At 65.9% G+C, this 220,934-nt stretch carries 210 protein-coding genes, 1 pseudogene and 4 riboswitches (1 of these 215 running past the window's edge); of the genes and pseudogenes, 86 read left to right on the top strand and 125 right to left on the bottom strand.

Annotated elements, in window-relative coordinates:
* The 4 genes from ACFSM0_RS03430 to ACFSM0_RS03445 form a co-directional block, all read left to right on the top strand.
* On the top strand, positions 1-797 hold a 797-nt coding region (locus ACFSM0_RS03430; RefSeq protein ID WP_377387192.1), incomplete at its 5' end, for a Mu transposase C-terminal domain-containing protein.
* Positions 798-856: 59 nt separating this feature from the next.
* A complete protein-coding gene (locus tag ACFSM0_RS03435) occupies positions 857-1,597 on the top strand; it encodes an AAA family ATPase (protein WP_377387195.1) in 741 nt (246 codons plus the stop codon).
* Positions 1,594-1,887: a hypothetical protein gene (locus tag ACFSM0_RS03440; protein WP_377387198.1), complete on the top strand. Its 294-nt coding sequence runs from the start codon at positions 1,594-1,596 to the stop codon at positions 1,885-1,887. The genes ACFSM0_RS03435 and ACFSM0_RS03440 overlap by 4 nt, the downstream gene beginning before the upstream one ends.
* Positions 1,793-2,434: a phage tail length tape measure family protein gene (locus tag ACFSM0_RS03445; RefSeq protein WP_377387201.1), complete on the top strand. Its 642-nt coding sequence runs from the start codon at positions 1,793-1,795 to the stop codon at positions 2,432-2,434. Before ACFSM0_RS03440 ends, ACFSM0_RS03445 begins: the two co-directional genes overlap by 95 nt.
* 76 nt (positions 2,435-2,510) lie before the next feature.
* On the opposite strand, the gene ACFSM0_RS03450 is transcribed toward ACFSM0_RS03445, so the two are convergent.
* From ACFSM0_RS03450 to ACFSM0_RS03505, 12 genes are all read right to left on the bottom strand, one after another.
* Positions 2,511-2,951, bottom strand: a complete 441-nt coding sequence (locus ACFSM0_RS03450; protein WP_377387204.1) for a hypothetical protein — start codon at positions 2,949-2,951, stop codon at positions 2,511-2,513.
* A 235-nt stretch (positions 2,952-3,186) separates the two neighbouring features.
* Entirely contained in the window at positions 3,187-3,735 is a 549-nt protein-coding gene (locus ACFSM0_RS03455; RefSeq protein ID WP_377387207.1) for a flavodoxin, read from the bottom strand.
* Positions 3,736-3,921: 186 nt separating this feature from the next.
* On the bottom strand, positions 3,922-4,836 hold the full coding sequence (locus ACFSM0_RS03460; RefSeq protein ID WP_377387210.1) for an NAD-dependent epimerase/dehydratase family protein: 915 nt from the start codon (positions 4,834-4,836) through the stop codon (positions 3,922-3,924).
* On the bottom strand, positions 4,833-5,330 hold the full coding sequence (gene hutX, locus ACFSM0_RS03465; RefSeq protein WP_377387213.1) for a heme utilization cystosolic carrier protein HutX: 498 nt from the start codon (positions 5,328-5,330) through the stop codon (positions 4,833-4,835). The genes ACFSM0_RS03460 and hutX overlap by 4 nt, the downstream gene beginning before the upstream one ends.
* A gap of 11 nt (positions 5,331-5,341) precedes the next feature.
* A complete protein-coding gene (hutW, locus tag ACFSM0_RS03470; protein ID WP_377387216.1) occupies positions 5,342-6,724 on the bottom strand; it encodes a heme anaerobic degradation radical SAM methyltransferase ChuW/HutW in 1,383 nt (460 codons plus the stop codon).
* Between the two features lie 390 nt (positions 6,725-7,114).
* The gene (locus ACFSM0_RS03475) at positions 7,115-7,996 is read right to left on the bottom strand and encodes a PfkB family carbohydrate kinase (RefSeq protein ID WP_377387219.1); all 882 of its coding nucleotides are present in this window, start codon (positions 7,994-7,996) and stop codon (positions 7,115-7,117) included.
* 2 nt (positions 7,997-7,998) lie between these two features.
* Positions 7,999-8,853, bottom strand: a complete 855-nt coding sequence (locus ACFSM0_RS03480; protein ID WP_377387222.1) for a MurR/RpiR family transcriptional regulator — start codon at positions 8,851-8,853, stop codon at positions 7,999-8,001.
* A gap of 3 nt (positions 8,854-8,856) precedes the next feature.
* Positions 8,857-9,843, bottom strand: a complete 987-nt coding sequence (locus ACFSM0_RS03485) for an ABC transporter permease (protein ID WP_377387226.1) — start codon at positions 9,841-9,843, stop codon at positions 8,857-8,859.
* A gap of 19 nt (positions 9,844-9,862) precedes the next feature.
* Positions 9,863-11,350, bottom strand: a complete 1,488-nt coding sequence (locus ACFSM0_RS03490) for a sugar ABC transporter ATP-binding protein (RefSeq protein WP_377387230.1) — start codon at positions 11,348-11,350, stop codon at positions 9,863-9,865.
* A 65-nt stretch (positions 11,351-11,415) separates the two neighbouring features.
* The gene (locus ACFSM0_RS03495; protein ID WP_377387233.1) at positions 11,416-12,465 is read right to left on the bottom strand and encodes a sugar ABC transporter substrate-binding protein; all 1,050 of its coding nucleotides are present in this window, start codon (positions 12,463-12,465) and stop codon (positions 11,416-11,418) included.
* 39 nt (positions 12,466-12,504) lie between these two features.
* Positions 12,505-13,500: a sugar phosphate isomerase/epimerase family protein gene (locus tag ACFSM0_RS03500; RefSeq protein WP_377387236.1), complete on the bottom strand. Its 996-nt coding sequence runs from the start codon at positions 13,498-13,500 to the stop codon at positions 12,505-12,507.
* A 326-nt stretch (positions 13,501-13,826) separates the two neighbouring features.
* Entirely contained in the window at positions 13,827-14,210 is a 384-nt protein-coding gene (locus tag ACFSM0_RS03505; RefSeq protein WP_377387239.1) for a hypothetical protein, read from the bottom strand.
* Positions 14,211-14,406: 196 nt separating this feature from the next.
* A riboswitch (TPP riboswitch) is annotated at positions 14,407-14,522 on the top strand.
* 35 nt (positions 14,523-14,557) lie between these two features.
* Here ACFSM0_RS03505 and ACFSM0_RS03510 point away from each other — a divergent pair.
* Positions 14,558-15,007, top strand: a complete 450-nt coding sequence (locus tag ACFSM0_RS03510) for an NUDIX hydrolase (RefSeq protein WP_377387241.1) — start codon at positions 14,558-14,560, stop codon at positions 15,005-15,007.
* Complete coding sequence (thiD, locus tag ACFSM0_RS03515; RefSeq protein ID WP_377387244.1) at positions 15,004-15,810, top strand: bifunctional hydroxymethylpyrimidine kinase/phosphomethylpyrimidine kinase; 807 nt, start codon at positions 15,004-15,006, stop codon at positions 15,808-15,810. Before ACFSM0_RS03510 ends, thiD begins: the two co-directional genes overlap by 4 nt.
* Here thiD and thiE read toward each other — a convergent pair.
* The 4 genes from thiE to ACFSM0_RS03535 all read right to left on the bottom strand — a co-directional run bounded on the left by thiE (position 15,799) and on the right by ACFSM0_RS03535 (position 19,892).
* Positions 15,799-16,449, bottom strand: a complete 651-nt coding sequence (gene thiE / locus ACFSM0_RS03520) for a thiamine phosphate synthase (RefSeq protein ID WP_377387247.1) — start codon at positions 16,447-16,449, stop codon at positions 15,799-15,801. The two genes, thiD and thiE, sit on opposite strands and share 12 nt — an antisense overlap.
* The gene (gene thiM / locus ACFSM0_RS03525; RefSeq protein WP_377387250.1) at positions 16,446-17,264 is read right to left on the bottom strand and encodes a hydroxyethylthiazole kinase; all 819 of its coding nucleotides are present in this window, start codon (positions 17,262-17,264) and stop codon (positions 16,446-16,448) included. Before thiM ends, thiE begins: the two co-directional genes overlap by 4 nt.
* Positions 17,261-19,063, bottom strand: coding sequence for a phosphomethylpyrimidine synthase ThiC (gene thiC, locus ACFSM0_RS03530; RefSeq protein WP_377387253.1), 1,803 nt, complete (start codon positions 19,061-19,063; stop codon positions 17,261-17,263). The genes thiM and thiC overlap by 4 nt, the downstream gene beginning before the upstream one ends.
* A gap of 101 nt (positions 19,064-19,164) precedes the next feature.
* A riboswitch (TPP riboswitch) is annotated at positions 19,165-19,291 on the bottom strand.
* Positions 19,292-19,580: 289 nt separating this feature from the next.
* Positions 19,581-19,892, bottom strand: coding sequence for an ETC complex I subunit (locus ACFSM0_RS03535; protein WP_377387256.1), 312 nt, complete (start codon positions 19,890-19,892; stop codon positions 19,581-19,583).
* A gap of 343 nt (positions 19,893-20,235) precedes the next feature.
* Here ACFSM0_RS03535 and uvrB point away from each other — a divergent pair, with 343 nt between their 5' ends.
* The gene (gene uvrB / locus ACFSM0_RS03540; RefSeq protein ID WP_377387258.1) at positions 20,236-22,419 is read left to right on the top strand and encodes an excinuclease ABC subunit UvrB; all 2,184 of its coding nucleotides are present in this window, start codon (positions 20,236-20,238) and stop codon (positions 22,417-22,419) included.
* Between the two features lie 21 nt (positions 22,420-22,440).
* Here the strand turns inward: uvrB and ACFSM0_RS03545 are convergent, their stop codons facing one another.
* The 4 genes from ACFSM0_RS03545 to ACFSM0_RS03560 all read right to left on the bottom strand — a co-directional run bounded on the left by ACFSM0_RS03545 (position 22,441) and on the right by ACFSM0_RS03560 (position 26,308).
* Positions 22,441-23,487, bottom strand: coding sequence for an ABC transporter ATP-binding protein (locus tag ACFSM0_RS03545; RefSeq protein ID WP_377387261.1), 1,047 nt, complete (start codon positions 23,485-23,487; stop codon positions 22,441-22,443).
* Positions 23,484-24,266 (bottom strand): ABC transporter permease, encoded by a 783-nt coding sequence (locus ACFSM0_RS03550; protein ID WP_377387264.1) that lies wholly within the window; start codon positions 24,264-24,266, stop codon positions 23,484-23,486. The genes ACFSM0_RS03545 and ACFSM0_RS03550 overlap by 4 nt, the downstream gene beginning before the upstream one ends.
* A complete protein-coding gene (locus ACFSM0_RS03555; RefSeq protein ID WP_377387267.1) occupies positions 24,263-25,138 on the bottom strand; it encodes an ABC transporter permease in 876 nt (291 codons plus the stop codon). Before ACFSM0_RS03555 ends, ACFSM0_RS03550 begins: the two co-directional genes overlap by 4 nt.
* A gap of 72 nt (positions 25,139-25,210) precedes the next feature.
* Positions 25,211-26,308, bottom strand: coding sequence for an ABC transporter substrate-binding protein (locus ACFSM0_RS03560; protein WP_377387270.1), 1,098 nt, complete (start codon positions 26,306-26,308; stop codon positions 25,211-25,213).
* 287 nt (positions 26,309-26,595) lie between these two features.
* Between ACFSM0_RS03560 and ACFSM0_RS03565 the strand changes: the two genes are divergently transcribed.
* On the top strand, positions 26,596-26,913 hold the full coding sequence (locus tag ACFSM0_RS03565; protein WP_377387273.1) for an antibiotic biosynthesis monooxygenase family protein: 318 nt from the start codon (positions 26,596-26,598) through the stop codon (positions 26,911-26,913).
* A gap of 216 nt (positions 26,914-27,129) precedes the next feature.
* Here ACFSM0_RS03565 and ACFSM0_RS03570 read toward each other — a convergent pair whose 3' ends face one another.
* Positions 27,130-28,002: a MurR/RpiR family transcriptional regulator gene (locus ACFSM0_RS03570; RefSeq protein ID WP_377387276.1), complete on the bottom strand. Its 873-nt coding sequence runs from the start codon at positions 28,000-28,002 to the stop codon at positions 27,130-27,132.
* 148 nt (positions 28,003-28,150) lie between these two features.
* Here ACFSM0_RS03570 and ACFSM0_RS03575 point away from each other — a divergent pair, with 148 nt between their 5' ends.
* The 9 genes from ACFSM0_RS03575 to ACFSM0_RS03615 all read left to right on the top strand — a co-directional run bounded on the left by ACFSM0_RS03575 (position 28,151) and on the right by ACFSM0_RS03615 (position 38,961).
* Positions 28,151-28,921, top strand: a complete 771-nt coding sequence (locus ACFSM0_RS03575) for an N-formylglutamate amidohydrolase (protein WP_377387279.1) — start codon at positions 28,151-28,153, stop codon at positions 28,919-28,921.
* Entirely contained in the window at positions 28,921-29,427 is a 507-nt protein-coding gene (locus ACFSM0_RS03580) for a TRAP transporter small permease subunit (RefSeq protein WP_377387281.1), read from the top strand. The genes ACFSM0_RS03575 and ACFSM0_RS03580 overlap by 1 nt, the downstream gene beginning before the upstream one ends.
* A complete protein-coding gene (locus ACFSM0_RS03585) occupies positions 29,427-30,752 on the top strand; it encodes a TRAP transporter large permease (protein WP_377387284.1) in 1,326 nt (441 codons plus the stop codon). Before ACFSM0_RS03580 ends, ACFSM0_RS03585 begins: the two co-directional genes overlap by 1 nt.
* A gap of 45 nt (positions 30,753-30,797) precedes the next feature.
* On the top strand, positions 30,798-31,835 hold the full coding sequence (locus ACFSM0_RS03590; protein ID WP_377387287.1) for a TRAP transporter substrate-binding protein: 1,038 nt from the start codon (positions 30,798-30,800) through the stop codon (positions 31,833-31,835).
* A 79-nt stretch (positions 31,836-31,914) separates the two neighbouring features.
* Positions 31,915-33,279, top strand: a complete 1,365-nt coding sequence (locus ACFSM0_RS03595; protein ID WP_377387290.1) for a glutamine synthetase family protein — start codon at positions 31,915-31,917, stop codon at positions 33,277-33,279.
* Positions 33,280-33,324: 45 nt separating this feature from the next.
* The gene (locus ACFSM0_RS03600; protein WP_377387293.1) at positions 33,325-34,713 is read left to right on the top strand and encodes an aldehyde dehydrogenase family protein; all 1,389 of its coding nucleotides are present in this window, start codon (positions 33,325-33,327) and stop codon (positions 34,711-34,713) included.
* Positions 34,710-35,864, top strand: a complete 1,155-nt coding sequence (locus ACFSM0_RS03605; protein WP_377387296.1) for an iron-containing alcohol dehydrogenase — start codon at positions 34,710-34,712, stop codon at positions 35,862-35,864. Before ACFSM0_RS03600 ends, ACFSM0_RS03605 begins: the two co-directional genes overlap by 4 nt.
* A gap of 287 nt (positions 35,865-36,151) precedes the next feature.
* Entirely contained in the window at positions 36,152-38,275 is a 2,124-nt protein-coding gene (locus tag ACFSM0_RS03610) for a YjbH domain-containing protein (protein WP_377387299.1), read from the top strand.
* On the top strand, positions 38,272-38,961 hold the full coding sequence (locus tag ACFSM0_RS03615; protein ID WP_377387302.1) for a YjbF family lipoprotein: 690 nt from the start codon (positions 38,272-38,274) through the stop codon (positions 38,959-38,961). The genes ACFSM0_RS03610 and ACFSM0_RS03615 overlap by 4 nt, the downstream gene beginning before the upstream one ends.
* A gap of 178 nt (positions 38,962-39,139) precedes the next feature.
* On the opposite strand, the gene ACFSM0_RS03620 is transcribed toward ACFSM0_RS03615, so the two are convergent.
* From ACFSM0_RS03620 to ACFSM0_RS03635, 4 genes are all read right to left on the bottom strand, one after another.
* Positions 39,140-39,325, bottom strand: coding sequence for a hypothetical protein (locus tag ACFSM0_RS03620; RefSeq protein ID WP_377387305.1), 186 nt, complete (start codon positions 39,323-39,325; stop codon positions 39,140-39,142).
* A gap of 295 nt (positions 39,326-39,620) precedes the next feature.
* Positions 39,621-40,406 (bottom strand): iron chelate uptake ABC transporter family permease subunit, encoded by a 786-nt coding sequence (locus tag ACFSM0_RS03625; protein ID WP_377387308.1) that lies wholly within the window; start codon positions 40,404-40,406, stop codon positions 39,621-39,623.
* Positions 40,399-41,202, bottom strand: coding sequence for an ATP-binding cassette domain-containing protein (locus ACFSM0_RS03630; RefSeq protein ID WP_377387311.1), 804 nt, complete (start codon positions 41,200-41,202; stop codon positions 40,399-40,401). The genes ACFSM0_RS03625 and ACFSM0_RS03630 overlap by 8 nt, the downstream gene beginning before the upstream one ends.
* Positions 41,199-41,738 carry a Fur family transcriptional regulator gene (locus tag ACFSM0_RS03635; RefSeq protein WP_377387314.1) on the bottom strand — a complete coding sequence of 180 codons (540 nt, stop codon included), beginning with the start codon at positions 41,736-41,738 and terminating at the stop codon, positions 41,199-41,201. Before ACFSM0_RS03635 ends, ACFSM0_RS03630 begins: the two co-directional genes overlap by 4 nt.
* Before the next feature lie 93 nt (positions 41,739-41,831).
* On the opposite strand from ACFSM0_RS03635, the gene ACFSM0_RS03640 reads away from it, so the two are divergent.
* The 3 genes from ACFSM0_RS03640 (at position 41,832) to ACFSM0_RS03650 (ending at position 44,443) form a co-directional block, all read left to right on the top strand.
* The gene (locus ACFSM0_RS03640) at positions 41,832-42,821 is read left to right on the top strand and encodes a zinc ABC transporter substrate-binding protein (protein WP_377387317.1); all 990 of its coding nucleotides are present in this window, start codon (positions 41,832-41,834) and stop codon (positions 42,819-42,821) included.
* 63 nt (positions 42,822-42,884) lie between these two features.
* Positions 42,885-43,931, top strand: a complete 1,047-nt coding sequence (locus ACFSM0_RS03645; RefSeq protein WP_377387320.1) for an aldose epimerase family protein — start codon at positions 42,885-42,887, stop codon at positions 43,929-43,931.
* A complete protein-coding gene (locus tag ACFSM0_RS03650) occupies positions 43,931-44,443 on the top strand; it encodes a GbsR/MarR family transcriptional regulator (RefSeq protein WP_377387323.1) in 513 nt (170 codons plus the stop codon). The genes ACFSM0_RS03645 and ACFSM0_RS03650 overlap by 1 nt, the downstream gene beginning before the upstream one ends.
* 70 nt (positions 44,444-44,513) lie before the next feature.
* Here ACFSM0_RS03650 and ACFSM0_RS03655 read toward each other — a convergent pair whose 3' ends face one another.
* From ACFSM0_RS03655 to pflB, 22 genes are all read right to left on the bottom strand, one after another.
* Complete coding sequence (locus tag ACFSM0_RS03655) at positions 44,514-45,323, bottom strand: helix-turn-helix transcriptional regulator (protein ID WP_377387326.1); 810 nt, start codon at positions 45,321-45,323, stop codon at positions 44,514-44,516.
* Positions 45,324-45,325: 2 nt separating this feature from the next.
* Positions 45,326-45,835, bottom strand: coding sequence for a hypothetical protein (locus ACFSM0_RS03660; RefSeq protein WP_377387329.1), 510 nt, complete (start codon positions 45,833-45,835; stop codon positions 45,326-45,328).
* A gap of 533 nt (positions 45,836-46,368) precedes the next feature.
* The gene (trpB, locus tag ACFSM0_RS03665) at positions 46,369-47,601 is read right to left on the bottom strand and encodes a tryptophan synthase subunit beta (RefSeq protein WP_377387332.1); all 1,233 of its coding nucleotides are present in this window, start codon (positions 47,599-47,601) and stop codon (positions 46,369-46,371) included.
* Between the two features lie 118 nt (positions 47,602-47,719).
* On the bottom strand, positions 47,720-48,394 hold the full coding sequence (locus tag ACFSM0_RS03670; protein ID WP_377387335.1) for a phosphoribosylanthranilate isomerase: 675 nt from the start codon (positions 48,392-48,394) through the stop codon (positions 47,720-47,722).
* Between the two features lie 8 nt (positions 48,395-48,402).
* Positions 48,403-48,759 carry a LapA family protein gene (locus ACFSM0_RS03675; protein ID WP_377387338.1) on the bottom strand — a complete coding sequence of 119 codons (357 nt, stop codon included), beginning with the start codon at positions 48,757-48,759 and terminating at the stop codon, positions 48,403-48,405.
* A gap of 8 nt (positions 48,760-48,767) precedes the next feature.
* The gene (gene ihfB / locus ACFSM0_RS03680; RefSeq protein WP_097068101.1) at positions 48,768-49,055 is read right to left on the bottom strand and encodes an integration host factor subunit beta; all 288 of its coding nucleotides are present in this window, start codon (positions 49,053-49,055) and stop codon (positions 48,768-48,770) included.
* A gap of 289 nt (positions 49,056-49,344) precedes the next feature.
* Positions 49,345-51,024 carry a 30S ribosomal protein S1 gene (rpsA, locus tag ACFSM0_RS03685; RefSeq protein WP_377387342.1) on the bottom strand — a complete coding sequence of 560 codons (1,680 nt, stop codon included), beginning with the start codon at positions 51,022-51,024 and terminating at the stop codon, positions 49,345-49,347.
* 174 nt (positions 51,025-51,198) lie between these two features.
* Positions 51,199-51,831: an NAD(P)H-dependent oxidoreductase gene (locus tag ACFSM0_RS03690; protein ID WP_377387345.1), complete on the bottom strand. Its 633-nt coding sequence runs from the start codon at positions 51,829-51,831 to the stop codon at positions 51,199-51,201.
* Positions 51,832-51,945: 114 nt separating this feature from the next.
* On the bottom strand, positions 51,946-52,533 hold the full coding sequence (locus tag ACFSM0_RS03695) for a (d)CMP kinase (protein ID WP_377387348.1): 588 nt from the start codon (positions 52,531-52,533) through the stop codon (positions 51,946-51,948).
* A 107-nt stretch (positions 52,534-52,640) separates the two neighbouring features.
* The gene (gene aroA / locus ACFSM0_RS03700; RefSeq protein ID WP_377387351.1) at positions 52,641-53,987 is read right to left on the bottom strand and encodes a 3-phosphoshikimate 1-carboxyvinyltransferase; all 1,347 of its coding nucleotides are present in this window, start codon (positions 53,985-53,987) and stop codon (positions 52,641-52,643) included.
* A gap of 83 nt (positions 53,988-54,070) precedes the next feature.
* On the bottom strand, positions 54,071-54,808 hold the full coding sequence (trmB, locus tag ACFSM0_RS03705; RefSeq protein ID WP_377387354.1) for a tRNA (guanine(46)-N(7))-methyltransferase TrmB: 738 nt from the start codon (positions 54,806-54,808) through the stop codon (positions 54,071-54,073).
* Between the two features lie 399 nt (positions 54,809-55,207).
* Positions 55,208-56,374, bottom strand: a complete 1,167-nt coding sequence (gene metK, locus ACFSM0_RS03710; protein ID WP_377387357.1) for a methionine adenosyltransferase — start codon at positions 56,372-56,374, stop codon at positions 55,208-55,210.
* Between the two features lie 7 nt (positions 56,375-56,381).
* Positions 56,382-56,433, bottom strand: a riboswitch (SAM-SAH riboswitch).
* 7 nt (positions 56,434-56,440) lie between these two features.
* Complete coding sequence (gene lnt, locus ACFSM0_RS03715; protein ID WP_377387360.1) at positions 56,441-57,973, bottom strand: apolipoprotein N-acyltransferase; 1,533 nt, start codon at positions 57,971-57,973, stop codon at positions 56,441-56,443.
* A 7-nt stretch (positions 57,974-57,980) separates the two neighbouring features.
* Positions 57,981-58,928, bottom strand: coding sequence for a transporter associated domain-containing protein (locus ACFSM0_RS03720; protein ID WP_377387363.1), 948 nt, complete (start codon positions 58,926-58,928; stop codon positions 57,981-57,983).
* A 30-nt stretch (positions 58,929-58,958) separates the two neighbouring features.
* A complete protein-coding gene (ybeY, locus tag ACFSM0_RS03725; RefSeq protein WP_377387366.1) occupies positions 58,959-59,471 on the bottom strand; it encodes an rRNA maturation RNase YbeY in 513 nt (170 codons plus the stop codon).
* Positions 59,452-60,471, bottom strand: coding sequence for a PhoH family protein (locus ACFSM0_RS03730; protein ID WP_377387369.1), 1,020 nt, complete (start codon positions 60,469-60,471; stop codon positions 59,452-59,454). Before ACFSM0_RS03730 ends, ybeY begins: the two co-directional genes overlap by 20 nt.
* Positions 60,472-60,650: 179 nt before the next feature.
* A complete protein-coding gene (locus tag ACFSM0_RS03735) occupies positions 60,651-60,950 on the bottom strand; it encodes a hypothetical protein (protein WP_377387372.1) in 300 nt (99 codons plus the stop codon).
* A gap of 11 nt (positions 60,951-60,961) precedes the next feature.
* The gene (locus ACFSM0_RS03740; protein WP_377387375.1) at positions 60,962-61,510 is read right to left on the bottom strand and encodes an OmpA family protein; all 549 of its coding nucleotides are present in this window, start codon (positions 61,508-61,510) and stop codon (positions 60,962-60,964) included.
* A 238-nt stretch (positions 61,511-61,748) separates the two neighbouring features.
* Positions 61,749-63,077 (bottom strand): tRNA (N6-isopentenyl adenosine(37)-C2)-methylthiotransferase MiaB, encoded by a 1,329-nt coding sequence (gene miaB, locus ACFSM0_RS03745; RefSeq protein ID WP_377387378.1) that lies wholly within the window; start codon positions 63,075-63,077, stop codon positions 61,749-61,751.
* 156 nt (positions 63,078-63,233) lie between these two features.
* On the bottom strand, positions 63,234-64,106 hold the full coding sequence (locus ACFSM0_RS03750; protein ID WP_377387381.1) for a glycosyltransferase family protein: 873 nt from the start codon (positions 64,104-64,106) through the stop codon (positions 63,234-63,236).
* Between the two features lie 78 nt (positions 64,107-64,184).
* Complete coding sequence (gene pflA / locus ACFSM0_RS03755; protein WP_377387384.1) at positions 64,185-64,976, bottom strand: pyruvate formate-lyase-activating protein; 792 nt, start codon at positions 64,974-64,976, stop codon at positions 64,185-64,187.
* A gap of 7 nt (positions 64,977-64,983) precedes the next feature.
* Positions 64,984-67,251 carry a formate C-acetyltransferase gene (gene pflB / locus ACFSM0_RS03760; RefSeq protein WP_377387387.1) on the bottom strand — a complete coding sequence of 756 codons (2,268 nt, stop codon included), beginning with the start codon at positions 67,249-67,251 and terminating at the stop codon, positions 64,984-64,986.
* A gap of 452 nt (positions 67,252-67,703) precedes the next feature.
* Here pflB and ACFSM0_RS03765 point away from each other — a divergent pair, with 452 nt between their 5' ends.
* The gene (locus tag ACFSM0_RS03765) at positions 67,704-68,414 is read left to right on the top strand and encodes a response regulator (protein ID WP_377387391.1); all 711 of its coding nucleotides are present in this window, start codon (positions 67,704-67,706) and stop codon (positions 68,412-68,414) included.
* Here ACFSM0_RS03765 and ACFSM0_RS03770 read toward each other — a convergent pair.
* Positions 68,381-71,056 (bottom strand): ATP-binding protein, encoded by a 2,676-nt coding sequence (locus ACFSM0_RS03770; protein ID WP_377387394.1) that lies wholly within the window; start codon positions 71,054-71,056, stop codon positions 68,381-68,383. The genes ACFSM0_RS03765 and ACFSM0_RS03770 overlap by 34 nt on opposite strands.
* Entirely contained in the window at positions 71,053-72,501 is a 1,449-nt protein-coding gene (locus ACFSM0_RS03775) for an ABC transporter substrate-binding protein (protein WP_377387397.1), read from the bottom strand. The genes ACFSM0_RS03770 and ACFSM0_RS03775 overlap by 4 nt, the downstream gene beginning before the upstream one ends.
* Before the next feature lie 67 nt (positions 72,502-72,568).
* On the opposite strand from ACFSM0_RS03775, the gene ptsP reads away from it, so the two are divergent.
* Genes ptsP through ACFSM0_RS03790 form a run of 3 tightly spaced genes read left to right on the top strand, consistent with a single transcriptional unit; the run spans position 72,569 to position 77,779 of the window.
* A complete protein-coding gene (gene ptsP, locus ACFSM0_RS03780; RefSeq protein WP_377387400.1) occupies positions 72,569-75,046 on the top strand; it encodes a phosphoenolpyruvate--protein phosphotransferase in 2,478 nt (825 codons plus the stop codon).
* Positions 75,047-75,055: 9 nt separating this feature from the next.
* A complete protein-coding gene (gene pfkB / locus ACFSM0_RS03785; protein WP_377387403.1) occupies positions 75,056-76,000 on the top strand; it encodes a 1-phosphofructokinase in 945 nt (314 codons plus the stop codon).
* Positions 76,001-76,027: 27 nt separating this feature from the next.
* Positions 76,028-77,779: a PTS fructose-like transporter subunit IIB gene (locus tag ACFSM0_RS03790; RefSeq protein WP_377387406.1), complete on the top strand. Its 1,752-nt coding sequence runs from the start codon at positions 76,028-76,030 to the stop codon at positions 77,777-77,779.
* 69 nt (positions 77,780-77,848) lie between these two features.
* Here ACFSM0_RS03790 and ACFSM0_RS03795 read toward each other — a convergent pair whose 3' ends face one another.
* Complete coding sequence (locus tag ACFSM0_RS03795) at positions 77,849-79,894, bottom strand: oxidoreductase (protein WP_377387409.1); 2,046 nt, start codon at positions 79,892-79,894, stop codon at positions 77,849-77,851.
* A 113-nt stretch (positions 79,895-80,007) separates the two neighbouring features.
* Between ACFSM0_RS03795 and ACFSM0_RS03800 the strand changes: the two genes are divergently transcribed.
* Positions 80,008-80,637, top strand: a complete 630-nt coding sequence (locus ACFSM0_RS03800) for a TetR/AcrR family transcriptional regulator (protein ID WP_377387412.1) — start codon at positions 80,008-80,010, stop codon at positions 80,635-80,637.
* Positions 80,638-80,642: 5 nt separating this feature from the next.
* On the opposite strand, the gene ACFSM0_RS03805 is transcribed toward ACFSM0_RS03800, so the two are convergent.
* Genes ACFSM0_RS03805 through ACFSM0_RS03825 form a run of 5 tightly spaced genes read right to left on the bottom strand, consistent with a single transcriptional unit; the run spans position 80,643 to position 86,482 of the window.
* The gene (locus ACFSM0_RS03805) at positions 80,643-81,920 is read right to left on the bottom strand and encodes an amidohydrolase family protein (RefSeq protein WP_377387937.1); all 1,278 of its coding nucleotides are present in this window, start codon (positions 81,918-81,920) and stop codon (positions 80,643-80,645) included.
* Positions 81,920-82,864 carry an ABC transporter permease gene (locus ACFSM0_RS03810; protein ID WP_377387415.1) on the bottom strand — a complete coding sequence of 315 codons (945 nt, stop codon included), beginning with the start codon at positions 82,862-82,864 and terminating at the stop codon, positions 81,920-81,922. Before ACFSM0_RS03810 ends, ACFSM0_RS03805 begins: the two co-directional genes overlap by 1 nt.
* The gene (locus tag ACFSM0_RS03815; RefSeq protein ID WP_377387418.1) at positions 82,864-83,913 is read right to left on the bottom strand and encodes an ABC transporter permease; all 1,050 of its coding nucleotides are present in this window, start codon (positions 83,911-83,913) and stop codon (positions 82,864-82,866) included. The genes ACFSM0_RS03810 and ACFSM0_RS03815 overlap by 1 nt, the downstream gene beginning before the upstream one ends.
* Positions 83,903-85,450, bottom strand: a complete 1,548-nt coding sequence (locus ACFSM0_RS03820) for an ABC transporter ATP-binding protein (RefSeq protein ID WP_377387421.1) — start codon at positions 85,448-85,450, stop codon at positions 83,903-83,905. Before ACFSM0_RS03820 ends, ACFSM0_RS03815 begins: the two co-directional genes overlap by 11 nt.
* A 3-nt stretch (positions 85,451-85,453) precedes the next feature.
* A complete protein-coding gene (locus ACFSM0_RS03825; protein ID WP_377387424.1) occupies positions 85,454-86,482 on the bottom strand; it encodes a BMP family protein in 1,029 nt (342 codons plus the stop codon).
* 376 nt (positions 86,483-86,858) lie between these two features.
* On the opposite strand from ACFSM0_RS03825, the gene ACFSM0_RS03830 reads away from it, so the two are divergent.
* Positions 86,859-89,501 (top strand): calcium-binding protein, encoded by a 2,643-nt coding sequence (locus tag ACFSM0_RS03830; protein ID WP_377387427.1) that lies wholly within the window; start codon positions 86,859-86,861, stop codon positions 89,499-89,501.
* Between the two features lie 84 nt (positions 89,502-89,585).
* Here ACFSM0_RS03830 and amyA read toward each other — a convergent pair whose 3' ends face one another.
* Complete coding sequence (gene amyA, locus ACFSM0_RS03835; protein ID WP_377387430.1) at positions 89,586-91,073, bottom strand: alpha-amylase; 1,488 nt, start codon at positions 91,071-91,073, stop codon at positions 89,586-89,588.
* Between the two features lie 161 nt (positions 91,074-91,234).
* On the opposite strand from amyA, the gene ACFSM0_RS03840 reads away from it, so the two are divergent.
* Entirely contained in the window at positions 91,235-91,591 is a 357-nt protein-coding gene (locus ACFSM0_RS03840) for a YigZ family protein (protein ID WP_377387433.1), read from the top strand.
* 42 nt (positions 91,592-91,633) lie between these two features.
* On the opposite strand, the gene ACFSM0_RS03845 is transcribed toward ACFSM0_RS03840, so the two are convergent.
* Complete coding sequence (locus tag ACFSM0_RS03845) at positions 91,634-93,124, bottom strand: aldehyde dehydrogenase family protein (protein WP_377387436.1); 1,491 nt, start codon at positions 93,122-93,124, stop codon at positions 91,634-91,636.
* Positions 93,125-93,150: 26 nt separating this feature from the next.
* Positions 93,151-94,764, bottom strand: a complete 1,614-nt coding sequence (locus ACFSM0_RS03850; RefSeq protein ID WP_377387439.1) for a GMC family oxidoreductase — start codon at positions 94,762-94,764, stop codon at positions 93,151-93,153.
* A 326-nt stretch (positions 94,765-95,090) separates the two neighbouring features.
* Between ACFSM0_RS03850 and ACFSM0_RS03855 the strand changes: the two genes are divergently transcribed.
* The 4 genes from ACFSM0_RS03855 (at position 95,091) to ACFSM0_RS03870 (ending at position 100,255) form a co-directional block, all read left to right on the top strand.
* Positions 95,091-95,540, top strand: coding sequence for a MarR family winged helix-turn-helix transcriptional regulator (locus tag ACFSM0_RS03855; protein ID WP_377387442.1), 450 nt, complete (start codon positions 95,091-95,093; stop codon positions 95,538-95,540).
* 74 nt (positions 95,541-95,614) lie between these two features.
* Positions 95,615-97,234 (top strand): FUSC family protein, encoded by a 1,620-nt coding sequence (locus ACFSM0_RS03860; RefSeq protein ID WP_377387445.1) that lies wholly within the window; start codon positions 95,615-95,617, stop codon positions 97,232-97,234.
* 79 nt (positions 97,235-97,313) lie between these two features.
* Positions 97,314-97,550 carry a hypothetical protein gene (locus ACFSM0_RS03865; protein WP_377387448.1) on the top strand — a complete coding sequence of 79 codons (237 nt, stop codon included), beginning with the start codon at positions 97,314-97,316 and terminating at the stop codon, positions 97,548-97,550.
* A gap of 59 nt (positions 97,551-97,609) precedes the next feature.
* Positions 97,610-100,255, top strand: a complete 2,646-nt coding sequence (locus ACFSM0_RS03870; RefSeq protein WP_377387451.1) for a bifunctional diguanylate cyclase/phosphodiesterase — start codon at positions 97,610-97,612, stop codon at positions 100,253-100,255.
* A 13-nt stretch (positions 100,256-100,268) separates the two neighbouring features.
* Here ACFSM0_RS03870 and ACFSM0_RS03875 read toward each other — a convergent pair whose 3' ends face one another.
* Entirely contained in the window at positions 100,269-100,745 is a 477-nt protein-coding gene (locus ACFSM0_RS03875; protein WP_377387454.1) for a threonine/serine exporter family protein, read from the bottom strand.
* A 2-nt stretch (positions 100,746-100,747) separates the two neighbouring features.
* Positions 100,748-101,545: a threonine/serine exporter family protein gene (locus ACFSM0_RS03880; RefSeq protein ID WP_377387457.1), complete on the bottom strand. Its 798-nt coding sequence runs from the start codon at positions 101,543-101,545 to the stop codon at positions 100,748-100,750.
* A 270-nt stretch (positions 101,546-101,815) separates the two neighbouring features.
* On the opposite strand from ACFSM0_RS03880, the gene ACFSM0_RS03885 reads away from it, so the two are divergent.
* A complete protein-coding gene (locus tag ACFSM0_RS03885) occupies positions 101,816-101,992 on the top strand; it encodes a hypothetical protein (RefSeq protein WP_377387460.1) in 177 nt (58 codons plus the stop codon).
* A gap of 25 nt (positions 101,993-102,017) precedes the next feature.
* Here ACFSM0_RS03885 and ACFSM0_RS03890 read toward each other — a convergent pair whose 3' ends face one another.
* Positions 102,018-102,836: a sugar phosphate isomerase/epimerase family protein gene (locus ACFSM0_RS03890; RefSeq protein WP_377387463.1), complete on the bottom strand. Its 819-nt coding sequence runs from the start codon at positions 102,834-102,836 to the stop codon at positions 102,018-102,020.
* A gap of 260 nt (positions 102,837-103,096) precedes the next feature.
* Here ACFSM0_RS03890 and ACFSM0_RS03895 point away from each other — a divergent pair, with 260 nt between their 5' ends.
* The 4 genes from ACFSM0_RS03895 to ACFSM0_RS03910 all read left to right on the top strand — a co-directional run bounded on the left by ACFSM0_RS03895 (position 103,097) and on the right by ACFSM0_RS03910 (position 107,118).
* The gene (locus ACFSM0_RS03895; RefSeq protein ID WP_377387466.1) at positions 103,097-104,782 is read left to right on the top strand and encodes a helix-turn-helix transcriptional regulator; all 1,686 of its coding nucleotides are present in this window, start codon (positions 103,097-103,099) and stop codon (positions 104,780-104,782) included.
* Positions 104,783-104,887: 105 nt separating this feature from the next.
* Positions 104,888-105,445, top strand: a complete 558-nt coding sequence (locus tag ACFSM0_RS03900; protein ID WP_377387469.1) for a YbhB/YbcL family Raf kinase inhibitor-like protein — start codon at positions 104,888-104,890, stop codon at positions 105,443-105,445.
* A gap of 127 nt (positions 105,446-105,572) precedes the next feature.
* Positions 105,573-106,358 carry a glycosyltransferase family 25 protein gene (locus tag ACFSM0_RS03905; protein ID WP_377387472.1) on the top strand — a complete coding sequence of 262 codons (786 nt, stop codon included), beginning with the start codon at positions 105,573-105,575 and terminating at the stop codon, positions 106,356-106,358.
* A 1-nt stretch (position 106,359) separates the two neighbouring features.
* Positions 106,360-107,118 (top strand): glycosyltransferase family protein, encoded by a 759-nt coding sequence (locus ACFSM0_RS03910; protein ID WP_377387475.1) that lies wholly within the window; start codon positions 106,360-106,362, stop codon positions 107,116-107,118.
* Positions 107,119-107,124: 6 nt separating this feature from the next.
* Here the strand turns inward: ACFSM0_RS03910 and ACFSM0_RS03915 are convergent, their stop codons facing one another.
* The gene (locus ACFSM0_RS03915; protein WP_377387478.1) at positions 107,125-107,862 is read right to left on the bottom strand and encodes a hypothetical protein; all 738 of its coding nucleotides are present in this window, start codon (positions 107,860-107,862) and stop codon (positions 107,125-107,127) included.
* 136 nt (positions 107,863-107,998) lie between these two features.
* On the opposite strand from ACFSM0_RS03915, the gene ACFSM0_RS03920 reads away from it, so the two are divergent.
* Positions 107,999-109,477, top strand: a complete 1,479-nt coding sequence (locus ACFSM0_RS03920) for a capsular polysaccharide export protein, LipB/KpsS family (RefSeq protein ID WP_377387481.1) — start codon at positions 107,999-108,001, stop codon at positions 109,475-109,477.
* Here ACFSM0_RS03920 and ACFSM0_RS03925 read toward each other — a convergent pair.
* The 8 genes from ACFSM0_RS03925 to ACFSM0_RS03960 form a co-directional block, all read right to left on the bottom strand.
* A complete protein-coding gene (locus ACFSM0_RS03925; protein ID WP_377387484.1) occupies positions 109,474-110,154 on the bottom strand; it encodes an acylneuraminate cytidylyltransferase family protein in 681 nt (226 codons plus the stop codon). The two genes, ACFSM0_RS03920 and ACFSM0_RS03925, sit on opposite strands and share 4 nt — an antisense overlap.
* A 176-nt stretch (positions 110,155-110,330) precedes the next feature.
* The gene (locus ACFSM0_RS03930) at positions 110,331-111,497 is read right to left on the bottom strand and encodes a M20 aminoacylase family protein (RefSeq protein ID WP_377387487.1); all 1,167 of its coding nucleotides are present in this window, start codon (positions 111,495-111,497) and stop codon (positions 110,331-110,333) included.
* Positions 111,498-111,574: 77 nt separating this feature from the next.
* Entirely contained in the window at positions 111,575-112,915 is a 1,341-nt protein-coding gene (locus ACFSM0_RS03935; RefSeq protein ID WP_377387490.1) for an NAD(P)/FAD-dependent oxidoreductase, read from the bottom strand.
* Between the two features lie 504 nt (positions 112,916-113,419).
* Positions 113,420-114,967 (bottom strand): cryptochrome/photolyase family protein, encoded by a 1,548-nt coding sequence (locus tag ACFSM0_RS03940; protein WP_377387939.1) that lies wholly within the window; start codon positions 114,965-114,967, stop codon positions 113,420-113,422.
* A 20-nt stretch (positions 114,968-114,987) separates the two neighbouring features.
* Complete coding sequence (locus ACFSM0_RS03945; RefSeq protein ID WP_377387941.1) at positions 114,988-115,128, bottom strand: DUF2256 domain-containing protein; 141 nt, start codon at positions 115,126-115,128, stop codon at positions 114,988-114,990.
* A 10-nt stretch (positions 115,129-115,138) separates the two neighbouring features.
* A complete protein-coding gene (locus ACFSM0_RS03950) occupies positions 115,139-115,687 on the bottom strand; it encodes a glutathione peroxidase (RefSeq protein ID WP_377387493.1) in 549 nt (182 codons plus the stop codon).
* Complete coding sequence (locus tag ACFSM0_RS03955) at positions 115,684-116,388, bottom strand: hypothetical protein (protein WP_377387496.1); 705 nt, start codon at positions 116,386-116,388, stop codon at positions 115,684-115,686. Before ACFSM0_RS03955 ends, ACFSM0_RS03950 begins: the two co-directional genes overlap by 4 nt.
* On the bottom strand, positions 116,385-117,698 hold the full coding sequence (locus ACFSM0_RS03960; RefSeq protein WP_377387500.1) for an NAD(P)/FAD-dependent oxidoreductase: 1,314 nt from the start codon (positions 117,696-117,698) through the stop codon (positions 116,385-116,387). Before ACFSM0_RS03960 ends, ACFSM0_RS03955 begins: the two co-directional genes overlap by 4 nt.
* A 109-nt stretch (positions 117,699-117,807) precedes the next feature.
* Here ACFSM0_RS03960 and ACFSM0_RS03965 point away from each other — a divergent pair, with 109 nt between their 5' ends.
* Both ACFSM0_RS03965 and ACFSM0_RS03970 read left to right on the top strand, forming a co-directional pair.
* The gene (locus ACFSM0_RS03965; protein WP_377387503.1) at positions 117,808-118,368 is read left to right on the top strand and encodes a sigma-70 family RNA polymerase sigma factor; all 561 of its coding nucleotides are present in this window, start codon (positions 117,808-117,810) and stop codon (positions 118,366-118,368) included.
* Complete coding sequence (locus tag ACFSM0_RS03970) at positions 118,361-119,035, top strand: anti-sigma factor (protein ID WP_377387506.1); 675 nt, start codon at positions 118,361-118,363, stop codon at positions 119,033-119,035. Before ACFSM0_RS03965 ends, ACFSM0_RS03970 begins: the two co-directional genes overlap by 8 nt.
* A gap of 15 nt (positions 119,036-119,050) precedes the next feature.
* Here ACFSM0_RS03970 and dxs read toward each other — a convergent pair whose 3' ends face one another.
* From dxs to ACFSM0_RS04035, 13 genes are all read right to left on the bottom strand, one after another.
* On the bottom strand, positions 119,051-120,976 hold the full coding sequence (dxs, locus tag ACFSM0_RS03975) for a 1-deoxy-D-xylulose-5-phosphate synthase (RefSeq protein ID WP_377387509.1): 1,926 nt from the start codon (positions 120,974-120,976) through the stop codon (positions 119,051-119,053).
* A 179-nt stretch (positions 120,977-121,155) separates the two neighbouring features.
* Positions 121,156-121,398: an RC-LH1 core complex protein PufX gene (gene pufX, locus ACFSM0_RS03980; RefSeq protein ID WP_377387512.1), complete on the bottom strand. Its 243-nt coding sequence runs from the start codon at positions 121,396-121,398 to the stop codon at positions 121,156-121,158.
* Between the two features lie 13 nt (positions 121,399-121,411).
* Positions 121,412-122,335 carry a photosynthetic reaction center subunit M gene (pufM, locus tag ACFSM0_RS03985; RefSeq protein ID WP_377387515.1) on the bottom strand — a complete coding sequence of 308 codons (924 nt, stop codon included), beginning with the start codon at positions 122,333-122,335 and terminating at the stop codon, positions 121,412-121,414.
* On the bottom strand, positions 122,328-123,176 hold the full coding sequence (gene pufL, locus ACFSM0_RS03990) for a photosynthetic reaction center subunit L (RefSeq protein ID WP_097069512.1): 849 nt from the start codon (positions 123,174-123,176) through the stop codon (positions 122,328-122,330). Before pufL ends, pufM begins: the two co-directional genes overlap by 8 nt.
* 131 nt (positions 123,177-123,307) lie before the next feature.
* Positions 123,308-123,487: a light-harvesting antenna LH1, alpha subunit gene (gene pufA, locus ACFSM0_RS03995; RefSeq protein ID WP_097069511.1), complete on the bottom strand. Its 180-nt coding sequence runs from the start codon at positions 123,485-123,487 to the stop codon at positions 123,308-123,310.
* Between the two features lie 13 nt (positions 123,488-123,500).
* Positions 123,501-123,650, bottom strand: coding sequence for a light-harvesting antenna LH1, beta subunit (pufB, locus tag ACFSM0_RS04000; protein WP_097069510.1), 150 nt, complete (start codon positions 123,648-123,650; stop codon positions 123,501-123,503).
* Between the two features lie 156 nt (positions 123,651-123,806).
* Positions 123,807-124,031 carry a cytochrome PufQ gene (gene pufQ, locus ACFSM0_RS04005; RefSeq protein WP_377387520.1) on the bottom strand — a complete coding sequence of 75 codons (225 nt, stop codon included), beginning with the start codon at positions 124,029-124,031 and terminating at the stop codon, positions 123,807-123,809.
* The gene (bchZ, locus tag ACFSM0_RS04010; protein WP_377387523.1) at positions 124,028-125,506 is read right to left on the bottom strand and encodes a chlorophyllide a reductase subunit Z; all 1,479 of its coding nucleotides are present in this window, start codon (positions 125,504-125,506) and stop codon (positions 124,028-124,030) included. Before bchZ ends, pufQ begins: the two co-directional genes overlap by 4 nt.
* The gene (gene bchY, locus ACFSM0_RS04015) at positions 125,506-127,011 is read right to left on the bottom strand and encodes a chlorophyllide a reductase subunit Y (protein ID WP_377387526.1); all 1,506 of its coding nucleotides are present in this window, start codon (positions 127,009-127,011) and stop codon (positions 125,506-125,508) included. Before bchY ends, bchZ begins: the two co-directional genes overlap by 1 nt.
* Positions 127,004-128,005 (bottom strand): chlorophyllide a reductase iron protein subunit X, encoded by a 1,002-nt coding sequence (locus ACFSM0_RS04020; protein ID WP_377387529.1) that lies wholly within the window; start codon positions 128,003-128,005, stop codon positions 127,004-127,006. The genes bchY and ACFSM0_RS04020 overlap by 8 nt, the downstream gene beginning before the upstream one ends.
* Positions 128,002-128,946, bottom strand: coding sequence for a chlorophyll synthesis pathway protein BchC (gene bchC, locus ACFSM0_RS04025; RefSeq protein ID WP_377387532.1), 945 nt, complete (start codon positions 128,944-128,946; stop codon positions 128,002-128,004). The genes ACFSM0_RS04020 and bchC overlap by 4 nt, the downstream gene beginning before the upstream one ends.
* A gap of 163 nt (positions 128,947-129,109) precedes the next feature.
* Positions 129,110-130,219: a methyltransferase gene (locus ACFSM0_RS04030; RefSeq protein WP_377387943.1), complete on the bottom strand. Its 1,110-nt coding sequence runs from the start codon at positions 130,217-130,219 to the stop codon at positions 129,110-129,112.
* A gap of 75 nt (positions 130,220-130,294) precedes the next feature.
* Complete coding sequence (locus ACFSM0_RS04035; protein WP_245860910.1) at positions 130,295-131,167, bottom strand: polyprenyl synthetase family protein; 873 nt, start codon at positions 131,165-131,167, stop codon at positions 130,295-130,297.
* A 121-nt stretch (positions 131,168-131,288) separates the two neighbouring features.
* On the opposite strand from ACFSM0_RS04035, the gene crtD reads away from it, so the two are divergent.
* Entirely contained in the window at positions 131,289-132,773 is a 1,485-nt protein-coding gene (gene crtD, locus ACFSM0_RS04040; protein ID WP_377387536.1) for a 1-hydroxycarotenoid 3,4-desaturase CrtD, read from the top strand.
* A gap of 65 nt (positions 132,774-132,838) precedes the next feature.
* On the top strand, positions 132,839-133,684 hold the full coding sequence (gene crtC, locus ACFSM0_RS04045; protein ID WP_377387539.1) for a carotenoid 1,2-hydratase: 846 nt from the start codon (positions 132,839-132,841) through the stop codon (positions 133,682-133,684).
* Between the two features lie 67 nt (positions 133,685-133,751).
* Here crtC and tspO read toward each other — a convergent pair whose 3' ends face one another.
* From tspO to ACFSM0_RS04060, 3 genes and pseudogenes are all read right to left on the bottom strand, one after another.
* Positions 133,752-134,234: a tryptophan-rich sensory protein TspO gene (gene tspO, locus ACFSM0_RS04050; RefSeq protein ID WP_377387542.1), complete on the bottom strand. Its 483-nt coding sequence runs from the start codon at positions 134,232-134,234 to the stop codon at positions 133,752-133,754.
* Between the two features lie 119 nt (positions 134,235-134,353).
* On the bottom strand, positions 134,354-135,364 hold the full coding sequence (gene crtB / locus ACFSM0_RS04055; RefSeq protein ID WP_377387545.1) for a 15-cis-phytoene synthase: 1,011 nt from the start codon (positions 135,362-135,364) through the stop codon (positions 134,354-134,356).
* Between the two features lie 206 nt (positions 135,365-135,570).
* Positions 135,571-137,118: pseudogene (locus ACFSM0_RS04060) on the bottom strand (phytoene desaturase); the annotation flags it as partial.
* A 164-nt stretch (positions 137,119-137,282) separates the two neighbouring features.
* Between ACFSM0_RS04060 and crtA the strand changes: the two are divergent.
* From crtA to ACFSM0_RS04105, 9 genes are all read left to right on the top strand, one after another.
* Positions 137,283-138,008 carry a spheroidene monooxygenase gene (crtA, locus tag ACFSM0_RS04065; RefSeq protein WP_377387548.1) on the top strand — a complete coding sequence of 242 codons (726 nt, stop codon included), beginning with the start codon at positions 137,283-137,285 and terminating at the stop codon, positions 138,006-138,008.
* Positions 138,005-139,057, top strand: coding sequence for a magnesium chelatase ATPase subunit I (gene bchI, locus ACFSM0_RS04070; protein WP_097069498.1), 1,053 nt, complete (start codon positions 138,005-138,007; stop codon positions 139,055-139,057). The genes crtA and bchI overlap by 4 nt, the downstream gene beginning before the upstream one ends.
* Before the next feature lie 2 nt (positions 139,058-139,059).
* Positions 139,060-140,748 carry a magnesium chelatase subunit D gene (locus ACFSM0_RS04075; protein WP_377387552.1) on the top strand — a complete coding sequence of 563 codons (1,689 nt, stop codon included), beginning with the start codon at positions 139,060-139,062 and terminating at the stop codon, positions 140,746-140,748.
* On the top strand, positions 140,749-141,609 hold the full coding sequence (gene bchO, locus ACFSM0_RS04080; RefSeq protein WP_377387555.1) for an alpha/beta fold hydrolase BchO: 861 nt from the start codon (positions 140,749-140,751) through the stop codon (positions 141,607-141,609).
* 299 nt (positions 141,610-141,908) lie between these two features.
* Entirely contained in the window at positions 141,909-142,412 is a 504-nt protein-coding gene (locus ACFSM0_RS04085; protein WP_377387558.1) for a type III secretion system chaperone family protein, read from the top strand.
* A gap of 22 nt (positions 142,413-142,434) precedes the next feature.
* On the top strand, positions 142,435-143,247 hold the full coding sequence (gene proC / locus ACFSM0_RS04090; protein ID WP_377387561.1) for a pyrroline-5-carboxylate reductase: 813 nt from the start codon (positions 142,435-142,437) through the stop codon (positions 143,245-143,247).
* Complete coding sequence (locus ACFSM0_RS04095) at positions 143,244-143,585, top strand: tRNA-binding protein (protein WP_377387563.1); 342 nt, start codon at positions 143,244-143,246, stop codon at positions 143,583-143,585. The genes proC and ACFSM0_RS04095 overlap by 4 nt, the downstream gene beginning before the upstream one ends.
* A complete protein-coding gene (locus tag ACFSM0_RS04100) occupies positions 143,585-144,526 on the top strand; it encodes a 2-hydroxyacid dehydrogenase (protein ID WP_377387565.1) in 942 nt (313 codons plus the stop codon). The genes ACFSM0_RS04095 and ACFSM0_RS04100 overlap by 1 nt, the downstream gene beginning before the upstream one ends.
* A 57-nt stretch (positions 144,527-144,583) precedes the next feature.
* Positions 144,584-145,702: a beta-ketoacyl-ACP synthase III gene (locus tag ACFSM0_RS04105; RefSeq protein ID WP_377387568.1), complete on the top strand. Its 1,119-nt coding sequence runs from the start codon at positions 144,584-144,586 to the stop codon at positions 145,700-145,702.
* A 43-nt stretch (positions 145,703-145,745) separates the two neighbouring features.
* Here the strand turns inward: ACFSM0_RS04105 and gcvP are convergent, their stop codons facing one another.
* The 4 genes from gcvP to gltX form a co-directional block, all read right to left on the bottom strand.
* Positions 145,746-148,580 (bottom strand): aminomethyl-transferring glycine dehydrogenase, encoded by a 2,835-nt coding sequence (gene gcvP / locus ACFSM0_RS04110; protein WP_377387571.1) that lies wholly within the window; start codon positions 148,578-148,580, stop codon positions 145,746-145,748.
* A gap of 4 nt (positions 148,581-148,584) precedes the next feature.
* A complete protein-coding gene (gene gcvH / locus ACFSM0_RS04115) occupies positions 148,585-148,941 on the bottom strand; it encodes a glycine cleavage system protein GcvH (RefSeq protein WP_377387945.1) in 357 nt (118 codons plus the stop codon).
* A gap of 15 nt (positions 148,942-148,956) precedes the next feature.
* Positions 148,957-150,066: a glycine cleavage system aminomethyltransferase GcvT gene (gene gcvT, locus ACFSM0_RS04120; RefSeq protein WP_377387574.1), complete on the bottom strand. Its 1,110-nt coding sequence runs from the start codon at positions 150,064-150,066 to the stop codon at positions 148,957-148,959.
* A gap of 137 nt (positions 150,067-150,203) precedes the next feature.
* A riboswitch (glycine riboswitch) is annotated at positions 150,204-150,294 on the bottom strand.
* Positions 150,295-150,514: 220 nt separating this feature from the next.
* On the bottom strand, positions 150,515-151,843 hold the full coding sequence (gltX, locus tag ACFSM0_RS04125) for a glutamate--tRNA ligase (protein WP_377387577.1): 1,329 nt from the start codon (positions 151,841-151,843) through the stop codon (positions 150,515-150,517).
* 148 nt (positions 151,844-151,991) lie between these two features.
* Here gltX and ACFSM0_RS04130 point away from each other — a divergent pair, with 148 nt between their 5' ends.
* The gene (locus ACFSM0_RS04130; RefSeq protein ID WP_377387947.1) at positions 151,992-152,345 is read left to right on the top strand and encodes a metallopeptidase family protein; all 354 of its coding nucleotides are present in this window, start codon (positions 151,992-151,994) and stop codon (positions 152,343-152,345) included.
* Between the two features lie 14 nt (positions 152,346-152,359).
* Here the strand turns inward: ACFSM0_RS04130 and ACFSM0_RS04135 are convergent, their stop codons facing one another.
* Positions 152,360-153,211: a phosphatase PAP2 family protein gene (locus tag ACFSM0_RS04135; RefSeq protein ID WP_377387580.1), complete on the bottom strand. Its 852-nt coding sequence runs from the start codon at positions 153,209-153,211 to the stop codon at positions 152,360-152,362.
* A 162-nt stretch (positions 153,212-153,373) separates the two neighbouring features.
* Here ACFSM0_RS04135 and ACFSM0_RS04140 point away from each other — a divergent pair, with 162 nt between their 5' ends.
* The 7 genes from ACFSM0_RS04140 to ACFSM0_RS04170 all read left to right on the top strand — a co-directional run bounded on the left by ACFSM0_RS04140 (position 153,374) and on the right by ACFSM0_RS04170 (position 164,157).
* Positions 153,374-154,048, top strand: coding sequence for a response regulator transcription factor (locus tag ACFSM0_RS04140; RefSeq protein ID WP_377387583.1), 675 nt, complete (start codon positions 153,374-153,376; stop codon positions 154,046-154,048).
* Positions 154,045-155,463: a sensor histidine kinase gene (locus ACFSM0_RS04145; RefSeq protein WP_377387585.1), complete on the top strand. Its 1,419-nt coding sequence runs from the start codon at positions 154,045-154,047 to the stop codon at positions 155,461-155,463. Before ACFSM0_RS04140 ends, ACFSM0_RS04145 begins: the two co-directional genes overlap by 4 nt.
* A gap of 258 nt (positions 155,464-155,721) precedes the next feature.
* Positions 155,722-156,717 (top strand): hypothetical protein, encoded by a 996-nt coding sequence (locus tag ACFSM0_RS04150; RefSeq protein WP_377387588.1) that lies wholly within the window; start codon positions 155,722-155,724, stop codon positions 156,715-156,717.
* Between the two features lie 95 nt (positions 156,718-156,812).
* On the top strand, positions 156,813-158,096 hold the full coding sequence (locus ACFSM0_RS04155) for an O-acetylhomoserine aminocarboxypropyltransferase/cysteine synthase family protein (protein WP_377387590.1): 1,284 nt from the start codon (positions 156,813-156,815) through the stop codon (positions 158,094-158,096).
* 142 nt (positions 158,097-158,238) lie between these two features.
* Positions 158,239-161,673, top strand: coding sequence for a hypothetical protein (locus ACFSM0_RS04160; RefSeq protein WP_377387593.1), 3,435 nt, complete (start codon positions 158,239-158,241; stop codon positions 161,671-161,673).
* Positions 161,674-161,820: 147 nt separating this feature from the next.
* Positions 161,821-163,710, top strand: a complete 1,890-nt coding sequence (locus tag ACFSM0_RS04165) for a cation:proton antiporter domain-containing protein (protein ID WP_377387596.1) — start codon at positions 161,821-161,823, stop codon at positions 163,708-163,710.
* A 21-nt stretch (positions 163,711-163,731) separates the two neighbouring features.
* A complete protein-coding gene (locus ACFSM0_RS04170) occupies positions 163,732-164,157 on the top strand; it encodes a bleomycin resistance protein (RefSeq protein WP_377387599.1) in 426 nt (141 codons plus the stop codon).
* Positions 164,158-164,320: 163 nt separating this feature from the next.
* On the opposite strand, the gene ACFSM0_RS04175 is transcribed toward ACFSM0_RS04170, so the two are convergent.
* From ACFSM0_RS04175 to ACFSM0_RS04195, 5 genes are all read right to left on the bottom strand, one after another.
* Positions 164,321-164,830, bottom strand: a complete 510-nt coding sequence (locus tag ACFSM0_RS04175; RefSeq protein ID WP_377387602.1) for a CarD family transcriptional regulator — start codon at positions 164,828-164,830, stop codon at positions 164,321-164,323.
* Positions 164,831-165,208: 378 nt separating this feature from the next.
* On the bottom strand, positions 165,209-165,547 hold the full coding sequence (gene fdxA, locus ACFSM0_RS04180) for a ferredoxin FdxA (protein WP_377387605.1): 339 nt from the start codon (positions 165,545-165,547) through the stop codon (positions 165,209-165,211).
* 146 nt (positions 165,548-165,693) lie between these two features.
* Positions 165,694-166,005 (bottom strand): RNA-binding S4 domain-containing protein, encoded by a 312-nt coding sequence (locus ACFSM0_RS04185; protein WP_377387608.1) that lies wholly within the window; start codon positions 166,003-166,005, stop codon positions 165,694-165,696.
* A gap of 4 nt (positions 166,006-166,009) precedes the next feature.
* Positions 166,010-168,907: a helicase-related protein gene (locus ACFSM0_RS04190; protein ID WP_377387611.1), complete on the bottom strand. Its 2,898-nt coding sequence runs from the start codon at positions 168,905-168,907 to the stop codon at positions 166,010-166,012.
* 18 nt (positions 168,908-168,925) lie between these two features.
* Positions 168,926-169,477 (bottom strand): tetratricopeptide repeat protein, encoded by a 552-nt coding sequence (locus ACFSM0_RS04195; RefSeq protein ID WP_377387614.1) that lies wholly within the window; start codon positions 169,475-169,477, stop codon positions 168,926-168,928.
* 84 nt (positions 169,478-169,561) lie between these two features.
* On the opposite strand from ACFSM0_RS04195, the gene ACFSM0_RS04200 reads away from it, so the two are divergent.
* Together ACFSM0_RS04200 and ACFSM0_RS04205 are read left to right on the top strand one after the other, a co-directional pair.
* The gene (locus tag ACFSM0_RS04200; RefSeq protein WP_377387617.1) at positions 169,562-169,849 is read left to right on the top strand and encodes an SCP2 sterol-binding domain-containing protein; all 288 of its coding nucleotides are present in this window, start codon (positions 169,562-169,564) and stop codon (positions 169,847-169,849) included.
* Positions 169,846-170,784 (top strand): alpha/beta hydrolase, encoded by a 939-nt coding sequence (locus ACFSM0_RS04205; RefSeq protein ID WP_377387620.1) that lies wholly within the window; start codon positions 169,846-169,848, stop codon positions 170,782-170,784. The genes ACFSM0_RS04200 and ACFSM0_RS04205 overlap by 4 nt, the downstream gene beginning before the upstream one ends.
* Here the strand turns inward: ACFSM0_RS04205 and ACFSM0_RS04210 are convergent.
* The 5 genes from ACFSM0_RS04210 to ACFSM0_RS04230 form a co-directional block, all read right to left on the bottom strand.
* Entirely contained in the window at positions 170,781-171,512 is a 732-nt protein-coding gene (locus tag ACFSM0_RS04210) for a proteasome-type protease (RefSeq protein ID WP_377387623.1), read from the bottom strand. The two genes, ACFSM0_RS04205 and ACFSM0_RS04210, sit on opposite strands and share 4 nt — an antisense overlap.
* A gap of 39 nt (positions 171,513-171,551) precedes the next feature.
* Entirely contained in the window at positions 171,552-172,364 is an 813-nt protein-coding gene (locus ACFSM0_RS04215) for a transglutaminase family protein (RefSeq protein WP_377387626.1), read from the bottom strand.
* Positions 172,361-173,314, bottom strand: a complete 954-nt coding sequence (locus ACFSM0_RS04220) for an alpha-E domain-containing protein (RefSeq protein WP_377387628.1) — start codon at positions 173,312-173,314, stop codon at positions 172,361-172,363. Before ACFSM0_RS04220 ends, ACFSM0_RS04215 begins: the two co-directional genes overlap by 4 nt.
* A 4-nt stretch (positions 173,315-173,318) precedes the next feature.
* Entirely contained in the window at positions 173,319-174,731 is a 1,413-nt protein-coding gene (locus ACFSM0_RS04225) for a circularly permuted type 2 ATP-grasp protein (protein WP_377387630.1), read from the bottom strand.
* 140 nt (positions 174,732-174,871) lie between these two features.
* Positions 174,872-175,309: a MarR family winged helix-turn-helix transcriptional regulator gene (locus tag ACFSM0_RS04230; protein ID WP_377387633.1), complete on the bottom strand. Its 438-nt coding sequence runs from the start codon at positions 175,307-175,309 to the stop codon at positions 174,872-174,874.
* Between the two features lie 75 nt (positions 175,310-175,384).
* Between ACFSM0_RS04230 and ACFSM0_RS04235 the strand changes: the two genes are divergently transcribed.
* From ACFSM0_RS04235 to ACFSM0_RS04245, 3 genes are all read left to right on the top strand, one after another.
* Positions 175,385-175,840, top strand: coding sequence for a hypothetical protein (locus tag ACFSM0_RS04235; protein WP_377387635.1), 456 nt, complete (start codon positions 175,385-175,387; stop codon positions 175,838-175,840).
* A 62-nt stretch (positions 175,841-175,902) separates the two neighbouring features.
* Positions 175,903-177,729, top strand: coding sequence for a M3 family oligoendopeptidase (locus tag ACFSM0_RS04240; protein ID WP_377387638.1), 1,827 nt, complete (start codon positions 175,903-175,905; stop codon positions 177,727-177,729).
* A gap of 77 nt (positions 177,730-177,806) precedes the next feature.
* Positions 177,807-178,982, top strand: a complete 1,176-nt coding sequence (locus tag ACFSM0_RS04245; protein ID WP_377387641.1) for a dipeptidase — start codon at positions 177,807-177,809, stop codon at positions 178,980-178,982.
* A 73-nt stretch (positions 178,983-179,055) separates the two neighbouring features.
* On the opposite strand, the gene ACFSM0_RS04250 is transcribed toward ACFSM0_RS04245, so the two are convergent.
* From ACFSM0_RS04250 to lgt, 5 genes are all read right to left on the bottom strand, one after another.
* Positions 179,056-179,865 carry a Hint domain-containing protein gene (locus ACFSM0_RS04250; protein WP_377387644.1) on the bottom strand — a complete coding sequence of 270 codons (810 nt, stop codon included), beginning with the start codon at positions 179,863-179,865 and terminating at the stop codon, positions 179,056-179,058.
* 269 nt (positions 179,866-180,134) lie between these two features.
* Entirely contained in the window at positions 180,135-180,302 is a 168-nt protein-coding gene (locus tag ACFSM0_RS04255) for a hypothetical protein (protein WP_377387647.1), read from the bottom strand.
* Between the two features lie 267 nt (positions 180,303-180,569).
* The gene (gene pgeF / locus ACFSM0_RS04260) at positions 180,570-181,331 is read right to left on the bottom strand and encodes a peptidoglycan editing factor PgeF (protein WP_377387650.1); all 762 of its coding nucleotides are present in this window, start codon (positions 181,329-181,331) and stop codon (positions 180,570-180,572) included.
* Positions 181,332-181,370: 39 nt separating this feature from the next.
* Entirely contained in the window at positions 181,371-182,450 is a 1,080-nt protein-coding gene (locus tag ACFSM0_RS04265; RefSeq protein ID WP_377387652.1) for a class I SAM-dependent methyltransferase, read from the bottom strand.
* Positions 182,447-183,331, bottom strand: a complete 885-nt coding sequence (gene lgt / locus ACFSM0_RS04270) for a prolipoprotein diacylglyceryl transferase (protein WP_377387655.1) — start codon at positions 183,329-183,331, stop codon at positions 182,447-182,449. The genes ACFSM0_RS04265 and lgt overlap by 4 nt, the downstream gene beginning before the upstream one ends.
* A gap of 166 nt (positions 183,332-183,497) precedes the next feature.
* On the opposite strand from lgt, the gene ACFSM0_RS04275 reads away from it, so the two are divergent.
* Complete coding sequence (locus ACFSM0_RS04275) at positions 183,498-183,737, top strand: accessory factor UbiK family protein (protein ID WP_377387658.1); 240 nt, start codon at positions 183,498-183,500, stop codon at positions 183,735-183,737.
* A gap of 219 nt (positions 183,738-183,956) precedes the next feature.
* Here ACFSM0_RS04275 and ACFSM0_RS04280 read toward each other — a convergent pair whose 3' ends face one another.
* The gene (locus ACFSM0_RS04280) at positions 183,957-184,259 is read right to left on the bottom strand and encodes a DUF6476 family protein (protein ID WP_377387661.1); all 303 of its coding nucleotides are present in this window, start codon (positions 184,257-184,259) and stop codon (positions 183,957-183,959) included.
* Here ACFSM0_RS04280 and ACFSM0_RS04285 point away from each other — a divergent pair.
* The 3 genes from ACFSM0_RS04285 (at position 184,249) to ACFSM0_RS04295 (ending at position 187,375) form a co-directional block, all read left to right on the top strand.
* Positions 184,249-185,289, top strand: a complete 1,041-nt coding sequence (locus ACFSM0_RS04285; RefSeq protein WP_377387664.1) for an RluA family pseudouridine synthase — start codon at positions 184,249-184,251, stop codon at positions 185,287-185,289. The genes ACFSM0_RS04280 and ACFSM0_RS04285 overlap by 11 nt on opposite strands.
* Positions 185,290-185,441: 152 nt before the next feature.
* Positions 185,442-186,341, top strand: a complete 900-nt coding sequence (rpoH, locus tag ACFSM0_RS04290; RefSeq protein WP_377387667.1) for an RNA polymerase sigma factor RpoH — start codon at positions 185,442-185,444, stop codon at positions 186,339-186,341.
* Between the two features lie 62 nt (positions 186,342-186,403).
* On the top strand, positions 186,404-187,375 hold the full coding sequence (locus ACFSM0_RS04295) for a Gfo/Idh/MocA family protein (RefSeq protein WP_377387670.1): 972 nt from the start codon (positions 186,404-186,406) through the stop codon (positions 187,373-187,375).
* Between the two features lie 197 nt (positions 187,376-187,572).
* On the opposite strand, the gene ACFSM0_RS04300 is transcribed toward ACFSM0_RS04295, so the two are convergent.
* Positions 187,573-188,073: an Lrp/AsnC family transcriptional regulator gene (locus tag ACFSM0_RS04300; protein ID WP_377387673.1), complete on the bottom strand. Its 501-nt coding sequence runs from the start codon at positions 188,071-188,073 to the stop codon at positions 187,573-187,575.
* A 185-nt stretch (positions 188,074-188,258) separates the two neighbouring features.
* On the opposite strand from ACFSM0_RS04300, the gene trxB reads away from it, so the two are divergent.
* The gene (gene trxB, locus ACFSM0_RS04305; protein ID WP_377387676.1) at positions 188,259-189,209 is read left to right on the top strand and encodes a thioredoxin-disulfide reductase; all 951 of its coding nucleotides are present in this window, start codon (positions 188,259-188,261) and stop codon (positions 189,207-189,209) included.
* A complete protein-coding gene (locus ACFSM0_RS04310) occupies positions 189,206-189,661 on the top strand; it encodes an RES family NAD+ phosphorylase (RefSeq protein ID WP_377387678.1) in 456 nt (151 codons plus the stop codon). Before trxB ends, ACFSM0_RS04310 begins: the two co-directional genes overlap by 4 nt.
* Before the next feature lie 285 nt (positions 189,662-189,946).
* Here ACFSM0_RS04310 and ACFSM0_RS04315 read toward each other — a convergent pair whose 3' ends face one another.
* Positions 189,947-190,414 carry a hypothetical protein gene (locus ACFSM0_RS04315; RefSeq protein WP_377387680.1) on the bottom strand — a complete coding sequence of 156 codons (468 nt, stop codon included), beginning with the start codon at positions 190,412-190,414 and terminating at the stop codon, positions 189,947-189,949.
* Positions 190,415-190,647: 233 nt separating this feature from the next.
* Between ACFSM0_RS04315 and ACFSM0_RS04320 the strand changes: the two genes are divergently transcribed.
* On the top strand, positions 190,648-192,354 hold the full coding sequence (locus ACFSM0_RS04320; RefSeq protein ID WP_377387682.1) for a bifunctional sulfate adenylyltransferase/adenylylsulfate kinase: 1,707 nt from the start codon (positions 190,648-190,650) through the stop codon (positions 192,352-192,354).
* A gap of 69 nt (positions 192,355-192,423) precedes the next feature.
* On the opposite strand, the gene ACFSM0_RS04325 is transcribed toward ACFSM0_RS04320, so the two are convergent.
* Both ACFSM0_RS04325 and ACFSM0_RS04330 read right to left on the bottom strand, forming a co-directional pair.
* Complete coding sequence (locus ACFSM0_RS04325) at positions 192,424-192,654, bottom strand: DUF1150 family protein (protein WP_377387684.1); 231 nt, start codon at positions 192,652-192,654, stop codon at positions 192,424-192,426.
* A gap of 12 nt (positions 192,655-192,666) precedes the next feature.
* The gene (locus ACFSM0_RS04330) at positions 192,667-193,080 is read right to left on the bottom strand and encodes an Hsp20 family protein (protein WP_377387686.1); all 414 of its coding nucleotides are present in this window, start codon (positions 193,078-193,080) and stop codon (positions 192,667-192,669) included.
* Between the two features lie 230 nt (positions 193,081-193,310).
* Here ACFSM0_RS04330 and ACFSM0_RS04335 point away from each other — a divergent pair, with 230 nt between their 5' ends.
* The 3 genes from ACFSM0_RS04335 (at position 193,311) to ACFSM0_RS04345 (ending at position 195,156) form a co-directional block, all read left to right on the top strand.
* Positions 193,311-193,541: a YdcH family protein gene (locus tag ACFSM0_RS04335; protein ID WP_377387688.1), complete on the top strand. Its 231-nt coding sequence runs from the start codon at positions 193,311-193,313 to the stop codon at positions 193,539-193,541.
* Positions 193,542-193,613: 72 nt separating this feature from the next.
* Positions 193,614-194,099 carry a 5-(carboxyamino)imidazole ribonucleotide mutase gene (gene purE / locus ACFSM0_RS04340; RefSeq protein ID WP_377387690.1) on the top strand — a complete coding sequence of 162 codons (486 nt, stop codon included), beginning with the start codon at positions 193,614-193,616 and terminating at the stop codon, positions 194,097-194,099.
* The gene (locus ACFSM0_RS04345) at positions 194,092-195,156 is read left to right on the top strand and encodes a 5-(carboxyamino)imidazole ribonucleotide synthase (protein ID WP_377387692.1); all 1,065 of its coding nucleotides are present in this window, start codon (positions 194,092-194,094) and stop codon (positions 195,154-195,156) included. Before purE ends, ACFSM0_RS04345 begins: the two co-directional genes overlap by 8 nt.
* A gap of 146 nt (positions 195,157-195,302) precedes the next feature.
* Here the strand turns inward: ACFSM0_RS04345 and ACFSM0_RS04350 are convergent, their stop codons facing one another.
* Both ACFSM0_RS04350 and ACFSM0_RS04355 read right to left on the bottom strand, forming a co-directional pair.
* Positions 195,303-196,115 (bottom strand): alpha/beta fold hydrolase, encoded by an 813-nt coding sequence (locus ACFSM0_RS04350; RefSeq protein ID WP_377387694.1) that lies wholly within the window; start codon positions 196,113-196,115, stop codon positions 195,303-195,305.
* The gene (locus ACFSM0_RS04355; protein ID WP_377387696.1) at positions 196,115-196,714 is read right to left on the bottom strand and encodes a 2-hydroxychromene-2-carboxylate isomerase; all 600 of its coding nucleotides are present in this window, start codon (positions 196,712-196,714) and stop codon (positions 196,115-196,117) included. The genes ACFSM0_RS04350 and ACFSM0_RS04355 overlap by 1 nt, the downstream gene beginning before the upstream one ends.
* A 106-nt stretch (positions 196,715-196,820) precedes the next feature.
* On the opposite strand from ACFSM0_RS04355, the gene ACFSM0_RS04360 reads away from it, so the two are divergent.
* Positions 196,821-197,840 carry a ribose-phosphate pyrophosphokinase gene (locus tag ACFSM0_RS04360; RefSeq protein WP_097069703.1) on the top strand — a complete coding sequence of 340 codons (1,020 nt, stop codon included), beginning with the start codon at positions 196,821-196,823 and terminating at the stop codon, positions 197,838-197,840.
* A gap of 170 nt (positions 197,841-198,010) precedes the next feature.
* On the opposite strand, the gene ACFSM0_RS04365 is transcribed toward ACFSM0_RS04360, so the two are convergent.
* The 5 genes from ACFSM0_RS04365 to ACFSM0_RS04385 form a co-directional block, all read right to left on the bottom strand.
* On the bottom strand, positions 198,011-199,060 hold the full coding sequence (locus tag ACFSM0_RS04365) for a threonine aldolase family protein (RefSeq protein ID WP_377387698.1): 1,050 nt from the start codon (positions 199,058-199,060) through the stop codon (positions 198,011-198,013).
* Positions 199,061-199,507: a YcgN family cysteine cluster protein gene (locus ACFSM0_RS04370; protein ID WP_377387700.1), complete on the bottom strand. Its 447-nt coding sequence runs from the start codon at positions 199,505-199,507 to the stop codon at positions 199,061-199,063.
* 40 nt (positions 199,508-199,547) lie between these two features.
* Positions 199,548-200,471: a bifunctional riboflavin kinase/FAD synthetase gene (locus tag ACFSM0_RS04375; RefSeq protein WP_377387702.1), complete on the bottom strand. Its 924-nt coding sequence runs from the start codon at positions 200,469-200,471 to the stop codon at positions 199,548-199,550.
* A 39-nt stretch (positions 200,472-200,510) separates the two neighbouring features.
* The gene (locus tag ACFSM0_RS04380) at positions 200,511-200,954 is read right to left on the bottom strand and encodes a MaoC family dehydratase (RefSeq protein ID WP_377387704.1); all 444 of its coding nucleotides are present in this window, start codon (positions 200,952-200,954) and stop codon (positions 200,511-200,513) included.
* 129 nt (positions 200,955-201,083) lie between these two features.
* Positions 201,084-201,962: a TIGR01459 family HAD-type hydrolase gene (locus tag ACFSM0_RS04385; protein ID WP_377387706.1), complete on the bottom strand. Its 879-nt coding sequence runs from the start codon at positions 201,960-201,962 to the stop codon at positions 201,084-201,086.
* A gap of 326 nt (positions 201,963-202,288) precedes the next feature.
* Here ACFSM0_RS04385 and parE point away from each other — a divergent pair, with 326 nt between their 5' ends.
* The 5 genes from parE (at position 202,289) to ACFSM0_RS04410 (ending at position 206,228) form a co-directional block, all read left to right on the top strand.
* Positions 202,289-204,253, top strand: coding sequence for a DNA topoisomerase IV subunit B (gene parE, locus ACFSM0_RS04390; RefSeq protein ID WP_377387708.1), 1,965 nt, complete (start codon positions 202,289-202,291; stop codon positions 204,251-204,253).
* A gap of 519 nt (positions 204,254-204,772) precedes the next feature.
* The gene (locus ACFSM0_RS04395; RefSeq protein WP_377387710.1) at positions 204,773-205,039 is read left to right on the top strand and encodes a spike base protein, RCAP_Rcc01079 family; all 267 of its coding nucleotides are present in this window, start codon (positions 204,773-204,775) and stop codon (positions 205,037-205,039) included.
* On the top strand, positions 205,039-205,797 hold the full coding sequence (locus ACFSM0_RS04400; protein WP_377387712.1) for a hypothetical protein: 759 nt from the start codon (positions 205,039-205,041) through the stop codon (positions 205,795-205,797). The genes ACFSM0_RS04395 and ACFSM0_RS04400 overlap by 1 nt, the downstream gene beginning before the upstream one ends.
* Positions 205,794-206,024 carry a hypothetical protein gene (locus ACFSM0_RS04405; protein WP_377387714.1) on the top strand — a complete coding sequence of 77 codons (231 nt, stop codon included), beginning with the start codon at positions 205,794-205,796 and terminating at the stop codon, positions 206,022-206,024. The genes ACFSM0_RS04400 and ACFSM0_RS04405 overlap by 4 nt, the downstream gene beginning before the upstream one ends.
* A gap of 66 nt (positions 206,025-206,090) precedes the next feature.
* A complete protein-coding gene (locus ACFSM0_RS04410) occupies positions 206,091-206,228 on the top strand; it encodes an entericidin A/B family lipoprotein (protein ID WP_377387716.1) in 138 nt (45 codons plus the stop codon).
* Positions 206,229-206,301: 73 nt separating this feature from the next.
* Here the strand turns inward: ACFSM0_RS04410 and ACFSM0_RS04415 are convergent, their stop codons facing one another.
* Both ACFSM0_RS04415 and ACFSM0_RS04420 read right to left on the bottom strand, forming a co-directional pair.
* Positions 206,302-207,066 (bottom strand): EcsC family protein, encoded by a 765-nt coding sequence (locus ACFSM0_RS04415; RefSeq protein WP_377387718.1) that lies wholly within the window; start codon positions 207,064-207,066, stop codon positions 206,302-206,304.
* Between the two features lie 51 nt (positions 207,067-207,117).
* Positions 207,118-207,603: a GNAT family N-acetyltransferase gene (locus tag ACFSM0_RS04420; protein WP_377387720.1), complete on the bottom strand. Its 486-nt coding sequence runs from the start codon at positions 207,601-207,603 to the stop codon at positions 207,118-207,120.
* An 83-nt stretch (positions 207,604-207,686) separates the two neighbouring features.
* Between ACFSM0_RS04420 and ACFSM0_RS04425 the strand changes: the two genes are divergently transcribed.
* Entirely contained in the window at positions 207,687-208,277 is a 591-nt protein-coding gene (locus tag ACFSM0_RS04425) for a flavin reductase family protein (protein ID WP_377387722.1), read from the top strand.
* A 9-nt stretch (positions 208,278-208,286) separates the two neighbouring features.
* On the opposite strand, the gene ACFSM0_RS04430 is transcribed toward ACFSM0_RS04425, so the two are convergent.
* A complete protein-coding gene (locus ACFSM0_RS04430) occupies positions 208,287-209,147 on the bottom strand; it encodes a DMT family transporter (RefSeq protein WP_377387724.1) in 861 nt (286 codons plus the stop codon).
* A gap of 126 nt (positions 209,148-209,273) precedes the next feature.
* On the opposite strand from ACFSM0_RS04430, the gene ACFSM0_RS04435 reads away from it, so the two are divergent.
* From ACFSM0_RS04435 to ACFSM0_RS04445, 3 genes are read left to right on the top strand one after another with little or no spacing between them, the layout of a single operon-like run.
* Entirely contained in the window at positions 209,274-210,152 is an 879-nt protein-coding gene (locus ACFSM0_RS04435) for an S-methyl-5'-thioadenosine phosphorylase (protein ID WP_377387726.1), read from the top strand.
* 3 nt (positions 210,153-210,155) lie between these two features.
* Complete coding sequence (locus ACFSM0_RS04440; RefSeq protein ID WP_377387949.1) at positions 210,156-210,686, top strand: adenine phosphoribosyltransferase; 531 nt, start codon at positions 210,156-210,158, stop codon at positions 210,684-210,686.
* Complete coding sequence (locus ACFSM0_RS04445) at positions 210,665-211,522, top strand: DUF1444 domain-containing protein (protein WP_377387728.1); 858 nt, start codon at positions 210,665-210,667, stop codon at positions 211,520-211,522. The genes ACFSM0_RS04440 and ACFSM0_RS04445 overlap by 22 nt, the downstream gene beginning before the upstream one ends.
* A gap of 228 nt (positions 211,523-211,750) precedes the next feature.
* Here ACFSM0_RS04445 and ACFSM0_RS04450 read toward each other — a convergent pair whose 3' ends face one another.
* From ACFSM0_RS04450 to thrC, 4 genes are all read right to left on the bottom strand, one after another.
* Complete coding sequence (locus tag ACFSM0_RS04450) at positions 211,751-213,154, bottom strand: FAD-binding oxidoreductase (RefSeq protein WP_377387730.1); 1,404 nt, start codon at positions 213,152-213,154, stop codon at positions 211,751-211,753.
* A gap of 72 nt (positions 213,155-213,226) precedes the next feature.
* Positions 213,227-213,811, bottom strand: a complete 585-nt coding sequence (locus ACFSM0_RS04455; protein ID WP_377387732.1) for a GNAT family N-acetyltransferase — start codon at positions 213,809-213,811, stop codon at positions 213,227-213,229.
* Positions 213,811-215,070 (bottom strand): M16 family metallopeptidase, encoded by a 1,260-nt coding sequence (locus ACFSM0_RS04460; protein WP_377387734.1) that lies wholly within the window; start codon positions 215,068-215,070, stop codon positions 213,811-213,813. The genes ACFSM0_RS04455 and ACFSM0_RS04460 overlap by 1 nt, the downstream gene beginning before the upstream one ends.
* The gene (gene thrC, locus ACFSM0_RS04465; RefSeq protein WP_377387736.1) at positions 215,067-216,458 is read right to left on the bottom strand and encodes a threonine synthase; all 1,392 of its coding nucleotides are present in this window, start codon (positions 216,456-216,458) and stop codon (positions 215,067-215,069) included. Before thrC ends, ACFSM0_RS04460 begins: the two co-directional genes overlap by 4 nt.
* 171 nt (positions 216,459-216,629) lie before the next feature.
* On the opposite strand from thrC, the gene tldD reads away from it, so the two are divergent.
* From tldD to topA, 3 genes are all read left to right on the top strand, one after another.
* Complete coding sequence (gene tldD / locus ACFSM0_RS04470) at positions 216,630-218,051, top strand: metalloprotease TldD (protein WP_377387738.1); 1,422 nt, start codon at positions 216,630-216,632, stop codon at positions 218,049-218,051.
* A 248-nt stretch (positions 218,052-218,299) separates the two neighbouring features.
* Positions 218,300-219,448 carry a DNA-processing protein DprA gene (dprA, locus tag ACFSM0_RS04475; RefSeq protein WP_377387740.1) on the top strand — a complete coding sequence of 383 codons (1,149 nt, stop codon included), beginning with the start codon at positions 218,300-218,302 and terminating at the stop codon, positions 219,446-219,448.
* A gap of 149 nt (positions 219,449-219,597) precedes the next feature.
* A protein-coding gene (gene topA / locus ACFSM0_RS04480) for a type I DNA topoisomerase (RefSeq protein WP_377387742.1) crosses the window boundary here: on the top strand, positions 219,598-220,934 show its 5' portion. Its footprint extends 1,306 nt past the window's final position; 1,337 of the gene's 2,643 nt are visible here — the first part of the coding sequence; the start codon lies at positions 219,598-219,600; its stop codon lies off the right edge, out of view.

The following is a 220,934-nucleotide window of genomic DNA, read 5'->3' on the forward strand; positions in this document are numbered from 1 at the left end:
GGCTCAAGGGCAAGATGACCCCCTTCATGCGCGCGGCGAGCTGGCTCGGTGATATCCGGCGCCTCGCCCATCCGCAGGCGCTCGACATCCTTCTCGCGCCGATCGCGGGCAAGGATGGCGTGCGGCGCGTGGTCAAGCAAGGGATCAAGATCGACGGCGAATACTACCAGACAAGTGCCGCGCCGGTCGGTCAGGATGTGCTCGTCCGTATGGACCCGACCGATCTTGGCCGCGCCATCGTGTTCTCCCTCGATGGCGAGACTTACCTCGGCGATGCCATTTGCCCGCACCTGGCGGGGGCAGATCCGGTGGCGGTCACCATGCAGGTCAAGGCGGCGCAGAAAGCCCTCCTCAAGGAGGAAACCGACAAGATCCGCGCCGAGATGCGCAAGATCAAGCCGCGCGATTTTTCCGATGCGCTGCAGCGTCAGGGCGAGAAACGCGGAGCGAACCTCGCCTTCATCGAGCGCCCGGCACAGCCCTTCACCACGCCCGCGCTGGAAGCGGCCAGAGAAGCGGCCGAGGGCGCGAAGGCCGCGCCAGCGGCGCCTTATGACCCGGTCGTGGTGCAGACCCAACTGGCCGAGGTGGTGCGCATGCCCGCGCCGCGCCGCCCGATCCAGCAGGACAAAATGCAGGACCAGTTCCGCCGTGCGATCGACCTTGAGGACGCAATCGCGGCTAGCGATCCGATCAGCGAGGCCGATGCGGCTTGGCTGAAAAGCTATCAGCAGCACCCCGATTACCGGGGCGCAAAGCGGATTTTCGAGATCCACGGTCGACGGATGTTCGGCTGAGGAAGGTGCCGCCGGGAGCGTGCAGGCCCCGCGGCGGCGAGCAGTGAAGTGAGGAGAAGATGACAGAGAGCAACAGGCAATTCAAGAGCGTCGCGCCGCTGCGCAATGTGGTGGCGATGGCGCAGCTGGTGGACCGCGTGATTTCGCGCGCGCCCACCTTGCCGGGCATGGCGGTTTTCTACGGCCCGAGCGGTTACGGCAAATCGAGCGCCGCCACCTACGCGATGAACACCTTCAGCGCCTATTACGTCCAGGCCGAGAGCACCTGGACGAAGAAGAGCCTGTGCGAGGCGATCTCGCTCGAAATCGGGATCGAACCGCAGGGCCGGATCGATCAGATGGTGCGGGCGATCTACCGCGAGATCAGCGCCACCGGGCGCCCGCTCTTGATCGATGAGGCCGACCACATTGTCGCCCGCGGCCTGATCGAGCTTGTGCGCGACATCTACGAGAAATCCGAGGCGAGCATCATTCTGATCGGCGAGGAGGATCTGCCGCGCAAGCTGATGCGCTGGGAGCGGATGCATGGGCGCATGCTCGCCTGGGTGGCGGCCGAGCCGGGAACGATCACCGATGTGACGCTCCTGCAGGAAATCTACTGCCCCGGCGTCGCGATCGAGGACGCGCTGAAAGAGCGCCTGCTCACCGAGTCGCGCAACTCGATCCGGCGGATCTGCGTGAACCTGAACGAAATCGCGCTGCTCGCGCGGCGCAACGGCTCGAACACCGTCACGACCGCCGATTGGGGGCACGGCAGCTTCTTCACCGGCGAACCGCCCCGCCCGCGGGGGCTGAAATGAGGCGGCGCATCGACACCATGCAGAAGGAAGGCATGACGAATCCGCGTCAGACGATCTGGGACGCAATCCGGGAGCTGGCGGGCGAGGATCTGGCGAAGCATTTCACCGTGACGGATGTCGTCGATCGCACCGGGGCACATCGCAAGACGACCGCGGACTATTTCGCCTGCCTCGTGGCGGCCGAATATCTTGCTCATGGTCGCGGCGGCGGGGCGGAATGCAACGGCCATCGCCGGGCTGCAGAATGCCGTGAATGGCACCACAGCAAGCATCGCCGGCCAGGTGAATGAGATGCTGGCGGCACAGCGCGAAGCGGCCGCCTGGCAATCCGAGCTCGATCAGCTGCGCGCCCGGTTCAACCCGCTGTTCGCGGCCTCGCAGCAATATGAGGTGCAACTGCGCGAGATTGCCGAGGCCGAGCATCTGGGCGCGCTCAGCACGGTCGAGGCGAATGCGGCACGGACCCGGGCGGCACAGATCCTCGCGCCTCTGCCCAGCCAGATTCAGGCCGTTGGCGTGTCCTCCTCGGCCTCTGCGGCCCATGTGGCGAACCTCGGCTATCAGTTCAACGACATCGGGATTATGGTGGCCGCCGGGCAAAACCCGTTCATGCTGATGATGCAGCAAGGCACGCAGGTAACGCAGGTCTTCGGGCAGATGCGCGCCTCGCCAAACCGCACCGCCGCCATGTCGAAAATCCTGGCCGTTTTCGGATCGACCTCGAGATCCACCGAAAGACATCGCTCCAGAAGAGGTGTCTTGTCCTCCCCCCGCCGCCGTATGAAATTCAGTAATGCCATCAAGCCCGTGCAGCAGCAAAGTGTTGCGCGAGACTAGAGCGCCGAAACTGGCCCCGCAATACGCGCCGACAGGGTTTTGCCGCTGCCCGGTGCCGCAGGGCGAAGCTTTGTCCTCAACGCGTGGCGCCGAACCTGGAACAACTTGGGGGGATTTCATCACCCGCGCGACTCGATGCCCCGTCCTTTTCGGCGCCCAGGTTCAGCGTTGCCTTGTCCGCCTCGGGGAAGTAATGGTTGTCGCCAGTGCTGAACATCTTCTCGTAGACGAAGGGCGGCGTCTCGAACTGGTTCAGGATGCCGATGATTTCCGAGGTGGTGTATTGCGCGGTGGAAGGTGGTGGCGCGTGCCTCCTGCTGCACGCCGGCGCCGCCCCCGAACGAGGATTGATGCACCCCGAGCGGCCCCGCATTGGCCGGTGCGCCCCGCCAAAGACGATATCGGCGCAGGAAGAGGAGCAACGGGCCGTGCCTGGCACATAGGTGCCTGCGCCCTTGTCATGCAGGATCGAGGCGATGTGCAGCCCCTCGGAAAGGTTGCCCCGCGGCTGCGGCATGGCCTGTGGTCACGATTGACAGGCGGGACGCCGACTGACGGCAGCGCTGCATGGCAACCGCTGAAAATCTTTGGCCATGGTCATTCGTGCGGACGGCCGCATCGCGGCCAGATCGGAGACGCGGCGCAAGGCTTCGAGCTTGAAGCGGGCGCGGCCGCGGATGTGATGGCTTCACCAGACCATCCGGAACTCATGTCGAGGGGCAGCGATGGCGCTGCCCCTTTCGTTTGCCCGCTCACGCCGGGACCGGCAGGCCGAAATCGGCGGCGATCTGGCCCAGCCAGGTCTTGAGGCGGGTCTCGGTCAGGGCTGACTGGGTGTCCTGATCGAGTGCCAGGCCCAGAAACGCGCCCTCGACCACGGCCAGTGAGTCTTCAAAGTCATAGCCTTCGGTCGGCCAGCGCCCGACCAGTTGTGCCCCCCGATCGGAAAAGAACTCATTTAAGAAAAACAGTGCGTTGACGAATTCCAGCGGATAGCTGGCCTGATCGCCAAGGCCAAAAAGCGCGATCGTCTTGCCGCTGAAATCCTGATCCGCGATCTTGGGCAGGAATTCCTCCCAGCTTTCCGAGGTGGCATTGGCGCTCAGCCCCGGCAATTGCCCATCCCCCAGTGTTGGCGTGCCAAGGATCAGGAAGTCGTGCGCCATGAAGTCGGCCACATCGGTGCGGTTGACGTTGCGCGGCTTTGCCATCACCTCGTCGTCGAACATGTCTTTGATCTGCTTTGCAATCTTGCGCGTGGTCCCGGTGTCCGAGCCAAAATAGAGTCCGATCTTCGCCATGATGTCCCCTGCGGTGGTGCGGGGGCTTGCTGCGCCCCCTGCTGCTTCGCAAACGGCGTGCCAAGAAATCCTGATGGAAAATCGGCACAATCTGACAAATATTGTCAGCAATGCGATAATGGTGAGTGAAATTGTAGGCTATATGGCGATCCACGCGCCCTTGACGCCGAAGGCCAAGCTTCAGGGTCAGGCGCATGGGGCGGCAGCCGCCGCATCGCGGGCGAGAATGTCGGCGTAACCTGCGCGCCAATCCGGAAAGCGCAGCGTGAAGCCCGGCAGCGCCAGCAGCGCATCAATGCGCAGGCGGCGGTTTTCGGCGTAAAACCCGGCCATGGCCGGCGGTAGCCCGGCCTCGGCCAGGGACACTTCGGGCGGGGCGGGCAGACCGGCCAGGGTGGCCACCCCCGCCATCAGTTCGGCCGTCGAACAGGGCGCGCCATCGGCCAGATGGATCAGCCGCTCTGCCACCGGATGCGCCATCGCGGCAAGGGTGGCGGCGCTGATGTCATCGCGATGGATGCGGTTGAACACCTGCCCGGGCTTGACGATGGCACGCGCCCGCCCGCTGTGCAGCTGAGCCAGCAGGTTGCGCCCCTCGGGGCCATAAATCCCCGCGATCCGCAAGATGTCGAGCGCCACTCCCTGACGCTTTGCCAAGCCGCGCCAAAGCCGTTCCGCGACCAGTCGCCCCTCGGCATCGCGGCTGGCAGGGGCGGGAGGGCGGTTTTCGTCGATCCAGGCGCCGCCGCAATCGCCATAAACGGCGCTGGACGAATAATAGCCGATCCAACGCAGCGCCGTGAGCGCGGCCCCGGTCGCCGCTGCCTCCGAAACGGCGGCGAAGGCCGGGCAGCCGGCCGGTCCGGGCGGGGTGGAAATCAGCAGATCCGTGACCCCGGCGAGTGCCATGCCAGGCAGGATATGCCCCTCGGCCAGCACCCAGGGCCGGATGCCCGCGGCGGCCAGCGGCGCGGCATCGGCGGCGCTGCGCACGGTGGCGGCGACCGTCGCCCCCTGCGCTCTCGCCCGCGCCGCCACCGCGCGCGCGCAATAGCCCGCGCCGAACAGCAGCAGATGCCGCCCGGCCAAAGGCCCGCTCATGCCACGGCCTCGCTCAGGCGCCGTTCCAGCGCGTCGAAGGCCGCGATCTGCGCCGGGATCATCTGGCGGTTCTCGTCGCGGCCCAGATAGACCTTGAACATGCAGCCGCCCGTCGTGTCGTAAAGCTGCACCGACCGGGTTTCGGTGCCAAAGAGTTTGCGCCGCACAAAGGCGACGCGGGCGCAGGCGTCGATCCTTACATGCCCGCCGATTGGCTTGCCCTTGAAATTGTACATTCCCTGCGCCACCGTTCCGCCCAGAAGCGGCGCCTTCGCCTCAAGGATCACCGGGCCGGTGTTGACAACCAGGGTGATCTCGCCCCAATCCGCCATCGCCTCGAGAACCTCGACCATCAGCGATCCGGGCAGCGCGGTCACCTCGCCCGCGGGCAGGGCCTCCAGCACCGCAAGCGGCGTTGTGTTGGCCGTGCGGGCGATGTCTTCAAGCGCGGCATGGGGGGTGGTGGCAAGGGCTTCGGCAATCGTCTGGGGCATCTTTGTCTCCGTCAGTTTCGGCAAAGGTCGGGGTGGTGGGCAAGCCAGCCCAGAAGGCGGGTGGTCATCGGCACCTGCCAGAACCGCCCGGCGCGGCTCAGCCGGTAAAAGCGGTGCTGTGGCGCCCAGAGCCCGGCCGCCTGCCACTGCGCCAGAAGCGGCGCGAAATGATCGGCAAGGCTGAGGCCGGGGGCGGGGATCAGCGTTTTCAGCGCGGCCTCGGCGCGGGCAAGATCGAGCATCCCGCGCTCCATCCCCGCCTTGATCGCCTGGGCGACGGGCGCGCTTGCCGCCTGCCGCATCATCCCGGCCACGAGCCCGGTGCCCGCCGCCGCCTGCCCGGCGTAACGGCCCAGATCCGGGGTCAGCCGGAAGCTCAGATCGCCCAGAAAGCCGCCGGCGCCGGCGCCGAAGGCCAGGCAATCGGCCCCCGACTTGACCGCCAGATTATAGACCGAGCGTTCGCGCAGGCTGCCTTGCCAATGCGAGGTGGAGATCGGCACCCAGCCCATTTCCTCGGCCGCGGCCTCGCCCGCCGCGAAGAAATGACCCAACTGGTCGGGGGCGGCCACCTGTTTCTTGCCCTTGTCGATCGCGGTCAGAAGTGGCGTGCCGGGGATCAGGTTCAGCGCGTAAAGATCAAGCCCGTCCAGCCCCAGATCGGCGCAGATCCGCACATCGGCGGCGACATCGGCGGGGCTCTGTCCGGGCAGGCCGAACATCAGATCGACGATCACCGCGCCCTGATCAAGCGCCACAAGCTCTTGCAATGCCCGGAGGATTTCGGCGCGGCTGGCCTTTCGGCCCAAGGGGCGGCGGATCGCCTCCGAGAAGCTTTGCACGCCAAGCGAGATCCGCGTCACCCCGGCATCAAAGGCGGCACGGGCCTTTTCGGTGCCGAAGGAATGGATCCGGCCTTCCAGCGTGATTTCGCAATCGGGCGCCAGCGGCAGATGGCGACGAATGGCGCGGACGAGCCGGGCGATGTCGGGGGCGGCAAGGGCCGTCGGCGTGCCGCCGCCCAGATAGACCGCTTGCAGCGGCGGGCCCTCGTGCGCCGGTTGCCGGGCAAAGGCCGCGAGCTGCGCGATCAGCGCATCGACATAGGCCATGCCCAGATCGGGCCGCCAAGCGTTCTGGTAAAAGCCGCAAAACAGGCAGTGGTTTTCGCAAAACGGGATATGGACATAGGCCACGGCGCGACGGCTGCGGGGGGTGGCCATCAGCCGGTCCCATGCGGCAGCCAGTTGCGCCTCGGGCACCGGCGCCAATGCCCCGCCCGGATGCGCGCCTCCCTTGCGCGGGAAGGCGCACGCGAGCGGATCGGCCGCAATCGTGGCGAAGAAGCTCTCGACCGCGGCCGGGGCGGCGGGATGCGCCAAAGCCGCGGTCATGCCGGGCACCGGTCAAGGCAGGGGGGAAATGTGGGCATGTCGGACCTTTCACCTTGCGGGAATGACCTGGCGACATGCTGGGCAATGCGACCCCAAGCCGGGGTCTGCGGGGTAGATGGGAATTCTGAGTAATTTTGTCAAGAGAAATGCGGGCGCGTCGCGGGCGGTTGGAAATCCGCAAGCGACGGGGGCGTCGTCCCCCTTGCCCGTCAGGGCACTGGCGGCCTCGCCGGTCTGCTGATGGTTATCGCGTCGGCGCGCTCTTTTGGCCTCGCCGCGACTGTCCCCCGCCGGATCGCCTTGCGCCGAAAGTTGAAATCATGGCGCGAACAATATTGTAAAGATATCGTCTGCAGGGAAACGCGGAGGAAAACGGACCGGAGGCCGCGATCAGCCCCCCGCCACATGCCGCGCCGCCGCCGCGGAGGCCGCCGCGCACGCCTCACCCAGGGGCAGGCTTCGCGTCAGTCGCTCTGCCAGCGTGCCGGTGAAACAATCGCCCGCACCGTGGCTGGACACGGCCTTGACCCGCGTCGCAGGGATCGTGAACGCGCGGTCATTGGCATCGACGAGGGCCAGCCCCGCCGCGCCCGCAGTCACCACCACCGCACCAAAGCGCGCGGCAAGGGTCAGGGCTGCGTCCTGCGCCGTGGCAAGATCGGTGACGGGAGCGGTGCCCAGCATCTCGGCCTCGACCGCATTGACCACCAGCACATCGACCAGCGCCGCGAACTCGGGGGAAAGTGTGCGCGCCGGGGCAGCGTTGAGCAGCACTTTGGCGCCATGCGCTCGTGCGCCCAAGGCCGCGGCAAGGTTCACCGCCTCGGGCACCTCGTTTTGCAAGACAACCGCTCCCACACCCCGCCACAGCGCGGGATCGGCCAGACGCGCAGGGTCGATGTGCAGATTGGCCCCCGAAACGATAGTCGCGGCATAATCGCCAGTGGCATCGGCGATCGCCACCGACATCCCCGAGCCAACGCCGTCGATCACCGCGATGGCCGATCCGTCCACCCCCGCCTGCGCCAGATGCCGCGTAAGGAAGGCGCCGAAATCATCCGCCCCCACAGCGCCCAGCATCCGCACCGGCGCTCCGGCGCGGGCAGCCGCAACAGCCTGATTGCCCCCCTTGCCGCCGAACTTTGGATACCAGCGGCTGCCCACCCCGGTTTCATCGCGACGCGGCAGATGGTCGGCTTCGACCATGATGTCGTAATGAAGGCTTCCCACCACGAGGATTCCGTGGCGGCTCTCTGGGCTGGTCCGGGTCATGTTCAGGTCCGTCTTTTCGATTTCACCGCCCGCATCGTGCGGGCCAGATTAGCGTCGGCGCTGGCACGGTCTTTTTGCGCCACCTCGACGAAGAGCGCGTCGAGCAGATTGAGCTGCGCGATCCGCGCCGTGGCGTTCTCACCAAGAAGCGGCGAGTTCTCCGCGGTCGAGCAGAGCACCACATCGACCGCACGGGCCAGCGTGCTTTGCGAATAATTCGTCACCGCAATCACTCGCGCGCCGTTCTTGCGCGCCAGTTCCACCGCCTCGATCACCGCCGCCGTCTCGCCCGAATGAGAAAAGGCCAGCACCGCATCGTCGGGGCCGAGCAGCGCGGCTGACATCATCATCATATGTGCATCGTCAAAGACCGAGGCGCGAATGCCGATGCGCAGGAACTTGTGTGCCACATCGCGCGCGATCTGCGCCGAGCCGCCGAAGCCGATGAAATCGCGTTGTTTTGCGCGGTAGAGATAGTCGGCCGCGCGCTCGAATGCCACGAGATCCAGAATGGCGAAGGTTTCCTCGAGCGCCTGCATCGCGGTGCGGAACACCTTCTGCACGATCACGCCCGCGGTATCCTCGGGGGTGATGCAGGTGTGCAGCGCCGCGCTTTCGGAGGTGTAATAGGCGATCAGCCCCTCGCGGAAGGCGCGAAACCCGTCAAAGCCGAGTTTCTTGGCGACCTTCACCACCATCGCCTCGGAGACACCGGATTTTTCCGCGATCTCCTTGAGCGGCGTTTCCGTCGTGATGTCCCTGCGGGCGAGGATCTCCTGCGCGACCTTGCCTTCGAGCGGCGTGAGGCTCGGCAGTCTCGACCGGATCTGAGCCCCCACCGCGCGCGGATCGTTCATCGCTTACCCCTGCTTGCCACTGGTGGCACGGTCGATCAGCATCGCCACGATGATGATCAGCCCGGTTGCCAGAAGCTGATAGAAAGCCTGCACGTTCAGAAGCGTCAAGCCGTTGCGCAGCGTGCCGAGGATGATGCAGCCGATGAGTGTTCCGAAGATCGAGCCGCGCCCGCCCGAGAGCGAGGCGCCGCCGATCGCCGCGGCGGCGATCGCGTCAAGCTCCCAGAGGTTGCCGAGCGTCGGTTCCGCCGCGCCAAGGCGCCCGATCAGGATCAGCGCCCCGATCGAGGCCATCGCGCCCGAAATCATGTAGGCGGCAAATTTCGTGGCCGCCACCGGCACGCCCGCCACCCGCGCGGCATCGGGGTTGCCGCCGACGGCGAGGAAATATTCGCCCAATGGTGTCTTGTTGAGCAAGATCCAGGCGAGCACGGCCAGCACGGCCACGATCACCACCGGATGCGGAATGCCGGCCAGATTGCCGTTGGTGAAGGCGCGGAACGCGGCCGGAAGCCCGAAGATCGGCGTGCCCCCGGTATAGATGAGCGCGAGCGCGCGAAAGAGCGACAAGCCCCCCAGCGTCACGATGAAGGGCTGCAAGCCCCCCCAGGTGATCAGCGCGCCGGTGAAGGCGCCGCAGCACAGCCCGATGCAGATCGCGCCGAGAATCGCGAGCGGCACCGGGACGCCCGCCACCATCATCGCCGCGCCCAGCACGCCCGAGATTGCCGCCACCGGCCCGACCGAAAGGTCGATCCCGCCGGAGATGATGACAAGCGTCATGCCGAGCGCGATGCAGGCGTTGATCGAGGATTGCTGCAGGATGTTGATCAGGTTCGGCACCGTCAGGAAGCTCGGTGTCAGAGCCGCGAAGATCGCGCCGATGATCATGAGGCCAAGGATCGTGCCCGCATCGCGAAAGCGGATGCGGGAGAGGACAGAGGCCGGTTTCGGGGCGGTGTCGGTCTTGGGGGCAGCGGTCGTCATCATGGTTTCCTCCCGTTAGTCTTCAGGCCGCGGGAATCGCGGCGCGGGCAATGGCCGCCTCGCCGATCTCGCCTGCGGTCAGTTCGGCGGTGATGCGCCCCTCGCACATCACCAGCACGCGGTCGGAGACCCGGATCACCTCCGGCAGTTCCGACGACACCACCACGATTGCCTTGCCATCCTCGGCAAGCCGTTCGATCAACTCGTAAATCTCGGCCTTGGCGCCGACGTCGATGCCGCGGGTGGGCTCGTCAAAGAGCAGGATCTCCGCCTCGGCAGCGAGCCAGCGACCCAAGATCACCTTTTGCTGGTTGCCGCCCGAGAAATTGCCGATCGGGCGGCGGACATCGAGCGGGCGCAGCTGAACCTCGCGCATGAGGTCGAGCGCGCGGGCCTCAAGCGCGCCTTTGCGGATCAGGCCCGCGCGGGAGAAACGCCGCATCGAGGACAGGCCGATATTCGAGGCGACAGGGCGCCAGCGGATGATGCCTTCGCGCTTGCGCTCCTCGGGGAGCAGCCCGAGCCCGGCGCGGATACGCGCGAGCGGCGTTGCGGCAACCGCCGTGCCGTTGATCTCGACCGTGCCACTCTCGGCGCGATCGATCCCGGCGATCAGGCGCAGGAGTTCGGTCCGCCCGGAGCCCACGAGCCCGGCGATGCCCAGAACCTCGCCTGCATGAAGGGTGAAGCTCGCATCGCGCACGACGCTGCCCCGGCTCAGGCCGCGCACTTCAAGCACCGGGCGCGGGGTGGCAAAGCTGCGATGGGTGGCATGAACGAGGGCACGCCCCACCATCAGCCGGATCACGTCTTCGACCGGGGTTTCGGGCAGCGCGACCCGGCCCACCAGATGGCCGTCGCGCATCACCGTTGCGGCCGAGCAGAGCCGGTAGATCTCGTCCATCTTGTGCGAGACATAGATGATCGAGACCCCCTTCGCGGCGAGGCCCCGGATCACCTCGGCGAGCCGGTCCACCTCGGCGGGCATCAGGCTCGAAGTGGGCTCGTCCATCGCGATGATGCGGGCATTGGCGCGACGCGCCTTGGCGATCTCGACGATCTGGCGCTGCGCCACGCGCAGGGTCTTGACCGGTGCCGTGACGTCGATGGCAGGGTCGAGGTCGGCCAGGAGGCGCTGCGCCTCGGCCTCCTGCGCGGCATGGTCGATGAAGAGCCCGCCCGCACGGCGCAGCGAGGCGCCCAGAAAGATGTTTTGCGCCACCGTCAGCTCCGGCACCTGCTGAAGCTCCTGATGGATCATCGCAATGCCCTGAGCGGCGGCGTCGCGCGGACTGGCAATGCTGACCGGCTGGCCGTCAATTTCGACGGTGCCAGCGGTGGGCCGCAGAACGCCCGACAGAATGTTCAGAAGGGTTGATTTTCCGGCGCCGTTTTCGCCGACGAGGCCGTGAACCTCGCCGGGCGCGACGGTCAGGTTGACACCATGCAGCACCGCAATGGGCCCGAAGGATTTGTCGATGCCGGAAAGCGAAAGGCGCGGGTGAGTCATGCTCGTCATCCGGAGAAAGGGGGGGGCCCACCGCGGGAGGAGGGATGCGGTGGGCACCGGATGCGTTACTTCGCGGTCAGCGCAGCACGCAGGGCTGTCATGTCGGTGGTGGCGAAGGTTTCGATATTGTCCTTCGTGATCAGAGCCTGCGGCGTGGCGACCACGCGAGGCAGATCCTGACCGGCCATAAGGCGCAACGCCACTTCCATGCCAACTTCACCTGTCAGAATGGGGAAGCTGTCCACCGTCCCGGTCAGATCGCCGGCGCGGATCGCGGCATAGGCATCCGACACCCCATCGGTGCCGAAGACCGCCGTCTGCTCGGCCTTGCCGGCCGCTTTCACGGCCTCGACCACGCCGAGCGCCATGCCATCGTTGTTGGCATAGAAGCCGATCAGGTCAGGGTGCTGTTGCAGAATCGTCGCGGCGGCGTTGAAGGCGAGCTCGCGGCTCCAGTCGGCCGGAACCGAGGCGACAATCTCGAAATTGCCGGCGGCGTTGATGGTTTCGGTGAAGCCCGCGGTGCGTTGACCGGCGGCAAACACGCCCGCCTGCCCCTCGATTACGGCGACCTTGCCGCCCTCGGGATGGTGCTCGATGAACCATTTCGCCACGCGCACGCCATTGTCTTTTTGCACGTTGCCGACGTAATGGGCGACCTGCGGGATCACCGCGTCATTGACGTTGACGACCGGCACGCCTGCCGCGGTGGCGGCCTCCAGCGCGGGAACAAGGTTCGCATCGGTTTGCGGCGAGAAGAGGAGCGCCGAGAACCCCTGAGAGATCAGGTTTTCGGCAATCGAGAGCTGGCCGATCTGGTCACCTTCGGATTGCGCCGCCTGATAGACGAATTCGACGCCATGGGCTTTGGCGAATTGGGCATAGCCTTCGCCGAGCGTGCGCCAGTATTCGTTGGTGAGCGTCTTCGATACGCCGCCGACCTTGGTGCCCGCGGCAGGCTCGGGGAAGGGCCCGAAATCGGTCTCGAGCGCGGACCAGTCCATGCGGTCGGGCTCGCTGTCCGAGTTCAACGGCGCCAGATCCTGCGCTTGCGCCATCCCCAGCGACAGGGCAAACATGCTGACCGCCAGCGCGCCTTTCAAAAAGTGTTGCATGTGGTTCCTCCCAGTTTCAACACGTCGGAAAAAGTTTCGTCAGAGCGCCATCGGGCGCCCCTGCAAGGCAAGTTGCGCCAGTTCGACCGCCACCACCGCATCTTGCTCGGCTTGTGCCTGCGCCAGACGGTTGTCGGCCTCGAGCCGGTCGATGGCGGCGATCATCCGCCCCACGGTGCGGATATTGGCGCCGCATTCGGCCACAGGATCGAGCCCCGAAGCATCGGGGAAAGTGTCGAAATAGATCGCGCCGTCGAAGCCGCCCTTGCGGCAGGCGCGCAGCAGTTCGAGCGTTTCATGCACATGCACCGCGCCCACCATCAGCCCGTCGTCGCGCTTGGCGTAACCGTCGTTCAGATGCAGCCCTAAAAGCCGCGCGCGTCGCATCACATGGGCGGCCGCCAGCGCGGGCTGTTCGTTGGCGTAAAGCGAATGCGCGAAGTCGATGGTCACGCCAAGGTTCTTTGCGCCCACCTCGTCGATCGCCAGCAGCGTGGTGGCGGCATCGGGCAGAAGGGCGAAGCTGCGCGGCTCGTTGGGCTTGTATTCGATCGAGATCAGGCAGTCGGGGTCATGCGCCGCCACTTCCGCGATGCCCGCCACCTCATCGGCCCAAAGCTTCGCGTAATCGCACTGGAAGGCGTAATCCCAGCCATCCTGACCAAGCCAGAGCGTCATCATCGGCGCCCCCATCGCGCGCGCCGCGTCGATGCCACGTTTCGTCAGATCAATGGCGTCGCGGCGCACCGCCGGGTCGGGGTTGGTGAAGGCGCCACGCTTGAAGGCGGGGTTGGTGTAGTAGCGCATCGCCAGCCCGCTGATCGCCAGACCGTTGTCCGCCACCATCGCCGCAATCGCCTTGGTATCGCCCGCCGCGTGGTCGGGATAGTTCAGATCAAGCTCGGTCAGACCCTCGACCGTCGCCGCCCGGGCAATCATCTGCCCGAGTGTCGGCTTGCCGGAAAGCTCGGGCCAGAAGCTGTGCGGCGCGGAAGCGAAGGAATTGATGCGCGTGGCGAAGCGGGTACCGAACATATGAGTCTCCTTTGCTTCACGATTTATCATAAAGTCGTAAAGTTGCAAGGGGAAGCGAACGTCCCGTCCGATAACGGTGCTTTCGCACCCGTTCGCTCTGAACCATCGGGACGCGGAGCCGTTGATTTCTGAGATGGCCCAGGTGGCTGAGAAACCCTGTGCATCAGCGACATTCGGCCCAAGGCTTTTCTGCGCCAGCCATAAACGACCACTTCGGGCAGTCCGCGCGGCGGTGTAGCCCCCCCCGACCAGCCGCAACGGGCCGGGTGTGAAGATAGCGCGAGGCGAGTTGTCCCGGTAAGCGCTGAGGATGACCGCCGTGGAGATCAAGGCCCTCCGGCGTCCCCGGCGCCAAAACCAAACAGATCGCCGCGTCGGTCTTGGCGCCCTTCGGCTTGCATCCCCTCTTCGGGCGCCAGGCGAGATACCGTCTTTTCGGCGAGAGCCGGCGTCCGTCCCCCCTCGGCAGCATCCGGGGCGGTGGCGTCCAGCGCAAGCAGGGCGGCGAGCGCGGCCGCACACGCCGGGTCGGCACGCAATCGACGAGCACAGAGCGCAGGCGACACGCTGCGACACGCGCCGTGCCCGATTTGTGATGCCTTGCCGGATTTGATACCAGTCGTGCGCATCGACGCCGAGGGCGGGTGTCGTTTTGGCATGCGGATCGGGAGGCCGTTGGCCGCCCGCCGAAAGTGCGCGTCGATTTCCATTTCCGCGCCTGTCCGAACGGCCCTTCTGACCTGTCTGAGCAGACACCGCGCTCGGCATCCCGGGCACGGAGACTGTGGGATAAGTCTCTCCGGGAAAGGGGAAAACTCGCATATCACCTGATTTGGGCAACAAAGCCGCAGTGCCCCGCCAATGCACGACCGATCCATTGAACGGCACACTCATTCTGATAAGATGCGTGATACCGAGGGGTGTCCCGACAAGGGGCTGAGATATCGCTCGCAGATGCAGCGCGGTGACCCTTTGAACCTGATCCGGATCATGCCGGCGAAGGGACAGGATCGCACGGCTCTCTTGCCCTTGCCGGCCTCAGCTATACGAGGCCAAATTGCCATCTCCATCGACAGAACCCCGCCCGATTTCGGCGACGATCGCCGTCGTCCTGCGCGAACACCAGGTGCTTCTCGTGCGCCGCGCCCATGCGCCCGACGCAGGATGGTGGGGGTTTCCGGGCGGAAAAATAAACCATGGCGAGACCCTGTTCGAGGCCGCAACCCGAGAACTGGAGGAAGAAACCGGCGTTTCCGCCGCGCCGCTGCGCGTGTTCACCGCCGTCGATGCGTTTGACCATGACGCCAGCGGCGCGCTGCGGCGCCATTTCATCCTGATCGCGGTGCTGTTTCGATGGACGGCGGGAGAGCCGGTTGCGGGGGATGACGCGCTCGAGGCGCGGTGGTTCGATCTCGCCGCCCTGCACGAGAGCGGCCTCGCGCTGAGCCGCGATGTGGCCGAGCTCGCAGAGCAGGCGGCGGCCCTGATGGCGGAGGTTGCGCCATGATCGCCAATGTCCTGACGATCGCCGGCACCGATCCCTCGGGGGGCGCGGGGATTCAGGCCGATATCAAGGCCATCTCCGCGCTTGGCGCCTATGCCTGTTCCGTCGTCAGCGCCGTGGTCGCCCAGAACACCTGCGGTGTCCGGTCCTTCCAGGCGCTCGCGCCCGAACTCGTCGCCGACCAGATCGACGCGGTGCTGGAAGACGTGCGCATCGACGCCGTGAAGATCGGCATGATCGCCAATGCGGGCATCGCCGAGGCCGTGGCCGACCGTCTGCGCCATCACGGCGCGCGTAACATTGTGCTCGACCCGGTCATGGTTGCCAAAAGCGGCCATGCCTTGCTGGACCCGGAGGCGGTCTTCGCGTTACGCGAACGGCTTGTGCCGCTGGCCGCAGTCATCACGCCGAACCTGCCCGAAGCCGCCGTTTTGTTGAACCGCCCCGACGACTGGAGCCTGGACGCGATGAAGGCCGCGCTGCCCGCTCTCCTTGCCCTCGGGTCGGATTACGTGCTGCTCAAGGGCGGGCATCTGGCGGGCGAAGACAGCACCGATCTGCTGGCCGGGCCCGAGGGCACGCAGGCCCTGAGCGCCCCGCGCCTCCGCACCACCTGCGATCATGGCACCGGCTGCACGCTCTCTTCGGCCATTGCGGCGCTTTTGCCGCATCACCCGATGCCCGAGGCGGTGGCCCGCGCGAAGGCCTACCTGCAGGCCGCACTCGCCCAGGGCCACCGGCTTGAGGTTGGGCGGGGCCATGGGCCGGTGCATCATTTCCACGCGCTCTGGGGCTCAGAAGGATAAGGCGTCGATCCTCTCCCTGAGGGCGCGGGCGGCGGCCTCGGGGTCCGGCTGGCCGCAGATCGCCGAGACCACGGCGATGCCTCGCGCCCCCGCCTTGAAGGCCCGCGCCACATGATCTGCCTTCAGCCCGCCAATGGCCACGGCCGGCACCGGGCTCGCCGCGACCTGCGCCGCCAGCCCGTCAAAGCCCACCGGGGGCTTGTGATCGCGCTTCGTCGGCGTGGCAAAGACGGGCCCCGCGCCGATATAGTCGACCAGCGCCGGATCGACCTGCGCGGCCAGCGCGGGCGTCTCGACCGAAAGGCCGAGCACCATCGCCGCGCCGATCCGGTCCCGGGCCTGCGCCACCGCCATATCGCCCTGCCCGATGTGCAGCCCCTCTGCCCCGATCGCGATCGCCGCCTCCACATCGTCATTCACGATCAGGGCAGCGCCCGTCCCGGCCAGCGCGGCCTTCAAGGCGCGCCCCGTCTCGATCATGCGCGCGGTATCGGCTGTCTTGTCGCGCAGCTGCACCAAACGCGCCCCCCCCGCCACGGCGGCGCGGGCCGTGGCAACCATGCCGAGCCCGGCGCAAAGGCCGGGATCGAGCACGAGGTAGAGCGAGAGATCGAGGCTGTGGCCGATGCGGGGCCTCATGCGGGCACCGAGGCGTCGCGGATCACCGCCCCGGCCAGCGCCTCGGGCGTGACCAAGGCCAGCGCATCAAGGAACCGGGGCGCAAAACTGCCCGGCCCCGCCGCCCCCTCATGCGCCCGCGCGCCCGCCACGGCAAAATGCGCCAGCGCGCCCACGGCGGCGTCAAACGCATCGTCCGTCACGGCAGCATAGGCCCCGCACAGGCAGGTCAGCGCACAGCCAAGCGCGGTGTTCATGGGCATGAAGGGCGATCCACCCTCAATCCAGACCGCGCGCTGGCCGTCGGTCACATAGTCCACCGCGCCGGTCACCGCGACCACCGCACCGCTTGACTGCGCGAGCCGTCGCGCGCCATCTTCCGCCGCCGCGACCGTGTCGCGCCCGTCAACGCCCTGCCCGTGGCTGGCCTCACCTGCCAGCGACAGGATTTCCGAGGCATTGCCGCGGATAATGGCCGGGCGCTGCGCCACCAGCATCTGCACCACCTCACGGCGATAGCGTGTCGCCTGACAGGCCACCGGGTCCAGCACCCAGGGGCGACCGGCGGCCTGCGCGCCCAAGATCGCGGCGTTCATGCCGTCGAGGAACGCAGCAGACAGGGTGCCGATGTTGATTGTCACCGCACCGGCGATCCCGGCGAACTCTCCGGCCTCCGCAGCATCCGACACCATCGCCGGGCTGGCCCCGGCGGCGAGCAGAACATTGGCGGCAATGTTCATGGCGACATAGTTGGTGATGCATTGCACCAGCGGCGGTTCGGCTCTGAGCGCGCGCAGCAAGTGTTCGGGCGCGCCGCTCCCTTCCCATCCGCTCATTTCCCGTCCTCCAGCGGCATGTAGAGATCTCCGCCCTCACGGAACTTTTCCGCCATCTTCTGCATGCCCGCCTGCTGCGCCTCGGCACGGATGTCGTGGCTGATGCGCATGGAGCAGAATTTCGGCCCGCACATGGAGCAGAAATGCGCCACCTTGTGGGCCTCCTTGGGCAGGGTTTCATCATGCATCGACCGCGCCGTGTCCGGGTCGAGCGACAGGTTGAACTGATCTTCCCAGCGGAACTCGAACCGCGCGCGGCTCAGGGCGTCGTCGCGGAGCCGTGCGGCCGGATGCCCCTTCGCCAGATCGGCGGCATGGGCGGCAATCTTGTAGGTGATCACCCCGACTTTCACGTCGTCCCGGTCGGGCAACCCAAGGTGCTCCTTGGGCGTCACGTAGCACAGCATCGCCGTGCCGAACCATCCGATCATCGCGGCGCCGATGCCGCTGGTGATGTGGTCGTAGCCCGGTGCAATGTCGGTGGTCAGCGGCCCGAGCGTGTAAAAGGGCGCCTCGCCGCAGGTGCGGAGCTGCTTGTCCATGTTTTCCTTGATCTTGTGCAGCGGCACATGGCCCGGCCCCTCGATCATCACCTGGCAATCCTTGGCCCAAGCGATCTGCCTCAGCCCGCCCAGAGTTTCCAGCTCGGCGAATTGCGCCGCATCATTGGCATCGGCGATCGAGCCCGGGCGCAGCCCGTCGCCAAGGCTGAACGCCACGTCGTAAGCGCGGGCGATCTCGCAGATCTCGTCGAAATGCTCGTAAAGAAAGCTCTCGCGGTGATGGTGCAGGCACCACTTCGCCATGATCGCGCCCCCGCGCGAAACAATGCCCGTCACCCGGCCCACCGTCATCGGAATCATGTGCAACCGCACCCCCGCGTGAATGGTGACGTAATCCACCCCCTGCTCGGCCTGCTCGATCAGCGTGTCGCGAAACACCTCCCAGGTCAGGTCTTCGGCGATGCCGCCCACTTTCTCCAGCGCCTGATAGAGCGGCACCGTGCCGATGGGCACCGGGGAATTGCGCAAAATCCATTCACGAATGTTGTGGATGTTATGGCCCGTGGACAGGTCCATCACCGTGTCCGCGCCCCAACGGATGGCCCAGACCATCTTCTCGACTTCTTCGGCCATCGACGAGGTGACGGCAGAATTGCCGATATTGGCGTTGATCTTGACAAGGAAGTTGCGCCCGATGACCATCGGTTCGGCCTCGGGGTGGTTGATATTGGCGGGGATGATCGCCCGCCCCCGCGCGATCTCGTCGCGCACGAATGCGGGCGTGATGAAATCCGGGATCTCGGCGCCAAAGCTCTCGCCATCGCGGGCGAGCGCCGCTTTTGCGGCTTTGCGCCCAAGGTTTTCGCGGATGGCGACGAATTCCATTTCGGGCGTGATGATCCCGGCCCGGGCATAGGCCATCTGCGTCACCGCACGCCCCTCCAGGGCCCGGCGCGGCGCCGGGCGGCGCGGGAATTCGGGCGTCAGCCGCGCGCCTTCGGCAAAACCGGTATCCGCGGGCTCGACATCGCGGCCCTGATAGGTCTCGGTATCGCCCCTTGCGGCAATCCAGGCCGCGCGCAAACGGGGCAAGCCGCGGTCAATCGCGATCTCGGCGTCCGGGTCCGTGTAGGGGCCGGAGCTGTCGTAGACGGTGACGGGGGGCTCTCCTGCCGTGGGGTGCAGGTCGATCTCGCGCATCGGCACGCGGATCTCGGGGTGGTGCTCGCCCGCGTGCCAGACGCGGCGGGAAGCGGGCAGCGGGCCCGTGGTAACGGTTGGGGTCAGGTCTTTCATCGGTCGGAGCCTCCAGAGCTCAAGGCGTTGGAGACCCAGTTCCGCGTCGAATGGGAGGGCCGGGATCGGATGCTTCCCCCCACGAAGACGTGGTCGGGGCCCGCGCGGCCAGTGCACCATCCCTACGCCAGTGTGAACTGGATCAGGTTCATCGGGTCACTGCGCTGCGCGGCTTGGGGCCGGCCAGCAGTATCTCAGCCTCTTGTCGAGACCCCCCGGGTGAGGGCTTCAGAATGGCGCTTCGGGGGGGAAGTTGTCAACCGGTGCCGTCTGCGCAATGCGCGGTTCACATGGCCCGCCCGCCCCTGCGCGACAGCGCCAACTTTGGCCTTGGCCGTCTGAATCTGCTCCGCTTCGGCCAAAATCCGACTGGCTCGACGGGCCGCCCTTGGCCCGCGCACACCAGATATGCAAAGGGCGCCCTCAGGGCGCCCCATATCCTGACCATCCATTCCCGCCGCCGGCCCCGGTGCTCGATGTGCCCGATCGGGCCACAATCCGACCCGGATCTGGAGCCTCAATGGGTCCAGTTCGCGCGGCGGTTGGATTGGAAATTCTCACCATATCCCATGGCACGCACATTGACGGCGCGCTTGTGTGCGCCCGTCACGGTATAGTCGATCCCATGGGTCTTGGCGTAATACTCCGCCGCCTCACGGCTCTCGAACTTCAGCCGCACCTGGCTTTGCGTATCGGCCGAACCGGTCCAGCCCATCAAAGGGTCGAGATCCCGCGCCTCGGCCGGAAGGAAATCGAGATACCACAGTTTCGTTTTCGCTTGCCCGGATTGCATGGCGTTGCGGGCAGGCTGATAGATACGCGCGCGCATGGGACCCTCTTTGTTGACACCTTGTTGTAGCGCCTCCCGGCAAAAACGCAAGTGCTGCATACCATTGTGTGCCGAACTCGGCAGAGCGTCAGGATGCGGGGAGGGATGCTACCGGCCGGGTTTGGGGAGCGAGGGGGTGGGGTGGTGCCCCGGCCGGTAGCCAATGCTGCTTGCCTGGACAACATGCAAAAAACGGCGCAAAAACTCAAGCGAAATTGCAACTCAAACTATTGATATGCATCGCAAATTTGAGCATTTACCTTAACCTGTTCGTAACCTCTTCGACAAGGCCTTGAAAGAGAACGAAAAGGGACCGACATTGAGGCCTGCCCGAGGAGGCCCCATGCCCCACAACAATGACAACCGCCCCGTAGACCGCCCCGATGTGCTCACCCGCCCCAAGCTTGAGGGCGGCAAGCGCTTCGTGATGAAGACCGAGTTTTCCCCTGCGGGCGACCAGCCCACCGCCATTGCCGAGCTATCGGCCGCGGTGCGTTCGGGAGAGCGCGATCAGGTGCTGCTCGGTGCGACCGGCACGGGCAAGACCTACACGATGGCGAAAGTGATCGAAGAGACCCAGCGCCCCGCCATCATCCTTGCGCCCAACAAGACGCTCGCCGCACAATTATACGGAGAATTCAAGGGCTTCTTCCCCGACAACGCGGTGGAATACTTCGTTTCCTATTATGATTACTACCAGCCCGAAGCCTATGTTGCGCGCACCGACACCTATATCGAGAAGGAATCGATGATCAACGAGCAGATCGACCGGATGCGCCACTCGGCCACCCGGGCGCTGCTGGAGCGGGACGATGTGATCATCGTTGCCTCGGTAAGCTGCATCTATGGCATCGGCTCGGTCGAGACCTATTCGGCGATGACGCAAGACCTGAGCGTGGGCGGGCTCTACGATCAGCGCAAATTTCTGGCAGACCTCGTGGCGCAGCAATACAAGCGCCTCGATGCCGCCTTCCAGCGCGGCGCCTTCCGCGTGAAGGGCGACACGGTCGACCTTTGGCCCGCCCACCTTGAAGACCGCGCCTGGAAATTCAGCTTCTTTGGCGAGGAGCTGGAAGCGATCACCGAATTCGACCCGCTCACCGGCGCGAAGACGAACAGTTTCGAGCAGATCCGAATCTACGCGAACAGCCACTACGTGACCCCCCGCCCGACGCTGCAGCAGGCGATCAAGTCGATCCGCTCGGAGCTCGCGCAGCGGCTCAAGCAGCTCACCGGCGAGGGCAAGCTTCTGGAGGCGCAACGGCTTGAGCAGCGCACCAATTTTGACATCGAGATGCTGGAGGCGACGGGCGTGTGCAACGGCATCGAGAACTATTCGCGCTATCTGACGGGGCGCAACCCGGGCGAGCCGCCCCCGACCCTTTTTGAATTCATTCCCGACACGGCGATTGTCTTTGCCGATGAATCCCACGTCACCGTGCCGCAGATCGGCGGCATGTATCGGGGCGACTACCGGCGCAAGTTCACGCTCGCCGAACACGGTTTCCGGCTGCCGTCCTGCATGGACAACCGCCCGCTCAAATTCGAGGAATGGGACGCGATGCGCCCGCAATCGGTGTTCGTGTCCGCCACCCCGGCCGCATGGGAGCTGGAACAGACGGGCGGCGTGTTCACCGAACAGGTGATCCGCCCCACCGGGCTTCTGGACCCGGAGGTGGAGATCCGCCCCGTCGAGACGCAGGTGGATGACCTTCTTGACGAAATCCGCAAGGTCGCGGCGCGCGGGCTGCGCGTGCTGGTGACCACGCTCACCAAGCGCATGGCCGAAGACCTCACCGAATATCTGCACGAACAGGGCATCCGGGTGCGTTACATGCACTCCGACATCGACACGATCGAGCGCATCGAGATCTTGCGCGATCTGCGGCTTGGCGCCTTTGACGTGCTGATCGGCATCAACCTTCTGCGCGAGGGGCTCGACATTCCCGAATGCGGGCTCGTCGCCATTCTCGATGCCGACAAGGAGGGCTTCCTGCGCTCGGAGACCTCGCTGATCCAGACCATCGGGCGGGCCGCGCGCAACGCCGATGGCCGGGTGATCATGTATGCCGACAAGATCACCGGCTCGATGGAGCGCGCGCTTGGCGAAACGAACCGCCGCCGCGAAAAGCAGATCGCTTACAACACCGCGCATGGCATCACACCGCAGACGGTGCGCAAGAATGTTGACGATGTGCTGGCCGGGCTCTGGGCGGGCGATACCGATATGGCCCGTGTCACTGCAAAAGTTGAAAATGTGAAAGCCGGGGCCAATCTGGCGGCGCATCTTGAGGGGCTAAGGTTGCAAATGCGCAAGGCCGCCGAGAACCTCGAATTCGAGGAAGCGGCCCGGATGCGCGACGAGATCAAGCGTCTGGAGGCAGTTGAGCTTGCCGTGGCCGATGATCCGCTGGCGCGCCAGTCTGCCGTCGATCAAGCCGTGGAGGCCGCCACCCAGGCCAAGGGGCGCTCCACGGCGGGCCGCCCCGGCCAGCGCGGCGGGGTCAAGCGCCCGAAGAAGCGTTAGCGGGCCGACCGGGGCGCGCTCTTACGCGCCGATCACCAGCAGATCGGCGGCATTGAGGCCAAGGGTCACCTCTTCGCCCACTTTCGGCGGCGCGCCATGCGCGGTGTTGAATGTGTCGAAGGCAAGGATCTGGCCATCCAGATCGGCACGCAACCGGATCACCGAGCCGAGAAAATCCACCTCGCGGATGCGGCCATGAAGCGTGATCTCGCGCCCGGTCGGCGCAAGGCTCACCGCCTCGGGGCGCAGCCCGAGCGTCACGCGCCCGGCAGGCAACGCGCGGCCAAGCCGCACCTCGCGCAGGCCAATCCGCACGGTGCCGCTGGCGGCATCGACCACGGGCGCCTCGATCGTGTTGAGCGTGCCGACAAAGCCCGCCACAAAGCGGGTGGCGGGGCGGTTGTAAATGTCAAACGGCGTGCCGACCTGATCGGCGATGCCCTCATGCATCACCACCACGCGGTCGGACATCGAGAGCGCCTCTTCCTGATCGTGGGTGACGAAGATCGTGGTGATGCCAAGCTCGCGCTGGATCGCGCGGATCTCGTTGCGCAAGGAGACGCGCACCTTGGCATCGAGCGCGGAGAGCGGCTCGTCAAGCAGCAGCACCGAGGGTTTGGGCGCCAGCGCACGGGCCAGCGCCACGCGCTGCTGCTGGCCGCCCGACAGCTGGAACGGATACCGGTTGCCGAGATCGGCCAACCCGATGAGCTGCAGCATCTCCCGCACGCGGGGGCGAATTTCATCCTTGGGCGCGCCCTTCACCTTCAGCCCGAAGCCGACGTTTTGCGCCACGGTCAGGTTCGGAAACAGCGCATAGGCCTGAAACACCATGCCGATATTGCGCTGGTTCGGGCGCAGATGCGTCACGTCCTGACCGTCGATGGATATGCCGCCCGAGGTCGGCGTTTCAAAGCCCGCGACCATCCGCAAAACCGTTGTCTTGCCACAACCCGAAGGGCCCAGCAGCGAGATGAACTCGCCCTGCGCGACCTCAAGGTTGAAATCCTTCACCACGCGCAGGGTGCCGAAGCTTTTTTCGAGGTGAGAAAGCGTGAGATAGCTCATTTCGGGGCCCTGTCGAATTTGGAAAGCCGGGTCACCAACTGGATCAGCCCCATGCAGGCCCAGGTGATGAGGAAGGCGATGGTGGCGAGCGCAAAGGGCTCATAGGCGCGGTTGGCGCCCATCAGTTGCAGATAGGGGCCAAAGGCGGGGCGGTTGAGAAGCGCCGCCAGCGTGAACTCCCCCATGACGATGGCAAAGGTGACAAAGGCGCCCGAGAGCACGGCCACCAGCACATTGGGCAGGATGATCCGTGCGAGGATCGTCACCCAGCCCGCGCCGAGGCTTTGCGCGGCCTCGGTGAGCGTGGCCACATCAATCGTGCGCAGCCCGGTGTCGATGGCGCGGTACATATAGGGCAGGCTCAGCATCGAATAGCCAAAGAGCAACAGCAGGTTCGTGCCCATGGTCGTGCCGGTGAGCGGCAACCAGCTTGAGGTGTTGTAAAGCCGGATATAACCGAACACGACGACGATCGCCGGAATGACGAGCGGCAAAAGCGTCACGAATTCGATATAGGGCCGCAGCCCCGGCAGCTTGAGCCGCACCCAGAAGGCCGTGGGCACAACAAGGAGAATGCCAAACAGGATCGTCAGCACCGCCATCACCACCGAATAGGTGAAGGTCTCGCGAAAGCGCGGATCGGCAAAGACAACGCGATAGGCCTCGAAACTGTAGACGCCCCGTTTCATCGAGAGCGAAAACTCGACCATGCCGATCAGCGGCAGGATGAAATAGGCCATCCCCAGAAGCAGGATCGCCCAGGCGGCGGCACGTTTCATTTCAACCACCTCTCGGAGCGGATCCGCAGCCAGATATAGAGAACATTGGCAAGCGCGGTGACAAGGATCATGCCAAAGGCCATCGCATAGCCCAGATGCGGGTTGCCAAGCACATCGCCGCGGATCTGCGCAAAGAGCATGATCGGCACGATGTTGAGCGAGGAGCCTGTCAGCGCGATGGCGGTGGCGACGGCGCCGAAGGCATTGGCGAACAAAAGCGCGAAGGTGCCAAGGATCGAGGGCGCGAGGATCGGCAGCGCCACCGACATCCAGTATTGCCGCGCCGAGGCGCCAAGCGATTGCGCCGCCTCGCGCCACTCGCGCTTGAGGCCATCGAGCGCAGGCGTGATGATCAGGATCATCAAGGGAATCTGGAAGAAGATATAGGTGATCGTCAGCCCCCAGAAGCTGAGGATGTTGAACCCCAGCGCCCGCAGGTTGATGCCAAATTCGGTGCGCAGCCACATCGTCACAAGGCCCAAGGGCCCGAGCGTCGCCAAAAAGGCAAAGGCGAGCGGCACGCCCGCGAAGTTCGAGGCGACACCCGAGAAGGTCAGAAGCGGCGCCCGGATGAAGCGCGGCAGCCCGCCAAGCACCACCGCCGCCGCCATCAAAAACCCGATCAGCGCGCCAAGGGCCGCAGAGGCGACCGAGATCTTGATGGAGATCCAGTAGCTTGCAAGAATCGAGGGGGTAAAGAGCCCGGCGATGTTCTCAAAGGTGAAGCTGCCATCGGCGCGCTGGAAGGCGCCAATCACGATCTTCATCGTGGGTGCGATCAAAAACAGCGCGACAAAGGCCGCGAAAGGCAGGATGCCGAGCCAGGCAAGGTTCAGGCGGCGGCGCGGGGCAGGCGGCGGATGATCGGTCACGCGGGGAGGGTCCGTTCGGTGAAAAGCCGCCCCCGGCGCAAACCGGAGGCGGCGGATCTGATCTGGTGTCCGTTACTGGACGTTGGCGCCCACGACCGAATCCCAGCCCGCGGTCACGGCTTCCTTGTTGGCGCCCTGCTCGTCGATGCTCGGGAAATAGGCATTGGCATAGGCTTCCGCCGGCGGCAGCGCGTCAACCAGCTCTTGCGGCACCACGCCCGCGGCGGCCATCGCATTGAAGCGCGCCGGGTGGCAGTAGCCCTTCAGCCAGAGGTTCTGGCCTTCGTCCGAATAGACATATTCCATCCAGAGTTTCGCCGCATTCGGATGCGGCGCATGGGCCGAGATCGCCTGCACATACACACCGGCCAGCACGCCGGTTGCCGGCACGACCACCTCAACCGGCGGGTTGCCGGCAAGCGTGTCGCGCGCGGAGAGCGCGTTATAGTCCCACATCACGACGATCGGCGTGGCGCCCTGCGCAAGCGTGCCCGCCTTGCCGATGACCGGAACGAAGTTGCCGTTCCCGTTCAGCTCCTTGAAGAACTCAAGGCCCTTCTCGCCGGCTTCCTTGCCAGCCGCGCCGCCATTGGCCATCCCGGCCGCAAGCACCGCGAGAATCGCCTGGTTCGAGGCGCGCGGATCGCCCGCGAGCGCCACCTGACCGGCGTAATCGGCTTTCAGCAGATCCGACCAGTCGGCGGGGGTCTCGGTCACGAGATCCTTGTTCACCATGAAGGACATCACGCCGTAATAGTCGCCATACCAGTAGCCGTCGGCATCCTTGACCGCATCCGGGATGTCATCCCAGGTGGAGACCTTGTAGGGCTGGATCAGCCCTTCGTCCTTCGCTTGCGGGCCGAAGGCGAGGCCAACGTCGATCACGTCGGGCGCTTGCGGGCCGGTGTTGCCTTTGTTCGCACGAATCGCTTCGAGCTCGTCGGCCGAGCCCGCATCGGGGTTCAGCTCGTTCACGGTGATCTCGGGATATTTCGCCTTGAAGCCCTCGATCACGGCTCCATAACCGCACCAGTCATGCGGCAGCGCGATGGTGGTGAGCATGCCCTCGGCCTTGGCGGCGGCTTCGATTGTGGCCAGATCTTCGGCGTGGACAAGCGCCGTGGTGGCCAGAAGCGCGGCAGCGCCGGCGAGGATGTGCATCGGTTTCATATTCAGTCTCTCCCCGTTGTCGGAAGGTTGGGCCCACTGTGGGCGCAACCAGCACCTAGGCGCGTTCTGTGACAGTCTTGCGACGCGCGCGCCTCAGGCATGGTCGGATTTGACCGACCGGGCAAGACTTGCGCGAAATCTGCGCGCTTGCAACAATTCTGTTACGCCTCTGTCATCTTGGCCTCATTCCGTCCGCCCTGCCCGCGCCCGGACGTAAGGTTCGCGCGAAAAGGCTGGTTTTTGCGCCGCCCTGTGTCATCCTGTCGCAAGGAAGAGGAGGAGAGAGCATGACGGAGATTTCTGCCGCATTCACCGGCCAGACGGTGATCTGCACCTTCGAGATGACGCCGGCCACGGCCAGCGAGCTGATGGAGCATCTGCAATCGGCCTATACCGAATGCATCAGCAAGGCGGGCGGGTTCATCGGCGCGGGGCTGCACATGAACGACGCGCAGACCCGGATCGCCACCTATTCAAAATGGGAAAAGCGCGGCGATTATCAGGCGATGCTGCGCAGCCCGGAAATGATTGCCCGCAACAAGGTGATCGCCACCCTGTGCCGGAGTTTCGAGCCTGTGATGTATGAGGTCGCGGCAAATTATTAAACGTTGCCCATAGGTTCGACAGGGGCGGTCGCCGTGGCCGCCCCTATTTTTTGCATCACGCCGGTGTTTTGCGGCCACGGAGCATGCTGCGGCCCCCGGCGAGAATGCGCCCCTTCGGCCCGCCAAGGCGGAAAGGGCCGCCCCTGCCTTCGACTTTGTGCAAATATCCCGGGGGGTGAATTGGCGCGCAGGCGCCAAGAGGGGGGCAGCGCCCCCCTACTTTCTGCCCCGAAAAAAGCGCGCGCGCTCATAAAGCGCCTCGAGCCGGCGCATCCGGGCCGCCGTCGTCTCCCAGGTCAGATCCTGCACGGCTGCCATCAGCGTCTCGACAATGAGCTGGATCGCCACGGTGCTGTCCCATGCGGAGGGCACTTCAACCTGCGCCGACAGCCGGATCCTTGCATGTGCCGCAGCCGGGCTCACCCAGGGGTCGGTGACAAGCACCACCTCCGCGCCCTGCTCCGCCGCCATTTCCACCAATTGCAGCACCGCATTCTCATAGCGGCGGATGTCGAACACAAGAAGCACATCGCCCGGCTCGATCTCCAAAAGCGCGGGCGGCCAGGCATTCGACACCGGCATCAAAAGCTCCACCTGCGGCCGGATCACCTTCATATGGGTGACGAAATATTCGGCCATCGCCAGCGTGATCCGCCCCCCGGTCGCAAAGATCTTGCGGCTCGGGTCCGCGAGCAATGCCGCCGCCGCATCAAAATCCGCCTGTTCGATCTGCGCGAGCGTTGCCTGCAGATTGGCCATCACCGCATCGGCGAAGCGGTTGAGAACATGCCCCTCTGGTGCCTGCGCCGCCCAGAGGTCGTGCTTCGCCAAAGGCCCGACAAGGCGCGCTTCCAGCTCGTCGCGCACCGCCGCCTGCAGGCCCGGATAACCGCCATAGCCCATCTTCTGCGCCAGCCGCACCACGGTGGGCGAGCTCACCTCGGCCCCGCGCGCGAGCTGCGTGACCGAGCCCAGCAGCGCCACCGGGTAATGGCGCAGGATATGGCTCGCAAGCTGGCGCTCCGCCCGCGTCATCGTGGCGATCGTGCCGCGCAACTCCTCCTCGATCGTCTTCGTCTCTGCTGCCAAAACGGGCGCTCCTCGCCTTTGACGCGAAATCGCGCCTCGAACAGATTGTAACAGAATTATCAATTCTGAAATGATGTTGACAGTTTCCCCCCTGCGGTCAAGCCTGACTCCAAAAGCATAACAGAATCGACGGCGACGGGGAGTGGCTGTGGACAACAAGACGGAAGGCGCGGTCGTCATTGAAGGACGCGCGGCCCCCGGGCCGTTCGTTTTCGTGTGCGAACATGCGGTGAATACCTTCCCGGCGCCCTGGGGGGCGCTCGGGCTCGATGCGGCAACACGCGACAGCCATGCCGCCTGGGACCCGGGTGCGCTCGGCCTGGCGCGGGCTCTTGCGGCAGAGCTGCATGCGCCGCTCGTGCGCGCCACCCATTCGCGGCTGATCTATGACCTGAACCGCCCGCCCCATTCTCCGGGCGCAATGCCCGCGCGCTCGGAGATCCACACGATCCCGGGCAATGCGGCGGTCACGCCCGAGGCGCGGCGCGCCCGCACCGAGGCGCTTTACATCCCCTTCCATGCGGCATTGCGCGCGCTTCTGGCCGAAAAACTTGCCCTGGGCGTGCGCCCGATCCTCGTGACGGTCCATTCCTTCACGCCGGTCTGGCATGGCAGCCCGCGCGCGGTCGAGCTTGGCATCATCCATGACGCCGACCCGAGCCTTGCCGAGGCGGTGTTTGCGCAGGCGCGCGCGCAGACCGGCCTCGATTCCCGTCTCAACGAGCCCTATAGTGCCGCCGACGAGGTCACCCACACGCTGGCCCTTCAGGCCACGCCAATGGGGCTGAAGAACGTGATGCTGGAGTTGCGCAACGATCTGATCGCCGATGCCGCCGCGCAGGCGGCGATGGCGACGCGGCTGGGCGCGGTGCTGCGCACCGCGGTGGCAGAACTCGCCAAGCGCGAGGAGGCTGCCTGATGCCGCGGTTTTTGGTGCGTTACGTTCACTTCATCGAGGCCGTGACCCGTCGGCTTGGCCGCTTCGCCATGTATCTGCTCTATGTGATGATGGCGATCATGGTCTGGTCGATGATCACCAAATTCGCCCATATTCCCGCGCTCTGGACGCTGGAGATGGCGCAGTTCACGCTGGTGGCCTATTACATGCTCGGCGCGCCCTGGACCATGCAATCCGAGGTGAACGTCCGCATGGATCTGATTTATGCGCGCTTCACCCACAAGGGGCGCGCGCTCACCGATGCGCTCACCGTCTTTTTCCTGATGACCTATCTCGCCATCATGCTCTATGGCGCCTTTGACTCGACGGTCTATTCCTTCGAGGTGGGCGAGCGCAACCCGACCGCCTGGCGCCCCGTGCTCTGGCCGCTCAAGACCATCATCACCTTCAGTTTCGCACTGATGCTCCTGCAAGCCACCGCACTTTTGATCCGCGACATTGCCACGCTGCGCGGGGAGAAAATCTGATGGATCACAACACCATTGCGATTTTGATGTTTTCCTCGCTGCTTCTCATGATGATCACCGGGCAACGGGTGTTTGGCGCGATCGGCTTTGTTGCGGTGATCGCCGCGCTCACGCTCTGGGGGCCGGGCGGCACCGACATGGGCTTCTCGGCGGTCATGAAGCTGATGAAATGGACCCCGCTCCTCACGCTGCCGATGTTCGTTTTCATGGGCTATGTGATGAGCGAGAGCCGTTTGGCGGAAGACCTTTACCGGATGTTCCACGTCTGGTTTGGCCCCCTGCCCGGCGGCCTTGCCATTGGCACGATCCTCCTGATGGTGCTGATCTCGGCAATGAACGGGCTTTCGGTCGCGGGGATGGCGATTGGCGCCACCATCGCGCTCCCCGAACTCGTGCGGCGCAACTATGACAAGCTGATGATTTCGGGCGTGATTCAGGCGGGCTCCTCGCTTGGCATCCTGATCCCGCCCTCGGTGGTGCTCGTGCTGTTTGCGCTGATCGCGCGCCAGCCGGTCTCCAACCTCTGGCTTGCCGGTGTGGGCCCGGGGCTGCTGATGGCGGTGATGTTCATCCTTTACATCATGGCGCGCACCTGGCTGAACCCGAGCCTCGCGCCGCGCATGAGCGCGGAGGAACGCGCCTCGATCCCGCGGGCCGAAAAATACAAGCTCCTGCGCGCGGGCCTGCTGCCGATTTTCATCTTTGCCGCGATGATGGTGCCTTTTCTGAACGGCTGGGCGAGCCTCACCGAGGCCTCGGTGGTGGGTGTGGCCGCCACCGTGCTCGTGGCCATGCTCAAGGGCCGCTTCACCAAACAGGTGTTCGAGGTCGCCACCAAACAAACGCTGCATATCACCGTGATGTTCATGCTGATCATCACCGCCGCGCTCTCTTTTGGCGCGGTGTTTGATGGCCTTGGCGCGGGCCGCGCGATCCAGAATTTCTTCACCTCCGATCTTGGCCTCGCGCCTTGGCAGATCCTCGTGCTGATGCAGTTGAGCTTTCTCTTCATGGGGATGTTTCTGGACGACACCGCGATGCTGGTGATCGTCGCGCCGGTCTTTGTCAGCCTTGCCAAGGCGCTCGGCTTCGATCTGATCTGGTATGGCGTGCTCTACACCATAACCTGCCAGATCGCCTATCTGACGCCGCCCTTCGGCTATAACCTGTTTCTGATGAAGGCGCTGGCCCCGCCTGAATTCACTCTTCCGGTGATCTATCGCTCGGTCCTGCCGTTCGTGCTGGTGATGATCTTCACGCTTGTGCTGATCATGGTGTTTCCCGAAATCGCGCTCTGGCTGCCGCAAACGGTGCTTGGGCGCTGAGCCAAAACGACCCCGAACGGGGCGCCCCACAACAAGGAGAGAAAGATGACGACGACGAGACGGAAGTTCCTCACCACCGGTGCGGTGGGTGCCGCTGCGGCGGCGGGCCTTGCGGCCCCGGCCCGCGCCTCCGAAACGATCAAATGGCGCCTGCAAACCTATGCGGGCCCCGCCCTTGCCGAAGAAGTGGTGAAACCCGCAATCGAGGCGTTCAACACCATCGCCAATGGCCAGATGGAAATCGAGCTTTACACCTCCGACCAGCTTGTGCCGACGGGCGAGCTGTTCCGCGCGATGCAGAACGGCACCATCGACGCGGTGCAATCGGACGACGACTCGATGGCCTCGCCCACCGAAGTCACCGTGTTCGGCGGCTATTTCCCCTTTGCGCTGCGCTACTCGCTCGACGTGCCCGCGCTCTTCAACTCCTGGGGTCTGAAAGAGATCTGGGAAGAAGAATATGCCAAGGTCGGCATCAAGCACATCTCGGCGGGCTCGTGGGACCCGTGCAACTTCAACATGAAAGAGCCGGTGAACGCGCTTGATGACCTCAAGGGCAAGCGGGTCTTCACCTTCCCGACCGCCGGGCGCTTCCTTGCGCAATTCGGCGTCATCCCGGTGACGATCCCGTGGGAAGATGTGGAAGTGGCCCTGCAAACAGGCGAGCTCGATGGCCTCGCGTGGTCGGGGATCACCGAGGATTACACCTCGGGCTGGTCGAAAGTGGCGCCCTATTTCCTCACCAACAACATCTCGGGCGCGTGGATCGGCCACTTCTTCGCCAATATGGAGCGCTGGAATGCGGTGCCCGCGCATCTGCAACAGCTGATGCAAACCTGCTTTGATCAGTCGCATTACCACCGCCAATGGTGGTATTGGGCGGGCGAGGCGAAACTGCGCGTCGAAGGCCCCGACATGACGCTCACCTCGCTTCCGGCCGAGGATTATGCCAAGCTCGAAGAGGCCGCGCACAAGTTCTGGGACGAGATCGCCGCCGAAAGCCCGCTCAAGGCGAAGGTCGTGGACATCATCCGCAAATACAACGACACAATGGTGAAGGCCGGCGTGCCCTACCGCTATTGATCCGGTCGGGCCGGGAGCGATCCCGGCCCTGCCCCACCCTGACGCGGCGGCAGAACCGCGCTTTTGACTGGAGGAAAAGATGCCCGCAAACCTGACCTTCGACGCGCTCAAGGCGGCCGTCGCCTCGGGCGAGATCGATACCGTGATCGCCTGCGCCTGCGACATGCAGGGCAGGTTGCAGGGCAAGCGCTTCCACGCGCAGCATTTCATCGACAGCGCCTTCGAGGAAACGCATTGCTGCAACTATCTGCTCGCCACCGACATGGAGATGGTCACCGTGCCGGGCTACAAATCGTCGAGCTGGGCGCGCGGTTATGGCGATTATGTGCTCAAGCCCGACCTCTCGACGCTGCGCCGCATCCCCTGGCTGCCCGCCAGCGCGCTCGTGATGTGTGACGTGCTCGACCACCACACCCATGAGCTTGTGCCGCATGCCCCGCGCACCGTGCTCAAGCGCCAGATCGAACGGGCGACGGCGATGGGCTTTGACGTGATGATGGCGACCGAGCTCGAATTCTTCCTGTTCGAGGAAAGCTATACCCAGCTTTTCGACGCCGGCTATCCGCTGCCCACGCCGATGGCACGCTACAATGTCGATTACGCACTGATGGGCACAGCCCGCGACGAAAAGATCATGCGTGACATCCGCAACCATCTTTATGGCGCGGGGATCCCGGTCGAATGCTCGAAGGGCGAGGCCGAAGCGGGTCAGGAAGAGATCAACGCGCGCTATTCCGAAGCGCTCGACACCGCCGACATGCATGCGCTGATCAAGATGGGGGTGAAGGAGATCGCGCAAAGCCACGGCGCCTCCGCCACCTTCATGGCAAAATATGATCACCGCAAGGCGGGCTCCTCGAGCCATATTCACCAGTCGCTCTGGAGGGATGGCAAGAACGCCTTTTACGACCCCAAGGCCGAGTACGGGATGAGCGAGATCATGCGCCATTTCCTTGCCGGGCAACTCGCCTTCTCGCGCGAGCTGAGCTATTTTCTTGCCCCCTACGTGAACAGCTACAAGCGCTTCTGCGTGGGCATGTTCGCCCCCACAAAGGCGGTCTGGTCGCTCGACAACCGCACCGCGGGCTACCGGATCTGCGGCGAGGGCTCCAAGAGCGTGCGCGTCGAATGCCGGATCGGCGGCGCCGATCTCAACCCCTATCTGGCCTGTGCGGCGCTTCTCGCCGCCGGGCTTGAGGGGATCGAGCAGATGCTCGATCCGGGCATGCCTGTCTCGGGCGATCTCTATCAGGCCGAGACCGCGCCCGAAGTGGCGCGCTCACTCAGCGAGGCGGCCGAGGCGCTCAGGGATTCCGTGCTCCTCAATCGGGTGATGGGAGCGGATGTGATCGAGCATTACTACCGCGCCGCGCGCTGGGAGATGGAAGAGATCTTGCGCGTGGTCACCGATCTGGAACGCCATCGCTGTTTCGAGCGGGCCTGATTTCAAGGTTTTACGGGGCCAGAGTGGCCCCAGAGGAAGGTCGACATGACGAAGATGATCCAGTGTATCTCACCGGTGGACGGGCGGGTCTATGCCGAGCGCCCGGCCTTGAGCCTGGTGGAGGCAGAAGACATGGCCGCGCGCGCCCGCGCGGCGCAGCCCGCCTGGGCCGCGCGCCCGCTTGAAGAGCGCATCGCGCTCGTCAAGGCCGGGGTGGCAAAGCTCAACGAGATGAAAGACCGGGTGGTGGAAGAGCTCGCCTGGCAGATGGGCCGCCCCACCCGCTTTGGCGGCGAATTTGGCGGCGTCAATGACCGCACCGCCTATATGTCTGAAATTGCAGAAAAATCGCTCGCGCCGATGATGGTGGAAGAGAGCGACAAGTTCCGCCGCTATATTGCGCGCGAGCCGGTGGGCGTGGTCTTCATCATCGCGCCGTGGAACTACCCCTACCTGACCACGATCAACACGCTCGTTCCCGCGCTGATCGCGGGCAATACGGTCGTGCTCAAACACGCCACGCAAACCATGCTGGTGGGCGAGCGCCTTGCCGAGGCCTTCCATGCCGCGGGCGTGCCGGAGGATGTGTTCCAGAACGTCTATCTCACCCATGACGTGACCGAGGCGCTGATCGGCGGGCGCGCCTTCAACTTCATCAACTTCACCGGCTCGGTGAAGGGCGGCGCCACGATCGAGCGCGCGGCGGCGGGCACCTTTGCCGGCGTCGGGCTGGAACTGGGCGGGAAAGACCCCGGCTATGTGATGGACGATGCCGATCTTGATGCCGCGGTCGACAGCCTGATGGACGGGGCGATGTTCAACGCCGGCCAGTGCTGCTGCGGCATCGAGCGGATCTATGTGCATGAAAGCCTCTATGACGCTTTCGTCGAAAAAGCCGTGGCCTGGGTCAAGGCGCTCAAGCTCGGCAACCCCTTCGAGCCGGAAAGCACGCTTGGCCCGATGGCGAACAAGCGCTTTGCGGCAATCGTGCGCGAGCAGATCGCCGAAGCGGTGGCAGAGGGCGCCGAGGCGCTGATCGACCCCGCGCTTTTCCCCGCCGATGACGGCGGCGCCTATCTCGCGCCGCAGATCCTCGTGAACGTCAACCACGAGATGCGGGTGATGCGCGAAGAAAGCTTCGGCCCCGTGGTCGGCATCATGTCGGTCAAGGACGACGAGGAAGCGATTGCCGCGATGAACGACAGCCCCTATGGGCTCACCTGCTCGCTCTGGACGGCAAACCCCGACCGCGCCGCCGAAATCGGCGCGCGCGTGGAAACGGGCACCGTGTTCATGAACCGCTGCGACTATCTCGATCCGGCGCTGTGCTGGACCGGCTGCAAGGATACCGGGCGCGGCGCCGCGCTCTCGGTGCTGGGCTATCAATCGGTCACGCGGCCGAAATCCTACCATCTCAAGAAGGTGACGAAATGAGCGTTCCGCGCATGAACTGGAACTATCCCACGGCGATCAAATTCGGCCCCGGCCGGATTGCGGAACTTGCCGAGCAGTGCAAGGCGGTGGGGATCACCAAGCCGCTGCTGGTGACTGACAAGGCGCTCTCGACGCTGCCGATCACCGCGGGCGCGCTGGATGTGCTCGAGACCGCCGGGCTTGGCCGCGCGATGTTCTCCGAGGTTGATCCGAACCCGACCGAGGCGAACATGATCGCGGGCATCGCCGTCTACAAGGCGGGCGGGCATGATGGCGTGGTCTGCTTTGGCGGCGGCTCGGCGCTCGACCTTGGGAAAATGATCGCGCTGATGGCCGACCAGCCGGCAAGCCTTTCGGTCTGGGAGCTCGAAGACATCGGCGACTGGTATACCCGCGCCGATGCCACGAAAATCGCGCCGATCATCGCCGTGCCAACCACCGCGGGCACGGGCTCGGAAGTGGGCCGCGCGGGCGTGCTGACAAACTCCGACACGCACAAGAAAAAGATCATCTTCCACCCGAAACTGATGCCCGCGGTCACGATCTGCGACCCGGAGCTGACGGTGGGCATGCCCGCCTTCATCACCGCGGGCACCGGCATGGATGCGCTCGCCCATTGCCTTGAGGCCTACTGCTCGCCGTTCTACCACCCGATGAGCCAGGGCATCGCGCTTGAGGGCATGCGGCTTGTGTTCGAGAACCTGCCCAAGGTCTATGCCAATCCGACCGACCTTGAAGCCCGCGCGCATATGATGAGTGCCGCGGCGATGGGCGCGGTGGCGTTCCAAAAGGGGCTCGGCGCGATCCATTCGCTCTCCCACCCCGTCGGCGCGGTCTATGGCACGCACCATGGCACAACGAACGCCTGCGTGATGCCGATGGTGCTCGATTACAACCGCGCCGCCATCGAGGACCGGATCGAGAAGGCCGCGGCCTATCTCGGCATTGCGGGCGGGTTTGACGGCTTCCGTGCCGCCATCGTGGCGCTGCGCAAGGAGCTGAAGATCCCCGAAACGCTGACCGCGATGGGCGTGAAGGCGGAAGACCTCGACATGCTCACCGAGATGGCGCTCGAAGATCCGTCCTGCGGCGGCAACCCGATCGAGATGACGCGCGAAAACACCCGCGCGCTCTTTGACGCCTGCATGTAACCGCCTGCGCGGGAGTGCAAGACCCTTGCCCGGCGGCGTTTCGCGCTTCGCCGGGCCTTTCTTGTGGCGCCGCTGCCGCTTTCCTGCGCGATGCGGCCCAAACCCGGCCCTGATTGATCTTTCGCTCTCGTCTGCAGAGCGAAATTGGGTATAACGACCCAAAGACTTCGGAGGACAGTGTGCAGTCAGCCTATCCGCACCGGCCCCAGACGGCCCGGCCCCAGACGGCTCAACCCCAGACCGCGCAAGATCGGCAGCGGTCATCACGCCCTGCCCTGCGCGCGCTCTTGCTTGGCGCCTGCGCGGCGCTTCTTTGCGCGCCCCTGCCCGGCCCGGCGCAGGCGGACCCGCTCGTCGGCACCAGCCGCAATACCTATGGCATGCCCGGCGTTGTCGATCTGCCGAGCGCCGAGGTCTTTCCAGACGGCGAACTCGGGGTCTCGATCACCGCAATCGGCGGCGGCACCTTCCGCAACACGCTGACGTTCCAGATCACTCCGCGCATCACCGGGGCGTTCCGCTATTCGCGCATCCCCGGTCTGAACCCGATCCAGGACAAGGTGACCGGCAAGGACACGGGCGAATTCGAAGCGCTCTATGACCGCTCTTTCGACATCCGCTACCAGATCTTCACCGAGGGGCGCTACCGCCCGGCACTGGCGGTGGGCCTCAACGATTTCATCGGCACCGGGGTCTATTCCTCGGAATATCTCGTTGCCACGAAAAGCATTGGCGAGCGGCTGCGCGTGACCGCGGGCCTCGGCTGGGGCCGCCTCGGCTCCTTTGGCTCGATCGCCACGATGGGCTCGCGCCCGGAATACAACTACGCCTCGAACGGCGGCCAGTTCAACGACAACAGCTGGTTCCGCGGCGATGTCGCGCCGTTCTTCGGCCTCTCCTGGGCGATGAACGACCGGCTCACGCTGAAGGCGGAATATTCCTCCGATGCCTATACCCAGGAAACGACACTGGGCGATTGGGACCGCAAGAGCCAGGTCAACCTGGCCGCAGATTATCTCGTGGCGGCCGATACGCATCTGCAGTTCTTCGTGATGCATGGCGACAAGATCGGGCTGCAATTCTCGCGCGCGATCAACCCGCACAACCCGCCCTTCCCCTCCGGCATCGAACGTGCACCGCTGCCGGTGCGCCCGCGCCCGCCGCGGAATGCCGATATTGCGGGTTGGTCCGGCTCCTGGAGCGCCGATCCGACCGCGCAGCCCGCGATTCAGGGCGCGCTGGCCGATGCTTTGGCGAAAGACGGCCAGGTTCTCGAATCGATGTCGCTCACCGCAACGCGCGCCGAGCTGCGGGTCAGCAACGAGACCTATGCCGCCCAGCCGCAGGCGATCGGCCACGTCGTGCGCACCGCCACCCGCGCGCTGCCGCCCTCGGTCGAGACGATCACCGTGACCTCGATGCGAAAGGGCATGGCGGTCTCTTCCGTCACCTTCCGCCGCTCCGATCTCGAACGGCTGGAAAACACTGCCGCAGGCCGCATTCTTGAGACCAGCACGATCACCGAGGCCGGGCGTGACCCGGCGCAGGTGGTGACCGACAATATCTTCCCGCGGTTCCGCTGGTCGCTCACCCCCTACGGCGAGATTTCGATCTTCGACCCCGACAATCCGCTGCGCGGCGATCTTGGCGCCCAGCTCAAGGGGCGGCTCGAATTTGCGCCGGGGCTGATTCTCTCTGGCACCGTCCGGCAAAAATTTGTCGGCAACCTTGACGACATCTCGCGGGTTTCTGATTCGCGTGCGCAACATGTGCGCTCCGATCTCGCCGAATACCAGAAACACGGCGATCTGACCCTGCGGGATCTGACGCTTTCCTATTACGCGCAACCGGCGCCCAGCCTCTATTCGCGCCTCACCGTGGGCTATCTGGAACGGATGTATGGCGGTGTGTCCGGCGAATTGCTGTGGAAACCCGTCGACAGCCGCCTTGCGCTCGGGCTCGAGGCCAACTGGGTGCGCCAGCGCGACTACGACCAGCGCTTCAGCTTCCTCGATTACGAGACCGCCACCGGCCATGCCTCCGCCTATTACGATTTCGGCGGCGGGTTCCTGGGCGAGCTTGATGTGGGCCGCTATCTGGCCAAGGACTGGGGCGCAACGGTTGCCATCGACCGCACCTTCGAAAACGGCTGGAAAGTCGGCGCTTTCGCCACCATCACCGACATGTCGAACGCCGAATATGGCGAAGGCTCCTTCGACAAGGGGATCCGTCTCTCGATCCCGGTGGTCTGGTCGACGGGCAAACCTTCGGTCAATACGCTCTCGGCGACGATCCGGCCGCTGCAACGCGACGGTGGCGCGCGGCTCGATATTGATGGCCGGCTCTACAATGTGGTCGACGCCGCCCAGACGGGCTCGCTTTATGACCAATGGGGACGGTTCTGGCGATGAAAATCACTCCTTTGGCCGGGCTCGCCGCGCTGCTGCTCGCGGCGACGGCGCTGACGGGTTGCGGCACCGATACCAATGATCTTGAGACCGGGCGCGAAGCCTTTTCCGAACTGCTCGGCACGTTCACGCCCAAGCGCGCCGGTGCCGCGCCCGCCGCAATCGACGTTGAAACAATGGCCCGCGAGGGCCTTACGGTGAACGCGGGCCCGCTGCTGATCGCCACGCTTGAGCAAAACAGCTCCACCTCGCTCTTTGCCATGCGCGGCGAGAACGGCACCATGCGCACCTGGATGTCCCCCTCGGGGCAGGCGCTGATCACGCGGGCAGGTGTTCTCGCCGGCACGCGCGGCTTTGGCCATGACATGATGTCGGCCGATGTCGATGCACTGGCCGCCAAACTCCGGGCCCGCAGCGCCGGTGCGGTGTCGATTGAGCTGCGCTTCCTCGACGGGCTCGGGCTGGAGCGCCCGCTGCCGCTTGACTGCACCCTCACCCCCGGCGCGACGGCGAGCTACAGCTTTGCCGGCATCGATTATTCCGGCGTGAAGATGGATGCGCATTGCTCCGGCCACGGCTTTGTTTTCGACAACGCCTATATCGTCGGCGCGGATGGGCGCATCCTGTCTTCGCGGCAATGGATCAGCCAGGAACTCGGCTATCTGACACTCCAGACGCTGCGAGACTGACGCGCCTCACAGCGCCCGCACAATGCCTCACAAGGCCCGGAGCGATGCTCCGGGCCTTTGCGCTGGCGGCGTCTCAACAGCCCGCACCTGCGCCGCCGCGCGCCTCGGGGGCGGCAAACCAAAAAGCCGGGAAGCATACGCTTCCCGGCTCGATGTCTTTGCCCAGATGGGCGAAAGATTAGTTCGACGAAGCCGCAACGGCAACGGCGACCAGCAGCAGCGCCGGCACGAGGATGCCCGAGGACGACGAGGTCGGAGCGGCGACGACCGGAGCGGCCTCGACGACCGGAGCGGTGTAGCCGCCAGCGAAAGCGGTGGAAGCCGACAGGCCAACGGCCAGGGCGAGAGTAGCGATCTTTTTCATGGTAATCTCCGTCATTGCTGTAGAGAGCCGCCAAGCCCGGCAGCATCGGGGCGAGGAAAGCACAGGCGCTGGTAAATGCAAAGGGGAAATCTTGGCCGAGCCCATGCAGCGAAAGCAAAGTGTTGCAGTTTCGCACGCCTGATTTGCCACATCATGCCGCGCCGCGGCATCCTGAGTTGCGGCGCTGTCGCAAAGGGGAAAAAACGACCCTCTTGCCGCCCCCGCCCGCCCCGGCCCCCGGCGGGCCCGCACAGCCGACAGGGACAGCCAACCCAGCCTTGAAGACGGGTGCCCCTCAGCCGCGCCGGCGCAGAACCAACGAAATCGTGAACACAAGCGCCGCCACGGCAACGATCGAGGGGCCGGCAGGGGTATCCAGCCGGAGCGAGGCGGTAAGCCCGCCCGCCACCGAAAACGCGCCAACGAGCGTGGCGCCAAGCGCCATCGTCTCGGGGCTGCGGGTGATTTGGCGCGCCGCCGCGGCAGGGACGATCAGCAAAGCCGCAATCAGCAAGGCCCCCACGATCTTGATGGCGACCGCCACCGTCACCGCAAGCGCGAGTGTCAGGATCAGCCGCGCCCGGCCCGGGTCCTGCCCCGAGGCCTGCGCGAGTTCCTCGTTCACGGTGGCGGTGAGCAACTCCTGCCAGCGCCAGAGCAGAAGCGCCAGCACGAGCCCCGCGCCGCCCCAGATCACCGCAAGATCGGCGCGGCTGACGGCAAGGATGTCTCCAAACAGGAACGCGCTCAGATCGACGCGCAGACCGGGGATGAATGAGGCCGTCACGAGGCCGAAGGCCAGCGCGGCATGGGCGAGCACGCCAAGCACGGTATCCATCGCATGCCCGCGCCCCGAAAGGGCCGCCACGGTCAGCGCCATCGCCAGCGCCACGGTGAGCGTGCCCGCATAAAGCGGCATGCCAAGCCCGAAGGCCAGCGCCACGCCGAGAATGGCCGCATGAGAGGTGGCATCGCCAAAATAGGCCATCCGCCGCCAGACCACGAAGGCCCCCAGGGGCCCAGTGGCGAGGGTGAGGCCGATACCGGCGAGCGCCGCGCGGATCAGAAAATCGTCAAGCATGGTCGTGCGTGCATTCGGGGCCGTGAACATGATGCGGATGGGCGGCATGGGGCGTGGACGGGTCATGGCCGTGACCTTCATCCGCCTCGTGGTCATGGTCATGCACATGGCGGTAGAGCGCGAAGGCGCCGCCCGTGCCAAGCCCGAAGAGCGCGCGATACTCCGGCGCCGCCGAGACCACCTTGGGCGCGCCCTCGCAGCAGACATGGCCATTGAGGCAGACCACGCGATCCGAAGCCGCCATCACCACATGCAGATCGTGGCTCACCATCAGCACCGCCACACCGGTCTCACGCCGGACCTCTTCGATCAGGCGGTAAAAGCCCGCGGTGCCGGGCTGGTCGAGCCCCTGGGTCGGCTCGTCAAGGATCAGGATATCGGGGCGGGTGAGAAGCGCGCGGGCAAGCAGCACGCGCTGGAACTGCCCGCCCGAAAGGCGCGCAAGCTGGCGGGAGCCAAGCCCCGGCACGCCGGTGCGTGCCAGCGCCGCCGCGGCCGCCGCATCGGAAACCCGGCGCGGCAAGGAAAGGAACCGGCGCACGGTGATCGGCAGCCCGGCGTCGATGTGCAGCTTTTGCGGCACATAGCCGATCACCAGACCGGGGGCACGGGTCACCTGCCCCGTTGCCGCCGGTTCAAGCCCGATCAGCGCCCGGATCAGCGTTGACTTGCCCGAGCCATTCGGGCCGACAACGGTGACGATCTCGCCTTTGGTGATGGTAAAATCCACCCCCGACAGCACCGTGGCCTCGCCATGGCGCACCGAGAGCTTCTCGGCGGTGATCAGCGCGGTCAAAGCGTGCCCTCCAGCTTTGCGCGGCAGGTTGGGCAGAGCCCCAAAGCCTCGAAACTGGCGCGTTCGACTGCAAAGCCGAGCCCCTGCGCAAGGCTGTCAAGGGCGGCACGCAGCGGTGCGGCCCCCGCCTCGGCCACGGTATCGCATTCGCGGCAGATCAGGAACACCGGCGCATGGCTCTCACCGGGATGCATGCAGGCGGCAAAAGCGTTCAGCCGTTGCACCCGATGCGCCAGCCCCGCCTCGACCAGAAATTCGAGCGCGCGATAGGCCACGGGGGGTTGATTGCCAAACCCTTCCGAGGCGAGCCGGTCAAGCACCTCATAGGCCCCCATCGCGCGATGCGCCTCCAGCAAGATCTCGAGCACGCGCTTGCGCACCGGCGTGAACCGCAGGCCGCGCCGCTCTGCCTCGGCCTGCGCGCGCGCCAGCACCTCTCCGGCGCAATGCGCATGGTCATGATGCGCAAAGGCGTTTTCGACATCGCTCCCGCCCGCCGGGGCGTGCCGGGGGGCTTCGGGGCTGTTCCCAGACATGTTACCTTATCACATTTCTCTTGACCTGTTATCCTGTAACATAGATAAGCGGACCCCGACCCGCAAGGTCCACATCCGCTTCCGGAGAGAGAGATGAGAAAGACCCCGTTGCTGGCCCTTCTGGCCGCCCTGCCCGCCCCCGCCCTGGCTGAAGTGCCGCAAGTGATGACCGATCTGCCGGTGATACAATCGCTCACCGCTCAGGTGATGGGCGATCTGGGCACGCCCGCGGTGCTGCTCGAACAAGGCGGCAACGCGCACAGCTACCAGCTCAAGCCGAGCCAGGCGGCGGCGCTGCAATCGGCCGATCTGGTGATCTGGGTCGGGCCGGAGATGACGCCCTGGCTTGAGCGCGCGCTCGACACGGTGGCCGGCTCGGGCGCACGGCTCGCCCTTTTGCACACGCCCGGCACCCATCTGCAGGATTTTGGCGGCGCGCCCCATGCCGAGCATGGCGACGAAGATCATGATCTCGCCGCGGAGGCGCATGACCACGCGGCGCACGCCGAGGGCGCGGAAGACCACGACCACGCGGAAGAGGGCGAGGAGCATCACGACCATAGCGGGCTCGACCCGCATGCCTGGCTGGCGCCCGAAAACGCCGAGATCTGGCTCGACCAGATCGCCGCGACGCTCTCCTCCGCCGATCCCGAGCATGAGGCGACTTACGCAGCCAATGCGAAGGCCGCCAAGGCCAGCGTGGCCGCGCTCGATGCAAGGCTGCAGGCGGAACTCTCCCCGGTGGCGGGGCGCCCCTTCGTGGTGTTCCACGCCGCTTACGGATACCTTTCGGCGCATTACGGGCTCGACGTGGTGGGCGCGGTCAACCTTGGCGATGCCACCGCGCCCGGGGCGGCGCATCTGGCCGAGCTGCGCGCCGATCTGGCCCAGAAAGGCGTGGTCTGCGCCTTCCCCGAGGCCCAGCATGACCCGAAGCAGATCGAGATGCTGCTCGAGGGCACGCAAGTCAAGCTCGGAGACGCGCTTGATCCCACCGGCTCTGCGCTCTCCTACGGCCCGGATCTCTATGCCCAGCTCCTGCAGGGGCTCGCTGATACGCTGACCCGTTGCCTGCGCCCCTGATCGGCGCACATCCTCTTGTTTCCCCGGGGGGTTCGTGAAACTCTCCGGGCGCAAGGGGGAGCGATGAGCGCCGATATCCGCCGTTTCGGTACCACATCTTCGGGGCAAGAGGTCCGCGCGGTCACGCTGCGCGCGGACGAGCTGACATTGCGCCTTTTGACGCTTGGGGCCACCTTGCAGGATCTGCGTCTGGCGGGCACGCCCTGGCCGCTGATCCTTGGCGCAGAGAGCCTGAGGGCCTATGAGACCGCCCTGCCCTGGTGCGGCGCGGTGGTGGGGCCGGTGGCGAACCGGCTGGCACAGGGCCGGATCACGATTGCCGGAGAGCTGTGGCAAGGGCTGCCGAATGACGGAGAGCATCTGCTCCATTCCGGCGCGGCGGGCGTGTCGCAGCAGATCTGGGAGATCGAGGCGGCGACAGGCTCGGAGGTCACGTTCCGGCTCTCGCTCCCGCATGGTGCCGCCGCGCTCCCCGGCAATCGCGTGATCCGCGCGCACTACCGCATCGAGCCGCCCGCCACGCTCGCGCTGACGCTCAGCGCGACGAGCGATGCGGAAACGCTGATGAACCTCGCCCATCACCCCTACTGGACGCTGGACGGCCGCCCAGACACCCGCGGGCACCGGCTTGAGGTTGCCGCATCGCACTATTTGCCAACCGATGCCGAAAACCTGCCGCGCGCGCCGGTCCCGGTCGCGGGCACGGGTCATGACCTGCGCGCCCCCCGCCTGCTTTCGGATCTGCCGCCGCTCGATCACAATTACTGCCTCGACGGGGACTGCCTCGAGGGGGCGGGGCTGCGCGTGGCAGCCCGGCTCACCGGCGCCTCCGGCGTTGGTCTGGTGCTGGAGACGGATGCGCCGGGGCTTCAGGTCTATGACGGGCGCGCCATCGGCGCGGTGCCGGTGATCGGGCTCACCGGCGCGCCTTATGGCCCTTATGCGGGCCTTGCGCTTGAGCCGCAGATGTGGCCCGATGCGCCCAACCACAAGGACTTCCCCGCCATCACGCTCGCCCCGGGCGCGCTGTGGCGCCAAGAGACCCGGCTGCATCTGCACCGCGGTGCGCCCGAGGCCGCACCCGCAGGGGCCGCCGCGAGGAGAGCATGATGACCACGACCCCGCCCGCCGCCGAAGTGACCGCGCTCTTCTCCGATCTGGCCACCCGCTTTGGCTTCTCGCGGGCCGCGGGCGCCTGCCTCGGCACGATCTGGCGCGCCGCGCAGGCCCCCTCGGCGGAAGACCTGTGCACCGCGCTCGGCCTCTCGCGGTCCAATGTCTCGGTGGCCCTCAAAGAGTTGCGGCAGGCGGGGCTGGTGCAGGTGGCCCGCGCGCCCGGAACGCGGCGCGATTTCTATGTGGCCGACCCGGACCCGTGGGCGCTGCTGCGCGCAGCCCTTGCCGACCGGCACCGCCGCGAGATCGCGCCGCTCACCGCGCGCCTCGCCAGCCTCGCCGCCCAGCCCGAGCCCGATCCGCGGATCGTCGCGCTGGCCACGATGAGCGGCGCGGCCGAAGACTGGATGATGCGGCTGACCCGCCGCGACAGCGCCGATTTTGCCCAGATTTTGGGCCAGGATCGCGCCGAAAAGAAAAAGAAAAAGCACGCCCGCGAGAAGTGACGCGGAAACTGCGCGGCCCAAAAGGCGCGGCGGCAGCCGAACGCCCGCACAGGTCATGGCGCCGACGCGATCAGTGCAGCCGCTTTGGCGCGCTCGCATCCTCGCATCCGCTTGCCGGATCGGCCTCTTTCTTGGCGCGCCGGGGCGCGGCGGCTTGCGCCCGAGGGCCTGCCCCCGCCGCACTCTTTGTCATCGCGCGCACCGCGCCCGTGCTCTCTGCCTGAGCCACCGTGCGTCCGGCCGTGCGTCCGGCCGCGCCCGCACGTGCCAGCGCGCCCCCCCGCACATCTGGCCGGCTCGCCTCGGCACGCTCATCGGGCACCGACATCAGATCCTCGATGAACAGGCTGACAAGCTGGCTGCGGGCCGACACCCCGGCCTTGCGATAGATCGCCGCCGTCTGCGCCTTCACCGTTCCTTCGGAGGTCTCGCGCAGGCGCGCGATCTCCGCAAGGCTCAACCCCTTGATCGCAAACAGCGCCACGTCGCGCTCGGCCGGGGTCAGATGCCATTCGCCGAAACGCTCGTCGAGCAGGTCGGCAAAAGCGCTTGAGGCCCGGCGCAACCCCTCGCGCGCCACATGCGCCTCTCGCCGCAAGCTCAGCACCACATGTGCGCTGAACGCAAGCCCGACCAGAAGCGCCAGCGCCGCCCCGATCTCAAAGGCCTCCCGCAATTGCCAGTCGATCGGCGCCAGCGCGATGCCAAAAAGCGCGGCCAGAATACCCGAGACGAAATAAAGCGCCGCCACCGCCTGCACCGCAAAGAGCGGCACAACCACGAAAAGCGAGCCAAGTCCGCTGCGCCGCCACCGCGCCCGAACGGCATCGAGCCTCTCGGCAAAGGCAGGGTGAGGCAGAAGCGAGGGCAGATCCTTCATCGTCAAAACCCCGCACCGGCATTTGAGCCGGAAGAACCGCCCGCTCCCCCCGGACCACCGGGACCACCGGGACCTCCGGGGCCGCCCGGACCACCGGGACCACCAGGGCCTCCGGGGCCGCCGCCCGGACCAGCGGGGCCCGCGGGGCCACCCGGACCTCCGGGCCCGCCCGGACCTGCGGGGCCACCCGGGCCAGCGGGGCCACCGGCCGCCGCCTTCCCGCTTCCGCCCGGTCTGGGGCGCTTGGGCGGGGTGTCCACTGCCCCCGCCACCGGGCGGGCGTAATCGCGCAAGATCTCGCCGTTGCGCGGATCAAGCACGATCTCGCGTTGCCCCGGCGCGCCCTCGGCCACGATCCGCGTGCGCCGCAGCCATGTGGTGGAAATGTCGATAGAGCTGTAGCCCTCGGCCTGCAGCTCGGCAACGATCTGCTGTTGCTGATCGGCAAACGCCGGACCCGCCACCACAAGGGCGAGCCCCAGAAGAACCCCCGTCGTGCCGCGTTGCGCCATGGCCGCCTTCCCTTCGTGGTTTGATCTGCGTTCGAGACAATCTGCGGTTGCCCGCGCCGAGGCACCCCGAGAGCCGGGCTCCGGGCCGTGTCACGTTCACAAGACGCGCGCCCGGGCGCAAAAGCAAGCTGCGCGGGACCCGGTCCATAGGCTTTCACGCTGCGATGAAGGCGATTTAAACCTTGGTGATAGAGGCAGGCAGACGGGGCCCGCGCCCTGACCGCCCTCCCCGGACCTTGCTCTCCGGGTGGGCAGGACGCATCGCCGCAAATCTGCTTTCTCAGTCAGGCGCGCCGGCGCCAGGGCGATGACGCGACCGCTGCCGCGGGCGGAAACGCGATCATCGGCGCTTGGGCTTTTCGGGCAACGTTACGCGGGCGCGGGGTCTGACCGGCGCGCGTTTTACCGGCGCCAGCCTGACCGAAGCCCCCGGCCCAAGGGCGGCGCATAACGCTTTGGCCCATCTGGGGCTCCGGGCCGAGAACCAGATCCCATGCCGTGGCGCAGACGGCGCGCCGGTGCATGGACCCGGATCAGATCTTCATTTCGAAGCCGAGGTGTTTGGCAACGGTGAAGATGTCCTTGTCGCCACGCCCCGAAAGGTTGGCCACGATAATATGGTCCTTGGGCAGGCCCGGTGCGATCTTCATCACATGGGCGAGCGCATGGCTCGATTCCAGCGCCGGGATGATGCCTTCGGTGCGGCAGCAGAACTGGAACGCCTCCAGCGCCTCCCTATCGGTGATCGACACATATTCGGCCCGGCCAATGTCATGCAGCCAGCTGTGCTCCGGCCCGATGCCCGGATAGTCGAGCCCGGCCGAGATCGAGTGGCCTTCGAGGATCTGCCCGTCCTCGTCTTGCAAAAGGTACGTGCGGTTGCCATGCAGCACGCCCGGACGCCCGCCGGTGAGCGAGGCGCAATGCTCCATCCGGTCATCCACGCCATGCCCGCCCGCCTCGACGCCGATGATCTTCACCGATTTGTCGTCCAGGAACGGGTGGAACAGGCCCATCGCATTCGAGCCCCCGCCCACAGCGGCGATGATCGTGTCGGGAAGCCGCCCCGCGCCTTCTTGCTGCTCAAGCTGCCAGCGCGTCTCGCGGCCGATGATGGACTGGAAGTCGCGCACCATCGCCGGATAGGGCGCCGGGCCTGCCACGGTGCCGATGCAGTAAAACGTATCGCGCACATTGGTCACCCAGTCGCGCAGAGCATCGTTCATCGCATCCTTGAGCGTGCCGCGGCCCGAGGTGACGGGATGCACTTCGGCGCCCAGAAGCCGCATGCGGAACACGTTCGGCGCCTGCCGCTCAACATCGGTCGCGCCCATGTAGACCACGCATTTGAGCCCGAATTTCGCGCAGACGGTGGCCGTCGCCACGCCATGTTGGCCCGCGCCGGTCTCGGCGATGATCCGGGTCTTGCCCATGCGCCGCGCCAGCAAAATCTGGCCGAGCACGTTGTTGATCTTGTGCGCGCCGGTATGGTTGAGCTCTTCGCGCTTGAGATAGACCTTGGCGCCGCCCAGCTCCTCGGTCATGCGGGGCGCAAAGTAGAGCGGCGAGGGGCGGCCCACGTAATCGCGCCACAAAAGCTCCATCTCGGCCCAGAACTCCGGGTCGGTCTTGGCATGCTCATAGCGCGCCTCAAGTTCGAGGATCAGCGGCATCAGCGTTTCCGAGACAAAACGCCCGCCATGAAGGCCAAAGCGCCCGCGCTCATCGGGTGCGGTTCTGAAGCTGTTGAGCAGATCGTCGGCCATGGTCATTCCCCTCATACCTGCCCCGCAGATAGCGCGCCGGCCCCGCAGGGTAAAGTTCCGCCTGTTCATCTTGCCGGAAATATCCCGGGGGTGTGGGGGCAGCGCCCCCACCCGGCCCTCACGCCCCGCGCGCGGCGGCCACAAAAGCGGCAATCTTGGCGGCATCCTTGACGCCCGGCGCGCGCTCGACACCGGAAGACACATCCACCTGTGTCGCCCCGGTCAGGCGCACCGCCTCGGCCACATTCTCGGGCGTCAGCCCGCCTGCAAGCATCCAGGGCCGCGCCCAGTCGCGCCCGGCAATCAGCCGCCAGTCGAAGGCGAGCCCGTTGCCGCCCGGCAGCGGCGCGCCCTTGGGGGCCTTGGCATCGATGAGGATCTGATCGGCCACCGCCTCGTAATCGGCAATCGCCGCCAGATCGGCCGCCTCGGCCACGCCCACGGCCTTCATCACCGGAAGCCCGGTGCGCGCGCGCAATTGGGCGACGCGCGCGGGGCTTTCCTTCCCATGAAGTTGCAGCATGTCGAGCGGCACGGCAGCGGTGATCGCATCGATCAGCGCATCCTCGGCATCGACGACAAGCGCCACCTTGGCGAGCCCCATCGGCACCGAAAGCGCGAGTTCGCGCGCGTCGGATAGCTCAAGATGCCGGGGCGAGCGCGGAAAGAACACAAGGCCCACATAGCCCGCCCCCGCCGCCTGCGCGGCCTCCACATCTGCGGGCGTTTTCAGCCCGCAGATCTTGCAGCGCACCCCGCCGGGGCGGCCGCGATTGACAGCGATGGTAACCACCTGCCCGCTCAGCCGCGGGGTTTTTCGAGCAGCGCCAGAACGTCGTCTTTCGGACCTTGCGTCTTGGCCTTGAGCCGTCCCAATTCGCGCTCAAGATTGGCGGCCTTTTTCGTCGCCTTGCGCGCGGTGGAGCGGAAGCGCATTTCGCGCAGATATTCCCAGACGAAGCCGATCAGGAGCCCCAGCCCCATCCCCGCGAAGATCACGAGGAAGAGCGGCACCTGCAACCGCCAGTTCATGCCCAGATAGGTCTCGGCCTCGGCGGGCAAGAGCTGCAGCGTGACGAGGTCGCGGTTCGACATCGCCAGCGTCACCAGCACCAGGGCCAGCACGAGAAGGAACAGATAGCGGATCAGGCGGATCATCTGGGGTCTTACTCCTCTGCCCCGTTCAGCCGGTCCCGCAGAAGCTTGCCGGTCTTGAAGAAGGGGACGTGTTTTTCGTCTACCGCGACGGAGCTGCCCGTGCGCGGGTTGCGCCCCGTTCTAGCATCCCGTTTCTTCACCGAAAAGGCGCCGAAACCGCGCAACTCCACCCGGTCCCCGCGCGCCATCGCCTCGATGATCTCCTCAAAGATCGTGTTCACGATCTTCTCGACATCGCGCTGGAACAGATGTGGGTTTTCCTCGGCAATCTTGGCGATCAGTTCAGATCGGATCATGGTCGTCCCCCCTGGGGGCCTGAGGTTCGCGGCCCGTTTTCGATTTGCTCAATTATAATGGCAATTTGCGACGGCACAAACAGCAAAGGCTTGGAAAAACGGGGGATTTAGCGGTCGAGAAGGGCATTGCGCAGCCTCCGGGGCACTCCGTCGCAACGTCAATGCGCCGCGGGCAGGCCTCGCGGGCTTTGCCGCCCATCCCGCCCATCCCGTCACACGGCGAAACGAATCGCCCAAAACAGAAGGCCCCGCACATGGCGGGGCCTTCGACCACCCTTGCGGGTATGGCTTATTCGCGGCCCTTGAGCGCAGCGCCGAGGATGTCGCCGAGCGAGGCGCCCGAGTCGGACGAGCCGTATTGTTCCACGGCTTCTTTCTCTTCGGCGATCTCGCGCGCCTTGATCGACACGCCGAGCTTGCGGGTTTTGCTGTCGACGTTGACAACGCGCACATCCACGTGGTCGCCCACTTGGAAACGCTCGGGGCGTTGGTCGGCACGGTCACGGGCAAGGTCGGAACGGCGGATGAAGGACTTCATGCCGTTGTATTCGACCTCGATGCCGCCATCTTCGATCGCGGTCACGGACACGGTGATCACCGAGCCGCGTTTCACGCCATCAACCGCATCCGAGAAGGTGTCGGCATCGAGCGCCTTGATCGAAAGCGAGATGCGTTCCTTGTCGATATCCACTTCGGTGACGGCGGCCTTGACCACGTCGCCCTTGCGGTAATCCTGGATCGCTTCCTCGCCGCGCTTGTCCCACGACAGGTCCGACAGGTGCACCATGCCGTCGATGTCGTTGTCGAGGCCGATGAACAGACCGAATTCGGTGATGTTCTTCACTTCGCCTTCGATCATGCTGCCCACCGGATGGGCATCGGCAAACGATTCCCACGGGTTGCGCAGGCATTGCTTGAGGCCAAGCGACACACGGCGTTTCGCGGTGTCGATCTCGAGCACCATGACGTCGACTTCCTGGCTGGTCGAAACGATCTTGCCGGGGTGGACGTTTTTCTTGGTCCAGGACATTTCCGAGACGTGCACCAGACCTTCGACACCGGCTTCGAGTTCGACGAATGCGCCGTAGTCGGTGATGTTGGTGACGCGGCCCTTGTGCACCGAGCCGATCGGGAATTTCTGCTCGACCGAATCCCACGGATCGCTTTGCAGCTGCTTCATGCCGAGGCTGATGCGGTGCGTGTCCTTGTTGATCTTGACGACCTGAACCTTGACGGTTTCGCCGATCGACAGGATCTCCGACGGATGGTTGACGCGGCGCCAGGCCATGTCGGTGACGTGGAGCAGGCCGTCCACACCGCCAAGGTCAACGAAGGCACCGTATTCGGTGATGTTTTTCACCACGCCGTCGACGATCTGGCCTTCCGAGAGGTTGCCGATCACTTCGGCGCGCTGTTCGGCACGCGATTCTTCGAGAATGGCGCGACGCGAGACAACGATGTTGCCGCGGCGACGGTCCATTTTCAGAATCTGGAACGGCTGCTTCAGACCCATGAGCGGGCCGGCATCGCGCACCGGGCGGACATCGACCTGGCTGCCGGGCAGGAAGGCCACGGCGCCGCCGAGGTCGACCGTGAAGCCGCCCTTGACGCGGCCGAAGATCGCGCCGTCGACGCGCTCTTCCGAGGCGTAAGCTTTTTCCAGACGATCCCAGGCTTCCTCACGGCGGGCTTTCTCACGCGAGATCACCGCTTCGCCGCGCGCGTTCTCGACGCGGTCGAGGTAAACTTCGACCTCGTCGCCAACGGCGATCGAGGGAGCTTCACCCGGGTTGGCGAATTCTTTCAGATCAACGCGGCCTTCCATCTTGTAGCCGACGTCGATGATGGCCTGGCCCGCCTCGATGGCGATGACCTTGCCCTTGACGACCGAACCCTCGTTCGGGGTGTCGATCTCAAAGCTCTCCTGCAGGAGGGCTTCAAATTCTTCCATGGTTGCTTTGGCGCACATGCGTCTGAGTTTCCTTTACATGGGTTTGACTGGCCATGCGGTTGGCTCCGCCGGTCTTTCGTTGCGAATATCGCAAGGGGGCAGCTTGTGGCCACCCCCTCGGACGAGGCCCCTATAGGCGCGAATCAGCCCCGGGGCAAGGATTTGTTGGCTTTGCGGCCTGCGACCGCGCGCTCAGTCGATGCGGGTGACAAGCTCGTCAAGCGGCTTGCGCACCTTCTTCATGCCAAGCAGCCAGTCGCCCTCGGCGGCGCGGTAGCCCAGCGGCATCAGCGTGACGGAGCGCAGCCCCTTCTCACGCAGGCCGAGAATGTCGTCGACCTGGGCCGGATCGAAGCCTTCCATCGGCGTCGCATCGACCTCATCTTCGGCGGCCTGGGCAAGCGCCATGCCAAAGGCCAAAAACGCCTGACGCGCGGCATGGTCGGCGTTCACGTTGGCCGGACGCGGCAGGTAAGCCGCTTTCAGGTTCTCGTAATAGGGCGCCACCATCTCGCGCGGCACGCCGCGCTCGGCCACCATCATATCGACCACCGCATCGATGCGGGCCTCGGTGTAATTGTCCCACGCCGCGAACACGAGCACATGCGAACCGTCGGTAAGCTGGCTTTGACCGCCCGCCGCCGCGCGCAGCTTGGCGCGGGTCTCGGCGTTCGTCACCACGAAGATCTCGAAAGGCTGGATCCCCGAAGAAGTCGGCGCGAGCTGCGCGGCCCGCAGGATGCGCGCCAGTTTCTCTTCCGGGACGGCCTTGGCGGGGTCCATCTTCTTGGTGGCATAGCGCCAGGTGAGCGTGTCGATGAGCATGGGAATCCTTTCGTGCCGTCAGCGGCCGGTGCGCGCAAGATATGCGCAGTCTGCGCGCCTGCAATCGCGCACTTTGCGCGCCTGCGCACCTTGCCCATGCGCAAAAGCGCAAAATCAGCCGGGAAGACGCGCCAGGACCTCGGCACAGGCCGCGGCCACCGCCGCCTCGACGCTCATCCCGGAAGTGTCGATCAACACCGCATCTGCCGCGGGCTTGAGCGGCGCATCGGCGCGGGTCATGTCGCGCTCGTCGCGCGCGCGCACCTCGGCCAGAACCTGCGCTTCCTCGCCCCCCACCTCGAGCCAGCGCCGATGCGCGCGCACCTCGGCAGACGCGGTGACGAAAAGCTTCACCTCCGCATCCGGGCAGATGACGGTGCCAATGTCGCGGCCATCGAGCACCGCCCCGCCCGCGCGGCGGGCAAAATCGCGCTGATAGTCGAGAAGAGCTTGGCGCACCTCCGGGATCACCGCCACTTTCGAGGCGGCCTGCCCCGCCTCCATCGTGCGCAAATCATCGCGCGCAAGATCTTCGGGCGAGAGCGCGCGCGCCGCTTCCACAGGGTCGCCCCCTTTCATCCCGACAGCGCGGTAAAGCGCGCCGGTATCAAGATGGGCAAAGCCGAAACGCTCGGCCACCGCGCGCGAGATCGTGCCCTTGCCCGCCGCTGCCGGCCCGTCGATCGCTACTGTGAATTGCATGCCGCCCTCATATGTCTGCGGTCGGAGCCTCCGGCGGGGATATTTAAGGCAAGATGAAATGGGCTTTCGTCTTGCCCTAAATATCCCCCGCGGAGCGTCCCGAAGGTTCAATCTGCGCGCGTGATGGTGGCGCCGAGCCCGCGCATCAGATCCTCGAACACCGGGAAGGAGGTGGCGATCGGCGCGCCGTCATCCACCGTGATCGGCTGCTGCGCCGCCAGCCCCAGCACGAGGAAGCTCATCGCGATGCGGTGGTCGATATGGGTGGCCACCGTCGCCCCCCCCGGCACGCCATCCGGGCCGCGCCCGTGCACGATCAGCGTGTCGTCATCTTCCTCGACCGTGACGCCGCAGGCCTCAAGGCCCCGCGCCATCGCATCGATCCGGTCACTTTCCTTCACGCGCAGCTCATGCACGCCCGGCATCACCGTGATGCCCCGCGCACAGGCGGCAACGGCGGCGAGCACCGGATATTCGTCGATCTGGCTGGCCGCACGCGCCGCTGGAACGGTGATGCCGGAGAGTTCCGAATAGCGCACGCGCAAATCCGCCACCGGCTCGCCGCCCTCTTCGCGTTCGTTGAGAAAGTCGATCCGCGCGCCCATTTCCTTCAGCGTGAGGAAGAGGCCATTGCGGGTCGGGTTCTGGCTCACGCCGGGCACAAGGATGTCTGATCCCGGCACCAGCAGCGCGGCGCAGACCGGGAAAGCCGCGGAAGAGGGGTCGCGCGGCACGGCAACCGTTTGCGCCGTAAGCTCGGGCTGGCCCTTCAGTGTGATGCGGTTGCCCTCCGGCGTCGCCACGACCGTCACCTCGGCCCCAAAGCCGCGCAGCATCCGCTCGGTATGATCCCGCGTCGGGGTTTTCTCGATCACGACGGTCTCGCCCGGCGCATTGAGGCCCGCGAGCAGCACCGCCGATTTCACCTGCGCCGAGGCCATCGGCGTGGTGTAGCTCACCGGCACCGGCTCAGCCGCGCCCACAACCGTCATCGGCAGCCGCCCGCCCTCGCGCCCGTAGGCGCGCGCGCCAAAGAGCGCGAGCGGGTCCGTCACCCGCCCCATCGGGCGTTTGCGCAAGCTTGCATCGCCGGTGAAGGTGGCCGAAATCGGCGACGTGGCCATGCAGCCCATGATCAGCCGCACGCCTGTTCCCGAATTGCCGCAATCGATCACATCGGCGGGTTCGGCAAAGCCGCCCACGCCCACCCCTTCAACCGACCAATGGCCGGGGCCGTGCTGGATCACGGTGGCGCCAAAGGCGCGCATCGCTTTTGCCGTGTCGAGCACGTCCTGCCCTTCGAGAAGGCCGGTGATTTCGGTGCGCCCGACGGAGAGCGCGCCAAGGATCAGCGCGCGATGCGAGATCGACTTGTCGCCGGGCACGCGGGCCTCGCCCGAAAGCGCGCCGCCCTTGCGCGAGACCATGGGAATGGGGTCACCGTGACCGGACATGGAAGCCTCCCTGTTGCTGGCCTGCTCTTAACGCATGCCCGCGCGCCCCGGAAGCCCCCGTTTGGCCACCGCCCGGTCCGCCGTCAGGCGCGCCGGAAGGTGGCGTAATCGGGCGTGCGACCCTCGCGCAGCGCCTTTTGCTCGTAACGGGTGGAGATCCAGTCCTCCCAGGGCGCGGGCGTATGGGCGGTGAGCGCAAAACCCGCCTTCGGTGCCTCGCGCAGGGCCTGTTTCATGTAGTCGGGGATATCGGTGGCCACGCGGAACTCGGCGCCCGGCGCAAGAATGCGGTGGAGCGGCAGCAGGTGGTCTTGCGTCACGAAGCGGCGGCGATGGTGGCGGCGTTTGGGCCAGGGGTCGGGATAGTTCAGGAAGGCCTTGGCGACAGAGCCTTCGGGCAGCACTTCCATCACATCGCGCGCATCGCCGGGCCAGATGGCGACATTGGCAACACCGGCGGCGCGGATCTTGCCCAAAAGCATCGCCACGCCGTTGATGAAAGGTTCGCAACCGAGGATGTTGATGCCCGGATAGCGCGCCGCCATATGCACCATATGCTCGCCCCCGCCAAAGCCGACCTCCAGCCAGAGCGGTGCGTCATTGCCAAAGATCGTGCCGGGGTCGATCACCTCGCGCCCCGGGTTCTCCTCTTTGGAGATCCCCTGCGGGGTGAGCGAGGCGAGATCTTCGCTCAGATAGGTTTTCTGGCTCGGCCGCATCGTCTTGCCCGAGCGGCGCCCGTAGAAGTTGCGCCATTCGGGCGCGGCCTCGGAGGAGGCCGCGGCGGGATCGGGGTTTTGGGGCGCGGGACTATCGGTCATGGCCGCGCCTCTAGGCGTGCGCGCACGACGGGTCAAGCCCTTCCCCCAAAATGCCGCCGAAAACCCGCGCGTCACGGCGGGACGGATCCTATTTTCGCTTCGGCAGAGCCGAAACGACCCGGCGGGGGGCGCTGCCCCCCGCACCCCCCGGGATATTTCGGGCAAGGAGAAAGGGCATTTGCGGCCAGATGCGCGCCCTGAGCCAATTTTCATCGCGGGAAAAGAGGCGCGCCGGGGGGGTGCGGGGGGGCTATGCCCCCCCGCCGGGTCGCCGGAAGCCGGAGAGGGGCTTTGCCCCTCTGCCGCGCTGACGGCGAAAGCCCTTGGGGGAAAGGACGCACAAGGTCCGGGTACGAAAAAGGGGGCCGCAGCCCCCTTCCTTTGGTTTGTCTGACCGGATCAGAGCGCTTTTTTCAGCGCCTCGACCAGATCGGTTTTTTCCCAGCTGAAGCCGCCATCGGCCTCGGGCGCACGGCCAAAGTGGCCATAGGCCGCGGTGCGCGCATAGATCGGGCGGTTCAGGTCAAGATGGGTGCGAATGCCGCGCGGGGTCAGATCCATGCATTCGGCCACGATCCGCTCGATCACCTCGTCGGGCACTTCGCCGCTGCCATAGGTATCGGCATAGATCGAGAGCGGCTTCGCCACGCCGATCGCATAGGAAACCTGGATCAGGCATTTCTTCGCCAGCCCCGCCGCGACGACGTTCTTGGCGAGGTAGCGCGCGGCATAGGCGGCCGAGCGGTCCACCTTGGTCGGGTCTTTGCCCGAGAAGGCGCCGCCGCCATGGGGCGCCGCCCCACCATATGTATCCACGATGATCTTGCGGCCTGTAAGCCCCGCGTCCCCATCCGGCCCGCCGATGACAAAGGTGCCGGTCGGGTTCACCCACCATTCGGTTCTTTCGTCGATCCAGCCTTCGGGCAGCACTTCACGAATGTAGGGCTCGACGATGGCGCGGATGTCGTCCGAGGTCTGGCTTTCGTATTTGTGCTGGGTCGAGAGCACGATCGAGGTCACGCCCACGGGCTTGCCGTTCTCGTAGCGCACCGAAAGCTGCGATTTCGCATCGGGCCCGAGCGTCGGCGCCTCCCCCGATTTGCGCGCCTCGGCGAGACGGCGCAGAATCGCATGGGAATACTGGATCGGCGCGGGCATCAGTTCGGGCGTTTCGTCGGTGGCATAGCCGAACATGATGCCCTGGTCGCCCGCCCCGTCCTTGTCGACGCCCTGGCTGATATGCGCCGATTGCGGGTGCAGATAGTTGGCGAAATTCAGCGTCGCCCAGTGGAAGGCATCTTGCTCATAGCCGATATCCTTCACGCATTCGCGCACGATCCCGTCGATCCGGGTCATGAATTCGGCAAGGCGCGTCTTGTCCGAAAGGCCGACCTCGCCGCCCACCACCACCTGGTTCGTGGTGGCGAAAGTTTCACAGGCAACGCGGGCATTGGGTTCTTCGGCAAGGAAGGCATCGAGGACGGCATCGGAGATGCGGTCGCAGACCTTGTCGGGATGGCCCTCCGAAACGGATTCGGAGGTGAAGACGTAGTTCGTGCGAGACATTGGGAAGTGCTCCATTAGAGAATTTCACCCGCCCCGCCAGGAAGCCGTTGGGACGGATGATCCTGCCTAGACCCGCATTTTGCGCCGGTCAACGCGCGCAAAGCGCGCAGGGGCAAAAATTGCCACCATCGCCAGAAATAGCGCAAGGCCCAGAGGATAATCCCCTGTTTTCGCGTAGATTGTCGCAGGCGCGGCGGGGGGAAGGGGCGCGTCGATCACGCCTTGCACGCCCATGCCGAGGCTGGAGAGCACCCGCCCGCGCGCGTCGATCAGCGCGCTCACTCCGGTATTGGCCGAGCGCGCGAGCGGCAGGCCGAATTCGATCGCACGGAATCGGGCCTGCGCCAGATGCTGCCAAGGCCCGGAGAAGGTGCCAAACCAGGCGTCATTGGTGATCTGCATGAGCCAGTCGGGGCGCGGATCATCGCCCGAGATCTCATCGGCGAAGACCGCCTCATAGCAGATCAGCGGCTGCGCCCGGCCAAGGGCGCCCAGATCCAGCACCATGCGATGCGCCCCCGCCGAATAGCCGTTCCCCTCCTGCGCGGCAAAGGCGCTGATGCCGATCTTTGCAAAAGCATCGCCAAAGGGGATGTATTCGCCAAAGGGGACCAGATGCACCTTGTCGTAAAGGGCGCTCACCTGCCCGCCCGCGCCGATCACGGCGAGCGAATTGTAATAGCGCGCGCCCTCCGCGCGCTGGATCCCAAGCGCCACGGGCTTGCCCGCAGCGGCCTCGGCCACCATCGCAAGCCCCGCACCGGGATCATTGAGCAGGAACGGCACTGCCGTTTCGGGCCAGAGGATGAGATCCGGCGCGGGCTTGCCCGCAGCGGGCGGCTGCGCCGTCAGATCGAGATGACGAAAGAAGAACTGTTCGGCGTAATCGGGGCGCCATTTCAGATCCTGCGGCGCGTTCGGCTGCACGATGCGCAGGTTGACGGGCGCGGCGCGCTCCGGCAGCGGCGCGGTGCGCAACACGATCCCGCCGATCCAGAGCCCGACCAAGACGGCAACCGCGACCGCAAGCGCGATCAGGCGTCGCGCCGGCACCAGCCAGGGCGCGGCCGCCACGCCCAGCGTCACAAGCCCGAGCCCCTGCGCGCCGATGATCGCGGCGAATTGTGCCACCGGTGTCTCAAGCCAGATATGGCCAAAGAGCACCCAGGGAAAGCCGGTGAAGATATAGGAGCGCACCAGATCCGCGGTGAGCAGCCCCACCACCATGCCGGCCGCGCGCGAAGGCTCCCCCACCCCCAGCTTCACGCCAAGCCCGATGCCGAGCGCCCAGAAAAGCCCAAAGCCCAACGCCATGAAAAACAGCGCAAAAGGCGCCATCCAGCCATAGACATCGGGCTCGACGAAGAACGGATCAATGATCCAGAACATCGCCACCGCCGCATAGCCCATGCCGGCAAAGAGCCCCGCCTTGAAGGGCGCGGTGCGCAGGGCAAGCGGAAACAGCAGGCTGAGCGCCGGGAGCGCGAGCCACCAGAGCCCGAAGGGCGCCTGACCGAGCGCCACCCCCGCGCCAAGAAGAGCTGCCAGCGCCCAGACAAGCGGGCGCCAGATCGGATTGTAGCCAGCAGGAACGCGCATTCAGATCCTATTCCGCGGGGGCGATGCCGGGCAGCCGCACCCGCAGCCGCTTCACGCGGCGCGGATCGGCATCGACCACTTCAAATTCAACGCCGCTCTCGGCCACGATCACTTCGCCCCGCGCGGGCACCCGCCCGATCTCGGTCACGACAAGCCCGCCGAGCGTGTCGATCTCGGCATGTTCCTCGTCATTGCCGAGCCGCATGCCGATTTCAGCCTCGAAATCGCTCAGCGGCGCGCGCGCCTGAACGATCCATTGACCGGGCTTTTCGAGCTTCCAGATCCCGTCCTCTTCCTCGTCGTGCTCGTCCTCGATCTCGCCGATCACCTGTTCGATCAGGTCTTCGAGCGTCACAAGCCCGTCCACGCCGCCATATTCGTCGATCACCAGCGCCATATGGATGCGCTGCACCTGCATTTTCTGCAGCAGCACGCCAATCGGCATCGAGGGGGGCACGTAAAGGAGCGGGCGCAACAGCTTGCGCAGCGAGAACCGGCCCGAGCCCGCGCCAAATCCCCAGCCAAGCGCGAGGTCTTTCAGGTGCACAAGGCCCACGGGCGTGTCGAGCGTGTCCTTGAACACCGGCAAGCGCGAATAGCCCTGCGTGCGAAACACCTCGACGAGTTCATCGCGCGGGGTGGTGACGGGCACGGCGATGATTTCCGGCTTCGGCACGGCAACATCGCCCACCCGCATCTTGCGCAGGTTGCCAAGCCCCGGCAGGCCCACGGTATTGGCGGCAGGCGGCGTATTGGCCGCGGTCAGCGCCTCACCCTCGCCATGCGTTCCGCCCAGCGCGCCAAAAATGCGGCCAAACAGTCCCCAGGATTGTGTTTCGGAGGAATGCGGCTCAAGCGACCGCTCCGAAGAGGGGGGCTCCGAGCTACTGTCGCCGGCTTCGGGGTCCGAAGCGGGCACTGCGGCGGAATCGCTTCCGTCTGCGACTTGTCCCATCATACCTTTCCAAATGGAGCGGCACTGCCGCTAAAGCTCATAGGGGTTTGCCACCCCCAGAGTGGCCAAGATACGCACTTCGCAGGCTTCCATCAACTGCGCGTCTGCGTCGCGGATGTGATCGTAGCCCAGAAGATGCAGCACGCCATGTATCACCAGATGTGTGACATGTTCGTGAACACTCTTGCCCGCCGCCTCGGCTTCACGCGCACAGGTCTCGTAAGCGAGCGCAATATCGCCCAGAGAATCACGTTCCCCCGGCGCAAAAGGCTCCGGGAACCAGGGCTCGCCCCCATCCTCCTCGGCGGCCAGATCCTGCGCGGGCCAGCTCAGCACATTGGTGGGTGTGGGCTTGCCGCGAAAATCGGCATTGAGCACGGCGATGCGCGCATCGTCGCAGCCAAGCAGGCTGATTTCCCATTCCTCCGCCACCAGCTCCTGATCCAGAAGCGTGGCGCGGGCCGCGCGTTCGCAAAGGCCCGGAAGGTCAAGCGCCTCCCAGGCCGGTGCTTCGATCAGGCAATCAACCAGCAGGTCCGTCATCGGCGCGGTCATAAGCGTCGATGATGCGCGCCACAAGGGGGTGGCGCACCACGTCGGCGGCGGTGAAGTAATTGAAGGCGATGCCCTTCACGCCAGCAAGGATGCGCTCGGCATCGGCCAGCCCCGAGGCGGTGCCGCGCGGCAGGTCGATCTGGGTGCGGTCCCCGGTGATCACCATCCGGCTCCCCTGCCCCAGACGGGTGAGGAACATCTTCATCTGCATCGTCGTGGCGTTTTGCGCCTCGTCCAGCACCACGAAGGCATTGGCCAGCGTGCGGCCGCGCATGAAGGCCAGCGGCGCAATCTCGATGCGCTTTTCCTCCATCAGCTTGGCGAGCTGCTTGGAGGGCAAAAAGTCGTTCAGCGCGTCGTAAAGCGGCTGCATGTAGGGATCGACCTTCTCCTTCATGTCGCCGGGCAGGAAGCCGAGCCGCTCGCCCGCCTCCACCGCCGGACGGGAGAGGATGATCTTGTCGACATGCCCGCCAATCAGCATCGTCACGCCCACCGCCACCGCCAGATAGGTCTTGCCGGTGCCTGCCGGGCCGATGCCGAAGGCCAGCTCATTCTCGAACAGCGCGCGCACATAGGCTTTTTGCGCATCGGTGCGCGGCTCGATCTGCTTTTTGCGGGTGCGGATCTCGTATTTGCCCGCCGCAAACATCTCGAGCTGTTCGTCGACGGAAACCCCGTCATGGCCGAGGTCGGACATGCGGATCGCGCCGTCGATCTCGCCCGCGTCGATCGCCTTGCCCTGTTCGAGGCGCGCATAAAGCGTGTTGAGCACCGCCGCCGCCTGAGACTGTGCCTCAGGCGTGCCGACGATGGCCAACTGGTTGCCCCGTCGCAGGATATGCACCGACATCTTGTGTTCGATCTGCGCGAGATTGCGGTCAAATTCTCCGCAAAGGTCGATCAGCAGGCGGTTGTCGGGATACTCAAGAAGCGTTTCATAAGCAACCTGAGTGCTCGGCGGGGGTGAGATCGCGCTGAAGCCCAAATACGTCTCCCTGGCTCGTGTGGTAAAGATATGGTGCACCCCACCCCGGTTTCACGCAAGAGATGGTTTGCCCTCAGATCATAGACCGATACTAAATTCATCTTTACGTCACGAAAGAGGCCGTGCAAAGCGCTGCACGGCCTCTTTGATGAAATATTGTGCGGCTGCCAGATTTCCGCTCAGAGCGGATCGGGCACGGGCGAGCCCGCCTTGAACGGGCCGACCACGGTATTGGCCGGGCCCGCGCCCGAGCAGATCGGCTTGCCGTAATCATCGACGCGCGCGGTCATGTATCCTTCGACCCCATCGTCGATGATCCAGTGGTCGCAGCCCTCCGGGTCGATCCAGACACCGGCCTGCATCGACGAGAGCGGGTGAGAGTTGATGCCGCGATCATAGGATTTGTCGGGGCCGACATCGTCGCAGGCGGCAAGACCGGCAGCGGCAAGGCCGAGCAGCAGGAGTTTCGTGGCCTTCATGGTCGCCCCCCTCATTTCACGCAGATGACTTCGACACGGCGGTTCTGCGCCATGCCCGCAGCGGTGGCGTTGGTCGCCTTCGGCATCCGCTCGCCATACCAGTTCACCGCAAGCACCGGCGCGCCCACCGATTGCGCCACGCTCGCAACCGCCTCGGCACGGCCTTTGGAGAGGCGCATGTTGTATTCATCCGAGGCGCGGCTGTCGGTGTGACCGGTGATGATGAAGCTGCGCGCCTGTGCGGTGCGGAAGAAGTTTTCCAGATAAGCGCGGCCAGAGGCCGTCACGCGGCTGCTGTCGGTGGCAAAAAGCGTATCCGTTTGCAGCACGCCGCACACGTCGCGGTGGCAAACCGGGCGGCCGTCACGGGTCTTGCGGGCATCCATGTAGCCCTCGGCGCCGTCATCCATCGCCCAATGTTCACAGCCATCGGGGTCGATCCAGATCCCCGGAATATAGGTCTCGTCGGCCGCGGCCGAAACCAGCGAACCCGCCAGTACCAGGGCTGCTGCGCCCAGGCGCAATGCGGCCGGTTTCACTCCTCGGATCACTCTCGTCATCGCCGCAAGGCCTCCTCGAATGCATGCATCGCTCTGGCGGATTTCCGCCGAGCGTAATCTCGCCAATAGCGCTCAGAGTAACAAAATATTGCGACAAGGAAAGAGGCTTTCCCTGCTTATTGTGTTGCCTTCAGGAACAAAGCGCCCGCAGATGACCCCCCGCGCGCAAGACCGGAAACAGTTGCGCCACAATCATGCCGCAGTGCGGGGCCATGCGAAGCCGCCGCGCCAGCGCCGCTCAGGCCAGAACACCGGCGAGCGAATTCGGCCCCGCAGCGGTGATTCTCACCTGCGCCAAGGTGCCCGGCCCGATCCCCTCGGCGCTGACATGAACGGCGTGCAGGTAATCCGACTTGCCGCCCCATTGCCCGGCCATCCGGCCCGGCTTCTCGAACAGCACGCCCACGGTGCGCCCGACCATGCTTTCCTGCGCGGCGCGCTGCTGGGTGGTGATCAGCGCCTGAAGCTCTTGCAGCCGCGCATCGGCCACCTCGGAGGGCACCCCCTCCCGGTGCGCGGCAGGCGTGCCCGGACGCGGCGAATATTTGAACGAGAAGGCCGCGCCAAACCCCACTGCACGGATCAGATCAAGGCTCGCTTGATGGTCCGCATCGCTCTCGCCCGGGAAACCCGCGATGAAATCGGACGAGAGCATGATATCGGGGCGCGCGGCCCGAATCCGCTCGATCAGCCGCAAATACTCTTCGGCGGTGTGCTTGCGGTTCATCGCCTTGAGCACCCGGTCCGAGCCCGATTGCACCGGCAAATGCAGATAGGGCATCAGTTTCGGTTCCGCGCCATGCGCCTCGATCAGGTCATCGGCCATGTCATTGGGGTGCGAGGTGGTGTAGCGGATCCGCTCCAGCCCGTCGATGCGGGCGAGCGCGCGCACGAGCCGCCCGAGGCCCCACGCGCCCCCCTGCCCCTCGCCATGATAGCCATTGACGTTCTGGCCAAGCAGTGTGATCTCGCGCACGCCCTTCGCCACCAGCTTTTCCGCCTCCGACAAAATCCGCGCCACCGGGCGCGAGATCTCTGCGCCGCGCGTATAGGGCACCACGCAGAAGGCACAAAATTTGTCGCAGCCTTCCTGCACCGTCAAAAAGGCGGTGGGGCGCGCCGGCACCGGGCGCTCGGGCAGCAGATCAAACTTGTCTTCGGCGGGGAATTCCGTGTCGACGGGCTGTTCGCCCGCTTCCGCCGCCTTCACCATCGCGGGCAGGCGATGATAATTCTGCGAGCCGACGACCAGATCGACCAGCGGCATCCGCGCGAGGATCTCCGCGCCCTCGGCCTGCGCCACGCAGCCCGCAACGCCGATTTTCAGATCCGGTTTCGCCTCCTTGAAGGGGCGCAAGCGGCCAAGATCGGAATAGACCTTCTCGGCCGCCTTCTCGCGGATGTGGCAGGTGTTGAGCAACACAAGATCGGCCTCTTCCACCGTCTCGGTGAGCACATAGCCCTCCGCGCCCATCGCCTCGGCCATGCGCTCGCTGTCATAGACGTTCATCTGACAGCCATAGGTCTTGATATAGAGCTTTTTGGGCTCGGCGGGCGCTTGGGTCATGGGGCTCTCCGTGATCGCGTTCCGATACCGCAAACGGCCCGCAGCCGCAAGTTTGCCGCGCCCCCAAAGCCCCGGCAGAGGCATCTGAGACCGATTTCGTCGCTTGCGCTCAAAGCTCAGAGGACCGGCAACCGGGCCAGAGCATGGCCGCGCCGCTCAAAACCACTGGCCGGGCTCCATCAGCCCCAGATCCATCAATTGCTGCCCGGTCCAGGAAAACGGCACCGAATTGTGCCAGACGAAACTCTCGATGTCATAGGTCGAGCCCGGGTTGCGCTTGAGCGCCTTGGCGACCCGGAAAGAGGCAATCGCCGCGGTCATGTTGTTGTGCCATGGGCAAGCGTAGGTGTTGAGCTCTTCGTCGCTCAGCGTGTGATCGGGGCGCAGCATGAGCCCCGGCGCGGTGCGAAAGAGCGCGATCCGGTCGATCTTGCGCCTGTTTTCGGGGATGTGCTCATCAAACCGCCAGCGCAGGCCGCCATGAAAATCAAGCTGGCGTTCCCGCGGGTGGCCATGATGTGCCGGATCGGGGCGGCCCAGCGCATAATAGCCCGCGCGGTCGAGCATCGCCTCGTCGCGGTTCACCCCGTCAGGGTTGCGGGCGAGATCGGGGGCGTAAAGGTCGATCACATAGCTCAGCATCGAAAACCGCCGCTCCTCGCTCTGGAACGCCAGCAACTCGCGCACATTGCGGTGCTCGCAGAACGGGTAGAACAGATATTCGGCGTTGAAGCAGTAATAGAACCAGACCCCGGGCGGCGCCGCGGCGATGAGCGGGTTGACGGCCCCGGTGAGCGCATCGGGGCGGTGCATGCTCCACGGAATGCGGTGGATCTGCGCGCTCACATCCTCGGGCAGCACCAGCGCCTCGGGCGCATAGACGATCAGCGTGCGGAACCCCGCCGCGAGGTGATGGCGGATCGTGCTCTCCACCTCGACCAGATCCTCGACCAGCACGATCGCCACCGGCCCCCGTGCGAGCGTGACCTTCGCCGAGGTCAGGAATGCGCTTTGTGAAAGATAATCCATGCCTGACGCGATCTGCCGTTTGCGGCACTTTTGCCAAACCCCGGGGGGATTGCAAGCATGAGCCGCCCGGAGCGGGCCTCAGCAGGCGATCAGACCACGGGCACGAAACACCGCGCGCGCCGCCTCGGCCTCATCCGGGCTGGGCGTGGGCGTATCGGAAAGCTGATAGGCGGTGCCGACCCCGGCCCATTTCGCGCGGCCAAGCTGATGGAACGGCAGCACCTCGACCAGTTCCACGCTCGGCCCGAGGCTTGCAACGTAATCGGCCATCCGCGCCACCTCATCGGCGCCATCGGTCCAGCCGGGCACGAGCACGTAGCGGATGCGCATCTTCTTGCCAAGCCGCACCATCCGCGCGGCGCAATCGAGCGTGGGTTGCAGCGCCTGCGCGGTGAGCGCCTGATGGCGCTCCGGGTCGATATGCTTGACGTCGAGCATCACAAGGTCGATCGGGTCGAACCAGTCATCGGCCACCCGCGCATGCAGATGGCCCTGCGTGTCGAGCGCCACATGAAGCCCAAGGCGCGCCTTGATCTCACGCGCGGTGGCGTTGACAAACTCGGCCTGCATCATCGGCTCGCCGCCCGAAAACGTCACCCCGCCCGCGAATTTCAGAAAGCTCGCAAGCGGCGCCACCTCGGCGAGCAGATCCTCCACCGAGACCTCGCGCCCGTTGTGCAGCTTCCAGGTGTCGGGGTTGTGGCAATAAAGGCAGCGGAACTGGCACCCGGAGAGAAAGAACACAAAGCGCATGCCCGGCCCATCCACCGCCGCGCCCGATTCCAGCGAATGCAGGAAGCCGTGGCAGGCGGCGGCATGGGGCGCACAAAGCGGCGGTTCGATCCTGGCCCGGGGCAGCTCGAAGGTCATCGCGCCCTCACATGCTGGCGTGGAAGGTACGCGAGATCACATCCAGCTGCTGGTCGCGGGTGAGCTTGACGAAGTTCACCGCATAGCCCGAGACGCGCACGGTCAGCTGCGGATAGGCCTCGGGGTGGGCCATCGCATCCTCAAGCGTTTCGCGGCGCAGCATGTTGACGTTCACATGAAAACCGCCCGCATGGCAGAAGCCGTCAAGACAATTGGCAAGGTTCGTCACCTGCTCGGCCTCGGTATGGCCCATCGAGTCGGGCGTTGCACTCGCAGTCCAGGAAATGCCGTCGAGCGCATAGTCATAGGGGAGCTTCGCCACCGAGGCGCCCGCCGCAACAAAGCCCTTCTTGTCGCGCCCGTTCATCGGATTGGCGCCGGGGGCAAAGGGCGCGCCCGCGCGCCGGCCATCCGGCGTGTTGCCGGTTTTCTTGCCATAGACCACGTTCGAGGTGATCGTCAGGATCGACTGCGTCGGCGTGGCGCCCCGGTAGAAATGCGGCTGGGAGGCCACTTTCTTCATGAAAGTCTCGGTCAGCCAGACGGCGATCTCGTCCACCCGATCGTCGTTGTTGCCAAAGGCCGGATAATCGCCCTCGATCTCGTAATCGGTGGCGAGCCCCGCCGCGTTGCGGATCACTTTCACCTTGGCGTGCTTGATCGCCGAGAGGCTGTCGGCGACGATCGAGAGCCCGGCGATGCCACAGGCCATGGTGCGCAGGATGTCGCGGTCATGCAGCGCCATCTCGATCCGCTCATAAGCGTATTTGTCGTGCATGTAGTGAATGGCGTTGAGCGCCTTCACATAGGTCTTGGCGAGCCAGTCCATCGAAAGGTCGAACTTCGCCATCACCTCGTCATAGTCGAGCACCTCCGCCGTGATCGGCGTGAGCCCCTTTGCCACCAGCGCGCCGGACTTTTCGTCCACACCGCCGTTGATCGCGTAAAGGAGCGCTTTGGCAAGGTTCGCCCGCGCGCCGAAGAACTGCATTTGCTTGCCGATCCGCATGGCGGAGACGCAGCAGGCGATGCCGTAATCGTCGCCCCATTTCGGGCGCATCAGGTCATCGTTCTCATACTGGATCGCGGACGTGTCTTTCGAGACCCTGGCACAGAAATCCTTGAAGCCGCGCGGCAGGCCAACCGACCAAAGCACGGTCAGGTTCGGCTCGGGCGCCGGGCCGAGGTTGTAAAGCGTCTGCAGCACCCGGAACGAGGTTTTGGACACAAGCGTGCGCCCGTCTTCGCCCATGCCGCCGATGGCCTCGGTGACCCAGGTCGGGTCGCCCGAGAAGAGCGCGTCATAATCGGGCGTGCGCAAAAAGCGGATGATGCGCAGCTTGATGACAAGATCGTCGATCAGCTCTTGCGCCTGCGCCTCGGTAAGCCGGCCTGCGGCAAGGTCGCGCTCAAAATAGATGTCGAGGAAGGTCGAGACCCGCCCCAAAGACATCGCCGCGCCGTTTTGTTCCTTCACCGCAGCGAGATAGCCAAAATAGGTGGCCTGCACCGCCTCGCGCGCCGTCACCGCGGGGGCAGAGAGATCGACACCGTATTTCAGCGCCATTTCGCGCAGTTCTTCGAGCGCGCGAAACTGTTCGGAAAGCTCCTCGCGCAGCCGCAACGTGGCCTCGTCAAACACCGCATCGTCAAGCGCGTGGAACTCGGCCTGTTTTGCGGCTTTGAGCCGGTCGATCCCGTAAAGGGCAACGCGGCGATAATCGCCAATGATCCGGCCCCGGCCATAGGCGTCGGGCAGCCCGGTGATCACGCCCGATTTGCGCGCCGCGAGAATGTCGGGCGAATAGGTGTCGAACACGCCCTGATTGTGGCTTTTGCGATATTTGGTCCAGATTTCGGCCACGGTCGCATCGGGGTCAAAGCCATAGGCCTTGAGCCCGGCCTCAACCATGCGCAGCCCGCCATTGGGCATGATCGCGCGTTTGAGCGGCGCATCGGTTTGCAGGCCCACGATCAGCTCGTTCGCGCGGTCGATATAGCCCGCGTCATGGGCGGTAATGCTGGAGGGCCGATCCGCCGACACATCGAGCACGCCCTTTTCGCGCTCAAGCTTCAGAAGCGCGGCAATATCAGCCCAAAGCTTTGTGGTGCGCGCGGTCGGGCCCGCAAGGAACGCCGCATCGCCTTCATAAGGCGTGTAATTTTCCTGGATGAAGCCGCGCAGGTCGATCATTTCGCGCCACGCGCCCGCAGAAAAACCCTCCCACGGATCAATCAGCGGACGGTTGATCGAGGTTTCGGTGAAGGCATTCATGGGGCAGTCCTTTCCCGTAGGCGCGTGCGCCTGTCATCGGCCTGAACGGTCAGCGTGAGGGGATCGCTCCAAATGAGCAGTTCGTGGCGAGAGGCTCGTAACAGCGCGGTGGGAGGGACCACCCGATGCCTGAGTGAACACCGAAACAGGGTCTGATGGCAATCTGCGATATCCAGTTATCAGAAATATAATTCTTTTATTTTCAATTGCTTGCCACTAGACGCGGGGCGGCATTGACGCAACGGAATGACAATAATCTTACCAATTCTGACGATTACGTGAAAGAATGAACCGGGTCGGAATTTTCTTTTGCGCGCAAGCCCCCGCGCGCCAGATCCTTGCGCGTCGGATGCGCGAGCCTGATCCCTCAAAGACAGTGGCGGGGCCGGGCGGGAGCGCATATGATTTGCGCGGGAGACGCGCGCAAAGCGCGGCAGGAGAGCCGTCCGGGGATGACGAAGATATTGATTGTCGACGACGATCCGGATCTGCGCGATCTGGTGCGATACGAGCTTGAGGGCCACGGCTTCGAGGTCGTCGAGGCCGCTTGCGCCGCCGAGGTCGCGCCCGCGCTCAGCCCCGTGCCGCCCGATCTGATCTTGCTTGATCTGCGCCTGCCCGATCAGGACGGGCTGGCGGTGGCGGGGCGGCTGCGCGCCACCTCCACGATCCCGATCATCATGCTCAGCGGGCTTGGCGGCGATGTGGACCGGATCGTCGGGCTGGAGATGGGGGCGGATGATTATGTCGTCAAACCCTGCAACCCGCGCGAGCTGGTGGCGCGGATCAAGGCCGTCTTGCGGCGCACCGGCGCGGCACCCGGGCCGCTGGAGCGGGCCGACCACGACCGGCGCAGTTTTGCGGGCTGGGTGATCGACCTTTCGGCCCGCAGCCTTGAAACGCCGGCGGGCCAGCCCGTCGCCCTGACGAATGCCGAGTTTCTGCTGCTAGAGGCCTTCGTGCGGGCGCCGCGCTGCGTGCTCAGCCGCGATCAGCTTCTGGAGCGCACCCGCTCGGATGGCGGCGAGGTGTTTGACCGCACCATCGACGTGCTGATCCTGCGGCTGCGCCGCAAGATCGAGCCCAACCCGCGCGCACCGCAACTCATCCGCACCGAGCGCGGCGCGGGCTATGTGCTCGATGCAGAGGTGCGCCGGCTCTGATCCTCAAGGCTGAGCCGCACCGCCGCCGCCAGCACCTCTTCGGGCACGGGCTTGCGCAGAAGGTTTGGCAGATCCGCCCCCGCCCTGCCGGGCGCACCCGAGGTGAAGAGCACCGCAAGATCGGGGCGGAGCGCACGGGCGCGGGCGGCGAGGCTCTGACCATCGAGGCCGGGCATCGCGAGATCGGTATAGAGCAGGTCAATCTCCGGGATCTCGCGCAACAGATCGAGCGCGGTTGCGCCATCGGGCGCAGTGACAACCGCATGCCCCATGGCGCGCAACTGATCGGCGGTAATCTCGAGCAGATCGGCATCATCATCCACCGCGAGGATGCAGGCCTCGCCCGGCGCGGGCGCAAGCACAACGGGCGCGCGCTCGGGGCTTACGGGAAGCTGCAAGGTGACCTTGGTGCCGGCACCGGGGCTGCTCTCCAGCGTGACGGTGCCGCCCGATTGCTGCACGAAGCCATAGACCATCGAGAGCCCGAGCCCGCTCCCCTTGCCCACGGGTTTCGTGGTGAAAAAGGGTTCAAACACCTGCGCGGCAATCTCGGGCGGGATGCCCGCGCCGGTATCGGCGACGCTCAGCTCCACAAACCCCGGCCCGGCGGGGCGCGTGGTGATGGTGATCTCGCCCGCCCCCTCCATCGCATCGCGCGCATTCACCGCAAGGTTCATCAGCGCATTCTCCAGCTGGCCCGGATCAACGCGCACCATGGGCAGATCTGCCGCCAGATCCGTCACAAGCCGCACCCCGGAGCCAAGGCTCGCCTGCAACAGATCGGCCATGCCCCGCACCAGCGCATCAAGCGCGACATCCTCGGGGTCGAGCCGCTGGCGGCGGGAAAAGGTGAGCAGCCGGTTGATCAGCGCGGCGCCGCGATTGGCCGCCGAGAGCCCCCGCGCAGCGCGGGCCTGCAGGGCGGGCGCATCGGCAAGCTCGCGCTGCAAAATATTGAAATTGCCGATGATCACCGCAAGGATATTGTTGAAATCATGCGCAATTCCCCCGGTGAGCTGGCCCACCGTCTCCAGCTTCTGGGCATGCAGCAACTGGCTTTGGGTGGCCCGCGCCTCGGTCACATCCATGTGGATCGTGGCAAAGCCCGCCTGCGGGATCGGGTTCGAGCGCATCTCGAGCACCCGCCCCTCGGGGAAGCGCAGCTCGATCCGCTCGGAGAGGGTCAGACGGCTATGCGAGAGCGCGTCGAGATCGAGCACCGCGCCATCGGGGCCAAAAGCCTCGGCGCCGCGCGCAGCAAGGAGCCGGTTGATCGTCTCGATCGACGGCGCGCCCGAGACCTCGGCCTCGGAAAAGCCATGCAGGCGCAGATATTGCGGGTTGAAGGCCACAAGGCGGCGGTCACGGTCAAACACCGAAAACCCGTCTTTCATCGTTTCGAAAGTGGTCAAAAGCTGGTTCGAGCGTTCGGCAAGTTCGCGGTCGAGCTTTTCCACCTGGGCCGAATTTTCGCGAAAGACCACAAAGGCGCGGGCCAGATCGCCGATCTCGTCGCGCCGGGTCGCGCCGGGCACTTCGGTCTCACGCTCGCCCGCGGCCAGCCGCGTCATCGCGCGGGTGACGCCCGCGAGGTTGCGGCTCAGCGGCCGGATCACGAGGAGATAGGAGACCCCCCCGGCCATCAGGATCACGGCGAGCGCCACTGCGGTAAACTGGGTGGTGCGGGCAAGGATCGTGTCGCGCAGCTCCTGCGTCACCTCGGCGGTGGTGCGGCTGGCGCTGAGCACGCGCCGATCGACCGCGGCTTTCAGATCGGCGGCCCGGGCGGCGGCCGCCCCCAAGGCCCCCTCGGCCCGGTCCCGCGCGGCGATCTCGGCGCCTTGCAGCGCAAAAAGCCCCCCGGGCCCGGTCTGGTCGCGGTAAAGCGCCAGCGCGGCGCGGAATTCCGGCACCAACCCGGCGGGAAGCGCCGCCGCGGTGCTTTCCAGCGCGCCGAGGGTGCGCAAGAACGCACCGCGGTTTTCGTCGAGCGTTGCCGTCTCGCGCGCGGTGGTGGCCAGAAGCAGCTCCGAGGTGGCCCGCGCGGTGAGCCGTTCGGCGGCCAGAAGCGGCGCCTGACTTTGCACGGCGGTGCGGTAAATCTCCGGCTCGGGCAGCGTCTCGCCTGCGGTGATCGCGCCCACCGCGAGGATCGAGGGGCCGATGATCTGGCGGATCGCATCCTCTTGTGCGAGCATGCGCGCGCGCTCCACCTCGCGCGCAGCGGCCACGGCACGCAGCGTCTCCAGCGCTTCGCGCAGCGCGCTGAGCCGCTCTGCCAGTGCCGCGGAGAGCGCGAGGATCTCGCCGCTGTCCCAGCCCGCCTCGGAAGGGCCGGTGCGCAGCGCCGCCACTTGCTCGGCAAAGGCCGCGAGGTCGTCCTCAACGGCGCGTTGTGCCTCGATCAGCGCCGCCTCGGTGCCCGCCGCGGCAAGGCTCGCGCCGCGCTGCTGCAGCCGGTCCCCGATCCGCGCGAGCCGCAAGGCGGCGGCCATTGCAGGCACATCGCGCCCGGTCACCGTTTCCGCCGCCGTGCCGATCTGGTCGAGCGCGCGGATCGCGGCAAGGCCCGCAAGCCCCATCGCCACCGTCGAAAGCGCAACGATCAGCAACAGCCGCCCCTGAATACCCCATCCGGTCATTGCGGATCGGCCTCCAGCCCCATCGCCTCGCGATAATGGCGCCGCTGGCTGGCGCGGCCGAGCCGGTCGGTGATCCGGTCCCACTCCGCCGCGGCCGCCTGCAGCGCCGCCTCGGGCGCGAGCTCGCCCGCCAGCACGGCGCCGATGCGGGCGTCAAGCGCCGCCATATAGGCCGGATATCCGGGCAGGCGCAGATCCTGCGCCGCGAGGGGCGCATCAAGGCTCTCGCGCAAAACGGTGAGGTAACTCGCCCCGGCCTCCTCTCCCATCAGCGCCGCCCATCCGGCACGATCTTCAAGCTGCGCCGTGCGGTAGGGGTTGAAGCCGGACGCACCCGACATCACATCGCGCGCCGCACGCTCGGGCGCGGCCATGAAGGCAATGAAGCGCCATGCGGCCTCGGGCTGCGCAGCCGCGCGCGGCACCGCCGCGATCCAGCCGCCAAAGGCCAGAAACGGCACCCGCCGGGGCGCGGCGAGCCGGTCCCATGCCCGGGTTTGCGGGTTCCAGACCTCATCGGCACCGGGCAGGGCAAAAAAGCCCACCCGGTCTGCCACGTTCGAGGTCGCCGGATCAGTGGCCAGCACGCCGATATCGGACCAGTCGAGCGCCATCGCCCCCTGCCCCGCCGCAAAGGCAGAGCGCACCCCATGGCTGGAAAGCGGGCCGGTTTCCGCCTCTCCGCTCGTCACGGCGGCCAGATAATCCTGCAGCGCACGCAGCCAGGCGGGGTTGTCGATCTCGGGCGCCATCGTCTCGGGATCAAAGAAGAAATATCCCGGATGGTCGGGATGGGCGGTATAGGCGGCGGCGTGGCTGAAGAGCGACCAGAGCCGCTGGCCATTCGCCGCCGAAGCCTCAAGCGTGCCTGCAAGCGCATGGCCCTCCCCGTCCTTGCGGCCCTGAAAAAAAGCGGCAATGCGAGCATAATCGGCCCATGTGGCGGGCGGCGCGAGCGGCCCCCCGGTGGCGGCGACATACGCCGCGCGGGTGGCCGGATCGGAGAACAGATCGCGTCGATAGGCCCCCATATGCAGATCGCCATCAAGGCTTATCGCCATCCAGTGCCCGCGCCAGCGCATCTGCCGGTCGCGGTAGGCCGGATGAATGCCCTGCACCAGCGGGCTTTGCACCAGCGCCTCGGGCACCGGCTGCAGGTAAGGGGCAAAATCCGGCAGCCAGTCCGCCGGGAAGATCAGCACATCGGCGGGCGGGCGCCCGGTCACGAAGCCGATCATGATCTCGCCATAAAGCGCATCGAACGGTCGGGTCTCGACCGTGACCGCCTGCCCGGTCGCCTGCGCATACTCCGCCCCATGCGCGCGGGCGGGCCCGGCAATCGGCCCGCCATCACGGGTCAGCACCGCAAGCGGCCCCGCCTCCGCCTGCAGCGCCGCCAGCACCAGTATTACAATTGTTACAATCCGCATCACGATCTCGGACATACTCCGTTCATCTGGCCCCGGTCTTTTCCTCCCATGAGCATCGCACAGAGCGAGCCGAGGAGGAACCGTGATACCCTTGACCAGCGAACTCGTGGCGATCGGCAAGACGGCCAGCGACAAGGCCGATGCGATCGCGCAGGCGGTTGACCTGCTCACCGCCGCCGGAAAGATCGACCCGCGTTACGGCGCGAGCATGATGGGCCGCGAGGCGGTGGCCAACACGTTCCTTGGCAACGGAATCGCGATCCCGCATGGCCTGCCGAAGGACCGTGACCTGATCCTTGAGACCGCGATTGCCGTGGTGCAACTGCCGGCGGGCGTTGATTGGGGTCCGGGGGACCGGGCCCGGCTCGTGGTGGCGATTGCCGCGAAATCCGATGAGCACCTGCAGGTGCTCTCCAACCTGACCGATGTGCTTGGCGATCCCGCCGAGGCCGACCGGCTGGCGACGACAACCGACCCAGAGGTGATCGTGGCGCGGCTGACCGGGGCGGAGCCGCCCGCGGCGGCCCCCGCGGCAGAAGATTTTGCGCAGGGCTTTGACGTGGTGATCCCCGGCGCGCACGGCCTTCATGCCCGCCCGGCCACCGCGCTTGTCGAGATCGCCAAAGGCTTTGAGGCCGAGATCCGCCTGCGCCATGGCGCCAAGAGCGCCAATGCGAAAAGCCTGATTTCCCTTCTCAATCTCGGCGCTGCCCAAGGGGCCGCGCTGCATGTGAGCGCCGAAGGCCCGGATGCGGAGGCTGCGCTGAGCGCGCTTGCCGCCGCCTTTGCGGCGGGGCTTGAAGACGACGAAGATGCCGGTGCCGTGGCCTCCGACGCCGCGGCTCCCGGTTTGACGGGGGCAGTGGCTGCCCCGAGCGATTATGACGGCCGCCTCCTCCCCGGCGTGTCCTCCTCGCCCGGCTTTGCCATTGCTCCCGTCTTCCGGTTTGCGCGCGACGAGGTGACTTTCGCCAAGGATGCCAAAGATCCGGCGGCAGAGCGCAGCCGGCTGGATGCGGCACTGAAAACCGCCTGGCAACAGCTTGAGGAGCTGCATGACGAGGTCTGGAAGAAATCCGGCCCGACGCGGGCAGCAATCTTCCGGGCGCATCAGGAATTCCTCGAAGACCCGGAAATGCGCAGCGCCGCCGAGGCGGGCATTGCCGAGGGGCGCACCGCCGCCTTCGCCTGGCATGCCGCCTATAGCGCGCGCGCCGATATGCTGGCTGCGATGAAAGATGCCGTGCTTGCAGGCCGCGCCATTGATCTGCGCGATGCCGGGCTGCGGGTGCTGCAGGAACTGGGCGAGGTGAAAGCGGCCGAGGCGCATCTGCCGAGCGATCCGTGCATTCTCGTGGCCGAGGATCTGACGCCCTCCGACACCGCGCGGCTCGACCCGGCGCTGGTGCGCGGGCTGTGCACCGCCGCGGGCGGGCCGACCTCGCATACCTCGATCATCGCGCGGGCGCTCGACATTCCCGCCGTGGTGGGCGCGGGCGCTGCGGTGCTCGATCTGCCCGGCGGCACTGCCGCGCTTCTGGATGGGGCGGCGGGGGTGCTGGTGGCCAACCCCTCTGCAGCCGATATCGCCAAGGCCGAGGCCGCGATCACGGCGCGCGCCGCCGAACGCGAGACCGAGGCGCGCGAGCGCTTCAAACCCGCGCTGAGCCCCGATGGTGCGCGTGTCGAAGTGGTGGCGAATATCTCCGACGTGGCCGAGGCCGAGGCCGCGGTGGCGGCGGGCGCCGAGGGCGTGGGCCTTTTGCGCACCGAATTCCTGTTCGTCAACCGCGAGGCGCCGCCAAGCGAAGACGAGCAGGTGGAGATCTATGCCGCGATGATCGCGGCGCTGAACGGTCTGCCGATCATCATCCGCACGCTCGATGTGGGCGGCGACAAGGAGATCCCCTATCTGCGCATGCCGGTGGAGGAAAACCCGTTCCTCGGGCTGCGCGGCATCCGCTTCTGCCTCGCGCATGAAGACCTGTTCCGCACCCAGTTGCGCGCGATCTTCCGCGCGGCGGAGAAGGGGCCGGTGCGGATCATGTTCCCGATGATCGCGATGGTCTCGGAGCTGGAGGCCGCCTTGCGCATTGCCGAGGCGGTGCGGGCCGAGATTGGCGCCGCGCCGGTCGAGATGGGGATCATGATCGAGATCCCCTCGGCGGTGATGATGGCGCCCGAACTCGCCAGACAGGTCGATTTCTTCTCGATCGGCACCAATGACCTGACGCAATATGCCCTTGCCATGGACCGGATGCATCCGGTGCTGGCCAAGCAAGCAGACGGGCTGCACCCGGCGGTGTTGCGCCTGATCGACCAGACCGTGCGCGCCGCCGATGCGGCGGGCATCTGGGTGGGCGCCTGTGGCGGCATCGCGGGCGATCCCTTCGGCGCACGCATCCTCTCGGGCCTCGGCGTGAAGGAACTCAGCGTCTCGATCCCCTCGGTGGCGGGCGTGAAGGCGGTGCTGCGCCGGGTGCCGATGGCCGAAAATCAGGCCTTGGCGGCGCGCGCGCTTGTCTGTGCCGATGCCGCCACCGTGCGCAAGCTGGGCTGAGGGGCGATCATGCAACCGACCATCGCCACCCTCACCCTCAACGCCGCGATCGACCAGACCGTGACCGTGCCGGGCTTCACCCTTGATGCGGTCAACCGGGTGGAAGCGGTGCAGCTTGATGCGGGCGGCAAGGGGATCAATGTCGCCTCCTTCCTCGCCCATTTCGGCCATGCCACCGCCGCCGCCGGGCTTTTGGGCCGCGCCAATGACGCGCTGTTCGCGCAGCATTTCGCACAAGCCGGCATGCTTGATGCCTGCACCCGCTGCGACGGCGCGACCCGCACCAATGTGAAGATCGTCGACCCGGCCCAGGATCAGGTGACCGATCTCAACTTTCCCGGCGTCACCGCCAGCGCTGCCGATCTGGCCTCCGTCACGGAAACGCTGGCGCGGTTGACCGCGCGCGGGCTCGTCTGGCTCGGGCTGTGCGGCAGCCTGCCTGCGGGGCTTGGCGCCGACACCTATGCCCGGCTGATCACCGAAGCCCATGCCAAGGGGGTGAAGGTCGCGCTTGACACTTCGGGCGCGGCGCTGGGCCCGGCCCTCGCCGCGCGCCCCGATATCGTCAAGCCCAATGCCGATGAGCTTGGCGCCTATCTGGGCCGCGCGCTGACCACCCCCGAGGCGGTGCTTGAGGCTGCGCGGGAGTTGGTGGCGCAGGGCATCGGGCTCGTCGCCGTTTCGATGGGGGCGGGAGGCGCCGTGCTCGTGCGCGGCACCGGGGCGGTGCATGCCCGCCCGCCGCGGATTGCCGTCGCCTCCACCGTGGGGGCGGGCGATGCGATGGTGGCCGGGTTGATCCATGCCGCCACGCTTGGCCTCGATCTGGCCGCAACGGCGCGCATTGCCACCGCTTTCTCGCTTGGTGCGCTGGGCGAGATCGGCCCGCGCCTGCCCGAACGCGCGCGCATCGAAGAGCTTGCGCATGCTGTCGAAATCACCGCGCTCGGCTGAGCCCCGCGCGACATCCGGGAGGACCCCATGTCAAAGATCGTCGCCGTGACGGCCTGCCCCACAGGCATCGCGCATACCCATATGGCCGCCGAGGCGCTCAGCGCCACCGCAGCCCAGAAAGGCCACGAAATCCGCGTCGAGCGGCAATCGTCCCAAGGCGTCGAGCACGCGCTCGCCCCCGCCGAGATTGCCGCCGCCGATGTCGTGATGATCGCCGCCGATATCCATGTCGACGAAGCCCGCTTCGCCGCAAAACCCGTTTACCGGACCACGCCGGGCCGCGCCATCACCAGAACGGCGGCAGAACTCGACGCGGCTCTGGCTTTGCAAGGAGAGGAGACTTCGCAAATGGTAGCCCAGACAGGTGGCCCGACAGGCGGATTGAAGGTGGTGGCCATCACCTCTTGCCCCACCGGCATCGCTCACACTTTCATGGCGGCCGATGCCCTGAAAAAAGCCGCCGCCGCGCGCGGATGGGAGATTGCCGTCGAGACGCAGGGCTCGGTCGGCTCGCAAAACACGCTGAGCGATGCGCAGGTTGCGGGCGCAGATCTCGTGGTGATCGCGGCCGATACCCATGTGGATGACGCGCGCTTTGCCGGCAAAAAAGTCTACAAGACCTCGGTTGGCGCCGCGGTGAAAGGCGCCGCCACTGTGCTCGACACGGCTGTGGCCGAGGGCGAGGTGCTGGGCCAGAGCCTTGCCGAAACCGTCGACGCGCTCAAAGCCAAGCGCGCGGCGGGCCGCACCGGCCCCTATCAGCACCTGCTCACGGGCGTTTCCTTCATGCTGCCGCTGGTGGTGGCGGGGGGCTTGCTCATCGCGCTGTCCTTCGTTTTCGGGATCAAGGCGTTCGAGCAGGAAGGCACGCTTGCCGCGGCGCTGATGGCGATTGGCGGCGGCGCGGCCTTCAAGCTGATGGTGCCGGTGCTCGCGGGCTATATCGCCTATTCGATCGCCGACCGTCCCGGCCTCACCCCCGGCCTGATCGGCGGCATGCTGGCCGTGAACCTGAACGCGGGCTTCCTTGGCGGGATCGTCGCGGGCTTCCTTGCGGGCTATGTGGCGCGCTGGCTGCGCGATGCGATCAAGCTGCCGCGGGTGCTTGAGGGGCTCAAGCCGGTGCTGATCCTGCCGCTGCTCTCCACGCTCGTCACCGGGCTCGTGATGGTTTACATCGTCGGGGAGCCGGTGGCGGCGATCCTTGCCGCGATGACCTCCTTCCTGCAGGGCCTCGGCACGACCAACGCCGTGGTGCTGGGGCTCATTCTCGGCGGCATGATGGCCGTTGACATGGGCGGGCCGATCAACAAGGCGGCCTATACGTTCGCCGTGGGCCTGCTGACAACCGACACCTACGCACCGATGGCCGCCGTGATGGCCGCCGGCATGACGCCGCCGCTCGGGCTCGCGCTGGCAACCTTTGTGGCAAAAAACCGCTTCACCCCCGAAGAGCGCGAAGCCGGTGGCGCCGCCGCGGTGCTGGGGCTCTCCTTCATCACCGAAGGCGCGATCCCCTTTGCGGCCAAGGACCCGGCCCGCGTGATCCCCTCGATCATCGTTGGTTCGGCGGTGGCGGGTGCGCTCTCGATGGGCCTTGGCTGCCAGCTCATGGCGCCCCATGGCGGGATCTTCGTGCTGGCGATCCCGAATGCGGTCACCCATCTCGCCGCCTATGCAGGCGCCGTGGTGGCGGGCACGCTGGTGACGACCGCGCTTCTCGTCGCGCTGAAAAAGCCGGTGAGCGCAGGTGCCATGGCGTCGGTCGCAAACGCCTGACGCAGCCGCGTTGAAACTGAAAAGATCGGCGCGCGGTTTCCCCGCGCGCCGATTGTCATTTCAGATTGCTCAGATGTCTTTCATCAGCCGCAGCGCATCATGGATCGCGGCATGGGTGTTGCGCGCGCTCACCGCATCGCCGATGCGGTAAAGCGCAAAACGGCCCGCGGGGTTTTGCGCCCCGACCTGCGGGAGCCCTGCGATCAGCGCGTCGTAATCCACTGCACCAAGGTTTTGCGACAGCGGCTTGAGCGCGAAATAAAGATCATCGAGCGGCATCGTGCCGTAATTGACGATCACCTGATCATAGGTCTTTTCCGCCACCAGATCGCTGTAATCGGTGCCGATGCGCGCGCTGAGCCTGTTGCCCGCGCGGCTCACCCCCAAAAGCCGCTGTGCCACGGTAAAGGTGACATCGAGCGGTTGCAGCGCGCGCATATAGGGCACGAGGTTCATCGCCATGATGTCGGGGGCAAAGATGCGGTCCGGCGTCATCACCTCGACTTTTGCGCCCGCCCGCGCCGCCACCTCGGCGGCCATCAGCCCCGGATGATCGCCGCTTTCATCATAGATCAGCACCTCGCGGCCCGGCTTCACATCGCCCGCGATGATATCCCAGGTGGAGACGACAAGGCCCTGCTCCTCCTTGGTTTCGAAAAGCGTCAGGTTTGGCAGCCCGCCGGTGGCAATCACCACCACATCGGGATCAAGGGCGGTCACGTCCTCCGCCTCGGCCCAGGTGTTGAAGCGGAACGCCACATCGCGCGCGGCGCATTGCGCCATGCGCCAGTCGATGATCGAGAGCATTTCGCGGCGGCGCGGGTTTTGCGCGCAAAGCCGCACCTGCCCGCCCGGATCGGGCTGCGCCTCGAGCACGGTCACCTCATGGCCGCGCTCGGCGGCCACGCGGGCGGCCTCAAGCCCGCCCGGACCGGCGCCGACCACCACCACCTTCTTGCGCACCGCGGCGGGGGCAACCACATGCGGCAGCGTTTCCTCGCGCCCGGTCGCGGCATTGTGGATGCAAAGCGCAGGACCGCCCGCATAGATCCGGTCCAGGCAATAGGTGGCGCCGACGCAGGGGCGGATTTCATCCTCCCGCCCCTCGATGATCTTGCGCACGATATGCGGGTCCGCCATATGCGCGCGCGTCATCCCCACCATGTCGAGAAGCCCCGCCGCAACGGCATGGCGCGCCGTTGCCACATCGGGGATGCGCGCGGCGTGGAAGGTGGGCATGCCGGTTGCCGCCCGCACCTGCCCGGCGAAATCAAGATGCGGCGCGGCCCGCATCCCCTGCACCGGAATCAGGTCGGTCATGGCCGGGTCGGAATGGATCCGCCCCCGCACCACATTGAGAAAATCGACCTGCCCCGAGGCGGCAAGGCGCTTGGAGATCTCGATCCCCTCGGTCGCGGTGATGCCCCCCTGTTGCGCCTCATCCGCCGTATAGCGCAGGCCCACGATGAACGCCGCGCCCACCCGCGCGCGGATCGCACCGAGCACATCCATCAAAAGCTGCATCCGGCTCTCAAGGCTTTGCCCGCCGTAACGCCCCTCCAGATCATTCGTCAGCGGCGACCAGAACTGATCGAGCAGATGGCCGTAGACCTCCAGCTCGATCCCGTCCATGCCGCCCGCCTGCATCCGCTCGGCGGCATCGGCGAAATCATTGATGATGCGGGCAATATCCCAATCTTCGGCGAGCTTCGGAAAGGCCCGATGCGCCGGTTCGCGGTGCTTGGAGGAGGAAACCGAGGGCAGCCAGTCCCCCTTCGCCCAGGTGGTGCGGCGGCCCAGATGGGTGAGCTGGATCATCGCCGCGCAGCCATGTTCGTGCAGCGCATCGGTGAGGCGGCGCACCCATGGCACCACCTCGTCGCGGTAGGCCAGCACATTGTTGAAAACGGGCGGGCTGTCGCGCGAGACCGCCGCCGAACCCGCCGTCATGGCAAGCGCCACCCCCGCTTTTGCACGCTCGGCGTGATAGGCGATGTAGCGCTCTTTCGGCATGCCGTCTTCCGGGTAGGCGGGTTCATGGCTCGTCGTCATGATCCGGTTGCGCAGCGTCAGATGCTTGAGTTGGTAGGGTTGCAAGAGCGGATCGTTGGACATGGGCACCTCCTGAGAATGGCACAGGATTGCGAGAAATGTTCACTTGTGTCAAGTATGGGTTCACATGTGTCCATTTCCTTGCAAAGGCGCCGGGCCGCCGCTAGAGTGGCGCCATGACGGAAAAGGAAGATCCAACAGGCGGTTGGCGCGGCTCGCGCGAGGTGTGGCTTGCCGCGGCGCGGGAGGCATTTGTCGAAACCGGGCTTGAGGCGGTGAAAATCCAGCCGCTGGCGCAGCGGCTCGGCCTCGCCCGCACCTCGTTTTACTGGTTCTTTTCAGATCGCGCGGCGCTTCTGGAGGCGCTGCTTGCGGATTGGGAAGAGCGCAATACCGGCGCGCTGATCGGCGCGACCGGGGCCTATGCGGCGACGTTGCAGGAGGCCGCGCTGAACCTGATTGCCATTTTTCTTGACGACGGGCCGTTTTCGGCCGGGTTCGAGCGCGCGGTGCGCGGCTGGGCGCATGGCGATGGGGCGGTGGCCGCGCGGGTGCAGGCCGCCGATGCCGCGCGGCTCGGCGCCATCACCGCGATGTTCGCGCGCTTTGGCATCGCGCCAGTGGAGGCCGATGTGCGCGCGCGCAACGCCTATCTGGTGCAGATCGGCTATATCTCGATGCAGCTTGCCGAGCCCTTCGAGGAGCGGCTGACCCGGATCCCCGATTACGTCAAGATCTACACCGGCACCGCCCCCACCACGGCGGAAATGGCCCGGTTCAGGGCGGCACGGCGCCCCGCAGGCTGAGGGCCTCAGCGCCGCGGCGCGCGCCGGTTCAGGCTGGCGGGCCGCCCCGGCAGCGAGAGCGCCGCATCCGCGCGCGGCGTGCGCGCAATCACCTTGCCCTTGGCAATCACCGCCAGCCGTGCCGGACGCAGGCGCAGCGCATCGACCGGCCCGGCCGCATCGAGCACCACGAGCGAGGCTTTTGCCCCCTTCTTCAGCCCGTAATCCTCAAGCCCGATGATCGCGGCATTGGTCTCGGTGACCATGGTGAAACAGCGCGCCATCTCCTCGGGATGGGTCATCTGCGCCACATGCATCCCCATGAAGGCGACATCGAGCATGTCGGCGGTGCCAAGCGAATACCACGGGTCAAGGACACAATCCTGCCCCCAGCCAACGGGAATGCCCAAAGCCTGCATCTCCTTCACCCGGGTCAGGCCGCGGCGTTTGGGGAAAGTGTCGTGGCGGCCCTGCAGCACGATGTTGATGAGCGGGTTCGGGATCGCCGCGATCCCCGCCTCGGCAATCAGCGGCAGAAGCTTCGAGACGTAGTAATTGTCCATCGAATGCATCGAGGTAAGGTGCGAGCCCGCCACCCGGCCCTGCAGGCCGCACCGCTGGGTCTCATAGGCCAGCGTCTCGATATGGCGGCTCATCGGATCATCCGTCTCGTCGCAATGGATGTCGACGCGCAGCCCCCGCGTGGCGGCGATCTCGCACAGATCGGCAAGGCTCGCCGCGCCCTCCGCCATGGTGCGCTCGAAATGCGGGATGCCGCCCACCACCTCAACGCCCATGTCGAGCGCGCGGATCAGGTTCTCGCGGCCATTCGGCGCGCGGTAGAGCCCGTCTTGCGGAAAGGCCACAAGCTGCAGGTCGATGTAATCCTTCACCTTCTCGCGCACCTCAAGCATCGCGGTGACGGTGTTGAGGTGATCGGGCGTGGTATCGACATGCGAGCGGATCGCAAGCAGGCCCAGCGACGCCGCCCAGTCGCAATACTGCAGCGCCCGCGCGACCATCTCGTCAACCGTGGCGATCTCGCGCAGCTCCCCCCAAAGCGAAATGCCCTCCAGAAGCGTGCCCGAGCCATTCACCCGCGGCAGGCCGTAGCTCAGCGTTGCATCCAGATGGAAATGCGGATCGACAAAGGGCGGCGCGACCAGATCGCCCGTCGCGTCGATCACCTCGCGCGCCTCCGCCGCGATCTTCGGCGCGATCTCGGCGATCCGCTCGCCAGCAATCGCAATATCGGCCACGCGGCCATCGGGGAGCGTGCCCCCCTTCACCAGCAGATCGAACATCATCTTTCCCCCTTGTTGAACGGCACCATCAGCGCCGCGGGCACCTCGGCGCGGCGCGACATCAGCACCAGCGCGAGGATCGAGAGCAGGTAAGGCATCATCAGGAAGAGCTGATAGGGCACCAGCGCCCCGATGGGCGTTTGTTGCAGCCGGATCTGCAGCGCATCAAAGGCGGCAAAAAGGATCGCGCCAAGCATCGCCTTGCCCGGCTTCCAGGCGCCAAAGACCACCAGCGCGATGCAGATCCAGCCGCGCCCGTTGACCATGTCGAAGAAGAAGCTGTCGAAGGCGGAGAGCGTCAGGAACGCGCCGCCCACCGCCATGAAGCCCGAGCCCACGATCACCGCGCCCATGCGGATTGCCGTGACCGAAAGGCCCTGTGCGGCAACGGCGGCCGGGCTCTCCCCCGCGGCGCGCACGGCAAGGCCCAGAGGCGTGCGGTAGAGCACGAAGGCGACGAGCGCGACGAGCGCGAAGGCGGCATAGGTGAGCGGCGTTTGCGTGAAGAAGGCCGCGCCCAGCCCCGGAATCTCCGACAGGCCGGGGATCGGATAGGGCTGGAAGGCGGTGATTTTGGGCGGCGAGGAGACTTCGGGCAGCACCACGCGGTAGGTATAGAAGGTGAGCGAGGTGGCCAGAAGCGTGAGCCCGATGCCCACCACATGCTGCGAGAGCCCGAACGGCACGGACAGAAGCCCATGGAGCGCGCCAAGCATCATGCCGGTGGCAAAGGCAACCGCCACGCCCCCCCAGAGCGGCAGGCCCATGTAAACGGCGATCCAGCCCGCGAAGGCGCCCGCGACCATGATCCCCTCGATGCCGAGGTTGAGCACGCCCGCGCGCTCGCAGATCAGCTCGCCCATGGTGGCAAAGATGAGCGGCGAGGCGATGCGGATCGCGGCAGCCCAGAAGGCGGCGGAGGCGAGGATCTCGAAAATGTCCATCAGTCCCTCACCACGCGGAATTTGGTCAAGAGGATCGCCAGCACCATCATCAGGAGCGCCGAGGCGAGCATGATATCCGCGATATAGCTTGGCACGCCCAGCGCCCGGCTCATCGCATCGGCGCCAACAAAAATGGCCGCGACAAAGAGTGCTGCGGCAACCACGCCGAGCGGGTGCAGAAGGGCCAGCATCGCCACCACGATGCCGGTGTAGCCATAGCCCGGCGACAGATCGAGCGTGAGCGAGCCCTTGAGGCCCGAGACCTCGGAAAAGCCCGCAAGCGCCGCAAGCCCGCCCGAGAGGAGCGCGGTTTTCAGCACCACGCCCGTCACCGGCATGCCCGCAAAGCGCGCGGCCTCGGCATTTTGCCCCACCGCGCGCATTTCAAACCCGAGCGTGGTGCGGGCGTTGACGACCCAGAGCGCGACGGCGGAGAGGAGGGCGAGCGCAAAGCCCCAATGCAGCCGCAGCCCTTCGACGATGCGCGGAAGCCGCGCCTCGGCGATGAGGCGGGCGGATTTGGGCCAGCCCATGCCCATCGGGTCTTTCAGCGGCCCTTCGAGCAAGTAGCTGACGAAAAGCAGGAAAATGTAGTTCAGAAGCAGCGTGGTGACGACTTCGTCCACCCCGAGCCGCGTTTTCAAAAGCGCGGGCACGAGGAGCAAAAGCGCGCCTGCAAGCATTGCGGTGAGCGCGATGGCGGGAAGGAGCAGCGCCGGGGGCCAGGGCAGAACGCCGGTGCCGAGCACCGCAGTGACAACGGCGCCCGCGTAAAGCTGCGCCTCGGCGCCGATATTCCAGAGTTTTGCCCGGAAGGCCACGGCCACGGCAAGCCCGGTGAAAATGAGCGGCGTGGCGCGATTGAGCGTTTCCAGCAGCGCAAACTTCGAGCCCACCGCGCCCTTGACGATCGCGCCAAAGACAGCGAGCGGGTTGCCGCCCGCAATCAGCGCCAGAACGCTCGCAACGAGAAAGGCGCCCAGAAGCGCCAGTGCGGGGGGCACAAGGCGGCGCGCAAGGCTGGGCTGGGCGATCGGTTCAAGACGCATCCGCGGCCCTCCCGAACCCCTCGCCCGCCATCCATTGGCCAAGCGCTTCGGCACGCATCGTGCCACGGGCAAAACCGGGGCTGAGCCGCCCCTCGGACATCACATGGATCACGTCGGACAGGGTCATGATTTCGTCGAGATCCTCGGAGATCAGGAGCACCGCCGCCCCCTCTTCGCGCGCCTCGGCGAGGCGGCCATGGACGTAGTTGACCGCGCCGATGTCGAGCCCGCGCACCGGCTGGTTGGCCAGAATGATGCGCGGCGCGGTCTCCAGCACGCGACCAAGGATCAGCTTTTGCATATTGCCGCCGGAAAGCAGGCGAATCCGGGTCTCGGGGCCGGGGCAGCGCACGTCGTAGGTGGCAATGAGGGTTTCGGCCTGCGCCCGCGCCGCGCCCCAGCGCATCCAGCCATGGCGGGCAAAATCCTGCGCATAGGTCTCCAGCACGGCATTTTCGGTCAGGTCGAAATCGGCAATCGTGCCGGTGCGGTGGCGGTCTTCCGGGATGCGGCCAATGCCGCGGGCAAGGGCGCGGCGGGGCGACCAGTCGCCAACCGCCTCGCCCGCAATGTCGAACTGCCCCGAAGCGGGCGCAACAAGGCCCGAGATCAGATCGGAGAGCGCCTTTTGTCCGTTGCCGGAAACGCCTGCAAGCCCGGTGATCTGCCCGGCATGAAGGGTGAGATCAACCGCGCGCAGCCCCGGCGCCCGGCCCTCGCCTTTGGTCGAAACCCCCGCAAGCCGCAAAAGCGCGGGGCCCGCCGGGCGTGCCTCGATTTTTGGCGCACTGACCTTGCCGCCGACCATCAGCGCGGCAAGCTCCTCACGCGAGGTCTCGGCGGTGGCGCGCTCGGCCACAAGCCGGCCATGGCGCAGCACGATGGTGCGGTCTGAGATCGCCATCACCTCATGAAGCTTGTGCGAGATGAAGACGACCGAGAGCCCCTGCCCCACCGCCTCGCGCAGGGTCTTGAACAAAGCCTCGCTCTCTTGTGGCGTCAGCACCGCGGTTGGCTCATCAAGGATGAGAATGCGCGCCTCGCGGTAGAGCGCCTTCAGGATCTCGACGCGCTGGCGCTCGCCCACGGTCAGGCGGCCCACTTTTGCGGCAGGGTCAACGGCAAGGTGGAAACGGCGGGAGAGATCGGCAATGCGCGCCTTTGCGGCCTTGGCATCAAGCCGGAGCGCGCCCAGCCGCTCGGTTCCCAGAACGATATTTTCCCAGACCGTGAGATTGCCCGCGAGGGTAAAATGCTGGTGCACCATGCCCACGCCCGCATCAAGCGCGGCGCGCGGGTTGCCGGGCGGCAGCACCTCGCCAAACACTTCGACCGTCCCCGCATCGGCGGTATACTGGCCAAAGAGAATGTTCATCAGCGTGGTCTTGCCCGCGCCATTCTCGCCCAGAAGCGCGATCACCTCGCCGCGGGCAAGATCAAAGCTCACATCGTCATTCGCGGTGAGCGCGCCAAAGCGCTTCGTTATGTTGGAAAGGCGCAGCACCGGCTGCGCCTTCTGATCGTGGGGGCCGGTCATGGCTCAGGCAGATTTCGGCTCTTCGTCGTTGATCGCGACGGTGAAGCTGCCCGCCTTGATCTCCTCGGCGCGCTTGGCCACGAGATCGAGCGCCTCTTGCGGGATCTTGCCCTCAAACGTGCCAAACGGCGCGAGCGCGCAGCCGCCTTCCTTCATGAAGGAGAAGAGGCCGTAATCTTCCGCCGCAAAGGCGCCCGCGCGGATCTGCGCGATGGCGTGATCAAGCGTCGGCTCGAAGTGCCACAGCGCCGAGGCAACGACGGTTTCGGGGTAGTCGGCCTGGGTGTCGATCACGTTGCCAATGGCCAGAATGCCTTTTTCCTTCGCCGCATCGGAGACACCAAAGCGCTCGGCATAAAGCAGATCGGCGCCGTTCTCGATCATCGCATAGGCGGTTTCCTTCGCCTTCGGCGGGTCGAACCACGAGCCGATGAACGCGACCTGGAAGGTGATCGCCGGGTTCAGCTCGCGCGCGCCCGCCATGAAGGCATGCATGAGCCGGTTCACCTCGGGGATCGGGAAGCCGCCGACCATGCCGATATTGCCCGCCTTGCTCATCGCCGCGGCGATGATGCCGGAGAGATAGGAGGCGTCCTGGATGTAGTTGTCGAAGGTGGCGAAATTCGCAAGCGACCCATCCGGTTTGAAGGAGGAGCCCATCAGGAAGGCAACCTCGGGATAATCGGCCGCGACCTCGCGCGCCTCTTGCTCGACGCCGAACACCTCGCCCACGATCAGATCGTAGCCGCCCTCGGCATATTCGCGCATCACCCGCGGATAGTCGGCATTGGCGGTGTTTTCCGAATAGGTGTAGTCGATCTCGCCACGCGCCTGCGCCGCCACCGCGGCCACATGAATCCGGCTCACCCATTGCTGCTCGACCGGAACGGTGTAGATCCCCGCCACCTTGAGCTTTTTCGTTTCCTGCGCGAACAGGCGGCGCGGCGCGGTGCCGATCAGCGCGGCGCCCGCGAGGCTCGACAGCAGGAAGGCGCGCCGGGACGGCGCATGCGAACGGGTTTGGGAAGCCACGGGGATCTCCTGTCTTGGATGGGCGCAGTATGCACGCCTTTGATCATCTGGTGAAACTTTTCGCAAGACCGATGCCCGGCGCGGCGCCTCCCCTCCAAAACGCGCGGCGCGACTTTGCGCAAGCCGCCCGCCTCGGGGCATTTTGCGCAAAAATCAGGCGTCAAGGCAGAGCAAATGCGCAGCCTCGCCCGCGCATGCCGCCCGGCCGCTTTTCGCCTCACGCCCCGGAAAAGCGCAAAAGTCTTGATGAAAAGCCCGATTCGGGGGACTCTTGGCCGGGGTGATTGTGATCCTGCCGGGGCCTTCGGGCTTCAGCGGTCTTTATTCAAGCCGTTCAGGCGCATGTGCCTGCGGAAATTTGGAAAGGACATTCGCCATGCCTATCGAAGACGATTATGCCAACACCATGGGCCAAGGCCAGACGATCGACATCGGGAGCGGCAAATTCGGTTTTATCCAGCCCACCAGCGATCAGGACTGGTTTTTGGTCGATCTGGTCGCGGGGGAGAGCTACGTTTTCGCCATGGAGGTCGATGAAGCCTCCCTCCTCTTTGCCCTGCATGACCCTGACGGCACCCGCGTTGCCCAAGGCGGGACGGTCTGGGACGAGGACGGCGACGAATTCGTGACCACCTCCCTCATCTTCACCGCCGAGACCTCGGGCAGCTATGCGCTGGGGGTCATGGCCGATCCGGAGATCGAGCAATATGGTGGCAGCTATGACATCAGCGTCGATCTTGCGCCCGAAACAACCGGTATTTTGACGGTGGAAATGCCTGTCGAAGGCACCATCGACGTCGCCGATGAAGAAGACTGGTTCGACATCTCTTTCGTTCCAGAGACCGTCTACCGGCTCACCGTGCGCCCGGACGCAAGCAACGGCACCCCGCTCGATACGGATTACGTCGGGCTTTACGTCTATGACGCATCGGTGTCCGAGCTGGACGCCGATTACGCGTCTGACGATGGCCTTTCCGCGACCTTCAAGACAGCGTCAGATCTGGAAAACGGATTAATCGCGGTTTCGGGCTCGGTGACGGGGGATTACATTGTCACGCTCGAAGCGCTCAGCGACGATATTGCGGACGGGATGGAGACAACGGTCACGCTCGCCTCCGGCGAGAGCGTGACCTCTGCGCTCGATTACGCTTGGGATGAAGATTGGTTCATTGCGCAGCTTGTGGCGGGCAAGACCTATCGGTTCGAACTCGTCGGAGATCCGCAAAGCACGACACCAGCGAGCGTGTCTATCTCCGAGGTGCACCTTTACGATGCTCAGGGAACGGAAATCGAGGCCGTCATCGACGGGCTCGAAGACTGCCTTTATGTGGGCGATGGTGCACAGGTCGCCTTTGTCAGCGTTGCATGGGGCAGCGATCATGGCGAGGGTATCGGAGATTACCTCGTCTCGGTGACCGAGGTTGCGGATGACCTGCCCGCGAGCACGGCCACGACCGCCGAGCTGACACCGCAGGGCCCGGCGCTGGGCCGGATCGACTATGCCTATGACGAGGACTGGTTTTACGCCACTCTGACGCCCGGCGATGTCTGGAGGATCTCTGTCGCGCCAGATCCGAATTCAGACACACCGCTCGCGGGCACAGCGGCGCAGCCGATCACGCTTTATGATGCAACAGGTGCCGAGATCAGCTCGGGCTGGGGCGCGATCGAATATCTCAGCTCCGATGACGCCCCGATCTATATCGGCATTGGTGGCAGTGACGTCAACAACGACACGACCGGCGATTATCAGATCCGCCTTGTGAACCTGAGCGCCGCCGATGATTTCGGCTCCAGCCTCGAGAGCGCGAGCCCGATCACGCCAAACAGTTTTATCGCAGGCGAGATCGGCTACGAAATCGACGAAGACTGGTTTGCCATCACGCTGCAAGAGGGGAGCAGCTATGCGTTCCAACTCTTGGGGCGCATAACAGGCACCAACAACCCATATGCTACCGGCGCCCTGCGGTGGTCCGATCTGACGCTGATAGGCCCCGACGGAAGCGCGATTACAGAAGGGTTCAGCCTGAGCGAAACCTATGTCAGCGGGCGCGGCGAGCGCACCTTTATCGAGGGGTTCGTCGCCCCGGTTGCGGGCACCTATTACCTCTGCGTCGCGCCTGCGAGCGTACTCCCCCTGACAGGGGGCTACGGGCTTCGGGTGTTTGAAGAAGCGCTCACCGCGGCCGCGCAAACCGGCACGGAGGCAAGTGACAAGATCGTCTCAGGCAGCGGGGACGATGTGCTCACGGGCCTCGGGGGCGAAGACTGGCTTGATGGCGGTGCGGGCGATGACAGCATCGCCGGCGACACCGGCAATGACATGGTGATGGGCCGAGCCGGCAATGACACGCTTTCGGGCGGCGCGGGGGCGGACCAGATCGCGGGGAACACCGGCGATGACAGCCTCGACGGTGGCGCGGGCAATGACCTGATTGGCGCAGGCGCGGGGAATGACACGATCCGTGCCGGCACGGGCAACGATACGGTGCGCGCGGGCGGCGGCGATGACACGGTCTATGGCGGGGAGGGCGATGATGACATTCGCACCGGCTCTGGTCATGATTACGTCGAGGGAGGCACCGGCAATGACACGCTCTTTGGCAACCGCGGCGATGACACGCTCCTGGGCGGGACCGGGGATGATGTGCTGATTGGCGGGCGCGGCGATGACATCCTCAACGGCGGCACCGGCAACGACCTTCTGGTGGCGGGGCGCTCCGTTGATGTGGGCAGCGACGCGCACGGCAGCGACCAGTTCGTGTTTGACCTCTTCACCAGCGGCGAGAGCGACACGATCCGCGGCTTCGAGCTGCATTCCGACGACTGGGATGGCACGGACCAGATTGTGCTGAGCGGGGTCACGAGCAATGCTGGCACGGATGCCGCCGCGCTGCTCGCGGCGCTTTCGATCACCGATACCGAGGCCGGGGCCGAGATCCTCTATCTGGGCCACCGCATTCTTGTGGAGGGGATTCTGGCCGCAGATCTCGGGCTCGACGAGATCGTCTTTGTCTGAGGCGGTGCGGGCATCGGCGCGAGACCGTCACGCGCTGCCCGCCCAAAGGCCCCAAGCGCCCTTGGGCGGCAACTCTCTCGCGGCTCAGAGCGCCTCGACCGGCACCCAGACCGACACCGCGCCGGGCGGCACCGGAAATGCGCCCTGCCCGGCCTCATCAAGCACCACCTCGCCCTCGTGCTTGCCCAGAAAGTCACAAAACCGCGCCCCGGCCCGCTCGGGGCCGAGATCGACCCATTTTTCAGCCGCATCGCCATTGGTGAGCACAGTGACGGAGCCGGGCGCCTCGGCGGTGCCGTGGCGCACAATGGCAAGGCAATTCGGGTCGTCGAACAGATCGGTCTGCGCCCCATGGGCAAACCGCGCCCGGGCGCGCAGCAGATCCGGCAGGCAGTCTATTGCGGGCATCTCGATCGCATATTCTTCGCCGTCGCCGCCCGTGTCGCGATAGGAGGCGCCAAAAAGATCGGCCCAGAACACGCAAGGAACCCCCTCTTCGCGCATCAAGATGAGCGCATAGGCGAGCGGCTTGAACCAGGGCTCGACCGACGCCTCAAGCGATTGCAGCGGCTGGGTATCGTGGTTCTCGACAAAGGTGACCGCCTTGTCCGGCATCTGCGCCACAAGGCTCCCCGCGAAGATCTGGCGCATGTCGAAGTCTTTGCCCGCCTGTGACGCCTCATGAAACGTCATGTGCAGCCCCACATCGAACAACGTCAGTTGCGCGTCGACCAGATCGAGATAGGCCGACAGCGCGCCGGTGTCGGGCTTCCAGTATTCGGCCACAACGAAAAGCTCCGGGTTCACCGTCTCGCGCAGATGCCCCACCCAATCGCGAAAGAACCAGGCCGGAATATGCTTGGCCGCATCGAGCCGGAACCCGTCTACGGGCACTTGCTCGGCGATCCAGCGGCCCCAGTATTTCAGCTCTTCATAAACGGCGCGGTTGCGGAATTCGACATCGGCGCCCATCAGGAAGTCATAGTTCCCGAGCTCGTCATCGACCTCGTCGTTCCACTCCCCCGCGCCATAGTCGTTGAGGATCTTGACCAGCGCATCCTCCGACGGGTCTTCGATCCGGTCCACCCCGGTGAAGCAGCGCGCATCCCAGACAAATTCCGAATATTTCCCCGCCCGACCGGGAAAGGTGAACCGCGTGTAGGTGGTGGCCTCGAACGGCTCGCCAAGGAAAGCCTCGCGGTTTTCGGGATCGACGCGCTGAACCGTCACCCGCTCGGTCTCGTCCGCCCCCATCTTGTGATTGAACACGACATCAAGGATCACCCGCAGCCCCTGCGCGCGCAGCGCCGCGCAGGCCGCGCCAAAAGCCGCGCGGTCGCCATAGCGGGTGGGCACCGAGCCTTTCTGATCGAACTCACCGAGGTCGAACAGATCATAGGTGTCATAGCCCACCGAATAGCCCCCCGAAGCGCCCTTGTAGGCCGGCGGCAGCCAGACATCGGTGAGCCCGAGCCGGGCCAGATCCTCCGCGCGGGCCGCAATATCGGGCCAGAGCTTGCCACCTTCGGGGTAGTACCAGTGAAAGCCCTGAAGCAAGGTGCGGTTCGGCATCGGCGTCTCCTGTGGACGAGTGGCGATGCCGGTCAACGCGGCGATGCGGCAACAAGTTGCATCTGACAGGTGCATTTATTCTCCCCCTCCCGCGGGACGGGAAAAGTTGCCGCCCGAGGCGCTCTCTTGCGGCTTTGCGGCGGCGTCTTTATGCCTGCGCCATGCGCATTCTTGAAAACATCATCAGCGATCGTGGCTCGAAATATGCGGTCTCGGGCGGGCCATGCCACAGCGCCGAAGAGGCGACAGCCTTTATCAAGGAGCTGTGCCGCACCAAGAAATTCGCCAAGGCCACGCATAACAGCTGGGCACTCCTGACCCCCGAGGCGCCCTTGAAGAACGACGATGGCGAGGCGGGCGCGGGCATGGTGATCTTGCGCATGCTCGAGCGCGAAGGGCTCCCAAACCATCTCATCGTGGTGACACGCTGGTTTGGGGGCAAGCATCTGGGCGGGGATCGGTTCCGCCATGTGCAGGAGGCGGTGCGGATCTATCTGGAGGATCTGCGCACAAGGTAAAACGCCCGCGATGGATCGCGGGCGCTTTTGGTGCAAGGCGGCTCAGTAGCGGATCATCACCGATTTCAGCTCGGTATAATCCTCGATGAAGGCCGAGCCGTATTCGCGCCCGATCCCCGAGCCTTTCGCGCCGCCAAAGGGCACGCCGGGGTCAACGATCGTGTGCATGTTCACCCAGACCGTCCCGGCCTCGACCTGGGGCACAAGCCGCAGCGCTTTTGACAGGTCATGGGTCCAGACCGAAGCGGTAAGGCCGTAGGGCGTGTCGTTCATCTCGGCAACGAGTTCTTCCTCGGTGTCATAGGCGATGAGCGTCGCCACCGGGCCAAAGACCTCTTCGCGCCACGAGGTGCTTGCAAGCGATTTCGGGCGGATCACCGTCGGCTTCACATAAAAGCCGGGGCGGTCATAGGCTTCGCCGCCAACGACGAAAGTGTCGCCCTCGCGGCGCGCCGCGTCAAAAGCCTCCAGCACCTTTTCATATTGCGCCTTGGTCGCAACGGGGCCGAAGGCGGCGGCGTCATCCATCGGATCGCCCGCCTCGATGCCCTCAAGCCGCGCCCGGATCGCCTCGGAGACCGCGTCGATCTGGCTGCGATGCACAAGGAAGCGCTCGGCGGAGGCGCAGATTTGCCCGGTGTGCATGAAGCCCGCCTCGAACATGCCGTCGACAATCTCTTCCACGCTCATGTCGGGCAGGAAGCCGGCCGCGTTCTTGCCGCCAAGCTCCAGCGTCACATGCTTGAGGTTGGCCTTCATCGCCTCTTGCGCGATGATCTGGCCGGTGCGCACCGAGCCCGTCAACGAGACCTTGGCAATGCGTTTGTCGGGGATGATCAGATCACCGAGCTTGCCCGGACCGTTGATGACATTGAGCACACCGTCGGGCAGCCCCGCCTCTTTGCCCAGTTCGGCCACACGCAGCAGCGAAAACGGCGTCGGCGAGGCCGATTTGAGAAGGGCAGTGTTGCCCGTGGCCAGCGCGGCGCCAAGCTTCCAGATCGGGATCATCACCGGGAAGTTCCACGGGATGATGCCAAACACCACGCCAAGCGGCTGGCGCAGGGTGAGGGCGGTGTATTTCTCGCCCTTGGCCGAGGGCACCGAGGGCGAGAGCGTTTCGCCCGCGATCTTCGTTGCCCAGCCGGCATAATAGCGCAGGAATTGCGCCGCCCAGCCCACCTCGATCATCCGCGACAGCCCGATCAGCTTGCCCGATTGCAGCGTTTCAAGCTGGGCGATCTCTTCGCCATGTTGTTCGATCAGATCGGCGAAACGATAAAGGATGCGCTCTTTCTGCGCCGGGGTGGTCTCGGCCCATGCGCCACGGAAGGCCGCGTCGGCAGAGGCGATCGCCTCTTCCACCTCGGCGGGGGTGGCCCGCGCCACGGTGGCGACAAGCTCCCCCGTTGCCGGGTTGTGGATCGCCTCGCGATCCGTGTCCGAGCCCGGCACGGCGCGACCGTTGATGAAGTGGCCCTGTTGCCGTTTGAGGAAGGCCTCAACTTCCGGGAGCAGCGTGACTTTTGCCATTTTATTCAGTCCTTCTAATGATTTGATCAGGCCGCAACGGCGTTTTGCAGGCCACAGATCAGGTCGCTCGCCTTTTCGGCGATGGCGATGGTGGGGGCATTGGTGTTGCCCGAGGGGATATGCGGCATCACCGAACTGTCGGCGACGCGCAGCCCCGCGATGCCATGCACGCGCAGTTGCGGATCGACCACGGAGGTCGCCGGGTCCTGCCCGATGCGGCAGGTGCCGACGGGGTGGTAGACGGTGCGCGAGACGCGGCGGACATATTCCTCAAGGCCCGCAAGGTCATCGGCGGCAACCACGGGGTTGAAGATCTCCGTCACATGCTCGGCCAGCGCCGGTTGGGCAAAGAACTTAAGCGCCAGTTGCGCGGCCCGGATCTGGCCTTGCACATCGCGCTCATCTTCAAGGTAGGCGGCGCGGATACGCGGCAGCTCTGCCGGGTCGGCAGAACGGATCTCCACCTCACCGCGCGATTTCGGCTGCACATGGCCGGTTTTGATGGTGATGCCGTGGGTCTGGCCTTTCTGGTTCAGGTCCGGGTCATCCCAGGTGTCGAGCACCGGCAGGAAGTGGAACTGCACATCGGGGCGGCCCGCGCCGGTGCTGTCAATGAAGGCGAAGGCCTCAAGGATCGGCGAGGTCAGCACGCCCGAGCGCAGGAAGGTCCATTCGATCCCGTGGCGCAGCGCCTTGAGCCCCTTGTCCTGCCCGTAAAGCGAGATCGGCTCCTTGATCGTTGCGTTGACGGACATATGCAGGTGGTCATGGAAGTTGCGCCCGACCGGAAGCTCTGCCTTCTGTTCAACGCCCGCGCGCGCCAGCACCGCGGCCGGACCGAGGCCCGACAGTTGCAGCACCTTGGCCGAGCCGATGGCCCCCGCGCAGACAATCACTTCCTGCCGCGCGGTGGCGGTATGCTCGCGCCCATGCACCTTGTAGGTCACCCCCGTGGCGCGGCCGTTCTCGATCTCGACCCGGCTGACCAGAGCATTCAGTTGCAGCTTCAGGTTCGGGTTGTTGCGCACGCGTTTGAGATAGGTGCGCGAGGCCGAGGCGCGCTCGCCCTTGTGGGTCGTGGTTTGATAAAAGCCCACGCCCTCCATCTGCGCGCCGTTATGGTCCACGATGTAGGTGTAGCCCGCCTGCTGACCGGCGCGCACAAAGGCCTCGCTCAGCGGGTGGCGATAGCGGTTTTCGCTGACGAACAGCGGGCCGTGGTTGCCGTGATACTCGTTCGCCATCGCCTCGTTGTTCTCGGCGCGGCGGAAGTAACGCAGCATCTCCTCGCCGTTCCAGCCGGTGGCGCCAAAATCGCGCTCCCAGGCATCGTAATCGGCCTTGTGGCCGCGCACATAAACCATGCCGTTGATCGAGGACGACCCGCCGAGCACGCGGCCCTGCAGCACATCCATATCCCGGTTCATCGTGTAGGGTTCGGGCTCGGCCATGTAAGGCCAGGATTTCGTCGGGATGACCCGCGACATGCCGCCCGGGGCCTTGATGAAGAGATTGTTGTCGCTTCCGCCCGCTTCGAGCAGAAGCACCGTGCCACGCCCGCGGCTGAGGATGTTGTAGGCAATCACGCAACCGGCCGAACCGGCGCCGACAATGATATAGTCAAATGAGTCCGCTGACATGGCACATTCCTTCCGTGCGTTTCCGGTGGCATCTCGGGTCTGGTGGCGCCGCGGCCTGAAAGCGTATGCAGCGGTGCACTGTTGTGCTGCATTAATTGATAGCCTTCCTATTAGATTGCCAGCTGAACTTTTATCAAAACACTGTGCGTATTTGCACATATTCCTGAGGGAACCATCAGGGCCTTGTTTTTGTTTTCAATTATTGCCGAGCACGAGGGGATGGCCGCGCTCTGCGGGCACGAACCGGCTGCCGGGGTCTTGCCAGGGCCTTGCCGAACAATGTCACGTGAATTAATTAGCCTTGCTATCAAAAATGGAGAAAGGTGATGTCCAGTCCAGAAGATCTTGAGCGGTTGGGGCTCTCGCTCGTGCTGATGGCGCGGCGCTACCGCAAGGAAATGGATGCGATTTTTGCCGGGGAGGAACTGAGCGAGGCCACCTCCTTGCCGCTGCGCTTTCTGGTGCGCGAAGACCGGATCTTGCGGCAGAAGGATCTCGCAGAGCTTCTCGATATCGAGGGGCCAACGCTGGTGCGGGTGCTCGATACGCTGGTGGCGCGCGGTTTTGTGCGCCGCACCGAAGACCCCGATGACCGCCGCGCCAAACTGGTGAGCGTGACGCACGCGGGCCGCGCCTATCTGGCCTCGCTTGGCGAGGTTCTGACAGCGCTGCGGACGGAGCTTTTCGCGGGTATCCCTGAAGACGATGTTGCCGCCACCCTGCGGCTGCTCGGCCAGCTCGAAGCCAATATCGCCGCCCGCCGAAAGGACGGCTGACCCCCACGCCCCCGCTGATTTTCCCTCTCACGCTCGCCCCGCCGTGCCGCGGCGGGCGCCCTGAAGGCATGACCATGACCCGTCTCGAACTCTGGCATGCGGCCCGCCTCGCGCTCGCCGCCTGGGCCGCCTTTGCCATCGCCACCGCGCTCTCGATCGAACATGCCTTCTGGGCGTCGATGCCGGTCTGGGTGATCGCCCAGCCCTGGCGCGGGGTCACGCTCGAGCGCGCGCTCTGGCGGTTTTTGGGCACGGCGGTGGGGGGCGGGCTGGGGCTGGGGCTTCTCGCCCTCTCGCCCGATGTGCGGGTGACGGCGGGCGCGCTCTCGCTGCTGCTCGCGGGCTTTGCCTTCTGCGTGCATATCTGGCCCGGAGTGCGCAACTACCTGCCGATGATGTGTGCGATCACGCTCGCGGTCGTGGTGCTGCCGGCACTCCTTGATCCCTCGGGCGATCTTGAGCTGGCGCGCGACCGCCTCGCCTGCACCGGGATCGGCGCGCTCTGTGTGGTGATGATTGTCGGCCCGTTCACGCCCAAGGCCGATGCGCCGGGCTTTCGCGCCGCCGGGGCCGCTCTGGCCGCGCGTTTCCGCCAGACCGCTGCCCTTCTGCTCTTTGCGCCCGACGAGACCGCCCGTCTTGATGCCGCCTTCGCCGAAACCCTGCGCAGCGGTGCCGAACTCGAAACCCGCGCCCGGCTCGTGGCCGCCGGATCGCGCGATGGCTACCGGCGCATGGCCGCGCTCGAAGCCATTCTCGCGGCCGGGCTTGCGCTTCTTGAAGCCGCCAGCCTCGCGCGCCGCACTCCGGCAGAGGCCGCCCGCGCCCGCGCCCTGCTGCACGCCCCCTCCGAAGCGCGCGTCCCTCCCCCACCGGACACGGCCTCCGACCCCATGGCAAATGCGCTCCACGCGCTTGAGACGGCGTGCCGGGAGCTGCAGGCCACGGCCCCTTCGGGCCGCGCCTTGAACCGGATCGCGCCACCGCGCAATCTCGCCGCCGGGCTGCGCGGGGCGGCCCTTGCCTTTTGCGTCAGCCTTGCGGGCGGCGCGCTGGTGATCCTCACCGGCAGCTTTGCGCTTGAACTCGCGGCCTTCTCGATGACCGTTTTCGCGCTTGTGCTTGGCGCGATGCCGCTGCCGCAGCCGATGGCACCAAAGCTCGGCACCGGCGTGGTGATCGGGGCGGCAACGGGCGTGCTCTATCGCCTCGCCGTGCAACCCCACCTGACCGACTGGCCAAGCCTCGTGCTCACCATCGCCCCCTTCATCCTCCTTGGCGCTCTTGGCCGCGCCAATCCGCGCACCGCCCCCTATGCGCTCGATGCCAACATGTGTTTCATGCTTGCCAGCCAAGCGGGGGCCGCCGCGACCACCCCGACCGTGGCCATCAGCTCCGGCGTGGCGATGGCGCTGGGCACGCTCCTTGTCGTGGCCTGCGTGATGGCACTGCCGCGCCCCGGCGCCCGCCTGATCCGGCGCACCGAGGCACGGCTCGAACGTGACATCCGCCTGCTGAAAACCCGGTCAAATGCGCTCCCGCCCGCGCATTGGACGGCGATCTGGAGCCGTCGCGTGCTCTCGCTCGCCGCCGCGCTCGAAAGCACCGCCCAGCCCCTGCCCCGGCATCTGCTGGACCTCGCCGTGCGCGGGCAGGAGGCGATCGCACAGCGCCATTCCGGCCCGATCGCCTGAAGGCGCCCGTCACGGCGCGGATTGAACGCTTGTTAACCTTGTTCCGTCAGGGTCGCCCCATCAGGAACGAGGAATCGTCATGTCCATCGCCATGTCACTTACCACTCTCACCCGTCAGGCGCCGGAAATCTCGCCTTACAGCAATGTCACCCTGCTTTTGTGGCGCAAGACCGCTTTTGGCATGGTGCTCGATGCCGAAGGCCGTGCGGAGCGCTCTTCGGGTCCCTATCTGCGCCACGAACTGGAGGCCGCCATCGCCCCGCATCGGGCGCAAATTGCCGCGGCGCGCAGCCATCAGGTGTTAAGACCCCGTTAACTCTGCCCACGTATCGTGACGGTGTGATCGTGTGATTTTGTCCGAAAGTATGGACCCCCATGCCGTTCAGACCGTTTTCTGGTATCTTGCTCGTCCTTGGAGTGGCGGCCTCCCTCGGAGGCCTGTTCGGGGCAATTCAGTATAACCATGGCTGGAGCCGCACGACGGAACGGCTGGAGCAAGACACTTATGCCGCCGCCGATCATGTGGAACTGTTGATCCGCTCGATGCGGCTCTCTGCAGAGATCCTGCTCGAACAGATCTCCCCGACAGATCTCGTCACGAGCGCAACCCCGGCCATTGCCACGATCATGCGTGAAAACCATGGCATTGCGGCGGCGCTTGTGGTCGATGCCACGGGCCACGTGGTCGCCGGGCAATATGGCGGCGGCAATCCCATCGGGCTCGATGTGTCAGACCGGCCCTATTTCTCGGTGCATCGCAACCGCAGCTGGCACGGCTTTTATGTCAACGCCCCGATCCGCGCACGGATCGACAGCGCCTGGTCCCTGCCGCTCAGCCTGCCGATCGAAGATCGCGACGGGAAATTTGCGGGGGTTGTCGTCGTGGTCGCGCAGGAAGCCTTTTTCGCGCATCTGCGCACCCCGTTCCGGGCGGAAGACCTGCGCATCTTCCTGCGCATGCGCCCCGATGGCCAGTTCATCGCCCTGCCCGACCCGCATGGCACGAAGCCCCTGCCCTTCGCGGTGCGCGAAAAGCTCGCATGGCATGGCAAGCGAGAGGCGGACCCGCAGCCCGGCACGATCCGCTATGATTTGCCCGAGGCCGTTGTCGCATTGCGGCAAAGCCCCTCCGGGCTGTTTGATGTGCTCGCGATACGCTCGACGGACGAGATGAAGCTCGAGGCTGTGAAGGAAGGGTTGCGAACCGGCTTTGGTGCGCTGATCGCAGCCCTTGTCGTCGGCATGGCGGGGCTTGGGCTCGCGCGCTGGGCAAAGGCCGCGCAGACCGAGGCAGAACGCGCCCGCTTTCTGGAGGAACGGTTGCGGCTCGCCACCAATGCGGGGCGCATCGGCGTCTGGGATCTCGACATCCTCAACAACCACGAGATCTGGGATGAGACGATGCACGAGCTTTACGGCCTGGCCCCGGGCACGTTCGACGGCAGTTTCGAGGCCTGGATCGAGCGCATTCACCCCGAGGATCGGGTGAAGGCGCGCGCCGTGTTCCGCCGCGCCAGCGAGCACGGCAAAGATGTGGCGAGCGAATATCGCATCATCACGCCCAAGGGAGAGGTTCGGGTGATACGCACCCATGCGCGGATCTTCCACGACCGGCACGGCCGGATGGTGCGCGCGCTCGGGGTCAATTACGATGTCACCGAGCGGGTGGCGCGCGAGGCCGAGCTGGTCGCGGCGCGGGCCGAGGCCGAGGCCGCGCGCACCCGCATCGCCCATGATGCGCTGCACGATCCGCTGACCGGGCTCGCAAACCGGCGCGGCATGGACCGGAGCATGCGCCGGGGCTTCGAGACCGCGCCCCCGGATCTGCCGATGGCTTATCTGCATCTCGATGTCGACCGCTTCAAAACCATCAACGATGTGTTCGGCCATCAGGCGGGCGACCATCTGCTGTGCGCGGTTGCCCGCCTGCTGGAGCGCACCGCCCCCGTCGGCGCAGAAGTGGCGCGCATGGGCGGCGATGAATTTGCCGTATTCGTGCAGGGCCGCGGCGCCGAGGCGCGCGCGCTCAAATGCGCCGAGCGGTTCGTGCGCGCCTGCCGCGAACCGCTGGAGTTCGAGGGCAAAAAACTGTGGTTCAGCGCGTCGGTCGGCATGAGCGCGCGCGCGGGCGCGGATGCCGGCGAGATGGTGCAAAACGCCGATATCGCGCTTTACGAGGCCAAGAACGCGGGCCGCGACCGGATTATCGCCTTTTCGCCGGAACTGCGGCGCCGGGTTGAACACACCAAGCGCATTGCCGACAAGCTCGTGCATGCGCTGCGCGAAGACCGGATCTCGGTGCATTTTCAGCCCCAGGTCGATGCCTGCACCCAGCGGCTCATCGGTGCCGAGGCGCTGGTGCGCTGGCACGACCCCGAAGAGGGCTTGATCGCGCCAGACCAGTTCCTGCCCATTGCACGGGAGATGGGGCTTTTGGCGCGGATCGACGGCATCGTTTTGCGCAAGGCGGTCGAGACCGTGCGCATGCTTGCCGCGCGCGGCATCGCTCTGCCGCGGATCTCGGTCAACGTCGATGTGCAACGGCTGATGCAGCCCGACCTGTTCGAGGATCTCGCCGCCCTTGGCCCGTTGCCCTGCCCGCTCGCCTTCGAATTGCTGGAAACGCTCGATTTCGACGAGATCACCGAGGCGATGCTCGATGTGCTGGCCCGGCTGCGCGCGCGGGGTGTTGCCATCGAGATCGACGATTTCGGCCGCGGCCGCACCTCGCTTGCCACGGTGCAACTGATCCGCCCGGACCGGTTGAAGATCGACCGTTCGCTCACCGCGCATTCGGCGCGCTTGCCCGGCGGCGTCGATCCGGTGGTGGAAGCGATCTGCAACATCGGGCGCGCGCTCGATATCGGCCTGACCGCCGAGGGGATCGAGAACGCCGATCAGGCGGTCGCCTTTTCCAGCATCGGATGCGATTGCCTGCAGGGCTACCACTTCGCGCGGCCCATGGCAGCGGAGGATCTCGCCAGCTGGATTGGCGCGCGCGCCGAACGCATGACGGCCTGAGCCCGGCGCGGGCTCAGAAGTCCTGGTTCTTCAGCAGTTGCGCCGGGATCACCAGCCCGGCGCCGATTGCACCAAGGGTAAAGATCACGCGGATGATATGCTCGGAGGCCATCACGAAGGTCTCGACGGCATCGGTGGGATGCGGCGCCGTGACGGCAAAAAAGCCCAAAAGCGCCTGACCGAAAAACGCCCCTGGCACCATCGGAATGCAGCCCGCGAGCGCCACCGCATTGCACGCCGGCCCAAGCGCGCGGCGCAGCACCGAGACAGAGCAACTCGTCACGATGGCCGCCGCGAAGGTCGCCCCTTCGAGGCTCCAGGCGAGGTCTTGCCCGATCGTGCGCACCGCCAAAGCGAGCGCGCCTGCCGCAGCGCACCACGGCAGCGCCCGAAGCCCGAAATTGAACAAAACCCCGAAGCCCGCGGCGGCGAGCGCGCCAAAAAGCGCCTGATGCGCCAGATGCGGCATGAGCGACAAAAGATATTCCATGCTCAGCCCCTGATCCCCAAAAGCGCCTCGGCAAACCACACGCCCACCGCGGCAAACACCATGATCATCAGCACCCAGACCGCCCGCGCGCTGCCCATCGTCGGATAGCCGTCCATGATGTCGGCCTGCGCGTTGGTCGCGGGCACCCCCGGCACCAGCAAAAGGATCGAGGCCATCATCGCCAGATGCACGGTGGTGCTCTGCAGCGCGAGCGAGCCGAGCCCGCCAAGGGTCGCGGCAAAAAAGGCAATCGCCCCCGCCACGAGGAAGATGTTCACGCCCCGGTGCAGCAGGTGGTGGCGCAGATATTGCCCGAGCGTGCCGCCCAGCAGCACCGGCCCGAAGGAGAGCCAGTCGATCCCCAGCAGACGGCCGAAGGAGGCACAAGCGATCCCGACCGCCACCGAGGTGAACCACGGCGCATGGCGTGGGGTCTCGCGCACGAGCCGGGCGAGTTCCGCCTCCACCTGCTCGACGCTCATTCCCCCGCCCTCGGCGCGCGCGCAAAGCTCGCGCACCGCGAGGTCAAGCCGATGGTTCACACCGAGCCGGCCCAGATGCAGCATCCGGGTGATGGTGGTTTCCTCGGCGCGCAAGGTCATTGCAATCGAGGCATAGCCCGAGCGCAAGCCCACTGTTTCCGCTCCGAAGCCGGTGGCAATCATCGAGATGCCGCGATGCACGACGCTGACCGAAGCGCCGCTTTCCATCATGATCCGCCCCGCCTTGAGCGCCGCATTGGCATAGCGCTCGAGCTCTCGGTGGCGCACCACAACGCCGTCCTGACTATTGCTGTCCATCTCTCTTCCGGTCTTTTTCCGCACAGCCCTAGCAGCCCGGGCGCGCCCCGCCAAGCGCGCAACCGGCCTTGCATGGCCACTTTGCGCCAAATCGCGGGGCGCGCCCAAAAGCTGCGCAACGATCTGTCATATCGAGGAAATATCGCGCAACACCCTTTCCCGCTTGCGGCAAGCCCGGCGCCGGGCGCGACGCATCACCCGCTTGGTCGACTCGCCGAGATCGGCCACAGTGAAACCGGCACCATGGTCCTCAGGCAAAGGAGAAAGACGATGCTGCACTGGATCGCCTTCACGGTGATTGGGCTCGTGTTCATCTTGAGCTACCTGCGCGCCAATGCCACGCCGGGCGTGCTGCCGCCGCGCCGGGGCGGGGAGGGCGGCAGTGACATCGGCGGCGACGGCGATGGCGGCGGGTGCGGTGACGGCGGGGATGGCGGCGGCGACTGAGCGCGCCAACGCAGGCCGATGACGATCAGCGCGCGAGCCCGAGCGCCTCCAGCCGGGCCACGCTTTGCGGCAGCCGCGCATGCTCGGCGCGCACTTCAAGGATCAGTCGCGGCGTCTTCTCCAATGCCCCAAGCGCCGCAAAGACCGGGCGCCACGGGATCCGGCCATCGCCCGGATGCCAGTGCCGGTCGGCATAGCCATCGGCATCTTGCAGATGCACATGGCCGAGCATGTCGCCCGCAGCGGCGATAAAATCCACCACCGGGGGCGCATTGTAGCGGCCATGCGCCAGCTCGGCATGGCCGGTATCAATCGACACGCGCAGGTTCGGGTGGTCGATCTGGCGCGCCAGCCGCACCCGCGCCGAAGGGTCTGTGTCGTCGATATTTTCCAGCATCACCGTGCAGCCGATCTCGGCCGCGCGCGCAAGCACCGGGGCAAGGCAATCGGCGCAAGCGGCAAAGGCGGCGGCCTCAAGGCCGGGGTAATTGTCACGGTTGAGCACTTGCCAATAGGTGAAGGGCGAATGCACCACCATATGCGTGGCGCCGAGCGTTTCGGCCACTTCGAGCGCGGAAAGAAAGCGCGCCGTGATGATGGCCCGAATATCGCGGTCCGGGTTGGAGAGATCGAGCCCGAAGAACGGCCCGTGAATGCCGCGCGGCCCCTTATGATCGACCAGCAGGCGCTTCCAGACGCCGAGCAGATCATCGCGCTCCGCCGCGGTGAGGTTGGGCGTGACGAAATCCTGAATTTCGATCGCGCGACCGGGCCCGCAAATCCAGTCCCGGAGCGGTTTGAAACTGTCGATCAACAGGGCAACGCCCAGAAGCGGCGGGGTCATGGAAAGCCTCTCGGTAACGGCAGATGCCCGCCGAGCCTTGCACAAAGCGCCCCCTGATGAGAAGGCCGCCAGCGCGCAGCCCCCTGCCGCTATTGCGCGCCAAGGCGCAGACCCGTCCCGGCGCGCGGCAGTTGCCGTGGGCGTTAATGCAGCTATAGTGCGCTGGTCCGGTCCGCCCGCACGCTCACCGCCGCATCGGATCTTTTGCAGGAATCGAGGGATGAGGGCGCGCGCAATCCGCGCGCGGCAAGGGACAGGTCATGTTTGAAGAGGCGCCAAATCGCTGGCAGCACCCGCATTGGCAGCCCGGTCCGGGCAGCGGCGACCTCTTGTGCGAGATCTACCACACCGCCCTCAACCCCGAAGATTATGAACGCCTCGTCGATACCGGGCTTGGCGCTCTTGCGCTCAATGCGCCAGAAAAACGCCCCGAAGGCTTTCCCGAGCGCCCGCGCGAGCGGCTGATCGACCCGATGATGGCCGCACGTCACGTTGCGCAGGCGGGCACGATCCTCGGTCAATCCGCGCCCTTCCCGGAGGTGGAGCGGCTGTTCACGCTATACCGCCACTTGCCCGCCTTGCTCATTGCGCCCGACGGGGTGGTGCTGCGCGCCAATGCGCAAGCGGCGGCCCGCGTGCCGGGAATGGCCCGCCTGCCCGCCGATTTTGCGCAAACCGGCAGTCTTGCGGGCACCGTTACCCGGCGCATTCCGCTGCGCTACGAAGGCACGCAAGAGGCCGTTTTCATGGTTCTGTTCGACCCGGAAAGCCAGACAAGGCTGGCCGCGGAACTGGCCGCAAGCTTCGATCTCACGGCGGCAGAGGCGGATGTGTTGCGGCTCTCGCTGCAATGCCTTGGCCGCAAGGAGATTGCCCAGCGCCGCGGCGTTTCGCCTGAAACGGTGAAAAAGCAGATCGAGCGGATTTTGACCAAGACCGGCGCAGGCTCGCAGATGGAGCTTTCGCAGATCGGCGCCGCGCTCTGGCGGGACCCCGCACCGCCAGCGCCCGGCGTTGCCGCGCCCGAGGGCCCCGCCCTGCCCTACTTTCCTGACGAGCGCAGCCTCCTGCACGCGGGCCGCAGGGTGAGCTACCGCGTTTTTGGCGCCCCCGAAGGTCAGGCAGTGGTGTTTTTCCACGGCACGTTCGGCTTTTGCCGCTGGCCACAGGCCGCCGAGGCGGAGGCAGCACGACGCGGGCTGAAAGTGATCGTGCCGATCCGCGCGGGGTATGGCAACAGCGCCCCCGTTCCCGCAGGCGCCGCGATGCCCGCGGCAATCTTTGCCGATATCGCGGCGATTCTTGCCCAAGAGGGGGTGACGCGCGCACCGGTTGTGACGCTTGAGAACGACAGCGCGCTCGGCTTCGGCTTTGCCCGCGCCTTCCCCGAATTGGTCACGGGGCTGATCGCTTTTGCAGGGGTGCTGCCGGTGACGCGCAAAGTGCAATACCGGCGCATGGACAAATGGCACCGGTTCGTTGTGGGCAGCGCGCATTACACGCCCGTGCTGCTGCCTCTCGTGGCGCAGGGCGGCTTTCACTTTGCCGCGCGCATCGGGCGGGAGGAATTTGTGCGTCGGGTCTATGCCGGATCGCCACCAGATGTGGCGCTGCTCGCCGACCCCTCAGCCCGGGAGGCGATTCTGGATGGCACGCGGGTGGCGCTCTCGCCGCGGCATCTGGCGCACCGCGCCTATGCGCTCGAGATGCGGGCCTTTGCGCGGGGCGCGTGGGCGCGGGCGGTGACGGCGCTGCGCGACCGGCTGCCGGTGGTGTTTGTCAATGGCGCCACCGACCCGATTGCACCGCCGCCGACGATCGCCGAGTTCCGCGCCGATTACCCCTGGATCACGTTTGAACTGCACGAAGATGCGGGCCAGTTCGTGTTCTTTCGCCATTGGGCGCGGCTCTTTGTGCATCTGGCCGAGATGATGGCGCCGCGCTGAGCGCACGTTGTCAATTCCCCGTCAGGGGGATGGCCGCTGCAGCGCGGCAAGACTAGGGTGACGGGGCGGCCCCGGTCGCCACAAGATCTCTGAAGGAGCGAGTTCATGCGCATTCCCCCCGTTGTGACCAGCCCGGCGCTCGCCGCGCTCCTCGCGTTTTCGGCCATTCCTGCCTGTGCCGAGATGGTGCTCACCTCGCCCGACATTTCCGAGGGCACGGCGATGGGGGAAGAGTTTGTCTTTGACGGTTTTGGCTGCACCGGCCCGAACCTCTCGCCCGCGCTTGCGTGGAGCGGTGCGCCCGAGGGCACCAAAAGCTATATCCTGACCGTTTATGACCCCGATGCGCCGACCGGTTCGGGCTTTTGGCACTGGTCGCTCTTCGATCTGCCCGCCACCACCAGCGCCCTGCCGCGCGGCATCGGCAAAGAGGCCACGCTGCCCGAAGGCGCGATGGCGGCGCGCAATGATTATTCGCAAAACGGCTGGGGCGGCCCCTGCCCGCCGCAAGGCGACAAGCCGCACCGCTACATTTTCACGATCTACGCCATGCCGCAGGACAAGCTCGGCATTGACGAAACCGCCTCCGGCGCGGTGGTGGGCTTTTTCGCCCATGCGGCCGCGCTTGGCCACGCCAGCCTGACAGCGACCTACGGGCGCTGACCGGCTGGCCCCGGCCCCGGATGCCCCTCCGGGGCCGGGGGTGAGGCCCCTAGCCCACCGCGCCCCGCCTGCTTGACATTCTTTCGCGGGAGACTATCCGGGGGGAAGGCAGGAACGGGGAGCCGCCATGAAAATCGAAGAGCTCGGGATCTGGCTGATCAACCTGCCGCGCGATACCGGACGCCGTGCCGCGATGGAAGCCCAGCTCTCCGCGATGGGCCTGTCGTGGCGCCTGTTCGAAGCCATCGACGGCAAGGCGCGTGAAGCCGAACTGATGACACGCGCCGACGAGGCCGCCTACCGGCGCAACATGGGCGCAACGCTTCTGCCCGGAAAGCTCGGCGTCTATGCCTCCCATCTCGCGGTCTGGGAGGCTTTTATCGCCTCGGGGCAGGAGATTGCGCTGATCCTTGAGGATGACGTCGTGTTCCACGAGGATTTCCTCGACGCGCTCAAGACCGCGCTTGCGGGCCGCGATCATTGGGACGTGGTGCGCTTCAACTGCATCCGCGCAAAGCTGCCGGTGTCGCAAGGCAGGCTCGGGCGCTACCAGCTCAACGCCTATATCGGCCCGTTCACCGGCAATGCCTGCTACCTGATCAAGCGCGAGGTGGCACAAAAGCTCCTGCCCGGCCTCTGGCCCCAGACCCGCGCGCTGGACCATGAGCTGAACCGGTTCTTTGTGCATGACTACCGCCAGCGCGGGCTCGAACCCTTTGCCTCGCACCCCGAGGATGGCAACGTTTCCACCATTACCGGCACCGGCTTTGCCAAGGTGCGCAAGTTCAAATGGTATCGGCGGTTGCCGCATTACCGGCTGAAAGCGGCCAACTATTTCCGCCGGGCTTTTTATCTTGCCCGCACCGGCGCGCTTGCGGGTCGCAGAACATCTCTTCCGTTGCGAGAGGATTGAGATGGCCCGGATCGTGTTCAAGCATCACCGCCAAACCACGAACCTCGGTGATGCGGTGTGCAGCCCCTATGATTATTACCCCGAATTGGCCTGCGCGGGCGCGGCGGTCGATCTGGAGCGGGAAACTCCCCCTTGCGAGGCGGTGATCTACGGCGGCGGCAAGATCATGGGAGGGCTTGCCAAAACTTTCGGGCCGCACGACCGGGCCGCGAAGGCAAGGATCGCCTGGGGCGTCTCCACAGTGCAGAAATTCCCGATCTCGTTGCGCTACTGGCGCGCCTTCAAGGCGATGACGCTGATTGGCACCCGTGACTGGGGCGACACGCGCTTTCTCTTTGCGCCCTGCGTGACCTGCGTTTCGCCCGCCTTCGATATGCACACCGAAGAACGCCACGAGGTCGCGCTTTACCTGCACCACTGGCGCTCAAAGAAGGTCAGCCTGCCGCGCCCCGAGGGCGTGCCGGTGATGGAGAACAACAACCCCGATTTTGCCGCCACAATCCGCCATCTCGCCGCCGCCCGCGTGGTGGTGACGAATTCTTATCACGGAACATATTGGGCGCTTTTGCTCGGCAAAAAGGTTCTGTGCTTGCCCTTTTCGAACAAATTCGGGAATTTCCGCATCACGCCCGGCTATGGCACGGCAGAGGACTGGCCCCGCCAGCTCTCCCGCGCGCGCAGCAGTGACGAAATGCTGGATCTGTGCCGCATGGCAACGGCGGGCTTTCGCGCCCGTGTCGAGGCTTTGATCGGCCTCTGAGGTGTCTCAGTCCGCGTAGCGGTGCCAGTAATCGGGGATCCAGCGCAGGCCGCGATGATGGTGCCCGGTCAAAAAATCATGCGGGTTCGGCTTGCCGTGGAAGGCAACGATGCGCGCGCCCTGTGGCACAGGGTGCGGCCCGATCAGCGGCGCGAGCACAGATTTGCGCCGGATGTGGCGTTTGTAGGAGATCACCCAGGGGTCAGGCCAGGGCGCCCAGGTCTTTGCCGTCCCCTCGACAAATTCCTGCTCATTGCCGAACCGCGCCGAGGCCTGGTTCGGATCGGCGCGGAATGTGTCGGAAATATCGCTCTGCGTTCCCAACGTGAAGCCGAACACCGAGGTGTTCAGCGTCGGGTTTTCCGGCACTTTGCCATGACGCCAGCCCGGCCCCGCGCCGACACCGAAGAGCGGCCCCTCCAGCGTGAAGAAGGGCGCGAGATCGCCCAGGATCACCACATCGAGGTCGATGAACAGCCCCCGCCCCTTAAGGTCGTAAAGCGGGTTGTTGAAAACCGAGAGCTTGGGCCAGGCGCCGCGGCGAAAATGCTCCGGCGTGCAGCCGATATCGGGGATCGGCAGCGCCTCGATCTCCTTGTCGAAGCCGGTCGCGTCATCCGTCAGGCAGACAAATCGGAACGCCCCGGCCAGATGCGCACGGCAGGCCCGATGGAGCACATTGACGTAAGCCGAGGAATAGGGCGTTCCCCATTTCATCGACAGAATCACACGTGGTTCGCTCATCGTTCCTCCATTGGCGCCCGACAGGGCTTGTGCCAGATTAGTTTTCGCCCGCACCAATGTCCATGCCGCGCCCCACCTTGTCCCGGCGCGCCGAAAGGGGCATTGTCTGCCCCGGTTCGACAGGGGGCAGAGCGCCATGATCAAGGTTCTTTTCGACGCGCGTGGCCGCGACAAGCTTGATTTCGTAAAAGAAATCGAGGCGCGGGCGGGCGGAAAACTCTCCGTTGGCCTGATGACAGGCGACCGTGCCGCCGATATCTTTGCCCGCGGCATCACCACGATGAAACGGGATGCCCGGCACGAGCGGCTGCACAAGGGGCTGCTGCAAGACAACGCCTATACCGGCGCCAATGCGGCATTGCTCACCTCGCCCGAGTTTCACGATATGGCGATGATGGCGATCGACCATTTCCAGCGCATGAGCCCCACCTACCGCTACAACAGCCACAACCTGAACAACCTGCAGGACTATCTCGATTATTATTACATCCTCACCGATGTGATCGCGCGCCGCATGATCGAGGAAGAGATCACCCATGTCGCCTTTTTCATGACCCCGCATCTGGGCTATGACACGGTGCTTTATCAGGTTGCCCGCGTGCTCGGGGTGAAGACGCTGGTGATGAACCAGCAAGGCCTGTTCAACGAAAGCTTCTTCTCCGCGGGCGCGATCGAAGACTATGGGCTGTGCGACCTTGCCAATACTGCGGCGGCGCCAATCCCGCTCCAGCGTGGCAAGCTGCCCGATCTCTTTTTCATGGACGAGAAATGGCAAAGGCCCGGCCAGACCGGCAAGATCACTGCCGGGGCGGTGATGCAGCTTCTCAAATATGTGGCGCTGCGCGAGCCCTCCGCGCTGGCGCGGCCGGGCTATCTGCTCTCGCTTTTGCGCCGCACCGCGCAAATTTACGAAGCGCTGCCCGACTGGCGCGACCCGTTCGCGCATTTCTTCCACCGCGATGCGCTCGCCTATTTCGAACATCTGGCGGAATATGAGCGCGACCCGGTCGATCTGAACCGCCCCTTCGTTTATGTGCCGCTCCACAACCAGCCAGAGATGACCGCCTCGACGCTTGGCGGGCGCTACCGCGATCAGGTGCTGATGATCGAGGCGGTGGCGCGCTCGATCCCCGAGGACTGGCTGATCTATGTGAAGGAAAACCCGCGCCAGGGCCCCTATGCGCGCGGCCCGCTGTACTTCCACCGCCTGTCGCGGCTGCCCAATGTGCGGCTTGTGCCCTCCTTCACCTCCTCGCAAGCGCTTGCCGCAAAAGCGAAGCTCGTGGCCACCGTGGCGGGCACGGCGGGCTGGGAGGGGCTTTTGTCGGGCGTTCCGGCGGTCACTTTTGGCGGCGCGTGGTATCGCTCGCTGCCGGGGGTGACGCCCTTCCACGAAGGGCTCGACTTTGCCGCAGTCGCGGCGCGGGGCGTTGATCATGACGCGCTCGAGGCAGGCTATGGCAAGCTGGTTGCGCGGGCGCATCCGGGCCTGATCGACCCGCTCTTCTTCGACAAGGTGCCAAGCTTCGATCGCGACGCGAACCGCCGCCTTGTCGCCGATACGGTGATCGCGCTTTTGACCGGGGCGCGCGAGGTCAGCTTCGGCACCCTTTAAGCGCGGCAGGCGCGGGCGGAGAGCACCGCCTCGGCCCGCGCGAAATCTTCGGCGCAGTCGATGTCAAGAAGCTCGGCCGGGTCGCTTTCCACCACGCCGATATGCTCCGTGGTGAGCGCGCCGTTCGCCACAAGCCAGCCGCCGCGGAAGGCAAACACCCCGCCATCGAGCTTGTAGAGCCGCGGCAGGCTCTGGCGCGGCTGGAACAGCGCCGCGGCACTCACGAGGGGCACCAACCGCCCCTCGCTCACCGTGCCCGATTTCATCACCGAATTCTCGATTTCCGAGATCGAGACGGTGAGCTCATGCCCCCCTTCTTCAAGGCGGGCAAGTGCTGCGCGCACCGTTGCGGCGCGGCGCAAAGGTGAGGTCGCCTGCAAGATCACGATCGTCGCCTCATGGAGCCCGAGCGCCTCGATCAGCTCGATCACCACCTCATGGGTCGGCGCATCGTCGCGCGAAGAGGCTTCGGAGCGGGCATAGAGCTCGTAATCGGGGTGCGGCGCGGCGAGCAGCGCCGCAATATCGGTGGCGACAATGATCCGCTCGATCCCGGCGGCGCGCGCGCAGGCGACCGAATGGAGGTAAAGCGGCAGCCCCGCGAGTGGCCGCGTGTTTTTGCCCGGCAGTCCCTTGGAGCCCGCCCGGAGCGGGATCACGGCGATCGTTTTCGTCATGAGCGGCAGGCCCGCATGGTTGTTTTCTGGCACGGCAGGGGCCGGCCCTTGCGGGAGGCTAGCGCAGGATCTGCGAGGACGCAATCATCTGCGCCCCCGCCGCTCGCGCCATGTCACGGCCTGTGTGGGAGCCCATGTCGGGGCCTCATCCGGGGCCTCATCCGGGGCGTGGCGGCTCAGGCCGCGGGCATCCGCGCCTCGATCATGCCGGCAAACCAGCTCGCCCCGAAGGGGATCGCATTGTCATCAAAATTATAGGCCGGGTTGTGCAGGCTCGCGGTGTCGCCATTGCCAAGGAAGATATAGGCGCCGGGGCGCGCGTTGAGCATATAGGAGAAATCCTCGCCCCCCATCAGCGGCGCCACCGTCGTATCGACGCGGCCCGAAACGGCCTGTGCCACGTCCACGGCATAGCCGGTATTGTCGGGTGCGTTCAGCGTCACCGGATAGCCGCGCTCGTATTTAATCTCGGTGGTTGCACCATGCGCGGCGGCAATGCCCTCGACCACGGCGCGGAACCGCCCCTCGACATAGTCGCGCACCTCGGCCTCGAGCGAGCGCACCGTGCCGCGCAAAAACACCGTTTGCGGGATCACGTTATGCGCCTCGGTCTCGGTGCGGAAGGTGCAGACCGAAACCACCACCTGCTTGAGCGGATCGACATTGCGCGAAGAAATCTGCTGCAGTGCCACCACGATATGCGCGGCGGCCAGTGTGGTATCCACCCCTTCATGGGGCTTGGCGGCATGGCCGCCCTTGCCCGTCACCACCACCTGAAACTGATCCGCCGCCGCCATCATCGGGCCCGGTCGGATCGCAAAGGTGCCCAGCGGAATGCCGGGCAAATTGTGCATGCCGTAAACTTCCTGAATGCCAAAGCGCTCCAGCACCCCTTCTTCGACCATCACGCGCCCGCCGCCGCCGCCCTCTTCGGCAGGCTGAAAGAGCACCACCGCGGTGCCATCAAAATTGCGCGTCTCGGCCAGGTATTTGGCCGCACCAAGCAGCATCGCCGTGTGCCCGTCATGGCCGCAGGCATGCATCTTGCCCGGGGTTTTCGACGCATAGTCAAGCCCGGTCGCCTCGATGATCGGCAGTGCATCCATATCGGCGCGCAGACCGATCACCCGGCCCGAAGTGTCGGTCTTGCCCTTGATCACCCCCACAACGCCGGTTTTCGCGATGCCCTCCACCACCTCGTCGCAGCCAAAATCACGCAGCAGCCCCGCCACCTTGGCCGCGGTGCGCGGCAGATCAAACAGCAGCTCGGGGTTTTGATGGATGTCGCGGCGCCATTCGGTGATCTCGGGCAGCAATTCGGCGAAACGGTTTTTCACGGGCATGGCCTGGCTCTTCGTTGAGGGCGCGCAAAAGCGGTATCATCGCGGCAGGTTTCCCGATTCACCTGCCCGCCGCAAGCTCAGAAGGTGGGGCCGATGTCGATTCTGGAGCCATCGGAAAAGCGGTTCCAGCGGAACCGGGTCAAATCATGGCCCGGCGCGGCGCCCGTCATCAGTGCGGCCATCACGCGGCCCACACCGGGACCGATGCCAAACCCGTGGCCCGAAAGCCCCGTGGCAACGTAAAGCCCCGCAATCGGCGCGGCATCAAGCACCGGCACGGTATCGGGCATCACGTCGATCATCCCGGCCCAGGTGCGGATCAGCTTTGGCGCGCCAAGGCTGGGGAAGGCGCGCTCGAACGCGCGCGTGACCTGGTTGAGAAAAACCCGGTTCGGCGGCGGGTCGAGCACGCGCAGCCGCTCGAACGGGCTCTCGCGATCCTCGGCCCAGCTCCGCGCGGTGACCCAGCCGTCGGGCCAGCCGGGCTGCGGCGCGCGGGCGTGGATCGCCGTCTTCGACATGTCGCGCCGCATCTGCGGGATGTATTTGACAAAATGGCGCAGCGCATCCGGGCCGAGGTAGAAATCATGCGTTGCCCCCGGGCAGATCGTATAGCCGCCGTCGTTCCGGCGCCGGAAGGCAAACACGTCATCGACCGCGGAAATCGGCGTCACCTCGGGCATTGGCGCGGTCTGCGCCACCGAGGCGCGCACCATCAATTGCGGCAGTGACAGCCCATGACGGCGCAGAAAGAATGACGACCATGCCCCGGCGGCCACCAGCACCTGTTCGGCGCGGATACGGCCCTTTTCGGTCACCACGCCCGCGAGCTTGCCGCCGGCGATATCCAGCGTGCGCACCGCACATTGCTCAAGGATCGTCACCCCGGCCTTTTGGGCGAGCCCCGCCAGCATCGGCACGGCGACAAAGGGCTCGGCGCGGGCATCCGAGGGCGTGATCACGCCGCCGATCCAGCTCGTGCGATGCGGGATCGCCGTGGCAAGCTGCTCACGGCCAAGGAGATGGCTTTCCAGCCCATGCGCGCGGGCGAGCTTGACCCAATCCTCATAGCCCGCCAGCGTCGCGGGCTGATCGGTCAGATAGGCGATGCCGCAGCGGGTGAAGCCAAGTTCGGGGCCAAGCTCCGCCGCAAGCCCCTCCCAGAGCCGCATCGATTCGATCATGATCGGCAGCTCGGCCGGGTCGCGGCCCTGCTGGCGCACCCAGCCCCAGTTGCGCGAGGATTGCTCCCCCGCCACCCGCCCCTTTTCCAAAAGCACGACCCGCCGCCCCGCCTTGGCGAGGTAATAGGCGCTCATCACCCCGGCCACGCCCGCGCCAATCACCACCACATCGCAGGCCTCTGGAAGAGGCGCGGAAAACCGGACAGGATCATCGGCACGGATGGGAAAGCGCATGGTAAACTCTTTCGGAGGGGTGTGAGCGGTGGCTCACGCTTGCCGCACAACGCGGCGGGGTCAAGCCCTCCTCGCTGCGCAGGCGCCATGCAGCCAGTGCAGGGCTCGCCCGGTGTCAGCGCATGCGCGAACCCGAAAAATCTCCACCACTCGGTCAAATATCTTTCATCCTATCGTGGTGGCACCCAGAATATGCGCCGAAAAACGATGCAAAAACAAAAGACTGTGGGGCATGCGTGCAATGACGCGGCCCGGTCTCGCGCGGCCGAACCTCACCACGATCTTTCGCATAGGTAGCAGCGAAGTGCATGCCGTCAATTCGGTTTCCTTTGATCTTGGCCCCTGTGACCTCCTCGGCGTTGCCGGAAAATCGGGCGGCGGGAAATCCGTCACGATGATGTCGGGGATCGGGTTCTTGCCGAGCCTGCCCGCCGCGTTGGGCGCCGCGCCTGGCCCCGGCGCCGGGCTGCGCGATGCGCTCGACCCGCGCACCATCGCCGCGGATCAAAAATCCCCCAACGACAGTTGCGCCGGAGGCCCCGCCCCCGGCGCAGCCATTTTGGCGAGGAAATCCTCTGCCTGCGCCCGGATCGCCGCCAGTTCGGCAGCGTCGAACCGATCCAGCGTGCGGTAGGGCAGCGCCATGCGCGGGTTTGCGGCAAACCGCGCGCGGTGGGTTGCGAGAAAATTCCAGTAGAGAAAATTGAACGGGCAGGCCTTCGGCCCGGTGCGGGCCTTGCCGTCGTAGCGGCAGCCCGCGCAATAATCGGACATGCGCGAGATATAGGCGCCCGAGGCGGCATAGGGTTTTGAGCCGAGCCGCCCGCCATCGGCATGCAGCGCCATCCCATGCGTGTTGGGAAGCTCGACCCACTCGAAAGCATCGGCATAGACGGCGAGATACCATGCCTCCACTTCGGCGGGCGCGATCCCCGCCAAAAGCGCAAAATTCCCCGTCACCATCAGCCGCTGGATGTGGTGGGCGTAAGCATATTGACGCGTGGCGCCGATCACCTCCGCCATGCAGCGCATCTCGGTTTGCGCGTTCCAGTAAAAGGCGGGGAGCGGGCGGCGGGCGCCAAGCGCATTCGTTTGCGCATAGGCGGGCATCTCGCTCCAGTAAAGCCCGCGCACAAACTCCCGCCAGCCAAGGATCTGGCGGATGAAGCCCTCAACCGCATTGAGCGGCGCCTGCCCGGCGCGGTAGGCCTCTTCGGCGGCCTTGCAGACCTCGGGCGCGGTGAGCAGGCCAAGGTTGAGCGCGGGCGCGATCAGCGCGTGATAAAGGAACGGCGCCCCCGCCTGCATCGCATCTTGCCAATCCCCGAACTGCGGCAGGCCGTGGGTGAGAAAATCATCGAGCGCGTCAAGCGCCTCGGCGCGCGTGACGGGCCAGCCAAACTCCGCGAGATCCCCGAAATGGGTGGGAAAGCGCTCCGCGACGCAGTCGATCACCGCGCGGGTGATCGCGTCGGGCACAAAGCGGCGCCGCGCGGGCGCGCGATGCCCGCGCGGCAAGGCCTTGCGGTTTTCGGCATCGAAATTCCATTTGCCGCCAACGGGTTTACCCTCGTCCATCAAGATCCCGGTGCGGCGCCGCATCTCGCGGTAAAAGGTCTCCATCCGCCCGGTCTTGCCCGCCGCGGTCAGCGCCTTGAAATCCTTGACGGTGCAAAAGAACCGCGCATCGCGGCGGATCTCGACCGGCACGCCCAGATCTGCCTGCCAGCGCCGCACCCTCTCCCAGACCCGCCATTCACCCGGCCCCGTCAGCACCAGCCCGCGCGGGCGATGCCGCGCCACCGCACGGGCGATCTCTTGCGTGAAGCTTTGCGTATTGGCGGGATCGTCGAGCCGGACATAATCGACACGCAGCCCCTCGGCGCGCAACGCCTCGGCAAAATGGCGCATCGCCGAGAGGATGAGCGCGATCTTTTGCTTGTGATGGGGGACGTAGCAGCCTTCCTCCATCACTTCGAGCATCAGCACCGTATCGCGGGCAGGGTCGATCCCCTCAAGCGCAGAGAGCCCGCGCGAGAGCTGGTCTCCCATCACGAAGATCAGCCGCTCCGTCACTTGCGCCGGGCCTCGGCGCGGCACCGATCCGAACAAAACCGCACCGCCGCCCAGTCTCCCGCCCATTTTTTGCGCCAGACAAAGGGGCGCCCGCAGGCAGCGCAGATCTTTTGCGGCAGATCGCCCTTGCGGCGCATCTTCACGCGGTCACGCTCCGGGCAAAAGCGGCTCGAACGCGGCGCGGATCTCGGCAGAGCCGGGCTTTGTCATCGCCCCCCAAGTCTCGACCACCTGCCCCGCCCCGTCAATCAGCACCTTGTTGAAGTTCCAGCTCGGCACAAAGCCCGTTTCTTCCTTCACCCATTGATAAAACGGATGCGCGCTGGCGCCCTTGACATGGGTGATGTCGGTCATCGGCAGGGTGATGCCATAGGTCAGGGTGCAAAACTCCGACACTTCCTTGGCGCTATCGAGTTCCTGCGCAAAATCGTCGGAGGGCACCGCCAGCACGATCAGCCCTTTCGGGCCATAGTCCTCATGCAGCTTTTGCAGCCCTTCGAGCTGCGGGGTGAAGCCGCACAGCGAGGCCGTGTTGACGACCAGCACCGGATGACCGCGAAAATCGGCGGTGTCGATCTGAGCGCCCTCGATCGAGGGGAAGGTGAAGCTGGGCGCCTCTGCGGCAGGGGCAATATCTGCACTGACACCCAGCGCCGCAAAGGCGCACAGCGCCGCCGCCATCGTGAGACCTTTCATTGTCTTGTCCTCCTGCGCAAAAACGAAACTATGAGAAGCAGCGCGATGGCGGCCCCGGCGAGCAGGCTCACGGCCAGATCGCCCGCGCGGGCATTGGCCACGAGAACCCCCAAAAGCGCCCAGAGCACCGCGCCGGCATAGCTCGGCGCATCATCGCGCTTTCCCGTCACCCAAAGCGCCCCCCCGAGCAGCGCCGCAAGCGCGCCATAAGCGGCCCAGTCGGGAGAAAGCACGCCCTGCCCCGGCAGCACCACGCCAAAGGCCACGGCGGTCGCGGCACTGAGCCAGCCCGCGTAAAGCCCCACCGGCCACGCACTCCAAGGCCCGGCGGGGGCGCGCAAAAACGCGGCAATCGCCGTGGCGGCCATGAAAACAAGCATCACCGCCGCCGCCGCGGGGGCAAGGTTTGCCACCCAGATCCAGGGCGTGCCGATGGCAAGGCTCAGGCACAGGGGCGCGCGCATCGCGTGCCAGGCGGGGGCGGTGCGGGCGCGCACCAGCCCCCAGGTGGCCCCGGCCACCAACCAAAGATAAATGAGCCCCCAGATCGCGAAGGACCACCCCACCGGCACCACCGGCCAGCGATCCGCGGGCACCGGGAATTGCCCCGGTGTGAAGCCGCGAAACCCCTCCGTGAGCGCGGGCGCCGCGGCAAAGGCAAGAGAGAGCAAAAGCGTCAGGGGCGCGAGCACCTGGCTCATGCGGCAAGGCCCGCAGCCCGCGGACGGCGCACCCAATCGGGCCTCTCCTCCGCCCATGGGTCGGGGCCAAGCGGCCAGTCCCGGCCCATCGCCTGCGCCACACGCAGCGCCGACAAAAGCCCGTCTTCATGAAAGCCGTAGCGCGTCCATGCGCCCGCATACCAGAGCCCGCCGCGGCCCTGAATCTCGCCAAGCCGGTCGAGCGCCGCCAGCGCGCGGCCATCGAATTGCGGATGCGAAAGCGTGGCCTCGTTATGGATCGCCTGCGGCTCGCGCTCGGGGTTGAGGGTCATGATCAGCGGCGCGGGCGTTTCCACCCGTTGCAGCCGGTTGAGCCAGTAGCTGAGCGAAATCGGCCGGTTGCGCAGCCCTCCCGGAGGCGCTGCGGTGACATGGTTCCACGAGGACCAGAGCGCGCGGCGCTTGGGCAGGAAGCCCGGATCGGAATGGAGCACCATCCGGTTCGGCTCGACGGTGAGCGCGCCAAGCACCGCGGTCTCTGCCGCATCGGCATCGGCCAAAAGCCGCAGTGCCTGCGGCGCATGGGTGGCAAGGATCACCTGATCGAACAATTCCTCCCCGCGCGGGCTGACCACCGTCACCCCGCCCGGGCCCCGGCGTACAAGTTGCACCGGGCAAGAGCGGCGGATCTCTGCCCCGGTCGCGGCCGCGAGCGCCTCGACATAGGTGGAGGCGCCCCCGGTCACGGTGAGCCATTCGGGGCGCGGCCCCTCGCCCATCAACCCGTGGCTGGCAAAAAAGCGCAAGAACCGGTCCGCCGGAAAATCGAGCATGAAGCGCGGCGGCGTCGACCAGATCGCCCCGGACATCGGCATCAGGAAACGGTCGCGAAACTCGCGGCCCAACCCAAGCTCGGCAACCACCTCACCGATGGAGCCGCCCTGCCCCGCCATTTTCGGCGCTTCCGCCATGAAGCGGCGGATATCGCGCAGCATATGCCAGTGCGAGCGGTCGAAAAGCCGCCCCGGCTGGCGAAAGAGATCGAGCGCCGAGCCCGTGCCGTATTCATAGGCACCGTCACCAAAGCTTGCGGCAAAGCTCATCGGTGCGGATTGAAGCCGCACCTTCAGCGCATCCATGAGCGCTGTAAAAAGCGGATAGGTCACCCGGTTGCAGACAAGAAACCCGGTATCGACCATCGCGCCAAAGGCCGAGATGGTGCGGGCATGGCCACCGATCCGCCGCCCCGCCTCAAAGACGACAACCTCTTCGTCGCGCATGAGCCAGGCGGCGCCCAGCCCGGAAATGCCCGCGCCGATCACCGCAATCCGCTTCCTTGTGGTTGTCACCTTTGCCCCGCCTGTGCGATTGTCTCACAACAGATTACGCGACAACGGGCGAAAAGTTGCAACCGGCACGAAAAAATTGTGCTGCGTTGCGCTAATTTTCGGAGACAGCATGGCTGCAGAGGCGGGAAATCAGGCCGAAATGCTTGCCGCGTTGATGGCGCGGGTGGCCTTGCGTGACCGCGCGGCCTTTGCGGCGCTTTATTCTGCGCAAGGGGCGAAACTTTTTGCGATCTGCCTGCGTCTTCTCAAGGACCGCCGAGAAGCGGAGGATGCCTTGCAGGATGTATTCGTGAAAATCTGGATCAATGCAGACCGGTACGCGCCGGATGTGACGAGCCCTTCAGCCTGGCTCAATGCCGTGGCGCGCAATTTGTGCATCGACCGGCTGCGCGCGCGGCGTGGCGATGCCGCGGATGTGGCGGTGCTTGAGGCGCTGCCGAGCCTTGCGCCCGGCCCCGAGGCAGAGGCGATGCGCGCCTCCGACGGGCGGCGCATTGCCGCCTGTCTGGAGCGGCTCGAGCCCGCGCGCGCCGAGGCGGTGCGGCGCGCCTATGTCGAGGGGGAGAGCTACCTGGAACTGGCCGAGCGGTTTGAAGTGCCGCTCAACACGATGCGGTCGTGGCTGCGCCGCGCGTTGATGTCGCTTCGGGAGTGCCTTGGCGATGCCTGAGTTGACGGCGGAAGAGATCGCCCTTGCGGGCGAATATGTGCTGGGCACCCTGCCCCTGACCGAGCGGCAGGCGGCGGCGCGCCGGATCGCCACGGATTCCGCTTTCGCGCGTGAGGTCGCGCGTTGGGAGGCGCGGTTCGATCCGCTCGCCGAGGAAGTGCGCCCGGTCGCGCCCCCGGCCCGGCTCTGGGCCGGGATCGAGGCGCGCGCCTTTGGCACGCCCGCCCCCGCGCCCGCGGGGCTTTGGCGCTGGCTCGCGGGCGCCTCCGCGGTTTCTGCCGCCTTCCTTGGCGCGATCCTCTGGCTTGGGGAGCCGCTGATGCCGGCGCAGGGCCGCATGTGGGTCTCGGACATGGTCTCGCAAGATGGCGCGGTGCGCCTCGCCGCGCTTTACAATGAAAAAACCGGCGAAATGCGGGTTTCGATGGGCGGCGCGGCTCCGGCTGCCGGACGCGATTTCGAGCTATGGCTGATTGCCGGGGAGGCGGCGCCCGTCTCGCTTGGGGTGATGCCGCGCCGCGGTCAGGCGGCGATGCCGATCCCGGCAGAGCTGCGCGCGCGCATCGCCAATGCGACGCTTGCGATCACCGAAGAGCCCAAAGGTGGCGCGCCCGGCGGCGTGGCCACCGGGCGGCTGGTTGCCAAGGCCGATCTGCGCCGGATCTGAGATCCGGCGCGGCTCTCAGGCGCTGTGGAGCTTGTGCACCTTGCCATTGGCGGGGCGCAGTGCGGCAAGCGCGGTCTTGCAGATATCGGCGGCGGTGAGGCCCGCCCAGGCATACATCTCGTTCGGCGCGCCATGATCGACGAAGTGGTCGGGCAGCGTCATGGTGCGGATTGCCCGGCCTTTTTCCAGCTGACCGGTGCGGGCGAGATAATGCAGCACCATCGCGCCAAAACCGCCCATCGCGCCCTGCTCAAGCGTGATCAGCACCGGATGCGCGTCGATCAACCGATCAATCAGATCGGTATCGAGCGGGCGCGCAAAGCGGGCATCGGCCACGGTGACAGAAACGCCCTCGGCGGCGAGCAGCTCCGCGCCCTTCAGCGCCTCGCCCAGATGCGCGCCGTAGGACAGGATCGCAACATCCGTGCCCTCCTGCAGCACCCGGCCCTTGCCGAGTTCCAGCACCTCGCCGCGTTCGGGCATCTCGACGCCCCGGCCCTCGCCGCGCGGATAGCGCAGCGCAATCGGCCCCTGATCATGGGCCGCAGCGGTAACGATCATGTGGCAAAGCTCAGCTTCATCCGCCGCCGCCATCACGGTGAAATTCGGCAGGTTCGCAAGCATCGAGACGTCAAACGCCCCGGCATGGGTGGCGCCGTCCTGCCCCACCAGCCCGGCCCGGTCGATCATCAGCCGCACCGGGAGATTTTGCAGCGCGACATCGTGCACGATCTGGTCATAGGCGCGCTGCACAAAGCTCGAATAAAGCGCAACGAAGGGCTTGAGCCCGGAGGCCGCCATGCCGGCGGCAAAGGTCACCGCATGCTGCTCGGCAATGCCTACGTCAAACACCCGGCTCGGGAAACGCTTGCCCATCACATCAAGCCCGGTGCCGGTGGGCATCGCGGCGGTGACGCCGACAATCGCCGGATCGCGCGCGGCTTCCTCGGTCAGGCGCTGGCCAAATACGGCGGTGTAATTGGGGGCATTCGCCACCGATTTCTTTTGCTGGCCGGTCTCGATGTCGAATTTCGACACGCCATGGAGCTTGTCTTCCGCGCCTTCGGCGGGCGCATAGCCCTTGCCCTTGGTGGTGCAGACATGGATCAGCACCGGCCCCGAGGCGCGGGCGCGGGCCACGCGCAGCGTCTCCACCAGCTCGCCCATGTCATGCCCGTTCACCGGACCGATGTAATCAAAGCCCAGCTCTTCAAAGAAGGTGGCGCCGCCCGGCATCGCGGTGACGATCTGGCGCGCACGCCGCGCGCCGTCGCGCACCGGGCCCGGCAAATGCATCTCGATCCCTTCGGCCGCCGCTTTCAGCGCGGCAAAGGGCGCCTGCCGGGCGATCGTGTTGAGATAATGCTGGAGCGCCCCGACGGGGGGCGCGATCGACATGTCATTGTCGTTCAAAATCACGAACATGCGCGATTTCAGGTGGCCCGCGTGGTTGAGCGCCTCATAGGCCATGCCCGCGGTGATCGAGCCATCCCCGATGATCGCGATCGTGTCGCCGACCGGCTGGCCCAGTTCCCGACCGACGGCAAAGCCGAGCGCGGCTGAGATCGAGGTCGAGGAATGGCCCGCGCCAAACGGGTCATGCGGGCTTTCCGAGCGCTTGGTAAAGCCCGAAAGGCCACCCGCCTGACGCAGGGTCAGCATGCGGTCGCGCCGTCCGGTGAGAATTTTGTGGGGGTAGCATTGGTGGCCCACGTCCCAGATCAGCTTGTCGCCGGGGGAGTTGAACACGGCATGGAGCGCCACGGTCAGCTCAACCACGCCGAGCGAGGAGCCGAGGTGGCCTCCGGTCTGACTGACGATCTCGACCGTTTCGCGGCGCACTTCGCCGGCAAGCGCGGTCAGTTCGGCAAGGCTCAGGCCCTTGAGATCGGCCGGGCCGGTGACGCGGTCAAGATGGGGGGTGGGGGTCTTGGTGCTCATGGTTGCGTCCTCCGATGAGCGGTCTTTGAAAAATGGTGCCGAGGGGCGCGCCCGCACGGCACCAGGTGCCTGTGTCTACAGGGAAGGGATCAGGACCTGTGGGAGGCCCCAACTTCCGGGCCGAGCCCGGAAACGGAACCCGGCCGGCCACGCGCAAGCGCAGCCGGCCGGGAAAGCGATCAGGCGACTTCGGTGACCGAGACGACTTCGAGAGCCGTGTAGGGCGAAGGCGCTTGTTTGGAACGTTCCGGCAGGAACATGCCGATGGCATAGGACACGAGGAACAGACCGAGCAGGAAGCCCACGAAGATCGATGCAAGCACCGCCCCCCAGGTCATTTGACGGCCGATCCAGATCCCCATGGTGAACTTCGTACGGTTGTTGAAGTCATAGGGTTTGTCGAACAAGGGTTTGCCGAACATGGTCACTATCTCCTCAGGGCGTCACGGGCGCATAGCCGTGGTTTTGGGCCCAGACGTACCAGTTGTCGACGACCGTGCCCGAGAGCAGGATGCCGATACCGCCCGTCAGCGTCACCATAACCGCCATCCACAGCGCCCAGCGGTGGATACCTTCCATGGTGGCGTTGAAGCCCATCGTCCAGCGCCAGAACAGGGCGGCGCGTTCCGAGGCGGTGCCGCGGTCGCAGATCTGTTCAAGTTCCCGTTCCCCGCCGAAGCGGCTGACCGCAAGGATCGTCGCGCCGTGCATGGCAAACAGCAGGGCCGAGCCATAAAGCGCCGCGATCGAGAGACCGTGGAAAGGGTTGTAGAACAGGTTGCCGTGGTCCAGCGAGAACTGGTTGGTCCAGTCGAGGTGCGAGAAGATGCCGTAGGGCACAGCCACGCTCCAAGACCCCATCATGATCGGGCGCCAGAAGCCGAGAACCGACCAGAGCCACATTGCCGAGAGCATCGCCCAGGCCATGTGCTTGCCCATGCCGAGCTGGTCGGCGCGGGTGTAGACGCGGATCCACCAGGTGATGACCGAGATCGCCATGAAGAGCGACGCGATCTGCCACACACCACCTTCACCCAGCGGAGCGAGACCGAGGCCGTATTCGACCGGCGGCGGCTCGAGGCTGAAGAAGAACAGGTCGCGCATGAACACGGCCGGGTTGAAGCCCGCCTGGTAGAAGAACCAGAAGCCGATGGTCATGAACCAGGCAATCCCGAAGGCCAGCGAGACGGTGCCCGCGATGCCGAGGTAGATCGGACCGATCTGGGCGTTGCCCATCCAGCCCAGGATGCTCATGAAGCCGGCACCGGTACGTTCGGAGAGGTCCACCTGCTCCTTCAGGCCGAGTTCGGGTTCCCCCTTAACTTGCACCTGAGCGAAGTAGTTTTGATACTCAACCATTGATGCCTCCCGCGACGTCGGCCCAGAACGGCATGTTCACCCACCAGTACCACCAGTCACTCCAGAGATCGAAGTAGATGGTGCCGGTGATCAGCATGCAGACCGCCGACCAGAACACCGCATTCAGAGCGAGCAGCAGGCCGACGCGGTGAATGCCGAGCGTGCCGAGCGAGTAGCCGATGAGGTCACGGAAATAGGTGTCCTCATGGTCGGGCGAACGCATCGTCTTGCCCTTCACCGGGTTCGCCGCCGAGAGCACGAGCGCGCCGTGCATGGCCAGAGCCCAAGCGGTGGTGAAGAACAGGGAGATGCCCACCATGTGGAACGGGTTGTAGTGGAAGTTCCCGTAGGTGTAGCCGGTGTTGGAGACCCAATCGAGGTGGGTCCAGATACCGTAGGGGAAAGCATAGCCCCAAGCACCCATCATCACCGGGCGGATCACCACCAGCGTGATATAGGCGAAGATCGCCATCGAGAAGGCGATCGGAATATGGTAGCCGATGCCGAGCTTGCGGCAGATCTCCACTTCACGCAGCGCCCAGCTGCAGAAGGCGCCGATGGCGCAGACGGTGATCACCTGCCACAGGCCGCCCTGGGCGAGCGGGGCCATGCCGAGGCCCACATCGACCGACGGCGGAACGATGGAGATAAGTTGCGGGTTCCATGTGCCTTGCAGCGCAGCCCCCCACAGGATCAGAAGAAAGCCAAGGGCAGCGAAGAAGATGGTGGTGACCCCGAAGAACCCCACGTAGAAGGGTCCGACCCAGAAGTCGAAAAGGTTCCCGCCAACTAAGGTGCCGCCCGGCACGCGATATTTTCGTTCGAAGCTGAGCAAAGCCATGCCCGTGTCTCCGCTGTTGCGGGACGGTCCTTAGCCCGGCGAAAGGCTCCGGATCGTGCCGATGGGTTGCGTCTTGCGGTATGGTCGCGGGCGGGACGGCATGCGCCCCGCCCGCAACGCCTCAGTCTCGCTTATTCGGCAGCAGCGGCCACATAGCCATGTTTGGCGGTGGCGACGGTGAGCCAGTTGAAAGCGGGGGTCGAGAGCAGGATCAGGTGGATCAGCACCGCGAGGAGGAACAGGAACACGCCCTGCGCCACGAACACGCGACGGGGATCGAAAACGAGCCAGATTTTGTAGAACTTGGACATTTTCAGATTCTCCTCAGAACCACGGACGCCAGATGAAGACCGCCAGGTGAGCAAGGACTGCAACGGCGATGAACGCCGAGAGACCACTCATATAGACGGCATGCAGTTCCTGCGCCTGCTCGTCGGTAAGACCTGTGAAGCTCAGGTCGTTCTTATCAGCCATAACAACCTCCGGATTGGCAGACTGACGCCGCAACCCCTGCGGCCGGGTAGACGAGATGGCACCATACCATCCCGCATTTCCGCCATGGCCGGGCTCATCCCGCCCATGGAGAACTCGATCCGAGGGGCGCGCACGCCCGTCGGCAATAGCGCCGGCTCAGGGCCGGAAGATCTCGGGCGTGATCTCGGTCGCCTCGCGCCAGGCGCGGGCAAACGGGCCCATTTCGGGCAGACGACGATCACGGACGAGACGGTTCACCCAGCCGATCAGCGCGAAGGGCATCGCCACGATCAGGATGAGCGAGAAATAAAGCGCGTATTCGGGCCGGGGGGCACGGTGTCCATGCGACACCCCATGAGCGCGGATCTCGTTGCTGTTCATTTGGTATCCCCCCTCTTCTCGGAGCGTCCGATCCCGCCAAGGGCTTCGACCATCTCCAACACGACACGTTCCGCCCCTTGATCAAGGGCAGCCTTCTCAGCCGCATCCCGCAGGGACTTGGCCGCTGAAATCCTCGTAAGTACCGGATGCTCACTCACAATCCGGTCAAGTGCCACCTGCGCATCCACATCCCAGGGCATGTCGCGACGCAAGGTGGTAGGCGTTGCCGCGGCGCTGTCCATTTCGGAGGCGAGCGGCAGGATATTGAACAAAGCGTCGAACAGGCCGTTGCAGACTTCCTGCAGCAAGTAGACGCTTCCTGTGTAGCCCATGAAGGGGGTGCCCGTCGCGCGGCGGATTGCCGCTCCGGGGAAAGAGGCGGCCACAAAAGAGGCCGCAGGCCCATGCCCGCCCTTGGTTTCGGCAAGATAAATCTTCTCGTTGATCGAGCCAAAAACGACCAGAGGCCGGGTTTGGCGGATCAAACCGCGAATTTCCTCGTTATTCGTCTTTTTCCCGGCCACACGGGGCACCGAAAAGGCACATGGGAGCCCCAGATCGCGTTCAAGGAAGGCTTTGATGCCGCGCGCATATGTCTCATTCGCCACGACGCCGAAGGAGGCGGTGCCGAAGAAGTCTTGCGTGACAGATCGCCACAGATCCCACAGCGGCTTCAGAGTCGTGTGTTTTTCGCGCGCGATGAAGGGTTCGGGGTCGAGTCCCGTCAGCTCGCCGAGCGTGCGCAGGAACTTGGTCGTCGCCTCAAGGCCCATCGGCGCCTGCAGATAGGGCTTGCCGAGCTTCTCGGCGAGGTTGCGGCCAAATTCGCGGTACATCACCACGTTCACATCGGCATTCACGAGGTTGCGCATCTCGCTCAGATGCGCGCCCAGGGGGAACACCATGTTCACTTCGGCGCCGATTCCCTCGATCAGGCGGCGAATCTCCGCGAGATCCGAGGCCATGTTGAAGGTGCCATACATCGGCCCAAGAATGTTCACCCGCGGCTTCGCCCCTTCGGGGCGCACACGCTCGCCGGGCATCCGCCCCTTGGTCATGCCAAATTCGGTGAAAAGCCAGGTCATCGCGCGGTCGGCGCATTGCCATTGGTCTTCGTCGATGGTGCGCGGCAGGAAGCGCTGGATATTCGTGCCCTGCGGCGTCACGCCGCCGCCGATCATTTCGGCAATCGAGCCTGTCACCACCACGGCGGGCAGATGCGGGTCGAGCGTTTTCCACGCCCGGCTCATCGCCGCTTCCGTGCCCTCGCGGCCCAGTTCTTCCTCACCGAGCCCGGTGACGACAATGGGCAGCTCATGCGGCGGCAGCGCATCGGTGTAATGCAAAACCGAGGTCACGGGGAGGTTTTCGCAGCCCACCGGGCCGTCAATCACCACCTGCAGCCCTTTGACGGCGCAAAACGCATAGACCGCGCCCCAGTAGCCCCCTGCCCTGTCATGGTCGAGGATGAGCATCAGATCATCTCCTCGGCCTTGGCCGCACGGGCGGCTTTTTCCTGTTTCTTGCGCTGGCTCTCGCGGAAGTCGGGATGGAGCACCGGCTCGTTTTCCCAGATCCCGGCGGTATCGCCCGTGCCCACCCCCGCAAAGAAGGCCTTCATCGAGGCCATGCGCGCGCGGTTGCCCATCGCGGTGTTGATCACCTGCGCGAGGCTGCCCGCCCCGGCCGGGCCCATGAGCGGGCGCGCCGAGATGAGGTTGGTGAAGTAAAGCGCGGGCGTGCCCATTTCTTTTGCCTTCTGCACCACGGGGGTGGTGCCGATGGCGAGATCGGGCGCAAAAGCCTCCATCGCGGCATAATCGTCTTCGAGGCTGGCGCGGTATTTGACCACCGTGCCGCGCGCCTCAAGCCAGGCCTTGTCGGCGGCACTCCAGGGCGTGCGGCCAAGCGCGGTGCCAACGTAAGGCACCTCGGCGCCGGATTCGATCAACAGACGCGCGACCAGAAGCTCCGAGCCCTCATAGCCCGAAAGCGTGATCCGCCCCTTGATTGGCGCATTGGCAATCGCCCCCCTGATCGCGGGGCCAAAGGCGTTTTGCGCGGCGGCAATCTGCGCGGGCGCGACGTTGTAGGCCTCGCCGATATTGGCGAGCCACTCCATCGTACCGTCATGGCCCACGGGGGCCGAGCCGACGATGGTCCGCCCTGCGGCCTCGAACTCGCGGATCGCAGAGGTGTAAAACGGGTGGATCGCGGCAATCACCTTGCTGTCGAGCGCGGCATAAAGCTCGCGCCAGTCGCGCACCGGAACCGTGGGGCCAACCGCAAGGCCCATCGGCGCGAGCATCCCGCCAATCACCATCGGATCGGCCGGGAACATCTCGCCCAGAAGCGTGACCGTTGGCCGGTCCGCCCGGCCAGACGCGGGCGCCTGCACCGGACCGGCCATCGCCTCTTGCCGGGCATAGTTCAGCATCGCGCCCGAAAGCACGTCTTTCGCCTCGGCATGGGTCGGCACACCAAAGCCGGGAACGTCGATCCCCACCACGCGCACCCCGTTGATCTCGCTTGGCAACAGCCGCAGCGGCACGCCCGAGGCGGTGGGCACACAGAGGTTTGCCACCACGATCGCGTCGTAACGCTCCGGGTCGGCCAGCTCATGCACCGCGGCGCGGATATCCTCGAAGAGTTTCCCCGTCACGAGGGTTTCCGAGTCAAAGGGCACATAGCCCACCGAGCGGCGCGCGCCGTAAAAGTGGGAAATGAAGCTCAGCCCGTAAACGCAGCAGGCCGAGCCGCAAAGCACGGTCGCGGTGCGGCGCATGCGCAGCCCCACGCGCAGCGAGCCAAAGGCCGGGCACATCGTTTGCGGCCGGTCATGCGGGCCTTGCGGGTAGTCGGCGGCGAAGCGATCAAGCAGTTCGGCATTGCCCGCAGCGCGCGCCTCGGCAACCAGCCGATCCGCGCCCGCGCCGCAGCTGCCTTCGCCCGGCCCATATGCGCCTTGGCTCTCAGACATCGTCGTAGATCACTTCCAGAGATTTCTTCGGCGCGGCATTGGCGCCACGCAGGTCTTCTTCGGTCGCGGGCACGAGATCGACATCGCCCCCCTCGTCGCTCGCCTCGAACAGGCTCAGGAGTTCATCCTGGCTGAGCGGGCGCGGCCGCAGGGGCGGCGCATCGGCGACGTTTTGCGCGAGTTCGGCAAAGAGCGGGCCCCAGGCCGTCGCATTGGTGCCAACGATCTGATAAGCGGCCGATTTGCGGCGCAGCTCCTCATCGGCGGGAATGGCCGCGAGGATCGGAATATTCGCGGCCTTGGCAAAGGCCTGCGCCTCGCCGGTGCCATCGTCCTTGTTGATGACGATGCCCGCCACGCCGACATTGCCGCCGAGCTTGCGGAAATATTCCACCGCGTTGCAGACGTTGTTGGCCACATAAAGCGATTGCAGGTCGTTCGAGCCGACCACGATCACCTTTTGCGCCATGTCGCGCGCGATCGGCAGGCCAAAGCCGCCGCAGACCACGTCGCCCAGGAAATCGAGCAGAACGAAGTCGAAATCCCAGTCATGGAAGCCGAGCTTTTCGAGCGTTTCAAAGCCGTGGATGATGCCACGCCCGCCGCAGCCGCGGCCCACTTCCGGCCCGCCCAGCTCCATCGCGAAAACGCCGCCGGACTTGAAGCAGACATCGCTCACCTTCACCTCTTCGCCCGCGGCCTTCCTGGCGGCGGCGGTCTCGATGATGGTGGGGCAGTTCTTGCCGCCAAAGAGCAGAGAGGTGGTATCCGATTTCGGGTCACAGCCGATCAGCAGCACGCGCTTGCCCATCTCCGCCATCATGTGGCTGAGGTTGGCCAGCGTGAAGGACTTGCCAGAGCCGCCCTTGCCGTAGATCGCGATGATCTGCGTTTTCTTGGTGGGCGGGAAATCGGGTAGTTCCATGGTCGGCTCCTCGGAGGCCTCGGCCCGAAGCCGGTCGTCATATCCTCTCAGGTTCGGTGCGTCGCTCATGCGGCTTTACTCCAGTCGAGGATCATCTTCAGGCAGTCGGGGTCTTCAAAAGCGGTTCTGTAGGCCTCGGCCGCATCGGCCGCGGGGCGGCGATGGGTGATGAGACCATCAAGCGAGAGCGCGCCGCTCTCGATCAGGGCCCGGGTCGCGGAGAGATCGGCAGGCTGCCATTCGGCGGCGATGCGCAGGCGCATCTCCTTCATGAAGGCGGGCACAAAGGCGAAGGACACGGGCACGGTATAAAAGCCGCACAGCACCAGCTCGCCATGCTTGTCGAGATGGCCGACAAGCTGGTCGATCAGCCCGGGCGCGCCCGAGGCATCATAAATCGCCTTGTAATCGCGGCGCGGGTCCTCGGCGGGGTCGAGCACCTCATAGCCCCGCGCACCAGACCGGCGCGCGGCGTTGATCTCCCACACCACCGGGGGCTTGCCGCCCGCAGCGATGGTGAGGCGTGCGAGCAGACGGCCCAGCGTGCCATGCCCCACGATCAGATCGGGGAGCGCATTGTCAAACCCGGCAAGCGCATGGCGGGCGGTGGCGGCGAGCGCGAGCAGCGCCCCCTCGGCGCCGATCCCGGCATCAAGGCGGCAGACCCGCGACGCTGCCGTGACCAGACGCCTGGAGGCACCGCCAAACAATCCGCGCACTCCGCCCGAGTAGCAATTCGCCCCGGGGACGAAGACGTGATCACCCGGTCGAAAGCCGGTGTCGGGGCCGGCTTCGACTACCTCTCCGAAACTCTCATAGCCGGGAACGAGAGGGTACCCCATGCCCGGGAAGGGTGGCATGGTGCCAAGCCAGAACAGCTTTTCGGTACCTGTCGAAATGCCGGAATAGGCGACGTCGACGACGAGATCCGAAGGACCGGGGTCGATCAGTCCAGCGGTGCCCGTCGAGATCGCTTTCGGACCGGACATTATGACGACTTGCGTTTCCATCTCTCACTCCCGACGCGATCGGGCCGGAGAGTCGGGCAGATCACGCCTAGATGTATGATTAAACTTACACGCCCGACTGTCAATTTGATTAGACACTTTCGACACATTCGGGCGTGCGACTTTCTGACCCCGCCCGGCCCCTTCCGGGCCGGGCCGCGCGCGTTCACCCGCGTTCGGCCTCGATCACCGAGGTGATGAAGGGGCGCAGGGTGCGGGCTTTCGTCACCCGAACGAACCCTGCCTTTTCAAGCATTTGCTTGATCTCTTCGGGGGATCGTGTGCGCCCCGAGCACATCGCCATCGTGTAGAAGGCAAAATAAACGTCGCAGGCGCGATCCGGTTTTTCGCCGCCACCGAAGGTTTCGGAGATGATCAGACGGCCTCCGGGCGGCAGCGCAGCATGCACTTTTTTCAGCAGCGGCTCGACCACGCTGTCAGGATGATCATACAGAACCCGCACCAAAGAGATGACATCGGCGCCTTCGGGAATCGGGTCATCGCGGAACGAGCCGGGCGCGAGCGTGAGTCGCGGGCTGAAGCGGTCTGCCACCTCAAGCACATGCGGCAGATCGAAAAGCGTCAGATCCAGCTCCGGGTAGAGCGCCGCCGCCTGCCGCAAGAACGCGCCGGTGCCCCCGCCCACATCCATCAGCCGCTTCGCCCTGGACAGGTCGATCAGCCGCAAGGTGTCATCGGCGACGGTGCGCTGACTGTCCGCCATCAGTTGCGAATAGCGCGCGGCCAGCCCCGCATCCTCCCGCGCGAGCGGGCCGAAAACATAGGGCCAGAAGCCCGCAAGCTCCGGCTCGGTCTGGCCTTTGAGGAAGGCAACCGGGTCGCAAAGGTCGCGGTACAGCACCGGATGGTGGCGCACCATCGATTCGAGCCCCGGCACGGTGATGAAGGCCGCGCCGCGCGGCATCAGATGCCACAGGCCGCGGCGGAATTTCACGAGCTTGAGCGCCGCCGCCGCTTGCAACAGCACCGCAAGCCGGTCTTCGGCCAGCCCCGAGCGCAGCGAAATCTGCTCAAGCCGCCAGGCCCCCTCGGCGAGAATGTGCAAAAGCCGAAACTCGACCACGGCGAGCAGAACCTGGCTTTGCACGAAGCCCGAGACCACATCGAACAGCGCCACGCCCTCGCGCCGTGTGACGCGGTTCATCAGCGGCATGCGCTCAAAGATCTCGTGCAGCCGCGGCGAAAGCGCGATGCGGGTAAAAAAGCCGACCCGGCCCGGCGGGCGTGGCGGTTCCTCACGGCCCAGATCGGGCACCGGGCCCGCAGGCGGCTTCACCGGCGCGGCCGCAGCCGCCCCCTTCAAAACGCTGACATCATCCTTGGCCACGGCTCAACTCCGGTCAGCGGCAGCCGGGATATCCATGATCTTTTGTGCGTAAAGCTGCACGAGCTGGGCGAGCTTCGCCTCCCCCGGGCACGACGGGATCGAGGCGATGGCGCCCGCGAGCACATCTTGCAAATGCTTGGTCGCCCCGGCGATCCCCATCGTCTGCACCGCGGTCGGGCGCTGGTGGGTGCTGTCTTGCCCGGCGGGCTTGCCCATCACCTCGGCGGGGACGAGCGCATCTTTCAGGTCGTCGGCGATCTGGAAGGCAGAGCCGATCCGCATCCCGAGATCAAACCACGGTTCGGGCTCGGCGCCCGCCGCAATCGCGCCCATTTGCGTTGCGGCAATGAAGAGCGCCCCGGTTTTGGACTGGTGATAGGCGGCAAGGTCCACCTCGGGCTCGCTTTCCCACGCCTGCCCCGCGCAGATGCCGCCGCAGGCGCCCGAAAGCTGGCCGAGTTTGGCAATCAGCTTGAGCGCGCGGTCGGGCGATTGCGCCCCGACGGCGGCGAGCACTTCAAAGCCGCGGATGAGCAGGCTGTCGCCCGCCAGAACCGCGAGCGGCTCGCTATAGGCCTTGTGCAGCGAGGGCTTGCCGCGGCGGATATCGGCATCGTCAAAGGCGGGCAGATCATCATGCACGAGGCTCGCGCAATGCATCAGCTCAAGCGCCACGGCGGCGGCATCGCTCACCGCGGGCATGTCGTCGCCGCAGGCCGTGGCCACCGCCATCAGGATCGTCGGGCGGATCCGCGCACCGCCCGGAAACACCGCATAGGGCAGCGAGGTGGCGAGCCGCGGCGGACAGGCCGCCAGGGCTTCGGGGGAGAGCGCGGCTTTCAGCGCCGTCTCAATACGGGTATCCATCATGGACATGAAAGGGCCCTCCGCTGCGTCACTCGGGACATTGGCATTCGCCCCTCCATGTGTAAACTGAAAGTTACACCCGGGGGATGGGACAAATTGCACCCTCCGGGGACATGTTTGGAGCGCGGGAATGCAAGGTGAGACGGGCGTCGTGGTGATCGGCGCCGGAATGGGCGGATTGGCAGCAGCGGCAGGGCTCGCGGCGCAAGGCATCAAGGTTACGGTTGTTGAAGCGGGCGACGTGCCCGGCGGCAAGGCGCGTGGTGTGCCAACCCCCTCCGGGCTGGCCGATACCGGGCCAACGGTCCTGACGATGCGCCATGTTCTCGATGCGATTTTTGCCGAATGCGGCACCCGCACAGAAGATGAGCTGACGCTGATTCCCCTGCCCCGGCTGGCGCGCCATTTCTGGCCCGATGGCGCAACACTCGACCTCTTCACCGATCTCGATGCCAATATCGCGGCGATCGAGGCGGCCTTCGGGGCGAAGGAGGCTGCGGCATTCCGCCGCTTCGACCGGATCACGCGCGGCATGTGGGAAGCCTTTTCGGGCTCGGTGATCGCGGCGCCAAAACCGGACCTGGGGCGAATCGTTGCCGCAACGCTGGCGCGCCCGAAGCTTTGGGGCGCACTCCGGCCGGGGCTGACGATGCAGGAGCTTCTGCGCAGCCAGTTCTCCGACCCGCGGCTGGTGCAGCTTTTTGGCCGTTACGCCACCTATGTCGGCGGCCGTCCCGCCGCGACACCCGCCGTGCTCTCGCTGATCTGGCAGGCCGAGGTGCAGGGCGTCTGGGCGATTGCCGAGGGCATGCATGGCGTGGCCGCGGCGCTCGCCCGTGCGGCCGAGCGCAAGGGTGTGCAGTTTCACTACAATTCCCGCGCCAAGCGGATCGTGCGCAAAGAGGGCCGCGTGGTCGCGGTGGAAATCGAGAACGGCACCTCGATCCCCTGCGCGGCTTGCGTCTTCAACGGCGATCCGGGCGCGTTGCGCGACGGGCTTCTGGGCGATGCCGCGCGCGCCTCGATGGAGGATACGCGCCGCCCCGAGCCGAGCCTTTCGGCCTGGGTCTGGGCCTTTGGCGCGAAGCCCGTGGGCGTGGAGCTTGCCCATCACAACGTCTTTTTCAGCGCCGACCCGGAGCTTGAATTCGGCCCGATCGGGGTGGGCCGGATGCCGGAAGAGCCGACACTTTATGTCTGCGCGCAGGACCGCGAGATGGCGAGCCCGCCGCCCGAGATCGAGCGGTTCGAGATCATCATGAACGGGCCTGCGGGCCATCAACCCTTCCCGCAGGAGGAATCGCAATGCAGGGCACGCACCTTCCCGACGCTGGCCGCGATGGGGCTGAGCTTCGAGCCGGAGCCGGAGCCACCGGGGCTGACAACGCCGGCGCTGCTGTCGCGCCGGTTTCCGGGCTCGCAGGGGGCGATCTACGGGGGCTCGCCGGAGGGGGTTCTGGCGACGTTCCAGCGGCCCTTGGCGCGGACGGGGCTGAAGGGGCTTTATCTGGCGGGTGGGGGCACCCATCCTGGCGCGGGGGTTCCCATGGCGCTGACTTCCGGCAGGCATGCGGCGAAGGCCTTGGCGGCGGACCGGATTTCCGCCGCGAAGTAGGGCCGAACGGCTACGCCTGGTGGTATTGCGACGGCATCTCCGACGATGGCACGAAGGCGTTTTCGATGATCGCCTTCATCGGCTCGGTGTTCTCGCCGTGGTATCGCTGGTCGGGCCGCAAGGAGCCGCAAAACCACTGCTGCATCAACCTTGTGACGACCGGCCGCGAGGGCCGCTTCACGATGACAGACCGCGGCCGCTCGGCGCTGCGCCAGACCCGCGACACATTCGAGGTCGGTCCCTCCAAGCTCACCTGGACCGGCACCGAACTGATCATCGATGTCGATGAATGGGGGGCGCTGCCCAAGCTCGGCAAGCTCAAGGGCCGGATCGTGCTCACCCCCGCCGCGGTGACGCAGGCAGAGCTGCGCCTCACCCCCGATGCGGGCCACACCTGGCGCCCCTTTGCCCCCATCGCCAAGGTCGAGGTTGATCTCGCGCCCGGCCACAAATGGACCGGGCACGGCTATTTCGACGCCAATTTCGGCACCCGCGCGCTTGAGGAAGATTTCGCCTTCTGGACCTGGGGACGGTTCCCGCTGAAGGATCGCACGGTCTGCTTTTACGATGCCACCCGGCTCGACGGCAGCAAGGTCGCGCTCGCGGTGCAGATCAACCCCGATGGCTCGGTGCGCGAGGTGGAGACCCCGCCGCCGCTCGTGAAGATGAAGCGCACGCCCTGGTTTGTGCGGCGCGAAACCCGCTGTGATCCGGGCGCAAGGCCGAAAGGCGTGTTCTCGCTTCTCGAAGCGCCCTTCTATTCGCGCGCGCTGATGGAAACCACGATCGACGGCGAGGTGAGCGTGGGCATGCATGAGGCGCTCGACCTCGTGCGGTTCCGCCAGCCGGTTCTGAAACCGATGCTCGCGGTGCGTGTGCCGCGCCGCGCCGGCTGGACGTTCAAGGACTGAGCGCCGCTCAGGCATGAAAAGGCCCGCCCTGCAGCAGCAAGGCGGGCTTTTTCAGTCTCGTCAGAGCTTAAGGCGTAACGGCGGGCTCATTGGGGTTGCGGCGCCACACGCTCCAGTTCAGCGCGCCCGCAGTGGTCACCCAGATCACATAGGGCACAAACAGCAGCCCCGCGACCCAGTCGATGCGCCAGAACAGGATGGTGGTGGCAAACACGGTCAGCCACAGCCCGACCAGCACGATCATGCCGCCCCCCAGACGATGCAGGCCGAAAAAGATCGGCGTCCAGAGCGTGTTGAAGCCGATCTGAAGGCCCCAGAGCGCGAGCGCCATGCCCACCCCGGCATTCTCGCCCGCGAGCCCCGCCACCCGTGCCGCAGCGATCGACATCAGGATGTAGAGCGTGGTCCAGACCGTCGGGAACACCCAGTTCGGCGGGGTCCAGTCCGGTTTGTTGAGGCTGTCATACCAGGTATTGGGCTTGAACACGGCACCCGTGGTACCGGCGGTGAGGCAGGAAGCAAGGAACACAAAAAACAGGGGCAGGCTCATCAGAGGCCTCCGGTTGGGAAGGTTGCATGTTCCCTTATAACCCCTTGCGGCGCCCGAGGTTCCGCTCAAATCGGGCGCCCTGACGTTTTGTCGCAGCCCGGAGGCGCGCCGCCGCAGGCTCAGGCGAGCCCGCGGTCGCGCGCTTTCAGCGCCATCATCGCACCGATCAGAAGCTCGGCACGATCCTGCCCTTCGGGCTTGCGCGCTGCCGCATCGACGAGGAAGGCCACTTCGGGCTCGGGCTTTGCATGAAGCCGCGCCGAGCGTGGCAACAGCGAAAAGCCCATCGACGAGAACACCGAGCCCGCCATCAGCACAAGCTTGCGCCGCCCGGAGGTATAGGCGCGGCTCGTGACACTGTCATGGCCCCGGCGCACCACCTGATCGCCAATCGCGGCATAAACGCGGCCCGCGGCCAAAATGCCGGGGCGGCAGTCGAGCGGCAGGCAGCGCACGCCGGTCGCGGCACGCCAGTAAAGCATGTCGGCGCGTTTGATCAGCCGCTCGGTGCAGCGGCAAATGCCGGGAAGCGGTTGCGGATCGGCGAGGAAGTCTTCCGGGTCGATGCCCTCTTCGGCGAGCCAGTCGAGCGGCAGGAACAGCCGCCCGGCGCGGGCATCCTCGCCCACATCGCGCGCAATATTGGTGAGCTGCATCGCAAGGCCAAGGTCGCAGGCGCGCGCGATCACATCGGGGTCGCGCACCCGCATCAGCACGCACATCATCGCGCCAACCGCCGAGGCCACGCGCGCCGAATAGGCCTGCAGCTCGGAGAGATCCTTGTAGCGCCGCCCCGAGGCATCCCATTCGAGCCCTTCGATCAGCGCTTCGGGCAGCGCCCGCGGCATCTCGAATTCCTCCACCACCGAGGCAAAGGCCCGGTCAGAGGCCGCATCGCGCGGCTGACCGGCATAGATCCGGTCGAGCCGGTCTTTCAGGCGCGCAACCGCAGCCCCCTTGTCGGAGGCTGCGACTTCATCCACCGCATCGTCAGCGACACGGCAGAACGCGTAAAGGGCAAGCGCCGGATCGCGCACCCGCGCGGGCAGAACCCGCGAGGCGGCATGGAACGAATAGCTCCCGGTGCGGATCAGCTCGCGGCAAACCGCCATATCTTCCGGGGCAATCATTTCCGGCCCTTACCACGCGGAGCGCGCTTGGGCGCAGGTTTCGCCGCAGGCGCCGCCGGTTTCGCGGGCGGAGCCTCTGCCATTGCCGGCTCCGGCTTCGGTTCTGGCGCGGCCTTCGCCGCGGGCGCCGGGGCAGGTTTCGGCTCGGGCGCGGGCTTCGGCGCCTCTGCCTTCACCGGCGCCGGTTTCGCGGGCTCGGGCGCGGGCGCCGGTTTCACCGCGGGTTTTTCGGAGGCGACAAAGCCCGGTGCCGGGCCGATCATGTCGGCCACGAGTTCCCCCGAGCCGATCACCGAGGGCACACCCGCCCCCGGATGCGTGCCCGCGCCGGTCAGATAGAGGCCATCCACCTCTTCCGAGATATTGTGCGGACGGAACCACGCCGACTGGAAGATCCGCGGCTCAAGCGAGAAGCCCGCACCGAAGGGCGACAGATAGCGGTCGCGGAAGGTGTTCGGCGTGAACACCACTTCCTCGGTGATCTTGTCGGCGACGCCGGGCAGCAGCCGCTCCTCGATCACCTTGAGCACCTTGGCCTTGTAGACCTCCATCTCCTTGTCCCAATCCACGCCATTGTCATGGCCCAGATGCGGCACCGGCGAGAGCACGTAGAACGTGTCATCCCCCTTCGGCGCGGCGCTCGGATCGGTCACGGAGGGGCGGTGAACATAAAGGCTCATGTCATCGGCAAGCGTGCCGGTGATGAAGAGATCCTTCACGTGCTCCTTGTAGCGCGGCCCGACGACGACCGAGTGATGGCCGACATCCTTCCACATGTTCGCGGTGCCCTTGGTGCCGAAATACCAGACGAAAAGGCCCATCGACCAACGCTTCTTGTCGAGCTTCTCGTCGGTCCAGCGCCAGCGCGTGGTGTTGCGCAGAAGCCGCTTGTAGGTGTGGCCCGCATCGGCGTTCGACACCACCACTTCGGCGGGGAGCTCGCTGCCATCGCCAAGGCGAATACCGGTGGCCTTGCCCTCGCGCGAAACCAAGATCTCGTCGACCTCGGTGTTGAGCAGCACCGTGCCGCCCTGCGCCTCGATCACCTTCACCGCGGCATCGGCAATCGCCTGAATGCCGCCCATCGCGTAATGCACGCCGAATTTCTTTTCGAGCGTGCTGACGAGAATATACATCGAGGTGACGTGGAAGGGGTCGCCGCCGATAAAGAGCGGATGGAAGGAGAGCGCGAAGCGCAGGTGATCATCCTTCACCATCATCTTGGCATGGCCGTAGACCGAACGGTCTGCACGCAGCCAGCCGAACGTGGGCAGAACCTTGATCAGATCCCACAGCTTGTGCATCGGCTTGCGGCCGAGGTTCTCGTAGCCGAATTCGTAGCGCGCGTGGGCATCCCACATGAAGTGGCGGAAGCCCTCCACATCGCGCGGGCTGATCCGCTCCACCTCGGCCTTGACCTTCGCGTCATCGCCGTAAGCGGTGTAGCTCTCCCCGTCGGGGAACAGGATCTTGTAGAACGGGTCCATCTCGACCAGTTTCACATCCTTGTCGAAGTCGCGCCCGCACTCTGCCCAAAGTTCGCGCAGCCGGTCTGGCACGGTGACGATGGTCGGGCCGAGGTCGAATCGATGCCCCCCCTTGGTGATCGACGAGCCGCGCCCGCCGGGCCGGTCGAGCTTGTCGACGAGCGTCACCTTCCAACCCTTGGCGCCAAGGCGCATCGCCGCCGCCAACCCTCCGAGACCGGCGCCGATAACGACGGCCCGGCCCTTGCCTTCAGTGTTCATGGACATGGTCTTTTCACTGGAATTCCGTTGCATGGCGCGGATGATAGGGCGTCAATCCCGATTTACAACCGACATGGGCGCACAGCGACAAAACGTCTGTCCCCCTTCCCAACGCAGGGGGGCTATGTAAATATGCATTTACACTTGGGGAAATGTAAGGGGGATGCCTGATGGCCGTCGCGACGCTCAGCCTGTTCCGCTTCGAAAGCACGAGCCATCTGCCCTGGATCATCTCGCAAATGATTCTCGCGCGCAAACCGCTGCATGACGAGAACCGCCTGCGCTTCTTCAAACTTTGCGGCTCCGGCACCGGCGAAGGCTTTACCCCCAAACCCAACGTCCATGTCTGGGCGATCATGTCGGCCTTTGCCAACGAGGACGACGCCCGCTCCGTCATCCATGAAAGCCCGGTCTGGCAAAACTGGCGCAAGCATTCGGACGAACAGCTTTTCATCCATCTCGAGCCGACCTCGTCGCGCGGGAGCTGGGGCGGGCGCAACCCGTTCATCCCCGAGCCCGATGCCGAGCCCGGCACCGGCCCGGTGGTCGCGCTCACCCGCGCCTCGATCAAACCGCATATGGCGACCCGTTTCTGGTCGCGCGTGCCCGACATTTCCGAGAAAGTCGGCACCGATCCGAACCTGATCTTCAAGATCGGGATCGGAGAAATTCCGCTCTTCCATCAGGTCACCTTCTCGATCTGGCCCGATGTGAAGACGATGTCGCAATTCGCGCGGGGGGATACTCCGCACGGACGGGCCATCCGCGCGGCACGCGAACAAGGATGGTTCACCGAAGAACTCTACGCCCGGTTCCGCCTGCTCGGAATCGAGGGCACCTGGCTTGGCAAGAACCCGCTGGATGCCCGGAAAGACTTGGAAAGGGAAGCTGCATGACCTCTGCTGTCGCTCAAATTCGTCCCCAGGCAGAAGGCGCACGACCGCGACCCGTCTTTCCCTTCTCGGCGATCGTCGGTCAGGAAGACATGAAGCTGGCGCTCCTGCTCACGGCCGTTGACCCCGGCATCGGCGGGGTTTTGGTGTTTGGGGATCGCGGCACCGGCAAATCCACCGCCGTGCGCGCGCTCGCCGCCCTTCTGCCCGAGATCGAGGCGGTCGAGGGCTGCCCGGTCAACTCGCCGAAAGTCGAGATGATCCCGGAATGGGCGACGGTGCTTTCAAAAGACATCGTGCGCAAGGCCACCCCGGTGGTGGACCTGCCGCTTGGCGTTTCCGAAGACCGCGTGGTGGGCGCGCTCGACATCGAACGCGCGATCTCGCATGGCGAGAAAGCGTTTGAGCCGGGGCTTCTGGCGCGCGCCAACCGCGGCTATCTCTACATCGACGAATGCAACCTTCTTGAAGATCACATCGTCGACCTGCTCCTTGACGTGGCGCAATCGGGCGAAAACGTGGTCGAGCGCGACGGGCTCTCGATCCGCCACCCGGCGCGCTTTGTGCTGGTGGGCTCGGGCAACCCCGAAGAGGGCGATTTGCGCCCGCAGCTTCTGGACCGGTTCGGCCTCTCGGTCGAGGTGCTCTCCCCGCGCGACGTGGAAACCCGCGTCGAGGTGATCCGGCGGCGCGACACTTATGACGCCGATCCGCTCAAGTTCCTTGAGGAATGGCGCCCCAAAGACATGGAAATCCGCGAGCAGATCCTGACCGCGCGCGCCCATCTGCCCAAGGTCGAGGCGCCCAATACCGCGCTTTACGACTGTGCCGCGCTCTGCATCGCGCTGGGCTCGGATGGTCTGCGGGGGGAACTCACGCTCCTGCGCTCCGCGCGCGCCCTCGCCGCGCTCGAAGGCGCCCCCGCCGTGGGCCGGGAACATATCCGCAAGGTGGCGGGCATGGCGCTTTCGCACCGTCTGCGCCGCGATCCGCTCGATGAAGCGGGCTCCACCGCCCGCGTGGCCCGCACTGTCGAAGAAACGCTGCCCTGACCATGGAAGAAGATCATCTCCGCTCGGCGCTTGCGGTGCTGACGGTCGATCCGGCGGCACTGGGCGGGCTCTGGCTGCGCTCGCGCGCCGGCCCCGTGCGCACGGCTTTCACCGATGTTCTGGCGCAGCTCCCGTTTCCGATGGCGCTGCGCCGCCTGCCCCCCAATGTCGACGATCAGGCGCTTTACGGCGGGCTTGATGTGGCGGAGACGCTGCACACCGGGCGCCCGGTGCTGCGCGGCGGCCTGCTCGATGAGCCGCGCGTGTTCATCCTGCCGATGGCCGAGCGCTGCACGCCCAAGCTCGGCGCCCGCCTCGCGCAGGCGCTCGATGCCCGGCAACAGGCTTTGATCGCGCTCGATGAGGCCGCCGAAGCCGAGGAGGGCCTGCCCTTCTCGATCGCCGACCGGCTTGGCCTCTTCATCGACCTGAGCGAGACCCGTTCGATCGACGGCGCGGCGCTCCTGCCCGACCCCGAGCACATCACCCGCGCCCGCGCGCTGCTCCCGCATATCGAGATGCCCTCGGAGCGGGTGCGCGACGTGGTCGAGGGCTGCGCGCGGCTGCGCATCCTGAGCCTGCGTGCGCCGATGCTCGCGCTCACCGCGGCGCGCATCCTCACCGCGCTTGATGGCCGGACCGTGGTGGAAAAGGACGATGTCCTGCACGCCGCGCAACTCACGCTCGCGCACCGCGCCATGCCGCTGCAAGATATGCAAGACGAGCCCCCGCCGCCTCCGCCGCCCGAGCCGCAAGACAACGACCGGCCCGAGAATGACGATCAGGATCAGACCGATCCGGGTGAGGGCCTGCCGCGCGAGATCATCGTCGAGGCGGTGCGCGCGATGCTGCCCGATGACCTTCTCAAAACCATCGACCTGCGGTCCCGCCTGAAGGCGGCCAATGGGGGCGCGGGTTCGGGCGAAGAGCGGATCGGCAACCGCCGTGGCCGCCCGCTGCCCTCGCGCAAGGGCAAGCTCGAGGACAATGCCCGCATTGACCTTGTGGCCACCCTGCGCTGCGCCGCCCCCTGGCAGGGGATGCGCCGCAAATCCGCCCCCGCCGCGCGCAAAAAGCAGGTGCTCCTGGTGGATGCCTCCGACATCCATCTGCGCCGCCGCAAGGAGATGTCGGACCGGGTTCTGATCTTCACCGTCGATGCCTCCGGCTCTGCGGCGATGGCGCGGCTCTCCGAGGCCAAGGGCGCGGTGGAACTCCTGCTCGCGCGCGCCTACTCCCAGCGCGACCATGTCTCGCTTGTGAGCTTCCGCGGCGAGGGGGCGCAGCTTCTGCTTGCGCCGTCGCGCTCGCTCACGCAGACCAAGCGCCATCTTTCCGGCCTGCCCGGTGGTGGCGGCACGCCGCTCGCCCATGGGCTCGAACTGGCGCTTTCAACCGCGAAACAGGCCCGCTCGCGCGGCATGACCCCCACCATCGCGCTTCTGACCGACGGGCGCGGCAACATCGCCCTTGATGGCAGCGCGAACCGCGCCCTCGCGGAAAAGCAGGCGACGCAGATGGCCCGGGCGATCCGCGCCGCCGGCACGCCCGCGGTGATCATCGACACGGCGATGCGGCCCAATCAGCGGCTGAAGGAACTGGCGCAGAACATGGGCGGGCATTACATTGCGCTGCCAAGGGCCAATGCACATCGCATGGCCGATGTGCTTGGAGCCGCTCTGGAGGCGTGAATGGACCCGCGCACGCTGCCGGCAAACTGGCCCAACAGGTCTGCCGCGCGGATCCATCGGGTCGAGCGCATCGACTGGTGGGTGCTCGACACCGGCCCGCGCGACGCGCCGGCCTTGCTGATGCTGCATGGTTTGGGCGCATCGGGGCACAGCTTCCGGCGCACCATTCCGGGCCTGTCGACCCGGTTCCGGCTGATCGTGCCCGACCTGCCCGGCCATGGCTGCACCCGCACCCATGAACGCGGGCGGCTCGGGCTTGGCCCGATTGCCGAGGATCTGTGCACGCTGTGCGAGGCGCTTGGCATTGCCCCCACCGCGGTGATCGGCCATTCCGCGGGCGGCGCGATTGCGCTGCAGATGGCGCTCAACACCGCGATCCCGCGGGTGATCGGCATCAATGCCGCGCTCGACCATTTCGAAGGCGTCGCGGGGGTGCTTTTTCCGCTCATCGCACAGGGGCTCGCCGCCTTCCCGCTCACCGCGCCGGTGGCCGCGCGGGTCTGGGCCTCGCCAGAGCGGGTAAGCCGGCTCCTCGACAGCACGGGCTCCGTGATCGAGCCCGAGGGCAAGGCGCAATATACGCGGCTTGTGCAAGACACCGAGCATGTGCGGGGCGCGCTGGAGATGATGGCGCAATGGCGGCTTGAGACGCTGATCCTGAACCTGCCGCGGCTGCGCAAACCGGCACTTCTGCTCGTGGGCACAGAAGACAAGGCCGTCCCGCCCGAGGTCTCGGAAACCGCGGCCCGCGCGATGCCGCAAGCGGAGCTGCGCAAGATGGCGGGCGGGCATCTTTTGCAGGAAGAAGCGCCCGACGGGCTTTCCGCCCTCCTGACCGACTGGCTGGAGCACACGGCGTAACGCCCGCGCACCAGCTTTCCGCGCCGCTGCCTTCGACTTTGTCCAAATATCCCGGGGGTCCGGGGGCAGCGCCCCCGGCGGGTCGCTTCGGCCCCGCCGAAGCGAAATCTCCCCCAAAGCCTCGTTTTTCCTGTGGGAAACTGCGCTTGTGCCCAGTTATCCACGATAATCTGCTTTACAGCCTTGGCACTTCGCCCCACGATATCTGGTAGAGACGGCAGGCCTCAACTGCCGCTCCTAGTTAATATTCCGAGCTCTTGGGGATAACTCTCCAAAGCGCACAGGCAGGTGGAACCGACATGGCATTGAGCGAAGACTATCTCGACGGCTCCGACACCCATCCGATCGATGTGGTGGAAACCCTGGCCGAGGCGCATGACTGGGAATTTGACCGCATCGCCCATGACCAGATCGCCATGCAGGTGGAGGGCCAGTGGCGCTCCTATGCATTGACCCTCGACTGGTCGGAACAGGACGAAACGCTCCGCCTGATCTCCACCTTCGATCTCGATCCGCCCGCAGCGCGCATGGGCGCGCTTTACGAGCTTCTCAACCGCATCAATGACCAGTGCTGGACCGGCGCGTTCACCTGGTGGCCGGAGCAAAAGCTCATGGTCTGGCGCTACGGGCTTGTGCTCTCGGGCTGCCAGATCGCGGGCCCCGAGCAGATCGACCGGATGATCCGCACCGCGCTGATGGTTTCAGAGCGGTTCTACCCGGCGATGCAGCTTGCCACTTGGGGCGAAGAGACCCCGGAACAGGCGATGAAAGTCGCCATTGCCGAGGCCTACGGGCGCGCCTAATCTCCACCCGAAGGAGATAGCGATGGATTTTAGCGGAATCGAGAGCCGCGGGCTCGTGCTTCTGGGCTGCGGCAAGATGGGCTCGGCGCTGCTCGCCGGCTGGCTGGGCGAGGGGCTTTCCCCCGCTGCGGTGCATGTGACCGACCCGAGCCCCTCGGCCTGGCTCAAGGGCACGGGCGTGGCGCTCAATGGCCCCCTCCCCGAGGCGCCGGCGGTGGTGCTGATCGCGGTCAAGCCGCAAATGATGGCCGCGGCGCTCCCGAGCCTGACGGCGATGGGCGGCGGCAAGACCCTCTTTGTCACCGTTGCCGCGGGCACGACGCTCGCCACCTATGAGGCAATCCTCGGCGCCGCCACGCCGATCGTGCGCGCGATGCCCAACACCCCGGCCGCGATCAGCCGTGGCATCACTGCCATTTGCGGCAACGCGGTCGCGACCGAGGCGCATCTGGCGCTTGCCGAGGCGCTTCTGACCGCGGTCGGGCAAGTGGTGCGGCTTCCGGGCGAGCATCAGATGGATGCCGTGACCGCGCTCTCCGGCTCGGGCCCGGGCTATGTGTTCCACATGATCGAGGCGATGGCACGGGCGGGCGAAGCCGTGGGCCTTGCCCCCGATCTGGCGATGACGCTCGCCAAGGCCACCGTGGCGGGCGCGGGCGCGCTGGCAGAAGTGGCCGCGGAAACACCGGCCGAGCTGCGCCAGAACGTGACCTCGCCGGGGGGCACCACCGCCGCGGGGCTCGCAGTCCTGATGGCCGAACCGGGCGGGCTTACCGATCTGATGACCCGCACCGTGGCCGCTGCCGAGGCCCGCGGCAAGGCGCTTGGCAAATGAGTGATCCGATTACCTACGATGATTTTGCCAAGGTCGACATCCGTGTGGGCCGGGTTGTGGATGTGCAACCCTTCCCCGAGGCGCGCAAGCCCGCCTACAAACTCTGGGTCGACTATGGCCCGGAGATCGGGGTAAAAAAATCCTCCGTCCAGATCACCGTGCATTATACGCCCGAGGATCTTCTGGGCCGTCAGGTGCTCGGCGTCGTCAACTTTCCGCCGCGCCAGATCGGGCCGTTCATGTCCGAGGCGCTCGTGCTTGGCCTGCCCGATGCCGCGGGCGCCGTGGTGTTGATCGGCCCCGGGCAAGAGGTGCCGCTCGGCGGGCGGATGTTCTGATGCGCCTGCTTGTCACCCGCGCCCAGACGCCCCGTGTCACCGCAATTCTGCGCGACGAGCTGGGGGCGGAGTTTCGCCGGATCGACGCGCCGATGCGCGTGGAGGAAGCCCGGACCGCGCTTGCGCACTATGACGCGCTGTTGCCCACGCTTGGCGATTGTTTCTCCACAGAGGCCTTTGCGGGCCGCCCCCGCGCCAAGCTGTTGGCAAATTTCGGCGTCGGCGTGAACCATATCAACCTTGCCGCCGCCCGCGCGGCGGGGGTCTCCGTCACCAACACCCCCGGCGCCGTCACCGATGCCACCGCCGATATTGCGATGATGCTGGTCTTGATGTCGGCGCGCCGGGCCTCGGAGGGGGAGCGGATGCTGCGCGCGGGCCAATGGACCGGCTGGGCGCCCACGCAAATGCTTGGCGCGCATGTCAGCGGCAAGCGCCTTGGGGTGCTCGGCATGGGGCGGATTGGCCAAGCCATTGCAAAACGCGCCCATTTCGGCTTCGGGATGGAGGTTTTCTACACCTCCCGCAGCCCGAAGGATCTGCCCTTTCCGGCGCGCCCCCTGCCCTTGGCCGCGCTCCTTGAAACGGTCGATTTCCTTGTGCTCGCCGTGCCCGCCACGGCGCAAACGCGCGGCATCATCGGTGCGGGCGAGCTGGCGCAGATGCGCCCCCATGCGCATCTGATCAACATCGCGCGCGGCGATGTGGTGGATGAGGCGGCGCTGATCGCAGCGCTTGAGGCGCGCACCATCGGTGGCGCCGGGCTCGATGTCTATGCCAACGAGCCCGAGGTGCCCGCGGCGCTCCGCGGGCTCGACAACGTCACGCTGCTTCCCCATCTCGGCACCGCAACCGAGCAGGTGCGCGACGCGATGGGAATGATGGCGGTGGAGAACCTGCGCGCCTTCCGCGACGGCAGGCCGCTTCCGAACGCCCTCTAGGCGCTTGACCTTCCGGTGCGGCCAGCGGAATTTGGCCGCGACACGGGAGGAACCGTCATGCATCAGCCTGCCATCACCGCCACCGGCGTCTTTGTGCCGCCGGACACGATTTCGAACGACGAACTGGTCGTTGCCTTCAACGCTTATGCGGATCGGTTCAATGCCGAGCATGCGGCAGAAATCGCGGCGGGCACGCTGGCCGAGATGCCCCATTCCTCCTCGGAGTTCATCCACAAGGCCTCGGGGATCGAGAGCCGCTATGTGATGGACCGCACCGGCGTGCTCGATCCGGCCCGGATGTATCCGCATCTGCGCCAGCGCGCGGATGACGAACCCGGGATCATGGCGGAAATGGCCTTGGATGCCTGCGAAAAGGCGCTCGCGAAAGCCGGGCGGACGGGGGCGGAGGTCGATCTGGTGATCTGTGCCGCCTCCAACATGGAGCGCGCCTATCCGGCGGTGGCGATCGAGATTCAACAGCTTCTGGGCGCGGGCGGCTTTGCCTTCGACATGAACGTGGCCTGCTCCTCCGCCACTTTCGGGATTCAGGCGGCGGCAGACATGATCCGCGCGGGCTCCGTGCGCCGCGCGCTGGTGGTGAACCCCGAGATCACCTCAGGCCATCTGGAATGGCGCGACCGGGATTGCCATTTCATCTTTGGCGACGTGGCCACCGCCACGCTGATCGAGCGCGTCGACGATGCCCAAAGCGGCTTTGTGATCCGCTCCAGCCGCTGCGGCACCGAGTTTTCCAACCACATCCGCAACAACAACGGCTTTTTGCGCCGCACCCGGCCCGATGGCATGGCAGACCGGCGCGACATGCAGTTCATGCAGGAGGGCCGCAAGGTCTTCAAGGAAGTGCTGCCGCTTGTCTGTGCGCATATCCAGCATCATCTGGACGATACCGGCGTGGCGGCAAACCGGCTCAAGCGGCTCTGGCTGCATCAGGCCAACAAGACGATGAACGATTTCATTGGCCGCAAGGTGCTCGGGCGCGACCCGGAGCCGGGCGAGCAACCCAATATCTTGCAGGAATTCGCCAATACCTCCTCGGCGGGCTCGATCATCGCCTTTGATCGGTTCTCGGAGGATTTTGCGCCCGGCGAGATGGGGCTCATTTGCTCCTTCGGCGCGGGCTATTCGGTCGGCTCGGTGATCGTCGAGAAATATTGAGGGCACTGGCCGAGGGGGCCCGCCCCCCGGCCAGCAAATAGCCTTATTCCGCTGCCCAGGCCTCCAGCGGCGGGCAGGTGCACACAAGATTGCGGTCGCCATAAGCATTGTCGACCCGGCCCACCGGCGGCCAGTATTTGTCGACCCGGAAGGCGCCGGGCGGGAAGCAGCCCTGCTCGCGCGAATAGGGGCGATCCCACTCTGCAACAAGGTCTTCGACCGTGTGCGGGGCGTGGCGTAGCGGGCTGTCTTCCGCCGTGATCCGGCCCTCGGCCACGTCGCGCACCTCCGCGCGGATCGCCTCAAGCGCGGCGATGAAACGGTCCAGCTCCGCCTTGGTCTCGCTTTCGGTCGGCTCCACCATCAGCGTCCCCGCCACCGGCCAGCTCATCGTTGGCGCGTGAAAACCGTTGTCGATCAGCCGCTTGGCAATATCGTCCACGGTCACGCCCACATCTGCAAAGGGGCGCGTGTCAAGAATGCATTCATGCGCCACCCGGCCCCGGTTGCCCATGAAGAGGATCGGATAGGAGGATCGCAGCCGCGCCGCGATGTAGTTGGCGTTCAAGATCGCCACGCGGGTCGCCTGCGCAAGCCCCGCGCCCCCCATCATCAGGCAATAGGCCCAGGAGATCAGCAGCACCGAGGCCGAACCATAGGGGGCGGCAGAGACCGCACCGGGCTTGCCATCGGTTTCCGAATGCCCCGGCAGGAAGGGGGCCAGATGCGCCTTCACGCCAATCGGCCCCATGCCCGGCCCGCCACCGCCATGAGGAATGGCAAAGGTCTTGTGCAGGTTGAGGTGGCTCACATCCGAGCCGCATTCCCCCGGCCGCACAAGCCCCACAAGCGCGTTCATGTTCGCGCCATCAAGATAGACCTGCCCGCCATGCTCATGCGTGATCTGGCAGATCGTCTTCACCGTTTCCTCAAACACCCCATGCGTCGAGGGATAGGTGATCATGCAGGCGGCGAGCGTGTCGCCCGCCGCGGCAGCCTTGGCGGCAAAATCTTCAATATCCACGTCGCCGTTGGGGGCGGATTTCACCACCACGACCTTCATCCCCGCCATCGCTGCCGAGGCCGGGTTGGTGCCATGCGCCGACATCGGGATCAGGCAGACATCGCGCTGCGTATCGCCGCGCGAGCGGTGATAGGCGGCAATCGTCATCAGCCCGGCATATTCGCCCTGCGCACCCGAGTTCGGCTGCATCGAGAAGGCATCATAGCCGGTGATCTCGCACAGCTTCGCCGTCAGATCCTCGATCATCTCGGCATAGCCCCCGGCCTGATCGGCGGGCACGAACGGGTGGAGCGAGTTGAAGCGGTGCCAGGTGAGCGGCGCCATCTCCGCGGCGGCATTGAGCTTCATCGTGCAGGAGCCAAGCGGGATCATCGCCCGGTCAAGCGCGAGGTCGCGGTCCGAGAGGCGGCGCATGTAGCGCATCATCTCGCTCTCGGCGCGGTTCATGTGAAAGACCGGATGGGTCAGATAGTCCGTCTCGCGCAGCATCTCCTCGGGGAAGCCCAGATGCGTGCCCGCGGGCGGCGGATCGGAGATGCCAAAGGCCGCAAGCACCCGCGCGATCACATCGTCATCGGTGAGTTCGTCCACCGAAATGCCAACACGCCCCTCGCCCACCTTGCGGAAGTTGAGCCCGTTTTGCCGCGCCGCCGCCATGATGCCCATCTGCCCCACGCCCACGCGCACGGTGATCGTGTCAAAATAGGCTTGCGGCGCCACATCGGCGCCCGCAGCGACCAGCGCATCATGCAGCCGCACCGCATTGAAATGCACCCGCTCGGCAATGGCGCGCAGCCCCATGGGCCCGTGGAACACCGCATAAAAGCTCGCCATCACCGCCAGCAGCGCCTGCGCGGTGCACACGTTCGAGGTGGCCTTCTCGCGGCGGATATGCTGCTCGCGGGTTTGCAGCGCAAGCCGGTAAGCCTTGTTGCCGCGCGCGTCGATCGACACGCCGACGATCCGCCCCGGCATCGTGCGCTTGAGCGCATCGCGGCACGCCATGAAGGCAGCATGCGGGCCACCATAGCCCATCGGCACGCCAAAGCGCTGCGCCGAGCCCACGGCAATATCGGCCCCCATCGCGCCCGGCTCCTTCAAAAGGCAGAGCGCCAGAAGGTCCGTTGCCATCACCGCAATGCCGCCCGCGGCATGCAGCATGGCAATGTAATCGGTGAAATCGCGCACATGGCCATAGGTGCCCGGATATTGGAAGATCGCGCCAAACACCTGATCGGGCACCAACTCGTCGGGCTGGCCCTTGACGATGGTGATGCCAAACGGCGCGGCGCGGGTTTCGAGCACATCGACCGTCTGCGGATGCAGGTTGAGATCGACAAAAAACGCCTGCGCCTTCGATTTCGAGGCGCGATGCGCCATCATCATCGCCTCGGCGGCGGCGGTGGATTCGTCAAGCAGGCTCGCGTTCGCCACCGGCAGGCCGGTCAGATCCGCCACCATGGTCTGATAGTTCAAAAGCGCCTCGAGCCGGCCTTGCGCGATTTCCGGCTGGTAGGGCGTGTAGGCGGTATACCAGGCCGGGTTTTCAAGGATGTTGCGCTGAATGACCGGCGGCGTCGCGGTGCCGTAATAGCCCTGCCCGATCAGCGAGGTCATCACCTGGTTTTTCTTCTGCACCTCGCGCAGCTTGTCGAGGAGCGCATGTTCCGTCATCGGCGCCCAGGAGAGCGGCGTCGATTGCCGGATCGCCTGCGGCACCGTCTCGTCGATCAGCGCCTCGAGCGAGGGCACCCCCACCACCTTGAGCATTTCCTCCATCTCGGCCGGGCTCGGCCCGATATGGCGGCGGTTGGCAAAATCGTAAGTATCGTAACGGGTGGGGGTGAAGGCCATGATCTTACCCGATAAAAGCTTTGTAGGCGGCTTCATCCATGAAGCCATTGACGGCGCTCGCATCGGCGGGGCGGATCTTGAAGAACCACGCCGACATCGGATCGTCATTCACGGCGCCGGGGGTATCGGGCAGCGCCTCGTTCACCTCGACGATCTCGCCTGCGAGCGGCGCGAGAATGTCCGAGGCAGCCTTGACCGATTCGATCACGCAGATCTCCTCGCCCGGCGCGACCGTGCGCCCCGGCTCGGGCAGCTCGACATAGACCACGTCGCCCAGTTGCTCGGAGGCGTGTTCGGTGATGCCGACAACCAGCAGATCGCCCTCGGGGCGCAGCCATTCATGGTCTTCGGTGAAACGGATGGTCATGGTCGTTCCTCAGCGTTTGTAGCGTGTGGGATGGAAAGGCAGGGCAGAGAGGCGCGCAGGCAGGCGTTTGCCGCGGATCTCACCGTAAACAGTGGCGCCCTCGGCGAGGGTCGCGGGCAGGTAGGCCATCGCCATCGGCGCCTCGATCGAGGGGCCAAAGCCGCCGGAGGTGATGGTGCCGATCGGGCTTCCGCCCTCCGCTTCAGCATAAATCTCAACGCCTTCGCGCATCGGCGCGCGGCCATCGGGGCGCAGCCCCACGCGCTTGCGGGCAGGGCCCTCGGCAAGCTCGCGCAAAATCCGCTCGGCACCGGGAAAGCCCCCCGCGCGCGCGCCGCCCGCGCGGCGCGCCTTCTGGATCGCCCAGGCAAGCCCCGCCGCGACGGGCGAGGTGGCGGTGTCGATGTCATGGCCGTAAAGCGGCAACCCGGCCTCAAGGCGCAGGCTGTCACGCGCGCCAAGGCCGATGGGCGCAACCTCTTCCATCGCAAGGAGGGCTTCGGCGAAAGCTTCGATCACCGCATCGGGCACGGAAATCTCGAACCCGTCCTCGCCGGTATAGCCCGAGCGGGAGACCCAGATATCTTCCCCCCGCCACAGGAAGGTCGCCACATCCATGAAGCGCATCGCCGCCACGCCGGGAAGAAGCCGTTCGAGCGCGGCCTCTGCCGCCGGGCCTTGCAGCGCCAGAAGGCCGCGACCGGTGACTACGGTGACGCCCGGCACATGCGCGTTCAGATGCGCAATATCGGCCTCGGCACAGGCGGCGTTGACGACGAGAAAAAGATGATCGCCGCGGTTCGCCACCATCAGGTCATCAAGGATGCCGCCCGCATCATTGGTGAACATCGCATAGCGCTGCCGGTTGAGCCCGAGCCCGGCAATATCGACCGGCACCAAAGCCTCAAGCGCGGCAACGGCATGGGCAGGCAAGATCACCTGCCCCATATGCCCGACATCGAAAAGCCCGGCGGCGGCGCGGGTGTGCAGATGTTCCTTCAGCACCCCCATCGGGTAGCTCACGGGCATGCTCCAGCCCGCAAAGGGAACCATCTTGGCCCCAAGTTTCACATGCAGATCGTGAAGCGCCGTGCGCTTCAGCCCCGTATCGCCGGCCATATCGCCCTCCAGCCGGTTCCCCGGCACCGAATCCATGGGCTTGCGCCCGCTCGATGCCCCCCCTGTCCTTGCCTGTTCAGGCGCCTGAGATCGTTATCCCTTCGGCGGGCCTCTCAAGGAGGCCTCTCTCCAGAGTTCTTGCCGGGTCGGTCCTTTTGCCTGAGAGTTTACCGGGGCGGTTGCTCCTTCGGCCCTGACCTTGCGGCCAGTGTCTCCCGATCCTGACCTCTCCCGCATAGCCGAGGCCGCGACACTCTGGCAAGGGGGAAAAGCGAATCCGACGCTTTGCGGCGAAAACCGACACGGATCAGGTCGCAAATGCAAAAACCGTGCCAGTGTCGCAAAACCGAACACCGCAAAAGCACACAGGGCCGGACACCCGACCCTGTTCATCTTGCTCCAAATATCCCACGGGGGTCCGGGGGTGTGAAACCCCCGGCGCGCGCCCTCAGCCCTTCGCGCGGACCTTTTGCAAAAGCGGCATGAGATCCGCCATTTCAGGCCCATGCGCCTGCCCGGTGAGCGCGAGCCGCAGCGGCATGAAAAGCCCCTTGCCCTTGCGCCCGGTCGCCTCTTTCACCTTCGCGGTCCATTCGCTCCAGGTGGTGGCGGCAAAGGGCGGCTCGGGCAGAAGCGCCATCGCGGTGGCGATGAACTCGGCATCCTCGGGCGCAATCACCGGCTCGGCGCCGTCCAGCACCAGCTCGGCCCAATGCTTGAGGTCCGACAGCTTGTCGATATTCTTCGAGGCGACGGCCCAGAACTGCTCCGCCATCCCCTCCGCAATGCCAAGGGCGCGGATCTCGTCGGCCACTGCCGCATAGGGCAGATGCTGGTTGCGCGCGCGCGTCAGCGGGATCAGGTCTTCGGGGTCGAATTTCGTCGGCGCCGCGCCGAACTGGTTCAGATCAAACCCTTCGGCGATTTCTTCAAGGCTCATCTTCAGCTCGACCGGCTGGCTCGACCCAAGCCGCGCCATCATCGACAACAGCGCCTCGGGGGCGATGCCACTGGCGCGCAGATCGCGGATGGAGAGCGCGCCGAGCCGCTTGGAAAGCTCCTCGCCCTTCGCCCCGGTCAAAAGCGAATGGTGGGCAAAGGCGGGCGCCTTGCCGCCCAAAGCCTCGATGATCTGGATCTGGGTCGCGGTATTCGTCACATGGTCGGCGCCGCGCACGATATGGGTCACGCCCATCTGCAAATCGTCGACCGAAGAGGCGAAGGTGTAAAGCACCTGCCCGCCCGCCTTGATCAGGACCGGGTCGGACACCGAGGCCGCGTCGATCGAAATGTCGCCGATGATGCCGTCTTTCCACTCGATCCGGGTGAGGTCGAGCAGAAAGCGCCAATAGCCCTCGCGGCCCTCGTCGCGGAATTTCGCCTTGTCATCCTCGCTGAGTTTCAGCGCCGCGCGGTCATAGACCGGGGGCTTGTGCATGTTGAGAAGCTTCTTGCGCTTGAGATCAAGCTCGGTCGGGCTCTCGAAACATTCGTAAAGCCGCCCCATGCCGCGCAGGCTCTCGGCTGCGGCCTCGTAGCGGTCGAACCGGGCCGACTGGCGCTCCTCCCGGTCCCAGGTGAGGCCGAGCCATTCGAGATCCGCTTTCAGCGCATCGACATATTCCTGCTTCGAGCGCTCCAGATCGGTGTCGTCGATGCGCAGGATGAAGGTGCCGCCGGCCTTGCGGGCGACGAGATAGTTCATCAGCGCGGTGCGCAGGTTGCCAACGTGGATATAGCCGGTCGGCGAGGGGGCGAAGCGGGTCACAACGGTCATGGCGGTCTCCTGTTGCAGTTCCTCTTTCACAGGCGGGCCGTTTTGTCCATATCGGGAAGGGCGCGGCGGGGCTGCGCATTGGTAAGGGAGCCGTGAGGTGGAGCAGTGGACAGGCCGCGAGGCGCCAAGCCTCGACGACATCGAGGCGATGGCAGAGGCGGCGCGCGCCGACCTGCCCGAGGCGTTCCGCGCGGCTGCGGGTGCGGTGGTGCTGCGGGTGGAGGATTTTGCGCCCGATGCGCTCCTCGACGAGATGGGGATCGAGGATCCGTTCGAGCTGACCGGCCTTTACGAGGGCGTGCCGATGACGGAAAAATCCGTCTCCGACCCGAGCGGCCCCGATGTGATCTGGCTCTTCCGCCGCCCGATCCTCGATGAATGGGCCGCGCGCGGCGATGTGGCCCTTGATGCGCTCGTTGCCCATGTCTTCGTGCATGAGATGGCGCATCACTTCGGCTGGTCGGATGGCGATATCGCCAGCATCGACCGCTGGTGGGAATAGCCCGGCGCGAGGGCTCAGAACTCTGCAGGGGCCTCGGAGGCCGCCACGACCAGTCCCGACGGACTGCGCAACGCCTTGTCAAACCGGGCATCGCACAGCCCGGCATAGCCTATGAGACCAAGCGAGATCAGACCGGCGAGCCCGGATTTCCAGCGCGGCAGTCTGGGGAGGGGCGTCACCGTCGCACGCAGGCGCCATTCCGCAAGCGCGATCCCCAGAACGAGGCACATCCCGCCCAGAACCCAGCCCGCCAGCACGTCAGACAGGTAATGTGACACGAGGTAAAGCCGGCTCAGCCCGATCAGGAAGGCGGTTGCAGCCCCAAGCAGGACAGCCGCAACGGGCCGCAACAGCCCCAGCCGCCACAAGATATAGGCGAGCATGCCGTAAAACGCGACGCCGAAGGCGGCATGGCCCGAGGGAAAGCTGCCCGAAGTCTCCATGAAATAGCCCAGCACCGGGCGCGGGCGGCCAAACGCATGCTTGGCCATCGACACGGTGGCAAGTTCGGCGCCAGCAGAGGCCAGAAGGCCCCAGACGAGCCCCGGTCGGCGCAACAGGATCGCCCAGAGCGCACCGAGCCCCAGAAGCGCGGTGCCCACGCCCGAATCTCCGAGCGCGGTAAAGCGGGTAAACACCGCCAGCGAAGCCGGGGTCCATGCGTTTTGCATCGCCTGCGCCAAAGCCGCATCGAGTTGCACGATCGCGCCCCCGTCAAGCACCGCGCGCGCAAGCATCAGCCAGAGCCCGGCGAGCAGCAGAAAGGTAACGGCAAACAGGCGCGCAAGGCGGCGCGGCGCGGCGCTCTGAGGGCACGGCGCCTCATGGGGCGCGCGGGCGGGCAGGATCTGGGCAATCGGCGGCATTTTCGTCCGGTCTTCAAAGGTCTCAAAGGCTTGTGCCTTTGGCCCCGGTATGGCCGCCTGCCCTCTGCCGGTTCTGGCGCAGTTCTTACAAATCTGTATAAACCGGGCGGCGCCGCGCGGATGGCGCGTGACAGCGGCGGGCAACGGGAGATAACTGCCGCCATGAAGATCCTGATTGCCGAAGACGATGCCGAAACCGGCGCTTATCTGCGCAAGGGGCTGCTCAGCGAGGGCCATGCGGTCGACCTGTTGCGCAACGGGCGCGAGGCGCTCGCGCAGGCAACCGGCGCGCCCTATGATCTGTTCATTTTCGACCGGATGATGCCGGAGCTTGACGGGCTGGCGCTGCTCAAGGCCCTGCGCGCCGCGCAGATCGACACGCCCGCGATCCTGCTCACCGCGATGGGCAGTGTCGAAGACAGGGTGGCGGGGCTGCGCGCGGGGGCAGATGACTACATGGTCAAACCCTTCGCCTTTGTCGAACTTCTGGCCCGGATCGACACGATCGCGCGCCGCCCGGCCCTGCGCGCGGAGGTGACCGAGCTTGTGCAGGGGGATCTGCGGCTCGATCTGCTCTCGCGCGAGGCGTGGCGGGCGGGACAAAAGATTGACCTGCAGCCGCGCGAATTCCTGCTTTTGAAGCATTTCATGGAACGTCCGGGGCGCGTGCAGACGAAAACGATCCTGCTGGAAGCGGTTTGGGACATTCATTTCGACCCGAAGACAAGCGTGGTCGAGACCCATATCAGCCGGTTGCGCGCCAAGATCGACAAGCCTTTCGGCACGCCGTATCTGACCACGCTGCACGGCATCGGCTACGTGTTCGAACCGGCATGAGGCGCGCGGTCACATGGTCGATGCGCTTTGCGCTGGCGATCTCGGCGGTGTTCATCCTCGCCGCGCTGGTGGCGGGCGGGCTTGCCTATGAGCTGCAATCGCGCGGCATGGCGCATCGGCTTGAGGCCGAGGTCGAAGCCGATACCCGCGCCCTCGCATTGGCGCCGAAGGATGGCGATCTGGAGGATCTGAGCGCGCAGGTGGCGGCGCTGGCCACGGTGAGCCGGGATAGTGCCCAGATTGTCGCCTATCTGCCTGCCGGGGGGGAACCGGCGGAGGGCAATGCACGGATCAAGGCGCCCTTCGAGGGGCTGCGATACCTGCGCACCGGCCGGGATCTGGCGCTGACGCTCGACGGGCCGGGCCTGCCCAAGCGCTTTGTCGCCTACGGCATGCAACTGCCCGAGGGCTGGGTGATGACCGGCCATGACGCCGACTGGCTGCACGAGCAAACCGAGATTCTGGCGGGCAGCTTTGGCTGGGCGCTGGGGCTTGCGGCACTTTTGTCGACGGCATTTGCGATCGTGATTGCGCGCCGCACCGAGGCGCGGATCGGGCAGATGGAGCGGGTGCTTGATGCGGTGGGCGCGGGGCGGCACGATCTGCGCATCCGCGACCATGGGCGCGATGACCTGACGCGGCTGGCGCAAAGCGTCGATGCCGCGCTGGACCGGCTCGAGGCCGGGATCTCGGCGATCCGGCAGGTGTCAACCGATGTGGCCCATGACCTGCGCGCGCCGCTGGCGCGGCTCCGGCTGCGGCTGGAGCCGGTGGCGCTTGACCGCGCCCTGCCCCCCGCGACGCGCACCGAGATCGGCAGCGCGCTCGCCGATCTTGACCAGATCTCGCAAACGTTTGACGCGATCTTGCGGCTCGCGCGGATGCAGGCAGGGATGGTTGCCATCACGCCAAGCCCGGTTGATCTGGAAGCGCTCTGCCGCGACACGATCGAGATGATGGCCGCCAGCGCCGAAGATATGGGGCACGATCTTCGCCTGCAAAGCGCGGCAATGGTGCAGGTCGCGGGGGACCGCGCGCTCCTCGGCCAAGCGCTCGTGAACCTGATCGACAATGCGCTGCGCCATTGCCCGCCGCCCGCCCGGATCACGCTCTCATTGCAGGGGGGGGAAAGGCCGACACTTTCGGTGTGCGACAACGGGCCGGGCATCCCCGAGGCCGATCTGGAGCGGGTGCGCGGGCGGTTCGTGCGGCTTGAGGCGAGCCGCAACACACCGGGCAGCGGGCTCGGGCTGAGCCTTGTCGAGGCCATTGCCAATCTGCACGGGGGGCGCCTCATGCTGGAAAACCGCGCCCCGGGGCTTTGCGCCACGATCACTTTCGCCGCAGAAATTCCGCCCGGCAAACCGGAGCGCCCCCAAGCGCGGCCCGAGGCCAATCCGTCGACCACAGAGTGACCCCGCCCGCGCCCAGCACGCGCCGCGCGCCTCGGCCCCTGCCCCTGCCTCTGCCGCAAGGCGCGCGATTGCGTCGTGGTGGCCTGCAAGATCGGGTGCAGCTTGGCGGCGGTGGAGAATTGCTCCGCCCCGCAAGCTGAGCCAACTCGATCATTGCCGTCGCAAGCGTGTTGCGCATCATTCCCCCTTGCGGGGCTTTCACCGCGCGCCAAAACTGCGTATGTCCGAACAAAGAGCATAAGGCGCAGCCCGATCATTATGACACCGAAATCAGGCACCGGTTCATTCCCCAATGTCTTCTTTGTCGTGCAGGCGGGGCGGCTCGAATTCGAGGCGGTGATTTTCGTGGCAACCTTCCGCGCCGCGAACCCGGAGTTCAACGGGCGGCTGCTTGCGATGGAGCCCACGGGCGCGCGCTGGTCGGCTCCGGTGGCAATCTCGGACCCGGTGCGCAAGTTCCTGAAAGATAACGGCGTCGAGATCCTGCCCTTCGAGAACCGCCATTTCGGCGAGAGCTATCCGCATGGCAACAAGATCGAGGCGATGGCCGCGCTGCCCGAAGGGCCGTTTGTCTTTTTTGATACCGATACTGTGTTTTGCGGCCCGCTCTCCGCGGTCGGCTTCGATTTCAACCGCCCTTCCGCCTCGATGCGCCGCGAGGGCACCTGGCCCGAGCCGCCGCTTTACAAAGTTGGCTATACCGAGATCTGGAAGAGCCTTTACGACAAGTTCGGCCTTGATTTCGAAAGCTCGCTCGACCGTTCTCAACCCGATGAATACTGGCGCCGCTACCTTTATTTCAACGCCGGCTGGTTCTTTGGCGCCGATGGCCCGAGCTTCGGGCAGCGCTTCGTGCATTATGCCCATGCGATCCGCTGGGACACGCCCGATGAACTCGCCTGCCAGTCGCTCGACCCCTGGCTCGATCAGGTGGCGCTGCCGCTTGTGATCCATTCTTTCGGCGGCGGGCGGCCGGGGCCGGAGCTGGCCGGGCTCGACGGCGATGTGAGTTGCCATTACCGCGCGCTACCGCTGCTTTACGCGCGCGAAAGTGATGCAGTGGTGGCCGCGCTTGAGGCGGCTGTGAGCCCGCAACCGATCAAAAAGGTGCTGCGCCTCCACGAGCCGGCTAAAAAGCTGATCTACCAAGGCAAGGGGATGAAATTGCGCGCTAAATTTGACCGCAATGCGCTGCCCCGGCGCGAGCAGGTGCTGCGCAATGCGATCCGCCGGGAGGGGCTCTGGCTGCGCTGAGCCGCCCCCTTCCGCCTCGGATTTCCCGAAGTGAATATGTTTGCGGCACAATTTTGGCCCCGCTAAGGTCGCGCCGATCAATCAGGGAGACCCCGATGAGCGACTATTCCTTCGATACGATGCAAATCCACGCCGGGGCCGAACCCGACCCCGCCACCGGTGCGCGCCAGGTGCCAATCTACCAGACCACGGCCTATGTGTTCAAAGACGCGGCCCATGCGGCGCGCCTCTTTGGCCTGCAGGAAGTGGGCTATATCTATTCGCGCCTGACCAACCCGACCGTCTCGGCGCTTGCCTCCCGCATCGCCGCGCTTGAGGGCGGCGCGGGCGCGGTGTGCTGCTCTTCGGGGCATGCGGCGCAGATCATGGCGCTTTTCCCGCTGATGGGGCCGGGGCTGAACATCGTTGCCTCGACCCGGCTCTACGGCGGCACGATCACCCAGTTCAGCCAGACCATCAAGCGCTTTGGCTGGTCGTGCACCTTTGTCGATTTTGACGACCCCGCGGCGATCGAGGCGGCGGTGGATGAAAACACCCGCGCGCTCTTCTGCGAATCGATCTCCAACCCGGCGGGCTATCTGACCGACCTGCCCGCGGTTGCCGCGGTCGCCCACAAGGTTGGCCTGCCGCTCATTGTCGACAACACCCTTGCCTCGCCTTACCTGTGCCGCCCGATCGAGCATGGCGCAACGCTCGTGGTGCATTCGGCCACCAAATATCTCACCGGCAATGGCACGGTGACGGGCGGCGCGGTGATCGATTCGGGCACGTTCGACTGGTCGGCCTCCGGCAAGTTCCCGAGCCTTTCCGAGCCCGAGCCCGCCTATCATGGCCTTGTGTTCCACAAGGCGCTGGGCTCGATGGCCTTCACCTTCCATTCGATCGCCGTTGGCCTGCGCGATCTCGGCATGACGATGAACCCGCAAGGCGCGCATTACACGCTGATGGGAATCGAGACGCTGAGCCTGCGGATGGAAAAACACGTCGCCAATGCCAAGGCGGTGGCGGAGTGGCTCGAAGCCGATCCGCGGATCGACTTTGTCACCTATGGCGGGCTCGCCTCTTCCCCCTGGGCGGAGCGCGCAACCCGGCTCTACCCCAAGGGCGCCGGCGCGCTCTTCACTGTCGCGGTCAAGGGCGGCTATGATGCCTGCGTGAAACTTGTCAACAATCTCAAGCTCTTCTCCCATGTGGCAAACCTTGGCGATGCGCGTTCGCTGATCATCCATTCGGCCTCGACCACGCATAGCCAGCTCACCGAAGAGCAGCAGATCAAGGCGGGCGCTGGCCCCAATGTGGTGCGCCTTTCGATCGGCATCGAGAATGCGGCCGACCTAATCGCGGACCTCGATCAGGCGCTCACCGCCGCCACGGCCTGAGGCCGCCAAACCCCTGTCCGCCCGCCGCTGACGCAGATCACGTCTCGGTGGGCGGCTTTTCATGCGCGGTTTTCTGCTTTACCTAGGAAGCCCGACCCGCCGCCGATTTCGCTCTCCGCCTGTGATGTGGTAAAGCCCGCGCATGAAACCGAATTTTGCCCTCAATCTCTCGCATGACGGAATCAGCCTGTTCTTCCGCGCGAAGGGTGGCTGGGAGCTTCTGGGCGCGGTCGCGCTCGATGCGCCCGATTTCAACGACCGGCTGAGCGGGCTGCGCCGTGCCGCCAAGGCGCGCGCCGGAACGAAGCCCGTCACCTCGAAGCTGGTGATCCCCGCCTCGCAAGTGCTTTATGCCGAGATCGAGGCGCCCGGACCGCAGGCCGCCAAGCGCCGCGCCCAGATTGCCGCCGCGCTGGAGGGGCGCACGCCCTATGCGGTTGCCGATCTGGTGTTCGACTGGTCTGGCCATGGCGAGACCGTTCAGGTGGCCGTCGTCGCGCGTGAGACGCTCGACGAGGCCGAGGCCTTCGCCGAGGATCGCGGCTTTGCGCCGATCTCCTTTGTGGCGGTGCCCGAGCCCGGCCAATTTGCGGGGGAGCCTTGGTTTGGGCCGAGTGCGGTGGCCCCGGCCCATCTGACCGAAGGGGCGCGGATCGAGCGCGATCAGGACCCGCTGCCGCTGGCCGCGCTGCTGGCGGGCGCAGAGGCCCCCGCCGCGACAACGCCCGCCGCCATGGCGCCGGCAGACGAGATCATTGCCGCCCCGGTCGAGAGCCCCGCTTCCGTCGAGAGCGCGGCAGCGCCTTTGGCCACTGAACCGGAGCTTGCGCCGGAAGCGGCCCCAACCGCCGAGCCTGTCGCAGAGCCGGAGTCTGGGCCGGAGCCCGAGCCCGAGCCAGAGCCAGAGACCGAGCCGGAGCCCGCCCCCGCGCCCGAACCGGTCCCGGCAGCGGAGCACACACCGGACCCCGCGCCAGAACCGGACCCGGAACCGGCGCCAGAGCTCGCGCCTGATCTGGTGCCCGTTTCGGGAGATACGCCCGCGCCAGAGCCCGAGGTTGCCGAAGAGACAGAGACCGTTCCGCCCGCTGCGGCGCGGATCACCGAGCCGGAACCGGAACCGGAGCCTGTCGCCACGCTGGATGCGCAAGAGCCGGAGACGGTCGCGCAGGCAGACTCCGCCGAAGCTGCGGAAAGTGCCCCCGTCCTGAGCGAGGACGGGCAAGCGCAGCCTGTCGCCCCGGAGACGCCCGCGGCTCTCCCCTCCGAAGCGGCTGCGCCGGCAGAACCGGAACCAGAGCCCGGACCAGAGCCCGGGGTGTCTGCGCCGGAAGCGGCGCCCGCCCCGACGGCGGAGGCGCCGCCGGCCGCCCCGCCAGAGCCGACGCTTCCCGACCCCGCCCAGCCCGAGCCTTCCGCGCCCGCCGCCGCCGCGCCGCCGCCGACGGCGCCGCGCGATCCGGCGCATGCGGTGGCGCTGTCGGCAGCGCCCACCCCGCCCGCACCGCGCCTCTCGCGCGGCGCGCCGAAGGCACCGCTGAGCAAACCCGATCTGCCCGAGCTTGGCCCGGCGCCGCAACCGCCCGCCGCGCGCCCCGCAGCCCCCGCGGCAACGCGCACGCCCCCCACGATCACCGCGGTCACGCCGGTGCGCAGTGCCGTGCCACCAAAGGCGCCCGAACCCAAACCCGCCGCCCCCGCGCAACCGCCCGCGAAGGCCGATGTCACCGCGCCGAGCCTCACCCTGCCCTGGGAAGAGGAGAAAGGCAGCGGAGAGAAGCTGCGCGAGGTCGCCGGGAAAATGGCTGGCGCCGGGCTGCGTCGAGCGGCGCAGGGCACGGCAGCGCTGGGCAGCAGCGCCGGCAAGGCGCTCGCCGCTGCACGCGAGATCCGGCCCCGGGTGGAGATCACGCCAAGCTCCAGCCCCGGCACGATTGACCCCGAACGCACCGTCTTTGGCGCGCGCAAGGCCCCCGCCGTGGGCGGCAAGCCGAAACATCTGGGGCTTGTGCTCGGTGCTTCGCTGGTGGGGTTCCTTGCCATCGTCGCGCTGTGGGCGAGCTTCCTCGGGAATGCGCCGAGCGATGATGTGGCCAGCCTGCCCCCGGACGCCCCGGCGGCCAGCGCGCTCGCCCCCTCCGCGCCGCCCCCCGAAACCGAAGTCGCGCCACCGTCGAGCCCCCCTGCCGTGGCGCCCGAGCTGGCGGCAGATACGGCGCCCGCGCCGATCAATACTCCGGCGGCAGAGCCCGCTCTCCCGCTCCCGTCAGAAGAGCCCTCCACAGAGGCTGGCGCAGAGACCGCTGCGACGCCGACGGCTGAGGCGCCCCCGGAACCCGCGCTGGTCGCGCCACCTGCGCAGCCTGCGCCCCAGACGGCGACCGAGGCGGCGACCGAGGCGGTCCCTTCGGAGGAAAATTCGACCGTCCCCCCCGCCACGGAAACGGCTGCGGCAACGCCCGGTGCGCCCGTCGTGGTGCCGGGGCTGGCGCCACTCACGCCGCTTGGCGCCCCCGATCTTGCCGCGGAAGCGGCCGCGGCGGCAGAGCCTGCCCCCGCGCCGGAGCTTGTGCCGACGCGTGAAGGGGTGGTCGCGCCGGGCGGGTTTACGCTTTACGCCGGCAAGCCGCCGCGGGTGCCGCGGCAACGCCCCGATGAGCGCATTGCGCGGGCCGCCGAAGCCGCGCGCATCGCCGCCGAGGCGCCCTATGCCGACCCCGCGCTCAAGCGCTACCGGCCGAAGGCCCGCCCCGCCCGGGTGGAGGCCGCCGCAAAGGCCGCAGCCGAGGCGCCCCCCGCCCCCGAACCCGCCCAGCCTCTGCCGCCGGCGAGCTATTTCGACCGCGAGGGCGCCTTGATGCCGCTCGGGCCGAGCCCGCGGCTGTCGACGGCGCAGGCCGCCATCGTGACCAAACGGCAGCCCAAGGCGCGCCCGCAATCGGTGGAACGTGCCGCCGCCGCCGCGCCGCCGCCCGCGGCCGAGCCGGCGCTCGCGAGCGCCGAGGCGCTTCCGGCCAGTTTCCCGAATGCTTCGGCGCAAGCGCTCTCGGTCTCGCGCCGGCCACTCGACCGGCCCCGGAACTTCTCGAGCGCGGTGGAGCGCGCGCTGGCGGCGGCGATTGCCGCCGAACCCGCCCCCGCGGTGCCCGAACCGGAGGTCACGGCTCCCGTCGTTGTCGCTGCCGCAGCGCCCGCGCCGGAACCGCCGGCACCGGAGCCCCCCGCGCCGCGCCGCTCTTCGCCCTCGCCCGCCCCCGAGCCCACCGTGTTCACCAGTTCGGAAGAAAGCTCCGAACCGGAGCCGCCCCGCGTCGCGCCGAAAGTGCCGACCTCGGCCTCGGTCGCGCGTCAGGCGACACAGAAAAACGCCATCGACCTGGGAGACGTGACCCTGATCGGCCTCTTCGGCACGCCGAACAATCGCCGCGCTCTGGTGCGGATGCCGAACGGGCGGTTTTACCGCGTGGCCGTGGGCGACCGGCTCGATGGCGGCAAGGTGACGGCGATTGGCGAAGCGCAGATGACCTACCAAAAGAGCGGCCGCCCGATCACGCTCAAACTCGTGCGCGGCGGCTAAGCCCCGCTCTCACAACCGTGCGTGCAGCCGCCCCTTTTCGGCTTGTCTGGGGGCGGCTTTGCTTTAGGCTCACCTCGTCCCCGTTATCGCCCGTCCCCGGTCTGCCCGGCTCCGCCGCGCCGATCTTTGCCCGATCCGTGAGTTTCGATGGAAGGTTTTCTGCTTCAGGCTACGCTTTACCTCATCGCCATGGTGGTGGCGGTGCCGATCGCCACGCGGCTCGGGCTCGGCTCGGTGCTGGGCTACCTGCTCGCCGGCGTGGTGATTGGCCCGGTGTTCGGGCTCGTCGCCGATCAGGCGCATGACTTGCAGCATTTCGCCGAATTCGGCGTGGTGATGATGCTGTTCCTGATCGGGCTGGAGATGAACCCGCGCGCGCTCTGGTCGATGCGCGACAAGCTCATCGGCCTTGGCGGGCTGCAACTGCTACTGACCGGGCTCGCGGTGGCGGGGATCGCGATGGCGGTGGGCCAGCCGCCACGGGCGGCGGTGGCGCTTGGGGCGATCCTGTCGCTCTCCTCGACCGCGATCGTGATGCAGACCCTGAACGAAAAGCGGCTGCTGCAAACCGCGGGCGGGCGCTCCTCTTTTGCAGTGCTGCTGATGCAGGATATCGCGGTGATCCCGCTCCTTGCGCTGCTGCCGCTGCTGGCCCTGCCCGGCGCACGCGAGCTTGCCCGCGCCGATAATGCCGCAGGCCATGGCGTGGCGGCGCAATGGCTCGACGCGCTCCCGGGCTGGGGGCTCACCCTTGTCACGCTCGGCGCCGTGGCCGCCGTCGTCGCAGCGGGGCATTTCCTCGTGCAGCCGCTCTTTCGCTTCGTGCAGGGCTCGAAGTTGCGCGAGGTCAACACGGCGGTGGCGCTGATGATTGTCGTCGGCATCGCCTCGCTGATGAACCTCGTGGGCCTGTCGCCTGCGCTTGGCACTTTTCTCGCGGGGCTCGTGCTGGCCGACAGCGCCTTCAAGCACGAGCTTGAGGCCAGCGTCGAACCCTTCAAGGGCCTGTTGATGGGGCTCTTTTTCATCGCCGTCGGCGCCGGCATCGACTTCGACGTTTTCTTTGCCGGGCCGCTGAAAATCATGACGCTGGTGCTTGCGCTCGTGATGCTGAAGGCGGCAATCCTCTACGGGCTCGGGCGCCTCTTCGGGCTGCGCGGGGCAGACCGCTGGCTCTTCGCCTTTGGTCTTGCGCAGGCGGGGGAATTTTCGCTCGTGCTGGTTTCCTTCGCCACGGCGCAGCGGATCCTGCCGCCCGCAGTGGCCGAAAAGGTGCTGCTGGTGATCGCCTTGAGCATGCTGCTTTCGCCGGTGCTGTTCTTGCTGCATGAGCGGCTCTCCCCGCGCGCAGACCCCGATGGCCGGCCCGACCCGGACACGGTGGATGAGCATCAACCGATCCTGATCGCGGGGGCGGGGCGCTTTGGTCAGGTGGTGAGCCGGATGGTGACGATGTCGGGCTATGCGACGACCGTGATCGATGCCGATCTGCCCACTGTGCAGCGCATGCGCACCTTTGGCTACAAGGCCTATTTCGGCGATCCGACGCGGCCGCAACTGCTTGCCGCGGCAGGGCTTTCAAAAGCGCGGGTGCTGGTTGTGGCGCTTGACGACAAGCAGGCCGCGACAACGCTGGTGTGCTATGCCCGCAAAGAGCGCCCCGATCTGCACATCATCGCCCGCGCGCGCGATCGCTACCATGTCTATGATCTCTATGCCGCGGGCGCGAATGACATCGTGCGCGAGATGTTCGACAGCTCCTGCCGCGCGGCGCGCTATGTGCTCGAGAATGTGGGGCTGAGCGCCTATGAGGCGCATGAGCTGGAACGGATGTTCTGGAAGCTTGACCGCTCCTCGGTGCGGGATCTGGCAGAGGTCTGGCAGCCGGGCGTGCCAGCGGAGAAGAACGCCGAATATGTCGCGCGGCTGAAGCGGCTCAATGCCGAATTCGAGGCGCAGATGACGTCACAGCTTGCCGCCCGGCGGGGGGCAGACGGCAAGGCGCCACAAGATGCGGATGTGCTCAAGGAAGGCTGAGCCACGGTTCGGGAGACACGGATGTCCAACGCCCTCGTGCCTGAGCTCGCCGTTTCCGACTGGCGCCGCTCAAAGGCATTTTACTGCGCACAACTCGGGTTCAGCTGCGCTTATGAACGCCCGGAAGAGGGGTTTTGCTACCTGCGCCTCGGGGAAGCGGAGCTGATGCTCGACCAGATCGGGGCCGGGCGCAGCTTCGACGGCGGCCACCTGCCCTCTGCCTATCCTTTCGGGCGCGGGGTGAACCTGCAAATCCGCGTGCCCGCGCTTGCGCCCCTGCACGCCGCCCTCGCGCGGCATGGCACGCCGCTCTTTTTGCCCGTGGAGGAAAAATGGTATCGCACGGGCGCGACCGAGAGCGGCAACCGCCAGTTCATCGTGGCCGATCCAGACGGGTATCTGTTGCGCTTTTTCGAGGATCTGGGCACGCGCCCCCTCCCCGTTTGAGCCTGCCCACCTGCCCCCTCACAGCGCAAAAGCGGGGGGTCCGGGGGGCGGCAGCCCCCCGGCGGGTCGCCGCGGCCCTGCCGCGGCGAAACCCAAAGCAAACGGGCCCCCGCAAAGCAAACGGGCCCCCGAGGGGGCCCGTCTGATCGCATGGAGCGCGCCCTCAGGCCGCGCGGCCGAGCAAAACCTCGTCGACCTTCTTGGCCGCGCCCGCCTCATCCGTGCCGGAGACCGCCGCAACCTCGCGGGTAAGCCGTTCGAGCGCCGCTTCATAAAGTTGACGCTCGGAATAGGATTGTTCGCGCTGATCGTCGGCGCGGTGCAGATCGCGCACCACTTCCGCAATCGAGAGAAGATCGCCGGAGTTGATCTTCTGCTCGTATTCCTGAGCGCGGCGCGACCACATCGCCCGTTTGACCTTGGCCTTGCCCTTCAGCGTCTCGAGCGCCTTGGTCACCACATCCGGGGTCGACAGCCCGCGCATGCCGATATCCACCGCCTTGTGGGTGGGCACGCGCAGCGTCATCTTGTCCTTCTCGAAGGAAATCACGAACAACTCGAGCCGCAGCCCCGCGATTTCCTGCTCTTCGATCGAGATGATCTTGCCCACGCCATGCGCGGGGTACACAACGAAATCGTCTGGACGAAACTCGGTCTTCTTCATCTTGGTCATTCAGTCGCTTCCTTGCAGCCGGGCTGCCCCCCTTTCAGCGCAAAGAATACCCACGGCGCCGGAAGCGCCGCGGTGGGTGTTCTCAGATGAATGACACACAGACGAGCGGATCTGCGTGGGGGACGTGCTCCTTTGTAACGAGACTGTAGCACAAAATTTGCCCGATTCATAGCATCCGCCCCCGCAACAAGCGCGTGAGCGGGCCGATTCCAGCCGGTAACCTTGCCAGAAAGTCACGAATATTTTGTCGCGCCGGGCTTCAGCTGGCCGAATCGTTGCCGCCGCGGCCAGACGCAAAAGGGGGCCGTCCGGCCCCCTCGCGCGAAGGAATCAGCGCCGCCACAACCGCCGCGATTATCGCGGGCAGTCCAGGCAGGCTCAGTCGCCGGTGCCGGGATTCGGCGAGAAGTATTTTTCACGCTTGCCGGTCTCGCCATCGTATTTCTTGGCTTCCGGCAGAGCCTCTTTCTTGATCGTGATCACCGGCCAGAGCTGGGCGTACTGGCGGTTGAACTCGACCCAGTCTTCCATTCCCGGTTCGGTATCGGGGCGGATCGCATCGGCGGGGCATTCCGGCTCGCACACACCGCAATCGATGCATTCGTCCGGATGGATCACCAGCGTATTCTCGCCCTCGTAGAAGCAGTCAACCGGGCAAACTTCGACACAGTCAGTGTATTTGCAGGCGATGCAGTTGTCGGTGACGACATAGGTCATTCGGATACCCCAATCTTCGACGCTGCGATTTCCTAGCCCCCCGTGCCGCCGCAATCAAGAGAGAGAGATACATAAATAACGAGGTGCGGCGATGTGGCTTAGCCCAAAAAGCCCGCTTGCGGCCTGTCAAGGCCCGAATCTTGCTGTCATGGCGCGCCCGGCGCCCAGACGGTTTCCGGCGTGGTTTCCGGGCCCTCGATCAGCTCGTAAAGCGTGGCCGCCTCGATGGCCGGGCCGCGGCGGGTGCCGCAGGCAAGGATGCGCACCACCCGCACCTGCCCCTGCAGGGCAAAAGTCAGCACATCTCCCGGGCCGACGGGGCGGCCCGGTTTGTCGATCTTGCGGCCGTTCACGCGCAGATGGCCCGCGCTGACCAGCTCAACCGCGAGCGGGCGGCTTTTGACAAAGCGCGCCTGCCAGAGCCATTTGTCGATGCGGAGCCGGTCGCGCGTGTCCACCGGATCAGAGCTTGCCCTTGAGCCCCATCAGCGCTGCGGCGAAGGGGTTGTCCGGGTCGATCGGCTTGTCTTTTTTCGGCGGGTGGGATTCGAAACCGCGGCCACGATCGTCAGACTTGCCGCCTTTCGGTCCGCCGTGTTTGCCGCCCTTCGGCTTGCCACCGAATTTGCCGCCCCGTTCCCCGCCGCGCTCGCCGCCACGTTCATTGGCGCCGTCGCCCTCATGGCGGCGCGGTTTGCCACCGCCCTCGCCCCGGCCTTCGCTCTGCTTCTCGCCTCGGCCTTCATTGCGGCCCTCACGCGGGCCGCCGCCATGGCGCGCGTCCCCCCCTTGGTGGCCACCGCCCTGATGGTTGCGGCGCGGGCCGCGATCGGCGCGCGGGCGCGGTGCCCAGGCGAAAGTGTAGAACACTTCCGTCTCGGCCTCGGTCGCGGCGGCTTCGGCTTCTGCCTCGGCCACGGGCGAGCTTTCCTCGGGGATCGGATTCTCGGCCCCGGCCTCGGGCACGGGGGCCTTCGGCTCGGGCGCAGGGCGCGCTTTCGGCCGCTCGCCCTTTTCGGCGCGGTAGCCGAGCCCGGCCATCAGGTCGGAAAACTGCTCAAGCGTCATGCCGGTGATCGAGAGCATGTCGGGCGTGGCTTCAAAGCCTGCCTTGCTGTCTTGCGTGCGCAAGATATCCGCGAGCCGCTCAAGCATGTCGATGCGGATCGCGCGGCTGCCCGCCGGACGGTAGCCCGCAAGCGTATAGGCCGAGGTCGGCACTTCCGCGATATAGGGGATCGTCACGAGGCCCGGAGGCGGGCTTTCGGGGAATTCGGCAAGCCCCTCCCAGAGCGAGGCGAGCACAAGGCGCAGCCGCGTCGGCGCGGGTTTCAGCAGCGCCTGCTGGAAGATCGTGTATTGGCCAAAGCGCACGCCATGCTTGCGCAGAAGGCCGCGCGCATCCTGATCAAGCTCCTTGACCTCGGTGGCCACGCCTTCGCGCGGCAGGATGCCCATGCCCTCGACCAGGCGGAACGCAAAGCCGCGCGCAAGCCCGCTGAGCGCTTCGTCGCGGCTCATCGCCAAAAGCGGCTCGAACAGCGCGGCCACCTTGCGGTCGATGAAATGCTGCAGACGGCGACGAACCTTTTCCATCACCTCGGGGCCGGCTTCCTCATCGACGAAGGCCTCGACCGTCGGCTTGAGCGCCTCGGCGCCCTTCACGAGCTTGCCCACCGCCAGCTCGCCCCACATCAGGCCGCCCTGTTCGGTGAAATCCATCTCGGTATCGGGCGCGTTGTAAAAGCGGTCCGACCGGAGGCTGAACTCAGGCTTGAGCGCCTCATAGGCGGCGCGCGCCAGCATTTTCGCCTCGTCGGGCGAGGACGTGCCGTCCTGCCGGAAGCGGAATCCCTCGAGACGGCCGGCGAATTCGCCTTCGACCATCACTTCGCCCTTGTCGTTCACCTCGGCCACGAGGGTCTCCTTCTGCTTGAGCCGCCGCAGCAGAACACTGGTGCGCCGGTCCACAAATCGTTGGGTCAGTGCGCCATGCAGCGCATCCGACAGACGGTCTTCTACAGCGCGCGTCTCTTCACGCCAATGGGTTTCATCATCCACCCAGCCTTTGCGTTGCGCAACATATGTCCAGGTGCGAATGAAGGCGAGACGTTTCGAAAGCGTATCAATGTCGCCGCTGGTGCGGTCGATGCGCGCAATCTGACCAGCCAGCCACTCGGAAGGCACGCCCTTGCCGGTTTGCAGGAAGCCGAAGATGCGCGCGAGAAGTGTTGCATGTTCGGTCTCGGAAATCGAGCGGAAGTCCGGGATCCGGCACACATCCCACAACAGCCGCACATCGGCCGGAACACGGACCCGGTCGCGAATCTCGGGAAACTCGGCAAGCGTCTTGAGCGCGCGCAGATCATCCGCCTCGCGCCCGCGGGTCAGCCATTCGTTTTGCGGCGCCTCCTCCAGCGCCTGCACGAGCCGTGCCACGGTGCCGAACTCAAGCCGGGGGTTGCGCCATTGCAACCGCTGGATCGGCGCAAAACGGTGCTCCTCGATCGCGGCGATCACATCATCGGGGAGCGCATGCGCCTCGCCGGTGACGCCAAAGGTGCCATCTTGCGTGTGCCGCCCCGCGCGCCCCGCGATCTGGCCCAGCTCATGCGGGAACAGATGGCGCATGCGGCGCCCGTCAAACTTGGCGGTCGCCGAAAAGGCCACGTGTTCGATGTCGAGGTTGAGGCCCATGCCGATGGCGTCGGTGGCGACGAGGTAATCGACATCGCCGTTTTGATACATCGCCACCTGCGCGTTGCGGGTGCGGGGGGAAAGCGCCCCCATCACCACCGCCGCTCCGCCCTTTTGGCGGCGGATAAGCTCTGCAATCGCATAGACATTTTCAACCGAGAAGCCAACGATCGCGGCGCGCGGCTTCATCCGCGAGATCTTTTTCGGGCCCGCCCAGCTGAGCTTCGAGAATCGCTCGCGCCGGGTGAACTGCACCTTCGGCACCAGGGCCGCAATCGCCCCCTTCATGCTCTCGGCACCCAGAAACAGCGTTTCGTGCAACCCGCGCATATAGAGCAGCCGGTCGGTGAAGACATGGCCGCGCTCCGGGTCGGCGCAGAGCTGGATCTCGTCGATGGCCACGAAATCGGCGCCAAGATCGGGCATCGCCTCGGTGGTGCAGACCCAATATTGCGCCCGTTCGGGGACGATGCGTTCTTCCCCCGTCAGCAGCGCCACGACCGAAGGGCCTCGCGCCTTCACGATCCGGTCATAGACCTCGCGCGCCAGAAGCCTGAGCGGCAGGCCGATCACGCCGGTGCGATGCGCCAGCATCCGCTCGATCGCGTAATGTGTCTTGCCGGTATTCGTCGGCCCGAGGACCGCGGTGATCCGCCCCGTCATCGCTTCCTCCGGCAGGCCTCACAGGGTGGTGCCCGCGAGCTCCTTTTGCAGTCGTGCAATCGCGTCTTTCACATCCTGCTGATGCGGGTTCAAGGCGAAAGAGGCACGGTAAGCAGCAAGCGCGCGCTGCGACTCGCCCATATCGGCGAGCATCCCGCCAAGCCCGGCAAGCGCGCCCCAGTGCCTTGGCTCAAGCCGCAGCACCTGGGCGATATCCGCCATCGACGGGCCGTAAAGCCCCGCCATCGCATAGGCGGTGGCACGCGCATTGAACCCCTCTGCAAAGCCGGGATCATGGTCGGTGAGCGCGGTCAGATGCTCGATTGCCGCGGTCAGATCACCGGCATCGAGCGCCGCCTCGCCGCGTTTGAGCAACAGATCCATCGCCGGAGAGCCCGAGCGGGACCAGGCGCGGCGAATGTCTGATTCGGCGCGCTCCCAGCCCGCATAATCCGGGTCCGCGAGTTCGGCAAAGGCGCGCTCCAGCCCCGCCGTCTCGGCATGGGCACACACGCCAAGGTTGACGAACGCGACGAGTGCCGCAACGATACATTTGTTTTGCAAGGCCATGCACTTCATATACGGGAATGTAGGCGATCCGCTGTGAAAAGCGAGAGCCCAAACCAGATTCGCGAGACCAGATTCGGAGGAAACATGAGCATCGTCATCGAAAAGGCCGTGGAGCAACTGTCGGAAAAGCTTCCGAACGGGTTCTCCTCGGTCGCCAAATTCGTCATCGAGGGCGAGGGCTCGATCATCGCCGATCCCGATGGCGTGCGCGCGGGCGACGCTGAGGCCGATGTGACGCTCACCGCCGATACCGACACGTTCCGCGGCATGCTCTCGGGCGATGTGAACCCGACCATGGCCTTCATGCAGGGCAAGCTGAAGATCGACGGCCCGATGGGGCTGGCGATGCAACTGGGCGCCGCGCTCTCGTGATCGGCCCCGCGCCCCTGCATTCGGAGATCGCGCGCGGGCCCGAGGGCGGCGCGGCATGGTGGCTGCGCACCTCTGACGGGGTGCGGATCCGGCTTGGTCTCTGGCCGAAGGCAGGGGCGAAGGGCACGGTGTTCCTGCTGCCCGGGCGCACCGAATATGTCGAGAAATATGGCCCCGCAGCGGCCGCTTTTGCCGCGCGTGGCTATGCGATGCTGGCCGTGGACTGGCGCGGTCAGGGGCTGGCGGATCGCCCCGCCCATGATCCGATGCAGGGCGACATCGTTCATTTTGACGATTACCAGCGCGATTTTGACGCTGTTTTGGCGGCGGCGACCGAGCTTGACCTGCCGCGGCCCTGGGTCATCCTTGGGCATTCGATGGGCGGCGCGATTGGCCTGCGCCGGGTGATGGAAGAGCATCCCTTTGCGGCCTGTGCCTTTTCTGCGCCGATGTGGGCGATTGGCCTGCCGCGGCTGATCCAGCCGATCGGCCCGACGGTCGCACGGCTCCTGCGCGCCTCGCCGCTTGCCACCCATTACCCGCCCGGCTTCTCGCGCAAGAGTTATGTGCCAAGTGCGCCCTTTGCCGACAACAAGCTGACCACCGATGCCGAGATGTGGGCCTTCATGCTCACGCATCTGCAGGCGGTGCCCGCGCTCGCGCTGGCCGGGCCCTCTTATCGCTGGGTCTGCGAGGGCATCCTCGAATGCGCCGCGCTCGATGCGCTCCCCTCCCCCGATCTGCCCTGCTATTGCGCGCTTGGCGGCAATGAGCGGATCGTGGCAACCCATTGGGTGCGGGCGCGGATGAACCGCTGGCCGAAAGGGCGGCTCGAGATTTTCGAGGGCGCCGAACACGAGTTGATGATGGAGAGCCCGGCGCGGCAGGCGCGTTTTTATGACGCCTGCACCGCGCTCTTTGATACGGTGCGCTAGCTGATCAGGTCGATCCGGCCAAAGCCATCGCGGAGCGCCTCGGACCAGCCGTGCGACATTGCCGCGAATTGCGGGTCATCCTTCTCGATGCGGCGCTTGCTGGTCACTTTGCAATCGTCGCGCGCGATCACGGCAAGGTCGAGCGGCATGCCGACCGAGAGGTTCGAGCGCAGCGTCGAATCCATCGACAACAGCACCGCCTTCTGCCCGTCTTCGAGCGTGGTCGAAGGGCGCACCACCCGGTCGAGGATCGGCTTGCCGTATTTATGCTCGCCGATCTGCAAAAACGGCGTGTCCTCCGTCGCCTCGATGAAATTCCCCTCGGGGTAAACGAGGAAAAGCCGCATCGCTCCGCCCTTGCGCTGGCCCGCCACGATCATCGAAGCGGTGACCGAGACTTTCGAGGCGTTCATCTTGTGGTCGATGTCCTGGCGCACCGAGGCGAGCGTGTTGCCGATGATCTCGGCCACGTTCAGCATCGTCGGCGCCTTCATGATCGAGTCGTCCTCGCTGGCTTCGGGATGCTCGATCGCCTCGCGCAGCCGCGCGATCGTTGTTTGCGTCACCGAGAGCGATCCGGCCGTGAGGATGGTGATCACCCGCTCGCCCGGCTCCTCGAAAATGAACATCTTGCGATAGGTTGCAATGTTGTCGAGCCCCGCGTTGGTGCGCGTGTCACTCAAAAGCACCATGCCCGCATCGAGCAAGAGGCCCACACAATAGGTCATAATCGTTCCTTGCCCCCCGGCACAGCACCGCCGCGCACCCTATTGCTGCACCGCTTCCAGCGCAACAGAGACATCGAGCCGTTCGGCCCCCTCGCCCAGCGCCACGCCGCGAATGGGCGCCGCCTCGCGCGCATCAAGCCCCGAGCCGAGGCGGATGAAGCGGGCATCCGGGCAGCAGCGGTTGGCGGGGTCAAAACCGATCCAGCCAATGGTCTCAACCCAGATCTCCGCCCAGGCATGCGCCGCCTCATGGGGCTCGCCATCGTCGCGGGCATGAAGATAGCCGGAAACATAGCGCGCCGGCAGGCCCAGCGAGCGGGCACAGGCGATCAAGGCATGGGCATGGTCCTGACAGACCCCCTCGCCCTGCGCCAGCGCCTCGGCGGCGGTGGTATGGGCGGTGGTGGCGCCGGGGCGATAGGCGATGGCCTCGGCCACAGCGCTCGACAGCCGGTGCGCCCGGTCGAGCCCATCTGTCGCCTCCCCCGCCGCCTCATGGGCAAGGTCGCGGATCTCGGCGCTTTGCCAGGTGGCGGTGGTCTCGCGCAAATAGGCCAGCGGCGAGACCGTCTCGCGGTGGCCACGCAGCACGCCCGCGGTATCGGCGGTATCGACCTGCCCCGAAACGGTGATCGTGACCGCGCTCACCGGGCCGCGCACCGACCAGCCCTCGACCTTGTCGCCCGCCCCGTCCCGAAAGCTGCCGCCGCGGGTGCCGCCCTCGACGGCAACCGCCCAGCGGATCACTCTCTGACCGTCGAACCGCGCCGGGAAAAGCCGCAAGGACTGCACGGCGGCCCGCATCGGCGCATCATATTCGTAGCTCGTGACATGCTCGACTGTCAGGATCATCTTGCGTCTCCGCTCAGATACATGTTCTGCACCATCTCCGACAATTCGCTGACATCGCGGATGAAGCGCGTGAGAAATTCGTGCAGCCCCTCGTCGAAAATCTCTTCAACGCGGGTTTCGGCGATCTCGCCCACCAGCGCACGCGCGCGCATCTGGGCGGGGCCGGATTTCTGATAACCGCGCGCCAGCGCATCAAGATGCTCCATCGCCATGGTGACGGCGGTCACGAGCGAGCGCGGCGACTGCGGATTGAGGATCAGGAAATGCGCGATCTTTGCGGCGGTGATGTCACCGCCATAGGCCCAGTGGAAGGCGCGATGCGCCGAGAGCGCGCGCAAAAGCGTTTGCCACTGGTAATTGTCGAGCCCGGAGCCGACAAAATCGACGCTCGGCAGCAGCACGAAATATTTCACATCGATCAGCCGCGCGGTGTTGTCGGCGCGCTCCAAGGCAAAGCCGAGGTTCAGAAAGGCGTAGCCGTCGTTGCGCAAAAGCGTGGCATCAATCGCGCCGCGCACCAGCGCCGCCTGCCGGTTCACCCATTCGGTGAGCTCGGTCACCTCAAGCTCCGAGCGCGGCATCCGCTCCAGCCGGCGCATCTCCTGAAAGGCGCCGTTGAGCGCATCCCAGACCTGCGAGGTCAGCGCCGTGCGCACGATCCGCGCGTTCTCCCGCGCGCGTTCGAGGCAGGACACGACCGAAGAGGGGTTGTCGCGGTCAAAGAACAGATAGCTCTCGATGTTGCGCTGCACCGGGTCGCCATATTTGGCCGAGAACCCCTCGGCGGTGCCCGAGGCCTGCAACAGGCTCTCCCATTCGCTGCGGTAGCCATGCCCGGCCGAGGGCATCAGCGCGATCCGCGCGCCCACTTCGAGCAGCCGCGCCATGGTTTCGGCGCGTTCGATGTAACGCGCAATCCAGAACAGGTTTTCAGCGGTCCGGCTCAGCATGTCGTCACTCCGCCAACACCCAGGTATCCTTGACGCCCCCGCCCTGCGAGGAGTTCACGACGAGCGAGCCCTCGGTGAGCGCCACCCGCGTGAGCCCGCCGGGGACAAGCTCGATCTTCTCGCCCACGAGGCAATAGGGGCGCAGATCCACATGCCGCGGCGCGATCCCTTCTTGCACGAAGGTGGGCGTGGTGGAGAGCGCCAGCGTTGGCTGGGCGATGTAATTCTCGGGATGGGCCGCAACCTTGGCGCGGAACGCCTCGATCTGCTCGGTGGTGGATTTCGGCCCCACCAGCATGCCGTAGCCGCCCGAGCCATGCACCTCTTTCACCACCAGCTCTCCCATGTGCTCAAGCACATATTTGCAATCGTCCGCCTTGGCGCATTGCCAGGTGGGCACGTTGTTCAAAAGCGGCTCCTCGCCAAGGTAGAAGCGCACCATCTCCGGCACGAACGTATAGACCGCCTTGTCATCCGCGACCCCTGCGCCCGGGGCCGAACAGATGCTGACGCCGCCTGAGCGGTAGACATCCATCAGACCCGGAATGCCGAGCATCGAGTCCGGTCGGAAGCAGAGCGGATCAAGGAAGGCGTCGTCGATGCGGCGGTAGATCACGTCGAGCTTTTTCGGCCCCTCGGTGGTGCGCATCCACACGAACCCGCCTTCGACAAAAAGATCGGCGCCCTCGACCAGCTCCACCCCCATCAGATCGGCAAGAAAGCTGTGTTCGTAATAGGCGGAGTTGTAATGGCCCGGCGTCAGGATGCCGATATTGGGCTCGCGGTCGCATTTTGCGGGGGCGACCGAGGCGAGCGTGCGGCGCAGCGCATCGGCGTAACCATCAACCGGCTCGATCCGGTTTTCGCGGAACAGCTGCGGGAACATCCGCATCATGATCTCGCGGTTTTCCAGCATGTAGCTGACGCCCGAGGGGGTGCGGCAATTGTCTTCGAGCACAAAAAACTCATCGGGCCCGGTGCGCACGATGTCGATGCCGACAATGTGGGAATAGATCCCCCGTGGCGGCGTGAAGCCTGTCACCGCGCGCTCGAACGCCTCGTTCTGGAACACGAGCCGCCCCGGGATCTTGCCCGCGCGCACGATCTCGGCACGGCCATACACATCAAGCAGGAAGGCATTGAGCGCGCGCGCGCGTTGCTTGATGCCCCGCTCAAGCTTGCGCCATTCGTTTTGCGTGAACACGCGCGGAAACATGTCGAACGGGATCAGCCGGTCCGGGTCGCCACCCTCGCCATAAACGGCGAAAGTGATGCCGATCCGGCGAAAGAGCGCCTCCGCTTCCGCCTGTTTCATCGCCCGCAATTCTGCGGGCATGGCGTTCGTCCAATCCTCAAGCCGCCGGTAAGGCTCGCGGACTTTCCCGCCCTCATACATTTCGTTGAAATATTCCGTCATCGCGATGATTCCTCCGGCCTTGATCGAATCCTAGGCAGCGGTCGGGCGGAGCGGAAGGTGAGCCACGCCCATTCTCGCGGGGAAGTTGTGCGCGGCGCTCAATTTCCGCCTCTCCGCCTAAATTTCGGGCATTCGCGCCGTCATTTTCCCAAGCGCCCGATCACACGCCCCATCAGGTCGAGGAAAAGCGCCTGTTCTTCCGGCGTGAGCCCGGCCAGCGCGCGCGTATTGACCGCCTGCGCGGCCTCGGTGGCGGGAGCCTCAAGCGCACGGGCACGCGCAGTCAGGTGCAATGTCTGGGCGCGCTTGTCGCTCGGATGCGGGCGGCGTTCGATCAGCCCGTCGCGCTCCATCCGCCCCAGCGTGCCCGCCATCGTCGCCTGTTCCACCGCAAGCCGCGCGACGAGGCCGGCCTGCGTCTGGCCCTCCTCGGCCCAAAGCTCCAGCAGCGTCATGAATTGCGCGGGCGTGAGCCCCAGGGGCCGGATCGCCGCCGCGAGCCGGTTCTCAAAAAGCCGCGCCATCATGTTGGCCAGAAACCCGGCGGAACTGGCCTTGTCAAAAGATGCAATGTCCATGGCCTGCGATAGCAGTTGCATAGCATGCAATTCAATTTCATATTGCATAGCATGCTATTTATATGGAGTGAGTCGATGCTTCCTTTATCAAAACTGCATGCTGCGGCGGGCGGCGTGGCAATGGCGACAATCTGCGGCCTTCAGGCCACGATCCTCGCGCATGAACTGACCGGCGTGCCAGCCGACATCGCGGCGATGCGGGGCAATATCCTGTGGGTGGTGGCGCTGGTGCTCTTGCCCGCAATGGCGCTGGCGGGCGGCTCGGGCAGCAAGCTCGGGCGGGGCTGGAACGGTGCTTTTGTGGCGCAAAAGCGCGCGCGGATGAAGCGGGTGGCGGCGCTCGGGCTCGGGCTTCTGGTGCCGCTCGCGGCGCTCCTTGCCTGGCGTGCCAGCACCGGGCACACAGGCGCCGACTTCGTGGCGTTGACCCAGCTTGAGCGGCTCGCGGCGCTCGTCAACCTCTGGCTTTTGGGGCGCAACATGCGCGACGGCCTTGCCCATGCCCGTGCCCGCAAACCGGCGGCCGCCTGAGCGACCCTTGCACCGCCCCCCCCGCAGACCCTATCTGTGGGGGGACAGATTGCGAGGTTTCCATGAACATCACCCTGCCCACCCCGGTTTTCGACGCTTCCGCCGCGACCAAAGGGGGCGGCGACTTCGGCGCCCTGCCCGACTGGGATCTGAGCGACCTCTACACCGCGCCCGATGCGCCCGAATTCGCGCGCGACATGGGCTGGCTGGAGCGCGAATGCGCGGCCTTTGCCGCCGATTACGAGGGCAAGCTTGCCACGCTTGATGCCGCCGCGATGGCCGACTGCATCGCCCGTTACGAGGCGATCGAGACCACGGCGGGGCGCATCATGTCCTATGCCGGGCTGCGCTATTACCAATGCACGACCGATGCGGGCCGCGCCAAGTTCATGGCCGATGCGCAAGACCGCATCACCGCCTTCACCACGCCGCTCGTGTTCTTTTCGCTCGAATTCAACCGCATCGAGGATGCGCGCTATGAGGCCGTCTTTGCCGATCCGGCGGTGGCCCGCTTCAAGCCGGTGTTTGACCGGATGCGCGCGATGAAACCCTATCAGCTCTCCGACGAGCTGGAAAAATTCCTGCACGATCAATCGGTCGTGGGGGCGGCGGCATGGAACCGGCTGTTTGACGAGACCTCTGCCGCGCTCACCTTCACGGTGGATGGTGAAGCGCTGAGCCTTGAGGCCGCCACCACGCTGATGAGCGATCATGACCGCGCCAAACGCGAGGCGGCGGCGCGCGAGCTCGCCCGCGTCTTTGGCGAGAACGTGAAGCTTTTCGCTCGTGTCCACAACACGCTCGCTAAGGAAAAGGAGATCGAGGACCGCTGGCGGAAAATGCCCACCCCCCAGACCGGGCGGCATCTTTCCAACCATGTCGAGCCCGAGGTGGTGGAGGCGCTGCGCAATGCCGTTGTGGCCGCCTATCCGCGGCTCTCGCACCGTTACTATGCCCTCAAAGCCAAGTGGCTCGGGCTCGAAAAACTGCAGATCTGGGACCGCAACGCCCCCCTCCCGACCGAGACCCCGCGCAAGATCTTGTGGGACGAGGCAAAGGCCACGGTGCTCGGCGCCTATGGCAGCTTTGCGCCGAAAATGGCGGAAATTGCCGACCCCTTCTTCGAAAAAGGCTGGATCGACGCGGGGGTGAAGCCCGGCAAGGCGCCCGGCGCCTTTGCCCACCCCACCGTGACCACCGTCCACCCCTATGTGATGCTCAATTACCTCGGCAAGCCGCGCGATGTGATGACGCTCGCCCATGAGCTGGGCCACGGCGTGCATCAGGTGCTGGCCGCAAAACAGGGGCCGATGCTTTCCGACACGCCGCTGACGCTGGCGGAAACGGCTTCGGTCTTTGGCGAGATGCTGACCTTCCGCGCGCTTCTTGATGGCGCCAGAACACCCGCCGAGCGCAAGCAGCTTCTGGCCGGCAAGGTCGAAGACATGATCAACACCGTGGTGCGCCAGATCGCGTTTTACGATTTCGAGTGCAAGCTCCACGCCGCGCGCGCCAAAGGGGAGCTGACGCCCGAGGATATCAACGCGCTCTGGATGTCGGTTCAGGGCGAAAGCCTCGGTCCGGCGTTCGAGTTCATGCCGGGCTATGAGACGTTCTGGACCTATATCCCGCATTTCGTCCATTCGCCGTTCTATGTCTATGCCTATGCTTTCGGCGATGGTCTCGTGAACGCGCTTTACGCGACCTATGCGGGCGGGCTTGCCGACTTCCAGACGAAATATTTCGAGATGCTGGAGGCGGGCGGCTCGAAGCACCACAAGGATCTCTTGGCGCCCTTCGGGCTTGATGCCTCCGACCCGGCATTCTGGAACAAGGGGCTCGACATGATCGCGGGCTTCATCGACGAGCTGGAGGCGATGGAAGCCTGACCCTGCGTCCGCGTGTCAGCTCGGTGCTTTGCGCCTGCGCCCGGCCCTGCTAGCCTTCCCGAAACGGGAGGGATCGCATGGGCTGGGGCAAACGCATTGCAATGGGGCTTGGCGGGGTCGTCGTCTTGGCGGCGGGGGCGTTCTTCGCCTTTGCCCCCGGGATCATCGAGAAGGGACAGAACCGGGTCGTGCCGCATGATCCATGGCCGGTCTCGGAACACGCGGCGGCGCTGCACAAGACACTCACCATCGGCGATTGGCATTCCGATGCACTGCTCTGGGACCGCGATCTGCTGACGCGCTCGGACCGCGGCCATGTCGATCTGCCGCGGCTGCGGGCGGGCAATGTGGCGGTGCAGGTGTTCACCACCGTCACCAAATCCCCCGCCGGGCAGAATTATGAGCACAATTCAGAGGATGCGCGCGACAATATCACCGCGCTGGTGATCGCCGAGGCGCGCCCGCCGAAAACATGGTTCAGCCTCACCGAGCGCGGCCTCGATCAGGCGGCAAGGCTCAATGCGGTGGCCGCGCGCGCCCCCGATCAGCTTGTGGTGGTGCGCACCGCCGCCGATCTTGAGCGCGTGCTGGCGGCGCGCGCGGGCGGGGCCCAAACCGTGGCCGGGATCCTTGGCGCTGAGGGCGGCCATGTGCTCGAGGGCAAGCTCGAAAACCTCAACCGGCTTTATGATGCGGGCTTCCGGCTGATGGGGCTCACCCATTTCTTCGACAATGAGCTTGGCGGCAGCCTGCATGGGCAGGAAGATGCGGGCCTCACCCCCTTCGGGCGGGCGGTGGTGGCAAAGATGGTCGAGAAACACATGGTGATCGACCTCGCCCATGCCTCCGAAAAGATGGCGCGCGAGGTGCTGGCGATGGCGCGCACGCGCCCGATCGTCAGCCACGGCGGCCTCCATTCGGTCTGCCCGGTCAAGCGCAACTTCCCCGATGATCTGATGCAGGCGGTGGCGGCAAAGGGCGGGCTGATCGGCATCGGCTACTGGAAGGATGTGACCTGCGATGCCTCCCCCGCGGGCGTGGCCAAGGTGATCGTGGCGGCGGTGGCGCTGGTGGGCGAAGATCATGTCGCGCTCGGCTCGGATTTCGATGGCGCGGTGGAGACGGAATTCGACAGTTCCGAACTTGCCGCCCTGACCCAGGCGCTGCTGGATGCGGGCCTGAGCCCCGAGATCATCGCCAAGGTCATGGGGGCGAACATGGTGCGCTATCTGCGCGAGACGCTCCCCCGATAGCGCGCCCCGCAGCGGGGGGCCGGGGGGCGGCAGCCCCCCGCGGGTCGCCCCGGCCCCGCCGGGGCGAAACCTCTCATACCCAGAGGCTCTCCACCTCGAACCGGGTCAGACGCGGATGCGCAAGCGGGCCGAAACCGGAGAGCCCTTCGAGCTGCGGAAACTGCGCCTCAAAGAGCGAGAGCATGCGCGGGTCGATCATCCGCTCCACCCCCTCGCCGGGGTGGAACGCCTCCACCTCGAGCCCGGCCACGCGCAGCGAGCCATGGTTTTCGAGCACCACATGATAGACCGTGACCGGCGCAAGCGGCGTCACCTCGATCACGCTCACCCCGTCGATAAAGGCGCGCGCGGGCACATACGCCACCTCGCGCCCGATCACCCCCATCAACCGCGGATCGCGCAGGCACAGCCGCGCCCGCGGGCCCAGCACAAGGTCCGGCATCGGGCGCCCGGCGCCCAGCGCCTCTGCGGTGATCCGCGTCAGGCGCACCGGTTCGCGCCCCTCCCCCTCATGCGGATCGGGATAGATCACCATCGAGCCGACCCAGGTGACGCGCTCAAGCCCGCCCTCCCCGGTCTTCGCACGCATCCCCGGCAGCAGATCCTCGACCGCCACCGGCCCTTGCTCGGTGGCAATCACCGAACCGCGGGCCAGCGCGGAGAACGCTTCCTCAAAGAGCGGCGTGGCAGGGGCGAGCCGGGTGCTGTCCTGAATCGCGCCCATGCCATCGCACCACATCGCCTCATATCGGCGTGTGAGCGGCATCGCCCGCACCGGACGCGGCGCGGGAATCACCTGATGCGGCAGCGCCGCAGGCGACAGGGGCTCGGCTGCGGGCACAGGCACGACCTGCCCGGCCCCGACCCGGTGGGAATACGACATGGCACAGCCTTTCGGTCTGGTCACATCTGCGCGGCCCCCACCGGATGCAGAGAGACACGGCCATCCTGCGCGACCGGGCCGGCCCCGTCAAACTTCGTGACGTATTGCGCAAAGCGGGCGGACCAATCCGCGCCCCTCATGGGGCACTGCACAATCCCCCCGCAACAATGCCCAGATTTCGCCGCAATTGGTTCGAATCACCCAAGGCATCAACGCGCCTTGCCGGCCGGGGGTGGCAGCCCCCGGCCTCCCTGCCGCTCGCCGCGCCGTCAGCGCGCGGCCTGTGCACGGCGGGAAACGGGCGGCAGCGCCGCGCCCCGGCGCCGGGCGCACATGTCCACCCGCGGCGTGCCCCGCTGCCAGGGCATCTTGAAATCGCAGGTTTTGGCCCCGGTGCGGGCCGCGCGCATCCAGCGGCGGTTGGTGGTCTTTGTCATTGGTGCTCTCCTGCCTCGGCGCGGCGCGGAAAAAATGCTTCCCGCGGGCCCTTTCGTCTGCGTTAAGGTTTCGCATTCCAATACGGCAGGGGTGGGGCGGGAGCGCCGCTTTTTTTGGCCCAGCACGACCAAAATTGTGGCACAGGCTCCACACTCAAAGCCCGCGGCACAAGGCGCGCACCGCGTTTCTGCGGGGAGTATGCCTTAGCTGTGGCAAAGCCGCGCCCGAACCGGCGCAATCATGCCGCAATGCGGAGGCTTCAGAGGTCAGAGCCGGATCGCGGAGATCAGGCGGCCGTAATCGACCTCGCCGGCATGAGTCGTGCGGCGGTAGGAGTAAAACCGCTCCGGGTCGGAATAGGTGCAGTGGCGCGTCCATTCCGCCCGGCCCACACCCGCCCTGCGCAGCCGCTCAAGGCTGTAGGCGGGCAGGTCGAACATTGGCTTGCCATTCGGCCCCCCGGCAAAGAACCGGGCGTTGCCGTCGTCTTCGACAAGGAAATTCTCCATGAAATCATGGCCGACCTCATAGGCGCGCTGCGAGATGCATGGCCCGATCACCGCCGTGATATCGGCGCGCTGCGCGCCCAGCCGCTCCATCGCTGCGAGCGTTTCCTCAAGGATGCCGTCAAGGCTGCCGCGCCAGCCGGCATGGGTGGCGCCAATCACCCCGGCCCGGCGGTCAGCAAAAAGCACCGGCTGGCAATCTGCGGTGAGCACGGTGAGCAAAAGCCCGGGCGTTGCCGTGACAAGCCCATCCGCCTGCACGGCACCCTCAAGCGGCGCATCGACGGCGATCACATCGGCCGAATGCACCTGCCAGACGCCCACCATCGCCGCGGGCGCCACCCCCATCGCCTCGGCCACGCGGGCGCGGTTGAGCGCCACCGCCTCGGTCTGGTCCGAGGAGCCATGGCCGCAATTGAGCCCGGCAAACACCCCCGAGGAGGCCCCGCCCTTGCGGGTAAAAAAGCCATGCGGCGTGCCAGCAAGGGCCGGTGCGGTCAGGATTTCGAGCGTGGTGGGCATGATGCGGATCGGTCAGGCTTGAGGGCAGATGATGCGTGGTCAGTCTCGGGCGGCGTCGAAACCCGGTGGCAGCGGGGCGGTGACAGGAAAGATCGCAAGGCTCTGGAACACCAGACCCATTTCTGCGGGATGGGTCAAGCGCCGATGCGCGGCAACATGCGCATCGAGTGCGGCACCGCGCAGACCGCGGGCAAGCGCCTCGGCGCGGGCGGTGATGCCGAGCCGCTCAAGCAGCACGCCCTGCGCGGTCATCGCCGAGGCCTGCGCTCCGGCGGCCCGCGCCGCCTCGGCCAGCGGCGCAAAGGCGACATGGGCCGTCAGATCCGCCAGGCCGGGGGCCGCGAACGGATCACAGGGCGCATGGTCCTTCACCGCCTGAAACGTATCGCCAAGGCTCACCCAATGGCCGTAATCGAGCACGAGGGCCACGCCGCCATGGCGCGCGATGCGCGCGGCGATCTCGGCCATGATCGGGGGCCCGGCGGGGCAGATCTCGACCACATCGCCGGGGCGCGTGTCGGCCCGCCGCGCCGCGAGCGCGTCAAACCAGGCCGGGGGCGCAAGCCCCGGGGCAAGGCGGCCCTCCACAAGGCCCACCTGCCGCTCGGCCCAGCCGGTGGCACCGCGCAGGAACTGGCGGATCGGCAAGGCGTCAAAAAACTCGTTGGCGAGGAGGTAAAGTGGCGCCTCGGGGAGGGTTGCAACGCTCTCGTGCCAGATCACCTCGCGCGGGGCGAGGCGCGCGCGCTGGATCGCGCGCAAGCGCGGCGAGGCCTCGACCAGATGCACCTCGGCCGCCTCGGTCATGCCCGGCACGGCGCGGATCGCGCGCAGCACATCGGCCATCAAGGTGCCGCGCCCGGGGCCGCATTCGGCAAGCAGAAAGGGCGCGGGCCTGCCCTGATCAAGCCAGACCTGCGCAAGGCAAAGCCCGAGCATCTCGCCAAACATCTGGCTGATCTCCGGCGCGGTGATAAAATCTCCCGCCCGGCCAAAGGGGTCACGCGTTGCGTAATAGCCGTGCGCCGGGTGCAGCAGGCACTCGGCCATGTAATCGGCAAGCCGCATCGGCCCCTCGGCCAGAATGCGGCGCGCGAGCACCTCGCCCAGCGGCGTCATGCCCGCCGCCCTGAAAGCCCGCGCAGCACGAAAAAGAGCCCGACAAGGATCATCGGAATCGACAGGATCTGCCCCATCGTCAGCCCCGCCTCGCCCAGTTGCAGCGCGTATCCGAGCGGGTTGCCCGGCGCGGCAAATTGCAGATCGGGCTGACGCACAAGTTCCACCAGCGCGCGCGCCACGCCGTAGCCTGCCAAAAACACCCCCATCACAAGGCCCGGGCGGCGCAAGGCCCCCCGCGCCGCGAGCGTCCAGAGGATCAGCCCCAGCACCCCTCCCTCCAGCCCGGCCTCGTAAAGCTGCGAGGGATGGCGCGCGCAAAGGCCATCCACCTGCCCCGCCCAGCCATGGCAGATCTGCGCCGCCTCGGTCGGAAAGATCACGCCCCAGGGCAGGTCCGTTGGCCGCCCCCAAAGCTCGGGTTTGATGAAATTGGCGATCCGCCCGAAGAACAGCCCGATCGGCGCCACCAGCGCGAAGGCATCGCCCACCGAAAGCGCCGGGTAACGGCCCCGCCAGCAAAACCACAGCCCCGCCACGACCACGCCCAGAAAGCCGCCGTGGAAGGCCATGCCGCCCTCCCAGACGCGGATCACCGCGAGCGGATCAGCAAGATAGGTGGCGGGATCATAAAACAGCACATAGCCAAGCCTTCCGCCAAGGATGACGCCGAGAATCACCGCCGTGAGCAGATCCTCGACCCGCTCGGCCGGCATCGGCGCCGTGCCCCCCCAGAGCTTTGGCCGCCGCATCAGCGCCACAACAAGGCGCCAGCCCGCCAGCAGCCCGGCGATATAGGCAAGCGCATACCAGCGGATCGGCAGGCCAAGGCCCGGAATCACAAAGGCATCGGGGGAAATCTCGGGAAAGGGGATCGCCATCTGGGCCTCGTTGCTCCATCCGCATCTGTCGCGGAGCCAAAAGGCCCGGCCACTGCGGCGAAGTCAACCGCTCTCACGCCCCCTCACGGCCTTGTCTCCGCGCGCGAGCGCGACCATATAGGGGCGAAGGTCGGGCGGCGCGCCCGGGGTCCAGGAGGGAAAAGCGATGCAATCTTCGAACAAGATCTTCGACGAGATGTCGAAACTGATGACCAATGCGATGGGCGTGGCGCAGGGCGCCAAGACCGAAGCCGAGACGGCGATGAAAAGCTGGATGGACCGCTGGCTTGCCGAGCGCGATTTCGTCACCCGTGAAGAATTCGATGCCGTGAAAGCGATGGCGATCAAGGCGCGGGAAGAAAACGAAGCCCTCAAGGCCCGGCTCGACGCGCTCGAGGCGAAATAAGAGACCAAAGAAGAGACGGCGGCCCGCCACGTCTGAAGCGCCAAGAACCGTTGAAAAGACCCAAGCACCCCGGCGAGATCGTCCGGGGTGTTTTGCGCTCCGGTGCCGGCTCCCCCGGTCGGGGGCAAGCCCAGCCCGCTCTTCGACTTTGTCCAAATATCCCGGGGGTCCGGGGGCAGCGCCCCCGGCGGGTCGGCCCGGCCATGCCGGGGCGAAACATCACTCCAGCGTCACATCCTGCACCAAGGCGCCATCCGGGCGGTAAACCAGAACCCGCCCGGTATCGCTCACCACCACGGTGAACCCTTTCCCGAAGGTCACGGTTTCCGCCTTCACCCCTTCGGGCAACACGATCCGCGCGGGCAACTCGGGCAGCACCGGCCCGTGCGGCAGCCGCGTGACAAGAAGACCGATGATCGTTAGAAGGCCCACAATCATCACCCCGGCGAGCGTCGTGGTGAGCAGCTTCAGAAACTTTACCTCGGGCGGCGGGGCCGGATCGGAAGGCATCATGTCGGACATCGCGTCTCATCTCCTGCGCATCGAGATCGGCGAAAACCCCGCCGAGCGGCTTGATAAGGCATTGGCGGCGCTTGTGCCAGAAGAAGCCGCCCTCTCCCGCTCGCGCCTGGCGCGCCTGATTGCCGAGGGCGCGGTGGCGCGCAACGGCCAGCCCGTCACCGATATCAAGGCCAAGGTCGCCCCCGGCGAGATCTACGAGATCACGCTGGAGCCGCCCCGCGCGGTGGAAACGCAGGCGCAAGACATCCCGCTGAGCGTGCTCTGGGAGGATGAGGATCTGATCGTGATCGACAAGCCCGCGGGGCTCGTCGTTCACCCCGCCCCCGGCACCGAAGACGGCACATTGGTAAACGCGCTGCTGCATCATTTCGGCGGCAAGCTCTCCGGCATTGGCGGCGAGGCGCGCCCGGGCATCGTGCACCGGATCGACAAGGACACCTCGGGCCTTCTCGTCGTTGCCAAATCCGACCGCGCCCACCACGGGCTCGCGCAACAGTTCGAGCGCCACACGGTGCACCGCCATTACAGCGCGCTGGTCTACGGTGTGCCCTCCGCCGCCGATCCGCGCCTGCGCGGCATCCGCGGTGTCAGCTTCGAAGCGGGCAACATCCTGAAAATCACCTCCCAGCTGGCCCGCCACCCGACCGACCGGCAACGTCAGGCGGTGCTGTTCTCGGGCGGGCGCCATGCCGTGACCCGCGCGCGGGTGGTGGAGAGCTTCGCGGGCATCGCCGCCCTCGTCGATTGCTGGCTCGAAACCGGGCGCACGCATCAAATCCGGGTGCACATGTCCCATGTCGGCCACGGGCTGCTGGGCGATCCGACTTATGGCGGCAAGCGCAAGCTGCCGGTGCGGATCATCGGGGCGGAGGCCGCAAGCGCCGTCGCCGCCTTCCCGCGGCAGGCGCTCCATGCCGCCACGCTCGGCTTCATTCACCCGGTGCGCGGGGAGGAACTCAGCTTCACCTCGCCGCTGCCCGCCGATTTCGAGGCCCTGCTGACCCGCTTGCGCAGCGCAAGCGCCCCCTGAGCTCTCACAGTTCCGTCAAGTGCGCTTGCGATGCGGCGGAAAGCGGTTCATGGTCCGTTCAGCCCCCGAGACCGGATGCCCGACCGCCCGACCGCCCTTGAAAGCCGGAGCGCGGGCCCCATTTTCCGGGGTTGAAGGGAGAATGACCGCCGATGAGCACCTATGCCAACCTGCCAGCCCCCAGCCCCGAACAGGGGCTGAACCGCTATTTGCAGGAGATCCGGAAATTTCCGCTGCTGGAGCCGGAAGAGGAATACATGCTCGCCAAGGCCTGGGTCGACCATCAGGACCCGCAGGCGGCGCACCGGCTTGTAACCTCGCATCTGCGGCTCGCCGCGAAAATCGCCATGGGCTATCGCGGCTACGGCCTGCCGCAGGCCGAGGTGATCTCGGAGGCGAATGTGGGCCTGATGCAGGCGGTCAAACGCTTCGACCCGGAGCGCGGCTTTCGTCTCGCAACCTACGCGATGTGGTGGATCCGCGCCGCAATTCAGGAATATATCCTGCGCTCGTGGAGCCTTGTGAAGCTCGGCACCACTTCGGCACAAAAAAAGCTGTTCTTCAACCTGCGCAAGGCGAAATCGAAGATCGGCGCGCTGGAAGAGGGCGATCTGCGCCCCGATGCTGTGGCCCAGATCGCCAAGGATCTCAACGTCTCGGAAGATGACGTGGTGGAGATGAACCGCCGCCTTGCGGGCTCGGATGCCTCGCTCAATGCGCAGGTGGGCTCGGCCGATGGCGACAGCGCCACGCAATGGCAAGACTGGCTCGAGGACGAAACCGCCGATCAGGCCGAGGCCTATGCCGAGGCCGACGAGCTTGAGGCGCGCCGTGCGATGCTGATTGCGGCGATGGATGTGCTCAACGAACGCGAGCGCGATATTCTCATGGCACGGCGTCTGCGCGATGAGCCGGTGACGCTTGAGGAGCTTTCGGGCCAGTATGAGGTCAGCCGCGAGCGCATTCGCCAGATCGAGGTGCGCGCCTTCGAGAAGCTGCAAAGCCGCATGAAAGCGCTCGCCAAAGAAAAGGGCATGGCGCTCTCGAGCTGATCCCCTTGCTGCCCCCAGCCCCGCGCGCTAGCCTGCGCGGGTGAGCGCCAACGGAGGGCAAGATGGAACCTGTGACCTGGGGCATTCTGGGCGCGTCGAACTTCGCGGCCACCCGCATGGGGCCTGCGCTTCATGCCGCCAAGGGCTCGTGTCTCGCCGCGCTGGCCACCGCTTCGCCCGAGAAAGCCGCGCGCTTTGCCGCCTTCGCGCCGGGGCTCAAAGTGCATGAGAGCTACGCGGCGCTGCTCGATGATCCGCAGATCGAGGCGGTCTACATTCCGCTGCCGAACACGCTCCATGTGGAATGGGGGATCAAGGCGCTTGAGGCCGGCAAACATGTGCTGATCGAAAAGCCGCTGGCGATGACCGCCGCCGAGATCGCGCCGCTGATCGCGGCGCGTGACGCGGCGGGCAAATGCGCCGCCGAAGCCTATATGATCGTGCATCACCCGCAATGGCAGCTGGTGCGGCGCTGGCTCGATGAGGGGCGGATCGGGCGGCTCAAACATGCCGATGTCACCTTCACCTATGACAACCCCGACCCCGCCAATATTCGCAACCGCGCCGATGTGGGCGGCGGCTCGATCCCCGATATCGGCGTTTACGCCTATTCCTCGATCCGCTTTGCCGCCCGCGCCGAGCCGGTGGCGCTGCACGCCCGCCTCCAGCGCGAGAACGGCGTCGACACCTTCGCCCAGGTCTGGGGCGAAATGGCGGGCCCGGACGGCGCCTTCAGCTTTGCCGCCCTCACCTCGACCCGGCTCTATCCGCGCCAGGAAGTGACGTTTCAGGGCGAGGCCGGCCGGATCACGCTCTCCGCCCCTTTCAATGCGGGCGTCTTTGGCGAGGGTCAGGTCAGCCTGCATGGCTTCAACACGACCGAAACCCACCGCTTTCCGGGGGTGAACCAATATGTGCTTCAGGTGGAGGCCTTCATCGCCCATATCCGCGCGGGCACGCCTTTCGCCTGGACGCTCGAAGAGGCGCAGAAGGGTCAGGCGATGATCGACATGGTGCGCGCCGGCGAAATCTGAGCGCGCAGGGGTGAGCGCACAGGGGGCTGTCTGCCCCCTCTGGGCCTGCGGCCCATTCACCCCCGAGGATATTTTCACAAAGTCGAAGCAGAAAGCCCGCGGCCTTCGACTTTGTGCAAATATCCCGGGGGGTGAATTTTGGCGCAGCCAAAAGAGGGGGGCAGCGCCCCCCTGCCCGGCTCGGGCCCCGCGCGCGCTCAGGCCAGCTTCGCGAGCCGCTCCTCAAGCACGTCAAAAGGCACGCCCGGCTCATCTTTCGCGCAGCGGATCACGAGCGAGGTTTTCACGCTCGCCACATTTTCCGCCGCGGTCAGCTCGCCGGTCAGAAAATTCTGGAACGTGCTCAGATCGGGCGCCGCGCATTTGAGCACAAAATCGATTTCGCCATTGAGCATGTGGCACTCACGCACCAGAGGCCAGGCCTGACACCGGCGCTCAAACGCGCTCAGATCCGTTTCGGCCTGGCTGTGCAGCCGCACCATCGCGAAGACCTGCACCTCAAAACCAAGCTCCCGCGGGTTCACATCGGCATGGTAGCCGCGAATATAGCCCGCCTCCTCCAGCGTGCGCACCCGGCGCAGGCAGGGCGGCGCGGAGATCCCGACGCGCTTGGCGAGCTCCACATTGGTCATGCGGCCATCGGCCTGAAGCTCGGCCAGAATCTTCCGGTCGATCTCGTCGAGCTTGCTCGTGCCCATGGTTCCCTCCTTGGTTGCGCAAACCTTATCTAGCGGCGCCTTCGGGCGCAATATTGTTTCGCCCTGCCGGGCGCAAGCGCAATCGGCATCGGAAACATGTCATGGCTGTCGTGAAACGCCGCGCAGCGCTTCCCCATCGCGCGCGCGACGCCTATATCAGCGGCAGGGTCGCAAAGGAGCAGACGATGGGTGAGACGAAACGGACGAAGCTGTTGATCATCGGTTCCGGGCCTGCGGGCTATACGGCGGCGGTCTATGCCTCGCGCGCGATGCTGAGCCCCGTCCTTGTGCAGGGCATGCAACCGGGCGGGCAGCTGACCATCACCACGGAAGTGGAAAACTGGCCCGGCCGCACCGAGGTGCAGGGCCCTGACCTGATGGTGCAGATGGAAGAGCATGCCCGCGCCATGGGCAGCGAGATCATTTCCGACATCATCACCACGCTCGATCTGGGCAGCCGCCCCTTTACCGCCACGGGCGATTCGGGCACCCGCTACGTGGCCGATGCGGTGATCCTCGCCACCGGGGCGCAGGCGCGCTGGCTCGGCCTGCCGTCGGAACAAAAGTTCCAGGGGTTCGGCGTCTCTGCCTGTGCCACCTGTGACGGCTTTTTCTACCGCGGCAAGGAAGTGGTCGTGGTGGGCGGCGGCAATGCCGCCGTCGAGGAGGCGATGTTCCTGACCAATTTCGCCACCAAGGTCACGGTGATCCACCGCCGCAACAGCTTCCGCGCCGAAAAGATCCTGATCGAGCGGCTGATGAAGAACCCGAAAATCGAAGTGATCTGGGAGTCGGTGGTTGAAGAGGTGCTGGGCACCGCGGCCCCGCTCGGGGTCACGGGCGTGCGCGTGAAGAACGTGCAGACCGGCGCCGAGACCGAGATCCCCTGCCACGGCTTCTTTGTCGCGATCGGCCATGCACCGGCCTCGGAGCTGGTGAAAGACCAGCTGGAGTTGCATCACGGCGGCTATGTGAAGGTTGAGCCGGGCACCACGCGCACCAGCATTCCGGGCGTGTTTGCGGCGGGCGACCTCACCGACCATGTCTACCGTCAGGCCGTCACCTCGGCGGGCATGGGCTGCATGGCGGCGCTCGATGCCGAGCGCTGGCTTGCGGCGGAGGGGCTTGCGGAGTGATCCGCTTTTCCGGCACGGTCTGGCGCATTCTGGCCGCCGACCGCGCCGGAGACGCCACCGCCCCCGTGCGCCATTCCGAGGGCCGGTTTCACCATGACGGGCAAAAAGCCCTTTATGCCTCGCTGAGCGCCGAGGGCGCGGGCGTGGCGATTGCGCGCTATCTTGCCCCCGGCGATGCGGCGCGGGTGATCGTGCCGCTCCATATCACCGCGGCGCGCCTTGTGGACCACCGCGGCAATCCAGCGCTTTCGGTTGTCTGGCAGGAGGACCGCGCCGCCACCGGGGCCCCCTCCCCCACCTGGGCCTATTCGGATGCGGCCCGCGCGGCAGGCGCACAGGGGCTCCTTTATTCCTCGCGCTCGCGCCCGGATCTGGCGCATCTGGTGCTCTTCGATCTCTCGCCCGGCACGATCCCCCTTGCAGGCGCCCCCGCCGCCTGGCCCGGTCCTTGAGCGGCAGCGACCATTGATCTCTCACACGGGGTTCGGCTGGCCCGGCTCCACGCGCTTTCCCCCCTCGCTCGGCTGTCGGCCGATATTGCATGGCGGGCCAGCCCGCCCGCACTGCCAGATCGGGCTTTGCAACCGGCGCGCTCGGGCCCGAAGACCGAGTTTGCGCCCCCCCCCCCGATTGGGGCGCGCCCTTTTGTAACCGGCTGCGGACGCTGCCGGGGCGCCTAACCCGGGGCATATAAAAAGGCCGCCCGAAGGCGGCCCTTTGACAAGTTTGCGCCCCGCTCAGGCGGCGACGGGCGTGCCAGCTTTGGCGGCGGCTTTCGCCTTTTCCTTGGCTTTCTTTTTCGCCCGCGCACGCGAGCGGTTGATCGCCACGAACATGCTCATCACAAGCGCCGCCGAAACCGCCTCGGCGAGCGTTGCCGGAACGACCAGCGTGAGCATGTCGCTCGACATCATGTTGATGTTGCCGAGCGCCAGGAACGTCAGGCCGAACACCATGAACCACGAGATCAGGCCCGCGAAAATCCCGCCGAAGCGGGCCAGCAACATCCGCAGCGTGAGCGCATAAACGAGCGCCCAACCCGCCCAGACCAGCATCTGCATCGGCGTGCCGGGGAACTCTGCTCCCATTGCGCCAAAATAGTCTTCCCACTCGGCCTTGAGCCAGTAGGCATTGATGCCGAATTCGCAGGCGGAGATCCACACCCACCCGGCGACGATCGGCGTCAGACTCGATTTAAGACCCATGACTTCCCCCTAAATGAAAAATTGGCGCCACGATACCACTGCACCGCGCCGCGACAAACGGCGTGCTTTGACGCAGTTTGCAGAAAGTCATTCTGCGTCGCGGCAAATTCGCACCAAAGCCTCCTCTTTTGCGGCCGTTCCCCCGCTTTTGCTTGAAAAACTTGGTCGATCCGGGCAAAGCGCGGCGCAAGCGCTCTGGCGCGTTGATGTTGCATTCCAAAACAGGCCCAGCGATGACCCTTCCCAATCTCGCTCCCATTCCGGAGCTTTATGTCTCTCACGAATCCGCGCTCAAGCTGAAAGTGGAAGCCGCAAGCCTGACTTCGTGGGATCTGACGCCGCGCCAGATCTGCGACCTCGAGCTTTTGATGAATGGCGGGTTTTTCCCGCTCAAGGGCTTCCTGAGCGAGGCCGACTACAATGGCGTCGTCGACAATATGCGCCTCGCCGACGGCACGCTCTGGCCGATGCCGATCACCCTCGATGTGAGCGAGAAATTCGCCGAGACCGTCGCCCCCGGCCAGGATATTGCGCTGCGCGACCAGGAAGGCGTGATCCTCGCCATCCTGTCGGTCACTGACAAATGGGAGCCGAACAAGGCGAAGGAAGCCGAAAACGTGTTCGGCGCCGATGACCTTGCGCACCCGGCGGTGAACTACCTGCACCACACGGCGGGCAAGATCTATCTTGGCGGCCCGATCACCGGCATTCAGCAGCCCGTGCATTATGACTTCAAGGCCCGCCGCGACACGCCCAACGAACTGCGCGCCTATTTCCGCAAGCTCGGCTGGCGCAAGATCGTCGCCTTCCAGACCCGCAACCCGCTGCACCGCGCGCACCAGGAACTGACCTTCCGCGCCGCCCGCGAAGCAGAAGCGAACCTGCTCATCCACCCCGTCGTCGGCATGACGAAGCCGGGCGATGTGGATCACTTCACCCGCGTGCGCTGCTATGAGGCGGTGCTCGACAAATACCCGCAATCGACCACGACGATGAGCCTTTTGAACCTTGCGATGCGCATGGCCGGCCCGCGCGAGGCGGTCTGGCACGGGCTCATCCGCAAAAACCACGGCTGCACCCATTTCATCGTCGGGCGCGACCATGCCGGCCCCGGCAAGAACTCGGCGGGCAAGGATTTCTACGGCCCCTATGATGCGCAGGAGCTGTTCAAGCAGCATGAGGACGAGATCGGCCTGACCATGGTTGATTTCAAACACATGGTCTATGTGCAGGAACGCGCAAGCTATTTCCCGGCGAACGAAGTGCCCGAAGGCTGCACCGTGCTCGACATTTCGGGCACCGAACTGCGCCGCCGCCTGCGCGAAGGGCTCGACATCCCGGAATGGTTCTCCTTCCCGGAAGTGGTGGCCGAGCTGCGCCGCACCTCGCCGCCGCGCTCGAAACAGGGCTTCACCGTGTTCTTCACCGGGCTTTCCGGTTCGGGCAAGTCGACCATCGCCAACGCGCTGATGGTGAAGCTGATGGAAATGGGCGGGCGCCCGGTGACGCTGCTTGATGGCGATGTGGTGCGCAAGCATCTCTCCTCCGAGCTCGGCTTCTCGAAAGAGCACCGCGACATCAACATCAAGCGCATCGGCTATGTGGCGTCGGAAATCACCAAAAACGGCGGCATTGCGATCTGTGCGCCGATCGCGCCCTACACGGCCACCCGCCGTGCCGTGCGCGAGATGATCGAGGCTTACGGCGCTTTCGTCGAAGTGCATGTCGCCACGCCCATCGAGGAATGCGAGGCGCGCGACCGCAAGGGGCTCTACAAGCTCGCCCGGGAAGGCAAGATCAAGGAATTCACCGGCATTTCCGACCCTTATGAAGTGCCTGCCAATCCCGAGCTCGCCGTCGATACGACCGGCGTCGATGTCGACCACTGCGCGCATCAGGTGATCCTGAAGCTCGAATCGATGGGCCTGATCAAGGGCTGAGCCGCCGTCAGCCCAAACACAAAAGGGGCGCCCCGGGCGCCCCTTCTTCATTTCTGCGCCGCCAATGGGTCAGTGCACGCTCACCGCCACCGCCTCATTGGCGCGGGCAAGCTGAAAGGCCGTCCAGCGATCTTTGACGAGCGCAAGCCGCTCGCCATTGGCGGCATGGAGCGCGTAGATCTGCGTGGCATCGCCCGCCTGGGCCCGAATGTCTTCCGGCAGATCAGAGACGGCGACCGCGCGCACATAAAGGATACGCTCGCCACCCATTTGCGGGCCAAAATCGAATGCTTGGTTCATCTCATCCCCCTTTCAGCGTTTGCGGATCGGAATCGTTTGCACCACGGGCTCGGGCTGAGAGCGCCTCAGCTCGATATGCAACAGCCCATTTTCAAGCCCCGCCCCGGCGACCTCGACCCCGTCAGCAAGCACAAAGCTGCGTTGGAAGGCGCGCGCCGCAATGCCGCGATGCAGGAAGATTCGCTCGGCGCCCTCTTCGGCCTGACGGCCGCGAATCACCAGCGCGCGATCTTCCATCGTGATCGCGAGATCAGCCTCGGCAAACCCGGCAACGGCGAGGGTGATGCGGAACTCATCCGGCCCGGATTGCTCGATATTATAGGGGGGATAGGCGTCGGACCCGTTTTTTGCGGTCCGCTCGACAAGGCGTTCGAGCTGATCGAACCCCAGAAGGTAAGGATGTGCGCCGAAGCTCAGTTTCGTCATCTGGCAAGCCCTTTGGAAAGCGACGTTGCGAAAAAGGGCCCCGCCGCGCGGCAGCCCGATGATCACGATATGGGGTCTGAACCGGTCCGTGCAAGGGGCGGGCGCGCGGCGATACAGTTGAAATTTCCCCCCGCAACCGCCAGATATCGCTATAGTTCAAAATGCCGGAGCGACTCGTGCGCGGCCGGAACGCAACCGTCAGACCTTGTCAGCTGAGTTCGGAACCCGCCATGAATGCCCATAGCGACACGCCGCTGGAGATGAACCCGGAAGATGTGATGCGAGTCAAGCTGGAGGTTTTGCGCCGCGAGCACCGCGACCTTGACGAGGCGATCAGCGCGCTCATTGCCGCGACCCACCCGGATCAGCTCCGGCTTGTGCGGCTGAAAAAGCAAAAACTCGCCCTCAAGGATCAGATCGCGCGGATCGAAGACCGCCTCACCCCGGACATCATCGCCTGAGCCAGTCGCACGACCGGCTTGCCCCTGCATACGGGCCGCCTATAGTGCCGGTTCCGTAAACTGGGGGGCCGAATGGGCGTGAAAGTGGGAATCATCATGGGCAGCCAGTCCGACTGGGCGACCATGCGCGAAGCGGCGGCAGTGCTCGACGAGCTGGGCGTGCCCTACGAGAAAAAGATCGTCTCGGCGCATCGCACCCCCGACCGTCTCTGGGCCTATGGCAAATCTGCGGTCGAGCGCGGCCTTCAGGTCATCATCGCAGGCGCGGGGGGTGCTGCGCATCTGCCCGGCATGATGGCCTCGAAAACCCGCGTGCCCGTTGTGGGGGTGCCGGTGCAGACCCGCGCGCTCTCGGGCGTCGACAGCCTCTATTCGATCGTGCAGATGCCCAAGGGCTTTCCCGTCGCCACGATGGCAATTGGCGCGGCGGGCGCGGCCAATGCCGGGCTGATGGCGGCGGGTATCCTTGCGTTGCAGGATGCAGCACTTGCCGCGCGGCTCGATGCCTGGCGCGCCGCCCTCTCCGCCTCGATCCCCGATGAGCCGCAAGATGAGTGAGATGCTGAAACCGGGCGCAACGATCGGCATTCTGGGGGGCGGCCAGCTTGGGCGGATGCTCTCCGTCGCGGCCTCCCGCCTCGGCCTCAAATGCCATATTTTCGAGCCCGGCGCGGGCGCGCCCGCAGGGCAGGTGGCGGAGCGGGTCTTCACCGCCCCCTATGAAGACGCCGGCTGCCTGCGCGCCTTTGCCGAGGGCGTCGATGTGATCACCTATGAATTCGAGAACATCCCGACCTCGGCGCTCGATCTGCTGGAGAGCCTGCGCCCGATCCGCCCCGGCCGCCGCGCGCTGGCGATCAGTCAGGACCGGATCCTCGAGAAGAGTTTTCTCAACGAGATCGGCCTTGCCACCGCCCCCTGGGCCGAGGTGACCGATGCCGCAACTCTTGCGGCGGCCCTCGAGCAGATTGGCGCGCCTGCAATCCTGAAAACCACACGTCTGGGCTACGACGGCAAGGGGCAGGCGCGGATCATGGCCCCCGAAGATGCGCCCGCGGCGCTCACCGCGATGGGCGGGGCCGCGGCGGTGCTCGAAGGCTTTGTCGATTTTTCCGCCGAGATCTCGGTGATCGCCGCGCGCGGGCTCGATGGCGCGGTCGCCTGCTATGATCCGGGCGAGAACGTGCACAAATCGGGCATCCTGCATACCACGACAGTGCCGGCAAAAATCCCGCCCGCGCTGCGCTCGGATGCGGTGCTGATCGCCGCGCGCATCCTCAATGCGCTCGATTACGTGGGCGTGCTCGGGGTCGAGCTTTTCGTCACGCCCCAAGGGCTTTTGGTGAACGAAATCGCCCCCCGGGTGCATAATTCGGGCCACTGGACACAGGCGGGCTGCGCCGTTGACCAGTTCGAGCAGCATATCCGCGCCATTGCCGGCTGGCCTCTGGGCGACGGCAGCCGCTACGCCGATGTCGAAATGCTCAACCTGATCGGCGCGGATGTGGACCGCGTGCCGGAATTCGCAAAAGCGAAGGCCACGCAGATCCACCTTTACGGCAAGGCCGAAGCAAAGCCCGGCCGCAAGATGGGCCACGTCAACCGCGTGTTGTGAGCGCCGGGGGCTGTCTGCCCCCGGACCCCCGAGGATATTTGCACAAAGTCGAAAGCAGGCTCCGTTCTCTTCGACTTTGCGCAAATATCCCGGGGGTGAATTGGCCGAAGGCCAAGAGGGGGCAGCGCCCCCGCGCCGCCGCCGCTCTAGCTGCGCTCGAGATTGAGCGCGATCAACTCTGTCACCTGCTGCGCATGGGTTGCGGGCAACATATGCCCGCCGCCCGGAATGCAGGCCGTGCCCACATCCGCCATCCGCGCCGCAATCGCCGCACAGACCTCGGCCACGATCGGCGGGCTCTTGTCGCCATGGATCAGCATCACCGGCACCTCGATTCCCTCGATCCCGTCGTCGCGCCAGATCCGCCCCGGATCTTCGAAATTCGCCGCCGAGATATTGCGCACCATCGGCATTGACGCACAAAATCGTGCGCGCTGATGCTCCGGCAGCGCCTCCCATGGCACACCCGCGCCCCATTCACGCATGAAGCCCTTGGCCGCCGCCTCATGATCCCCCGCCGCGATCAACGCCTCGAAATGGCTCTGCCGCTGCCTGAGCTCTGCCCATTCTGCGCTGCCTTCGACGGCGCGAAACAGCACTGGCTCGATCAGCGTGAGCGAGCGCACCGCCTCGGGCGCGCCCACCGCGATGCGCAAGGCCACCGAGGCGCCAAAACTGTGACCGATCAGATCCACCGGTCGATGGATGAAACTTGCCGCGATCTGCGTGACCAGCCGCTGATAGGCGCCGGGTTCGGGCGCGGCATCTTGCCAAGGCGGAGACTGGCCATGGCCGGGCTGGTCAAAAACCGTGGTGGTGAGCTGCTCTGCCAGCGGCTCCAGCACCGGCGCCCAGAGGCTTGCCGCGCCAAGCGTGCAATGCACCGCGAGCGCCGGGCGCGGCCCGCGCCCGATGTCGTGCCAATGGATCTCCTGCCCCAGCCGCGTGTCGTGCGCCATCAGAGGCTCCCCAGATGCGCATCAAGGAAATCGAGCCGGTCCTGGCCCCAGAAGCGCTGGTCGGTCTCGGCCACGATGTAGAAGGGCGAGCCGAAAACGCCGCGCTCCACGGCCTCTTCAAGGGTGCGCTCGTAGGCCATCGCGCCAGTGAAAAGCCCGGATGTGACGAGGTTCGGATCGAAGCCCGCCGCCGTGAGCTTTTCGCGCAGCACGTCATCTTCCGCAATGTTGCGCTCCTCGACCCAAAGCGCATGGGCAATGCCGCGCACCAGCGCCCCCAGATCGCCGCCGCCCGCCGCCTGCGCGGCGATCACCGCATAAGAGGCCGGAGCGCCATTGGGCGGATAGCCTGCGGGCTTGAGCACCATCTCCATGCCAAGATGCTTCGACCAGCGCTCCAGTTCCTGCATCCGGTACTCGAGCCGGCTCTGATGCCGCTGCGCGGGCCGCACGCCCCCGGTGCGATCAAAGAGCGTGAGCAGGTCAAGCGGCTTGTAAGTGAGGCTTGCGCCGTGCTTTGCCGCGATCTGCTCCAGCCGGTCCCCCGCCAGATAGGTCCAGGGACTGAAAACAGAGAAAAAGTAATCGATATGCGCCATAGTATCGCTCCCCCGGCTTGCAAGGTTTGCGAGCAGGCTAGCCCGGTGCTAAGGCAGGCGCAATCCGGCGAATCCCCTCTCGTCGGCGCGCGTGAAAGGACCGAACATGCCCGCGATGACCGAACCGAAGCTCATTTCCGGCAATGCCAACCGCCCGCTGGCACAGGCCATCGCGCGGCGCATGTCGATGCACCGTGGCATGTCGGTCGGGCTTGTCGATGCCCGCGTCGAGCGGTTCAACGATCAGGAGATCTTTGTCGAGGTCTATGAGAATGTCCGTGGCGAAGACATGTATATCATCCAGCCGACCTCGAACCCGGCCAATGACAACCTGATGGAACTGCTGATCATGACCGATGCGCTCAAGCGCTCCTCGGCTGATCGCATCACCGCCGTCATCCCCTATTTTGGCTATGCCCGCCAGGACCGCCGCGCCAAGGCCCGCACGCCGATCTCGGCCAAGCTGGTGGCAAACCTGCTCACCGAGGCGGGGGTGGACCGGGTGCTGACGCTCGATCTGCACGCCACGCAGATTCAGGGCTTTTTTGATATCCCGGTGGACAACCTTTACGCCGCGCCGGTGTTCGCGCTCGACATCTTGCACAATTTCAAGGGCCAGCTTGAGGATGTGATGGTGATCTCGCCCGACGTGGGCGGCGTGGCGCGCGCGCGCGAGCTCGCCAAACGGATCGGCGTGCCGCTCGCCATTGTCGACAAACGTCGCGAGAAGGCGGGCGAAGTGGCCGGCATGACCGTGATCGGCGATGTGACCGGCAAGAAATGCATCATCGTCGATGACATCTGCGACACCGCGGGCACGCTCGTCAAAGCCGCCGATGTGCTGATCGAGGCGGGCGCAACCGAGGTCCATGCCTATATCACCCATGGCGTGCTTTCCGGCCCGGCCGTGGGGCGGATCACCGGCTCGGTGATGAAATCGCTCGTGATCACGGATTCGATCGAACCGACCGAGGCAGTGAAGGCGGCGGCGAATATCCGCATCGTGCCGACCGCGCCGATGTTCGCGCAAGCGATCCTCAACACCTGGTCGGGCACCTCGGTCAGCTCGCTTTTCGAGACCGATACGCTGGTGCCGATCTACGAAGGGCTCTATTCGGCGCAATGAGCGCGCCCGGTTGACCCGGAGAGGGGGCGCTGCCCCCCGTCGCGTGCCGCGACTCCCCCCGGGATATTTGCACAAAGTCGAAGGCGACACCGTTTTGCCTTCGACTTTGTCTAAATATCCCGGGGGGTGAATTGGCCGCAGGCCAAGAGGGGGGCAGCGCCCCCCTTTCTTCATTTCAGATGCGCAAGGAAGGTATCGACCTCAGCCTCGGTCGTGGCCCAGCTCGTCACCATTCGCGCCGAAAGGGATTCCGCCGCATCGCCTTCGAGCGATTGGTCGAAGGGCCAAAGATAATATGCCGCGCCTGCCGCCTGCAGGCGCCGGTGCGCCCCGCGCGGGAAGGCCGCAAAAACCTCGTTCGCATCGGTCGGGTGCAACAGATGCGCGCCCGGCACGGTGCGGATGCCCGCCGAGAGCCGCGCGGCCATCGCATTGGCGTGGCGCGCAAGGTCGAGCCAGAGATCGCCTTCAAGGTAAGCTGCCATCTGCGCCGCGAGGAAGCGGTGCTTAGAGAACAGATGCCCGCCGCGCTTGCGGCGCGTTTCAAATTCATGCGCACGGGCGGGGTTGAAGAGGATCACCGCCTCCACCCCCATGCAGCCGTTTTTGGTGCCACCGAAGCTCAAGACCTCCACCCCCGCCTTCCAGGTCATCTCCGCAGGCGTGCAGCCGAGCGAGACGAGCGCATTGGCAAAGCGCGCCCCGTCCATATGGACAGGCAGCTTGAAATCACGCGCGATCGCGCAGATCGCGGCCACTTCGGCGGGCGTATAGACCGCCCCCGCCTCGGTGGCATTGGTCAGCGAAACCATGCCGCGCTGGACATTGTGGATGCCGCCGCGCCCGGTATGGGCGATGATGCGGCGCAGCGCCTCCGGGTCCATCTTCGCATCGGCGCCCTCCACGAGCACGAGCTTGGAGCCACCGGTGTAAAACTCCGGCGCGCCGCATTCGTCCTCCTCGATATGGGCGTTGCGATGGCAGAAGATCGCGCCCCAGGGTTGGGTCAGCACCGCGCAGGACAGCGCATTGGCCGCCGTTCCGGTGGGCACAAGATAAACCGCCGCCTCGGGCGCCTCGAAGATCGCGCGCAGCCGCGCCACGACCGCGGCGCTCAGCGGATCGGCGCCGTAAGAGGGCATATGGCCGGCATTGGCAGCGGAAAGCGCTGCAAGGATCGCGGGCGCGACCCCGGCGGTGTTGTCAGAGGCAAAGTGCATTCAGAGATCCTCGATCGTGTAGTCTTGCCAGTCGTCCTCGGGCACTTCGGCCTCGGAGACGGTCCAGCCTCGCACCGACATGCCCGCCTCATGCACGGTCTCGGTCGAGCCCGAGATCAGATAGTGCCATTCGGGCAGGGGTTTCCCCTCCCAGCGCAGCCGGTAAGCGCAGGTCACGGGCATCCAGTAGACGCTTTTCTTGAGTGACTTCGGCGTCAGCCGCACGCATTCGGGCACGTAGCGGTGCCGCGTTTCGTAATTGCGGCAGCGGCAGCTTTCGCCATCGAGCAGCTTGCAGGCGACGCGGGTGAACTCAAGTTCGCCCGTATCCTCGTATTCGAGCTTGTTCAGGCAGCATTTGCCGCAGCCATCGCAAAGCGCTTCCCATTCCGCGGGGGTGAGCGCCTTGAGCGGCAGGGTCCAGAAGTCGGGGCGGAGCGTGGTCATTGCCGGCACCCTGCCCCATGCGGGGCGCGATGGAAAGGGGTCAAACGCTGGCGAGGATCTGACGGGCGGTGGCGCAATCCTCCGCCATCTGTGTCATCAACCCGTCGAGGCCGTCAAACTTCAGCTCCGGGCGCAGATAGGCGACGAGGGCCACGGAGAGATGCTGGCCGTAAAGATCACCATCGAAGTCGAAGAGGAAGGTCTCAAGGTTGGGGGTATTGGTGCCAAACATCGGCCGCACCCCAAGACTGGCCGCGCCATGGTAGCTGCCCGCCTGCGGGCCGGTGAGCACATCGACCTTGACGGCATAAACCCCCAGCCGCGGCAGATGCAGCCCGGCCACCGACATGTTTGCAGTGGGAAAGCCGAGCCCCTTGCCGCGCTTGTCGCCATGGATCACCTCGCCCTCGATCCGGTGCAGGTGGCCCAGCATCTTCGCGGCATCTTCGGGGCGGCCCTCGCTCAGCGCGTGGCGGATATTGGTCGAGGAGACCTCGACCCCCTCGATATGCAGGAGCGGCGCGACGGTGACCTCATAGCCATAACGGCGCCCGAAGGCGATCAGCTCTGCCGTGCCCCCCGCCCGCTTTTTGCCAAAGCGGAAATCGCCCCCGACCGCAACATGCGAGACCCCGAGCCCCTCGGCCAGCACATCGCGGGCGAAGGCCTCGGGCTCAAGCCCCGCAAGATCTTTGCTGAAAGGCAGTTCGTAAAGCCGGTCGACCCCGAGCTTTTCAAAGCGGTTCCTCCGCGCCTCGGCATTCATCAGCCGGAAGGCGGGCGCGTCGGGCGCAAATACCTCGCGCGGATGCGGCTCGAAGGTGATGATGCCAAGCGGGCCGCGGCCGCGCGCAAGGTCGATCACCGACTGGTGGCCGAGATGCACGCCATCGAAATTGCCCATCGCCACCGAGGCGCCCTTCGCCTCGGCCTCGAGCCCCGTCCAGTGGCTGTAAACTCGCATCCGTCCCCGCATCCGGCGCGGCCCGGAGCCCTTGCCGTGTCAGTCCGCCTTGCAGGCGGGCGCCAGAACCTGCGCCTCGCCCTCGATCACCACCGTATCGCCCACGCGGCAGCGGGTTTCAAGGGTCACGCGACGCTTCACCGGGTCGATTGCGGCGACAGTGACCTCGGCAGTCACCACATCGCCCGGACGCACCGGAGCGCGGAACTTGAGCGACTGGCCAAGGTAGATCGTGCCATGGCCGGGCAATTGCTCGCCGATCACCGCCGAAATCAGCCCGGCAGAGAGCATGCCATGCGCGATCCGGCCCTTGAACATTGTCCCCTTGGCGAAATCTTCGTCCAGATGCACGGGGTTGTGATCGGTCGACACTTCCGCGAACATCTCGATGTCGCGGTCGGTGATTTCCTTCGTGAGCGCGCGGCGCATCCCCACTTCAAGCTCGTCGATGCAGATCGTGCCGCGGTGAATCGTGTCGGTCATGGGGCGCTCCGGGCCAAGGGTCATGTTGCGGCGCGGCATAGCATGCAGGCCGCGACAATGCAAGCGCAGCGAAACTTATGACCAAAAATTGCGAATATCGCGCAAGATAGTTACCTCACGCGCCATGTCTCAGCGCAATTTGCCGATCGAATACTGCGGCGATTGCTGCCGCGCCCCGAGCCAGGCGGCGAGCAGATCGGGATCGGGCGCCTCCGCATCGGGGCCGAACTGGTCCACGGCAAGCCCGCCGGTGACAAAGAGCACGTCGAGCCCCTCGCCCATCGCGCCTGCCACATCGGTGTTGATGCCGTCACCAATGGCAAGGATGCGGCTGTCGTCGGTATCATGGATTTCAAGAAGCCGGCGGCGCGCCATGTCGTAGATCGGCGGATGCGGCTTGCCGAAATAGAGCGCGCGCCCCCCCATGTCTTCGTAAAGCGCGGCCAGCGCGCCCGCGCAGTAGATCCGCTTTTCGCCCATGTCGACGACCACATCGGGGTTGGCGCACAGCATCGGCAGGCCGCGGGTCTTGGCGGCAAGGAAGCGCGGCCGGTAATCCTCGGGCACTTCGTTCACCTCATCAAAGGGGCCGGTGCAGATGATCCCTTCCGCCTCCTCGAACGGCACGCGCTCGATCTCGGCGCGGCCCGCCCAGGCGGCGGGCACGTCGGTGAAGAACCCATCATCCTTCGACGGCCCCAGATGCCAGACCTTGCGCCCGACAGCGCCTGCAAACATTGCATCTTGCGCCGCATCGCCCGAGGTCACGATCAGATCCCAGGCCGCGCGCGGCACGCCCATCCGGTCGAGCTGCTCGCCCACGAAGCGCGCGGGCCGCGGCGCATTGGTGATCAGCACCACCTTGCCGCCGCGCGCACGGAAGGTGGTGAGCGCCTCAACCGCGGCCGGAAAGGGGCGCACCCCATTGTGCAAACAGCCCCAGAGGTCGCAGAACACGGCGTCGTAACGGTCGGAAATATCGTCGAGCGAGTGGAGGATACGGGTCATCGGGGGCCTTTCAGTAGCATGCGCGCCGCAAGATCGGCCGCAGCGGCAGGCAGCTTATGGCACCGATGCGACAGAATGGCAAAGGCTTGAAGGGGGGGGCGCTGCCCCCTCTTTTGCCTTTGGCAAAATTCACCCCCGGGATATTTGGACAAAGTCGAAGAAAAGCGGCCCTGCTGTCGGCTTTGTGCCCATAGCGCAGGCCAGATCGCCCGGAGGGGCGCGGCGCAACTGCGCGGGGGAGCCAACAGGAGGGCCGCCCCTCCTTGCCCCACACCCCCAAGCTGCTGTATCTCTTCCCTCTACAACCACCAATGAAAGCGAGCAGCATGGCCGGCGATCTTCTGTCCTCGTCCCCGACCGAAACCTATGACGCCTCCTCGATCGAGGTGCTCGAGGGGCTCGAGCCGGTGCGCAAGCGCCCGGGCATGTATATCGGCGGCACGGACGAACGCGCGCTTCATCACATGGTGGCCGAGATCCTTGACAACGCGATGGACGAGGCGGTGGCGGGCCATGCGACCCGGATCGAGCTTGAAATGAACGATGACGGCTCGGTCACCGTGCGCGACAATGGCCGCGGCATCCCGGTTGACCCGCATCCCAAGTTTCCGGGCAAATCCGCGCTTGAGGTCATTCTTTGCACGCTCCATGCGGGCGGCAAATTCTCCAACAAAGCCTATTCCACCTCGGGCGGCCTCAATGGCGTCGGCTCCTCGGTGGTGAACGCGCTCTCCGATCTGATGGTGGTGCAGGTCGCGCGCAATCGCGAACTGTTCGAGCAACGCTTTTCGCGCGGCGTCCCCCAGGGGCCGGTGGAAAAACTCGGCGCGGCGCCAAACCGGCGCGGCACCATGGTCACCTTTCACCCCGACCCGGAAATTTTCGGCACGCTCAGCCTCAAGCCGGCCCGGCTCTTTCGCATGGCGCGCTCGAAAGCCTATCTCTTCTCCGGCGTCGAGATCCGCTGGAAAAGCGCGCTCGCCGATGGCGACACGCCGCTTGAGGCGACGTTCCACTTCCCCAACGGGCTTGCCGATTTTCTGGGCGAAGTGCTCACCGGCGCCGCGACCTATGCCGACAGGCCCTTTGCGGGGCGCGTGAGCTTTGAGGAAAAATTCGGGGTGCCCGGCTCTGTTGAATGGGCGATCAACTGGACGCCCGCGCGCGACGGCTTCCTGCACAGCTATTGCAACACCGTGCCGACGCCCGAGGGCGGCACGCATGAGGCCGGGTTCTGGGCCGCGATCCTGAAGGGCATCCGCGCTTACGGCGAGCTTTCCAACAACAAGAAGGCCGCGCAGATCACCCGGGAAGACATGCTGACGGGCGGCTGCGCGCTGATCTCGATCTTCATCCGGGAGCCCTCTTTCGTCGGCCAGACCAAGGACCGGCTGAGCACGGAAGAGGCCGCAAAATGGGTCGAAAGTGCGGTACGCGACCATTTCGACAACTGGCTGGCGACGGACCCGAAATGCGCGGGCGCGATTCTCGACTTTCTCGTGCTGCGCGCCGAGGAGCGGCTCAAGCGCCGCGCCGAAAAGGAAACCTCGCGCAAATCCGCCACCAAGAAACTGCGCCTGCCCGGCAAGCTTGTGGACTGCTCGGCCTCCAACCGCGCGGGCACCGAGCTTTTTCTCGTTGAGGGCGACTCGGCGGGCGGCTCGGCGAAAATGGCGCGCGAGCGCACCACCCAGGCGCTTTTGCCGCTGCGCGGCAAGATCCTGAACGTGCTCGGCGCGGCGAGTTCAAAACTTGGCCAGAACCAGGAGATCAATGATCTTGCGCAGGCGCTCGGCGTCGGGCTCGGCGCAAAATTCCGCGTCGATGACCTGCGCTATGACAAGATCATCATCATGACCGATGCCGATGTCGACGGCGCGCATATCGCGAGCCTCTTGATGACCTTCTTCTTCACGCAGATGCGGCCGCTGATTGACAAGGGCCACCTCTACCTCGCCTGCCCGCCGCTTTACCGCCTCACGCAGGGGGCCAAGCGGATCTACGTGGCCGATGATGCCGAGAAGGAGGCCTGGCTCAAGAAGGGGCTGGGCGGCAAGGGCAAGATCGACGTGCAGCGCTTCAAGGGGCTGGGCGAGATGGACGCGAAAGACCTGAAGGACACGACCATGAACCCGGCGACGCGCAAGCTCATCCGGGTGACGATCGACGACGAGTTTGCGGGCGAAACGGACGATCTGGTGGAGCGCCTGATGGGCAAGAAGCCGGAACTGCGGTTCCAATACATCACCGAGAACGCGAAATTCGTGGAAGATATGGAATTGGATGTTTGAGGGGGACCGAAACACGGGCCCAGAGCCGTGGTCTGTCCGGTCTGAGCGCTGACGACTGCAATTTCTCGATCTGCTGCCCCCCCGGGCATCCGTTCCTCTCAGATGGCCCGTGCCGTGATGGTTATGGGCGGCGGTTGGTGAGGTGAGCGCCGCAATCTGAACCGCCGGGAGCAGGGGATTTTCTGCGCCACAGCGGCAGGAGGCTGGCACGACGGGCCCCCAAGGGCGAGACGCCCGCGCCGGAACCACTGCTCGGCATTCAGGGTCAAAGCGCCGTTTGCGGACCGGCCATGCGCCCCCGTTCGGACCACAGATGCGGGCGCGGGGGGCGGGGCGCTTTGCGAGCGGCGCCGTGCCTGGTGCACTCGCCGCGCCCAAGCCCGCCGCGCAGTCGCTCCAAACTCTCGCCGCGGCCAGGCTCGTGGCTCTCAGCACAGCCCCCTAACCCGGCGACCGCGCGGGTAACGGACTGGCGCGGCTTTCTTGCGAGATTCGGCGCTCCGCTGAAAGGAGATCACCATGACCGATCAATTCGCACACCTCACCCCGGGGCTCGACAGCCCGTCGATGGGCGGCAACGCCATCACGCCCTCCGACAGCACGGACCTGCCCGCGCCGGTGCGCGCCGTGACCATCGGCACGGCTGCGGGCGTGATCAAATATGTTCATGCCCGCACCGGGGCCACCTGCACCACCGGCCCGCTGCCGGTCGGGCAGCATTCGATCTGGGCCCGCCGCATCCTCGCCACCGGCACGACGGCCACCGGCCTGACGGGGTGGCAGTGATGCTCGGGCTCGGTCTTGGCGGGTTTGGGCTCGATGCGCGGCGGGTTGCGCAACCGTGGTCGCCCGCCAGCATGGCTGGGCTTCTGGCGTGGTATGACCCGTCTGACCTCTCGACGCTCTGGCAAGACGCCGAAATGACCACGCCGATTACCGCATCTGGCCAACCTGTTGGGGCGATCCGCGACAAGAGCGGCAACGGCCATCACCTGACACAGGCCACGGCATCCAGGCGCCCGATGTATCAGGCGTCCGGGGGCCGGCATTGGCTTCAGTCCGACGGGGTTGATGATGCGCTGGGGATCGCCTCACGATATGGGCTCGGGGCGAACCCGGCTCTGTCCATTACCGCCGGAATGCGCTGGCTGGGCAGCGAAGCCGATGGCCGTCTCCTTTCGATCGGCTACGGAGCAACAGGAAACCTGTCAGTTGGCACGGGAACCAGCGGCTCTGCCTGGCGCCATTCCAACGGGAATACCATTTTCGGAACGCCCACCGCTGGCCTTGACGTGCTCGCGACATGGGCGCGTGAAGCAGATGTTGCTTACGGGGCCGAGCAGTTTTGGCGCAATGGCGTGCCTCAGGCGATAACATTCAGCGCGGTGACGGCCTTGCCGTCGAGCACGGATGCCAACACCACGGCTTTTTCCTTTGGGGCGGCCAATTACCTGACGGCTCGACTTTATGGGATGATCATCGCCAATGCGCGGTTGCCGCAAGCCGAAACCTGGATGGCGGCAAAATCCGGAGTGACGCCATGACCGCGATCATCGTGCGCCTGGGCGCGCTTGCGCAAGCCGAGGCCGTGGCGGGGGCGCAATGGTCTGTGCCGCTCGGATCGGGCGGAATTGTGACGCATATGGGCTGCAACTGGGTGGGGTGCCCCGGCGAGATCACCTCTGCGCTGGAACAGGTTGATGGCGTCCGCACGGGCGAAGACTTCTTTGGCCTGTGCGAAGATCTTGGCGTGGCGCCGATCGCGCTGTGACGTGCTCGGGAACTCTCTGCCGCTGGCTGCGTTGGTCTTGCAGAATCTGCATCAGGGAGATGATCGATGACCAAGATTGCCATTCCGCTGCTCGCCGTTCTGGCGCTCACCGCCTGCGAAACAGTCAAGGGCGCGGGCCGGGACATGCAGGCGGCGGGTCATGCGGTGACCAGTGAAGCGGCGGAGACCCAGGCGGAAATGTAACGGCCCCGGTGGCGCGCCCCGGCTCAAGGCCCGGGCGCCCCTTTTCCCGCAAGCGCGTGCAACGATCTGGCGGCTATCGCGCGGGCCGTGTCAGCCGCATCACCAGTTCTTCGCGCAAAAGCCCTTCATCCTCGCCGCTGTCGCGGGCGAGGCGTTTGAGCCCGAAGTGGACCCGCGCGATCTCCTGATAATAGCTGGTGAAAGCGTAGTTCACCGCAGCCCCCGCAACAGCGCCAAGCACCGGCACCGTTTGCGCCGCGAGCTTTTGCCCGAGTGCCAGCGCAAGCCGCGGCGCGACCTTGCCGATCAGCCCGTGCAGCCCCGCGCCGGTCAGCGTCATGCGCGCGGTCAGAAAGCCCATGTCGGCCCCGTCATCGGCGTCGAGCGGCCCCGCGGCGGCAAAGACGCGCAGGCATTCGATCCGCACCTCGTCGGTCTCGGGGTCAAATCCATGCTCGGCGGCAATCCCCTGAATTGCGCGCAGCAAAAGCGTGATGGTGAAGGGAAGCTCGGCAAGCGCGCTGGGCAAACCACCAGCCCCGCCGGCTGCGCCCAGCGCGGTGCTGAGCGCCTTGTTCACCCAATCGGGCCGGTCCGCCACCACCCCGCGCGAGCGGCTGGCGGCCTCAAAGGCCGTGTCGAGCCCGCGCTCGGTGGCCGCTTGCAACCCGCCCCGCACCGGCGCGGGCAGCCGCCCGATGAGCCCCTCCGTGGTGGCCCCGACAAGCGAGATCACCTGCATCATCGGCCCCGAGGCCGTGCGATGGCGCCGCGCCAGCGCATCAAGCGCCGACGTCAGAGTGGGATCGGTGACGGGCAGTAAAATTTCGGGCTGCATGGCTCTCCCCTGTTTGCACCGATATGGGGCGCGGGGGGGCCGGACAAAAGATCAGGGCGCGAATTTCTCCACCGCGCCGCGCACGCCCTCCCAGGCGCCGGGCACGAGGTCGAGCGCCAGCACCCGATCGGGGTTGGTGGGCGGTGGCATCTCCACATCCTCGATCTTTTCAAAGCCGAAGCGCTGGTAATAGGGCGCATCGCCCACCAGCAGCACCCGCTCCCAGCCGAGCTTGCGCGCCTCGGTGAGGCTTTCGCGCATCAAAAGGCCGCCCAGCCCCTCACCCTGCCGCGTCGGGTGCACGGCAACGGGGCCCAGAAGCAGCACGCGCTCTCCGCCCACGCGCACGGGCCAGTAGCGGATCACCGCGGCCAGCACGCCATCTTCGCGCAAGGTCAGGCAAAGCTCCTTCACCGGGGCCACCCCTTCGCGCAGGCGGTAGGAGGACAGCGCCGTTCGTCCGGGCGCGAAACAGAGGTCGTAAAGCGCCTCCACCTCCCACCAGTCAGCCTCGGCCTCTTCCTCAAGCTGATACATGCTGCCCCCGATTCCTGCGCGATTATTCGCTTTCCCCGCGCCTAACACGCGCTAATCTCGGGTTCAAATCAAAGGAGACCGTGATGTTCTACCGCCCGGAGGAGGGCCACAGCCTGCCGCACAACCCGTTTGGCGCGATCGTGGCCCCGCGCCCGATCGGCTGGATCTCGACCCGCGGCAGGCTGGGCGACAATCTCGCCCCCTATTCCTTCTTCAATGGCGTCGCCTACACGCCCCCGCAGGTGATCTTTGCCTCCACCTCGGCAAAGGCGGACCGCGGGGACACCAAGGACAGCCTCGCACAGATCCGTGAGACGGGGGTATTTTGTGTCAATATCGTCTCCTCGGATCTGATCGGCGCGATGAACGCCTCCTCGGCGGCGCTCCCCGCGGGGGAGGATGAATTCGTCGCCAGCGGGCTCGAAAAGGCGGATTGCGTGGTGATCGACTGCCCGCGCGTGGCGGCGGCGCCTGCCAGCCTCGAATGCCGGCTGGTGCAGGTTGTCCCGCTGCTTGGCGCCTATAACTACCTGATTCACGGCGAGGTGGTGGGCGTGCATATCCGCCCCGATTGCCTGAAAGACGGTCGTTTTCTCCCGCCCGACCGCCTCACCCGGCTCGGCTATAACGACTATGCCACGATCACTGAAACCTTTGCGCTGGCGCGGCCCTGAGGGGCGGGGCTAGCGCGCCTTGCGGGCCGAGCGCAGGAGCGTGTAGACCCCGGAGGCCACGACCAGCGCCGCACCAAGGAGCATCGGCGCATCCGGGCGTTCGCCAAACACGATCACGCCCAGAATGAGCGCGAAAACGAGGCGGGTGTAGCGAAACGGCGTGATCACGGAAACGTCGCCCATCCGCATCGCCGCGGTAAGCGCCCAATAGGCGGCGACGCCCACCGCCACGGCCCCCGCAATCGGCCAAAGCGCGTCCGGGCGCGGCGGGGCAGCGCCCCCCGTCACCGCAAGGATGATCGCGCCCGCGGGCACAAGCGCGGCAAAGCCGTAGATGCCAAGCTGGAAATTTGTCAGCACCTTTGGCGCCGCACGGGTGGCAAGGTCGCGCCCGGCAAAGCCCAAAAGCCCCAGCACCGTCCAGAGCGCGGCGGGCACAAACCCTTCAAGCCCCGGGCGCAAGATCACCAGAACGCCGAGAAAGCCGACGCCAATTGCCGCCCAGCGCCGTGGCCCGACCTGTTCACGAAAAAGGAGCGCGGCCCCCGCCACAACGACAAGCGGTGTCGCCTGCAAAATCGCCGAAGCGTTGGAAAGGGGGGTGAGCGCGATCCCGAGCGTGTAACCAAGCCGCCCGATGATCTCGAAAGCGGCTTTGATCAGCATCAACCGGCTCGCCACAGCGCGGTGCCACAGCCCCTGCCCCGCGCCCAGTGCCAGTGCCGCAAACACCGCCGTGCCGCCAAGCCCGAACAAGATCAGCACCTCGCCCACCGGCAGATGCCCCGCCGCGCGTTTGACGAACATGTCCTCAAGCGCAAAGAGCCCCATCGCGAGCACCATCAGCCCCGCGCCGCGCAGGTTTTCCATCACGCTCTCCCGTTTCGTCCGGCGGGTGAAAATATGACGCGGAGCCCAACGGGTCTATGCCCTTTCCACCGCGCCCCCCCCGGCCTAATCTCGGCCCGCCGCACAAGCAAGCGCGAGAGGAAGGCCATGACTGCAGAACGGGTGATCGGGGTGATCGGGGGCTCGGGTGTCTATGACATCGCCGGGCTCGAAGGAGCAACATGGCAGGCGGTCGAAACCACCTTCGGCGCGCCCTCGGATGAGCTGCTCGCGGGCTATTATGATGGCGTGAAAATGGTGTTCCTGCCGCGCCACGGCCGCGGCCACCGCTTCACGCCGACAAGCGTGCCATACCGCGCCAATATTGCCGCAATGAAGATGATGGGCGTGACCGATCTCGTCGCCGTCTCCGCCGTGGGCTCGCTGCGCGAAGATTACGCGCCGGGCGATTTTGTCGTGGTCGATCAATATATCGACCGCACCTTTGCCCGTGCCAAGAGCTTCTTTGACACCGGGCTCGTGGGCCATGTTTCGGTGGCGCATCCGACCTGTGCCCGGCTTTCGGCGCTTTGCGCCGAGGCCGCGCGCAAGATCGGTGTGACGCTCCATGAGGGCGGCACCTATGTGGCGATGGAAGGCCCGCAATTCTCCACCCAGGCCGAGAGCGAGCTTTACCGCTCCTGGCATGCCGATGTGATCGGCATGACCGGCATGCCCGAGGCCAAACTCGCCCGCGAGGCAGAGATGTGCTACGCCTGCGTGGCGATGGTGACGGATTTCGATTGCTGGCACCCGGACCATGATGCCGTGGATGTGGCGCAGGTGGTGGCCACCGCAATCGCCAATGCCGACAAGGCGCGCAATCTTGTGGCCGCGCTGCCGGCGCTGCTCAAGGGCCCGGCCGAAACCTGCACGAAGGGCTGCACCCATGCCCTTGATGGCGCGATCATGACCGCGCCCGCCAAACGCGACCCCGAAGTGATCGCCCGACTGATGCCCGTGATGGGCCGCGTTCTGAAAGGCTGAATGATGAAGACCGTCAAGGATTACATCCGCACCATCGCCGATTTCCCGCATGAGGGGATCATGTTCCGCGATGTCACCACGCTTTTTGCCGATGCGCGCGGCTTCCGCATGGCGATCGACCAGCTCCTGCACCCCTGGGCGGGCGAGCAGATCGACAAGATCGTCGGGCTTGAGGCGCGCGGCTTCATTCTGGGCGGCGCCATCGCGCACCAGCTCTCCAAGGGCTTCGTGCCGATCCGCAAAAAAGGCAAACTGCCGGGCCAGACCATCAGCCAAGCCTACAAGCTCGAATATGGCGAGGCGATCATGGAGATCCATGACGACGCGATCCGCCCCGGCGAGAAGGTGCTGATCGTCGACGACCTGCTGGCCACCGGCGGCACCTGCGGCGCGGCGATCCAGCTCATCGAGCGGCTCGGCGGCAATATCGTCGGCTGCTCCTTCATCGTCGATCTGCCGGAACTCGGCGGCCGCAAGCTCCTCGAAGGCCTCGGCATGGATGTGAACGTGCTGTGCGAATTCGAGGGCGCCTGAGCCTCGGGGGCGGGCTCGCGCTCGCCCTTTCGCTTGCCAGCGGGGCGGTGGCCGATATCGCCCGCCCGCAAAACCTCGATATGCTGCTCGTGGTGCTGCAAAACGCCGTGGCGGCAACGGGAGAGGCGACCGGGATCCGCCCCGATCCCAAGGCGCACAAGCTCTTTCTGACATGGAAAGGCACAGCGCTCGTTGCCGATCCGCACAACCTCTTCATGGCGATGCAGCGCGCGCTGAGCGATGCCGAGCGGCAGGAGATGCTCGACGCCTATCTTGCCGCGTTCGATGATATCATCGCGCTTGAAAGCGGTGCGCTCGATCCCGCGCGGCTGCTGCCGGTCCTGCGGCCGTCGAGCTTTGCCGAACATCTGCCCGAAGCGCGCGGGCTCGCGACCGAGCCCTGGATGGCGGGGCTCTCGATCTATCTGGTCGAAGATCGCGCCTCCAGCACCGCCTATGTCACCCCGGAGCGGCTCACCGGCGCCGGGCTCGACGTGGCGGCGGCCATAAACGCCGCGCGCGCCAATCTGGAACATCAGACGCCGCGGTTCGCGCCACTCGGGGCAAAGCGCTGGGGGCTTGTGCTCGACGGCATGTATGAAAGCTCGCTTCTGCTCGACAGCGAGCTTTGGCGCCGCGTCGCCGAGGATCAGGGGCCGCTCCTGATGGTGGCGCCCAGCCGCGACACAGTGGTGGTGGATGCCAGCGGCCGCCCCGAAGCGGTGCAGGAGCTGGCCGATTTCGCGCTCCGGACGGCGCGCGCGAATCCCTATCCGGTTTCCGAAAGCGTTTTTGCCTGGCAGCGCGACCATTGGCAGGTCGTGCGCGCCCCCTGAGCCCCCCTTTACGGGGGCCGTTTCCAGCCCTCACGGGACCGGCCTGGAATTTTCGGGAGAGTTAACGGCATTAATCTCTCCGTAACCCGAATCGCGCTACCCAGAACGGGCCCGATGGTTCTGCTGCTTGCAAACACGTGAACCAAAAGTGCAGCGCCCTGCCGCCCCCGGCGGGGCGCATCTCATTCAAGCCCTGTCATCGCAGCTTTTCGCAGCGGCGTTGCGGCCTCAGGCGGGCAGGATCACGCCGGGATTGAGAATGCCCTGCGGGTCGAGCGCCGTTTTCACCGCCCGCATCAATGTGAGCTTCGCCGGATCGGCGGTGCGGGCCAGCTCGCCCACCTTCAGCCGCCCGATGCCATGCTCCGCCGAGATCGAACCGTCGAAGCGCTCCACTACCAGCCGGTGCACCGCCTGCATCACCGCATGGCGCTCGCCGTCATAATCCGCACGCGCGCGCCCCTCGGCCGGGAAGGCGTTGAAATGCAGGTTGCCGTCGCCAACATGGCCAAAGCAGTTGATGCGGTAATCGCCCATCGCGGCGAGCATCGCCCCCGCCGCACGGATGAAGGCCGGGATCTCGGCCACCGGCACGGCGATGTCATGGCTCGAAATCGCGCCGATGCGGCGGTTCGCCAGCGGGATCGACTCGCGCATCTGCCACAGGCGCGCGCGCTGCGCCTGCGATTGCGCGATCACGGCATCGGAGACGCGCGCCCCCGCCGCCTCGTAAAGCGCGCCAAAGGCGGCCTCGGCCTCCATCCCCGCGGGCAGGCCCAATTCGATCAGCACCGACCAGTCGGGATCGGTGGGAAACGGCAAGGAAACCTCGGGCCCCACCGCGCGCAAAAAGGCAAGCCCCTGTCCCGAGATCAGCTCAAAAGCGCTCACGCAGCCCGCAAGCCGGGCCTGCGCGATCCCCAGAAGTTCGACCGCCGCCTCCGGCGAGGCAACGGCAAAAACCGCCGTGCCCTCCACCGCGGGCGGTTCCACAAGCTTCAGGCTCGCGGCGGTGATCACGCCAAGGCTGCCCTCGGCGCCAATCATCAGATCGCGCAGATCGTAACCGGTATTGTCCTTGGCAAGCCGCTTCAGCCCGTGCCAGATCGTGCCATCGGCCAGCACCACTTCGAGGCCAAGGCAGAGCGCGCGCGCATTGCCGTAGCGCAGCACATTCACGCCGCCCGCATTGGTGGCAAGGCAGCCGCCGATCTGGGCCGAGCCCTGCGAGGCCAGCGTGAGCGGAAAGCGCCGCCCCGCGGCCTCGGCATGGTCCTGCACCGCCTGCAGCGTCGCCCCCGCCTCGATCACGAGGCTCTGCGCATCCAGCGCGCGCAGGGCCGCCATCCGCTCGAGGCTGAGGAGCACCGGCGCCGGTCCCTCCGCCATCACCTGCCCGCCAACAAGCCCGGTGCCGCCGCCAAAGGGCACCACGCCCACGCGCGCACCATGACAGCAGGCCAGCAGCGCCGAAACCTGCGCGGTGGTTTCAGGGCGCGCCAGCACGCCCGCCTGCCCGCTCCAGCGCCCGCGCGGCTCTTCCAGATAGCGCGGCTCTGCCGGGCCCAGCCAGAGCCCGGGCACGGCCGCCCGCAAGGTACGAATGAACGCCTCATCAGCCGGATTGAGCATCGCTGTTCCTTCGACTTTGTCCAAATATCCCGGGGGGGGGGCGAAGCCGGGGGGCAGCGCCCCCCTCCGCGCTCAGCCGATATCGGTCCGGCCCCGCCGGTCTGCGCGCAGATTGGCGTAAAGCACATGGTTGCGCCAGCGCCCGTTGATCTGCAGATAGCTCTGCGCCACGCCCTCGTATTTGAACCCCGATTTCTCCAGCACGCCGCGCGAGGCGACGTTTTCGGGCAGGCAGGCGGCATCGATCCGGCTCAGATCCATCGGCCCGAACGCGTAATCCACCACCGCCGCAATCGCCTCGCGCATGTAGCCCTGCCGGGCAAAGCGCGCGCCCACCCAATAGCCCAGCGTGCCCGCCTGCGCCGGGCCGCGGCGGATATTGTCGAGCGTGATCGCGCCCAAAACCTCCCCCGTCGCGGTCTCGATCAGGAAAAACGGCAAGGCCGTGCCCGCCGCCTCGGCCCGCGCCGCCCAATAGACCCGGTTGGCAAAGGCCTTGCGGCTCAGATGGTCGGCCGACCAGGCCGGCTCCCATTGCGCCAGAAACTCCCGGCTCTCGGCCCGAAGCGCCGCCCAAGGGCGGTAATCCGCATGGATCGGCAGCCGCAGCGTCAGCCGTTCGGTCTCGACCAGAGGCTTGCGGCGGCGCAGAAACATCAGGCCGCAAGCCTCGCGCGCAAGGCCACGAGATCGGGGGCGCTTTCGGCGGGGCCGTAGAGCGCCAGCGCATTGCGGCCCTCGCCCACCATCCGCCGCGCATAATCGCGCACCGCCGCCACGCTCACCGCGTCGATCTGTGCGGAGACCTCGTCAAGCCCCGGCACACGCCCCCAGATCGCAAGGTTGCGCGCCATCCGTTCGGCGCGCGAAGACGGGCTTTCGAGCCCCATCAGCATCCCCGCCTTCATCTGCGCACGGGCACGGGCCACCTCCGTCTCGGTCATGTCGTCGGCGGCGCGCTTGAGTTCGTCAATCGTCAGCCCGCACAGATCGGCCACTTCCTCGCCCGAGGTGCCCGCGTAAATCGTCACCATGCCGGTATCGTCATAGGCGCCGGCCTGCGCGAAGATCGAATAACAAAGCCCCCGCTCCTCGCGGATTTTCTGGAACAGCCGCGAAGACATGCCGCCGCCCAGCGCCGTCGAATAGACCTGCGCGGTATAGAGATCCGCATCGCGGTAGCACGGCCCCTCGAAGGCGAGCGCAAAATGCACCTGCTCAAGATCTTTCAGCTCGCGCCGCTCCTGCCCGGACCAGCGGGCAAGCTGCACATCCGGCAGGCCGACGGGTTTGAGCGCGCCAAAGATCGCCTCGGCCTGTTTCACGATCGCGCCGTGATCAACCGCCCCCGCCGCCGAAAGGATCATCTGATCGGGGCCGTAATGCTCGGCCACAAACCGCGCGAGATCGGCGCGCCCGAAGCGCTCGATATTCTCGGAGGGGCCAAGGATCGTGCGCCCGATCGCCTGATCGGGGTAGGCGGCCTCCTGCAGCCAGTCAAAGATGATGTCATCGGGCGTGTCGAGCGCCTGACCGATCTCCTGCAAGATCACATGGCGTTCGACTTCCAGCTCGCGCGCATCGAACACCGGGTTGAGCACGATGTCGGAAATGACATCGAGCGCCAGCCCGACATCGGCGCCCAGCACACGGGCATAATAGGCCGTCGTCTCGCGCGAGGTATAGGCGTTGATATAGCCGCCCACATCCTCGATCGCCTCGGCGATCTGCAGCGCCGAGCGGGTTTTCGTGCCCTTGAAGGCCATGTGTTCGAGAAAATGGGCGATGCCATTTTGCTCAAAGCGTTCATGCCGGCCGCCGGCCTGCACCCAGATGCCCACCGAAGCGGAAGCCAGGCCCGGCATGCGCTCGGTGACGATGCGCAGGCCGTTGGCGAGCGTGGTCAGTTCGATCATGCGCGCCGCTCCTGCCGGATCAGCGCCTCAAGGGCCGCCAGATCATTGGGCACGCGGGTCACACGCTCGTCACGTGCGAACAGATCCGCCATGCGTTCGGGCAGTGCCGGGCGAATGCCGGTGGCAGCCTCGACCGCATCGGGGAATTTCGCCGGGTGGGCAGTGGCGAGCGTGATCATCGGGGTGGGGGCGCTCAGATGCGCATGGCCCACCCGCACGCCCACGGCCGAATGCGGGCACAAAAGCTCGCCCGAGCGCGCCAGTTCGGCCCCGATGGTCTCGGAGGTTTCCGCCTCAGAGACACTGGCCGAGGCATAGATCTCGCGCAGCGCTTCCAGCGCGCCTTGAGACACGCTGAACCCGCCTTGCGTTTTCAGCTCTTCCATCAGTTGCGCCACCGCAGCCCCGTCCTTGCCATAGGCAAAGAACAGCGCGCGCTCGAAGTTCGAGGAGATCTGGATATCCATCGACGGCGAGATCGAGGGTTTCACCCCGTCCATGCGGTATTCGCCGGTCGTGAGGCAGCGGTGCAGAATGTCGTTTTGGTTCGTGGCGATGACGAGCCGCTCGATCGGCAGCCCCATCTCGCGCGCGATGAAACCCGCGAAAATGTCGCCAAAGTTCCCCGTCGGCACGGTAAAGCTGACCTTGCGTCCGGGCGCGCCCAGCGCCACGGCGGCGGTGAAGTAATAGACGACCTGCGCCAGCACCCGCGCCCAGTTGATCGAGTTCACCCCGGCAAGGCCGACCTCGTCGCGGAAGGCGAAGTCGTTGAACATGTCCTTGAGCCGGTTCTGGCAATCATCAAACGTGCCATCGAGGGCGAGCGCATGGACATTGGCCTCGGCGGGCGTCGTCATCTGGCGGCGCTGCACCTCCGACACGCGCCCATGCGGGAACAGGATGAAGACATCGACGTTTTCGAGCCCCTTGAAGGCCTCGATCGCCGCCGAGCCGGTGTCGCCCGAGGTGGCGCCGACGATGGTGATGCGCTTGCCCTCTTTTGCCAGCGCGATCTGGAACAGCTGCCCGATGATCTGCATGGCGAAATCCTTGAACGCCAGTGTCGGGCCGTGGAAGAGCTCAAGCAGGTGATGCCCCGGCGCAAGCTGCACCAGAGGCGCGCGCGCCACATGGCCAAAGCCCGCATAGGCGCGCGCAATCGCGCCGCGCAGTTCCGCCTCGGTGAAGGCCGCGCCGACGAAGGGCGACATCACGCGAAACGCCACCTCTTCATAGCTGCGCCCGGCCAGATCGGCGATTTCTCCGGGGCTCATCGCCGGCACCCATTCGGGCACATAAAGGCCGCCATCGCGGGCCAGCCCCGTCAACATCGCCTCGGCAAAGCTCAGAACCGGGGCCTGCCCCCGGGTGGAGATATAGCGCATCTGTCGCCCTTTTCTTGACTGCCGCGTGATACGCGAGAACGCGGGGACTGTCATCCCCAAGGATGCAAGGGAAATCGCCGCATTCCGCGCAATACTTCGTGCATTCGCGCGATCGCCTTTCCTTTCCGGCGCCCCGCCCCTATTTTTGCCCGATGCAATAAGGAGCCCGCCATGACCGAGGACCGTTTCGCCCCTTTCGAGACCCATGTCGATGAGGCGGCCGCGCTCACCGTCCTGCGCGCGGCCACCGCGGGCGCGGAAGATGGCGAGTTGTTCCTTGAGCGCCACCGCTCCGAGGCGATCGTCTTTGATGACGGGCGGGTGAAAACCGCCTCTTATGATGCCTCCGAGGGCTTTGGTCTGCGCGCGGTGAAGGGCGAGGTATCAGGCTTTGCCCATTCGACCGAGATCTCGGAGGCCGCGCTCAGGCGTGCGTCCGAGACGGCGCGGCTCGCGGTGGGCGATGGCGGCGGCGTGCTCGCCCCGCCCCCCTCGCGCACCAACCGGGCCCTTTACGGCGCCGCCGATCCGATGGGCGATGCCCCCTTTGGCGCAAAAATCACGCTGCTGCGCGAGATCGACGCTTTCACCCGCGATCTTGACCCGCGCGTGGTGCAGGTGACGGCCACGGTTGCGGCGAGCCTGCAGGAGGTGGTGATCCTGCGCCCCGAGGGCGGCATGGTGAGCGACATCCGCCCGATGGCGCGGCTCAACGTTTCGGTGATTGTCGAGCAAAACGGGCGCCGCGAGAGCGGCAGCCATGGCGGTGGCGGGCGGTTTGGCCTTGCGGGTCTGATCGAGCCGCATCACTGGCAAAAGACCGCGCGCGAGGCGCTGCGCATCGCGCTTGTGAACCTTGAGGCCGAACCCGCGCCCGCAGGCACGTTTGATGTGGTGCTTGGCCCCGGCTGGCCCGGCGTGATGCTGCATGAGGCGGTGGGCCACGGCCTTGAGGGTGATTTCAACCGCAAGAAAACCTCTGCCTTCACCGGGCTCATTGGCCAGCAGGTTGCCGCGAAGGGCGTGACGGTGCTCGATGACGGCACGATCCCGGACCGGCGCGGCTCGATTTCGGTCGATGACGAGGGCACGCCCTCCAACCGCACCGTGCTGATCGAGGACGGCATTCTCGTCGGCTACATGCAAGACCGCCAGAACGCCCGGCTGATGGGGGTTGCCCCCACCGGCAACGGGCGGCGCGAAAGCCATGCCCATCCGCCGATGCCGCGCATGACCAACACCTACATGCTCGGCGGCACGGCCGAACCCGCTGCGATTCTGGCCGATCTGAAAGACGGGATCTATGCCGTGGGCTTTGGTGGCGGCCAGGTGGATATCACCAACGGCAAGTTCGTGTTCAACTGCACCGAGGCTTACCGGGTGAAAAACGGCGTGATCGGCGCCCCGGTGAAAGGCGCGACGCTGGTGGGCGATGGCCCGGGCGCGATGAAAAAGATCCGCGCCATCGGCAATGACATGGCGCTTGACCCCGGCGTGGGCAATTGCGGCAAGGCGGGCCAATGGGTGCCGGTGGGCGTGGGCCAGCCGACCCTGCTCATTTCCGGGCTGACCGTGGGCGGCTCGGCCACCTGAGCCGCGCGCCCGGTTCCTGAACGCTTGAGAGGGGCGCCTCCTGCGCTTTCGCACGCGGCTCAGGGCGCTCAAAACCTGCGCGCTCTGCGGCGCTGGGGCCAAGCCTCTGAACGCGGGCCCTTGCGGGTGGCGCACAGGCGCAGGGTGTTGCGAAAATTTTTCACAACCTTGAGCGGAATCACCCCTCTGGTAACGATTTGTTAAGATTAACAGGCCAAATTGATCTTGCGAACGAGGCGGAGGGACGGATGAAAACAAGTTTGTTTTCTTACCCCACCCCCTTCACCCCACCCACCACGGAAGAAGACGAGCTCTCGTTTCTCCGCCTCGCTCGCTCCCGTCGCGTCGGCGCGACGACCTTCTTCCGTCTCCTTGCAGAACATGGCAGTGCCGCGGCCGCACTGGACGCGCTGCCGCGTGTGGCCGAGGCCGCGGGCGCCGCGCACTACCAGCCCTGCCCGCGCGGCGTGGCCGAGGCCGAGCGCGCCGCCGGGCGGCGCGCGGGGGCGCGGCTGCTCTTGCCCGGTGCGCCGGGGTATCCGGGCGACCTGCTCTCTTTCTCCGATGCGCCCCCACTGCTTTGGGCGCTGGGCGACCCGGCGCTCCTCGCCCGCCCCCGGATCGCGCTCGTCGGCGCGCGCAATGCCTCTTCGCTCGGGCTGAGGATGGCGCGCCGCCTTGCCAGCGACATCGGTCAGGCGGGGTTCGCGGTTGTCTCCGGCCTCGCCCGGGGTATTGACGCCAGCGCGCATGAGGCCGCGCTCGAAACCGGCACGATTGCCGTGATGCCCGGCGGCATTGACGTGATCTACCCCCCCGAGAACAAGGAGCTGGCGGCCCGCATTGCCGCAAAAGGGCTGCGGCTGAGCGAGTTGCCGCCCGGAATCGAGCCGCAGGCGCGCCATTTTCCGCAGCGCAACCGGATCATTGCCGCGCTCGCCCGCGCCACATTGGTGATCGAGGCGGCGGCGCGCTCGGGCAGCCTGATCACCGCGCGGATGGCGCTTGATTACGGGCGCGAGGTGATGGCCGTGCCCGGTCACCCGATGGATGCCCGCGCGGGCGGCTGCAACATGCTGATCCGCGATGGTGCCACGCTGATCCGGGGCGCCGAAGACGTTTTTGCCGCGCTCGGCATGGTTGCCCCGCCGCGCCCGCTGCCCGAAAAAGCGCCCCCTGCCCCCCTGCCCGCGCCCTCTGCCGCCCCCATGGGCGCCGCACCGCCAAGCGAGTTGCGGGCGCGCCTGCTCGCCCTGCTCGGGCCCGCGCCGACGCCCGAAGATGCGGTGATCCGCGATCTTGGCACCGATGCCGCCACGCTCTCCCGCACGCTGCTTGCGCTGGAAATCGAGGGCACGGTGACGCGCCATCCGGGCGGGCTTTTGAGCCGCGCCTGAACCGCGCCCCGCCCCCCGTCCCGGCAAAACCCTGCCGCCGCATTGTGTTGCGCCGCGCGAGGGGCGCGAAATCATCGCGGATTGACATTCCCCCCAAACGCCCCGCATGGTCCGCCCCCACATGGGTTGCGCGTGATTGAGAGGAAGTCATGGCTGTTGTCGTTGTTGAATCTCCTGCCAAAGCCAAGACGATCAACAAATATCTCGGCGCCGATTACACCGTTCTGGCGTCCTTTGGCCATGTGCGCGACCTGCCGCCCAAGGATGGTTCGGTCGACCCCGAGCAAGATTTCGAGATGAAATGGGAGGTCGCCTCCGACTCGAAAAAGCACATCCGCGCCATTGCCGAGGCCCTGGCCGACGATGACGAACTGATCCTCGCCACTGACCCTGATCGCGAGGGGGAGGCGATTTCGTGGCACCTGCAAGAGGCGCTGGCCTCAAAGCTGAAAAAGAAGAAGGTCAGCCGCGTCACCTTCAACGCGATCACCAAATCGGCGATCACCGAGGCGATGAAGGCGCCGCGCCAGGTCGATCAGGCGCTGGTCGAGGCCTATCTGGCGCGCCGCGCGCTCGACTATCTTGTCGGCTTCAACCTCTCGCCGGTGCTGTGGCGCAAGCTGCCGGGCGCAAAATCGGCGGGGCGCGTGCAATCGGTCTGCCTGCGGCTCATCGTCGAGCGCGAGATGGAGATCGAGGCGTTCCGCGCCCGCGAATACTGGAGCGTGACGGCAGAGCTGACCACGCCGCGCGGGCAAAGTTTTTCGGCCCGGCTCACGGTGCTTGGCGGCAAGAAGCTCGACAAGTTCGACCTTGCCACCGCAACCGATGCCGAACTGGCGGTGCAGGCTGTCACCTCGCGCGATCTGATCGTCAAATCGGTTGAGGCGAAGCCCGCTTCGCGCAACCCCTATCCGCCCTTCATGACCTCGACCCTGCAACAGGAGGCGAGCCGCAAGTTCGGCATGGGGGCCAAGGCCTGCATGTCGGCGGCGCAACGGCTCTACGAGGCCGGTCACATCACCTATATGCGGACCGACGGCATCGACATGGCGCCCGAGGCCGTGATGGCCGCGCGCGACGAGATCAAGCGCCGGTTTGGCGAGAATTACGTTCCCGCGAGCCCGCGGATGTACAAGAACAAGGCGAAGAACGCGCAGGAAGCGCACGAGTGCATTCGCCCCACCGACATGAGCACCAGCCCCGACAAGCTCAAGCTCGCCGATGATCAGGGAAAGCTCTACGACCTGATCTGGAAGCGCACGCTGGCAAGCCAGATGGCGGCGGCGGTGATGGAGCGCACCACGGTGGATGTGGGCTCGCGCGATGGCGAGGTGGAGCTGCGCGCGACCGGGCAGGTTGTCACCTTTGACGGCTTTCTGAAGATCTACGATCAGGGCCGCGATGACGACGAGGGCGAAGACGGCGCGCGGCTGCCGCAGATCATGCAGGGCGAGGCGGCAAAGAAGGGGCAGATCACCCCCGA

This window comes from Rhodobacter lacus, from assembly GCF_042683065.1.
Classification (GTDB): domain Bacteria; phylum Pseudomonadota; class Alphaproteobacteria; order Rhodobacterales; family Rhodobacteraceae; genus Rhodobacter; species Rhodobacter lacus.

What these genes read in the sequence shown, in the direction of transcription:
- ACFSM0_RS03440 (WP_377387198.1), top strand. Translation starts at nt 1,594, where the DNA reads ATGAGGCGGCGCATCGACACCATGCAGAAGGAAGGCATGACGAATCCG.
- ACFSM0_RS04400 (WP_377387712.1), top strand. Translation starts at nt 205,039, where the DNA reads ATGCTCGGGCTCGGTCTTGGCGGGTTTGGGCTCGATGCGCGGCGGGTT.
- ACFSM0_RS03940 (WP_377387939.1), bottom strand. Translation starts at nt 114,967, where the DNA reads ATGGGAGACCAGCTCTCGCGCGGGCTCTCTGCGCTTGAGGGGATCGAC.
- ACFSM0_RS04410 (WP_377387716.1), top strand. Translation starts at nt 206,091, where the DNA reads ATGACCAAGATTGCCATTCCGCTGCTCGCCGTTCTGGCGCTCACCGCC.
- ACFSM0_RS03875 (WP_377387454.1), bottom strand. Translation starts at nt 100,745, where the DNA reads ATGGAATATCTTTTGTCGCTCATGCCGCATCTGGCGCATCAGGCGCTT.
- ACFSM0_RS04130 (WP_377387947.1), top strand. Translation starts at nt 151,992, where the DNA reads ATGGCAGAGGCGGCGCGCGCCGACCTGCCCGAGGCGTTCCGCGCGGCT.
- lgt (WP_377387655.1), bottom strand. Translation starts at nt 183,331, where the DNA reads ATGGCGATCCCCTTTCCCGAGATTTCCCCCGATGCCTTTGTGATTCCG.
- ACFSM0_RS04225 (WP_377387630.1), bottom strand. Translation starts at nt 174,731, where the DNA reads ATGACGGAATATTTCAACGAAATGTATGAGGGCGGGAAAGTCCGCGAG.
- ACFSM0_RS03615 (WP_377387302.1), top strand. Translation starts at nt 38,272, where the DNA reads ATGAAAATCACTCCTTTGGCCGGGCTCGCCGCGCTGCTGCTCGCGGCG.
- rpsA (WP_377387342.1), bottom strand. Translation starts at nt 51,024, where the DNA reads ATGTGCGCCAAAGCAACCATGGAAGAATTTGAAGCCCTCCTGCAGGAG.
- ACFSM0_RS04455 (WP_377387732.1), bottom strand. Translation starts at nt 213,811, where the DNA reads ATGTTTCTGCGCCGCCGCAAGCCTCTGGTCGAGACCGAACGGCTGACG.
- hutX (WP_377387213.1), bottom strand. Translation starts at nt 5,330, where the DNA reads ATGCCCCAGACGATTGCCGAAGCCCTTGCCACCACCCCCCATGCCGCG.
- ACFSM0_RS04435 (WP_377387726.1), top strand. Translation starts at nt 209,274, where the DNA reads ATGACTGCAGAACGGGTGATCGGGGTGATCGGGGGCTCGGGTGTCTAT.
- ACFSM0_RS04210 (WP_377387623.1), bottom strand. Translation starts at nt 171,512, where the DNA reads ATGACCTATTGTGTGGGCCTCTTGCTCGATGCGGGCATGGTGCTTTTG.
- ACFSM0_RS03840 (WP_377387433.1), top strand. Translation starts at nt 91,235, where the DNA reads ATGCGCATTCTTGAAAACATCATCAGCGATCGTGGCTCGAAATATGCG.
- bchY (WP_377387526.1), bottom strand. Translation starts at nt 127,011, where the DNA reads ATGTCTGAGAGCCAAGGCGCATATGGGCCGGGCGAAGGCAGCTGCGGC.
- amyA (WP_377387430.1), bottom strand. Translation starts at nt 91,073, where the DNA reads ATGCCGAACCGCACCTTGCTTCAGGGCTTTCACTGGTACTACCCCGAA.
- ACFSM0_RS04405 (WP_377387714.1), top strand. Translation starts at nt 205,794, where the DNA reads ATGACCGCGATCATCGTGCGCCTGGGCGCGCTTGCGCAAGCCGAGGCC.
- gcvP (WP_377387571.1), bottom strand. Translation starts at nt 148,580, where the DNA reads ATGGCCTTCACCCCCACCCGTTACGATACTTACGATTTTGCCAACCGC.
- ACFSM0_RS04075 (WP_377387552.1), top strand. Translation starts at nt 139,060, where the DNA reads ATGGAAGAAGATCATCTCCGCTCGGCGCTTGCGGTGCTGACGGTCGAT.
- ACFSM0_RS04325 (WP_377387684.1), bottom strand. Translation starts at nt 192,654, where the DNA reads ATGAACCAAGCATTCGATTTTGGCCCGCAAATGGGTGGCGAGCGTATC.
- pflA (WP_377387384.1), bottom strand. Translation starts at nt 64,976, where the DNA reads ATGACCTTCGAGCTGCCCCGGGCCAGGATCGAACCGCCGCTTTGTGCG.
- metK (WP_377387357.1), bottom strand. Translation starts at nt 56,374, where the DNA reads ATGTCTCGCACGAACTACGTCTTCACCTCCGAATCCGTTTCGGAGGGC.
- ACFSM0_RS03925 (WP_377387484.1), bottom strand. Translation starts at nt 110,154, where the DNA reads ATGACGAAAACGATCGCCGTGATCCCGCTCCGGGCGGGCTCCAAGGGA.
- ACFSM0_RS03915 (WP_377387478.1), bottom strand. Translation starts at nt 107,862, where the DNA reads ATGAGCGAACCACGTGTGATTCTGTCGATGAAATGGGGAACGCCCTAT.
- ACFSM0_RS03950 (WP_377387493.1), bottom strand. Translation starts at nt 115,687, where the DNA reads ATGAAAGGTCTCACGATGGCGGCGGCGCTGTGCGCCTTTGCGGCGCTG.
- pgeF (WP_377387650.1), bottom strand. Translation starts at nt 181,331, where the DNA reads ATGCCCACCACGCTCGAAATCCTGACCGCACCGGCCCTTGCTGGCACG.
- ACFSM0_RS04460 (WP_377387734.1), bottom strand. Translation starts at nt 215,070, where the DNA reads ATGATCGAACTGACCACGCTCGCCAACGGCCTGCGCATCGTCACCGAG.
- pufA (WP_097069511.1), bottom strand. Translation starts at nt 123,487, where the DNA reads ATGTCCAAGTTCTACAAAATCTGGCTCGTTTTCGATCCCCGTCGCGTG.
- purE (WP_377387690.1), top strand. Translation starts at nt 193,614, where the DNA reads ATGGGCGTGAAAGTGGGAATCATCATGGGCAGCCAGTCCGACTGGGCG.
- pufM (WP_377387515.1), bottom strand. Translation starts at nt 122,335, where the DNA reads ATGGTTGAGTATCAAAACTACTTCGCTCAGGTGCAAGTTAAGGGGGAA.
- ACFSM0_RS03650 (WP_377387323.1), top strand. Translation starts at nt 43,931, where the DNA reads ATGACCACGACCCCGCCCGCCGCCGAAGTGACCGCGCTCTTCTCCGAT.
- crtA (WP_377387548.1), top strand. Translation starts at nt 137,283, where the DNA reads ATGGCCGTCGCGACGCTCAGCCTGTTCCGCTTCGAAAGCACGAGCCAT.
- ACFSM0_RS04335 (WP_377387688.1), top strand. Translation starts at nt 193,311, where the DNA reads ATGAATGCCCATAGCGACACGCCGCTGGAGATGAACCCGGAAGATGTG.
- ACFSM0_RS04330 (WP_377387686.1), bottom strand. Translation starts at nt 193,080, where the DNA reads ATGACGAAACTGAGCTTCGGCGCACATCCTTACCTTCTGGGGTTCGAT.
- ACFSM0_RS03965 (WP_377387503.1), top strand. Translation starts at nt 117,808, where the DNA reads ATGGCTGCAGAGGCGGGAAATCAGGCCGAAATGCTTGCCGCGTTGATG.
- ACFSM0_RS04020 (WP_377387529.1), bottom strand. Translation starts at nt 128,005, where the DNA reads ATGAGCGACGCACCGAACCTGAGAGGATATGACGACCGGCTTCGGGCC.
- ACFSM0_RS03860 (WP_377387445.1), top strand. Translation starts at nt 95,615, where the DNA reads ATGACCCGTCTCGAACTCTGGCATGCGGCCCGCCTCGCGCTCGCCGCC.
- ACFSM0_RS04380 (WP_377387704.1), bottom strand. Translation starts at nt 200,954, where the DNA reads ATGACCGACACGATTCACCGCGGCACGATCTGCATCGACGAGCTTGAA.
- ACFSM0_RS03675 (WP_377387338.1), bottom strand. Translation starts at nt 48,759, where the DNA reads ATGATCCGCCTGATCCGCTATCTGTTCCTTCTCGTGCTGGCCCTGGTG.
- ACFSM0_RS04190 (WP_377387611.1), bottom strand. Translation starts at nt 168,907, where the DNA reads ATGACGGGGCGGATCACCGCGGTCCTCGGGCCGACGAATACCGGCAAG.
- ACFSM0_RS03495 (WP_377387233.1), bottom strand. Translation starts at nt 12,465, where the DNA reads ATGCAACACTTTTTGAAAGGCGCGCTGGCGGTCAGCATGTTTGCCCTG.
- miaB (WP_377387378.1), bottom strand. Translation starts at nt 63,077, where the DNA reads ATGACCCAAGCGCCCGCCGAGCCCAAAAAGCTCTATATCAAGACCTAT.
- ACFSM0_RS04215 (WP_377387626.1), bottom strand. Translation starts at nt 172,364, where the DNA reads ATGATCCTGACAGTCGAGCATGTCACGAGCTACGAATATGATGCGCCG.
- ACFSM0_RS04265 (WP_377387652.1), bottom strand. Translation starts at nt 182,450, where the DNA reads ATGACGCCGCTGGGCGAGGTGCTCGCGCGCCGCATTCTGGCCGAGGGG.
- ACFSM0_RS03945 (WP_377387941.1), bottom strand. Translation starts at nt 115,128, where the DNA reads ATGCGCCGCAAGGGCGATCTGCCGCAAAAGATCTGCGCTGCCTGCGGG.
- thiE (WP_377387247.1), bottom strand. Translation starts at nt 16,449, where the DNA reads ATGAGGCCCCGCATCGGCCACAGCCTCGATCTCTCGCTCTACCTCGTG.
- ACFSM0_RS03565 (WP_377387273.1), top strand. Translation starts at nt 26,596, where the DNA reads ATGACGGAGATTTCTGCCGCATTCACCGGCCAGACGGTGATCTGCACC.
- ACFSM0_RS03870 (WP_377387451.1), top strand. Translation starts at nt 97,610, where the DNA reads ATGCCGTTCAGACCGTTTTCTGGTATCTTGCTCGTCCTTGGAGTGGCG.
- ACFSM0_RS03720 (WP_377387363.1), bottom strand. Translation starts at nt 58,928, where the DNA reads ATGGGACAAGTCGCAGACGGAAGCGATTCCGCCGCAGTGCCCGCTTCG.
- ACFSM0_RS03595 (WP_377387290.1), top strand. Translation starts at nt 31,915, where the DNA reads ATGCCCGCAAACCTGACCTTCGACGCGCTCAAGGCGGCCGTCGCCTCG.
- crtC (WP_377387539.1), top strand. Translation starts at nt 132,839, where the DNA reads ATGATCGCCTTCATCGGCTCGGTGTTCTCGCCGTGGTATCGCTGGTCG.
- ybeY (WP_377387366.1), bottom strand. Translation starts at nt 59,471, where the DNA reads ATGACGGACCTGCTGGTTGATTGCCTGATCGAAGCACCGGCCTGGGAG.
- ACFSM0_RS03970 (WP_377387506.1), top strand. Translation starts at nt 118,361, where the DNA reads ATGCCTGAGTTGACGGCGGAAGAGATCGCCCTTGCGGGCGAATATGTG.
- ACFSM0_RS03885 (WP_377387460.1), top strand. Translation starts at nt 101,816, where the DNA reads ATGCTGCACTGGATCGCCTTCACGGTGATTGGGCTCGTGTTCATCTTG.
- pufL (WP_097069512.1), bottom strand. Translation starts at nt 123,176, where the DNA reads ATGGCTTTGCTCAGCTTCGAACGAAAATATCGCGTGCCGGGCGGCACC.
- ACFSM0_RS03445 (WP_377387201.1), top strand. Translation starts at nt 1,793, where the DNA reads ATGGTCGCGGCGGCGGGGCGGAATGCAACGGCCATCGCCGGGCTGCAG.
- thiD (WP_377387244.1), top strand. Translation starts at nt 15,004, where the DNA reads ATGATCGCCAATGTCCTGACGATCGCCGGCACCGATCCCTCGGGGGGC.
- ACFSM0_RS03600 (WP_377387293.1), top strand. Translation starts at nt 33,325, where the DNA reads ATGACGAAGATGATCCAGTGTATCTCACCGGTGGACGGGCGGGTCTAT.
- ACFSM0_RS03635 (WP_377387314.1), bottom strand. Translation starts at nt 41,738, where the DNA reads ATGTCTGGGAACAGCCCCGAAGCCCCCCGGCACGCCCCGGCGGGCGGG.
- ACFSM0_RS03790 (WP_377387406.1), top strand. Translation starts at nt 76,028, where the DNA reads ATGTCAAAGATCGTCGCCGTGACGGCCTGCCCCACAGGCATCGCGCAT.
- bchC (WP_377387532.1), bottom strand. Translation starts at nt 128,946, where the DNA reads ATGGAAACGCAAGTCGTCATAATGTCCGGTCCGAAAGCGATCTCGACG.
- aroA (WP_377387351.1), bottom strand. Translation starts at nt 53,987, where the DNA reads ATGTCCGGTCACGGTGACCCCATTCCCATGGTCTCGCGCAAGGGCGGC.
- parE (WP_377387708.1), top strand. Translation starts at nt 202,289, where the DNA reads ATGGCCGGCGATCTTCTGTCCTCGTCCCCGACCGAAACCTATGACGCC.
- ACFSM0_RS03490 (WP_377387230.1), bottom strand. Translation starts at nt 11,350, where the DNA reads ATGACTCACCCGCGCCTTTCGCTTTCCGGCATCGACAAATCCTTCGGG.
- ACFSM0_RS03550 (WP_377387264.1), bottom strand. Translation starts at nt 24,266, where the DNA reads ATGAAACGTGCCGCCGCCTGGGCGATCCTGCTTCTGGGGATGGCCTAT.
- ACFSM0_RS04360 (WP_097069703.1), top strand. Translation starts at nt 196,821, where the DNA reads ATGCCCGCGATGACCGAACCGAAGCTCATTTCCGGCAATGCCAACCGC.
- ACFSM0_RS04320 (WP_377387682.1), top strand. Translation starts at nt 190,648, where the DNA reads ATGACCCTTCCCAATCTCGCTCCCATTCCGGAGCTTTATGTCTCTCAC.
- trpB (WP_377387332.1), bottom strand. Translation starts at nt 47,601, where the DNA reads ATGGCCGACGATCTGCTCAACAGCTTCAGAACCGCACCCGATGAGCGC.
- ACFSM0_RS04240 (WP_377387638.1), top strand. Translation starts at nt 175,903, where the DNA reads ATGAACATCACCCTGCCCACCCCGGTTTTCGACGCTTCCGCCGCGACC.
- ACFSM0_RS03500 (WP_377387236.1), bottom strand. Translation starts at nt 13,500, where the DNA reads ATGTTCGGTACCCGCTTCGCCACGCGCATCAATTCCTTCGCTTCCGCG.
- ACFSM0_RS04420 (WP_377387720.1), bottom strand. Translation starts at nt 207,603, where the DNA reads ATGTATCAGCTTGAGGAAGAGGCCGAGGCTGACTGGTGGGAGGTGGAG.
- ACFSM0_RS03865 (WP_377387448.1), top strand. Translation starts at nt 97,314, where the DNA reads ATGTCCATCGCCATGTCACTTACCACTCTCACCCGTCAGGCGCCGGAA.
- fdxA (WP_377387605.1), bottom strand. Translation starts at nt 165,547, where the DNA reads ATGACCTATGTCGTCACCGACAACTGCATCGCCTGCAAATACACTGAC.
- proC (WP_377387561.1), top strand. Translation starts at nt 142,435, where the DNA reads ATGGATTTTAGCGGAATCGAGAGCCGCGGGCTCGTGCTTCTGGGCTGC.
- ACFSM0_RS03605 (WP_377387296.1), top strand. Translation starts at nt 34,710, where the DNA reads ATGAGCGTTCCGCGCATGAACTGGAACTATCCCACGGCGATCAAATTC.
- ACFSM0_RS03880 (WP_377387457.1), bottom strand. Translation starts at nt 101,545, where the DNA reads ATGGACAGCAATAGTCAGGACGGCGTTGTGGTGCGCCACCGAGAGCTC.
- ACFSM0_RS04200 (WP_377387617.1), top strand. Translation starts at nt 169,562, where the DNA reads ATGAGCATCGTCATCGAAAAGGCCGTGGAGCAACTGTCGGAAAAGCTT.
- tspO (WP_377387542.1), bottom strand. Translation starts at nt 134,234, where the DNA reads ATGAGCCTGCCCCTGTTTTTTGTGTTCCTTGCTTCCTGCCTCACCGCC.
- ACFSM0_RS03800 (WP_377387412.1), top strand. Translation starts at nt 80,008, where the DNA reads ATGACGGAAAAGGAAGATCCAACAGGCGGTTGGCGCGGCTCGCGCGAG.
- ACFSM0_RS04220 (WP_377387628.1), bottom strand. Translation starts at nt 173,314, where the DNA reads ATGCTGAGCCGGACCGCTGAAAACCTGTTCTGGATTGCGCGTTACATC.
- ACFSM0_RS04370 (WP_377387700.1), bottom strand. Translation starts at nt 199,507, where the DNA reads ATGACCACGCTCCGCCCCGACTTCTGGACCCTGCCGCTCAAGGCGCTC.
- ACFSM0_RS03750 (WP_377387381.1), bottom strand. Translation starts at nt 64,106, where the DNA reads ATGGATTATCTTTCACAAAGCGCATTCCTGACCTCGGCGAAGGTCACG.
- ACFSM0_RS03775 (WP_377387397.1), bottom strand. Translation starts at nt 72,501, where the DNA reads ATGTCCGAGATCGTGATGCGGATTGTAACAATTGTAATACTGGTGCTG.
- ACFSM0_RS03625 (WP_377387308.1), bottom strand. Translation starts at nt 40,406, where the DNA reads ATGCTTGACGATTTTCTGATCCGCGCGGCGCTCGCCGGTATCGGCCTC.
- ACFSM0_RS04300 (WP_377387673.1), bottom strand. Translation starts at nt 188,073, where the DNA reads ATGGGCACGAGCAAGCTCGACGAGATCGACCGGAAGATTCTGGCCGAG.
- ACFSM0_RS03765 (WP_377387391.1), top strand. Translation starts at nt 67,704, where the DNA reads ATGACGAAGATATTGATTGTCGACGACGATCCGGATCTGCGCGATCTG.
- thiM (WP_377387250.1), bottom strand. Translation starts at nt 17,264, where the DNA reads ATGAGCGGATGGGAAGGGAGCGGCGCGCCCGAACACTTGCTGCGCGCG.
- ACFSM0_RS03735 (WP_377387372.1), bottom strand. Translation starts at nt 60,950, where the DNA reads ATGAAGGCCACGAAACTCCTGCTGCTCGGCCTTGCCGCTGCCGGTCTT.
- ACFSM0_RS03845 (WP_377387436.1), bottom strand. Translation starts at nt 93,124, where the DNA reads ATGGCAAAAGTCACGCTGCTCCCGGAAGTTGAGGCCTTCCTCAAACGG.
- crtB (WP_377387545.1), bottom strand. Translation starts at nt 135,364, where the DNA reads ATGATTGCCCCGGAAGATATGGCGGTTTGCCGCGAGCTGATCCGCACC.
- ACFSM0_RS04140 (WP_377387583.1), top strand. Translation starts at nt 153,374, where the DNA reads ATGAAGATCCTGATTGCCGAAGACGATGCCGAAACCGGCGCTTATCTG.
- thrC (WP_377387736.1), bottom strand. Translation starts at nt 216,458, where the DNA reads ATGCGCTATATCTCCACCCGGGGGCAGGCCCCGGTTCTGAGCTTTGCC.
- bchI (WP_097069498.1), top strand. Translation starts at nt 138,005, where the DNA reads ATGACCTCTGCTGTCGCTCAAATTCGTCCCCAGGCAGAAGGCGCACGA.
- ACFSM0_RS03460 (WP_377387210.1), bottom strand. Translation starts at nt 4,836, where the DNA reads ATGAGCGGGCCTTTGGCCGGGCGGCATCTGCTGCTGTTCGGCGCGGGC.
- gcvT (WP_377387574.1), bottom strand. Translation starts at nt 150,066, where the DNA reads ATGGCCGGCGATACGGGGCTGAAGCGCACGGCGCTTCACGATCTGCAT.
- ACFSM0_RS04255 (WP_377387647.1), bottom strand. Translation starts at nt 180,302, where the DNA reads ATGACAAAGACCACCAACCGCCGCTGGATGCGCGCGGCCCGCACCGGG.
- lnt (WP_377387360.1), bottom strand. Translation starts at nt 57,973, where the DNA reads ATGCGCGTTCCTGCTGGCTACAATCCGATCTGGCGCCCGCTTGTCTGG.
- ACFSM0_RS04375 (WP_377387702.1), bottom strand. Translation starts at nt 200,471, where the DNA reads ATGCGAGTTTACAGCCACTGGACGGGGCTCGAGGCCGAGGCGAAGGGC.
- ACFSM0_RS03890 (WP_377387463.1), bottom strand. Translation starts at nt 102,836, where the DNA reads ATGACCCCGCCGCTTCTGGGCGTTGCCCTGTTGATCGACAGTTTCAAA.
- hutW (WP_377387216.1), bottom strand. Translation starts at nt 6,724, where the DNA reads ATGACCGCGGCTTTGGCGCATCCCGCCGCCCCGGCCGCGGTCGAGAGC.
- ACFSM0_RS03815 (WP_377387418.1), bottom strand. Translation starts at nt 83,913, where the DNA reads ATGCGTCTTGAACCGATCGCCCAGCCCAGCCTTGCGCGCCGCCTTGTG.
- ACFSM0_RS03640 (WP_377387317.1), top strand. Translation starts at nt 41,832, where the DNA reads ATGAGAAAGACCCCGTTGCTGGCCCTTCTGGCCGCCCTGCCCGCCCCC.
- ACFSM0_RS03655 (WP_377387326.1), bottom strand. Translation starts at nt 45,323, where the DNA reads ATGAAGGATCTGCCCTCGCTTCTGCCTCACCCTGCCTTTGCCGAGAGG.
- ACFSM0_RS03930 (WP_377387487.1), bottom strand. Translation starts at nt 111,497, where the DNA reads ATGCCCGTGAAAAACCGTTTCGCCGAATTGCTGCCCGAGATCACCGAA.
- ACFSM0_RS03480 (WP_377387222.1), bottom strand. Translation starts at nt 8,853, where the DNA reads ATGAACGATCCGCGCGCGGTGGGGGCTCAGATCCGGTCGAGACTGCCG.
- pufB (WP_097069510.1), bottom strand. Translation starts at nt 123,650, where the DNA reads ATGGCTGATAAGAACGACCTGAGCTTCACAGGTCTTACCGACGAGCAG.
- ACFSM0_RS03895 (WP_377387466.1), top strand. Translation starts at nt 103,097, where the DNA reads ATGTTTGAAGAGGCGCCAAATCGCTGGCAGCACCCGCATTGGCAGCCC.
- ACFSM0_RS03590 (WP_377387287.1), top strand. Translation starts at nt 30,798, where the DNA reads ATGACGACGACGAGACGGAAGTTCCTCACCACCGGTGCGGTGGGTGCC.
- ACFSM0_RS03795 (WP_377387409.1), bottom strand. Translation starts at nt 79,894, where the DNA reads ATGTCCAACGATCCGCTCTTGCAACCCTACCAACTCAAGCATCTGACG.
- ACFSM0_RS04095 (WP_377387563.1), top strand. Translation starts at nt 143,244, where the DNA reads ATGAGTGATCCGATTACCTACGATGATTTTGCCAAGGTCGACATCCGT.
- ACFSM0_RS04170 (WP_377387599.1), top strand. Translation starts at nt 163,732, where the DNA reads ATGTCCAACGCCCTCGTGCCTGAGCTCGCCGTTTCCGACTGGCGCCGC.
- ACFSM0_RS03855 (WP_377387442.1), top strand. Translation starts at nt 95,091, where the DNA reads ATGTCCAGTCCAGAAGATCTTGAGCGGTTGGGGCTCTCGCTCGTGCTG.
- dprA (WP_377387740.1), top strand. Translation starts at nt 218,300, where the DNA reads ATGAAAACAAGTTTGTTTTCTTACCCCACCCCCTTCACCCCACCCACC.
- trmB (WP_377387354.1), bottom strand. Translation starts at nt 54,808, where the DNA reads ATGACCGATAGTCCCGCGCCCCAAAACCCCGATCCCGCCGCGGCCTCC.
- ACFSM0_RS04280 (WP_377387661.1), bottom strand. Translation starts at nt 184,259, where the DNA reads ATGTCCGACATGATGCCTTCCGATCCGGCCCCGCCGCCCGAGGTAAAG.
- ACFSM0_RS03660 (WP_377387329.1), bottom strand. Translation starts at nt 45,835, where the DNA reads ATGGCGCAACGCGGCACGACGGGGGTTCTTCTGGGGCTCGCCCTTGTG.
- ACFSM0_RS04395 (WP_377387710.1), top strand. Translation starts at nt 204,773, where the DNA reads ATGACCGATCAATTCGCACACCTCACCCCGGGGCTCGACAGCCCGTCG.
- ACFSM0_RS04345 (WP_377387692.1), top strand. Translation starts at nt 194,092, where the DNA reads ATGAGTGAGATGCTGAAACCGGGCGCAACGATCGGCATTCTGGGGGGC.
- crtD (WP_377387536.1), top strand. Translation starts at nt 131,289, where the DNA reads ATGCAAGGTGAGACGGGCGTCGTGGTGATCGGCGCCGGAATGGGCGGA.
- dxs (WP_377387509.1), bottom strand. Translation starts at nt 120,976, where the DNA reads ATGAGCACCAAGACCCCCACCCCCCATCTTGACCGCGTCACCGGCCCG.
- rpoH (WP_377387667.1), top strand. Translation starts at nt 185,442, where the DNA reads ATGAGCACCTATGCCAACCTGCCAGCCCCCAGCCCCGAACAGGGGCTG.
- ACFSM0_RS04155 (WP_377387590.1), top strand. Translation starts at nt 156,813, where the DNA reads ATGAGCGACTATTCCTTCGATACGATGCAAATCCACGCCGGGGCCGAA.
- tldD (WP_377387738.1), top strand. Translation starts at nt 216,630, where the DNA reads ATGACCGAGGACCGTTTCGCCCCTTTCGAGACCCATGTCGATGAGGCG.
- ACFSM0_RS04230 (WP_377387633.1), bottom strand. Translation starts at nt 175,309, where the DNA reads ATGGACATTGCATCTTTTGACAAGGCCAGTTCCGCCGGGTTTCTGGCC.
- ACFSM0_RS04175 (WP_377387602.1), bottom strand. Translation starts at nt 164,830, where the DNA reads ATGACCAAGATGAAGAAGACCGAGTTTCGTCCAGACGATTTCGTTGTG.
- ACFSM0_RS03485 (WP_377387226.1), bottom strand. Translation starts at nt 9,843, where the DNA reads ATGATGACGACCGCTGCCCCCAAGACCGACACCGCCCCGAAACCGGCC.
- ACFSM0_RS04315 (WP_377387680.1), bottom strand. Translation starts at nt 190,414, where the DNA reads ATGGGTCTTAAATCGAGTCTGACGCCGATCGTCGCCGGGTGGGTGTGG.
- ACFSM0_RS04105 (WP_377387568.1), top strand. Translation starts at nt 144,584, where the DNA reads ATGCATCAGCCTGCCATCACCGCCACCGGCGTCTTTGTGCCGCCGGAC.
- ACFSM0_RS03455 (WP_377387207.1), bottom strand. Translation starts at nt 3,735, where the DNA reads ATGGCGAAGATCGGACTCTATTTTGGCTCGGACACCGGGACCACGCGC.
- pufX (WP_377387512.1), bottom strand. Translation starts at nt 121,398, where the DNA reads ATGTTCGGCAAACCCTTGTTCGACAAACCCTATGACTTCAACAACCGT.
- ACFSM0_RS03690 (WP_377387345.1), bottom strand. Translation starts at nt 51,831, where the DNA reads ATGCTCATCGACACGCTCACCTGGCGCTATGCCACCAAGAAGATGGAC.
- ACFSM0_RS03545 (WP_377387261.1), bottom strand. Translation starts at nt 23,487, where the DNA reads ATGAGCTATCTCACGCTTTCTCACCTCGAAAAAAGCTTCGGCACCCTG.
- ACFSM0_RS03820 (WP_377387421.1), bottom strand. Translation starts at nt 85,450, where the DNA reads ATGACCGGCCCCCACGATCAGAAGGCGCAGCCGGTGCTGCGCCTTTCC.
- ACFSM0_RS04350 (WP_377387694.1), bottom strand. Translation starts at nt 196,115, where the DNA reads ATGGCGCACGACACGCGGCTGGGGCAGGAGATCCATTGGCACGACATC.
- ACFSM0_RS04245 (WP_377387641.1), top strand. Translation starts at nt 177,807, where the DNA reads ATGGGCTGGGGCAAACGCATTGCAATGGGGCTTGGCGGGGTCGTCGTC.
- ACFSM0_RS04295 (WP_377387670.1), top strand. Translation starts at nt 186,404, where the DNA reads ATGGAACCTGTGACCTGGGGCATTCTGGGCGCGTCGAACTTCGCGGCC.
- ACFSM0_RS03695 (WP_377387348.1), bottom strand. Translation starts at nt 52,533, where the DNA reads ATGCAATTCACAGTAGCGATCGACGGGCCGGCAGCGGCGGGCAAGGGC.
- ACFSM0_RS03620 (WP_377387305.1), bottom strand. Translation starts at nt 39,325, where the DNA reads ATGAAAAAGATCGCTACTCTCGCCCTGGCCGTTGGCCTGTCGGCTTCC.
- ACFSM0_RS03900 (WP_377387469.1), top strand. Translation starts at nt 104,888, where the DNA reads ATGCGCATTCCCCCCGTTGTGACCAGCCCGGCGCTCGCCGCGCTCCTC.
- ACFSM0_RS03560 (WP_377387270.1), bottom strand. Translation starts at nt 26,308, where the DNA reads ATGAAACCGATGCACATCCTCGCCGGCGCTGCCGCGCTTCTGGCCACC.
- ACFSM0_RS03475 (WP_377387219.1), bottom strand. Translation starts at nt 7,996, where the DNA reads ATGACCCGGACCAGCCCAGAGAGCCGCCACGGAATCCTCGTGGTGGGA.
- ACFSM0_RS03435 (WP_377387195.1), top strand. Translation starts at nt 857, where the DNA reads ATGACAGAGAGCAACAGGCAATTCAAGAGCGTCGCGCCGCTGCGCAAT.
- ACFSM0_RS04165 (WP_377387596.1), top strand. Translation starts at nt 161,821, where the DNA reads ATGGAAGGTTTTCTGCTTCAGGCTACGCTTTACCTCATCGCCATGGTG.
- pflB (WP_377387387.1), bottom strand. Translation starts at nt 67,251, where the DNA reads ATGAATGCCTTCACCGAAACCTCGATCAACCGTCCGCTGATTGATCCG.
- ACFSM0_RS03955 (WP_377387496.1), bottom strand. Translation starts at nt 116,388, where the DNA reads ATGAGCCAGGTGCTCGCGCCCCTGACGCTTTTGCTCTCTCTTGCCTTT.
- pfkB (WP_377387403.1), top strand. Translation starts at nt 75,056, where the DNA reads ATGCAACCGACCATCGCCACCCTCACCCTCAACGCCGCGATCGACCAG.
- ACFSM0_RS04085 (WP_377387558.1), top strand. Translation starts at nt 141,909, where the DNA reads ATGGCATTGAGCGAAGACTATCTCGACGGCTCCGACACCCATCCGATC.
- ACFSM0_RS03450 (WP_377387204.1), bottom strand. Translation starts at nt 2,951, where the DNA reads ATGCCGCAGCCGCGGGGCAACCTTTCCGAGGGGCTGCACATCGCCTCG.
- ACFSM0_RS04195 (WP_377387614.1), bottom strand. Translation starts at nt 169,477, where the DNA reads ATGGCCTTGCAAAACAAATGTATCGTTGCGGCACTCGTCGCGTTCGTC.
- ACFSM0_RS03920 (WP_377387481.1), top strand. Translation starts at nt 107,999, where the DNA reads ATGATCAAGGTTCTTTTCGACGCGCGTGGCCGCGACAAGCTTGATTTC.
- ACFSM0_RS03935 (WP_377387490.1), bottom strand. Translation starts at nt 112,915, where the DNA reads ATGCGCTTTCCCATCCGTGCCGATGATCCTGTCCGGTTTTCCGCGCCT.
- bchO (WP_377387555.1), top strand. Translation starts at nt 140,749, where the DNA reads ATGGACCCGCGCACGCTGCCGGCAAACTGGCCCAACAGGTCTGCCGCG.
- bchZ (WP_377387523.1), bottom strand. Translation starts at nt 125,506, where the DNA reads ATGCTCATCCTCGACCATGACAGGGCAGGGGGCTACTGGGGCGCGGTC.
- ACFSM0_RS03770 (WP_377387394.1), bottom strand. Translation starts at nt 71,056, where the DNA reads ATGACCGGATGGGGTATTCAGGGGCGGCTGTTGCTGATCGTTGCGCTT.
- ACFSM0_RS04355 (WP_377387696.1), bottom strand. Translation starts at nt 196,714, where the DNA reads ATGGCGCATATCGATTACTTTTTCTCTGTTTTCAGTCCCTGGACCTAT.
- ACFSM0_RS03535 (WP_377387256.1), bottom strand. Translation starts at nt 19,892, where the DNA reads ATGCGCGCGCGTATCTATCAGCCTGCCCGCAACGCCATGCAATCCGGG.
- ACFSM0_RS04145 (WP_377387585.1), top strand. Translation starts at nt 154,045, where the DNA reads ATGAGGCGCGCGGTCACATGGTCGATGCGCTTTGCGCTGGCGATCTCG.
- ACFSM0_RS04285 (WP_377387664.1), top strand. Translation starts at nt 184,249, where the DNA reads ATGTCGGACATCGCGTCTCATCTCCTGCGCATCGAGATCGGCGAAAAC.
- ihfB (WP_097068101.1), bottom strand. Translation starts at nt 49,055, where the DNA reads ATGATCCGATCTGAACTGATCGCCAAGATTGCCGAGGAAAACCCACAT.
- ACFSM0_RS03910 (WP_377387475.1), top strand. Translation starts at nt 106,360, where the DNA reads ATGGCCCGGATCGTGTTCAAGCATCACCGCCAAACCACGAACCTCGGT.
- ACFSM0_RS04100 (WP_377387565.1), top strand. Translation starts at nt 143,585, where the DNA reads ATGCGCCTGCTTGTCACCCGCGCCCAGACGCCCCGTGTCACCGCAATT.
- pufQ (WP_377387520.1), bottom strand. Translation starts at nt 124,031, where the DNA reads ATGAACAGCAACGAGATCCGCGCTCATGGGGTGTCGCATGGACACCGT.
- ACFSM0_RS04440 (WP_377387949.1), top strand. Translation starts at nt 210,156, where the DNA reads ATGAAGACCGTCAAGGATTACATCCGCACCATCGCCGATTTCCCGCAT.
- ACFSM0_RS04415 (WP_377387718.1), bottom strand. Translation starts at nt 207,066, where the DNA reads ATGCAGCCCGAAATTTTACTGCCCGTCACCGATCCCACTCTGACGTCG.
- ACFSM0_RS04235 (WP_377387635.1), top strand. Translation starts at nt 175,385, where the DNA reads ATGCTTCCTTTATCAAAACTGCATGCTGCGGCGGGCGGCGTGGCAATG.
- ACFSM0_RS04250 (WP_377387644.1), bottom strand. Translation starts at nt 179,865, where the DNA reads ATGTCGTATTCCCACCGGGTCGGGGCCGGGCAGGTCGTGCCTGTGCCC.
- ACFSM0_RS04035 (WP_245860910.1), bottom strand. Translation starts at nt 131,167, where the DNA reads ATGTCCATGATGGATACCCGTATTGAGACGGCGCTGAAAGCCGCGCTC.
- ACFSM0_RS03810 (WP_377387415.1), bottom strand. Translation starts at nt 82,864, where the DNA reads ATGGACATTTTCGAGATCCTCGCCTCCGCCGCCTTCTGGGCTGCCGCG.
- ACFSM0_RS04450 (WP_377387730.1), bottom strand. Translation starts at nt 213,154, where the DNA reads ATGCTCAATCCGGCTGATGAGGCGTTCATTCGTACCTTGCGGGCGGCC.
- ACFSM0_RS03850 (WP_377387439.1), bottom strand. Translation starts at nt 94,764, where the DNA reads ATGTCAGCGGACTCATTTGACTATATCATTGTCGGCGCCGGTTCGGCC.
- uvrB (WP_377387258.1), top strand. Translation starts at nt 20,236, where the DNA reads ATGCCCCACAACAATGACAACCGCCCCGTAGACCGCCCCGATGTGCTC.
- ACFSM0_RS03905 (WP_377387472.1), top strand. Translation starts at nt 105,573, where the DNA reads ATGAAAATCGAAGAGCTCGGGATCTGGCTGATCAACCTGCCGCGCGAT.
- ACFSM0_RS03580 (WP_377387281.1), top strand. Translation starts at nt 28,921, where the DNA reads ATGCCGCGGTTTTTGGTGCGTTACGTTCACTTCATCGAGGCCGTGACC.
- ACFSM0_RS04385 (WP_377387706.1), bottom strand. Translation starts at nt 201,962, where the DNA reads ATGACCCGTATCCTCCACTCGCTCGACGATATTTCCGACCGTTACGAC.
- ACFSM0_RS04425 (WP_377387722.1), top strand. Translation starts at nt 207,687, where the DNA reads ATGTTCTACCGCCCGGAGGAGGGCCACAGCCTGCCGCACAACCCGTTT.
- ACFSM0_RS04135 (WP_377387580.1), bottom strand. Translation starts at nt 153,211, where the DNA reads ATGCCGCCGATTGCCCAGATCCTGCCCGCCCGCGCGCCCCATGAGGCG.
- ACFSM0_RS04160 (WP_377387593.1), top strand. Translation starts at nt 158,239, where the DNA reads ATGAAACCGAATTTTGCCCTCAATCTCTCGCATGACGGAATCAGCCTG.
- thiC (WP_377387253.1), bottom strand. Translation starts at nt 19,063, where the DNA reads ATGAAAGACCTGACCCCAACCGTTACCACGGGCCCGCTGCCCGCTTCC.
- ACFSM0_RS03585 (WP_377387284.1), top strand. Translation starts at nt 29,427, where the DNA reads ATGGATCACAACACCATTGCGATTTTGATGTTTTCCTCGCTGCTTCTC.
- ACFSM0_RS04430 (WP_377387724.1), bottom strand. Translation starts at nt 209,147, where the DNA reads ATGGAAAACCTGCGCGGCGCGGGGCTGATGGTGCTCGCGATGGGGCTC.
- ACFSM0_RS03645 (WP_377387320.1), top strand. Translation starts at nt 42,885, where the DNA reads ATGAGCGCCGATATCCGCCGTTTCGGTACCACATCTTCGGGGCAAGAG.
- ACFSM0_RS03740 (WP_377387375.1), bottom strand. Translation starts at nt 61,510, where the DNA reads ATGACGAGAGTGATCCGAGGAGTGAAACCGGCCGCATTGCGCCTGGGC.
- ACFSM0_RS04150 (WP_377387588.1), top strand. Translation starts at nt 155,722, where the DNA reads ATGACACCGAAATCAGGCACCGGTTCATTCCCCAATGTCTTCTTTGTC.
- ACFSM0_RS04365 (WP_377387698.1), bottom strand. Translation starts at nt 199,060, where the DNA reads ATGCACTTTGCCTCTGACAACACCGCCGGGGTCGCGCCCGCGATCCTT.
- gltX (WP_377387577.1), bottom strand. Translation starts at nt 151,843, where the DNA reads ATGACCGTTGTGACCCGCTTCGCCCCCTCGCCGACCGGCTATATCCAC.
- ACFSM0_RS03505 (WP_377387239.1), bottom strand. Translation starts at nt 14,210, where the DNA reads ATGGAAATCGACGCGCACTTTCGGCGGGCGGCCAACGGCCTCCCGATC.
- ACFSM0_RS03805 (WP_377387937.1), bottom strand. Translation starts at nt 81,920, where the DNA reads ATGTTCGATCTGCTGGTGAAGGGGGGCACGCTCCCCGATGGCCGCGTG.
- ACFSM0_RS03830 (WP_377387427.1), top strand. Translation starts at nt 86,859, where the DNA reads ATGCCTATCGAAGACGATTATGCCAACACCATGGGCCAAGGCCAGACG.
- ACFSM0_RS04275 (WP_377387658.1), top strand. Translation starts at nt 183,498, where the DNA reads ATGCAATCTTCGAACAAGATCTTCGACGAGATGTCGAAACTGATGACC.
- trxB (WP_377387676.1), top strand. Translation starts at nt 188,259, where the DNA reads ATGGGTGAGACGAAACGGACGAAGCTGTTGATCATCGGTTCCGGGCCT.